This window comes from Leifsonia sp. McL0627 (assembly GCF_058244615.1).
Genome location: NZ_JBZCGM010000002.1, coordinates 781,505 through 1,009,342, shown reverse-complemented (window position 1 = coordinate 1,009,342; position 227,838 = coordinate 781,505). Strand labels below are relative to the sequence as shown.

The window sequence follows — 227,838 nt, the reverse complement described above, 5'->3', positions numbered from 1 at the left end:
TGCCCCGTCGGCGAACACCAACGGGGCAAGCGCGATTCCCGCGCCCGAACCGAGGGCGGCAAGCAGAGCACGCCGGGAAAGACCTCGCCGTGGAACGCTCCCGGCGGATTCGTCGTGGTTGTTCATTCCACCGAACATGCCGTTCGAAAGCGTCGAGAATCCGACCGTGGCGTGAACAGCGCATTAACTGGGTCGTCTACCTGCAAACGGGGGGGGCGACAGCGCCGAGCCACTGCCGTCGAGACCCTCGGAGTGCCGACGAGGCAGGTAGTCGAACACGGTTTTCAGGTAGTCGTACTCTCGTTCGCGAATCCGCCGATCGGCAGCCTGGAATGACAGCGTTCGGCGATGTGCCCCGAGGGGCACGAACCTCCCGAACTGTTCCCGATCCCGCCCGCGCTGCCCGACATGAACACCCACACTCACCCGCCCGTTGTCACCGAACCCATCACGTCCGAGCCCGCTCTGCTCTCCCAAGCGCAGCAGGGCGACATGGACGCGGTCGCCGAACTCTGGCGCCGTTACCGCCGCTTCGCACACCGAACGGCCATCAACCTCTCGTCGTCGTTGGAGTCGGACGACGTGGTCGCCGAGGCCTTTTCGCGCATCCTCGCCGCATTCAGGAACGGCGGAGGCCCGACCCGCCATTTCGCGCCGTACCTCCGCCAGACGTTGCGGTCTGTCGTCTACAGCTGGGGCGTCAAGCAACGCGACTCAACAGACCTGTCGATCGACGCCTTCGAGCAGCTGACCGAGGGCGACCCGTACCCGATGCTCGAGGACTCGCTGACCCTCCGCACAGTGTTCGCGAAGCTTCCCGCCCCGGTCAAGAACATCCTGTGGCTGAGCGAAGTCCAGGGCAATTCGCCTTCAGAGATCGCGGCGGCCTTCGACATCACCGTCGAGGCCGCCCGCGCGCGCTCCTATCGCGCACGCGCCGCATTGAGAAGCGAGTGGGCTCGCCTCGGGGCGGACGCCGACCTGCTCGTCGCCGCGTAATCGCGCGAACCCGAAGGTAACGATTCGGTCACGGCGGGACGGCGTCGCGCTGCAGCGAACAGCCCACCCCTCCGCCACCAGAACCGCGGATTCTCCGGGCAAAACCTCAGACTCGTCGCCGAGCGACCCTCGAATCGCCACTTTCCCGGAATGACGCGGATGAGAGCGCGACCACGCTCGCGCTTGACAGCACTTGTAATGCCTGTATAGGTTCTGTGGCAGCACGTGAGAGCGCTCTCACGGATTACGATGAGAGCGCTCTCACGTCCCCAACACCAGACCACGCACACAAGGGAGTGACCGTGAAGTTCTCACGACGCACCAAGGTTGTCGCCGCCGTAGCAGGCGCCGCATCCTTCGCCCTCCTCGCCGCAGGATGCTCATCCAGCGGCGGAGACAGCGGCAGCAGCTCGAACCCGATCACGTTGAGCGTCACCACGTTCGGCACGATGGGATTCGACAAGCTCTACTCGCAATACGAGAAGGAGCACCCGAACATCAAGATCAAGGCGACCAACATCGACACCGGTGACAACGCCCTGACCGACTGGCAGACCAAGGAGGCGGCCGGCAGCGGCCTCCCCGACGTCCAGGCCGTCGAAGAAGGCTGGCTCAGCAAGGTCATGCAGGTCTCCACGGACTTCAACGACCTCAAGGACTACGGCGCCAGCTCCATCAAGGACCGCTGGGTGGACTGGAAGCTGAAGCAGGCCACCGACAAGAACGGCCGCATCATCGGCTACGGCACCGACATCGGTCCGGAGGGTCTCTGCTACAACAGCAAGCTCTTCGCCGCGGCCGGCCTGCCGAGCGACCGCGACTCCGTCGCCAAGCTCTTCGGCGGAGACAGCGCCACCTGGGCGGACTACTTCAAGGTCGGCCAGCAGTACAAGGCGGCCACCGGCAAGGCGTTCTACGACCAGTCCGGCTTCCTCTGGAACGCCATGGTGAACCAGCAGCCGGAGGGCTACTACACCAAGGACGGCAAGCTCAACATCGAGGACAACTCCACGCTCAAGGGCCTGTGGAGCCAGCTCGCCGGTGGAGCGGCAGCCGGCCTGTCCTCCAACCAGACCCAGTGGGACTGGGGCAAGGGCAAGGCGTTCACCGACGGCTCGTTCGCCACGTTCGTCTGCCCCGGCTGGATGCTCGGCGTCGTGCAGGGTCAGGTCAAGGCCGGCGGCGGTGACGCATCCACCGGATGGGACTTCGCCAACGTGTTCCCGGGCGGCGCAGCCAACTGGGGCGGATCGTTCCTGACGGTCCCGAAGCAGTCGAAGCACCCGAAGGAGGCAGCGGACCTCGCAGCGTGGCTCACCACCGCCAAGTCGCAGGTCGCCACCTTCCAGGCGGCAGGCACCTTCCCGTCGGTGACGGCGGCGCAGTCCGACTCCGGCGTGACCGGTGCCAGCGACCTGACGAAGTTCTTCAACAACGCTCCGGTCGGTCAGATCCTCTCCGAGCGCGCCAAGGGCGTCGTCGCCCAGTACAAGGGACCGGACGACTCGGTCATCCAGTCCCAGGTCTTCGGCCCGTCCGTGCAGGAGCTCGACTCCGGCAAGGCGAACGGCGACCAGGCCTGGGCCAACGCGATGAAGCTGCTCAACCAGCTCGTCGTCAACAAGTAACCACCCGCACCACCCGCGCCGCCATCGACCCCAGGCTGTTTCCCGCTCAACCGGCGAAATAGCGAGCCAAACTGCGGGCTCGATGGCGGCGCGACGGGAAACCGGGAGAGAGAGCACATGACCACCACCGCAGCTGGGCGCGAGCAGCGCCGCACCGCCCGGGATGCGCGCCGCGCGCTGACCTTCGGGCAGAAGCTGAGCCGCTTCGACGTCAAGGCGTCCCCGTACTTCTACATCGCACCGTTCTTCATCCTGTTCGGTCTGGTCGGCCTGTTCCCGCTCGTGTACACGTTCGTCGTGTCCCTGAACAAGTGGAACCTCCTCACCGGTCCCGGCGAATGGGTGGGCCTCGGCAACTACGTCGCCGAGCTGAACGACCCGTTCTTCTGGAACTCGCTCTTCAACACGCTCAGCATCTTCCTGCTGTCCGCGATCCCGCAGCTGATCGCCGCCGTGCTGATCGCCGCGATCCTGGACCAGAACATCCGGGCCAAGACGTTCTGGCGGATGAGCGTCCTCATCCCATACGTCGTCACGCCCGTCGCCGTCACCCTCATCTTCTCCAGCGCGTTCGACGAGAAGTACGGCCTCATCAACAACCTGCTGCAGTCCGTGCACCTCTCGCCGATCAACTGGAAGACCGAGACGTTCCCGTCGCACGTCGCCATCGCCTCCATGGTCAACTGGCGCTGGACCGGCTACAACGCCCTCATCCTGCTCGCAGCGATGCAGGCCGTCCCGCGCGACCTGCACGAGTCGGCCGCCCTCGACGGCGCCGGCGCGTTCCGCCGCTTCTTCTCGATCACGCTGCCGAGCATCCGGCCCACGATGATCTTCGTCATCATCACAGCCACCATCGGCGGCCTGCAGATCTTCACGGAGCCCAAGCTGTTCAACCCGTCGAGCGCTGTGCCCGGCGGCCCGCAACGGCAGTACCAGACCACCGTGCTCTACCTGTGGGACATGGCGTTCAACCGGCAGAACTTCGGCAAGGCCTCGGCCATCGCCTGGCTGCTGTTCCTCATCATCGTGGCGTTCGGGGTGCTGAACTTCCTGATCTCCCGACGCATCGCATCCACCGAGTCCCGGATGGGCGCCAAACGCACCGCACGCCGGCTGGCGGCCAGTCGCGCCGCGGCGGGGGCGGGTCGCGCCGACAGCACCACCGGTACGAACACGGCCACCGAGGGCGATCTCGCCCTGGTCGCAGCCAGCGAGGAGAAGAGATCATGACCGCCACCGTCGACCGCGACAGCTCTGCCGAGCAGCGCTCGCCCCAGGCGGCAGCGCAGCAGTCCAGGGCGCCGAAGCAGCGCTCACCGAAGCGCAGGGCGCTCGGCATCGACCGCCGTCCAGGCTTCCTCACATACGGTCTGCTGATCGTCGTGTTCATCGGCGGCGTGTACCCGCTGTGGTGGTCGGTCGTCGCGGGCTCCAGCCCGAGCAGCGTCCTCACCTCCACCTACCCGCCGCTGCTCCCCGGCGGCCAGTTCTGGTCGAACGTCGCACAGGTGCTCGACACCGTGCCGTTCTGGCTGGCGCTCGGCAACTCGCTGATCGTGGCGAGCGTCATCACCCTGTCGGTCGTCAGCTTCTCGACGCTGGCAGGGTACGCGTTCGCGAAGCTGAAGTTCCGCGGCCGTGAGGGCCTGATGGTCTTCGTCATCGCGACGCTCGCCGTCCCGACCCAGCTCGGCATCATCCCGCTGTTCATGGTGATGAAGCAGTTCGGCTGGACGGGAACGCTGGGCGCCGTCATCATCCCGACCCTGGTGACGGCGTTCGGCGTGTTCTTCATGCGGCAGTACCTGGTCGACGTGATCCCGGAGGAGCTGATCGAGGCCGCCCGCGTCGACGGCGCGAACATGATCAGCACGTTCTGGCACGTCGGCGTCCCCGCCGCCCGCCCTGCCATGGCGATCCTCGGCCTGTTCACCTTCATGACCGCGTGGACCGACTACCTCTGGCCGCTGCTCGTCGTTCCGCAGAACCCGACGCTGCAGGTCGCGCTGAGCCAGCTGCAATCCGCCAAGTACGTCGACTACTCGATCGTGCTCGCCGGCGCCGTGATGGCCACGATCCCCCTGCTCATCCTCTTCGTGCTCGCTGGCAAGCAGCTGGTCTCCGGCATCATGGCCGGCGCGGTGAAAGGCTAAGAATGACGTTGAACACCTGGCCCGACGGTTTCCTGTGGGGCTCGGCGACCGCTGCCGCCCAGATCGAGGGCGCAGCGCACGAGGACGGCAAAGAGGACTCCATCTGGGACCACTTCGCGCGCATCCCGAACGCCGTCGCCGGCGGTGACACCCCCGAGGTGGCCGTCGACCACTACCACCGGATGCCCGACGATGTAGCGCTGATGGCGCGGCTCGGCCTGCAGTCGTACCGGTTCTCGATCTCGTGGGCGCGGGTGAAGCCGGGCGACCGCTTCGTGAACCGCGCCGGCCTCGACTTCTACAGCCGGCTGGTCGACGAGCTGCTGGAGGCGGACATCCTGCCGTGGCTGACCCTCTACCACTGGGATCTGCCGCAGGCGCTCGAAGAGGCGGGCGGCTGGGCAAGCCGCGACACCGCATACCGGTTCCGCGACTACGCGGCGACCGTCTACGACGCGCTCGGCGACCGGGTCAGTCACTGGACCACGTTCAACGAGCCGCTCTGCTCGTCGCTGATCGCCTACGCGGCCGGGGAGCACGCTCCGGGACGGAGGGAGCCGCGCGCGGCCATCGCCGCCCTGCACCACCAGCACCTCGCGCACGGGCTCGCGACGCAGACGCTGCGCGCCGCGGCAGCCGCAGCCGGTCCTGTCGCGGCGGACGCGCTCCGCGTCGGGATCACGCTCAACCTCACCACCGCGGTGCCGAACGACCCGGCCGACCCCGCCGACCTCGAAGCGGCCCGCCGCATCGACGGCCTCTGGAACAGGATGTTCCTGGAGCCGCTCCTGCTCGGCAGCTACCCCGCCGACGTCGTCGACGACCTCCGCGAACACCGGTTCGAGGAGTTCGTGCAGGACGGCGACCTCGCCACCATCGCGCAGCCCATCGACTTCCTCGGCGTGAACCACTACCACGACGACAACGTCTCCGCGCATCCACTGCCGGTGGATGCGGTACCCGGCCTGACGCCGACCGACCGGCCCAAGGCGTCCCCGTTCGTCGGCAGCGAATACGTGACGTTCCCGTCGCGCCACCTGCCGCAGACGGCGATGAGCTGGGAGGTCAACCCGGACGGCCTCCGCAGTCTGCTGGTCAGGCTCGGCCGCGAATACCCGGCTCTGCCGCCGCTCTACATCACCGAGAACGGCGCGGCGTACGACGACGTCCAGGATGCGGACGGCCGCATCCGCGACGCCGAACGCGAGCAGTACATCCTCGCCCACGTGGATGCGGTGCACGCCGCCATCGAGCAGGGCGCGGACGTCCGCGGTTACTTCGTCTGGTCGTTCCTCGACAACTTCGAGTGGGCGTGGGGCTACGAGAAACGGTTCGGCATCGTGCGGGTGGATTACGAGACGCAGGAGCGTACCGTGAAGGAGTCGGGCCATGCGTTCGCACGCCTGATCGCGGCGGCGGGCGGCCGGGCTGCGGAACCCGCGCGGCCCGAGCGGTCCGCGCAGCCCGTCGGCTCTAGCATGGGTCTTGCGGTAGAAAGGTGACCCGATGACCTCGGAGCAGGTGGACGGCCGGTCCGTGCCCACCCTCGAAGCGGTGGCGGCACGCGCCGGTGTCTCGCGCGCGACCGTCTCCCGGGTGGTGAACGGGTCGACCAAGGTCACGCCGGAGGTCACGGAGGCGGTCACGAAGGCGATCGCCGAGCTCAACTACGTGCCCAACCGCGCGGCCCGCTCCCTCGCGTCCCGCCGCACCCAGGTGATCGCGCTGGTCGTGCCGGAGTCGACGGCCAAGGTCTTCGCCGACCCGTTCTTCGCCTCCATCGTCCAGGGCGTCGCACTGCACCTGGCCGACACGGAGTACACGCTCAACATGGTCATCTCCTCGGAGCTGAATCCGGACAAGACCAGGCGATACCTGATGGGCGGCAACGTGGATGGCGCCCTGGTCGTCTCGCACCACTCGGGAGACCACTCGTACGCGCAGCTCGGATCGACGCTGCCGATCGTCTACGGCGGACGCCCGGTGAGCGAGACGGAGCACAACGCCTCCTTCGTCGACGTGGACAACGTGGCGGGCGCGCTCGGCGCGACCGAGCACCTCATCGCCCGCGGCCGCCGCAACATCGCCCTCATCACCGGCCCCCAGGACATGCCGGCCGGCCTCGACCGCTCCACCGGTTGGCACCGGGCGATGGAGGCGCACGGCCTCGACACCACGCTGGTCGAGTACGGCGACTTCTCCCCCGTCTCCGGCATGGAGGCGATGCGCCGCCTGCTCGCCCGGGGCGTGCCGATCGACGGCCTCTTCGCGGCCAACGACCAGATGGCGGCCGGAGCGTACTCGGCGATCCACGATGCCGGCCTGAGCATCCCGGGCGACATCGCGGTGGTCGGCTACGACGACGACTACTTCGGCCTCACCGCGACGCCGCCGCTCACCACGGTGCACCAGCCGTCCGTCGGCCTGGGCGAGACGATGGCCGAGGTCCTGGTGCGACGCATCGAGGGCGAGCCCGTCGACCGCGTGACGCTGCTCCCGACCGAGCTCGTGGTGCGGCTGAGCACGTAGCCGCTGCCGCACGACTCGTGCGAAAAGTGCGGTGCGGGCGCCCCGGACCGCACATTTCGCACGAGCCGACGGGCGCGACCGTCGCGACCGCCTACGCCAGCGCGCGGAACACGCGGTTGCCGAGCACCGCGAGCGCGAAGCCGGTCGCGACGATCGCGGCCACACCGCCCGCGTATGCCACGAACAGGTGTTGCGTCGCTCCGCCCTGCGCAGAGAAGTAGGTCACCAGCAGCGCCGCCACCGCCCCCACCACACACACGACCGCGATCCAGAGCAGCGGCCACAGTTTGGTGCGCACGGGGCGCTCGGCGGTCCGCGTGCGCATCCAGGAGAACAGCAGGCCGGCGATGCATCCCCAGAACGCGACCACCAGCATCCCGGCGACCACGTCGCTCGGACGGTGCCACTGCTCCACCAGGGTGGAGGCGCCGGCCGCGATCGTGAAGATCGACCCGATCACCGCGGCGAGGGGACGGTAGCGCGGCGACGCGACGAGGAAGACGACCAGCGCCGCCGACGCCGCCACCGTGGTGTGACCGGAGGGCAGCGAGTTGGCGAGGCCGACATCGACCCCCTTCGGCGGCCGGCTGAGAATCGTGTACTTAAGCAACTGCGTGCTGCCGTTGGCGAGTGCCGCCGCCGCGACGGCGATGAAGAAGACGGCCCAGTTGCGGCGGAACGCAACGATCGCGAGAGCCGCGATGCAGCCCAGGATCACCGAAGCGGCGGGCAGCGCATTCAGAAACGTGTGGGCGAACTCGACCAGGTCGCCCTTCCACTCGTCCGCGCCGGCGAACGCCCGCTCGTCGATGACCTGGCCCATGTAGCTCTGCACGAAGACCAGATAGACGAGCGCGAACACCACGGCGGTGCCCAGCGCACCCCAGACGAAGGGCAGGGGACGGAGCGCGGTTCGCATAGTCCCCCACCCTTCCACACGGTCCTTGGTGTTCTCCGGATGGGTGCTCCGGGGTGTCTGGAATAGGATTTTCTACACCTCTCTAGCGAAAACGCTAGATTGTGTCGACGACAGTGGATGCGCGGCCCGCTACGCCTCCACGAACCGCACGGCGGGCTCCGCCGCCCCGAAGCGCGCGCGCATGACGCCGATCGCGTCCGGGTTGCTGTCCACCAGCAGGAACCGCCGCCCCAGTGCAGCTGCCACCGCTCCGGTCGTGCCGCTCCCCGCGAAGAAGTCGAGCACCCAGTCGCCCTCGCGGCTCGACGCCTGCACGATGCGGCGGAGGATGCCTTCCGGCTTCTGCGTCGGATAGCCGGTCTTTTCACGGCCGGTCGGCGAGACGATGGTGTGCCACCAGACATCGGTCGGCAGCTTGCCGAGCTCCGCCTTCTCGGCCGTGACCAGGCCGGGAGCCATGTACGGTTCCCTGTCCACGGTCGACGAGTCGAAGAAGTAGCCTGCGGGATTCTTCACGTAGACCAGGATCGTGTCGTGCTTGGTCGGCCACTTGTTCTTCGACTTCGCGCCGTAGTCGTAGGCCCAGATGATCTCGTTGAGGAACGACTCCCGGCCGAACAGCGCATCCAGGAGCACCTTGGCGTAGTGGGATTCGCGGTAGTCGAGGTGCAGGTAGAGCGTTCCGTGGTCGGCGAGGAGGCGCCACGCCTCGATCAGCCGCGGCTCCAGGAACGACCAGTAGTCCTCGAAACGGTCGTCGTAGCGGAGCAAGTCGCCCTTGATGCGTTCGTAGCTGCGGCCCTTGAAGCCGGTGACGCTCCCCGCGCCTCCCGCCGACCGCACCGACGTTGTGCTCCGCCTGGTCTGCGACCGGCCCGTGTTGAACGGCGGGTCGAGGTAGATCAGCGTGAACGACTCGTCGGGAAGGGCTGCGACGACCTGGAGGTTGTCGGAGTGCACGACGGTGCTCGGCGAATCCGGGTGCCAGAGAGAATCAGCACCGGACAGTTCGGGGCCGGGCAGCTCGGGGCCGGGCGCATCCGCAGGTGCCGCATCCGCGGTGGCGTCATCCAGCATTCCCCTATTCTCGCAGTGCTTGCGCAGCCGCGCTGCCGGGTTAGCCTGGCGGCATGAGTCTCACCGTGGTGAAGCAGCCGGAATCGTCCCGCTACGCACTCCTCAAAGACGGCGAGCGCATCGGCGTCGCCGAGTACGACCTGCGCGACAACGCGATCGTGTTCACGCACACCGTCGTCGACGAGGAGAAGAGGGAGAAGGGGATGGCGTCACAGCTGGTGCAGAGCGCACTCGACGATGTGCGCGCCAACACTGACCTGCGCGTGGTCGCGACCTGCCCGTACGTGCGGCACTGGCTCAGGGAGCATCCCGAGTATCAGGATCTGCAGGCGCGTTAGAGCGCACGTCGATCCTGATCCTGCCGCCCTCCCAGATGCCCTTGTCGCCGTCTCCGGGGAGCGGGGCGGGCGCGGGCAACATGCTCTGACGGTCCAGTTCGACCTGCGCCTCGTGGCGGGTGGGCGCGAACACCTCGTCGCCGATGCCGACGATGCTGCTCGACGAGCCGCCGGACTTTCGCGTCTTGTCGGAGAAGTCGATCCAGCCGAGCTTCGACGCGACCACAACGAGCACCACTGCGGCAACGATTGCGCCGACGATCCACCAGTTCACGCCGGTCAGGTTACCCGAAAGCGCTGAGAATGTCCCCCGTCCGGGGGTGCACTGCTCCGGGGGCGCGCACCGGCAGCACGAGCAAGGCGCCCGTCATCGGGTGGTCGATCGTCTCCACCGGATGCCCGTAGACGGCGCTCAGCCGCTCGCCGGTGAGCACCGCGCGCGGGCTACCGTCGGCGACCACCTTGCCGTCGGCGAGCAGCACGATCCGGTCGGCGTAGGCGGCGGCGAGGTTCAGGTCGTGCAGCACCGCGAGCACGGCGGCGCCGTCGGCGGCGAGACCGGCGGCGAGCGCGAGCACCTGCTCCTGGTGGCCGATGTCGAGTGCATCCGTCGGCTCGTCGAGGAGCACGACGCGGCAGCGCTGCGCGACGACGCGGGCGAGCGAGACCCGGGCGAGCTCTCCGCCGGACAGGGTCGTCACATCCCGGTCGGCGAGGTGGGTCGTGTCGGTGCGGGCGAGGGCGTCTGCGACGATCTCGTCGTCCGTGGCAGCACGGCCCGGCGCAGCGAGGTCCGGCTGGACGCGCGCCCACGGCATCCGTCCCATCGCCACGACGTCGCGCACCGGATACGAGAACGAGACGCCCTTCTGCTGCAACAGCACGCTGCGCAGGCGGCCGAGCTCCTGCACCCGGATGCGCGCCAGCGGCCGGTCGTCGATGGTCACCTCGCCCACGTCGGGCGTGACGTCGCCCGCGAGCACAGACAACGCCGTCGACTTGCCTGCGCCGTTCGGGCCGATGAGGGCGACGAGTTCGCCGGGGCGCACCGCGAGGTCGACATCGGAGAGCAGGGTGCGACCGTCGACGTTGAGAGTGACGCCGCGCATCGCTGTGCCGCTCGTTGCTGTGCCGCTCGTTGCTGTGCCGCTCGCTGCTGCGCCGGTCATGCCGCTCCCTCCTTGCCTGCGATGGTGCGCCGGAGCAGCACGAAGAACACCGGGCCTCCGACGAGGGCTGTGAACATCCCGATCGGCAGGTCGGCGAACGGCACGACGGTGCGGGCGGCGAGGTCGGCTGCGCTGATCAGGAGCGCGCCGCCGAGCGCGCTGGCCGGGATGAGGGCGGCGTGGCCGGGTCCGATGAGCAGCCGCAGCAGGTGCGGGATGATCAGGCCGACGAACGCGATGATGCCCGCGAACGAGACGGCGACGGCGGTGAGCAGCGCGACCAGCAGGATCGCCAGCAGCCGCACGCGTTCGACCGGGACGCCGAGATGCCTGGCGCTCCGCTCGCCGAGGGCCAGCGCATCCAGTCGCCTGGCGAGCAGCCAGGCGCCACCCACGCCGACGATCAGCAGCGGGAACGTGACGGCCACCGCCGCCCAGGTGGCGCCGTTGAGCGAGCCGAGCTGCCAGAACATGATCTGCTCGCGGCTGGCGGTGTCGGCAGAGAAGACCAGGAACGCGATGACGGCGTTCGCCACGGCGTTGATCGCGATGCCGGTGAGCACGAGCATCAGCACCTGCGTGCGACCTCTGGCGCGGGACAGCACGTAGACGAGCACGGTCGTCAGCACGCCCATGACGAAGGCGGCGACCGGGATGGTCGCCGGGCCGAACTGCTGCAGGTCGAACACGATCACGGCGCACGCCCCGACCGCGCAGCCCGCGGAGACGCCGACGACCGCCGGTTCGGCGAGCGGGTTGGCGAAGACGCCCTGCATCAGAGCGCCGGCGACGCCGAGGGCGGCGCCGACGACGATGCCGAGCGCCACCCTGGGGAAGCGGATGTTCCAGAGGGCGCCATCCGCGTAGGTGGCCGGGCCGGTCGCCGCGGGCGCGACGCCGAGGCGACGGGCGATGGAGGCTGCGATCTCGGCCGGAGAGAGAGCGAACTGACCGACGCCCGCGGAGACCAGGATGGCGAGCAGGAGCAGCACGATCAGCCCGACGACCACCGGGATGCGGCGGCGGCGGGCCCGGGTGACGGCGCTGACGCGGGCGGATCCAGGGAGTGGGTCGTGTCGCGCGTCGTGTCGCGCGTCGTGTCGCGCGTCCGGCTCCGCGCCGCGTCCCGCCTGCTCTTTCGCCACCGCCTGCGTCACTTCCCGGCCTCCGGCCGGTACAGCGCGTCGGCGAGCGACAGCAGCACGGCGGGCGTCGTCGGGCCGAACGACAGCAACTGTCCGTCGTTCATGTCCACGATCCGGCGATGCTGGCCCGCCGCCGTGTCTGCGACGCCCGGGCGCTGGAGGAGCCCGTCGACGCCGCCGGTGGAGGCGAGCCCGTCGGTCATCATTATGAACACGTCCGGGTTGGTGGTGAGCAGAGCTTCGCTGTTGGCCGGCTTCGCGCCCGTGATGCCCGCCTCGGTCGCCACATCGACGGCTCCGAGGGCGTCGATCAGGTCGTCCGCGCCCATCCCCGTGCCGAACAGGAAGAACACGCCCGCCCTGCCGCGCACGTAGAGCACAGCGGCGCGCAGCCGGTCGTCGCCGGTTGGCGCGAGCTCCGCGATGGTCTTCTTCGCCGCCGCGAGGTCAACGGCGACGCGGGCGGACAGCTTCTTCCCGTCCGCGTCGAGGCCGACCGCGTGCGCGACCGTCTCGATCTGCGCTCCGATGGTCGCGATGCTGCGCTCCGCGTCGAAGAACACCACGGGGACACCGGATGCGCGCAACTGTTCCTGCACATCGCGCGGCCCGAGCGTCGTGTCCGTGAGCACGAGCGTCGGGTGCAGGGCGAGGATCGCCTCGCCGTTCAATTCGTGGCCGTTCTGGGTCACCAGCGGGAGCTTCCGCATCACGCCGAGCGTGTTCGACGCGCCGCGCCCGACCAGCTTGTCGCCGAGGCCGAGGCCGACGACCGTCTCGGCGAGCGTTCCGTAGACATCGAGCGCGAGGATGCGGCTGGTGTCGGCGATCGTGACCTTCGTGCCGGACGCGTCCTCGACGGTGACCGGCAGCGTCGGCTTCGGCTTCGTGGTGATCGGGACGACCTCGGCGACTGGGGCCGCCGTCGACGGACCGCTGATGGTGCGCGGGTCCGCAAGGCCGGCGCGCGCATTCCGGGTGGGGGTGGTGCTGGAGACGGCGGGGGTCGAGGCCGAGGTGGCGGCGGTCGTCCCGCATCCGGAGAGTGTCGCGACTACGGCGACCACGGCGGCGAGCCGCAGGAGCCGAGCGGAGCGCGAGGGCCGACGCCCGTGGGCGGAGCCGACGGCCCCGCCCACGAGTGCTTCCGTGCGAGAGGTCACGCCTGAGCCACTGTCTGGCCGGAGGCGCGGCGGCGGACCGCGACGACCGCCGCGACGCCGACGAGGATCATCAGGCCGCCGAGCAGCGGCCAGTTGCCCGCGTCGCCCCCGCCGGTGGTGGCGAGGCTGGACGCCGTTGCGCTGTCGCAGGCGACGGTCGCGCCGAGCGGCAGGCTGAACGACACGGGGTCGAGCGCGGTGCCGGCCTCGTAGAACCCGGCGAACGCGGTGGCGCCGGCCGCGGTGAGCGTGACGGGCGCCTCCGTCGCCGTCACCCGCGAGCCGGACGCTCCGCTGCTCAGCGCCACGGAGGCGAAGGCGATGCCGGAGTGATCGCTGGCCGCTCCGCCCATGTCGGTGGAGTGCACGTCGGCGACGATGGTGGCCGAGTTCGGTCCCGTGACCTTGATGGCGACGTTCGACAGCACCAGGTTGAGCACACCGCTGTGACCGGTGAACGAGACGCTGCCGGGGAAGCGGGCGACGCCCTTGTCGTCGACCGCGTTGTAGCTGCCGGATCCATTGCTCCAGCCGAACTGGCCGCCGGAGTACGTCACGCCGGACAGGTTCCACGAACCGTTGGCGATGCCGCCCGAGATGTACGTGCGGAAACTGGACTTCACGCCCCAGTTCAGCGTCGCGTCGCTGATCGAGCGGGCGACGCAGACAGGCTCCGCCGGAGTTGCCGGAGTGTTCGGGGTGATCCCGACCACGGGATCGGTCGGGGTCGTGACGACCGGCGGGGCCGTCACCGTGTGCGTGAGCGGCGCGGCAGACGACCCGGCGAACGCGGACGGGTCGGCCGGGGTGAACACGGCGCTCAGCGCGCGGACGCCCTGCGGGAGGGTGGAGATGCGCATGGTCGCCGCGCCGTTGCGCAGCACCAGGTTGGCCGCGACGACGGTGCTGCCGTCGAGGATGCTGACGGTTCCCGCGGCGACGGGCGAGACGGTGACCGTCACATCCACACCGGCTCCGGCCGCCGTGCTGGCCGAGGAGGTGGTGAGGCGGAGGCTGGTCGCGACGGGCGTCACAGCCGGGGCGGCGAACGCGATGGGCGTGTACGTGTCCTGGCTGCGGTCGGCGAGGCCGTGCGCTGCGAAGGTGTAGACGCCGCACTCCTCGGTGGAGCAGTCGACCTGGCGTCCGTTCGAGGTGAAGACCTTCGTGATGCCGCTCAGCGTGCTGGTGAACGCGCCGTCCGCACCGATGGTGCGCACCCAGGCCACCCCCTGGAACAGCGAAGCGGTCAGGTTCCAGGACGGCTCTGCGATGGCCGACTTCGGGCCGACGCCGACGTAGACGCCGGGGACGGCGCCGCCGGTCTTCGCGAAGTTCGCGCCGGTGACGGTGATGGAGGAGCCGGCCGGGTCGAGACCCGTGGCCGGGGCGACCGCGACGGAGGCGGCGGCCGGGACGCCGACGGCGGTGACGGTCACGGCGACCGCCGACGACGTGGAGGCGGCGAACGCCGTGCTGCTTGCCGGGGCGAACGCTGCGGTGATCGAGTGCGCGCCGACGGCGAGGGCGCTCGTCGTGAGCGTCGCCGTGGAGCCGGAGACCGTGCCTGTGCCGAGCGCGGTCGCGCCGTCCTTGAACGTGACCGTTCCCGCCGCGGCGGGGCTGACCGTCGCGGTCAGAGTGACGGGCGAGCCGTCCGTGACGTTCGCCGCGCTCGACGACAGGGCAAGGGCGGTCGCGGTGGGCGGTGCAGGGGCGTAGACCAGCGGGGTGGTGGAGTTCTGGCTGGTGTCGCTCATCCCCTGACCGTGACCCTTGGACGTGTAGACCGCATACGTCGGGATGGAGGGGCTTGCCGCCGGGACGGTGACGGTCACCGAGAAGGTGCCGTCCGCGTTCATCGGGGCGGTGCGACCCGAGGGGCTGGTGCCGTCGACGTTGCCGGGCGCGATCCAGATCGTCTCGCTGGTGATGAGACTGCTGGCGCCGAGGTAGAAGCCGGGGAGGCCGGTCGGGCCGACGCCCAGGTAGACGCCCTGGCTGCTGGGCGTGAAGCCGCTGCCGGTGAGGGTGATCGTGCCGCCCGCCGCCGGAATGTTCTGCGCCGAGACGGCGGGACCTGCGGCGTGCGCCGGGGTGGCGACCGCGGTGACGCCGAGTGTCGCGAGGGCGGTTGCGACCAGCGCTGCGAGCAGACGCGTGCCGCGTCTCTTCGCTGCGGCCGGTGCGGCGGTGGACGGGGAACTCATCGGTCTCATGGCGCTCCTGTGAGCGGGACGGCGCAAGCCGTCTCGCTGAATTCGATCTCTGGTGTGGTTAGGTAAGGCTTAACTAACTAAGCTTTGCCTAACCTAACAACACCCCCGCATCCAACGCAATCGAGCCCAGGGTTTCTCCCGCTGAAACGCATGGTTAGCGGGAAAAAGCCTGGGCTCGATGGATGAGCGGGCGCGGGCGGAAGGGAGCGTCAGGGGACGCGGTAGAGCCACTCGGGGGTGGCGAACTTTTCGGCGACGAGCTTCTCGGCGGCGGCGTACTCCTCGGGGGTGATGTCGCCGGGGGTCGCGCCGTAGAGCTGCGTGAAGGTCTGCTTCATGCGGTCGATGATCTCCGCACGGGTGAGGCCGGTCTGGCTGCGCAGCGGGTCGACGCGCTTGGCGGCGCTGGCGATGCCCTTGTCGCTGATCTTCTCGCGGCCGATGCGGAGCACCTCGGTCATCTTCTGGCCGTCCATGTCGTAGCTCATGGTCACGTGGTGCAGCACCGCACCGGAGCCGAGGCGCTTCTGCGCCGCCCCGCCGATCTTGCCCTTCGGGCTCGTGATGTCGTTGAGCGGCTGGTAGAACGCGTCGATCCCGAGCGACTTGAGAGCGACGATCGCCCACTCGTCCAGGAACGCGTAGCTGTCGGCGAAGCTCATCCCCTGCACCAGGTCGGCCGGGGCGTAGATCGAGTACGTGACGACCGACCCGGCCTCCATGAACATCGCGCCGCCGCCGGAGATGCGCCGCACGACGTCGAAGCCGTACTTCTTCGCGTTCTCCGCATCCACCTCGTTCTTGACCGACTGGAAGCTGCCGATCACCACGGCGGGCTCGTTCCACTCCCAGATGCGCAGCGTCGGGCCGCGCCGGCCGTCGCCGACCTCGCTGGCGAGCACTTCGTCGAGCGCCATCTGCATCACAGGAGGCACAGCCTTGGAGTGCACGATCTGCCAGTCGTAGTCGCGCCAGCTCGTCGCGCGGGCCAGCGAACGGCGCACGGCGACGGCGACCGCCTCCGGCGAGAAGCCGAGCAGCGTCGCGCCCTCCGGCAGCGAGCCGCGGACCGCCGCGGCGATCGTGGCGGCGTCCGCCTCGGCGGCTAGGCCGTTCACCGATCGGTCGATCGCTTCGAGCGCCGTGTCCGGTTCGAGGAAGAAGTCACCCGCCAGGCGGAAATTCGCGAGCTTGCCGTCCACCACATCCAGATCGACCACGACGAGCTTGCCGCCAGGGACCTTGTATTCACCGTGCATGGCTACAGCCTAGATCGCCGCGCCGCGCTGCGGGCCTGGCGGTCACACCCGCGACGGGATGCGCGCATCCAGCCAGGCGGTGAGGTCGGCCATCACCTCTTCTTTGTTGGTCTCGTTGTAGATCTCATGCCTGGCGCCGGGGTACACGATCGTGGTCACATCGGTGAGACCCGCCCGCTCCCGGTACGCGTGCTCCAGCTTGCGCGCACTCTTCTCGCCGCCGAGCGGGTCGTCCCCGCCCACCTGGATGAGCAGGGGCAGGTTCTTCGCGAACGACCGGGATGGCCGCCCCAGCAGCCGGGACGCGTCGGCGAGCCCGAACAGCTTGGCCAGCGGCGTGAGCGTGGTCAGCGGGTCGTCGACGAACGCCTGCGCGACGGCGGGGTCGCGGCTGAGCCATTCGGCGCCCGTCGTGCCGAGGTGCGCGTGCCGCTTGTTCAGGTCGCCGCTGTTCATCGACCCGAGCACGCGGTATGCGGTGCCGGAGAGCACGGCGGCGTCGTATTCCGCGCTGTGCTTGTTGAGGATCATCTGCTCCATCAGCGAGCCCCAGCTGTGGCCGAAGAACACGAGGGGAAGGTCGGGGTTCTCCGCCCGGATGATGCCGGAGAACGCGTGCAGCGCATCCACTGCAGCGCGCAGGCCCCCGACGCCCAGCCGGCCGAGCTTGGCCGGGTCGCCCCACTGCGCCATGCCGGTGCGCCCGTGCCCGCGGTGGTCGTCGGCGTAGACCGTGTAGCCGTTCGCGTTGAGGTGCTCGGCCAGCAACCGGTAGCGACCGGCGTGCTCCCCGACGCCGTGCGCGACCTGCACCACGGCTCGCGGGTTGTCGACCGGATACACGTCGTAGGTGATCGGGATGCCGTGAGCGTCGTCGTAGGTGGGCACGTCGCCATTCTGGCGCACGCCGACGGCGAACGGGATTTATTTAGCAAGACTAATTTGTTAGGCTAACGATATATGGCTCAGCGACTCTCCACCCACGACCTCAGCACCGCCGTCCGCATTGCAGTGGCGCGGCTCTCCCGTCGGCTGCGCGCGGAGAAGGCGGACGACGAGCTCAGCGACACGCAAACCTCCGCGCTCGCGTTCCTGGTGCGAGAAGGCTCGGGCACCATCGGCCAGCTGAGCGACCACGAACGCGTCAAGCCGCCGTCGATGAACCGCACCATCAACTGCCTCGAAGAAGCCGGGTACGTGCGTCGCACACCGGACGCCGACGACGGCCGCAAGGTGGTCGTCGTCCCGACCGATGACGGCCTCGCGCTCGTCGCGGAGACCAGGCGCCGCCGAGACGCCTGGCTGCACAAACGACTCAGCACCCTCACGAAGGAACAGAAGGCGACGCTGGCGGAGGCGGCGACCATCCTGCGTGAGCTGGCCGACTCGTGAGCGCGATGTTCCGCTCCCTCTCGGGAGTGAACTACCGCATCTGGGCCGGAGGGGCGATCGTCTCCAACGTCGGCACCTGGATGCAGCGCACGGCGCAGGACTGGATCGTCCTCACCCAGCTCACCCACAACAACGCCGCAGCGGTCGGCTTCGTGATGGCCCTCCAGTTCGGCCCGCAGCTGCTCCTGCTGCCGATCACCGGATGGGCGGCCGACCATCTCGACCGCCGCAAGCTGCTCATGGCCACGCAGGGCGCGATGGGCACGCTGGGCCTCGGGCTGGGCATCCTGACCGTCACGGGCGTCGTGCAGTTGTGGCACGTCTACGTGTTCGCGCTGCTCCTCGGCTGCGTCGCGGCCTTCGACGCCCCGGCCAGGCAGACCTTCGTCTCCGAGCTCGTCATCGGGCCGAACCTGTCGAACGCGGTCGCGCTCAACTCTGCGTCCTTCAACATGGCCCGCCTGATCGGTCCGGCGGTCGCCGGCCTGCTGGTGGCGGTGGTCGGGGCGGGCTGGGTGTTCCTGATCAACGCCGCGACCTTCGGCGCGGTGCTGCTGTCGCTGAAGTTCCTGCGCGTCGAGAAGCTGTACCGGTCGGAGCGGGCGAAGCGCCAGCGCGGCGGCCTCGTCGAGGGCTTCCGCTATGTGCGCCGCCGCCCGGACATCATGGTGATCCTGGTGATGGTGTTCCTGATCGGCACGTTCGGCCTCAACTTCCCGATCTTCATCTCGACGATGTCGGTCTCGGTCTTCCACGCGGGCGCAGGAGAGTACGGTCTGCTGTCGTCGATCATGGCGATCGGCTCGGTGGCGGGCGCTCTGATGGCCGCGCGCCGCGAGCGGCCCAGGGTCGCGCTGCTGTTCGCCGGGGCCGCGTTCTTCGGCTTCGGCTGCGCACTGGCCGCCGTGATGCCGAGCTTCTGGCTGTTCGCCCTCGCGCTGATCGTCATCGGCGTCTCGTCGCAGACCCTGATGACGACTGCGAACGGCACCGTCCAGATGACCACAGACCCGCAACTCCGCGGACGCGTGATGGCCATCTACATGGCGATCTTCATGGGCGGAACGCCCGTCGGCGCGCCGATCGTCGGCTGGGTCGCCGACACGTTCGGCCCGCGCTGGGCGATGGGGGTGGGCGCAGCCTCCGGATTCGCGGCGGCACTGGTCGGCGTGTTCTACCTGATCAAGTACCGCAGCCTCCGCTTGCGCTTCGCCGCCTGGCGCCCCCGGCTGACGATGTCGCCCCGCCAGGAGGCCGTCGAGGAACTGGCCGACACCGAGGCTACGGCTGCTCGCGCATCCTGATCGTCGCCGGGGTTCTCCACACCCCGGCGCGGTCGCCTCGCGAGATGCCAGTATCTGCGCCGCATCCCGGGCGTTTCGCGACAGTTACTGGCGTCTCGCGTGGTTGAATCGTTTCAGGGTAAGGAGAGCCGGGCTGAGAAGGAGCGCGAGGATGCGGGATGGACAAGAGGCCGCGGGCGGCGGGCGCGTCTGCTTCGTGCTGCGCGTGCGGGCGGAGCTGCTCGACGAGTACCGGAGGGCGCACGCGGCGGTGTGGCCGGAGATGCTGCGCGAGATCGAGGCGTCAGGGCGACGCAACTACTCGCTGTTCCTCGCGGACGACGGGATGCTCGTCGGCTACTACGAGGCCGACTCGCCCGAGGCGAGCACCGCCTACCTCGCCGCCTCCCCCATCGCCGCGCGCTGGGAGGCGACCATGGCCCCCTTCTTCGAGGCCATGACCGGCCGGGCGGACCAGCAGGCGGCCGTCCTCCCCGAGGTTTTCCACAGCACGTAGCCCACCCGGCCCAGCGAGCTGCCAGTATCTGCGCCGCATCCCGGGCGTTTCGCGACAGTTACTGGTGTCTCGCGAGCGCCGGCGTGTATTCGCGCGGCGGGTGGGTGTGCAGCACCAGGGCGCGCAGCGCCTCCAGGTCGCCGCCGACCAGGCCGTGCGCCCGCGCCTGCACCAGCACGTTGCCGATGGCGGTCGCCTCGACCGGCCCGGCGAGCACCGGCACCCCGCAGCGGTCCGCGACCAGCTGGCAGAGCAGCCGGTTCCGCGCCCCGCCACCCACGATGTGCACCGTGTCGACGGCACGACCGGACAGCTCCGCCGCCGTCCGCACAGCGGACGCGAACGCCTCGGCCAAGCTCTCCACGATGCTCCGCACGTACTCGACCGGCCCGCGCGGAGCAGCGACGCCGTGCTCAGCACACCACTCCGCGATCCGCGCCGGCATGTCCCCCGGCGCCAGGAACCGCCGGTCGTTCGCGTCGAACACCGCGACCGGCGCGGTCAGCGCCTCCGCCCGCTCCAGCAACTCCACCAGATCCACGGCCAGGCCGCTCGCCCGCCAGTTCCGGATGCACTCGCTCAGCAACCACAGGCCCATCACGTTGTGCAGGAACCTGACCCTGCCGTCCACACCGCCCTCGTTGGTGAAGTTCGCCGCGCGCGCCGCTTCCGACAGCACCGGCGAGGGCAGCTCGACGCCGACCAGTCCCCACGTGCCGCAGGAAATGTACGCCGCGTTCTCCGACCGCAGCGGCACGGCGACCACCGCGGACGCCGTGTCGTGCGACGCGACCGTCGTCACCACCGGCCCTGCGCCCGGGATGCGCAACTCACCGCGCACGCTCGGCAGCAGCCTGCCCACCGCGGTCCCCGCATCCACCACCGGCTGGAACAGCCCACGCGGCAGCTGCAGCGCGTCGATCAGCGCATCGTTCCACGCGCCGTCCGCGCCGAGCAGCCCGGTGGTGGAGGCGTTGGTGCGCTCCGCGACCCGTTCGCCGCTCAGCCAGTATGTGAGCAGATCCGGGATGAGCAGCATGGTGTCAGCCGTGTCGAGGCGGCCCGCCGCGCGGTCGACCGCGAGCTGGTACAGCGAGTTGAACGGCAGGTACTGCAACCCGTTCTGCTGGTAAAGGGAGGCAGCAGGCACGCGCGAATGCACAAGGTCACTCCCGGCCAGAGCCCGCTCGTCCCGGTAGTGGTACGGGATGCCTTGGAGCGCCCCGCCGCGCAGCAGCCCGTAGTCGACGGCCCACGCATCCACCCCGACGCTCAGGATGTCCGGCTCGGCGTGCAGCGCCTCCCCCAGCCCGTCGGAGACGTTGCGGTAGAGCTCGGCGATGTTCCAGTGCAGGCCGGGCCGGTGGCCCTCCCAGACGGTGACCGGCGTGTTCGGGAACCGTGCGGCCTCGGTCAGGTCGAGCGTGTCCGGCCCGACCCTCCCGATCATGACGCGCCCGCTGGTCGCGCCGAGGTCGACGGCCGCGACGGACCCGACCTCGGCCCGCACCCGCGACTCCGCCCCCGCCCCGGCCTCGCTCATCGCAGGAACGCCGCCGCGACGCCCGCATCCACCGGGATGTGCAGCCCGGTCGTGTGGTCCAGGTCGGACGAGCACAGCACGAACACCGCGTTCGCCACGTGCTCCGGCAGCACCTCCCGCTTGAGCAGGGTGCGCTGGGCGTAGTACTGGCCCAGCTCCTCCTCCGGCACGCCGTAGACGGCGGCGCGCTTGGCGCCCCAGCCTCCGGCGAAGATCCCAGAGCCGCGCACGACGCCGTCCGGGTTGATCCCGTTGACGCGCACGCCGTACTCGCCGAGCTCGGCCGCGAGCAGCCGCACCTGGTGCGCCTGGTCGGCCTTCGTCGCGCTGTATGCGATGTTGTTCGGCCCGGCGAAGATCGAGTTCTTCGACGAGATGTAGACGATGTCGCCGCCGAGTCTCTGGTCGATCAGCACCTTGGCGGCTGCCCGGGACACCAGGAACGAGCCCTTGGCCATCACGTCGTGCTGCAGGTCCCAGTCGGCCACGGTCGTCTCCAGCAGCGACTTCGACAGCGAGAGTCCGGCGTTGTTGACCACGAGGTCGAGCCCGCCGAACGCGAGCAGCGCCGCATCCACCGCCGACTGCACCGCGCGCTCGTCTGTCACGTTCGCCTGCACGCCCACGGCCACATCGAGGCCGCCGATCTCCGCGGCCGCCGCCTGCGCCTTCTCCAGGTCGAGGTCGGCGATCACGACGCACGCGCCCTCGGCCGCCAGCCTGGTCGCGATGGCCTTGCCGATTCCGGAGGCGGCGCCCGTCACGAGCGCGATGCGCCCGGCGAGCTGCTTGGGTTTCGGCATCCGCTGCAGCTTGGCCTCTTCGAGCGCCCAGTACTCGATCCGGAACTTCTCCGCCTCGTCGATCGGTGCGTAGGTCGAGAGCGCTTCGGCCCCGCGCATCACGTTGATCGCGTTGACGTAGAACTCGCCGGCCACCCGAGCCGTCTGCTTGTTCGCGCCGTAGCTGAACATCCCGACGCCGGGGATAAGCACGATCGCCGGATCCGCTCCGCGGATCGCGGGAGACTCGTCGGTCGCGTGCCGGTCGTAGTACGCCTGGTAGTCGGCCCGGTACTGCTCGTGCAGCGCGTCCAGGCGCGCCACCGACTCCTCGATGGAGGCGTCGGCCGGCAGGTCGAGCACCAGCGGCTTCACCTTGGTGCGCAGGAAGTGGTCAGGGCAGGAGGTGCCGAGCGCCGCCAACCGTGGATGCTCGGAGCGAGCCAGGAAGTCCAGCACCGTCTCCGAGTCGGTGAAGTGCCCGACCTGCACCCGGTCGGTGGAGGCCAGCGCACGCAGGTGCGGGGCGAGCGCCGCGGCCTTCGCACGCCGCTCCGCCTCGGGCAGCGCCTCGTAACTGTTCAGGACGGTTCCGAACGGCTCGTCCCGGCCATGCTCGGCGATGTACGCGGCGGCCGTCTCGATGATCCACAGCGAGTTGGCCTCCGCCTCATCGCTGGTGTCGCCCCACGCGGTGATGCCGTGGCCGCCCAGGATGCAGCCGACCGCCTCTGGGTTGGCTGCTTTGATCGCCGCGATGTCCAACCCGAGCTGGAAGCCCGGACGACGCCACGGCACCCACAGCACACGCCCGCCGAACGCCTCGGCGGTCAGCCGCTCGCCGTCGGCGGCCGTCGCGAACGCGATGCCGGAGTCCGGGTGCAGGTGGTCGACGTGCGCTGCATCCACCAGCCCGTGCATGGCCGTGTCGATCGACGGAGCCGCGCCGCCCTTGCCGTGCAGCGTGTAGTCGAACGCCGCGACCATCTCGTCCTCGCGCTCGACGCCCGGATACACATTCACCAGTGCGCGCAGCCGGTCCAGCCGCAGCACGGCCAGGCCCGCCTCGGTCAGCGTGCCGAGGTCGCCGCCGGAGCCCTTCACCCACAGCAGCTCCACCGGCTCACCCGTCACCGGGTCGGTCTCCGCGCCCTTCGCCGACGTGTTGCCGCCCGCGTAGTTGGTGTTCCGCGGATCGGCGCCGAGCCGGTTCGACCGGGCGATGAGTGCTTCTGCCGTCTCGCCGGCCATCAGGCGCCCCACCCTGCTTGCGTGCCGCCGACGCGGTCCGCCTCGATCTTCTCCTGGTAGCCGGAGGCCGCGTACGCCGCCATCGGGTCGCCGGGGAGCCCGCGGGACTCGCGCCACTCGGCGAGCGCCGGGCGCACATCCGTGTAGAACGCATCCATCAGGATCCCGTTGGCGCCGAGCACGTCGCCGGCGGCCTGGGCGACAGAGAGCGCCTCCCTGTCGATGAGCAGCGCGCGCGCCGTCATCTCCTGCACGTTCAGCACCGACCGGATCTGGCCGGGGATCTTCTTCTCGATGTTGTGGCACTGGTCGAGCATGAACGCCACCTCGGGGTTGTTCAGGCCGCCGCCGCGCACCACCTCTGCGATGATCCGGAACAGCTGGAACGGGTCGGCCGCTCCCACGATCAGGTCGTCATCCGCGTAGAACCGCGAGTTGAAGTCGAACGAGCCGAGCTTCCCCAGGCGCAGCAGCTGCGCCACGATGAACTCGATGTTCGTCCCCGGTGCGTGGTGACCGGTGTCGAGGCAGACGAACGCCTTGTCGCCGAGCGCCACCGTGTGCGCGTAGCTGGTTCCCCAGTCCGGCACGTCGGTGTGATAGAACGCCGGCTCGAAGAACTTGTACTCGAGCACCATCCGCTGGTCGTCGCCGAGCCGCGCGTAGATCGCGGCCAGCGACTCGGCGAGACGGTCCTGCCTGGCCCGGATGTCGTCCTGGCCGGGGTAGTTCGTGCCGTCTGCCAGCCAGATCTTCAGGTCGCGGCTGCCCGTCTCGTCCATCACGTCGATGCAGCGGAGGTGGTGGTCGATCGCCTTCTGCCTGATCGCCGGATCGCTGTGCGTCACAGAGCCGAGCTTGTAGTCGTCGTCCTGGAACGTGTTCGAGTTGACCGTTCCCAGACCCACCCCGTTGTCCTCGGCGTGCTTGCGCAGGTCGGAGAACGAGTCCACCACATCCCACGGGATGTGCAGGGCGACCGTCGGGGCGAGGCCGGTGTGCTTGTGCACCTGCGCCGCGTCCGAGATCTTCTCGAACGGGTCGCGCGGGGTGCCGGGCGACCCGAACACTTTGAAGCGCGTGCCCGAGTTGCCGAACGCCCAGGAGGGGAGCTCGATCGCCTGATCGGTGAGGTCCGCGGAGATGGCGGTGAGGTCAGTCATGGTGCCTGGTCATTTCTCTGATGCGACTGCCGCCTCGGCGAGCGCCGGTGCAGCGAAGGGAACGGTCGTGGAGACGGGGCCGCCGGTGAGCGCGCGGTCCTCCTGCCCCGGAAGGCGGAGCACGCCTTCGACCCCACTGGGGAGTTCGGCGTCGACGGTGAGCTGATCGCCGGTCAGCGTCCAGCGGACGGCGACCCGGCCGTGCGGAGTGTCCAGCGTCGTCTCCGCCTCGGTGATGCCGCCGCCCGGCTGCGGGGCGACGAGCACCTTCGCGTATCCGGGGGCGAGCGGGGCGACGCCGCCGACGACCCTGTGCATCCAGTCGGCGACCGCGCCGAGGGCGTAGTGGTTGAACGAGGTCATCTCGCCGGGGTTGATGGTGCCGTCCGGCAGCATCGAGTCCCAGCGCTCCCAGATCGTCGTGGCGCCCATGGTCACCGGGTAGAGCCAGGACGGGCACTCGCGTTCGAGCAGGAGCCGGTACGCCGCATCCAGGTGCCCGGTCTTCGTGAGCGCGTCGGTGATGAACGGCGTCCCGGCGAATCCGGTGGAGATGCGGTAGCCGGCCGCTGCGCTCAGCTCGGCCAGGCGTTCTCCGGCGACGACCTCGTCGGCGTCATCGAGCAGGCCGAACACGATGGCCAGCGCGTACACGGTGGTGCAGTCGCTCTTCACGATGCCGCCGTCGACGTACTCGCGGTTGAACGCAGCGCGCAGGTCGGAGGCGATCCGCTCGAACTCGGCGTGCTCGTCGGCGAGGCCGAGGAGTTCCGCCGTGTCGGCGACGATCCGTGCCGAGTGGTACGCGCACGCGGTGGCGACCACGCCCTTGTCGGCTTTGGCCTTGGCCGGGTCCTCCGGCGGGGCGTCCGGGTCGAGCCAGTCGCCGAACTGGAAGTTGCCGTCCCAGACCCCGGCGGGCGAGAGCAGGGACTTCACGCGGCGCACGTGGGTCGACATCGAGCCGAACTGGCGCTTCAGCACCTCCTGGTCGCCGTAGGCCTGGTACAGCGTCCACGGCACCCAGACCGCGGCGTCGCTCCAGATCGCCGTCGAGTCGACAGGCCCGAACTCGGTCGGGGTGTCGCGGTCGGCGTACTTGAGCACGTCCGGGATGACGAAGCCGACGATGCCGTCGTGGTGCTGCTGCTCCTGGTCGAGGTCGATCAGCCAGTCGGAGAGGAACGCATCCACGTCGAAGAGGAAGGCCGCGGTCGGCGCGAATGCGGCGATGTCGCCGGTCCAGCCGAGCCGCTCGTCGCGCTGCGGGCAGTCGGTCGGCACGTCGACGAAGTTGCCGCGCATCCCCCAGACCACGTTCTCGTGGAACTGGTTGAGCATCGGGTCGGAGGTGCGGAAGGTGCCGATGCGCTCCAGGTCGGAGCCGATCGCCACCGCGGTCAGGTGCTCCGGCTTCAACTCCCCCGGCCATCCGGTGACTTCGGCGTATCGGAAGCCGTGGAACGTGAAGGTCGGCTCGAAGACGTCGTCCCCGCCGCTCAGGATGAACCGGTCGGTCGCGAGCGCCGACCGCAGCGGGCGGGTGCCCAGCTCGCCGTGCTCCAGCACCTCCGCGTGCCGGAGGGTGACCTCGGCGCCGGACTCGCCGCGCACGGAGACCCGCACCCAGCCGACGAGGTTCTGCCCGAAGTCGACGAGCGTCTTGCCGGAGGGCGACGTGCTGATCTCCAGCACCGGCAGCTCGTTCCAGCGATGGACGCGCGGGCCGACGTACGGGGTCAGGATCGCAGTGTCGAAGTCCAGCGCGTGCACGCCGACCCAGCCGTCGTGGGTGAAGCCGGCGGAGAGCCAGGCGTCGTCGCGGCGGCGCGCGTCGATGGTCTCGCCGTCGTAGAGGTCGTTGGCGAGCACGGCGCTCGGTCCGGCGGTCCAGCCGCCGTCGGCGTCGGTCACGACGGTCTGCGTCGTGCCGTCCGCGAAGGTGAGCTCCAGCTGCGCGAAGGCGCCGAGCTCGTCACCGTAGAACGCCGAGCGGCCCGACCAGCCGAGACGACCGCGGTACCAGCCGTTGCCGAGCGCGAGACCGAGCACGCTCGTCTCGGCGACCAGCGCGGTCACGTCGTACGTGGCGTAGCGGAGGCGCCACTCGTAGCTGCTCCACCCGGGCGTCAGCAGGTCGTCGGAGACCGGGCTGCCGTTCAGCCACGCCTCCACCACGCCGAGAGCGCTGAGGGTGAGCGTCGCGGAGGTCACCGCGCCGTGGCCGCCGTCGATCCTGAACTCCCGGCGGAGCAGAGGCGCTCCGTCGAAGTCGGTGTCGGCGGCGATCATGCGAGCTTGCCAGTTCATTGAGGTTTCTCCTGTGCTTCGGTTCGTGGTCATGGTCGTGTCAGCCCTTGACGGCGCCGCTGGTGATGCCGGCGACGATCTGCCTGTTGAAGAAGATGTATGCGATGAGCGGAGGAATGGTGATGAGGAAGATGGCCATGAAGAGCAGGTTGTAGAAGCTCAGGTTCTGGCCGGAGAAGGTGTACAGCGCGAGCTGGACGGTCACGTTCTGGTCGCCGGGGAGGAAGTACAGCGGTCCGGCGAAGTCGTTGAAGACGAACACCGACTGCACCACGATCACCGTCACGACCACCGGCCGCAGCAGCGGGAGGACGACCTGGAAGAACAGCCGGATCGGCCCTGAACCGTCGAGCACCGCCGCCTCGTCGAGCTCTCTCGGGATGTTCCCGACGAACGCGCGGAACAGCAGGATGCAGAACGAGAGCCCGAAAGTCGCCTCGATCAGGATCATCCCCGGCATCGTCCCGAACAACTGCAGGCCCTGCAGCACCCAGATGGTGGGTACGACGGCCGGGGGCACGATCAGTCCCGCGAGGACGAAGAAGTTGACGACCGGACCCCACTTGCTCTTCTTGCGGGCGAGCACGTAGCCGGCCATCGCCGAGAGGACCACCATGATGGCGACCGAGCCGATCGTGAGCACGGCGCTGTTGATGATCGCGCGCCAGATCACGCCGTCGTTGGAGGTGAGCGTCTCCCAGAAGTTCTGGAAGAAGAGGAACTGCTGCGGCCAGGAGAAGGCGAGGTTCGACGCCTCGGCGGGCGACTTCGCCGCCTGCAGCAGCACGAAGATGAAGGGGACGAGGAAGACGACGATGGAGACGAGGATCGCGATGATCCCGGTGATCCAGGCTCTGGTGCGCGCGCGGCTCACAGCTCCACCTGCTTTCTGTTCAGGAAGTACGACAGCGGCACCATGATCACGGTGACGACGAGGAAGAGCACGACGTTGCCCGCTGTCGAGAGGCCGTAGAAGCCCGCCTGGTACTGCTTGTAGATGACGGAGGCGATCACGTCGCTGGTGAAGCCGGGCCCGCCTCCGGTGGTGGCCCAGATGATGTCGAAGGACCGCAGACCGCCGATCAGCGACAGGATGATGACCGTCGCCGTCGCCCCGCGGGTGAGCGGGATCGTGATCTGGCGGAGGATCTTCCAGTAGCCGGCGCCGTCGATCCTGGCCGCCTCGAAGTACTCGTTCGGGATGGCGACGATGCCGGCCATGAAGATCAGGGTCGCGATGCCGACGCCCTTCCAGATGTCGACGCCGGCGATCGAGTAGAGCGCGAGGTTCGGGTCGGTGAACCAGCCGGGCTGCGGGAGCCCGAAGAATCCGAGGACGGCGTTGACCATCCCGTGGAAGGGGTCGAGCAGCGACTTCCACATGATGCCGACGCCGATGGTGGAGAGCAGGACGGGGAAGAACACGACGGCCCGCAGGTAGCCGCGGCCGACGATCGGTCCGGTGAGCAGCAGCGCGAGGAAGAAGCCGATGATGACCTTGGCGCCCGAGGTGATGACCGCGTAGATCAGGGTGTGGATGAAGCTCGTGTACAGCTGCGGGTCGCGGAAGAACTGGACGAAGTTTTCGAAGCCGATGAACTGCGAGTCGAAGAGCGTCCAGCGCGTCAGCGAGAAGTAGAACGACGAGAACGTCGGGATGGCGAAGAACACGACATAGAGCGCGACTGCCGGGATGAAGAACCAGGTCGGGTAGAACGACTTGATCAGTCGCCGCTTGGTCTTCTGCGGCGGATGTATGTCCGTGATGATGTCGGCCGCTTGGATCGCGGTCGCCGGATTGGCCGTCGACATGTTTTACTCCTCGTCGAGTTCAAAGCGATGGTGCTGTGGTGCGGTGCGGGGCCGACGGCTGTGTGGCCATCGGCCCCGCAGTTCGACGCTGTCAGGTGCGTCGCTCGTGATCCAGGGCTACCAGCCCTTGAGCCCGAGCTGCTGCGCCTGCGCCTTCACGTCGTTGTCGTAGAGCGCGGCGCCCGCCTTGGCATCGGTGATGCCTGAGCCGACCTGGATCAGGATCTTCTCCAGGTTCGGTCCCTTGATCGGGGAGAGGAACTCGAGCGCCAGACCGGTCTGCTTGGCCTCCTGGTACTTCAGCTCGTCGGCAACCAGGGCCGGAGCGTCGGCGGGCAGCTTGCAGCTGCTGATCGCGAACGGGCCGGCGGGGACACCGGCGGAGTTCTGCGCGTCGCAGCCCTTGGGCGAGTTGATGAACGCCACGAGCTTCTTGGCCGAGGTGAGCTTGTCGCCCGTCGTCGACTTCGGGATGTACGCACCATTCGCCTCCCAGACGGTCGCCTGGGGCTCACCGGAGTCGGCCGGCATCGCGAAGTAGCCGATGTCGTTGACCTGGTCGGGGTTGCTCTGCACCACGTTGCTGATCACCGCGGTGATCATCGGGTACTGGGCCGCCTCGCCCGTCGCCAGCATCTTCAGCGCGTTCACGTTGGTCAGGGACGCGTAGTCCTTGTTCAGCAGGCCCTTGTCGAAGACTTCCTGCGTGTGCGTGAAGCCGGCGAGCGCGGGCGGGTTGACGTACTTGGCCTTGTTGTCGGTGTACTTCGTCGCCCACTCAGGGTCGGCCTTGGACACGTTGGCGAAGTCCGCGAGCACGAACAGCTGACTGGTCCAGGTGTCTCCGTAGGACTGCACGACGGGGACGATGCCCGCCGCCTTGATCTTCTCGCTGTTGCTGATGAACTCGGCCCACGTCTTCGGGACGGTCAGGCCGAGCTTCTCGTAGACCTTCTTGTTGTACATGATGCCGCCGTTGAAGGTGGTGCCCCACGGAGCGCCGTATGTCGCCTTCGTGGTGCTGACCGTCTTCTTGAAGTCCGGCGTCAGCTCCTTCACCCAGGCCTCGTCGGTGAGGGGCTGAAGTTGCGTGTCGGGGTTGAGGGCCTGGAACAGCGACCCGGAGTTGTAGAGGAAGACGTCGTCCATGGTGTGAGTGGACAGACGGGTCTTGATCAGGTTGTCGCCGTCCGTGCCCGCTGGACGCGTGTTGACCTTGACCTTGATCGACGGGTTTTCCTTCATGAAGCCGTCGGCGATCGCTTTCGCGAACTTGGTCGCCGCCGGGTCGTTTCCGCCGGCCATGAGGGTGATCGACGATCCGCCGCTTCCGCTTGAGGAGCAACCGACGAGCGTGATAGCGAGAACAGCCGCACTGGCGACGGTGGCGGCAATGCGAGTTGCCGTCCTTCGAGAGAACATGAATACCTCCTTGTATTGGCGTTGCAGGTCCCAGGGGTGCTTCCGGGTTCGCATTGAAACGCTTCATTTGAAGATAAGTGCGGTTCACCGGGGCGTCAATGACAACTTGTAACGATTCAGTAACGAGCATCCATTGGTTGTTTCATCCAGCATTCGCGCGGAAGTCCTGGAAGGACTATCGTTCAACGCATCGAGCACGAGTGCAGAAGGCGGTCTCTCCCGCGAGGTCACGCGAGTATTCGATTCAATGTCCTGTCATAGACTGCGATCGGGAGGGCGATCATGGTATCCGCGAGCGTCAAGGACGTGGCCGCGCTGGCCAAAGTGTCCATCGGCACGGTCTCGAACGTGCTGAATCGTCCGGAGATCGTGTCCCCGGAGACCGTCGAACGCGTCACTCTGGCGATGGAGAAGCTGTCGTACGTGCGCAACGAGGCCGCGCGCCAGCTCCGCGTCGGCCACAGCCACGCCCTCGGCCTCATCACTCTGAGCGGCGGCAACCCGTTCTTCACCGAGCTGACGACGGCCGCCGAAGACAGCGCAGCGGTGGCCGGTTACTCGGTCATCGCCGGCAACAGCGACGAGAAGAAGGAGCGGGAGTCCGGCTACCTCACCCTGTTCGAGGAACTGCGCGTCCGCGGCGTCCTCATCTCGCCGGTCGGCAACGTGGCTCCGAGGCTGCGCCGGATGCGCGAACGTGGCATCCCGTCCGTCCTGGTCGACCGGGTGAGCAAAGACCTCTCGCTCAGCTCCGTCTCGGTCGACGACGTCGCGGGCGGCGCCCTCGCCGTCAGGCATCTGATCGAGACCGGCAGACGGCGCATCGCGTTCGTCGGCGGGCCGCAGGAGATCCGCCAGGTGAGCGACCGCCTGCAGGGCGCGCGCCAGGCCGTCGCCGAGCATCCCGGCGTGACCATCGAGGCGGTCAGCATGCCGGCGCTCACCGTGCAAGAGGGCCGCCGCGCCGGGGAGGCGATCGTCAACCGCGCACCGGCCGACCGCCCGGACGCCGTCTTCGCCGCCAACGACCTGCTCGCCATCGGCCTCCTGCAGGCGCTGTTCATGCAGGGCAAGGTCGCCATCCCGGATGAGATCGCGCTCGTCGGCTACGACGACATCCTGTTCGCGAGCGCCTCCGTCGTCCCGCTCACCTCGATCCGTCAGCCGAGCCGCCTCATCGGCGAGACGGCCGTCGAGATCCTCCTCGAAGAGGCGGACGACGCCGACCTCGAGCCCCGGCAGATCCTGTACCAGCCGGAGCTGGTGGTGCGGGCCAGCAGCTCGCTCTGAGCCGGGTCCCCCCGCTCGCCTGCGCTCGGTTCGCGCCTAGCGGTGGTCCTTCCCGTTTGCAACCACTTTTATTGAAGCGATTCAAATATCGGTCGAACTGGGTTATGGTAAGCCCGCGAAGATGCATCGACCGAAAGGGACATCGTGGTCCGAACGCTCTCACCGGCAGCACTGAATGCATTCACTCACGCCGTAGGGTGCGTCGATGCTGCATCATGACCAGGCCGTCGAACGCTATCTCGCCCGCGAGCAGGATCGGCCAGGCGCTCTCGCCGTCGTGCTCACCGGATCGGTGGCGCGCGGAACGGAGCGCGCGGACTCGGACGTCGACCTCTATCTCGTGGTGACCGAGGATCGCTGGGCGCACGCATACGCGACCGAGCGCCTGATGTACACCGAGGACGACGGCATCGAATACGACGGCGGATACTTCGACGTCAAGCTCGCGACCCTCTCCTACCTCGACGACGCCGCCGCCCGCGGCGACGACCCTGTTCGCGACTCGTTCGCCGCCTCCCGGATCGTCTTCAGCCGCATCGACGACCTGGAGGCGCGGATCGCACGCATCCAGCCGGCCGACGACGAGTGGGACGCCAAGGTCGCAGCCTTCGTCGCTCAGGCGCGGCTGCACGGCGGATACTTCCTGAAGCAGGCGAGCGCGAGCGGCGACCAGCTGCTCTTACGGCACGCCTCCGTGCACCTGGCGACCTCGGCGGCGCGCGCCGTGCTCGCTGCCAACCGCGTGCTGTTCCCCGGCCCCAAATACCTGGCGAAACTGGTCGCCGGGCTGGATCACAAGCCAGAGGGCTTCGACGCGCTGCTGGCTGCGGTGGTCGGCGACCCCACCCCCGGGACCGCGGATGCGCTTCTCGCCTCCGTCGAAGCGTTCGCCGGGGACCTCCTCCCGCACGACCAGACCCTCTCGCGGTTCGTCCTCGACAACGAGCTCGCCTGGCGGTACCGCACGAAGACGCCCGAATACTCCTGACCCCCGGGTGCCCCGGGCACGACTCGTGGGAAACGTCGGGTCGGCCGCGCTGTGACCGCACCTTCCGCACGAGCTGACAGCACCACCGAGGATCGCGACGGCGCGATCGGAAAGCAGGCAGACGATGACCACCACCAGCAGCACCGCCGGCGAGCCCACTGCGCGGGACGACCGCGCGACCACCGCGTCGCCGCCGAGCGCCTTCGACGGCATCGGCTGGCACGCGCACTGGATCGGCGCCGAGGCGCCCGGCGAGCCCAGCACCGCCGCGTTCGGCGCAGACGGCCCCCGCGCGCCGTTCCACCGCACAGTGTTCCGCCGGACATTCGATCTCCGCGCCGCGCCCGCCACGGCACCGGCCAGGCTCACCGCCGACTCCCGCTACGTGCTCGTCGTGAACGGCGTGGAGGTGGGCCGCGGCCCCGCCCGCTCGCAGCCGCGACGGCAGCGGTTCGACGAATACGACCTCGCGACCTACCTCGTGCCAGGCGCGAACGCGATCGCCGTGCTCGTGACCTACTACGGCCAGCCGACGGCGTTCTGGCAGCCCGCCGCCGCCAACGGCGGGCTCGGCCTGGACGCTGTGCTGGCGTTCGAGGCCAGGACGGGCGACGGCCTCGACGCCGACTGGCTCGTGAGCGACGGCGACTGGCTCGTCAGCGACGGCGACTGGCGCGTCCACCGCTCGACCGCCTGGACCTCCCCCGAACTCGACGGCCTCGATGGCGTCCCCGTCGAACTGGTGGATGCGCGCGTGCTGCCGACCGGGTGGGGCACCCCCGGATTCGACGACGTCGACTGGCCGTCGGCGCAGCTTCGTCCCGCCGCGCACATCGGCGGCTTCGGCCGCACCCAGCCGCCGACCGATCCGTACGGGGCGCTCCTCCCCCGCGGCACGGCGCCCGTCGGCGGCGAAACCGTCGCGCCCGCCGAGCTGCGGGTGAGCGCACGGCTGGCGAGCGAGACACCGGCAGTGGATGCGCATCCGGTTGCCCGGGTCCGGTCCGCACTCGACGGCCACGACGTCTCCGCCGACTCCGTCGTCTCCCTGCCGGTGTCCGTCCCGGCGGGGGCAGTGCTCTCGCTGGACTTCGGCCGTGTCGTGGTCGGCACCGTGCACGTGCGGCTTCGCGCCGCATCCGGGACCGTCGTCGACCTGCTGTACCGCGAGCGCCGCCACCGCAACGACGAGCAGGAGAGCTTCTCCATCCCCAAGACCGGAGCGAGCTACACCGCCCGCGGCGAGGACGACGTGTTCGACGCCGTCGAGGTCAACGGGATGCGGTTCGTGCACCTGCTGGTGTCGGCGGACACCGTCATCGACGACTTCGAAGTGCGCGAGCGCCTGTACCCGCACGTCGGCGACGCGTTCTTCCGCTCAGACGATCCGGAGATCGACGCGCTGTACACAGCAGGCATCCGCACCGTGCAGGCCAACGCCCAGGATGCGTTCACCGACTGCCCCACCCGCGAGCAGCGCGCGTGGGTCGGAGACGGCGTGGTGCACCAGCTCGTGCACCTCACCACCAACGGCGACTGGCGGATGGCCCGCAACTACGTGGCGCTCGGCGACTCCCCCCGAGCGGACGGCATTCTGCCGATGAGCGTGGTGGGCGAGATCGAGTCGTCCGGCGGGTACACCATCCCGGACTGGTCGCTGCACTGGGTGCACGGCGTGCACAACCTCTACCGCTACCTCGGCGACGCCGACGAGATCCGCGCGCTCCTGCCGACAGTCGAGCGCATCCTGCGCTGGTACCTGCCGTATCTGGACGAGCACGGCACCATCGCCGACGTGCCGGAGTGGAACCTGGTGGACTGGTCGAGCGTGTTCGTGACCGGCCGCAGCAGCATCCTCACCTCGCTGTGGGCGCGTGGGCTGCGCGAGTTCGCGGAACTCAGCCGGTTCGTCGGCAACGAGGGCGCCGCACGGTGGGCTGACGACCTGCACGCACGGGCTGCGGCAGGGTTCGAGGACTTCTGGGACGCCTCCCGGGGCACGTACCGCGACCACATGGTCGACGGCGTCGCACTGCCCGCGGCCTCGCAGGCCGCGGGCGCGACGGCCATCGTGTCCGGTCTGGCACCGCAGTCCCGCTGGGGCGCCATCGTGGATGCGATCACCGACCCGGCCACGCTGGTGGTGCGTTCCTGGATCGGCAGCGACGACGGCTCCTACGACCAGCAGAAGATCGCCGACCAGATGCGCGGTGTGCAGCGCATCGATTGGGATGCGGACCGCGAGGTGGTGATCGCCGAACCGTTCTACAGCTACCTCGTGCACGACGCGGTCGCGCTGACGGGGCGCGCGGGCGACCTCGTGACGCTGATCCGGCGCTGGACGCCGTTCCTCACCGACGGCTACGACACGTTCGGCGAGTGCTGGGGCTGGGGGACCCCGGTGCACGGCTGGAGCAGCACACCCACCAAAGACCTGGTGCAGTACGTGCTCGGCGTGACCCCGGACACGCCCGGTTTCGCCACTGTGCGCGTCGCCCCGGCGCTCGGCTCGCTGCAGTCGGTCGAGGGCGCCGTCCCGACTCCGCACGGCTTGGTGCGCGTCGCCGTCGCCGACGGCACGGTCACGGTCTCCACGCCCGTCCCCGGCACCCTCGTCCATCCCGACGGGCGCGCCACCCCCCTCCCCGCCGGCCGCACCTCCCTCCCGCTCTAACCCGGCGCGGCCCCGTCCCGTCCCGTCCCCACACCACCAGCGTGAAGAACCCTGGGCTCGATGGCTGAGAATGTGGGGATGGGCGATCGGGACGAACTGGACGAGTGGGGCGAGCTGGGCGAGCGGGCGGAGGAGCTCGTGCGCACGGCGGCAGGCGAGCGGGTACTCGTGGGGATCGCAGGCAGCCCTGGGTCCGGTAAGACCACACTGGCGCGCGCGATCGTGGAGCACGTGAACAGACGGGCGGGCGGACATCCCGTCGCCGCGTACCTCCCGATGGACGGCTTCCATCTCGCCAACAGCACACTGGATGCACTGGGTCGCCACGACAGGAAGGGCGCCATCGACACGTTCGACGCCTGGGGCTTCGTCGCCCTCCTCGAACGCGTCGTCGCCGAACGCGACCACACGGTCTACGCCCCCGGTTTCGACCGCAGCGTCGATGAGCCCGTCGCCGGCAGCATCGCCATCGCTGCGGACACGCGACTGGTGGTGGTGGAGGGCAACTACCTGCTGGCGGACGCCGAGCCCTGGTCGCGCATCCGGTCGCTGCTGGCGGAGAGCTGGTTCGTCGAAACCCCCGAGCCCGTGCGCCTGGCGCGCCTGATCGACCGGCACACCCGCCACGGCCGCACCCCCGAGGCCGCCGAGGCGTGGGCGCGCGAGGTCGACGGCGCCAACGCGACGCTGATCGAGGCGACCAGGATGCGCGCCACCCGCCTCGTGGACGGCTCCCAGCCTGCGGCGTTTAGGCTCGGAGCATGACTGCCGCTGAAACCTACGACAAAGTGACCATGTTCGGCGCCGACTGGTGCCGCGACTGCATCCGCTCCAAGGCCCTCCTCGACCGCCTCGGCGCCGACTACGACTACATCGACCTCGTCGCGTCGCCCGAGAAGGCGGACGTCGCCCTCGCGATCAGCGGACGCACGAACATCCCGGTCGTCGTGTTCCCGGACGGCTCGCACCTCGTCGAGCCGACCGACCCCGAGCTCGAGGCCGCGCTCAACCGCTGAGCTTCGGACGGGAGGGCGGGCGTCACCCGGCGTCCGTCACCCGGCGCCCGTCACGCGGCGTCCGTCACCCGTCGAGCCGCCCGGGCGCCCCGTGCCCCGGGGCCACCAGCCGCGGCTTCCGCGCCGCGATCAGGTCGGCCGTCGCCAGCGCCTGCCCCTTGTCGCTGATCAGGAACCCCGGCATCTGCACGAGCTTCCCCTTCGACACGCGCACCGCGTCCCCGGCGAACACGACGCCGCGCCACTCCACCACCACGTGCCCCGGCGTGTGCCCCGGCGCCGGGATCGCGATCAGCCCAGGAACGATCTCGGTCTCCCCCGTCGCGGGGAGCTCGTGCAGGTCGCTCGGCACCTCGCTGTTCGCGTAGATGCGGCCCATGAGCCGCCGGGTGCGCGTCGGCGGCTGCGTCTCTCCGCGCAGGATGCCCGCATCCTGGGCGCCGATCCACACCCGCGCTCCGGTCTCCCGTTGCAGCGCGGCCGCAGATCCGGCGTGGTCGGGGTCGTAGTGCGTGAGGACGATGTCGGTCACGGGTGAGCGGTGCGCCTCCCGGAGTTCGGCGACCAGTTTCGCGGCGCCACCGGCACCCCCGGTGTCGATGACGACGGACACGTCGCCGGTGTCGACGAGGAAGGCGTTGCCCATGGTGGCGCGCTGCAGGCGGTAGACGCCGTCGGTGAGAAGCTGCATCTGCTTAGCTTCGCACCGCCGGCTGGGTCGCGCATCCATTCACAACCCAGCCTGCACAATGCCATCCAAACCTCCTGTTGGACAGCTGACTCCCACGGGCGGATGCTGGCAACTATGGAGTACACACACCTCGGCCGCTCCGGCCTGAACGTCTCTCGGCTCGCTCTCGGCACCATGAACTTCGGACCGCAGACCGCCGAAGAGGATTCATTCGCGATCATGGATGCCGCGCACGCGCACGGCATCAACTACTTCGACACCGCCAACGTCTACGGTCAGCACCGCGGCAGGGGCGCCACGGAGACCATCATCGGCGACTGGTTCGCGCAGGGCGACGGGCGGCGCGAACGCACCGTGCTCGCCACCAAGCTCTACGGCGAGATGGGCGACTGGCCCAACGACGGCAAGCTGTCGGCCCTCAACATCCGCCGGGCGCTCGACGCCAGCCTCACCCGCCTCAAGACCGACCACATCGACATCTACCAGTTCCACCACGTCGACAGGGACACCCCGTGGGACGAGATCTGGCAGGCCATGGAGGTCGCCGTCGCGCAGGGCAAGATCCTCTATGCGGGCTCCAGCAACTTCGCCGGCTGGCACATCGCCAGCGCACAGGCCGAGGCGCGCAAACGCAACTACACCGGCCTCGTCAGCGAGCAGTCGATCTACAACCTGCTCACCCGCCAGGTGGAGCTGGAGGTGCTGCCGGCCGCGCAGGCGAACGGCGTCGGCGTCATCGCCTGGTCCCCGCTGCACGGCGGGCTCCTCGGTGGGGTCCTCCGCAAGCAGAACGAAGGCAAGCGACGCCTGGAGGGCCGCGCGGCCGAGACGCTCGCCAAGCACCGGGATGCGGTGGAGGCGTACGAGGCGTTCGCCGACGAGCTCGGCCACGAGCCGGGCGACATCGCCCTCGCCTGGCTGCTCGCCCAGCCCGCGGTGACCGCCCCGATCATCGGGCCGCGCACCATGGAGCAACTGGATGCAGCCGTCCGGGCTCTCGACGTCACCCTCGACGACGCGGCGCTCGCGCGCCTCGACGAGATCTTCCCCGGCCACAAGACCGCCCCCGAAGACTACGCCTGGTGACCCTGACTCCCTCCCCCAGATAATCGAGTCGGGACTTGTGCACGCGACACGCCGGTGTCGACCGTGCATAAGTCCCGACTCGATTGCTTCGGTCAGGGAGTGCGGGCGGACGCGGGCGCGATGTTCGCGGTGAGGGCGGCGACGGTGGCGGCGCGCTCGGCGCGCGTGGCGAGGCGGCCCGGGACGCCGGGGCGCGTCTGCCACGGCAGCGGGCCGTCGGCGCGACGGTACTCGACGCCGAACGCGTCGAGGCGCGGCAGGTGCGTCTCCAGCCTGGAGGCGAAGGCGTCGTAGTCGCGCGGGCCGGCCGTCCACAGCGCCTCCGCGAGCGCGCACAGCCGCGGGAACGCGAAGTAGTCGAGCGTGCGCGGCGAGTCGATGAACTCGGTCCACAGGTTGGCCTGCCCGCCGAGCACGTGCGCCCGCTCGCTCTCGGTGAGCCCGTCCGGCACCGGGTCGAACCCGTACACGTCGCGCACCGTGATCACGACCACCACCGGGATGGGCTCATCCGGATGCTCGGACTGCCGGTAGTTCAGGTACACCGTCTCGTCCGGGCACAGCACCACATCGTGCCCGGCCCGCGCGGCGGCGACCGCTCCGGTCGACCCGCGCCACGACGCGACGGTCGCTCCGGAGGCGAGCCCGCCCTCCAGGATCTCGTCCCAGCCGAACAGCCGCCGTCCGCGCGCGGTCAGGTGGTCGTCGAGCCGCCGGATGAACCAGCTCTGCAGCTCGTCCTCCGTGCCGACGCCGAGTTCGCGCATCCGCTCCTGGGTGCGCGCGTCCGTCCTCCACTGGTCTTTGACGCACTCGTCGCCGCCGACGCCGATGAACTCGGACGGGAAGATGTCGAGCACTTCGTCGAGCACGTTCGTGAAGAACTCGACCGTGCTCTCCTCCGCGTTGAGCACGTTCGGGATGATCCCCCAGCGCGTTCCGACCTCCAGCGCCTCGCCGGTCACCCCGAGTTCCGGATACGCGGCTATGGCGGCCTGCACGTGCCCGGGCGACTCGATCTCCGGCACCACCGTGACCCCGCGCGCCGCGGCGTACGCGACGATCTCGCGCAGGTCGTCCTGCGTGTAGTAGCCGCCGTGCGGGCGGCCGTCGCCTGGTGCATCCGGCCCGTAGCCGACCTGCGACTCGTGCCGCCACGCGCCCACCTCGGTGAGCCGCGGATACCGGACGATCTGGATGCGCCAGCCCTGGTCGTCGGTGAGATGGAAGTGCAGCACGTTGAGCCTGTGCATCGCCATCAGGTCGATGAACCGCAGCACCTCGCGCGCCGGCAGGAAGTGCCTGGCCACGTCGAGCATCACCCCGCGCCACCGGAAGGCGGGCTCGTCGGCGACCTCGCAGGCGGGGGCCGCCCACCGCATCCCGTGCACGGCGGCGCGCCGGTAGACCTGCGGCGGCAGCAGTTGCCGGAACGCCTGGACGCCGTGGCCGACACCGGAGGCGCTGCCGCCGACGATCCGCACGCCGCCCTCCGCAACGCTCAGCCGGTATGCCTCGGCCGCGAGCGACGGGTCGACCGCCAGCGCGATGGTCCCGTCGACCCTGTCGTCCGGCTCCCCGAGCGGCAACCCGGTGGATGCGCTGAGCACCGACCGCAGGAGGGCGGCAGGCCCAGCGGTCGACGCGTCCGACAAGATGCGCGTGCCGGCGTCGAGCAGGAACTCCCCGTCTCGTTCCTCCACGCTGCGCGGCCGAGGAAGGAGTCGCCCCGCCGCCGTCACTCGGCGTGTCCGGCGTCGTTGGTGTGGCCGTTGCTGTTTCCGTGGCCGTTTCCGTTTCCGTTTCCGTTTCCGGTGCGGTGCCGTTCCGGAGGGAGCCGCTGGCTGCGCACGGCCTCGTACGTCAGGCGGAGCGATTCCGTCATCTGGTCGTAGAGCTGCTGGGCCACGCGGACGAACAGGAAGTCGACGAGCGCGAGCTGCGCGATCCTGCTGGACATCGCCCCCGAGCGGTAGAGGCTCTCCCGCGCCTGCGTGGTGAGGACGTAGTCGCTCTCCGCGGCGATCCGGGAGTCCGGGAAGTTGGTGATCGCGACCGTCGTGGCGCCCGCTGCGCGTGCCACGGCGAGGGCGTGATTGGTTTCGAGGGTCAGCCCGGAGTGCGAGATGCCGATCGCGACGTTGCCCGGCTTCTGCAGGGCCGCCGAGGCGAGGGCGAGGTGCGGGTCGACGGAGCAGAACGCCGTGACGCCGATGCGGGAGAGCTTCTGCTGGAGGTCCTGCGCCGTGAGGCTGCTCGATCCGGCGCCGTAGAGGTCGACGCGCGGGGCGGCCACGATGGCGGCGACCACGCTGTCGAGCGTGTCGACGTCGAGCTCTTTCGCTGTCGCCTCGATCGCCAGGGTCTCCTGGTACGCGATCTTCGCGACGACCTCCTGCACGGTGTCGTTCGGGTCGATCTCGCTCTCGGTGAGCTCGAACCGTTCGCGGGTGACCTGCTCGCGGCTCGTCGCCGACGCGAGGGCGAGACGGAACTCGCGGTAGCCGGTGAAGCCGAGGCCTTGGCAGAAGCGCGCGATCGTGGCCTGCGACGCGTCGCAGACGGCCGCGAGCTCGGTGATCGTGAGGTCGACGATGCGGGCGGGATCGTCCATGACGACCTTGGCGACCCGCGCCTCGGCAGCGCTCAGCTGCGGCAGCGCCTGCCGGACGGCGGAGAGCACGTCAGCCGACATGCGCCTGCCCGTCGGTGGCGGTCGGGCTCGCGGCGGTCGGGCTCGCGTCGGCCGGGCTCGCGTCGGCCGGGCTCGCGTCGGCCGGGCTCGCGTCACCGTGCGCGCCCCGCGCATCCGGTGCAGCAGCCAGCGCGTCGCGCAGCCGGCCGTGCTCGGCGAGCAGTCGCGTCGCCGTGGCGGCGTCGATGGTGGTCTCGCTCATGAGGATCGCCGCCTTAATCCAGCCGCCGGACGCGTCGAGCGCCGATGCCGCTGTGTCAGCGTCGACGCCCGTGGCCAGCATAACGGTCCGCTCGGACCTGGCTCGCAGCTTGGCATTGGTGGCACGCAGGTCGACCATCAGGTTGCCGTGCACCTTGCCGAGCTGCACCATCGCGATGGTGCTGATCATGTTGAGGACGAGCTTCTGGGCTGTGCCGGACTTGAGCCGGGTGGAGCCGGTGAGGATCTCCGGTCCGACGACGACCTCGATGCCGACCTCCGCGGCGGCGCCGAGCGCCGAGTCCGCGTTGCAGGCCAGACCAACGGTGAAAGCGCCCACCTGTCTCGCGTGGTCGATGGCGCCGAGCACATAGGGGGTGCGGCCGGACGCCGAGATGCCGACCACCGCATCCAGTGCCCCGAGGTGCAGGGCTTCGAGGGCGGCGCGACCGGCCTGCTCGTCGTCCTCCGCGTTCTCCACCGCCGTGTGGATGGCCTGCTCGCCGCCCGCGATGACGCCCACCACCAGCTCGGGTGAAGTGCCGAAGGTCGGCGGGATCTCGCTGGCGTCCAGGATGCCCATGCGCCCGGCCGTACCGGCGCCGACGTAGATGAGGCGGCCGCCGCGACGCATCCGCTCGGAGATGCCCTCGGTCGCCGCGGCGATGCTCGCGCTCTCGCGGGCGACGGCCGCGGGGACCTCGGCGTTGCTGGCGTTCATGGCGTCGATGAGTTGCGCGACCGACATGAGGTCGAGGTCGCGGTAGCGTTCGCCGACCGACTCGGTGGCGAGGGTTCCGAGGGTCTCACGGAGGTCGGCGATGGTCTGCGGCTCAGCCACGGAGGATCCTTTCTTCATAGGGCAGCGACCGATCGAGTGCGATCAGCGCCGCCCCGGCGAGCGGGTCGCCCTTCTGGACGGTCTCGCTCAGCCCGTGGGCGTCGAGCGCGGCCGTGACTCTGGCCGCGAAGTATGGGTGCGAGGCGAGGCCGCCTGCGACGCAGACCGTCGGCAGTCCGGCGGCCGCGCAGGTGTCGGCGAGCAGCCCCGCCGCTCGCTCGACGAGGTCGACGGCGACGGCGTCGCCCCCGGAGGCTCGCTCGATCACCGTCGGCGCGAACGAGCCGAGCTGCCGCGCGGGCGTTCCGGTTTCGGACACCCAGTGCGGCAGGGAGGCGACGGTGCCGGTGATCGCGGCGGCGTCGGAGAGGAGAGCGGTGTGCGGCCCCCGGGCGTCGTGCGCCCGGAGCGCCGCGAGCAGACCGTGGCGTCCGAGCCATTGGCCGCTGCCTTCGTCGCCGAGCCACGGGCCCCAGCCGTCGACCTGCTTCACCGCACCCGCCTCGTCGACGGCGAACACGACGGCGCCGGTCCCGGCGATCAGCATCGTGCCCGCCGACCCGGCGAACGCACCGGCGTGCGCCGCGAGCGCGTCGTTGATGATCGCTACGGGTCCGTCGAAGCGCTCACGGAGGAGCGCGACGAGTTCCTGCGCGACGCCGGGAGCGGCCTCGCTGCCCGCGGCGCCGACGCCGACCGCGGTCCCCGCCGGCAGAGCCTCCGGGAGCAGGCCGACCGCATCCAGGATGGCGCGGAGGGAGCGCTGCGCGCCGTCGGCCTCCGCCAGTCCGGGTGCGCCGGGTCCCGCGGCCTCGGCGGTCACCGCTCCCCCGGCGCTGAGGCGAACCCGGCAGCTCGTCTTGCCGAGATCGACGGCGAGAACGGGAGGAACAGGAGGGGCGAGAGGGGCGTGTGCTGCGTGCAGTGCATTCATGGTGTTGCTGCTTTCACACGGTCGCCGGCCAGACGCAGACCCGCGATCCCGGTCAGGCGACGGCCGAGCGTCGTGCCGGGGGTGATGGTGAACTGCCCGAGCACGCGGGCGCGTCCGGACGGTGTCCCTGGGAGGGCCGCGGGGATCCCGTGCCAGCTGAGGTATCCGACGAGCGCGAACAGCAGCGACTCCTTGTCGTCCGCCGCGATCCCCCACTCGTCACTCGTCGCCACCGAGATGCCGTGCAGCCCGAGCACGGCGGTCAGCGCGCGCAGCATCGCGGGATTGTGCACGCCGCCGCCCGAGACGATCACCCGAGACGGCGCGACCGGGGTGGCGGAGCGCACGGCGTCAGCCACCGTGCGCGCGGTGAAGACCGTGAGCGTCGCCACCAGATCCGGCAACGATGGATGCGCGCCGGCGGCCGCCACCGCACGGTCCACCACCCCGAGGTCGAACGTCTCGCGGCCGGTGCTCTTCGGCGGCGCAGCGACGAAGTACGGATGCGCGAGGAGCGCGGCGAGGATGCCTTCGTCGACGCGTCCGGCGCTCGCGAGCATCCCGTCGGTGTCGCGTGGCTCCCGCCCCTCGGTGGCACGGGAGACCACGCCGTCGATGAGCGCGTTGGCCGGGCCGCTGTCGAACGCGACGAGGCCGCCGCCGGGCGACACCACCTGCACGTTGGCGATGCCCCCGAGGTTCACCGTCGCGATCGGCCGCTCCTCCGCCTCTGCCGCTCCCGAGAGCCAGGCACGGTCGAACAGCCCCATCAGCGGGGCGCCCTCGCCCCCGGCCGCGATATCGGCGGAACGGACATTCGAGAGCACGGGGCGGCCGAGCGCCTCTGCGATCCAGGACGGCTCCCCGATCTGCAGGGTGCCGCGGGCGTGGCCGTCGGCCACCCAGTGGTAGAGGGTCTGGCCGTGCGACACGACGAGGTCGATGCCGCCAGGCACCTCGGCGGCGGCCTGTGCGGCGACAGCCGCGAACTCCTGCCCGGCGAGTGTGTCCAGCTCGCAGAACTCCGCGGGGGTCAGGCTCTCCCCTGCCACCGCGGCGAGCAGCCGCGGATGCAAGGCGGCCGACCACGGCACGGTGCGCGCGAGAAGCGGTCGCATACTCACGGCCGGGGTGTCCGTGTCATCGAGCGCGTCGATCTCCGCCACGGCGACGTCGATCCCGTCGGCACTGGTGCCGGACTGCAGCGAGAGGATCCTCATCGTGTCATCGCTCCGTTCCTGGCTCCGGCCACCAGCTCGGCGACCACCTCGGCCGTCAGGCGGCTCACGCCGTACGCGTCGACCGTCGGCAGGCTGAGCCGTTCCTGCGCCGGCAGCCCCGCGTTGACGACCACGCTTCCCGGCCGTGCGGCGGCGAGCATCCCGAGTGCTCGTCGCTGCGGCGAGCCGGGCTGCACGGCGTCGACCAGCGCGACGATGGTCCGTTCGGCGGGGATCCTCGCCAGCGCGTCGGACAGCACGCCGACCACGTCACGGCCACCCAGCGGCCCGGCGCCGAGCCGTACGCAGTCGGAGCGGGCGGCGAGCGCCGCGGTGAACGGGTCCGCCGTCGACGCCACGGCGATGCTCGCCCGGTCGCGGAGGTCGAGGACGGCGAGGTCGCGCCCGCCGAGGTCGACGTCACCGCTGATGACGATCGCCTCGCGCACAACGCCGGCGGCGTCGAACCCGGTCGCCGGGGCGGCGTCGAACGGGGTTTCCCGCTGCCGATCCCTCACCCAGTCCGAGAGCCCCGCCACGGCACGGGATGCGCGTTCCACCGCCGCGATCGGCAGCGAGCCGTCGTCGAGGGCGGCCAGCAGCGCATCCCGCACTTCGGCGTAGTCGGCTTCGTCGTCGGTCGCGCCCTTCTTCGGCCCCAGGTGCGACGGGTTGCCGATGCAGAGCAGGTCCGCGCCCGCTGCAATGGCGAGCACCGCTCCCCGCCCCGCGCCGTACTCGGCCCTGATGGCCGCCATGTCGAGAGCGTCCGTCACGATGGCGCCGCCGAAGCCGCGCTCGCGCAACGCACCCAGGATGCGCGGGTTGAGGGTGGCGGGAAGCTCGCCGAACGCGGGCAGCACGACGTGCGAGGTCATGACTGCGGCGACACCGGCGTCGATAGCCGCCTGGAACGGGGGCAGGTGCTCGGCCTCCACCACGGAGAGGTCGAGTTCGACGCGCGGCAGACCGTGGTGCGAGTCGACCGACGTGTCGCCGTGCCCGGGGTAGTGCTTCACGCAGGCCGCGACCGCCCTGCTCTGGATGCCCGTCACCGACGCGGCGACGTGCCGCGACACGAGTCCGGGCGTCGCGCCGAACGAGCGGACACCGATGACCGGGTTGCGCGGGTTCGTGTTCACGTCGGCGACCGGCGCGAGCACCACGTTGGCGCCGGAGGCGCGCACCCGGCGGCCGAGTTCGGCGCCGACGGCGCGCGTCACGTCCGCGTCGTCCAGACGGCCCAGCTGGGCGGCGCCGGGCAGCGTCGAGCCGTGCGCCGCTTCGAGGCGGGTGACCGTGCCACCCTCCTCGTCAACGCCGAGGAGGACACCGCCCCGCGCATCCAGAAGCTGCTGCGAAAGGGCGGGAAGCTGCGCTGCGTCGGACGCGTCGATGTTGTGCCCGAAGTACACGGCGCCCGCGAGGCCGCCGTCCAGCTCGCGCAGCAGCCAGTCCGGTGCGCTGGTCCCGAGGAATCCGGGCCAGAGCACGCCGGCGACCAGTGCGCGCACCGTGGGGTCGGTGCTGTGGTTCATCCCTTGACGGCTCCCGCCACGAGTCCGCTTGACAGCCTGCGCTGCACCAGGATGAAGAAGATCATCACCGGGATGGTGATGATGGTCGACGCCGCCATCACGTAGCCCCACTCGTTGGTGTGCTCGCCGAAGAACTGTTTGAGACCGATGGCGACCGTGTACTGGTCGGTCGCGCCGCCGAGCAGGGTCATCGCGAAGATGAACTCGTTCCAGGCGGTGATGAACGAGAACACGCTCGTCGCCACCAGTCCGGGCATGACCAGCGGGAGCATGACCGACCGGAACATCCGCCACCAGCTCGCGCCGTCGAGGTAGGCGGCCTCTTCCAGTTCGACGGGCACGGCGGCGACGAAGCCGCGGAGCATCCAGATGCCGAACGGGAGCGACAGCGCCACGTAGACGATCACGATGCCGAGCAGCTGGTTGAGCAGCCCGAGGTCGCGCACCTGCACGAACAGCGGGATGACCAGCGCCTCCAGCGGGACCATCTGCACGGTCAGCACCATGAACAGGATGGCGGTGCGGAACTTGAACTTGAACCGTGCGACCGCGACAGACGCGAGCAGTGCGACGGCGGCGGACAGGACGACGACCGCGACGGCGACGATGGCCGAGTTGCGCAGGAAGACGTCGAACCCGCCCTTGGTGAGCACGTAGACGAAGTTGTCGAAGGTGAACTCCTTGGGCACCAGCGACTGACCGCCGCTGGAGGCCTTCTTGTCGAAGGCGCTGGAGATCATCCAGTAGACCGGGAACAGGGTGAAGACGAGAAGCGCGGCGACCGCGATGGCCTTGCCGACGTTTCCGCGGATGGACCGGCTCACAGCTTCTCCTCCTTCAGCATGGTGCGGACGTAGACGATCGTGATGACGAGCAGCACCAGGGTCAGCAGCACAGCGATGGCCGAACCGAACCCGTACCTGTTCTGGCCGAACGACTCGACGTACGACCAGACGCCGAGGTTGAGCACCTGCCGGTTGGACCCGGAGCCTCCCGGCATCAGGTACACCTGCGCGAAGACCTTGAAGTCCCAGATCGTCGACAGGATGATCACCACCGCGAAGACCTGCTTCAGCGACGGGACGATGATCGAGAAGAAGCGGCGCACCGCTCCCGCCCCGTCCATCTCCGCCGCTTCGAGCATCTCCTTCGGCACCCCCAGGAGCCCGGCGAGCACAGTGATCGCGACGAACGGGAACCCGTGGTGGATGATGTTCAGCAGCACGATCCCGTAGAAGCTGACCGGGTTGGTGAACCAGTTGTACGACTCGTGCATCAGCCCGAGGCTTTTGAGCGTCTGGTTGACGATGCCGTTGTCGGCGTCGAAGATCCAGACCCAGACATACGTGCCGGTCACCGCGGGCATCGCCCAGGCGACCATGATGGCGCTGCCCACGATGGTGCGCCAGAACGGCCCCAGCGCGGCCATCAGCAGCGCGACGAGCGTGCCGAGGATGACCGTGCCGGAGACGGACAGGATGGCGAACACCACCGTGTTGGGCAGCGCCACGCTCCACAGCGTGGAGTTGCCGAAGATCTCGGCGTAGTTGGCGAACCCGATGAAGTTCGTCTTGCCGCTGACGATCTCGCGCAGGCCGTAGTCCTGCAGCGAGAAGATCACCACCCGGATGAGCGGCCAGAGCAGCAGCACCGCGAGCACGATCAGCGCGGGAGCCAGCAGCAGCCACGGCCGGCCGGCCACGAGGAACGGGCGCTTTCGGCGCCGCGGCGCCTCGCCGCCGGCCGGGCCCGTGCGGTGCACGGCCGGCGGCTGAGGACGAACGTCAACGGTCATCGGACTACTTGCCGTTCAGGATCTGGGTCATCTCCTTGGCAGCGTCGGTCGTCGCCTGGTCGACCGACTTCTGTCCGGAGAGGATGGACTGGATCATCGAGTTGGTGGTCTGCTTCGCCTGCACAGCGCCGAACTGCGGCGTGACGGGAACGGAGGCACCCCCATCCACCATCTGGGTGGCGAACGGCTTGACCAGCGGGTCGTCAGACTTCATGGCGTCCTTGACCAGCGAGTTGAGGCCGGAGAAGTATCCGGTCTGCGATGCCCACTCCTTGGCGAACGTTCCGGTGGTCATGAGCTTCACGAACGACCAGGCGAGATCCTTGTTCTTGGCCGTGTTGAAGATGCTCAGGTGCGATCCGCCGAGGACCGACGGGCTGATGCCGCCGTCTTTGCCGGGGATGGGGGTCGCGGCGATCTTGCCCTTGAGGTCAGGGGCCTTCTGCACGACGGTCGCCGGAGTCCACGAACCCTGGATGGCCATCGCGACCTTGCCCTGGTTGAAGTTGTCGAGCACGTCGGTCTCCTTCCAGGTGGTGGCGCCTGCGGTGGAGAAGCCGTGCTTGGTGGCGAGGTCCGTGTAGAACTGGATGCCCGCGCGGGAGTCGGCGCTGTCGAGGCCCGACTTCCAGGTCTTGCCGCTCTTGGTGGCGACCTCGCCGCCCGCGCCCCAGACCCACGGGTACACGCCGAACTCGGCGTTGCCGGGAACGGCGAACGGGATCATGTCCGGCTTGGCGGCCTTGATCTTCTCACCGGCGGCGACGATGTCGTCCCAGCTGGTCGGCGCCTTGAGTCCCAGCTCCTGGAACACGTCGGCGCGGTAGACGAGCGAGCGGACTCCGGCGTACCACGGCATCCCGTAGAGCTCGCCGTCGTAGGTGCCGGACTCCTTGAGCCCCTTGACCAGGTCGCTGTCGAGTCCGGCCTTCTTGACGTAGTCGCCGATCGGCGCCAGCGCACCTGCGTCGGCGAACTCGGCGGTCCACGTCGTGCCGGTCTCGGCCACATCCGGAGTGGTGTTGCCCGCGATGGACGTCACGAACCGGTCGTGCGCATCCGCCCACTGCACGAACTGCACATCGAGCTTGGCGCCGGTCTCCTTGGTGAACTCGTCACCGACCTTCTTGAAGAAGGCCGTCGAGTCGGGATTGGTGCCCTGCATGATCCACACGCTGAGCTTCTCGCCCTTCGCGTCGACCTTTCCTCCATCGCTGCTCGTCCCGCTGGAGCAGGCGGTGAGCCCGAGCGCAGCGATGGCGAGGATGGCGACGGAGAGATAGCGCTTCTTCATTGGTGCTGTCTCCTCTTCGAAACCGGTGATGTGGGCGAGCGCCCGGAATGCAATGGAAATAGTCTCCATGAATGCCGACAAACCTGCAAGTTGTTTCCAACGCAGGCGTGTAAAAGGTTTGTTACGGCCGGGGCGCGCTCGGCGCCCGGTCAGCCAGAGAACGGCGGCTAGGGCAGGGAGCGCTACGCGGCAGCGCCCATGGGCTGCAACTGCCGCAGGAACGCACCGGCCGCTGGGCTCGGCTCATCAGAGACCGCCACCGCGACATTCCACGCGGGGACATCCCCGCGCAGCTCCACCGCCTTCAACTGCTCCGGCCGCTTGCGCGCGAAACTCGCGGGCACGATGGCGACGCCGAGGTTGTAGCCGACGAGGTCGAGCAGTGGATGCACGTCGTTGACCTCCATCGCCGCCCGGTAGTCGAAGCCGGCCGCCGCGAACGCCCGCCGCGCGAGCGCCTGGGCGCCCCAGCCCTCCTGGAAACCGATCAGCGTCTCGCCGCGCAGGCTCTCCAACGGGATGCTCGACTCGGTCGCGAAGCGGTGCTCCGGGTGGCAGAGCACCAGCATCTGCTGCGTGCTCAGGCGCCGCAGCTGCACCCCGGCGGGCGTGTGACCGGTGTCGACCACCAGCGCGACGTCGACCCGGCCGCCGGCGACCGCATCCACCAGTTCGACAGAACCGGAGTACCGCAGCCGCACCTCGACCCCGGGGTTGGCGGTGCGGAACGACGCCAGCTCGGCCGGCAGGTCCACGGAGCCGAGGCACGGCTCCGCTCCGATGGTGAGCCGTCCGCGGACGAGGCCGCGGACGGCGGCGACAGCATTGCGGGCCGCCGCGGCGCTGGCGAGCGTGCGCACGGAGTCGGCGAGCAGTGCTTGTCCGGCCGTGGTCAGCTCGACCCTGCGCGTGCTGCGGATGAAGAGCGACGTGCCGAGCTCCTGCTCCAGCGACCGGATGGAGGCGGATAATCCGGACTGTGAGATCTGCAACAGCTCTGCCGCACGGGTGAAGTGTCGTTCTTCTGCCACGGTGACGAAGTGCTCGAGCTGCCGGAGTTCCATTCAGCAATCGTACGACTGAGTGGGGCACCGGTTGACCACCTCCACCGATGGTTGCCACGGCCCCACCCGACGGGATAGGAAGGACCCATGCTGACAGGCGGAACGATCGGACTACGGGCCCGGCACAAGGAAGACATCCCGATCCTGCTCGACGAGCTCTACAACGACGAGGTCAACGCCTCCCGCGCAGAGGGCAACGCCTGGCGGCCGATCGGTCCGGACTCGGATGACCGGCGCCTCCGTGCGGACGCGCCGCAGGAGGACGACGTCGTCCGGTTCTCCATCGTGGAGTTGGCCGGAGGGACGCTCATCGGTGCAGCGACGCTGTGGGGCATCGACACCCACAACCGGTTCGCGCACATCGGCTTGGGTCTGCTCCCCGGCGCGCGCGGCCGCGGCTACGGCACCGACGTGGTCGCGACGCTCGTCCACTACGGCTTCGTCGTGCTCGGTCTGCACCGCCTGCAGATCGAGACCCTCGCCGACAACCCGGCCATGCTGCGCGCCGCCGAGCGCAACGGCTTCGTCCGCGAAGGACAGACCCGCGCCTCCGCCTGGGTCATGGGCGAGTTCATCGACGAGGTCGTCCTCGGCCTCCTCGCAGCCGACTACCACCCCCGCTCCTAACCAGCGCCTCCTCTCTACGCGGGGATGCGCGTGCGGAGCTTGGCGATCGCGGCGCGAAACTCAGGGACGAGCGTGAGTGCGCCGGAACGCTCCGACGCTTCGAGCGCATCCACCTGGTCGGCGTCGGCGGCGGTGAACCAGGAGGCGACGGTCACGCCGTGGCCGGGCCGCGAGACGACCTCGATGCTGTCCCCGGCGCCGATGGTGCCCGCCTTCACGATGCCCAGGTATGCGCCGGGCAGCCCCGCCTCCGTGAAGCGCTTGACCCACTGCCGCTCGCCCATGCGCCGCTGGAACGTCGCGCACGGCTCCCGCGGGCAGGTGACCTCCACCACCAGCTCGTCGCCGATCCGCCACCGCTCGCCGATCTCGGCGCCGTTGACGTCGAGCCCCGCCGTGCGCAGGTTCTCGCCGAACAGGCCGGCCGGGATGTCGCGTCCGAGCGCGTCGGCCCAGAACTCCGCGTCCTCCTGGGCGTACGCGTACAGCGCCTTGCTGAGACCGCCGTGGTGCTTGCGGTCGGCCTGCACGTCTCCGTACAGTCCGTATGGTCGCACCCGCAACGGCTCGGACACCGGCCGCTTGTCGATCGCGGTCACCCCGACGCTCCCCGCGTCCGGGATCAGCTTCTCGACCCTGCACACCTCGAGCAACTCAGCCATGCGACCAGTCTGCATCACCGCACCCCGCGCATCATCTTCAGCACCCACGGGCTCATCAGTGCGAGCACGACACCGATCGCGATGGCGACCCCGCCGATGATCCCGAAGTAGATGCCCTCCGTTTCCGGCGCGTACAGCTTGGCGAGCTGCCCGGCCATCGCCGTTCCGAGCGAGACGGACAGGAAGTAGAGCGCCACCATCTGCGCGCCGAACGCGTGCGGCGCCAGCTTGGTGGAGGCGGACAGGCCGACGGGTGAGATCAGCAGCTCTGCGATGGTGAACACGAACAGGATGCCCACCACCGCCAGCAGCGGCGTGCTGTTCTCGCCTCCGCCCGCCCAGAACAGAAACAGCAGGAACGCCAGCCCCATGACCACCGTGCCCGCCGCGAACTTCAGCGGCGTGGACGGCTGCTTCGCTCCCCACTTCGTCCAGATCGCGGCGAAGACACCGGACAGGATGATGACGAAGATCGGGTTGATCGACTGCACCCAGGAGACCGGGAACTCCCAGCCGAACAGGTTGCGATCGAGCCGCTTGTCCGAGTAGATCGTGATGACCGTGAACTGCTGCTGGTAGAGCGACCAGAACGCCGCGTTGGTGATGAACAGCGGGATGAACGCCACGATCCTGCTGCGTTCGTCGGAGTTCAGCAGCTTCGACGACAGGATGACCGCGAAGTAGGCAATGGCCGCGACGATGACCAGCCCGATCACGATCAGTGCGAGGTTCTGCGCTGTGATCACCCCGGTGACGACCAGCACCACCGCCACGATCACGGCCACCACCGCGATGCCGATCACCAGCGGGCGACGGGATGCTGGCAGCGGGTTCGGGATCTCGTGCGACTCGGCCGGCAGGCGCTTGCGCCCGAACGAGTACTGGATCAGGCCGATCGCCATGCCGACCGCCGCCAGCGCGAAGCCCCAGTGGAAGCCCATCGTCGTCTGCAGCAGCCCGGTGAGCAACGGTCCGAAGAACGCGCCGAGATTGATGCCGAGGTAGAAGATCGAGAAGCCTGCGTCGCGGCGCGGGTCGTTCTCGGAGTAGAGAGTGCCGACGATGCGGGTCGCGTTCGCTTTCAACCCTCCACTGCCGAGCGCCACCAGCAGCAGACCGGCGATCACGCCGGAGACCCCCGGCAGCAGCGCCAGACAGATATGCCCGGCCATGATGACGACCGCACTCCAGAACAGCACGCGCTCCGACCCGAACATCCGGTCGGCCAGCCACGCGCCGAGGATCGTCGAGAGGTAGACCGCGCCTCCATAGGCCCCGACGACACCGGCAGCGGTGGCCTGGTCGATGCCGAGGCCACCCTCGGCCGCGGAGTAGTAGAGGTAGATGAGGAGGATGCCCTGCATCCCGTAGAACGAGAACCGCTCCCACATCTCCACGCCGAAGATGTTCGCGAGCGACCGCGGCTGCCCGAAGAACGTCTTGCCGCCGTCTCGCCGGTCAGGCGCCTGCGCCTGGGCGCTGGATTCGCCCTGTCTGCTCGGATCACTCATGGCGCCCATGCTCCCACTCGGGGACTCAGGGCGCGACGGAATTCGAGAAGCTGTGGATAACTCCGGTTTCTACCGCCCGGACAGCTCGTGCAGCACGGCCTCCAGCTGATCCACCGCCCAGTCCAGGTCGGCGGGGTCTACGACGATCGGCGGAGCCAACCGGATGGTCGACCCGTGCGTGTCCTTCGCCAGCAGCCCGCGCTCCATCAGCAGCTCGCACACCTCGCGTCCCGTCGCCAGCTCCGGGTCGATGTCGATCCCGGCCCAGAGCCCCGCGCCGCGCACGGCGAGTACGCCGTGCCCGATCAACCGGGTGAGCCCGGTGTGCAGCCGCGACCCGAGCAGGGCGGCGCGCTCCTGCGGCTCCCCCGTCGCGAGCATCGCGACGACGGCTCGCCCGACGGCGGCAGCGAGCGGGTTCCCGCCGAACGTCGACCCGTGCTCGCCGGGGTTCAGCACCCCGAGCACATCACGGTTGCCGACGACTGCGGAGACCGGCACGATACCGCCGCCGAGCGCCTTTCCCAGCAGGTAGAGGTCGGGTACCACTCCCACCAGGTCGCACGCGAACGTCGCACCCGTCCGGCCGAGGCCGGACTGGATCTCGTCCGCGATCAGCAGCACGCGTCTCTCGTCGCAGAGCGCGCGCAGTTCGGGAAGGAAGTCGGCCGGAGGCACGATGATGCCCGCCTCTCCCTGAATGGGTTCGACGAGCACGGCGACCGTGTTCTCGTCGACGGCGGCCGCGACGGCCGCGGCGTCGCCGTACGGGACCGTGCGGAAACCGGGGGTGTACGGACCGAAGCCGTCACGCGCATCCGGATCGTCGGAGAAGCTGATGATCGTGGTGGTGCGGCCGTGGAAGTTCCCGGCCATCACGATGATGTTGGCGAGCCCGTCCGGCACGCCCTTCACGCGGTACCCCCACGCGCGAGCCACCTTGATGCCGGACTCCACGGCCTCGGCGCCCGTGTTCATCGGCAGCACCAGGTCTTTTCCGGCGAGCGCCGCGAGCGCCTCCACGAACGGGCCGAGCTGGTCGTTGTGGAACGCCCTGCTGGTGAGCGTGATGCGGTCGAGCTGCGCGCGCGCCGCATCCAGCAGCACCGGGTTGGAGTGCCCGAAATTGACCGCAGAGTATGCGGCGAGGCAGTCGAGGTAGCGCCGGCCGTCCACGTCTGTGACCCAGGCTCCGTCCCCTTCGGCGACCACGACGGGCAGTGGATGGTAGTTGTGCGCCGCGTGCTCCTCCTCCCGCCCGATCGCCTCAGCCTGCCGCTTGGTGGGTGCGGCGGTGCGGGGGTGGATGCGGTGGGCGACGGTGTCCGTGCCTGTGCCGGTGACGGTGTCGGCCGTGTCGTTCGTCATGCGCTGTCCTTTCAGCGTCGCAGTTCGAGGGTGCAGCACTTGACCCCGCCGCCGCCGAGCAGCAGCTCGGACAGGTCGACGCCGATCGGGTTGTACCCGTGCTCGCGCAACTGCCTGGCGAAGTCGGCAGCCCTGGATGCGATCACCACGTTGAACCCGTCGGAGAACGAGTTGAGCCCGAGCACGGCTGCGTCCTCGTCGTTGACGACGATGGCGTCCGGATACCGTTCGGCGATGACCGCCCTGCTCGCGTCGTCGAACGCGGAGGGCAGGTAGGCGACGTGCTCCTGCCCCGGCGTCCCGTCGAGCACGGAGAGCGCCGTGTCCAGGTGGTAGAAGTTCGGGTCGACGAGCCGCAGCGAGACGACCTCCCTGCCGTACAGCTCGGCCAGTTCCGTGTGACTGGCGTCTGTGCTGCGGAATCCGGTGCCAGCGAGGATGGCGTCCCCGACGAGGAGGAAGTCCCCCTCGCCCTCGTTCACGTTCCGCGGCTCTGCGACGGCGAAGCCGTTGCTGCGGAACCAGTCCATGTATGCCGGGCCTTCCGGCTGTCGCTCCGGGTAGGTGAAACTCGCGCCGTACGCAACGTTGTCGATGACGAACCCGCCGTTCGCCGCATAGACCATGTCCGGCAACCCGTCCAGCGGGTCGATCAGGTGCACGTCGTAGCCGAGGTCGAGGTAGGTGCGGTAGAGCGAATCCCACTGCTGCACCGCCAGCGACGTGTCCGTGGGAAGTGCCGGATCCATCCACGGGTTGATCCGGTAGACGACCACGAAGTGCTCCGGCCTGCACATCAGCACCGACCGCCGCGTCGGGATGCGCGCCGGCCGCTCCGTGCGGGGTTCGGCGTCTTCGTGGGTGATCGACATGGGGATAGTGTCACACACGATTGTCGGCGAATGGATGCGTTGTCGCGCACGAAATCGCCATTCTGGCCGGTACAGGCGACGAATCATTGTGCCAGCCCGCGCCGAGAGCGAATCGTTACACACCCCGCGCAACGATTCCGCGTAATACCGGGCGACGACGCAATGATCCACCGTATGCTAGCGCTCGTGGACAACCTCGATCGCAGCATCCTCGACCTGCTCCGCCAGAATGCCCGCGCGGGGTACGGCGACATCGGCTCCGTGGTCGGCCTGTCCGCCTCGGCCGTCAAACGCCGCGTCGACCGGCTCGTATCCGACGGCGTCATCCGCGGTTTCACCATCCAGGTCGACCCCGCCATCGACGGGATGAGCACCGAGGCGTACGTCGAACTCTTCTGCCGCGGCACGGTCGCGCCCGATGAGCTGCTGCGCATCCTGTCCGCCGTTCCGGAGGTCGTGGACGCGGGAACGGTGACGGGCAGCGCCGACGCCATCGTGCACATCCGGTCGCGCGACATCCCGAGTCTGGAGGCCGCACTGGAGAAGGTGCGCCTCGCTCCGAACGTCGACCACACCCGGTCCGCGATCGTGCTCTCCCGGCTGATCAGCCGCGGCAACGCCTGACGCCGCGCTCCCGCTCCGCCGCGCTCCGCCCTGGCGGGTCCGCACGCGTCGCATTTCTTCAAGCCGCCCCCGCCGAACGCGCGCAGGATGGTGGCATGACTGAGACAGCAGAGGCGTCCATCCTCACCACAGCGGACCGCGACGCGGTCTGGCGCGCCCTCACCGACCCCGAGATCATCGCGCAGTACCTCTACGGCACGCGCGTCGAGTCGGACTGGCGGGTCGGCAGCCCCATCGTCTACCGCGGCGAGTGGGAGGGGAAACCGTACGAAGACCACGGGACCATCCTCGAATTCGTGCCCGGCGAGCGGCTGGTGAGCAGCTACTACAGCCCGTTGAGCGGCAAACCGGATGTGCCGGAGAGCTACCAGGACGTCGCTTACACACTCCGCCCGGAGGGGAGCGGTACGCGCGTCACCGTCACCCAGAGCGGGTGCGCCGACCGCGCGGAGGCCGACAGGATGAGCAGCAACTGGGCCACGACGCTGGAGGGGCTGCGCACCGCCGTCGAGGCCTGAAATTCCTGCGCGGCCTGCGAGGATCTACAGGAAACGCCCTGCCCGATCGAAGCCCATCCGAGCGCGACCACGGGAAACGGTGGCACGATGATGCCATGAAGCTGCTCGTTGTCGAAGACGATCCCGATATGGGAGGCCTCGTCGAACGCGGCCTCACCGCCGAAGGCTATGACGTGACCCTGGTCACCAACGGTGTCGACGCGCTCATCGCGCTACGCACCGACAGCTACTCGGCCGCCGCCATCGACGTGATGCTCCCAGGGATGAGCGGGTTCGAGCTGTGCCGCCACATCCGCGAGGCGGCGAACCCCATGCCCATCCTGCTGCTGACCGCGCGCGACGCCATCGAAGACAGGGTCCACGGACTCGACTCCGGCGCCGACGACTACCTCACCAAGCCGTTCGCGTTCGCCGAGCTGGCCGCGCGGATCCGTGCCCTGCTGCGCCGCGAACCGTCCGGGATGCGCCCCCAGGTCACGGTCGGGCGTCTCACGATCGACTCGCACGAGCACCGTGCCCTGGTGTCCGGGCACGAGATGCCGCTCAGCCGCCGCGAATTCACCCTGTTGCGCCTGTTCGCGACGAACCCGGACAAGACCCTCGCCCGCTCCGACATCCTGGAGACGGTGTGGGGCACCACCGAGAACATCGGGACGAACGTCATCGACCAGTACGTCTCCTACCTGCGCAAGAAGCTGGAGCTCGCCGGCGCCGGTCTCGCCATCGTGACAGAGCGAGGCCGCGGCTACCGGCTGGACGCCAAGAACGCCGAGGTCGCGACCTCGTGACGCGTGGCGCATGAGACACGGGATGCGCTCGATCGGCGTGACGGGACCGTGAACCGCCTCCGACGCCTGTCGATCACGGCCCGCATCACGATCGGGAGCCTGATCGTCGCGACCCTGTTCGGGCTGGTCGCGGTCGAGGTGGTTCGGTTCGGTGTCGCGTCGATCCTGCACAACGCCACCGTCACCCTGCTCGACAACGACGTGGCGGCGCCGGCCGCAGCGCTCGGAAACAACCCGTCCGGGCCGTTCGACCTGCCGGGCGGCGGGCAAGAGCTCGCGATCGTCGATTCGTCCGGCACGGTGCTCGCCTCCACGCTGCCCGGGTCTCTGGAGAACGACATCAGCCGCCTGCTCACCTTGGGCGACGACGCGACGAGCGTGACGGTCGGCGGTGACCAGTACCTCGTCCTGGTCCGCGCTGTCCCGACACCGAACGGCGTGATGCACGTGGTGGCTGCGCGCAACAACGAGACGACCGACCTCATCCTGGACCGCCTGACCGGCGCTCTCGCGTTCGGCGCCGTGCTGCTGGTGATCGGCTTCGGCGCCGCCTCGTGGCTGCTGACCCGTGCCGCACTGCGGCCGGTGAGCCGGATGCGCGAGCAGGCGGAGCGCATCGCCGACGTGCAATCCACCGGACTGCTGACCGTGAATCCCGCGCGCGACGAACTGGCGGAGCTGGCGGGGACCCTCAACGACCTCATCCGGAGGCTGCGGGCGTCGGCGGAGCGCGAACGGCAGATGGTGTCCGACGCGAGCCACGAGTTGCGCACGCCTCTCGCCGTCCTCCGCGGCCAGCTCGAGCTGGCCGAACTCGACGCGGGCGACGCCGACGCTCTCCTCGCTGCCATCCGGTCTTCTCACAGCACAGCCCTTCGCCTCGGCCAGCTCGCGAACAATCTGCTCGAACTGTCGCGCATTGAGGCCGGACCGTCGAGCGGGCTCACGGACTGGCGCACCCTCACGGACGAGCTGGCCGACGCGATCGACCGCGCCAGGCTCCTCGCCGCGAGCCCGGAGGAGGACACGCCGCCGATCTCGATCGACTTCGACTACAACCCCCGCAAAATGCCGTCCGGCGAGCGCCTGGTGGGGCTGTCGCCGACCGACTTCGGCCGCATCCTGGACAACCTCATCGGCAACGCGATCACGGCGATCGCGGCGGAAACCGACCCCCCAGAACTCCGGGATGCGACGGTCATCGCAGACCTCACCGCCACCGACGCCGAGGTCATTCTCACGGTGCAGGACTCCGGCCCCGGAATGCCGGACGAGTTCATCCCGGTGGCGCTCGACCGGTTCACCCGGGCGGACGGCGCACGCACAGCGCACTCCGGCGGCGGTCTCGGCTTGGCGATCGTCGGCGCCATCGCCGGGTCGGCGGGCGGTAGCGTGATCCTGGCGAATGCAGAGGGCGGTGGCCTTGTGGTCACCGTGGTCCTGCCGCTCGTCAGCAGCGCACCGACCGCAGGGAAGGCGGACCCGTCGTGAATGACTCCTCCAGCGTGTCAGGGGCGCCGGAATTGTTCGCCGGGGCGATCGACGCGTCGGCGACCACCCCGCCGTTCGAGCAGTTGAAGGCTCACATCCTCGCGGCGGTCGGGTCCGGGGACGCGCCTGTCGGTCTGCGTCTCCCGCCCGTGCGAGCGCTCGCGGACGCGCTCGGCCTCGCCCCCAACACGATTGCGCGCGCCTACCGCGAGCTGGAGCACGTCGGCGTCTTGGAGACTCGTGGCCGCGCAGGCACGTTCGTCGCCGCGACGGATGCGGCCCAGCGCGAGGCCGCCACCGCCGCCGCCGTGTTCGCCGACCGCGCAGCCGACCTGGGTCTCACCGTGGATGCGGCACTCACCCTGGCCCGCGCCGCCTTGGAGTCACGCCTCCGCGCCTGACGCGCGACGTCTGACGCCCACTCCCGCGCCCGCGCCGACCACGACGCCCGCGCCCGCGCCCGCGCCCGACTCAGTGTCCGCTGTGGTCCGAGTCCACCCCTGCGTCCGGCCCCTCGTCGAGCGTGTCGATCGCGGCCAGTTCCGTGGCGTCCAGTTCGAACCCGAAGACGTCGAGGTTCTCGGCCAGGCGCTGCGCGTTGCTCGATTTCGGGATCGCGACCAGCCCGTTCTGGAGGTGCCAGCGCAGCACCACCTGTCCGGCCGTCTTCTCGTGCTTCTCGGCGATCTCCGCGAGCACGGGCGAGCGCAGAAGGTCGCCACCCGCGCCGAGCGGGCTCCACGATTCGGTGACGATGCCGTGCTCGGTGTCGTACGCACGCTGTTCGCGGCGCTGGATCGCTGGGCTCAACTGGATCTGGTTCACCGCCGGGGTCACGCCCGTCTCGGCGATCAGCCTGTCGATGTGCGCCGGCTTGAAGTTGGAGACCCCGATCGCGCGCGCCTTGCCGGCGTCCCGCAGCCGGATGAACGTCTCCCAGGTGGACACGAATTCGTCGCGCGCCGGCAGCGGCCAGTGGATGAGCAGCAGGTCCACGTAGTCGAGCCCCAGCCGGGCGAGGGAGCTGTCCAGCCCGTCGACGGCGCGGTCGGCGCCCTGGTACGTGCCGTCGAGCTTGGTCGTGACGAACAGGTCTTCCCTATCCACCCCACTGCGCTTCACGCCGAGCCCGACGCCGACCTCGTTGCCGTATTTCACTGCCGTGTCGATGTGACGGTATCCGATGGCTACAGCCTCCACGATGGTCCGCTCGACCTGGTGGTCGTCGAGCGGCCAGGTGCCGAGGCCGAGCTGAGGAATGGAGGTACCGGAGTTGAGCGGAAGAGTCGGTACAGCGGTCGGTGCAGCTGCCGGTGTGGGTGTCGTCATAGTGTCAGGCTACGCGCCGCTCTCCGCTTCTCAGATGACTGTTTCGGAAAGCTGCGTCGGGTTCCCGAAACGGTGGTTGGTGATCGAGATCGCCTGCTCGTGCAGGAACGGCAGCACCTCGATACGCCCGGATGGCGTGACCTCGTTGGCGTAGACGGCCACATCGGGGGTGCCTCCGAGCGCCGCGGCCAGCGCTGTGGCTTCGCCCCCGATCAACCGGATGCGGTGCGGACGCGCCGCGTGCGACCGGATGCGCGACAGCCAGTGCGCGTCGGACTCCACCACGACCTCGATCTCCCGTTCGCGCAGCAGCTGGTGCATCGCCCGCGGCAGTTTGACCGCCGTGCTCACAGAGAACGGCGACTCCGCGACGGTTCCCGCCGCCATCAGGCGCAGCAGCTCCGGGAGCCCCGCCCCTTCGGACAGCCGGATGGTGACAGGCACCGGCCGGTAGCGGAACAGGTTCCGCTCGACGCCGATGCCGGAGACGTCTTTGACCGTGTGGAATTCGGTCGCCGCGGCGATGGCGTCGCTGAGCGCCGAGCGCCGCACCACGTCGAACGCCGCGTAGTCCATCGACGACTGCCCGGACTCGATGAGGTCGGACACCCGCTTGTCGAGCCCGCGGAGGTGCAGGCTGGCACTGGAGTTGCCCGAATCCGGCACCCACGAGCCGAGACCGATCAGGTAGTTGGGGCCTCCGGCCTTCGTCCCTGTGCCGACCGATGACCGCTTCCAGCCGCCGAACGGCTGCCGCTGCACGATCGCGCCGGTGATCCCCCTGTTGACGTAGAGGTTTCCGGCTTCGACCGTGTCGAGCCAGAGCGCCAGCTCCTCGGAGTCGAGCGAGTGCAGCCCGGCGGTGAGGCCGTACTCGATGGCGTTCTGGTAGCGGATGGCCTCGTCGAGGTTCTTCGCCGTCATGATCCCGAGCACGGGCCCGAAGAACTCGGTCAGGTGGAAGTATGACCCCGGCTGCACCCCGGCCCGGATGCCGGGCGACCAGAGTTTGCCTGTCGCATCCAGTTGTTTCGGCTTCACGAGCCATTCCTCGGACGCACCGAGCGTCGTGAGAGCGTGCAGCAGTTTGCCGGACGCTGGCTCGATGAGCGGCCCCATCTGGCTCGTCGGGTCGCTCGGGTATCCGACGCGCATGCTCGTGGCCGCATCGATCAACTGGTGGCGGAAGCGTTCGGAGCTCGCGACGGAGCCGACCAGGATGACCAGGCTGGCCGCCGAGCACTTCTGTCCAGCGTGCCCGAACGCGCTCTTCACGATGTCGGAGACGGCGAGGTCGTAGTCGGCGCTGGGCGTGACGATGATCGCGTTCTTGCCGCTCGTCTCGGCGAGCAGCGGGAGGTCCGGCCGCCAGGAGCGGAACAACTTGGCCGTCTCGTACGCTCCGGTGAGGATCACCCTGTCCACTCGCGGATCGGCGACGAGCCGCTGCCCGAGGTCGTTCTCCGCCACGTCGGCGAGCGCCAGCAATTCGCGCGGGATGCCGGCCTCCCAGAGCGCTTCGACCATCACGGCGCCGGATCGCTTGGCCTGCGGCGCCGGCTTGATGATGACACCGCTTCCCGCGGCGAGCGCGGACAGGACGGAGCCGGCCGGAATCGCGACGGGGAAGTTCCACGGAGGGGTGACGACCGTGACCCTCGACGGCACGAAGCGTGCGCCCTGCACCGCATCCAGTTCGCGCGCCCTGCTGGCGTAGTAGTGGGCGAAGTCGATGGCTTCGCTCACTTCGGGGTCTGCCTCTGCGATGGTCTTGCCCGTCTCGGACGCCATCACCTCGATGAGCCTGTCGCGGTTCGCCGCGAGGGCGATCCCTGCGCGGTCGAGGACGGCCGCGCGGTCGAAGCCGCTGCGCGCACCCCAGGCCTCACCGTTGATCCCGACGGTCTGGATGAGGTGGTCGAGCTGGTCCGCTCCGGTGACGGCTGCCGCCGCGATCGTGTCGGCCCCCAACTCGGACGTCGCCGACCTGGCGAGGATCTTGCGCCCCCAGGAGCGGTTCGCCGCCAGCGACGGGTCGGTGTCCGCTGCGTTGCGGAAGCCGCGCGTCACCTCGACCTCGACGGGCACCCCGGCGGCCGCCCCGGGCGCTGCTGCCGTTCCAGACGCCGGCCCAGCTCCAGCCGCAGCTCCAGACGCCGCCCCAGTTCCGGCCGCAGCGTCCTGCCTCAGAAGCCCATCCCCGCTCGACCCGCGTCGCAGCCCGAGCACCACGCTCGTCAGCCCATCGTCGGTCCCGGCGACGGGCTCCGGCGCCGACGGCCGGGTGAAGGCGTCTGCGCTCTCCTGGTCCCACTCCCGCGAACGGTCCTGCTGCCGGTTGGGCACCGGTGCGACGCCCCACGGCTGCTGGTCTGCGTCGAGGTCGGCGATCGAGGCGAGGAAGCGTTGCTTCTCCCGCTCGAACAGCGCGGGGTTCGAGTCGAGCTCGAACACAGCGGACATGAAGTTCTCCTGGCTCGCGTTCTCTTCGAGCCTGCGGATCAGGTAGGAGATCGCGACGTCGAATTCCGACGGGTTCACCACCGGCGTGTAGAGCAGTAGGCTGCCGACCGTCTTCTTGACCGCCTCCGCCTGCGCGGTCGCCATGCCGAGCAGCATCTCGAAGTCGATGCCGGCGGTGACCCCGCGCCGCGACGCGAGCAGCCACGCGTAAGCCACGTCGAACAGGTTGTGCCCGGCGACCCCGATCTTCACCGCGTCGGTGTGCTCCGGCGTGAGGGCCCAGTCGAGCACGCGCTTGTAGTTGGTGTCTGTGGCCTGCTTGCTGCCGTAGGTGGCGAGCGGCCAGTCGTGGATGGCTGCGTCGACGCGCTCCATCGCGAGGTTCGCTCCCTTGACCACGCGCACCTTGATGGGAGCCCCACCCGATATCCGCCGGGCGGTGGACCACTCGGTGAGGGTCTGCAGCGCATCCAGGGCGTCTGGCAGGTAGGCCTGCAGCACGATCCCGGCTTCGAGCTTCGCGAACTCCGGCTTGCTCAGGATGCCCGTGAAGACCGCCATCGTCAGGTTGAGGTCGCGGTACTCCTCCATGTCGAGGTTGATGAACTTCGGCTTCGGCGACGACGCCGCGAGCTGGTACAGCGGGGTGAGCCGCTCGATCACGCGCTCGACCGTCTCGTCGAACGCCCACATCGAGAGCTGCGACGCGATCGACGACACCTTGATCGAGACGTAGTCGACATCGTCGCGCGCGAGCAGCGCCCGCGTGCCTTCCAGCCGCCGAGCCGCCTCGTTCTCTCCGAGCACGGCCTCGCCGAGGAGGTTGAGGTTGAGCCTGGCTCCGTGCCCGTGCGGGTCGTTGGGCGTGCGCAGGTGGGCGATGGCCGGTCCGAGCTTCTCCGGCGTCGCATCCACGACGAGGTGGCCGACCATTCCGCGCAGCACCCTCCGCGCGATCGGGATGACGATCCACGGCAGCACCGGCCCGAAGACACCGCCGAGCCAGATGGCGAATCGCATGTACCAGGGCAGGAACGACGGGATGTTCTTGGCGACCCTCTGCAGGTTGTATCCCGCAACGAAGAGGTCTTGCGGACGCGCGACGCCGTCGACGAATCCCACTGCGAAGTCGAGCCCCTTCGGGTCTTTCAGCACACCGGCGAGACGCTCGGCCGCCGGATCTTGCTTCGGCGCGTCTCCGTCGGTCGTCGCGGAACTCTGGGCGAGCCAGGTGCGCACGAGTTCGACCGCTTCGTCCGCGATCTGCGAGGGGCGCGCCTCGGTGCCATCCGTGTGATTGACCATGTCCACGACTGTATTCCTCGCTGCTCGGGGGATCCCTGAGGTCGGCGGAAGTTGTGGAGAACCGACCCCTGTGGAAACAGTGTGAGGCCGCAGTACCATCAGGAAAAGCGAATGTTTTCGAACAGTATCGTTCAATAGACCCGAATGGATTCCCATGCTCGACGTGCGCAAACTCCGCCTCCTGCGAGAACTGCACGTGCGCGGCACCGTCACCGGCGTCGCGGAGGCGCTCTCGTACGCCCCCTCCTCAGTCTCCCAGCAGCTCTCGGCTCTGGAAAGGGAATCGGGCGTCGTGCTCCTGGAGAAGGTCGGCCGCCGCGTCCAGCTCACCGCACAGGCCCAGATCCTGGTGCGCCACACGGCCGACATCCTGGACCTCCTCGACCGCGCGGAGGCCGAACTCACCGCCTCCATCACCACCGTCGCCGGTGTCGTGCGCGTCGCCGTCTTCCAGTCCGCCGCGCACGCGATCATCCCGCGCGCCCTCACGACGCTCGCCGCCGAATACCCCGAGCTCCGCATCGAGGTCACCGAACGCGAACCGGAGCAGGGCCTGTTCGAGGTCTCCGCCCGCGACTTCGACCTGGTCATCGCCGAGCAGTATCCGGGGAGCACGCGCGGTCTCCGCGCCGACCTCGACCGCATCGAGCTGGCCTCCGACGCCATCCATCTGGCGAGCAGCGCCGATCCGGATGCGCGGGTCACCGCCACGAGCCTGGCCGGTGCGGCGTCCCTCCCGTGGGTGATGGAGCCGCAGGGAACGGCCGCGCGCACCTGGGCGGTGCAGCTCTGCCGGGCCGCGGGCTTCGAGCCGGACGTCCGCTACGAGACGGCCGACCTCATCGCGCACATCCGGCTGATCCGGTCCGGCAACGCCGTGGGCATCCTGCCCGACCTGGTCTGGGCGGGCGAGTCCCCGAGCGTTCGCCTGACCGACCTCCCTGGCGCACCACGCCGCACGGTGTTCACCTCGGCGAGACGCTCGTCGGCCGACCGTCCAGGCGTGGTGGCGTGCCGTGACGCGCTCGCACGAGCAGTCCCCGCCTGACCCGTGAGCGACCCGCGCATTGAAGCGGCATCCACGCTCCGAATAGGCTCAGACGCATGACCGCCACCCCAGCATCCACCCCCGCGTCAGAGCAGGCGTCAGAGCAGACGCCAGAGCAGGCGCCGACGCACGATGTCGTGATCGTCGGCGGTGGCCACAACGGGCTCACCGCCGCCGCTTATCTCGCGCGTGCCGGGAAGAGCGTCATTCTTCTCGAACGTCTCGAAGCAGTGGGCGGCGCCGCGGTCAGCGCCCAGGCCTTCTCCGGCGTCGACGCGTGGCTGTCCCGGTACTCCTATCTGGTCAGCCTGCTGCCGCAGCGCATCGTCGACGACCTCGGGTTGCGCATCCGATTGGCCCGCCGCCGGTACTCCTCATACACACCGGTCCCCGGCGACCCGGACGGCGCAGCGCTTCTCATCGACAACACGGACGCCGACGCCACCGCCTCCTCCTTCGCCCGCATCGGGGCGGCCGACGACGCCGCAGCGTTCCACGACTTCTACGACACGACCGGTTCCATCGCCGAAGCGCTCTGGCCGACGGTCACCGAACCGCTCCTGACCCGCAGCGAGGCCAAGTCGCTCGTCGGCGACGACGCGCTCTGGGACTCCGTCTTCGAGCGCCCCATCGGCGAACTCATCGAGTCCCGTCTCTCCACGGACCTCGTGCGCGGCGTGGTGGCGACGGATGCGCTGATCGGCACCTTCGCGAGCGTGTCCGACCCGTCACTCGCCCAGAACCGCTGCTTCCTCTATCACGTCATCGGCCAGGGCACCGGACAGTGGGACGTCCCCGTGGGCGGCATGGGAACGGTCACTGGCGAGCTCGCCAGAGCGGCCCGCGAGGCCGGCGCACGCATCGTGACGGACGCGGAGGTGACGTCGATCAGCCCCGACGGCACCGTCCGCTACGACAGGCACGGCCACGACCGCCGGGTGATCGGCCGCCACGTCCTGGTCAACGTCGCACCGAACGTGCTCGACGCGCTGCTCACCCAGGCACCCGAGATCGCAGCATCGCCAGAAGGCGAAGCGGCGCCGGCACCCCGCCCCCGCCCCCGCGCCGAGGGCGCCCAGGTCAAGGTCAACCTCCTCCTCTCGCGTCTCCCCCGGCTCCGCGACGAGACCGTCGACCCCGCAGCGGCCTTCGGCGGCACCTTCCACATCAACGAGACCTACACACAGCTGGAGGAGGCGTATGCCGGGGCGGTCCGCGGCGTCATGCCCGACCTCATCCCGTGCGAGATCTACTGTCACTCGCTCACCGATCCGAGCATCCTCGACCCGGAGCTCGCCGCCTCCGGAGCTCAGACCATCACCGTGTTCGGCCTGCACACCCCCGACCGCTGGCTCACCGACGACAACAACGACGCCACCAGGCAACGGCTCCAGGATGCGGTGCTCGCCTCCCTCAACTCGGTCCTGGCCGAACCCATCGAAAGTCTCCTGCTCACCGATGCGGACGGCAATCCCTGCATCGAGACGAAGACCACCAAAGACATCGAGCACGCGCTGAACATGCCGGGAGGCAACATCTTCCACGGCCCGCTCTCCTGGCCGTTCGCCGACGACGACGACCCGCTCGACACCGCGGCACGCCGGTGGGGCGTCGCCACCGAGCACCCGCGCATCCTGATGTGCGGCTCTGGCGCACGCCGCGGCGGCGCCGTCAGCGGGCTGGGCGGCCACAACGCCGCGATGGCGGTGCTGGAGGGCTGATCCGTGTGAGGACTCACACCGCATCCACTGCCGCAAACCCTGCAACGTGACTAGTGTGAGGGTTTAGCGGGAGGTGCACCATGATGCCGCAACCAACAGGTCGACTCGTACGCAAAGACGACGGGGTCTACGTGGTCCTGGACAGGATCTTCAAGTCTCCGATCGAACAGGTCTGGGCCTCGTTCACCCGATCTCCGCGTCTGGCCGAGTGGATCGGCGAGACCACCGGACTGGCGTCCACCGGAGCCGCCCGGTTCCGGATGAACGTGGACGGCGACGTCGGCGAGTGGGAGAACGTCACCATTCTGGAGTGTGAGGCGCCGCACCGGTTCGCGGTGGACATCGGCCCCTCCGACACGTCGCGCCGAATGTTCGTCCACCTCACCGAGTCGAGCGGTCACACCACGGTGACCTTCGGCCAGCGCCTCCGCTCACTGACTGAGGAAGCGGAGATCGGCGTCAGCTGGGACTACTACTTCGACCGTCTGATCGCTGCGCGTGCCGGCAAGGCGATGCCGAACTGGAACGACTACTACCCGGCGTTGCTCGAGCACTACGAGAACCTGTGCCGCGAACTCAACCAGGACATCAAGGCCGAGCACGCGACCCTGCACGCGGTCGAACGCGGGACAGGCACGACGGGCTGACGAGCTGCGGGCTGACGAGCGGACGGCTGACGAGCGGACGACCGCTCCCTCCCGCTCAGTGCCAGCGGTGATCCTGCAGCGTGATGCGCGGCCCCCGACGCTCGAACCGGTGCCCGCTGGCGAGGATGAGCCGGATGACGCGCTGACGGTGCCCCGCCCACGGTGCGAGCAGTTCGAGCATCCCATCGTCGTCGACCCGCTGCCCGGTGAGCGCTTCGCCAACGTAGTGCGCGAGGTGGTAGTCGCCGACACTGACGATGTCCGGATCGCCCGTCGTCCTTTGCAGGGTCTCCGCCGCCGTCCACGGACCGATCCCCGGGATGGTCTTCAGCGCGCGGGCCGCGTCCTCCCGCGTCTCAGCGCGGTCGACCGCGCGTTCGAGGGAGGCGGCGACGGCGAGCGCCGCCTGTGCTGTGCGAGCCCGTCCGGGATCGACGCCCGCGCGGTGCCAGTCCCACGACGGGACGCCGCGCCACTGGGCGACGCTCGGCACGACGCGCATCCCCTCCGGAGCAGGACCGGGGGCGACCTCGCCGAACCAGCGCAGCAACCGCGCCCACGACCGGTACGCCTCCAGACTCGTCACGCGCTGCTCGATCACGGCGGGCAGCAATGCCTCGATCAGCCGGTTGGTGCTGGAAAGCCGTAGCCCGTCGTTGCGGCGTCGGCTGTCGTGCAGCAGGGGCGTCGCGCTCACGTCGAGCCCGCCCCAGTCGTCGTCTCTGCCGAGAAGCGCGGGCACAGCGTCGATCGTCCACTCGGCGCCCGGCCCCCACGCCGTCGCCCGGATGCTCCCGTCTGCTGCCGGATACCGGATGCGCACGGTCGCCGCCCCCGCCGGCGTGCGGAACGTGCGCCACACCCCTCCCGCATCCCACCGGGTGGTCGGGTCGTGCGGGCCGCGGCCGAGCACGGAGAGCGTGCTCCGCACATCCACCGGGGAGGCTGGACGGTAGACCGTGTCGACCGCGCCACCGGCGGCGGCCGGCGCTGCGGGGAGGACGGTACTCATGCAGGGAATGCTACGTCAGGGCTCTGACGATATCGTCTGTGATTCCCACTGTCGGCGGTGTCCCATACATTCTCGTCATGGGAATCGAAACTAAGACCGACGCTGTCGCGCGCCTGCGCGACGCCATTGCAGGAACTGTCCACCTCCGGGGGAGGAGGGGCTCGCGGCTCTGGTCGCGGGCTTCAACCCGACGGTCGTCCACGATCCGGACATCGTGGTCGCCGTCACCGATGAGAACGACGTCGCCGAGGCCGTCCGCTTCGCGCGGCACACCGGCATCTCGGTGCGGGTGCTGGCAACCGGCCACGGGTCGGAAGTGCCGATCGTGGGCGGCATGATCATCGCAACGCAGGCGCTCGATGCCATCGCCATCGATCCGGATGCACAACTCGCCGTCCTCGGCGCCGGCGTGCGCTGGGCACCCGTCATCGAAGCGACCGCAGAGTACGGGCTCATGCCCGTCACCGGCTCGTCGACCAGCGTCGGGGCCGTCGGGTACACGCTCGGCGGCGGCCTCGGCCCTCTCGCGAGAAGCCACGGCTTCACGTCCGACTGGGTGCGCGCGTTCCGCGTCGTCACAGCGGAGGGCGAGCTGGTCACAGCCGACGCCGATACCAACCCCGATCTCTTCTGGGCGCTTCGCGGCGGCAAGGGCGGCCTCGGCGTCGTCACCGAGATGACCATCGAGCTCGTCGCCCTGCGCACCCTCTACGCCGGAAGCGTCTTCTTCGAGGGTGACGCCATCGCCGACGCGTTCCGCGCGTGGATCGACTGGTCGTCCGCGCTGCCCGAGGAGGCGACCACCTCGGTCGTCTTCCTACAGATCCCGGATATGGAAGGGCCACCGCCGCCGCTCCGAGGTCGCTCGCTCCTCAGCGTGCGCTTCGCCTTCCCCGGCGACGCGGAGGAAGGCGAACGCCTGTTCGCGCCGATGCGCGCCGCGGCGCCGGTGTATCTCGACCTCGTCGGCGAGATTCCCACCACAGCCGTCGCGACCATCCACAACGACCCGGAGGAGGGTGGCCCGAGTTGGATCAAGGGCCTCATGCTCGGCACGTTCGACCAGCAGGCTGGCGATGCGCTCTTCGCCGTCGCCGGTCCTGGCACGGACTCGCCATTCCTGGCATTGGAGATCCGCCAGCTCGGCGGCGCGACAGCCACCGACGTCCCAGGGGGATCAGCGGTCGGCGGACGCGACGGCCGATACACGGTGTCGACCATCGCGGCGAACCCGGCGACCTTCGCCGAGCTCGCCCCTGCTCGCGCCGCGGCCGTCGCGGAAGCGCTGGGCGACCGCGTCTCGAAGGTCACCAACGTCAACTGGTCCGGCGACCTCACCGACGCCACGACGTTCGAGCACACCTGGCCCCCGGCGATCTTCGACGGTCTGGCCGCGGCGCGCGCCACCTGGGACCCGGAGGGCGTCTTCGCGTTCGGCCCGGCCACAGTCCGCAGCTAGGAAGATTTGACTGCGCCGAGCGTCTGGTCGGTCACTCCGCCCAGACGCTCGGCGCGTCGGCCTTCGTCGACGGGAGCGCGGCGTCCGCACCCCACTTCACCAGCCACTCCGGCACCGTCACATCGGTGGGCGACGGGCCCACCGCCTCCAGCAGCTCTTCGATGGTCACGATGCCTCCGCCCCTCTTGAGGAAACGACCCCGGATGAACGCCTGCGTGTAGATCTCACCGTCCACCGTGAACCGCTGCTCCACATACACCGCCCGCTCATCGAACCCCAGGATGCGCGACTCGACCACGAACGGCTGCCACAGCTCCAGCGATTTCCGGAACGAGATCGTCTCCGACGCGACCACCGGATACCACCCGCGCTTCTTGAAGATCGCCCACACCCCGCTGCGGCTGAGCAGGTCGAACCGCCCGATGTCCGCGATGGACAGATACACGCCATTGTTCATGTGCTTCAGAATGTCGAGGTCGGTCGGCAGAACCCGGAACCGGGTTCGCGCGACATCCCAGTGCCCCAGCCGGGCGCCGAAGCGCGACAACAGGAAGTGAAGCATCGTCCGGAAGATCATGTGCACCCGGTCATGCTAGCCAGCCGCCAACGAACCTTCACTTCCGTTGTCGAGAGCCTCCAACCGACCGCGCGAGGCGTCGCGGCGAGTTGTGCGTTCCGGGAGGGTTGGGGGCGCGACGGCGCCACCCGACGCCGTATCTTCTGCGTCGCCTGATCCGCTACGGGCTTCAGAGCTTGCCGCGCGGCAGTCTCTGCGAGTTGCAACGTACCACGCGCGTCGAGGATGGCACGAAGGAGCGGGACGGGCGCAAGTGTCCATTCATATTAAGAATGTTGTCTGTATCAGTACCAGACATCACATCGGTCAGCGCGTGGACAACACATCTTTCCCCCACTAGGATCGACCTGAAAACGTTGCATGAACATCAATGTTTACGTCCTTAGCATCCCGCCCCTCGGGCGGGATGCTTTGTTTTACGGCACCGGCACCGGCACCGGCACCGGCGGAACTCTCTCCCGTTCGCGGCATCGGCCCAACCCGGATGCGGCGGAGCGTGTCGCCCGCTTCCGGTGGACGCTCAGCGGTCCAGCGGGACCTCGACGATACTGACACCCGCCGGGGGCGCCGACAGCGCCTGGTCGAGGTCGCCCTTCGTCCGCACGATGCGGTGTGCCCAGCCGTAGGCCTGCGCGAGCATCGCGACGTCGACACGCTGCGGCGTGTAGAGCACACGGTCGAACGCACCGGCCCCGGCGCTCGACGCCACCTCGAGCCCGTCGAAGATCGTGCCTCCGCCGTCGTTGCCGACGATCACTTGCAGGTGCGGTCGTCGCTCCCCTTCGCCGAACAGCAGCGAGCCGACGTCGTGCAGCAGCGCGATGTCCCCGAGCAGCACACGAGTGACCCCGGACGGCGACCCTGCGGCCTCCGCCGCAGCCTGGCTCTCCAGTGCGATGCCGATCGCCGTGGCGATCGTCCCGTCGATGCCGGCGAGCCCGCGGTTGGCGTGCACCCGCAGCTTCTTGCCTGAGACGATGCGGTCGGCGTCGCGCACCAGTCTGGATGCGCCGAACAGCAGCCGGTCGTGCGGCCAGGTGTACCGCCAGAGCGCTTCCGCGAGCAGCGGGCGGGTGATGGGGGCGCGGACGGCGGCGAGTTCCGCCCTGGCGAACGCGAGGGCGTCCGCCCGGTCGTACGAGCGCGCCTTGTCGACGTCCGGCGCGGTGGCGGCAGGGTCGGCCGCCTGCTCGGCGGCCTCGATGAGCCTGCGGCTGCCGAACACCCAACTGCCCACCCACGCACGCACTTCCGGCGACCGCAGGTCGATGGATGCGGGTGGCAGCACTCTGCCGACGACGCGTGCGCGATGCCCGGGGTTGTACGCCTGCACACCGCGCGGCGCGACGACGATCACCTCGACGTTCGCCCTGGTGAGCAACGCGGGCACTTCGCGGCTGAGCGTCGGATGCCCGAACACGACGGCGCGCTCGACGCGACCGCCGAACGTCTCCTCGCGGAGCAGCTCTCGGTACGCGACGACGAGGCTCGGCCCGAACCGGGATCCGCTCGACACCTCGGCCAGCAGCGGTGCTCCCGCCGCGCGGGCGAAGTCCTCCGCGTCTGCGCCGGCATCGGCCCCCGCGATCACGACGGTGCGGGGACCGTCTGCGAGTTCGATGGTCTCCCTGCCGAGCGCCTCCGGCCCTGCCGTCTCCGGCCGTTCGCCGGTCTCGACGCGCCCGAGCTCCGGCACAGCGACAGACAGCGGCTCACGGAAGGCGACGTTGAGGTGCACGGGCCCCGGATCGCCGGTGTCGGCGCCGACCGCTTCACGCACGGCGGCGAGCGCGATGGCGGCCGCCGCCTCCGGTTCGTCGTCGATGCCGATCGGCGCTGGGATGTCGCGGGTCGAACGCACGGCGACGTCGTAGAGGCCGTCCTGCTGTGTGGTCTGGTTGGCGCGGATGCCGCGCAGTTCGTCCGGACGGTCGGCGGTGAGGACGATCATCGGGACACCGGACTCGTGCGCTTCCAGAACGGCGGGGTGCAGGTTGGCCGTCGCCGTGCCGCTGGTGGTGATGACGACGGCCGGCGCACCGCCCTCGCGTGCGAGGCCGAGCGCGAGGAACCCGGCGACGCGTTCGTCGATGCGCACGTGCAGCCGGGCGGAGCCGGACCGTTCGAGTTCGGCGGCGACGAGGGCGAGGGCTTGCGAACGCGATCCTGGACTGACGATCAGGTCACGGACCCCTGCGCGGACGAACGCGGTGAGGAGTGCGATGGAGTAGTCGGTAGCTGGGTTTCCCGTGCGGGCGGGTTGTGCGGGGCGTTCACCCATCCCGGCGGCCGGTTTGGTCGTTGTCTGGTCCGTTGTCATCGAGGTCGGAGAGTTCTTTCTCCAGCTGCCGGATGCGCTCCTCCTGGTCGTGGTCGACGCGGAGGCGCTTGAGGAATTCGGGGTCGTCGTCCGGTGCGACTGTCCGGCGGCCCAGGCCGTTCTTGCGGCGACCTCGTCCGATGAGGAACCAGAGCACCCCGCCGATGACCGGGAACAGGATGATGATGAGAAGCCACACGGGCTTGGGAAGGCCACGCACTCGGGATCGGTCGAATAGGGCGCAGTCTGCCACGGAATAGATGTAGAAAACCGCGGCAGCGACGCCGAGGACTATCCAGAGGCGAACCATGGGTCAATCGTAACTCTCAGAGAGTGTCTCTAAGCTGGGAGGGTGAAACGCATTCCATCATGGGTCACATACACGGTGCTCCGGCTGCTGATGTTCGCGATCCCCCTCGCGATCCTGCTGGCGCTGCGCATCGACTGGTGGATCGCCGTCATCGCCGCCGCCCTCATCGGGCTCTGCCTGTCGTACATCTTCCTCAGCAAGCCGCGCAACGCGGTCTCGAAAGACCTCTACGACGCCACCCATCGTGACAAGCCGGCCACCACGGTCGACGACGACGCCGAGGACGCTGTGGTCGACGCCACCGAACGGCACGACACGGCGTCTTGAGCCCGTCGCGCTGCCGGTTCCATCGTGAACCGTCAGCGCCCCGCTAACCCTCGCCGGCCTCCGAGCGCAGCTGCGACGCAGAGCGCATACTCGGAGCAGAGTGCATACGCGACTCAGAGTGCGTACGCGGCTCCGAGCGCCAGGGCGACCAGCAGCCCGGTGAAGCTGGTGAGCTGCAAAGCCGTGACGAGTTCGCGCGGCGTCTTGGCGAACAGGGTGATCGCGCAGGCGGGCAGCGCTGCCAGGAGGGCGAACATCCCGAACCAGGCGATCGGGTACAGCAGCGCGATCACGGCCAGGATTGCGAACGGGACCAGCAGGAGCACGCAGAAGACGATCCGGGATGCGACGTTGCCGAGCAGCACCGCCAGGGTCCGCTTGCCCGCCTGCTTGTCCGGCTGGATGTCGCGGATGTTGTTGACCATGAGGACCGCGCACGCTATGAGCCCGGCGATCACCGCACCGAACCAGGCCTCCTGGTTGACGATCCCGGCGAGCATGTACGTGGTCCCGGCCGTCGCGACGAGCCCGAAGAAGACGAAGACGAACACCTCGCCGAGCCCGAAGTACCCGTACGGCCGCTTCCCTCCGGTGTAGAACCAGGCGGCGATGATGGCCGCCGCACCCACGAGGATGACCCACCAGTGCTGGGTCAGCAGCACGAGTGCGAGCCCGGCGAGGGCCCCGAGCGCGAAGAACACGAGGGCGACGGTGAGCACCCGTTTGGGAGCCGCCCGGCCCGACCCGGTCAGCCGGCTCGGCCCGACCCTGTACTGGTCGGTGCCTCGGATGCCGTCGGAGTAGTCGTTCGCGTAGTTGACGCCGATCTGCAGGAAAACCGCGACGGCGAGGCAGAGCAGCGCGCGCACCGGGTGCCAGATGCCGACGCCGTCCGCGACCTTGGCGGCGCCGACGCCGATGATGACGGGCGCGATGGCCAGCGGCAGCGTGCGCAGCCGCGCTCCGGCGATCCAGTCGGATGCGGTGGCCGGCTTGACCTTCACCTTGGCAGCCCCCGGCCGTCCGCTCTTGCCGCCGTTGCGGCGCTGAGCGGGCGTCATCCGTTGCATGCGTGGCTTGTTCTGACTCATCACAGAGCGAATCGTAACAACAACCGCTATGCCGTTTCGTCCGGTCGCCGCCCGCTCCCCGCACCGGAACCACCCGCACGGCCCTCGGCAACGGGATGCGCTCCCCCTTCGCCGACGGCAGCCGCCGCGATCTTCCGCGCCGCGACGCGATCCGGTTTGCCGCTGCTGAGGTGGGGCAACGCATCCACCTGCACGATCCTGGCGGGTGCAGCAGCCCGCCCGACCGCTTCGGCGACCCGCGCACGCATCTCGGCGAGCGCAGTCGCTGCGACGGCGCTCCCCCGTTCGACGACGACGATGGGCACCTGCCCCCACTCCGCATCGTCGCCCGCGACGACCACGGCTCCGCCGAAGCCGTCCAGCGCCCGCACAGCCCCTTCCACCGAGTCGAGCAGCACTTTCTCGCCGCCCGAGATGATGACGTTGTCCGCGCGCCCGAGCACGGTCACCACACCGTCGTCGACGGTGCCCAGATCGCCCGTCCGGTACCAGCGCTGCCCGTCGGCCTCATGGAACGCCTCGGCTGTCCTGTCCGGGTCGCCGAGATATCCCTCCGCAAGCGCCGGCCCTGCGATCTCGAGCATCCCGTCCACCGCCCGCACGATCGTCGGCCCGATCGGCCGCCCGTCGTACACGCACCCACCCGCCGTCTCGCTCGACCCGTAGGTGCTCAGGATGCGCGCCCCCGCCGCCAGCGCACGCTCCCGCAGTTCGTGTGTCAGCGCCTGCCCACCGACCAGGATGCCGTCGAACCTCCGCAGCGCTGCGCCCACCACCCGGTCGCCTGCTTCTGTCGCAGCGACCAGCCGCGCCAGTTGCACCGGCACCACGGAGACGAACCGCAGATCGTGCTCCAGCTGCCCGGCCAGCTCGGCGAACCGCGCAGGATCGAAATGCCCGTCCCCGTAAAGGACGGGCTCCGTCTCCGCCGCGATCGAGCGCACGAGCACCTGCGCCCCCGCCACATAGTGCGCAGGCAGAGCGAGCAGCCACTGCCCCTGTCCGCCCATCGCCCCCGCCGACGCGGCAGCGCTCGCCAGCAGCGCGTCCGCCGACAGCGCCACCCGCTTCGGCACTCCCGTCGACCCCGACGTCTCGATCACGAGCGCAACGTTCTGCCCCACCCGCTCGTCCGCGCCAGGCCACACTCCCGCACCCGCACCCGCAGCCGCAGCCGCAGCACCATCACCCGCAGCCGCAGCCGCAGCACCATCACCCGCACCCGCACCGCCCGCACCACGGTCCCGAGGCACCACTGAGGGCCCACCCCCGCCGAGCGCCTCCCGCAGTGCTTCGAACACCTCCATCGGCCGCGACGATTCGACCACCCGCAGCGCTCGCGTCACATCACCCTCCGCGCTCGCACGATCCCGCTCAGAACTGCCACGGGAACGGCGACCAGTCCGGCTCCCGCTTCTCCAGGAACGAATCGCGGCCCTCGACCGCCTCGTCCGTTCCATACGCGAGCCGCGTCGCCTCGCCGGCGAAGACCTGCTGCCCCACCAGCCCATCGTCCACCGCGTTGAACGCGAACTTGAGCATCCTGATGGCCGTCGGCGACTTGGTCAGGATCTCGTTGGCCCAGTCCAGTGCCGTGCTCTCCAGCTCTGCGTGCGGCACCACCGCATTCACGGCACCCATCTCGTAGGCACGCTGCGCGGAGTACTCCCTCGCCAGGAAGAAGACCTCGCGCGCGTTCTTCTGACCGATCTGCCTGGCGAAGTACGCGCTCCCGTATCCGGCGTCGAACGACCCGACGTCCGCATCCGTCTGCTTGAACCGCCCGTGCTCGGCGCTCGCGATCGTCAGGTCGCAGACCACGTGCAGGGAGTGACCGCCCCCGGCCGCCCATCCCGGAACCACGGCGATCACCACCTTCGGCATGAACCGGATGAGCCGCTGCACTTCGAGGATGTGCAGCCGTCCGCTGCGCGCCGCGTCGATACCGGTGGCCGTCTCACCGTCCGCATACTTGTAGCCGTCGCGCCCGCGGATGCGCTGGTCGCCTCCCGAGCAGAAAGCCCACCCGCCGTCTTTCGGACTCGGACCGTTGCCCGTCAGCAGCACGACCCCGATCCGCGGATTGGCCCGCGCATCTTCCAGCGCCGCATAGAGTTCGTCGACCGTGCGCGGCCGGAACGCATTGCGCACCTCCGGCCGGTTGAACGCCACGCGCGCAACCCGGCCGTCGACATCGTGGTGGTAGGTGATGTCGGTCAGCCCGCCGAAACCGGCGACCTCATTCCACGCGCTCTCGTCGAAGATCTCTGAAACTGCTTGTGCCATACCCCCAGCCTACGGTTCACCGTTGCGGTGCGGACCGGTCGTGCCAGACTTGTGGAATGTTGCCCGAGCTCGCCGACCTGTTGACAAGTGCACGCGTCGTCGCGCTGCCGATGACATCCCGATTCCGTGGGATCACCGTCCGCGAGGCGGTGCTGTTCGAGGGTCCGGAAGGCTGGACGGAGTTCTCCCCGTTCGTCGAATACGACGACCGAGAGTCCGCCCACTGGCTGCACGCCGCGATCGACTTCGGCTGGCACGCCGCACCGACTCCCCTCCGCGACCGGATCCCGGTCAACGCGACCGTGCCGGCAGTCCCCGCCGATCAGGTCGCCGCGATCCTCGCCCGCTATCCCGGTGCGCGCACGGCGAAGGTCAAGGTCGCCGAACCCGGCCAGGCCCTCGCGGACGACATCGACCGGGTCCGCGCTGTGCGCGAGCACCTCGGCCCGGAGGGCCGGATCCGCCTCGACGCGAACACGCTCTGGAACGTCGACGAAGCCGAGCACGCCATCCACGCTCTCGCCCCGTTCGACCTCGAATACGTCGAGCAGCCCTGCGCGACCGTCGAAGAGCTCGTCGAGATCCGCCGCCGCACCGCATACATGGATGTGCCGATCGCCGCCGACGAGAGCGTGCGCAAGGCGTCCGATCCACTCGCCGTCGCGCGCGCGGGCGCCGCCGATCTGCTGGTCGTCAAAGCCCAGCCGCTCGGCGGCATCCATTCGGCGCTTCGCATCGTCGCGGAGGCCGGGCTGCCGGTCGTCGTGTCCAGCGCGATCGAGACTTCGGTGGGCATCGCCATGGGAGCGCACCTCGCAGCGGCTGTGCCGAGCCTGGAATTCGATTGCGGGCTCGGGACAGCGGCGATGTTCGTCGACGACGTCACCGACGAACCGCTTCTCCCGGTGGGCGGAAGCATCCCCGTCATCCGGCCGTCCGTGTCCGGTGCCAGGCTCGACACGCTCGCCGCCGACGACGAGCGCCGCGACTGGTGGCTCGACAGGGTGCGCCGCTGCTACCGCGTCGTGGAGCGGGCGACCGCTCTCTAAGCGCTCACCCTCCGGCTGTTCAGGTGTACAGCCGCTCCGGAACCTCGAGCCCGTAGATCGCCCGCCCGGACGCCCAGATCACAGCACACGCGGCGCGCAGCAGATCGAGTTCGTCGTCACCGTCGCTCAGGATGCGCACATCGTTGCCGTCGATCGACACGGAGGCGTTCCCGACGGTGGCCGTGCGCCCGTCCTTGCTGAAGTCGGTCACCGGATACGGCTCGCTCAGCCCGCGCAGATCCTTCAAAATGTAGGTCGGACGCGAATTCGCTTCGGCCGCGATGAGTTGCTTGGCAGTGTCGATGCCGGTCAGCACGAGCACCGAGTCGATCTCGGCCCGGTTCGCGCCGAGGATGTCCGTGTCGAGCCGGTCGCCGATGAACAGCGCCTTCGACGAACCGAATCGGGTGACCGCCTCCTCGAAGATGGCGACCTCCGGCTTGCCGGCGACGATGGGCAGTCGCCCGGCCGCTGTGTGCACAGCAGACACGAGCGTCCCGTTGCCCGGGGCGATCCCCCGCGCCACCGGGATGGTCCAGTCGGTGTTCGTCGCGACCCACGGCCGCTCCTCGTCCGTCCGGCCCTGCAGCGCGAACGCCGCTTCGGCGAGCTGCGTCCAGCCGATCTCGGGGGCGAAGCCCTGGATCACGGCCGCCGGGTCGTCGTCGGCCGAACGCGTGACCGCGAACCCGCCCTTCTGCACCTCGTCGACCAGGCCGTCACCGCCGATGACCAGGATGGTCGCCCCGGCCGGCACGTGCTGTGCGAGCAACCGGACCGCCGCCTGTGGCGAGGTCACCACGTCGCTTGGCTGCACATGCAGTCCAAGCTCGGAGAGGTGCGAAGCGACGGAGGCGTCGGTCCTGGACGCGTTGTTCGTGATGTAACCGACTCGCACGGTTTCAGCGACCTGATTGAGACTCTCGACCGCATACGGGATCGCGTCAGCGCCCTTGTACACGACCCCGTCGAGGTCAGCCAGCACCAGATCGACTCCATCGAGCGGGGTCACGGTCTTAGCGCTCCGGCGAAACAGGGCCATCGGTCGAGTCATCCTCCGCGTCGTCCTCATCGTCAGTTACAGCGGTGGCGGCGTCAGCCTCGGCCGCGTCGGTCGCAGCGGTGACGGCCTCGTCGACACTCTCCGCCTCGTCGCCGTCCAGCTCCTCATCGCCGTCGATGTCCTCGTCCTCATCCAGCTCGATGTCGTCCTCGAGCTCGATGTCGTCTTCCAGCTCGAGCACGGTCTCGGCATCCTCCTCAACGGATCCTGCGTCGCCGATCGCGATGCTGTCCTCCCCGTCGATGTCGAACTCGTATTCGTACTCTTCCTCGATCACGTCGACCGTCTCGTGCTCGTCCAGCGACAGGGATTCGCCGATGGCTTCCTCTGCCCGGGTGGCGCGCTCGCGCCACGCCTCGGAGTCTTCGGCGCGTCCGAGTTCGCCGAGCACGTCGGCGTACGCGTGGAACAGGTCCGGGCTCCAGCTGAAGGCCCTGTTCGGGTCGAGCTGAGGAATTTCCAGCTCGGCCAGCGCGGCCTCGGGCTGTTCGAGGTCGAGCCGCGCGCCGGACATCGCGATGGCGAGGGAGACCTGCACGTCGTTCGGAAGAGTCGCCCTGTCCACGGAGCGGCCCAGTTCGAGCGCCCTGTCCGGACGTCCGACGCCGCGTTCGCTGTCGACCATCAGAGCGAGCTGGTCGTTCAACCCGGAGATCCGGCGGTAGGTGCGAAGCTCCCGCAGCGCGAGAGCGTAGTCGCCCGTGGCGTATGCGGTGATCGCGAGCGTCTCCCTGACGACGGCGATGCGTCCAGCGCGCCGAGCAGCCGAGAGCGCGTGCGAGTGCGCGAGCTCCGGGTCTTCCTCGATCAGCTGGGCCGCCATCACCAGGTGGCGCGCCACCCAATCGGCGTTGTCCTTGCTGAGGGTCTTCAGTTCGACGCGCGCACCCTTGTCGAGGTCGCGTGCCTGCACGCTCTCGGGGATTTCGGGGTCGTCGTGGCGGGTGCGAACCGAACGAAGCTCACGCGCCATGCGCTCTTCTTCGGTGAGCTCGCGCTCGTAGTCCCTGGCGTCGCGGTCGCCGCGCGCCGGCTGGCCGTCCCGAGTCCACAGCTTGTCGCCACGGCCCCCGTCACGACCGTCGCGGCCCTTGTTGTGCGATCCGCCGTCGCGGTCGTACCCACGGCCACCCGACGGCGCTCCCCCGCGCTGCCCACCGGATGCGCCACGGTATCCGTCACGCTTCTCGCCATCGCGCGGAGCACCCCGGTACCCATCGCGCGATCCGCCGCTGCGCGGAGCACCCGCACCGTCACCGGCCCCGCGATACCCGCTCGAACGCTCGCCATCGCGACCGCCGCCCGCGCGGTAGCCGCCCTCACGAGGAGCACGATCGCCACGGTAACCACCCTGCGACCCACCCTCACGCGGGGCGCCAGAGCCACGGTAACCGTCACGCTGACCACCTTCACGTGGGCCACGGTCTCCGCGGTATCCGCCCTGCGACCCACCCTCACGAGGTGCACGATCGCCACGGTAACCACCCTGCGACCCACCCTCACGAGGAGCACGATCGCCACGGTAACCACCCTGCGACCCACCCTCACGCGGGGCGCCAGAGCCACGGTAACCGTCACGCTGACCACCTTCACGCGGGGCACGATCGTTGCGGTAACCGCCCTGCGACCCACCCTCACGGGGTGCACGATAGCCATCACGCTGGTATCCGCTGGAACCGCGGTTGCCGTCGCTCGAGCCGCTGTCCCTACCGCGATATCCGTCGCGCGGCGCCGCATCCCGGTTCCCGCGATACCCGCCCTGCCCACCCTCGCGGGGGGCGCGGTCTCCGCGGTATCCGCTGGAACCGTCACGTCCGCCGTCGCGGGGGGCGCGATCTCCGCGGTACCCGCCCGACGAACGGTCGCCCGTACGGGCGCCATCGCGCGACGGACGCTCATCGCGGTATCCGCCGGAGCGCTGGCCGTCACGAGATCCGGAGCTCCGGTTCCCGTCCGAGGAGCCTCCGCGACTGCCCTGGTTCGGGCGGCCTGCTCCACTATCGGAGCGGCCCTTCCCGTCCCCTCGCGGGGCGCCGGAGCGTGCACCGGATGCGCCGCCCCGATTGTCGGCGCTGCGCGCGTCTCTCTGGTCGTCTGCCGGTGTTTCGCTCACGACTTCTCCTGTTGGGTGGCGGGATCGTTGCCCAGCCTACGTCGTTGGTTGTGTGGTGTTGTTAAATGCGAAATGGCCACCCATACGTGGGTGGCCATTTCTAAAAGGAGTCCGGCGGTGTCCTACTCTCCCACAGGGTCCCCCCTGCAGTACCATCGGCGCAGAGAGTCTTAGCTTCCGGGTTCGGAATGTGACCGGGCGTTTCCCTCTCGCTATGGCCGCCGAAACACTATTGATGTATCAAAGTGAACGGACCAATCAGCTGATTGGTTCGGTTCTCGACCGTACATCGAGAACCACATAGTGGACGCAAGCAATCTCATGGCCCCACACACCAGCCTTACAACATGTGTGTGAGTAATGATTATCAAGTTATCGGCTTATTAGTACCGGTCAGCTCCGTGGGTCTTTAGTCCCCACTTCCACATCCGGCCTATCAACCCAGTAGTCTAGCTGGGAGCCTCTCGCCCGAAGGCATGGAAATCTCATCTCAAGGCCGGCTTCCCGCTTAGATGCTTTCAGCGGTTATCCATCCCGAACGTAGCTAATCAGCGGTGCTCCTGGCGGAACAACTGACACACCAGAGGTTCGTCCAACCCGGTCCTCTCGTACTAGGGTCAGATCCTTTCAAATTTCCTACGCGCGCAGCGGATAGGGACCGAACTGTCTCACGACGTTCTAAACCCAGCTCGCGTACCGCTTTAAATGGGCGAACAGCCCAACCCTTGGGACCTACTCCAGCCCCAGGATGCGACGAGCCGACATCGAGGTGCCAAACCATGCCGTCGATATGGACTCTTGGGCAAGATCAGCCTGTTATCCCCGAGGTACCTTTTATCCGTTGAGCGACAGCGCTTCCACAAGCCACTGCCGGATCACTAGTCCCGACTTTCGTCCCTGCTCGACTTGTCAGTCTCACAGTCAAGCTCCCTTGTGCACTTACACTCGACACCTGATTGCCAACCAGGTTGAGGGAACCTTTGGGCGCCTCCGTTACTTTTTGGGAGGCAACCGCCCCAGTTAAACTACCCACCAGGCACTGTCCCTGAACCGGATTACGGTTCGAAGTTAGATATCCAGAGTGACCAGAGTGGTATTTCAACAATGACTCCACGAACACTAGCGTGCCCGCTTCACAGTCTCCCACCTATCCTACACAAGCCACACCGAACACCAATACCAAGCTGTAGTAAAGGTCACGGGGTCTTTCCGTCCTGCTGCGCGTAACGAGCATCTTTACTCGTAGTGCAATTTCGCCGAGTTCGCGGTTGAGACAGCTGGGAAGTCGTTACGCCATTCGTGCAGGTCGGAACTTACCCGACAAGGAATTTCGCTACCTTAGGATGGTTATAGTTACCACCGCCGTTTACTGGGGCTTAAATTCTCAGCTTCGCCTTACGGCTAACCGTTCCCTTAACCTTCCAGCACCGGGCAGGCGTCAGTCCGTATACATCGTCTTGCGACTTAGCACGGACCTGTGTTTTTAGTAAACAGTCGCTTCCCACTGGTCTCTGCGGCCGTCAAACGCTCCCGGAGCAAGTCCGTTCACGCCTCAGGCCCCCCTTCTCCCGAAGTTACGGGGGCATTTTGCCGAGTTCCTTAACCACGATTCTCTCGATCTCCTTAGTATTCTCTACCTGACCACCTGAGTCGGTTTGGGGTACGGGCGGCTGGAACCTCGCGTCGATGCTTTTCTTGGCAGCATAGGATCACCGATTTCGTCACTTAAGACTACCCATCGTGCCTGGCCCTGAATGAGAGACGGATTTGCCTATCTCTCGGGTTACACACTTAGACCGGGACAACCATCGCCCGGCTCGGCTACCTTCCTGCGTCACACCTGTTAAGACGCTAACCGCACCAGCATAGGGTCGTGTGCTAGGCCCACACGTCTCAGCCCGAAGGCCTCGATCACGGGGATTCAGACACTTAGCATTACTGGATTAGTTTGGGCGGTTCTTCGCCGGTACGGGAATATCAACCCGTTGTCCATCGACTACGCCTGTCGGCCTCGCCTTAGGTCCCGACTTACCCAGGGCGGATTAGCCTGGCCCTGGAACCCTTGGTCTTTCGGAGGACGGGTTTCTCACCCGTCTTTCGCTACTCATGCCTGCATTCTCACTCGTGTAGCGTCCACGGCTGGTTCACACCGCCGCTTCACTCGCCACACGACGCTCTCCTACCCATCAACACGGCTGGACCACGAAGGCCTACCACTAATGTCAATGCCACAACTTCGGTGGCGTGCTTGAGCCCCGTTACATTGTCGGCGCGGAATCACTTGACCAGTGAGCTATTACGCACTCTTTCAAGGGTGGCTGCTTCTAAGCCAACCTCCTGGTTGTCTGTGCAACTCCACATCCTTTCCCACTTAGCACGCGCTTAGGGACCTTAGTTGGTGGTCTGGGTTGTTTCCCTCTCGACGATGAAGCTTATCCCCCACCGTCTCACTGCTGCGCTCTCACTTACCGGCATTCGGAGTTTGGCTGACGTCAGTAACCTTTTAGGGCCCATCGGCCATCCAGTAGCTCTACCTCCGGCAAGAAACACGCAACGCTGCACCTAAATGCATTTCGGAGAGAACCAGCTATCACGAAGTTTGATTGGCCTTTCACCCCTATCCACAGCTCATCCCCTCCATTTTCAACTGAAGTGGGTTCGGTCCTCCACGACGTCTTACCGTCGCTTCAACCTGGCCATGGATAGATCACTTCGCTTCGGGTCTAGGACATGCGACTGAATCGCCCTATTCAGACTCGCTTTCGCTACGGCTACCCCTCACGGGTTAACCTCGCCACATATCGCTAACTCGCAGGCTCATTCTTCAAAAGGCACGCTGTCACCCCTACAAGGAGGCTCCAACGGTTTGTAAGCAAACGGTTTCAGGTACTATTTCACTCCCCTCCCGGGGTACTTTTCACCTTTCCCTCACGGTACTTGTCCGCTATCGGTCATCTGGGAGTATTTAGGCTTATCAGGTGGTCCTGACAGATTCACACGGGATTTCTCGGGCCCCGTGCTACTTGGGATACTCTTCACGCCATCAGAACATTTCGGCTACGGGGTTGGCACCCTCTATGACTGGCCTTTCAAAACCATTCGCCTATATTCATCTGTAACGTTCACTGTTCGGCAGAAGCAGCAGAAAAGTCCCACAACCCCGACCATGCAACGCCTGCCGGCTATCACACATGATCGGTTTAGCCTGATCCGGTTTCGCTCGCCACTACTAACGGAATCGCTTTTGCTTTCTCTTCCTGTGGGTACTGAGATGTTTCACTTCCCCACGTTCCCTCTACCCGCCCTATATATTCAGGCGGGAGTCACTGGGTCACCCAAAGGGCCCAGCGGGGTTTCCCCATTCGGAAATCCTCGGATCAAAGTTCGTTTATCAACTCCCCGAGGCTTATCGCAGATTACTACGTCCTTCTTCGGCTCCAGATGCCAAGGCATCCACCGTTTGCTCTTAGAAACTTGAAATCACATGAGTTTTAGAATCGATCGTTGCACCGAATAAATCCGGCACAAGATTGACCAATGATTAGTCGGAACACCCCGAAAGGTGTTCCTAAAATCTTTTGTGATCCGAGACTCGAAAGTCTCGAATCTAAGATGCTCGCGTCCACTGTGTAGTTCTCAAAGTACGGGCGGTACCTTCTCCGCCGGCCCAGTTATGGCCAACAAGAAAAGGTCCAGAGGTTCGTTTCCCGCCCATTCGGACGAGGCCCGGTCCCTCAGGACCCAACAGCGTGCATGTGCAGAACATCCCTGCCCTAGCCCGTTCCAACCCCCGAAGGAGCGTACTGAGTCCAGGACCAACCAGTCCCACACCATTGTCAATGTTCCACCCATGAGCTACCAGCGAGAACGAACGTCTCGATCTGGCGCCTGGACACCACCAGCGTCTTTCAACACCGGGATGCCAGATGCTCCTTAGAAAGGAGGTGATCCAGCCGCACCTTCCGGTACGGCTACCTTGTTACGACTTAGTCCTAATCACCGATCCCACCTTCGACGGCTCCTCCCACAAGGGTTAGGCCACCGGCTTCGGGTGTTACCGACTTTCATGACTTGACGGGCGGTGTGTACAAGGCCCGGGAACGTATTCACCGCAGCGTTGCTGATCTGCGATTACTAGCGACTCCGACTTCATGAGGTCGAGTTGCAGACCTCAATCCGAACTGAGACCGGCTTTTTGGGATTCGCTCCACCTTACGGTATTGCAGCCCTTTGTACCGGCCATTGTAGCATGCGTGAAGCCCAAGACATAAGGGGCATGATGATTTGACGTCATCCCCACCTTCCTCCGAGTTGACCCCGGCAGTCTCCTATGAGTTCCCACCATTACGTGCTGGCAACATAGAACGAGGGTTGCGCTCGTTGCGGGACTTAACCCAACATCTCACGACACGAGCTGACGACAACCATGCACCACCTGTTTACGAGTGTCCAAAGAGTTGACCATTTCTGGCCCGTTCTCGTATATGTCAAGCCTTGGTAAGGTTCTTCGCGTTGCATCGAATTAATCCGCATGCTCCGCCGCTTGTGCGGGCCCCCGTCAATTCCTTTGAGTTTTAGCCTTGCGGCCGTACTCCCCAGGCGGGGCGCTTAATGCGTTAGCTGCGACACGGAAACCGTGGAATGGTCCCCACATCTAGCGCCCAACGTTTACGGCGTGGACTACCAGGGTATCTAATCCTGTTCGCTCCCCACGCTTTCGCTCCTCAGCGTCAGTTACGGCCCAGAGAACTGCCTTCGCCATCGGTGTTCCTCCTGATATCTGCGCATTCCACCGCTACACCAGGAATTCCATTCTCCCCTACCGCACTCTAGTCTGCCCGTACCCACTGCAGACCCGAGGTTGAGCCTCGGGATTTCACAGCAGACGCGACAAACCGCCTACGAGCTCTTTACGCCCAATAATTCCGGACAACGCTTGCACCCTACGTATTACCGCGGCTGCTGGCACGTAGTTAGCCGGTGCTTTTTCTGCAGGTACCGTCACTTTCGCTTCTTCCCTACTAAAAGAGGTTTACAACCCGAAGGCCGTCGTCCCTCACGCGGCGTTGCTGCATCAGGCTTTCGCCCATTGTGCAATATTCCCCACTGCTGCCTCCCGTAGGAGTCTGGGCCGTGTCTCAGTCCCAGTGTGGCCGGTCACCCTCTCAGGCCGGCTACCCGTCGTAGGCTTGGTGAGCCATTACCTCACCAACTACCTGATAGGCCGCGAGTCCATCCTTGACCGAAATTCTTTCCACGCACAGGAGATGCCTCCGTGCGTCATATCCGGTATTAGCTTCCGTTTCCGGAGGTTATCCCAGAGTCAAGGGCAGGTTACTCACGTGTTACTCACCCGTTCGCCACTAATCCCCCAGAGCAAGCTCCAGGATCATCGTTCGACTTGCATGTGTTAAGCACGCCGCCAGCGTTCGTCCTGAGCCAGGATCAAACTCTCCATTAATGTTTAGCTCCACGAGCCGCAAAACGACTCGGGAAACATTGTGCGAGAAGCGGACCGGAATAGGCCTGTTCTCCCCGCGAGTTGATCTGACTAGTTTCGAATATCTACTGACATTCTGTATCTAATCCAAAGGAATCTCTTACCCAACCGAAGTCAGGTACGAGGTTATTTGGCATTTGACAATGTGCACGCTGTTGAGTTCTCAAGGATCGGACGCACCCACCATCCCGCATCACACGGTCAAAATGGGGCAACCTGTCTACCTTACCACTTTCTATCTGAATGTCAACTCGACCGATCCGCGATTCTCAGTGACACCATGAAGGTGCGACCGAAACACGCCAATCGAGCAACAAACCAGCTCGAAGAGTGAGGGTTACCATCCTAAGCCAAACAGGCGCATTTGAACAAGTTCAAGCGCTTGCTAAGTTTTAGGAGTTGGTCCCACTTGAGGCCGGGGAGCAGTTCCGCTCTCCCGCACCTTTGGGGTGACAAGTGATTACTTTACGTAGCTCTCGGTGGCGTCGCAAATCGCGCCCGCATCCCGGGCGTGTCGACCGGATTCTGGTCCTCGGTCACGGAAAGGCGATCCCCGGCACGCCAGCTCTCACGTGGCTCGCCGGGCTCGAGGGCGGTCGTTTCGTGACCCTGGCCAGTCCACCGGGTCGCGGGTCGAGTCGACGCGACGAAACAAAAAAGCGACGGCGCACGAGTGTGCGCCGTCGCTTCGAAGGTCCGGGTTCAGAGACCCGAGTAGGCGTGAAGGCCCTTGAAGAAGACGTTGACGATGCCGAAGTTGAAGAGCACTGCGGCGAAGCCGATGATGGCGAGCCAGGCAGAGCGGGAACCGCGCCATCCACGGGTCGCACGCGCGTGGATGTAGCCGGCGTAGATCACCCAGATGATGAACGTCCAGACTTCCTTGGTGTCCCAGCCCCAGTAACGACCCCAAGCCTTCTCCGCCCAGATGGCTCCGGCGATCAGGGTGAAGGTCCAGGCGATGAAGCCGACGATGTTCACCCGGTATGCCAGGTTCTCCAACGCGGTCGAGGTCGGAAGGGTCGCCAGGAACTTGAACTGCTGCGGCTGGGACTCTGCGACCTGGCGCTCTCGCCTGACCTGCAGCAGCTGGAGGCCTGAGAGCGCGAAGCCGAGCGCGAAGAACGCCGTGCCTAGCACGGCGACGATGATGTGGATGACCAACCAGTACGACTGAAGCGCGGGCTGCAGCGGCACGACGGGGACGTAGTACCGCAGGAGCGCGATCCCCTGCAGGACCAGCACCAGCCCCATCACGAAGGTGCCGAGGTACTTGACGTCCCACTTGAGGTTCACAACGAGGAAGACGCCGACGATGACGAGGGTCCCCGTCATCGAGAACTCCCACATGTTGGCCCACGGGACCCGGTCGGCGGCGATGCCCCGGAGGATCGTCGCCACCAGGTGGAACGCCCAGCCGATGATGGTGAGCGTGAACGCCCAACGCATCGATGTCGACGAGTCGGAGCCGTACAGCAGGTCGTCCTCGACCCTGGTGCTGATCCGGGACGAGAGCCTGCCGAGAGCCGAGGTGGGCGCCCTGCCCCCTGAATCCGCGGGGCCGTCAGACGCGGTGATGGTCGCCGTGTTCGATCTGGCCGGCGCAGCGACCTCGGTTCGACGCGCGACGGCGCTCGGGACGAGAGAGGCTTCGACGGCTGTCGCTCGTGCCCCCCGGCGCGACAGATCGAGTGCGAACGCGATGAACGCGGCCGCGTAGATTCCCATGGCCGCGTAAATGAACACGGTCGATAGCTGAGCCAGGGTTTCGGTCACAATGCAAGCCTAAGTGTTTCGTGGGCGGGTGAGGGCGTCGGCGTGAGCATCGGCGACGGATTGGACGGCTGCGGCGAGGTTCGGATCCTCACCGCGGGCCAGGCCGGCGTACTCGATGGTGAGCGAGCCGTCCTCGTTCTCGATGGCCTTCACCCAGAGCCGGCGGCGCGGGACGAAGAGGGCGACGAGCAGGCCGGCGAAGATCAGGATCGCGAACGTGAGCACCCAGCCCTGCGCCGGGTCGTGGTGCACATCCAGGGACGCGTAGCGCTTCACGTTGTCGAAGCTGACGGTGCCGAGCCCGTTCGGGAGGTCGACCGTCTCCCCCGGCTTCAACTGCAGCGCCTTCGTCTTGGTCGGCGGACCGGCCAGCTGTTTGAGCGAATCGGTGTTGAGGCTGTAGACGGACTGCGGCACGCCGCTGTCGACACCGAGGTCTCCCACGTAGACGTTCAGGCTGAGGAGCGGATCGCGCAAACCGGGGAACGTGGAGGTGAGGGCGCCCTTGGCGGTGGAGCTGTCACCGACGGTCGGATAGAAGAAGCCGATCATCCCGAGCTGCTGCTTGAGGCCGTCGGGGACCTTCACGAAGCCGAGCGAGGTGAGCCGCGCATCCTGAGGGAGGAACGGGACGGTGTCGGTGAAGGCCACCTTGCCGTCCGGGTCGCGCACGGTGATGGTCGGCGCGTAGCCGTTGCCGAGCAGGTACACGTTCGTGCCGCCGATCGCCAGCGGCTCGTTGACCTTGATCGTTGTCTTGCTGTTGGCGTCGCCCGGCCCCTTGGTGGTGACGTGCGCGGTGTAGTCGAGCGGCTGGCCGAGGGCGTTGACGTTCTTGGTCTCGTAGTCGACGACGAGCTTGTCGACCGTGATCGAGAACGGTTCAAGGGAACCGTCGGTGAAGAACCGGCCGGGGTTGAACGAGTTGAACGACGGCAGACTGTTGACGAAGCTCTGTCCCTCGACCACGACCTTCTGGCCGGTGAAGCCGAAGCCCCCTCCGACGCCGATGGCGACGAGCACCCCGAGGAGCGCCGTGTGGAAGACGAGGTTGCCCGTCTCGCGGAGGTAGCCGCGCTCGGCGGAGACCGACGTGGAACGTGCGTCCTCGTAGACGGCGACCCGGTATCCGGATTTGCGGAGGACGTCGCGTGCCGCGGCGATCGGCTCCGGGCCGTTCCGACGGAGCTCGGCCGGGAGGATGCGGGCCTGGAAGCCCGCCATGCGGGTGAGCCGCACCGGCGTCTTGGGCGGCTTGGCGCGCAACGCATCGAAGTGGTGCTTGGTGCGCGGGATGATGCAGCCGATGAGCGACGCGAACAGCAGGAGGTAGATCGCGGAGAACCACACCGAGGTGTAGACGTCGAACGCCTGCAGCTTGTCGAGGAACGGCGCGATGTCCGGGTGATCGGTGAAGTACTGAGTGACGCCGTTCGGGTCGGAGCTCCGCTGCGGAACGAGCGAGCCGGGCACCGCCGCGATGGCGAGCAGCAGCAGGAGGAACAGCGCCGTGCGCATGCTCGTGAGCTGACGCCAGAACCAGCGCATCCAGCCGGCGAAACCGAGCTTGGGCTGCTCGATCTCAGGCTGGTGCCGCGGTGGCGCGGAGTCGATGTGGTCAGAGGGCCGGCTCAAAACCTTGAATCACCGCCAGGAATTGGGACATGAGCTGGCTCCAGATGCCGGATGCCATGAGGATGCCGATGATGACGAGCAGGACGCCGCCGATGATGTTGATGGCACGGATGTGCCGCTTGAGGAACGTGACGGAGCCCGCCACCCAGTCGAAGCCGAGGGCCACGAGGAGGAACGGGATGCCGAGGCCGATGCAGTAGAAGAGGCCGAGGAGCGCTCCGCGCCACGGCGAACCGCTGCCGACGCTCAGCGCGCTGATCGCGGCGAGGGTCGGCCCGATGCAGGGAGTCCAGCCGAGGCCGAAGACGATGCCGAGCAGCGGGGCGCCGATGAGGCCGGTCGCCGGGCGCCAGGTGGGCTTGATCGTTCGCTGCAGGAAGGAGAACTGGCCGATGAAGACGAGGCCCATCACGATGACGAGAACGCCGAGGATGCGGATGACAACCTCTTGCCAGCGCACGAGCCAGAGGCCGAGCGCGCCGAACGCCGCACCGTAGGCGACGAAGACGATGGCGAAGCCGAGGATGAAGAGGGCGACGCCCGTCAGCAGGCGCGAACGGTCGCGTTTGGCTCCCAGGTCGGTGAAGCCGCCGACATAGGCGAGGTAGCCGGGCACGAGCGGCAGCACGCACGGCGACGCGAACGAGACGAGACCGGCGAGGACAGCGACGGGCAGCGCGAAGAGCAGCTGGCCGCTGAAGACGATCTCTCCGACTCCACCCACGTCAGTTCTTCTCGGCGACAGCGTCGGAGATGAGCGAGTTCAGGGTGCTGGAGTCTGGCAGCGCACCGAGGATGCGCGCGGCGACCCTGCCCTTCTTGTCGATGACGAGCGTGGTCGGCGTGGCCTTCGGCGGGACGGTCTTGCTGAACGCGAGGAGCATGGAGCCGGTGTCCCTGTCGAGGACGGACGGGTACGTGACCCCTTTGTCCTTCTCGAAGCTCGCGGCTGTGCTCTCGGTGTCGTAGAGGTTCACACCGAGGAAGTCGACGCCGTCGCCCTTGTACTTCTGGTAGAGCGACTGAAGGAAGGGGGCTTCGACCCGGCACGGCGGGCACCCCGCGTACCAGAAGTTGACGATGAGGACGTCGCCGGCGTAGTCCTTCGACGAGACGGGGGTGCCGTCTGCCAGCTTTCCGCTGAACTCGACGGCGGCGCCGCGGCTGTCCGCAGCGAACTCGCTGACCGTGCCGTCGCCCGCGATGTAGTTCTGGCCGGTGCCTGCGCGGTATTGGCTGGCGAGGCCGTCGGAGGACGTGCATCCACTGAGGACGAGGGCCGCGGACGCAGCCACGGCTGCGAGCGGGATCAGAAAGCGGGAGCGGCGGTTCACACGGCCCCCACATCGGTGGCTGCTGCACTCAGGTCTGCCGCCGGTTCGACGTAGCCGACCTCGATGATGCGCACGACGGGCGCTCCGTTCTCTGGGTGCGCGGACTCCGGTGTCTGCTGGGTGGGCTCTATCGCTTCGGGCTCCATGATCGTGCGCTCGAAGGTGGTGATGGACGACAGGGCGCAGCGGCGCTTGCGCGGGTCGTGCCAGAAACGCTCGCCGGCGACGGACAGATGCGTGACCCAGATCGGCAGCTGGTGACTCACCAGGATGACGTCGCCCGATTCGACGGAGTCGAAAGCGTCGTCGATCACCGCGAGCATGCGCTTCTCGATCTGCGTGTACGCCTCGCCCCAGCTCGGCCGGGCGGGGTTGATGAGGAACGGCCAGTTCACGGGCTTCTTGAGCGCCCGCGACATGACCGTGCCCTCGAAGTGGTTGGTCGGCTCGATGATGCGTTCCTCGATCACCGCATCCAGGGCGAACGCCGACGCGATGGGCGCCGCGGATTCGCGCGTGCGCTGAAGAGGGGACGCCAGAAGCGCGGAGATCGGGCGTTCGCGCCCGAGGAGTTCGTCCGCTGCCGCAGCGGCCATCTTGTGACCGAGTTTGGAGAGGCCGAAGCCCGGCAACCTGCCGTACAGGATGCCGTCGGGGTTGAACACCTCTCCGTGACGGACGAGGTGAACCTGGCTTGCTACCACGGAACCAGTCTACGGAGGCGTTTGCCTTGAATTTACTGAGCGCTGGCACGGGAGCCCCCAGGACGGGCCGCCCGGGCTGTATTGACGGACGGTAGGCTTGTGGCTCGTGACTGCACGCGTATTGATCAAGGACCTGGCCGCCTCCCCCGACGGCCCCGTGACCGTAGCCGGCTGGGTGGAGACGGTTCGCGACCAGAAGAAGGTGCAGTTCGTCGTCCTCCGCGACGAGAGCGGCGCCGTTCAGCTCGTGAACCCGCGCAACGTGGACGCCGACGGCGTGGTGATCGCCGACGAGCCTGCCACCACGATCTCCGGCCTGGCGCAGGGCAGCTTCGTGCGCGCCACCGGCGAGCTCAAGCACGACGAGCGCGTGAAACTCGGCGGCATCGAGATCAAGTTGTCGACGCTCGAGGTGGAGGCTGCGGCCATCCCAGAGACCCCGATCGCGGCGGACAGCGGCATCGACAAGCGCATGGACTGGCGCTTCCTCGACCTGCGCGAGCCGAAGAACAACCTCATCTTCCGCATCCAGACCACGTTCGAAGCACGCGCTCCGTGAGTACTGGGTGAACAACGACTTCGTCGAGATCCACACTCCGAAGCTCATGGCCAGCCCGAGCGAGTCGCGCGCAGAGCTGTTCGAGGTCGAGTACTTCGACACCACCGCGTACCTCTCGCAGAGCCCGCAGTTCTTCAAGCAGATGGCGCAGTCGGCAGGCTTCGGCAAGGTGTTCGAGATCGGCCCGGCGTTCCGCGCGGACCCCAGCTTCACCAGCCGTCACGCCACGGAGTTCACGAGCGTCGACGCCGAGGTGAGCTGGATCGACAGCCACGAAGACGTGATGAAGCTGCACGAGGACCTCATCGTCGCCGGATTCACGGCGGTCAAGGCGAAGCACGGCGAGCAGATCAAGGAGCTGTTCGACGTGGAGGTGACGGTTCCCACCACGCCGTTCCCGCGCATCCCGTTGGCGGAGGCGAAGCGGATCGTTGCGGAGCGCGGCTACGAGGTCCCCCGTCACGACGACGACATGGACCCGGAGGGCGAGCGCCAGATCTCGGCGTACGTGAAGGAGACGTTCGGGCACGAGTTCGTGTTCCTGACGGACTACGCGTCGAGCATCCGGCCGTTCTACCACAAGCGCCACGACGACGACGCGTCGCTGACCAACAGCTACGACCTGATCTTCAACGGCGTCGAGATCTCGACAGGCGCCCAGCGCGAGCACCGTATCGACGTGCTCGAAGTGCAGGCGCGCGAGAAGGGCCTGGACCCGGAGGAGCTCGGCTTCTACCTCGACTTCTTCCGCTACGGCGTTCCGCCGCACGGTGGATTCGGGATGGGGCTCGCCCGCGTGCTGATGCTCATGCTGCACCTGTCGAACCTGCGCGAGACGACGTACCTCTTCCGCGGCCCGACGCGCCTGCTGCCCTAGCGTTCGCCGCGGGCATGGCCATCCACTGGTCGCCCGCGACGAGGATGTGCCCGAGGAAACGCAGGCCGATGGTCGCTGCCGCCTGATCGAGGCGGCGGGTGAGCATGAGGTCGGCGACGCTCGGGTCGAGGGTGCCGCCCGGATGGTTGTGGGCGACGGCGAACGATCGTCCTCCCCTGGTGAGGACGGCCTGGAGCACGTCGGCCGGTTGGACGGAGACGTCGTCGACCCCGCCGTCGCGGACGAGCACGAGTTCGAGCGGACGCGAAGCGCGGTCGGCGACCACGACGACGAACCGCTCACTGTCCCGGTGCAGGAGCTCCGGGCGGACGATGCGGGCCACGGCGTCGTGGTCGACCAGCCTGGTCCACGTCGACGATGCTCCTGCCCTGCGCCAGATCTCGGTGATGGCGACGAGCCTGCCCGCTGTGGCCGGTCCGACTCCCGGCAGGTTCTCGAGCCTGGCGAAATCCATGGTCGCGAGCCCGGGAAAGCCTCCGGTGCGACGCAGGATCGAGCGGGAGAGGCCGAGGACGCTGCGGCCCGACTGGCCGGAGCCGAGCACGAGGGCGAGCACTTCGTCGTCGGTGAGTGACCCGACGCCGATGCGCCGCATCCGCTCACGCGGTCTGTCGTGGGGTGGGACATTCGCTAATGACTCCTCGTCTTCCTCTTCGGACATGAGCCAACGGTACGAACGACAGACGATGCGAATCGGCGCCCCACGAAATCTGTGGACAACCGAAGGTTGTGGATAACGTGCGGCCGACCTGACCGCCCGCCGGTGTGAGAATGGGAGGGAGTCGGCCACAAGCCGAACCGAGGCAGAGAAGCCGCACGAAGGCCACGAAGGAGTCGCCATGACCAGTCCGCAGGACGTCGTCATCCTGTCCGCCGCCCGCACACCGCAGGGCAAGATCCTGGGGGCGCTCGCCTCCCAGACCGCGGTGCAACTGGGCGCCGTCGCACTGCGGAAGGCGCTGGACGAGTCCGGCGTCGGAGCCGCGGCGGTCGACGCGGTGATCTTCGGGCAGGTGCTCCAGGCGGGCGCCGGACAGAACCCGGCACGGCAGACCGCCATCGCCGCCGGGATCGGCTGGGACGTTCCGGCCGTGACGATCAACAAGGTCTGCCTCTCGGGGCTCGCTGCCGTGATCGACGCCGCACGGCTGATCCGCGCCGGAGAAGCGACGGTGGTCGTGGCCGGAGGGCAGGAGTCGATGACGAACGCGCCGCACGTGCTCCCCGGCTCGCGGAAGGGCTGGAACTACGGGTCGATCTCCGCGCTCGACTCCGCGGCGCACGACGGGCTGACCGACGCGTTCGAGGGAATCTCGATGGGCGCCTCCACGGAGCGGTACACGTCGGAGCTCGGACTGACCCGCGAGGCGCAGGACGCATTCGCCGCGGCGTCGCACCAGCGCGCGGGGGCCGCCGCAGCATCCGGAGTGTTCGCCGACGAGATCGCGCCCGTGAGCATCCCGCAGCGGAAGGGCGATCCGGTGGTCGTCAGCGCGGACGAAGGGGTGCGGCCGGACTCGACGGCGGAGACGCTCGCGGGGTTGCGGCCGAGTTTCGCGACGGACGGGACGCTGACGGCGGGCAACTCGTCGCCGCTGAGCGACGGCGCCGCGGCTCTGGTGCTGACCAGCCGGGAGAACGCGGAGCGGCTCGGGCTGGAGTGGCTCGCGGTGGTGGGAGCGTCCGGACAGGTGGCAGGGCCGGACAACTCGCTGCACTCGCAGCCGTCGCACGCCATTTCCGCGGCGCTCGACCGCGCCGAATGGGTGGTCGACGAGTTGGACTTCGTGGAGATCAACGAGGCGTTCGCCGCGGTGGGGCTGCAGTCGATGGCCGACCTGGGGCTGGATGCTGCACGCGTGAACATCCACGGGGGTGCGATCGCGCTCGGTCACCCGATCGGCGCATCCGGCGCCCGGCTGGCGGGGACGGCGGCGCACGAGCTGGCCAGACGCGGCACGGGGAAGGCCGCGGTTGCGCTGTGCGGCGGCGGCGGTCAGGGTGAGGCGCTGCTGCTCTGGCGCTGACAGGCAGCGCGTGAGGTTCGAGCGGGGGCGCCGGTGCTCCCCCGCTCCCGCGCCTAGTCCGTCTCGTCCGTCTCGTCGGTCGGCAGGTGCCGCTCCTCCGCGCCGTTGTAGAGGGAGAGCGGGCGGATCAGCGAGTTCGAGGCGTACTGCTCGAAGATGTGCGCGGTCCAGCCGGTGATGCGCGCTGCGGCGAAGAGCGGCGTGAAGGTGGCGGTGTCGAAGCCCATCAGGTTGTAGGCGGGACCGGACGGGTAGTCCAGGTTCGGCTTGATGTTCTTGCGGTCGTTCATCGCGGACTCGAGGGCGTTGTAGAGGTCGAGCATGTCCTGGCGGTCGTAGTGCTCGGTCAGCTTCTCCAGGGCCGCCTTCATGGTGGGGACGCGGGAATCGCCGTTCTTGTACACGCGGTGGCCGAAGCCCATGATCTTGCGCTTGGCGGCGAGGGCGTCGTCGAGCCACGCCTCTGCGCGGTCGGCGACCTCGATCTCGTCGAAGGCGTGCATGACGGCCTCGTTCGCGCCGCCGTGCAGCGGGCCCTTGAGGGCGCCGATGGCTCCGGTGACGGCCGAATACACGTCTGACAGCGTGGAGGCGATGACCCGCGCCGTGAAGGTCGAGGCGTTGAAGGAGTGCTCCGCGTACAGGACGAGCGAGACGCGGAACGCATCCACCACCACATCGTCGGGGACCTCGCCGAACGTCATCCAGAGGAAGTTGCGGGAATAGTCGAGGTCGTCCCGCGGCTCGACGGGTTCCAGTCCGCGGCGGCGACGCTGGTCGTAGGCGACGATGGTCGGCAGCTGCGCGAGCAGGTAGAGGGCGCGGCCGTCGTTCAGCGACGGGTCGAGGATGCCGTCGGTGTGTCCGAGGGTTTCGTCGAGGGAGCCGATGTGGCTGACCGCCGTGCGCACCACATCCATCGGGTGGGCGGAGACCGGGATGTCGTCGATCGCGCGCTTGGTGCGCTCGTCCAGGGCACGCATCGAACGTTCGAGGGTCGCGAAGGCGGCCAGCTCGTCGTCGGCGGGCAGTTCGCCGTGCCAGAGCAGGAAGGCGACCTCCTCGAAGGAGCAGTTCGCGGCGAGCTCCTGCACGGGATAGCCCCGGTAGAGCAGCGAATTCGTCTCAGGATTGACACTCGAGATAGCGGTGGTGTCGACCACCACACCGGCGAGGCCCTTGTGGATCTCGGGATCGGTCATTGCTGCTCCTTCGGTGCTGCCGGTCGCGCGCTCTTAGCGCTTGACCTCGAAATTGAACACGGACGTGTCGAACGCGTTGTAGCCCTCGTAGTCAATCAGTTCGTAGAGGTCCGCGCGATGCTGCATTTCGCCCAGTTTTGGTTCGAGGGTTCCGCTGTCGAGCAGCTGGTCGAGGCCGCGTTCGGCGGCTCCCATCGCCAGGCGCAGCAACGAGACCGGCCAGATCACGATGTTCACGCCGACGTCGCGCAGCTGTTCGACCGTGAACAGGTCGCTTTTGCCGAACTCGGTCATGTTCGCGAGCATCGGAACGTCGATGGCGTTGCGGACGGCCTCGAACTCGCCGAGATCGCGCATCGCCTCGGGGAAGATCGCGTCTGCACCCGCATCCACGAGGGCTTTCGCCCGGTCGATGGCCGCCTCCAGACCGTCGACGGCGCGGATGTCGGTGCGCGCCATGATCAGCAGGTTGGAGTCGCGGCGGGCGTCGGCGGCGGCACGGATGCGCTTGAGGGCGGTGTTCTCGTCGACGACCTGCTTGCCGTCGAGGTGGCCGCACCGCTTGGGATTGACCTGGTCCTCGATGTGGAGACCGGCGACGCCGGCGTCTTCGAGGGTCTGCACGGTGCGCGCCACGTTCATCGGCTCGCCGAATCCGGTATCGGCGTCGACGAGCGCGGGAAGATCGGTCATGCGGGCGATCTGGGCTGAGCGACCGGCCACCTCGGTGAGCGTGGTGAGCCCGATGTCCGGCAGGCCGAGGTCTGCGCTGAGGACGGCGCCGGAGATGTAGACACCTTCGAAGCCCTTCCGCTCGATGAGCCTGGCGCTGAGCGGGTTGAACGCGCCGGGCATCCTGATCAGTTCGCCGGATGCGAGACGGGCACGGAACGCTGCGCGCTTCTCGTGCGCAGGGACGGAGGAGTACAGCATCAGAAGAGTCCCTTCGGGGTGGGGATGCTCGCGAGCAGGCCGGGCTTGGCGGTGATGGTGAGGCCGCCGAGTTCCGCGGCGGTCAGCTCTGGGAGCCGCTGCGCGGTGTCGAGGAAGCGGTCGATCTCGGCGGGTTCGAGGACGTCGGAGGCGAGCATCCGGAACTTGGCGACGTAGTCGGCGCGGGCGAACGGCCTGGCGCCCAGTGGATGCGCGTCGGCGACGGCGATCTCGTCGGTGATGACGTTGCCGTCGGCCAGGCGGATCTCGACGCGTCCGCCGAACGCCTTCTCTGCCGGGTCGAGCGAGTGGTAGCGGCGGGTCCACTCCGGGTCTTCGGTCGTGGTGACCTTGCCCCAGAGCTCGACGGTCTCCGGACGCTGGGCGCGCGACGGGAGGTAGGAGTCGACGTGATGCCAGCCGCCGTCCTGCAGGGCGACGGTGAAGATGTACGGGATGGAGTGGTCGAGAGTCTCGCGGGACGCGGTGGGATCGTACTTCTGCGGGTCGTTCGCCCCGGAGCCGATCACGAAGTGGGTGTGGTGACTCGTGTGGATGACGATGCTGTCCACCCGCGATGGGTCCGCCGCCTCCGGATGCTCGCGGTGCAGCTTGCGCGCGAGGTCGATCCAGGCCTGCGCCTGATACTCGGCGGAGTGCTCCTTCGTGTACGAGTCGAGGATGGCGCGCTTGGCCTCCCCGTGCTCGGGCAGCGGGACCTCGTAGCGCGCATCCGGACCGTCGAGCAGCCAGGCGATCACGCCGTCCTCTCCCTCGTAGATCGGGGTGGGACTGGTCTCGCCGCGCATCGCCCTGTCGATGGCCTCGACGGCCATCTTGCCCGCGAACGCGGGGGCGTGGGCTTTCCAGCTGGAGATCTCGCCCTTGCGGGACTGGCGGGTGGCGGTGGTGGTGTGCAGGGCCTGGCCGATGGCCTGGAAGATGGTGGCCGTGTCCAGACCGAGCAGGGTGCCGATCCCGGCCGCGGCGGAGGGGCCGAGGTGGGCGACGTGGTCGATCTTGTGCGCGTGCAGGCTGATCGCCTTCGCGAGGTCGATCTGGATCTCGTAACCGGTCGCGATGCCGCGGACCAGGTCGCGGCCGGTGAGCCCGAACGCGCGAGCGGCGTGCTGGGCGACGGCGGTGATCGGCGGGATGTTGTCGCCGGGGTGCGAATACTCGGCGGCGAGGAAGGTGTCGTGGTAGTCGAGCTCGCGTACGGCGACACCGTTCGCCCACGCTGCCCACTCCGGGCTGACGCGGAGCGGCTGCGGCTCGCCGAAGACGGTGGAGCCGTCCTGGGGACGCCGGTCGGTCAGCTCTTCCAACTGCCTGGCGGGCAATGGATGCGCGACCGCCTGCGAGCGCGCGGAGACGACCGGCCGGCGGGTGAGAGACGCGGCGGCGACGGCGGCGTTGTCGATGACCCGGTTGATCACCATCTCGGTGACCTCGGAGGTGACCTCGACCGGATCGGCGGCGACCTCGGCGATCTTCCAAGCCAGCTGGTCCTGGCGGCTGAGATTCTCTTCGCTTTTGTGCACGCGCACGTTGTGGAGCTTCACGATACGAACCTACCTCGCCGGGGTGGGGATGCGGGTGGCGGTGGGGTTGCCTGCCGGTTGCCGGATGCCGGGCGGGGGGCGGACCGGGGGGATACGCTGTGCGCATGGTTCCCGGCCCTTCGCTGCTCGCGTTCGCGATCGCATCCGTTGCGTTGATCGTCATTCCTGGGCCGAGCGTGCTGTTCGTGATCGGGCGCTCGCTGTCGCTCGGGCGCGTCGGCGGGCTGCTGAGCGTGCTCGGCAACGCGCTCGGGATGCTACCGCTCGTGATGGCGGTGGCGCTCGGGATCGGAGCGGTCGTCGCGCAGTCGATCGTGGTGTTCACGATCATCAAGTTCGCCGGGGCCGCGTACTTGGTCTATCTGGGGATTCAGGCGATCAGGCACCGGAGGCACACGGCGGTGACGCACGAGGCGACGCCGCCGGCGCGATCGCGGGTCCGCATCCTGGCCGAAGGGTTCGTGGTGGGACTCACCAACCCGAAGACGCTGGTGTTCTTCGTCGCCGTGCTGCCGCAGTTCGTCGACTACGAGGCGGGGAGCATCCCGGTGCAGCTGTTCGAGCTGGGGGCGGTGTTCCTGGTGCTCGCGCTCGCCTGCGACAGTGTGTGGGCGCTCGCGGCCGGGGCCGCCCGAAACTGGTTCGGGCGATCGCCGAAACGCGTCGAACGGCTCGGTGCGGCCGGTGGCGTGATGATGATCGGGCTGGGCGGGGTGCTCGCGCTGACCGGCAGCAAGCACTGACCGGGGGCACGCCTCGCTAGATGTCTCCTGCGGTCGCGACGGGGGTGATCACGGCGCGGCCCAGCGAGTGGAAGTGCGCGTTGAAGCCGAGGACGGCCGGGGTGGACTCCTTGTCGAGGTCGAGGTGGTCGACGTCGAGAGCGTGCACGATCACGTTGTAGTGGTGCGTGCCGGTTCCGGGAGGCGGGCCGGCACCGGTGAAGCTTTTCGAGCGCAACTCGTTCGAGAGCATCGCCGCGCCCTGCGGAAGGTTCGCTCCGCCCTCGGCGCCGGCGTTCGCATCCAGAGTGGTCACCGACGCGGGGATGTTGTACACGGCCCAGTGCCAGAAACCGGAGCCGGTCGGCGCATCCGGGTCGTGGATGGTCACGGCGAAACTCTTGGTCCCCTCCGGGAAACCGGACCAGGACAACTGCGGCGAGATATCGCCTCCGCCACCGCCCGCGCCCCACTGGGCCTGCGCGAGAGGGCGGCCCTGGGCGACGTCGTCGCTGGTGACGGTGAACTGAGGCACGGCGCCGAAGCGCTCCAACGGATCTTCAACGGTCATACGACAAACGCTAGACCCGTCACGCTGCGTGCGACTTGACCGGCACAGGAACCGGGGTGCGCCGGAAGCGCTGAGGCAGACCGGTGAAGCCCCACACGGTCACACGCCACATGGCCTCGCGAACGATGCCGCCGCTCATCTTGGAGGCACCGTGCTCGCGTTCCACGAACGTGATCGGAACCTCGGCGATGCCGAGGCCGGCGCGATACGCGCGACGGAGCATGTCGATCTGGAAGCAGTAACCCTGGCTCTCCACGTCGGCGAAATGGATGCGGCGGAGGGCGTCGGCGGTGAAGGCGCGGTAGCCGCCGGTGACGTCTTTGGCGGGGACGCCGAGGGCGAGACGCGAGTACGCGCTGCCGCCACGGGAGAGGAGGCGGCGGCGGGCGGGCCAGTTCACGACACCGCCGCCGGCGACCCAGCGGGAACCGAGGACGACGTCGGCGCCGGTGCCGGTGTGGGTGTGGGTGCTCCGCGAGGTGTTGGTGTGCTGGGTGGCGTTGCCGGAGGTGTTCGCGGGCGCGGCGTCCGCGGGCGCGGCGTTCTCCGCGGCGTTCGAATCCGTGTCGCGGAGGGCGGCGAGGAGGCGGTGCAGCTGCTCGGGCTGGTGGGAACCGTCCGCATCCATCTCGACGATGCGGTCGTAGCCGGCGTCGAGGGCCCAGCGCATCCCGTCGCGGTAAGCGGCGCCGAGACCGTCCTTGCCCGCACGGTGCATCACGTGAACGTGCCCGTCGGACTCGGCGAGCGCATCGGCGAGCGCCCCCGTCCCATCCGGAGAGTTGTCGTCGACGACGAGCACATCCACGTCGGGCGTGGCCGCGCGGACGCGTCCGACGATGGATTCGACATTCTCCCGCTCGTCGTACGTGGGGATGATGACCAAGGTGCTCACCACCTAAGCATTGCGGATGTTGGTGAATGAAAGGAAACCGAACCGACAATAGGCTGAGAGATCGCACAGCCTGCGCGGCCTAGCATGGTGCGGTGCCGGTGCCGAAAGTCCTCCTCTACTACGTGTTCACCCCGCTCGCCGATCCCGACGCCGTGCGATTGTGGCAACGGGACCTCTGCGAGTCCCTTGGGCTGCGCGGGCGCATCCTGCTGTCCGCCGACGGGATGAACGGGACGCTCGGCGGCGAGCTCGACGCGCTGAAGAAGTACCTGCGGAAGACGAAGGACTACCCCGCGTTCAAGCAGCTCGACGTGAAGTGGAGCGAAGGGACCGGGTTCGACGACGACGGACTCAGCCTGGACTTCCCGCGGCTGTCTGTGAAGGTGCGAGAGGAGATCGTCAGTTTCGGGGCGCCCTCCGAGCTACGGGTGGACGGCGCCGGGGTGGTCGGAGGCGGCGAACGGCTCGATCCCGCCGCGCTGCACGCGCTGGTCGAGGAGCGCGACGACGTGGTGTTCTTCGACGGACGCAACCGCTTCGAGGCCGAGATCGGCCGGTTCAAGGACGCCGTGGTGCCCGACGTGTCGACGACGCGCGACTTCGTGGCCGAGCTCGACAGCGGCAAATACGACCACCTGAAGGACAAGGCGGTCGTCACATACTGCACGGGAGGCGTGCGCTGCGAAGTGCTCTCCGGGCTGATGCGGTCGCGAGGATTCGGCGAGGTGTACCAGCTCGACGGCGGAGTCGCGCGGTATGGCGAGACGTTCGGGGACGACGGGCTGTGGGAAGGGTCCCTGTACGTGTTCGACCAGCGCCAATCCGTCCGGTTCAGCGACCACACCGCGGTCATCGGGCGGTGCGTGGTGTGCGGGACGTCGAGTGAGCTGATGCGGAACTGCGCGGAGGCGTCGTGCCGGGAGCAGCTGGTGGTGTGCGAGGCGGAGGGGGCTGTGTACTGCGCGGTGCACGGTGGGGGTGCCGTCGCGGAGGGGTGACCGCGCTGGGAGCCCGATCCCTGCACTTCGCTGCTAGCGGACGAGTTCTCCACAGCCTTGCGGGAACCATTGCCGCCCCTGACGCGTTGCGGCCATCATGAACACCATGGATCCGGTCGCAACAATCGTCTGGATCGTGTCGTTCGTTCTCGTCACGGTCACTGTCACGGGTTTGTCGCGCCGCGTCGGGTGGTCGGCGCCCGTGGTGCTGGTGGTCGTCGGGGCGGTGGTGTCGTTCATCCCTGGTGTGCCGCACTTCACGCTCGAACCGGAGCTCGTACTGTACGGGCTGCTGCCGCCGCTGCTGTTCGCCGCGTCCATCCAGACGTCGTTCGTTGACGTGCGCGCCAGGCGAGACGGCATCCTGCTGCTTTCGGTGGGGCTGGTGATCTTCACGGTGATCGTGGTGGGATTCGCCACCTGGTGGGTGGTGCCGTCGCTCACGCTGGCCGCGGCCTTCGCGTTCGGTGCGGTGGTCGCGCCGACGGACACGGTCGCCGTGACCGCGATCGCCGGCAGACTCCATCTGCCTCGAAGGCTCGTGACCGTGCTCGAAGGCGAAAGCCTGCTGAACGACGCGACAGCGCTCGTCGCCTTGAACGCGACCATTGCGGCGATCGTGAGCGTGGTCAATCCGTGGGCGGTCGCTGGGGACTTCGTGCTGGCCGTGGTGGTGGGCGTTGCCGTCGGACTCGGCGTCGGCTGGGTGCTCGCGATCATCCGCAAGCAGTTGCGCGCGCCGGTCCTTGACACGTCGCTCGGGCTGATCACGCCGTATCTGGCGTTCATCCCGGCGCAGTTCCTGCACGGGTCCGGCATCCTCGCGGTGGTGGTCTCGGGGCTGTACCTCGGCTACCGGTCACCGACCATCCAGACGGCGGAGGCGCGGATCGCGGAGTCGATCAACTGGCGAACCATCCAGTTCCTGCTGGAGAACGCGGTGTTCCTGTTCATCGGGCTGGAGCTGTCGAGCATCCTGAGCGGGGCGTTCACCTCGGGGATCACCGTGGGTGAGACGGTGGTGATCAGCATCGTGGTGCTGCTGGCGATCTCGCTCGCGCGCCTCGTGTGGATGGTGCTGACGACGACGCTCTATCGCCACGGGCCCAAGCGGCTGCGCGAGCGCGGCTGGAACTGGCCGACCGGGATCGCTGTGTCGTTCGCGGGCATCAGAGGGGTGGTCACGCTCGCCGCCGTGTTCCTGCTGCCCGATGCGACGCCGCACAAGGAATTCCTGCAGTTCCTGGCGTTCGTGGTCGTGGTCGGCACACTGCTCGAAGGTCTCGCCCTGCCCTGGATCATCCGCCGCCTCAAGCTGCCACCGCCCGACTTCGCGCAGGAGGCGAGCGAGATGCAGCGGCTCCTCGCCGAAGCGCAGACGGCCGGGCTGGAGCACCTCGACTCGCAGGTCACCGGCGACGAGGACGAGCGAGTGGTGCAGCGCCTGCGGGTCAACGCGGTCTTCCTCTCGGACGCGCTTGAGAACCCGTCGCCGAACGAAGACGAGAACGTGCCGGTGGAGTACCAGAAGCTGCGCCGGTCGATGATCAAAGCCGAACGGCAGGCCGTGCTGGAAGCGCGGGCGGAAGGGCGATATCAGGAGCTGGCGGTGCGGTCGGTGCTGGCCTTCCTGGACGCGGAGGAGTCTGCGCTGAAGTCGTCAGGGCCGCGGAAGGGGCTCATGTAGGCGGGTGCTGGTGCGAGCGGCCCGGGGTGGTGGTGTCGTCGGCCGGGGTGGACTCGGAGACTCGGGCGGCGCGCTTGCGCGCGCGAGCGCTGGGGCGGCGAGCCCAGAGGCGGGAGCGCTGGGAGGAGAGAGCGAGGACGACCAGGATGTCGAGAGGAAGGCCGAGGACGTTGTTGTGGAGGGTGACCTGCGGACCGCCGTCGAAGAAGTCGATGGCGGCGATGACGATCAGGAACGCGCTGTACGACATCGAGGCGATACGCGCCCAGTTGCTGCCACGGAACACCAGGATCGCCAGCAGCAGGTAGAACAGCAGACCGACGGCGAAGATCACCATCACCACAACGAGTGCGGCCTGCACGAGCGGCCGTTCGTCCGCGGTGATGGCGGCCCCAGGAGTGTCCAGCTCGGACTGCACGAACTGACGCCAGTCGATCACGGTCAACGCCACGAAGACGGCGCCCGCCACGATGCGCAACAACATCAGCAGGAAGCCGAGCGATGTCGGGACGGGGCGCTGCTCAGACCTCGCGGCGCGGCGGGCGTCCGCCTGGTCGGCGACCGCGATCGCGGCCGCATCCACGGGGACGGGCCGTACGTCGATCACTGGGAGGTTGCCGTCCGTCTCGATGCTGTCGCCGCCGCCGTTGCGGGAGTGGTAGCCGGTGGAGAAGTCCTCGATGACATCCACGGCGACGCCGAGGTGCGCATCCATCAGGGTCGCGACGATGTGGTCGCGTTCGATGTCGGTGTTCGCGTCGATCTTGTGCGTGACCTGCAAGGTGAAAAGCGAGAAGCCGACGGAACGGTCGAACGTTCCGGCTGCCATCCAATCGGCGTTGTGTCCACCGGGAAGCAACCAGCCGTCCGGGCAACGCCAGAACCGCACGTGATGCCGCTTGGACGGGTTGCCGCGGACCTCCTGCTGATAGGCGACATCCTGCTGGTGGCCGAACAGGAACAACGGGCTCACGGGGGCCTCGTCATAGCTTCTGCGCAGCAACGTGGATGCGACGATCCCCCAGCTGGTGCGCAACGTCACGTCGTCGGCTCTGGTCCAACCCGCCTCGGTCATCGCCTTATCCAGCTGCGCCTCACTACCGAGGACGGCGAGGTTGATCGGGTCGCCGAGCAGGCCGTCGCTGGTGCGCGCCCTGCCGATGAAATAGTCCGGAACGTAGATGGAGGTCAGGATGCGGTGCAGCCGCGGGAGCACCAGGTAGGCGACCACCACCCAGAACAGCACGAAGAACGCGGCGAGGAACCAGCCCCAGGAGAAGCTCTCGGTGAAGACGATCCAGGCCAGCCAGACAGCCGAAGCTCCCCGAAGACGAAGAAGAGATTGTCGACGACGACATTGACCGACCGGCGGCGCGGCGTCGCCGACCTGGTCTTGGTCACCGTCGTCTCGGCCATGCGCTCATCCTAGGACCGGGGCGAAAGGCCTGGGCAGGGGTGGGGATACTGGAATGTTGCGGAGGCTGGGAGGTGCGAGGCCTGGGACGTATGGTGGCGGGGTGACGCACACGACGGAACTCCAGGAACGCGGCGCTGAACTGCGCCGGCTGCACGACGCCCCCGAACTGCTGCAGGTCGTCAACGTGTGGGATGCGGTCAGCGCCCGCGCGATTGCGGCGCTTCCCGAGACGCGGGCCGTGGCGACTGCGAGCCACTCGATCGCGGCGTCGCACGGGTACGACGACGGGGAACGCATCCCGCTGGACCTGAGGCTCGCCGCGATCGGCCGCATCGTTGACGCGACCGTGCTGCCGGTCAGCGCGGACCTCGAAGCGGGATACGGCGACCCCGGCGAGACCGTCCGGCGCGCGATCGGGTTGGGCGTGGTCGGGGCGAACCTCGAAGACGGGCACCGGTCGATCGGTGAGGCCGTCTCAGCGGTTCGAGCGGCCGCCGCCGCGGCCGAGCGGGAAGGCGTGCCGTTCGCGCTGAACGCTCGCACGGACGTCTTCCTCGGCGACGACCAGCGAACGGCCGAGGCGAAGAGCGTCGAGGCGAAGACCATCGAGGCGATCGAGCGAGGGCGGGCATTCCTCGATGAAGGGGCGACGTGCGTGTTCGTGCCTGGGCCGCTCGCTGAGGCGACCATCGAGGCCCTGGTGGGAGGTCTCGGAAGTCGGAAGCTGAGCGTGATCGGCGGTCCGGGATCGGTGGCGCCCGGACGGTTGCAGGAACTGGGGGTCGCTCGGATCTCGTACGGTCCGTGGAGTCAGCGACTGGCGCTCACGGCACTCCAGGATGCGGCGAGCGCGCTGTACGCGGGCGGGGTGCTGCCGGGCGGGGTGCGGGTGTTGAACTAGCGGATGGTCCGGGGATGGACGGGCGAGGCCAGGCGGAGGCGAAGGGTGGCGTATCCGGGGGCGGCGTATGGTGAAAGTCATGACTGATTTCCGGGCCATCGTGATCGAGCAGGAGACCGAGTCGGGGCGGATCGTCGCGCACACGGCGGAGGTTCGGCGGGTGACGGAGTCGTTCCTCCTGCCGAGCGACGTGACCGTCGCGGTGGAGTATTCGGACCTCAACTTCAAGGATGCGCTCGCCATCGCCGGGCGGCCGGGGGTCGCGCGGACGTCGCCGCTCATTCCGGGGATCGACCTCGTCGGCGTGGTCGAGGAATCGGCGGACGCGCGGTGGGCGCCGGGCGATCGGGTGGTGCTGAACGGGGACGGGATCGGCGAAACGCACCACGGCGGCCTGGCGGAGCGCGCCAGGGTGCGCGGGAATGCGCTCGTGCGGGTGCCGGACGTCCTGACCAATGCGCAGGCGGCTGCCATCGGGACGGCGGGGTTCACGGCGATGCTGTCGGTGCTCGCGCTGGAGCGGAACGGGCTCGACCCGCGGGCGGTGGCCGACGCCGGGTCGAGCGTGCTCGTGACCGGCGCGGCCGGTGGAGTGGGGTCGGTCGCGATCGCGCTGCTGGCGAAACTGGGTTACCCGGTTACCGCATCCACTGGTCGGCCGGAGGAACGGGCGGACTATCTGACGGACCTCGGCGCGAGCGCGATCATCGACAGGGCCGAACTGAGCGATCCAGGCAAGCCGTTGCAGCGTCAGCGCTGGGCGGGGGTCGTGGATGCGGTCGGCAGCCACACGCTCGCCAACGCGCTGGCCCAGACGAACTACGGCGGAACGGTCACGGCGTGCGGACTCGCCCAGGGCCCCGACCTGCCGTCGACGGTGATGCCGTTCATCCTGCGCGGGGTGACGCTGGTCGGGATCAACTCGGTCGAGGCCCCCATCGCCCTGCGCGAGACGGCGTGGCGTCGACTGGCGACCGACCTCGACACGGAAGCGCTCGCGGCGATGACGGCGTTCATCCCGTTGGCCGAGACGATCGGGGCGGCGGAGGAGCTGCTGGCCGGGCGCCTGCACGGGCGGACAGTGGTGGACGTGCGGGGCTGATCCGGCGGTCGCTGCGGGCTGGCGGGCGCAGCGCGCGGCGAGGGAGGCGGACGCTGGGGCGGGGCGGCCGTATGCTGACCGCATGATCGTCCTCGCGACCGTGGTCGTCACCCTCGCCGCCGCACTGCACATCGCCATCTTCGTGATGGAGAGCGTTGGATGGACCAGGCCGACCGTGTGGAAGCGGTTCGGGGTCGAGTCGCAGGAGGCTGCGGACACGACGCGGCCGATGGCGTACAACCAAGGGTTCTACAACTTGTTCCTCGCCATCGGGGCGATCGTCGGGCTGATCCTGTACGGGGTCGGGATGCACGGGCCGGGGCTCGCGCTCATCCTGTTCACCACCGCCAGCATGTTCGCGGCGTCTGTGGTGCTCGTCACGACCGGGCGCGGATACCTCCGGCCGGCGATCATTCAGGGCACCCTGCCGTTGATCGGGTTCATCTTGATGCTGCTGTCCTAAGAGACAGCCCCCGTCACCGGATCAGCGCAGCTCCGGCGCGACGTGCTCCGGGAGGAAGCCGCGCCCGATGATGCGCGCGGAGACCCGGCGCGCGACAGGCATGGAAGCGCCGAGCAGCGCCCGGAGCGGAGCAGGCAGCGGATCGGGAAGGCGGGCAGCGCCTCCCGGGCGGCCGATGAACTCGTGCGCGGCCAGCTGAAGCTTCTGCATGCGGGCGACCGGCGGCAGCCGGCGCTGCTGGATCGCGTCCAGGATGCGCAGGTCGACAGGGCCGGAGCGCAGCGGGGCCGCGACGGCGTTGGCCGTCGCGATCGCATCCTGGACGGCGTAGTTCACGCCGACCCCGAACGCGGGAGACATCGCGTGCGCGGCGTCTCCGATGGCCAGGAAGCCGGAGCGGAACCAGCGGTCGAGGCGGTTGATCTGGACGGCGAGCAGCTTCACGTCGTCCCAGGAAGCGATCGATTCCGCGACCGGCGCGAGGACAGGAGCCACCTCGCCGAGCATGCGGTGGAAGTGGGGAAGTCCCGCTGACTTCAGGGTCTCGAAACCGCCCTTCTCGATGACCATGCCGGTCTGGAAGTAGTCGCCGCGGTCGATCGTGATGACCATCGAGCGCTGGTCGATGTACGCGAGGGTGCTCGGCGGCACCTCGGCCGGCTTGGGAACGCGGAACCAGAGCACGTCGATCGGGACCCCGAACCGCCTCGGCAACAGCCCGGCCGCATCCCGCAGCACCGAGTCGCGGCCGTCGGCGGCGACGGTGAGGGAGGCGCGCACCTCGATGTCGCCGTCCGGACCGCGGGCGGTCACGCCGCGGATCGCGCCGCCCTCCTGGAGAAGTCCGGTCGCCTCCGTCTGCATCCGCAGGTGGAAACCGGGAAACGCCGACGCCTCCTTCGCGAGGAAGCCGAGGAAGTCCCACTGCGGCGCCATCACCAGGAAGTCGTCCGGGGCGGGGAGCATCCCGAAGTCGATCGGGTGCAACCTGGTGCCGTTGACCACCGCATCCAGTGCCCGGATGCTCGTGTGCGGCAGGTCGAGGAAGCGGTCGCGCAGCCCGAGCTCGCCCAGAACGGTGACGGTGGACGGGTGGATGGTGTCCCCGCGGAAGTCGCGGAAGAAGTCGGCGTGCTTCTCCAGCACCACCACGTCGAGGCCTGCCCTCGCGAGGACGAGGCCGAGCATCATGCCGGCGGGGCCGCCTCCGGCGATCACACACGAAGTCTGGACGGCTTGCATAGTGCTCAGCGTATGCTCACTCGCATGGCCATCATCGGTTCCATTCTGATCGCCGCGGCCGCCATCGTGCATCTGGCGATCTTCGCGATGGAGAGTGTGCTGTGGTCGTCGCCGGGGGTGTGGCGGCGATTCGGGGTCGCGAATCAGCGCGACGCGGACACGATCGGGGCGATGGCGTACAACCAGGGGTTCTACAACCTGTTCCTCGCCGGGGGCGCTGCCGTCGGGCTCGTGCTCTATTGGACGACGCTGCGCGAGGTGGGCTTCGGGATCGTGTTCTTCTCCGCCGTGTGCATGGTGCTCGCCGCGGTGGTGCTGATCACCACCGGGCGCGCGTATGTGCGGGCGGCGCTCATCCAGGGCGTCCTTCCGCTGGCTGGGCTCGTGTTCCTGGGCCTGGCCTGAGGACGGGGACGGGGCCGAGCCCTGCGGCCGGAACGACTTAGAGCGTCGTCTCCCCCGGCGCGGGTGTGCCGGTCGCATCCACTCGGAGCGCCTCGATGAGCTTCGTCGCGTGCGGCGTCGAGACGATGATGCGCGAGAACTCCTCGCCCTCCAGGTCGATCACCACGGCGGCGCGCTGCTTGCCCTTGATGAGCAAGAAGTCCTTGCCGCCGTGGAACTTCCAGGTGCCGACGGAGAGCGTCAGCGGGACGGCCGTCCCCGGCGCCCGGATGCCGCGGATCCAGATCCACGGGTCTTCCGTGATCGCCACCGACCGGATGCTCTCCCGCGGCACGACGAGGTCGTCCCGTTTCAGACCGAGCACCCTCTTCGGCCGGCGTGAGGTGGATCTCCAGTCGGTCGGGGTGAACGTGCATATCGGCCATGTCTCTATCCTGCCAGCGGGCGCCGGATCGTGCGGGTGCAATCCTCACAAAGAGGTAACCGTTCGGTCGGGGGTTTCCCACACCCCGCGCCCCTCGACCGCGGGCCATGTATTCTGCTCATCGTGGCAACGCAGCGGCGAACCCCGGGTTCGCAGACTTCACTTCGTGAAGCCAACCGGGCGCGGATTGTCGACGCCATCAAGAAGCACGGAGGGCTGACGCAGGTCGAACTCGCCGGTGCGACCGGCCTCTCCCCCGCCACGGTGTCCAACATCGTCAAGGAGCTCTCGACCTCCGGCGTCCTGCATACCGCTCAGAGCATCCGGAGCGGACGGCGGGCGCAACACGTCACTCTGGCCCACGCACTCGGGCTCGTGGTCGGCGTCCACTTCTCCACGCGGCACATGCGGATCGCCCTGGCCGACGTCGCGCACACGGTCGTCGCGGAGAACCACATGCCGCTCGCCAAGGACCACCGTGCGGACAACGAGCTCGACAAGGTCTCGCTGCTGCTCACCGACATGCTCGAATCCGTGGACGCGGGGCGCGACGAGGTGCTCGCCGTCGGCATCGCACTGCCGGCCCCGCTCGACCGGGCGAGCGGGACGATCGCCCGCAGCGGCATCATGCGCGGCTGGGACGGCATCGACGTCGCCGATGTGATGGAGCGCAGGCTCAAGCGGCCCGTGTTCATCGACAACGCCGCCAATCTCACTGCTCTCGCGGAATCCCGGCTGGGCGCAGGACGCGGCAAACGCAACACGATCACCCTCGAACTCGGCGACGGGATCGGCGCAGGCCTCATCCTCAACGGGCAGGTCTTCCGCGGGTTCAACGGCGTCGCCGGCGAGTTCGGGCACACCACCATCCGTGAGAACGGGCCGCTCTGCCGCTGCGGCAACCGCGGCTGCCTGGAGGCAATCGCGGGCGGTCCGGCCATCCTGGATGAGCTCCGCGACCACCTGGGCAGCCTGAAACTGGGCGATGTGGTCATCCAGGCGATGGCAGGGGACGCACGATGCATCCGGGCGATCGCCGATGCGGGCAAGCACATCGGGATCGCGACCGCGAACCTGTGCAATCTGGTCGATCCGGAGCGGGTGATCGTCGGCGGCGAGCTGGCCAGGGCGGGCGAGCTGCTGCTCGGTCCGATGCGGCACGCGGTGGAGCGTTCGATCATCGTCAACGAAGATCTCATGCCGGACATCGTCCAGGGGCAGCTCGGAACACGGGCGGCCACCCTCGGGGCTGTCGCGTATGCCGTCGACTGCGTGAACATCACGCCGACGGAACTCGCAGTCTGAGAGGGCTCTCACGCAGGCCGCCGTGTCCCCTGAATGCGTGTCCATTCGTTATCGAATCCGTTGGCTTCAACTCTTGACGACAACTGTCCTAACTGCGACACTCAACCCAGCCGCCAACGATGGCGGTCTCGAATCGGAGGTTTTTCAATGAAGATCGCCACCACGAGAGCGGTCATCGCGACGGCCGCGATCCTGCTCACAGCCGGAACACTCACAGCCTGTTCCAACGGATCTGGGAACTCTTCCAGCTCCACCGCCGGCGCAAGCTCGGCCCAGATCGGCCTCCTCCTCCCCGACTCCGTCACCGCCCGGTACGAAGCGGCGGACAAGCCGTTCTTCGAAGCCAAGATCAAGGCCCTCTGCTCGGGCTGCAAGGTGCTCTACGCGAACGCTGACGGCGACGCCAGCAAGCAGCAGCAGCAAGCAGAATCGATGCTGACCCAGGGCGCCAAAGTCCTCGTCCTCGACCCGTTCGACGGTGAGGCAGCCGCCTCCATCGTCGGAGAGGCCAAGGCCAAGAACGTGCCGGTCATCTCCTACGACCGTCTGATCAACAGCCCGGACAGCAACTACTACATCTCGTTCGACAACGAGAAGGTCGGACAGCTGCAGGCCACGGCGCTCGTCGACAAGCTCAAGAAGGACGGCGTCGCATCCGGCTCCGGCATCCTGATGGTCAACGGTTCGCCGACCGACAACAACGCCACCCTGTTCAAGAAGGGCGCGCACAGCGTCATCGACACCAGCGGCTACAAGGTGCTGGCCGAATACGACACACCAGGATGGGACCCAGCACAGGCCCAGAACTGGGTGTCCGGTCAGATCACGCAGTTCGGTAACAAGATCACGGCTGTCTACGCCGCCAACGACGGAACCGGTGGAGGCGCCATCGCCGCCCTCAAGGCCGCCAACGTGAGCCCGATCCCGCCGGTCACCGGTCAGGACGCAGAGCTCGCAGGCATCCAGCGCATCCTGGCCGGCGATCAGTACATGACGGTCTACAAGGCGATCCAGCCCGAGGCGGAGAAGGCGGCTCAACTGGCCATCGACCTCGTCAACGGCAAGAAGCCGAAGGGTGACACGACGGTCAACACGGCGGGTGGCGCAGCCATCCAGTCGTTCCTGCTGACCCCGGTCGCCGTCACGACGGACAACATCGAGAGCACGGTCGTCAAGGACCAGTTCTACGGTTCGGATTCCGCCGCGAAGATCTGCACCGCCGATTACAAGGCAGCGTGCGACAAGTACGGCATCAAGTAACCTCCGAGGCCTGGCCGGGGATGCGGATTCGCACCCCCGGCCTGGCCCATTCCGCTCTACGCTTTAACTGCAATACCCGCAATAAACGCACCGCCTTCCAGCTCAAAGGAGAACGCCGTGACGATGGAATCCGCCGTCGCTGAACCCGAACGGTCGACGCGCCAACCCGTCCTCTCCCTCCGTGGGATCTCGAAAGGCTTCGGCGCCGTCCAAGCCCTCACCGACATCGACCTCGATGTCTACCCAGGTGAGGTCGTCGCGATCGTCGGCGACAACGGCGCAGGCAAGTCGACGCTCGTCAAGATCCTGGCGGGCGTGCATCCACAGGATGCGGGCACCGTCACATTCGACGGCGACAAAGTGAGCATCCCGTCGCCGTCCGCGTCCCGCGAGCTCGGCATCGCGACCGTGTTCCAGGACCTCGCGCTCTGCGACAACCTGGATGTGGTCTCCAACCTGTTCCTGGGCCGCGAGATCGCGCGCGGCACACTCGACGAAGAGGAGATGGAGAAGCGGTCGTGGAGCCTGCTCCGGCAGCTCTCCGCGCGCATCCCGTCGGTGCGGATCGCTGTGGCGTCGCTTTCCGGCGGCCAGCGGCAGACGGTGGCCATCGCGCGCTCGCTGATCGGCGAGCCGCGCGTGGTCATCCTCGACGAGCCGACCGCCGCCCTCGGAGTGGCGCAGACCGCTGAGGTGCTCAACCTGATCGAGCGCCTGCGCGAGCGCGGGCTCGGTGTGGTGCTGATCAGCCACAACATGGCCGACGTGCAGGCGGTCGCCGACCGGGTCGCCGTGCTGCGCCTCGGCCGCAACAACGGCACTTTCCGCGTGCCGGACGTCAGCTACGAGGAGATCATCTCCGCCATCACGGGCGCGACGGACAACGTCGTGGCGCGCAGGGCTGAGCGACTCAGCGAAGAAGTAGAAGGCCTGACCGAACGGAGTGCGGACGCATGACGAAGACCGAAACGCCCGCCGAAGTCGCGGCCGACCTCCAAGACGAACGCCTCATCCGCAGCGAGGGACTCCGCGGCGCCGTCAAATCCTTCGGGACGCGCGTGCGCGGCGGCGACCTCGGCTCGCTGCCCGTCGTGGTCGGGCTCATCGTCATCTGGGCGGTGTTCCAGATCCTCAACCCGAACTTCCTGTCTGCCAACAACCTCGTCAACCTCACGCTGCAGTGCGCGGCGGTGGGCACCATCTCCATCGGCATCGTTTTGGTGCTGCTGCTCGGCCAGATCGACCTGTCGGTCGGCTCGGTCAGCGGCCTGGCGGCGGCGATCATGGGCGTCGGGCTGACGCAGCTGCACTGGCCGCTCATCGTGGCCGTGATCGGCGCGATCCTCGCCGGTGTGGTGGTCGGCTTCCTCTACGGGATCCTGTTCACCCGGTTCGGGGTGCCGTCGTTCGTGATCACGCTCGCCGGCCTCCTCGGCTTCCTGGGCCTGCAGCTCTGGGTGCTCGGGCCGAACAGCTCGATCAACATCCCGTTCGACTCCTGGATCGTGCAGTTCGCGCAGCAGACGTTCCTTCCGCCGTGGGCGGCGTACGCGCTGGTCGTGATCGCTGCGGTCGCGATGTTCCTCTCCGACTGGCGCCGCTCGGAGCGCCGCCGCAAGGCCGGGCTCTCGCAGGGGTCGATGACGATCATGCTCGTCAAGGCCGTGCTCCTGCTGCTGGCCCTCGGGATCAGCGTCTGGTACCTGTCCACCGACCGCGGTACGGGCGCGATGTTCCTGTTCTTCGTGATCCTGGTCATCGTGATGAACTTCTTCCTCACCCGCACCCGCTGGGGCCGCTCGGTCTTCGCGGTCGGCGGCTCGGTCGAGGCGGCCCGCCGCGCCGGTATCAAGGTCAACCGGGTGTACATCTCGGTGTTCATCCTGTGTTCGACGTTCGCCGCGGTGGGCGGCCTGCTCGCGGCGGCCAGGCTGGCATCGGTCAGCGCGGGCAGCGGCGGGACGGACACGAACCTCAACGCGATCGCCGCGGCGGTCATCGGTGGAACCAGCCTCTTCGGCGGCCGCGGCAGCGCGTGGTCGGCTCTGCTGGGCATCCTGGTCATCCAGTCCATCTCCAGCGGTCTGACGCTGCTGAACCTCGACTCGTCGATCCGCTTCATGATCACCGGCGCGGTGCTGCTGCTCGCGGTGATCATCGACTCGCTCTCGCGGCGCTCGCGCGCATCCCACGGGCAGGCGTAGCGGGGCGCTCTTCGTGCGAAAGGTGCGGTCTGCGCGTGCGCGACCGCACCTTTTGCACGAGCGGATGACGCGACGCGGGTGCGTGTGGGATCGTTGACGATGTGACCCGCACCACCACCTTCCGCGCCAGGCTGCTCCGACGGGATGTTCCGCCGCAGACGGTCACGGTTCGTGCGGCCTCCGACGCCCCGCCGCGCACCCTGCGGCGACCGGCGGGAGGCGGCGGGCAGCTGACGTTCGAGGTCTTCGCCCTGGTGGATGCGGACGGTTGGCCCAACGAGGCCACGTACTCGTTCGTCGAGGCTGTGCAGCGGGCGGCGGCGGACGCCGACGTGTGACGGCAGAGGCCGAGTGCACGCACGTGAGTCACACCAGAAGCAGGCAACGACGCAGGCAAAGGGGACACAGATGAGCACCATCACTTCGGCCGACGGGACGACCATCGGCTACGACGCGACCGGCAGCGGGCCGACGCTGATCCTGGTCGACGGCGCGACCGTGTCCCGCGCAACCGGATCGGCGAGCCGGATCGCCGGAGAGCTCTCCGACGAGTTCACCGTCGTCGCCTACGACAGGCGCGGCCGCGGAGAGAGCACCGACAACACGGAGGCGGCATCGTCGGCTGTGCAGAGCGAGATCGAGGACATCGACGCGCTGATCGCCGCGGTCGGAGCGCCCGCCCTGGCCTACGGGATGTCGTCCGGCGCGATGCTGCTGCTGCGCGCGGCGGCGGCGCTCGGGCCGGAGCGCATCGCCGGGATCGCACTGTACGAGCCCCCGCTGATGCCAGAGGGCGCCCGCGACGGCGCGCGGCAGTACACCGCCGACCTCGCGGATGCGCTCGGCGCCGGCAGGCGCGCGGACGCCGTCGCGCTGTTTCTCGCCCGCGTCGGATTGCCGGAGGCGGCCATCGACGGGATGCGCCACTCCCCGCTGTGGCCGGGGATGGAGGCCATCGCCCCGACCCTCGCCTACGACGACGCTGCGATGGGCGACAGCTCGGTGCCCGCCGACCTGACGGCCCAGGTGCGCATCCCGGTGCTGACGATGGCAGGCAGTGCGAGTCCTGAATTCCTGCAGTACGGGGCGCGAGCGCTGGCCTCAGCGATCCCGGATGCGGTGTTCGAGGTCGCCGACGATCAGACGCACGACATCGACCCGACGGTCGCCGCCGAGCACCTCAGACGGTTCTTCCACAGGGCGTGAATGGCGAGATACCAGTAACTGTCGCGCATCCCGGGCGTTTCGCGACAGTTACCGGTATCTCGCGGGCGGCGCGTTAGGCGGGCGTGGCGGCCGCGGCAGCGGCGGCTGCTCGGGGCAGCACCGACAGGATGCGGTCGACGGCCGCGTCATCGTGTGCTGCGGTGACGAACCACGCCTCGAACACGCTCGGCGGCAGAGAGACGCCGCCGTCGAGCATCGCGTGGAAGAAGTCGCGGTAGCGGTACGCCTCCTGCCGTTGCACCTCCGCGTACGTGCGCGGCGCGGCGGCGAAGTCGCCGAAGACGAAGCTGAACAGGTTGCCAGCGCGCTGCACCCGGTGGGCGACGCCCGCCGCGCTCAACGCATCCGACACCGCGGAGGACACCGTCTCGGACACGCGGTCGAGCCGGTCGTAGACGGCCTCGTCGGCGAGCGAGAGCGTGGTGAGCCCCGCCGCGACGGCGACCGGGTTCCCGGACAGCGTTCCCGCCTGGTAGACCGGGCCGGTCGGCGCGAGGAAGTCCATCAGCTCGGCGCGACCGCCGAGCGCAGCCAGCGGCATCCCGCCGCCGATGACCTTGCCGAACGTCACCAGGTCTGGCGTGTACCCGCGGTCGAGTCCCCAGAAACCGGCCTCGCTCACCCGGAAACCGGTGAGCACCTCGTCCAGGATGAGCAGGGCGCCGAACTCGTGCGCGAGGTCGGTCAGCGCGGCGTTGAAACCGGCGTCCGGCGGCACGACGCCCATATTCGCGGCGGCGGCCTCGGTGATGACGGCGGCGATGTCCGGTCCGTGCGTCTCGAAGACGGCGCGGACCGCATCCAGATCGTTGTACGGGAGCACCAGCGTCTGCGCGGCGGTCGCCTCGGTGACCCCGGCCGAGCCTGGCAGGGCGAGCGTCGCGAGGCCGGAACCAGCCTCGGCCAGCAGGCCGTCCGAGTGGCCGTGGTAGTGCCCGGCGAACTTGATCAGCAGCGGGCGCCCGGTGAAACCGCGGGCGAGCCGGATGGCCGTCATGGTCGCCTCTGTGCCCGTCGAGACGAGCCGCAGCTTCTCCACGAACGGCACGCGCGCGAGCACGGCCTCCGCCAGCTCGGTCTCCGCCGGAGTGGAAGCTCCGAACGACAACCCGCGCGCCGCGGCGGCCTGCACAGCGGCGACGACCTCCGGATGCGCGTGGCCCAGAATCGCAGGCCCCCAGGACGCGACGAGGTCCACATACTCGCGGCCCTCCGCATCCGTGATGTACGGGCCGCTCGCCGACACCATGAACCGCGGGGTGCCGCCGACCGAACGGAAAGCGCGCACCGGCGAGTTCACGCCACCGGGGATCACACGCTGGGCGCGCTCGAACTGGGCCAGGTTGACGTCGCCGATCGCGGCGCCGTCGGAGAGGGCGTCGACGTCGCTCATCGCAGCCACCTCGCAACCTCGGTCGCCCAGTAGGTCATGACGGCGTCTGCTCCAGCCCTGCGTGCGCCGATCAGGGTCTCCTCGACGATGCGACGGCGGTCGATCCAGCCGTTCGCGGCGGCCGCCTCGACCATCGCGTACTCGCCGGAGACCTGGTAAGCCCAGACGGGGACGTCGCTGAACGCGGCGACGTCGCTCAGCACATCCAGGTAGCTGAGGGCGGGCTTCACCATCAGGATGTCCGCGCCCTCCTCCAGGTCGAGGCGCGCTTCGCGCAGGCCCTCGCGGCGGTTGGCCGGATCTTGCTGATATGCGCGGCGGTCGCCGGAGAGCTGGGAGTCGACGGCCTCGCGGAACGGGCCGTAGAAGGCGGACGCGTACTTGGCCGCGTACGCCAGGATGACGGTCTCGGTGTGGCCCGCGGCGTCGAGCGCGTCGCGTACGGCGGCGACCTGGCCGTCCATCATGCCGCTCAGCCCGAGCAGCTGAGAGCCCGCCTCGGCCTGGGCGACGGCCATGTCGCGGTAGCGGAGGAGGGTGGCGTCGTTGTCGACGTGACCCTGCGCATCCAGGACGCCGCAGTGGCCGTGGTCGGTGAACTCGTCCAGGCACAGGTCGGTCTGCACGACGATGGCGTCGCCGACCTCGGCGGCCAGCGCGGCGGTGGCGACATTGAGGATGCCGTTCGGGTCGGTCGCGGCCGAGCCCGTCGCATCCCGGGTCTCGGGGATGCCGAACAGCATCAGGCCGCCGACTCCGGCCTCCGCAGCCTCGGTCGCCGCGCGCTTGAGCGAGTCGATGCTGTGCTGCACGACGCCCGGCATCGACTGGATCGGCAGCGCTTCGCCGATCCCTTCGCGCACGAACATCGGAAGGATCAGCTCACTGGCATGCAGCCGGGTCTCTGAGGTCAGCCGGCGCATGGCCGGCGACTGCCGGAGACGCCGTGGTCGGACAACGGGATGCGTCACGTCACTCACCCCGCAAGCCTACGCGCCCGCGACTGAACCCCTTCCCAGCTTCCGTCGCCATCGAGTCGGGAGTTATGCACGGGTGAACACGGCGTGTCGCGTGCAGAAGTCCCGACTCGATTATTGGTGGGCGGTGGTGACGAGGGACTCGATGAGGGAGGCGGCGGTGCGCTCGGCGGCGATCACGTCGACGCGGAGGCCGAAGGCGCGGGCGTCGCGGGCGGTCTGCGGGCCGATCGCGGCGACGATCGTCGACTCCGGGATGGGACCGAGCTGCTGCTGCACCTGCTCGGCGACAGAACCGGAGGTGACGAGGATGGCCTGGACGAGACCGTCGGCCACATCCCGCACGACGTTCTCCGGAACAGCCATACCGATGGTGCGGTATGCGACGACGGACTCGACATCGTGGCCGATGCGCTTCAGACCCTCGGTGAGGAGGGGCTTCGCGATCTCGGAACGGAGGGTCAGCACGCGCAACGGGACGGCCCCGGCTGTCGCGGCCTCCCACTCGGCGAGCAGGCCGCGGGCCGAATTGTCCTCAGACGGGACGAGATCCACCTTGTAGCCGGCGGCGACCAGTGCGGCCGCGGTGGTCTCGCCGACGGCGGCGACGCGGGTGGACGGCGGGACGACAGCGCGCTGCGCGCTCAACACATCCACGGTGGTCGCACTCGTGACGGTCATCCAGTCGAACTCCCCGGCGGCCAGGCGGGTGAGCGCGGCCTCGAGCGCCGGGGCGTCGTCCGTCGGCGCGAAGTTGATCATCGCAGCGACGATCGGGGATGCGCCCTTCGACCGCAGGTCGGCGGCGACCGAGTCGCCCCACGGCCCTCCGCGCGGCACGAGGACGCGCCAGCCGGCGAGCGGTTTGGGCGAAGCGGCAGGGGTGGTCATCGCGTGCTCCCGAGCGGTGCAAGGTCGGCGGCGCCAGCGCCGAGCAGTTCGTCCACCACCCGTTGGCCGACATCGCGCGCCGCCTCGTCGAGGTGGCGCGCGCTCATCGATTCCGGGGTGGCGGCATGGGATGCGGTCAGCTGCTCCGAGCCGTCCGGTCGGTAGACCGTCGCGGTGAGGAAGAGCAATCCGTCGTCCACGATAGCGGTCGCGCCGATCGGCGCGGCGCATCCGGCCTCGAGTCCGGCGAGAACGAGGCGTTCCGCGGTGACGCAGGCGTGCGTGGTGACATGGTCGACGGCGGAGAGGGCCTTGGCGATCGGCCCGTGGCCCTTCTCGTCGGCGGCGCGCACCTCGATCGCGAGGGCGCCCTGTCCTGGCGCCGTCGGAACGGTCGAGAGCGGGAAGAAGTCGGTGACGGCGTCCGACCGGCCGAGACGGCCGAGACCGGCGGCGGCGAGCACGACGGCGTCGAGGTCGCCCTCGGCGACCCGGCCCAGCCTGGTGTCGACGTTGCCGCGGATGTCGACGACGTCGAGATCGGGGCGGCGCGCCTTCAGTTGCGCGACGCGGCGGGGAGAGCCCGTGCCGACCTTCGCGCCGTCCGGCAGCGTCTCCAGGGTGAGCGCGTCGCGGGCGCAGAGCGTGTCACGGGCGTCGGCCCGCTTGGGCACGGCTCCGATGACGAGGCCCTTCACCGGCGACGTCGGCAGATCTTTGAGCGAGTGGACGATCAGGTCGCACTCGTCGGCGAGCAGCGCATCCCGGAGTGCACTGGCGAAGACGCCGGTGCCGCCGAGCTCGGAGAGGGACTCCCGCGAGGTGTCGCCGTGCGTGGTGACCGTGACGATCTCCACATCTTTGCCGGTCGCCTTGGCGATGGCGTTGGCGACGACCGTGGTCTGGGCGACGGCGAGTGCGCTGCCGCGGGTGCCGACGCGCAGGACGCCGTCTCGCCGCTCGACAGCTCCGGATGCGCGACTCACGGTGCCGCTCACGGCGCGAGCCCCGCAGCGGCCGGCTTGAAACCGAGCCTCGCGTTCTCGCAACAGCCAGGACGACACACGTCGTACCACGGACCGATCGAGGTCATCGCGGGACGCTGGTCGACGGGGACGCCGTCGCGGCGTTCGAGCACCAGGTCGACGAGACCCTGCACGTAGGTGTGGTGCGTGCCGGGCGTCGGGACGCGGACGGCGACGAGGCCGTTCTGCTCGCTGCTCTCCATCGCCTCGTTGTCGAGGTCCCAGAGGACCTCCATGTGGTCGCTGACGAAGCCGAGCGGGACGATGATCACCGCGCGGACGCCCTTGGCGGGCAGTTCGGCGATGGCGTCGTTGATGTCTGGTTCCAGCCACGGCATCGACGGAGGGCCGGAGCGGGACTGGTAGACGAGCTGCCACTTCACGACGCCGTCCGTCGCGGCCTGCGCGACGACCTCGGCGACGGCCAGGTGCTGCGCGGCATACGCGCCGCCCTCACCGAAGCCGCGTTCGGCCGGGCCGGACTTGGCGGCGTCGACCGACGGGATGGAGTGGGTCGAGAACAAAATCTCGACCTCGGTGGCCGGGTCGATGCCAGGCACCTTCTGCTCGATCTCGGCGAGGCCGTTCCTGACGCCCTCGATGAACGGCTCGACGAAGCCGGGGTGGTCGAAGAACTGGCGCACCTTGTCGATGGCGATGACGCCTTCGAGCCCCGTTTCCTCCAGCGCGATCGCGAAGTCTTCGCGGTACTGGCGGCAGCTCGAATACGACGAATACGCGCTCGTCGCGATGGCGATGATGTTGCGGATGCCGCGCTCGTTCGCCTCGACGAGGGCGTCTTTGAGGTATGGGTCCCAGTTGCGGTTGCCCCACAGCACCGGCAGGTCGATGCCGCGCGAGGCGAGCTCCGCCTCCAGCGCCGCCTTGAGTTCGCGGTTCTGGTCGTTGATCGGGCTCACGCCGCCGAAGTGGCGGTAGTGGTGGGCGACCTCTTCGAGACGCTCCTCCGGGATGCCGCGACCGCGGGTGACGTTGCGCAGGAACGGGATGACGTCGTCCTGGCCTTCCGGGCCGCCGAAACCGGCGAGCAGGATGGCGTCGTATGCCACGGGGACCGTCACATGCTCTGGGCCCGAAGCAGCTGCGGGCGTCGCACCGAGGACGTGCGCCGTCGTGTCGACGTCTGTCACTGCAGGACCTCCACGAGCTCGGCGGGCTGCACCCGGCGACCGGTGAAGAACGGGACCTCTTCGCGGACGTGCCTGCGCGCATCTGTCTGGCGGAGGTCGCGCATGAGGTCGACGAGGTCGGTGAGCTCGTCGGACTCGAGCGGGAGGATCCACTCGTAGTCACCGAGCGCGAACGATGCGACCGTGTTGGCGAGGACGGTGCGGAACGCCGCACCCTTGCGCCCGTGCTCGGAGAGCATCCGGCCGCGCTCCTCGTCGGGAAGCAGGTACCACTCGTAGCTGCGGACGAACGGATAGACCGTCAGCCACTCCTTCGGCTCCTTGCCGCGCAGGAAGCCGGGCACGTGGGACTTGTTGAACTCCGCGTCGCGGTGGACGCCCATGGCGTTCCAGGTGGGGAGGAGTGCCTTGAGCAGCTGGGTGCGGCGCAGCTGGCGAAGAGCCCACTGCAGGGTGTGCGCCTCCGGGCCGTGGATCCAGATCATGACGTCGGCGTCGGCGCGGAGGCCGGAGACGTCGTAGAGACCGCGGGTGGTGACGTCCTGCAGTTCGAGGTCGGCGATGACGCCCTCGAGCTCCTTGACGGCGCGGGGAACGTCGGTGCCGTCGAGGTCGTCCGGACGGGACGGGTCACGGCGCAGGACGGCCCAGAGAGTGAAGCCGTTGGCGCCGGCGTCGCCGGGGCTGGAAGCGTTCGCGTCTTCCTGTGGTGCGGGTGTTGCGTGGGGGGTGCTCGAATCTGCCGGTGCGGCAGCCGGGTTAGTCATACCTCACAGTCTCCCTCCCAAACCTGTGAGAGCCAAACCGCCCGGTGCTCGCCGAAACGACGGGATGCGTCACTTCGACGTGGAGCGGACGATCAGCCAGACCACACCGGCCACGGCGGCTGCAGCGGCAACAGCGATGCCGATCAGCGCGAGCGGGTTGTCTTGGCGCATGCGCTCGACGCGCTCCACGGTGCGCTTGGGGACGTTGAGCTTGTATTCGATGGCGTCGAGGGTGGCGGCGAGTTCGTTGCGGGCCCGCTGCACATCGCTGGTGTCAGTTGTCATACTTGCCCATCCCCTTGAACGCCTCGGTGTCCTCTTTGATGCTGTCGATCGTCTCGCTCGGCGCGACGCCGTTCATCTTCTTGAACGATGCGACACCCAGCAGGATGAGGACGCCGGCCAGGAGGAGCAGGGCGACGAACACGATCAGCGCGGACAGCCATCCGGGCAGCACGACGGCGAGACCCAGGATCGCCGCGGCGACGAGCGTGCCGAGAGCGAAGAAGATGAAGCCCGCGGCCCCGGCGAGGAGACCTATGCCGACCCCGGCATACTTCGCCTTCTCGGCGAATTCCGCCTTGAGGTGGGCGAGCTCGGCCTTCAGCAGGTCGATGAGCAGCCGCGGAAGGTCGGAGATCAGCGCGACCAGCGATCGCGACCGTGCGCGTTCGTCGTCAGTCATACCCGTCACCGTACTCCTGCCCAGGTCAAACCCGCTTGCCGTCGGTCGAGGATGCGCCCGACGCCGTTTCCGTCGCCGTTTCCGTCGCCGTGTCCGTCGCCGTGTCCGCCGCCCTGACGGCGGCCTCCGCTGCCGGCGCCGGGATCGGGGCCTTGGCCTCCTGGCGGCGCTGGCCGGCCTGCGCGATCAGCTTCTTGGCGCTGTCGACGACGGCGCCGGGAACCTCACCGACCTTGGCGGCGACGTAGTCCTCGACGGCGCCGACCTGCTTCTGGATGCCCGGCGACTCCCAGACCTTGGTCGCTGCCGCCTTCATCTGCTCGTAGCGCTTTCGCCCAGCCCGCGTGCCGAGCACATAGCCCACACCGGCGCCGGCGATGAAGAGAAGCTTTCCGCGCATTGCGCACCCCGTTCGTCAAAGGTTCTCGGTCAGTGCCTTCCAGCGTAGCCCCCTGGCCCGCTCGGCCGAGGCGCGTGCATCCGGGATGACGGAGGCGAGCCCTGTGCCGGTCAGCCACGAGCCGGTGACCTCGATGCCGTCGACGGCCGCTGCCGCCTCCCTGACTGCCGCAATGCGCTTCCCCTCGCCGAGCGCGGCGTACGGGAGGGCGTTGGTCCAGCTCGTGCGCGCGAACGCGGCGACGTCGGATTCCGTCAGCGGAATATCCAGGAGCGTCGCCGCGTCGGCGACGGCGAGTGCGCGCAGGGCAGCGTCGTCGAGGCCGGCGGTCTCGGAGGATTTGCCCGCGCGGCCGTAAGAGAGGCGCACGATGTGCTTCCCTGGCCCTGCCGCGTCGGCCAGCCACGCCCACTTCGCGGTCGAATGGGTCATCGCCTTCGCGGTGACGTCGGTGCGCTCGGAGTCGGAGACGAGCACTCCGGTGCCGCGCGGAGCGGAGGCGAGGCGGCCGTCGGTGAGCACGAGCGTGACCAGCTCGACGCTCGACGCGGGCGGCCAGTCGAGATCGGCGAGCGCCGCGAGGTCGGGCGACGCGGAGCCGAGCATGGCGAGGGCCGCCGGCGCCGGGGTGGCGATGATCACGACGTCGGCCGGGAGCTCGTCGCCGTCTGCGAGGCGGACGGTCCAGCGGGCCGGGAGAACCTCGGCGGCCGGTTCCGCATCCGGAGCAGCGGCGTCGGGTTCGTCCACCGGCGCAACGTCCACGGCCGGCGCCGTCCACGGCTCGACGGAGACGACCTGCGCGTCCGTCCGCAACGCTCCGCCGCGCGCGGCGATGTCCGCGGCGAGCGCCGCGGGGAGCCGCCACATCCCGCCGGTGATCCCGCCGACAGCACTGCCGGCCTTTGCGTTCGCGCGCAGCTCGCCGACGGCGCCGGAGAGCGACCCGAGTCTGGTGAGCGCGTTGTTGAGACCGGGGGCGACCACATCCACGTCGAGGTCGTCCGGCTGGGCGGAGTAGACGCCGGTGGCGACGGGGGCGACCAGGCGGTCGAGGACCTTCGCGCCCATGCGCTTGCGCACGAGGACGCCCAGCCTCTTCTCTTTTCCGATGGTCAGCACGGGCAGAAGCCTGTCCAGGTAGGCGCGCAGCGCGCCGCCCCAGCCGATCGCGGCGACCACGTCGGCGGCGAGCGGCGAACTCGGGATGCCCAGCAGTCCGGCCTTGGGAAGAGGCACGGTCCGCGACCCGTAGCGCACCCACGCTCCCGCAGGGTTGGGCTGCACAACGTCGCCGGACAGACCGAGCTCCTCGATCAGCGTCGCGACGTGGCCGCCGCGGGTGGCGAAGCTCTCCGCGCCGGCGTCGACGGCGATGCCGCCGACCTCGAGTTCGGCGACGGAGCCGCCGAACCGGCCGGACGATTCGAGCAGGGTGACCGCGAAGCCGGGCCTGGCGCAGTCACGCGCCGCGACCAGCCCGGCCATGCCCCCGCCGATCACGACCACGCGCGACGGCGGCGCTTCGATCGCGCTCCGGAGCTCGGCCGCGTTCAGGAGCTCGGCGTTCGGGAGCCCGGCATTTGAGGAGTCGTCGCCCTGGAACGCGCTCATCGTCCGTGGACGAACTCGACCAGGCGGGTGAGCACGGCGGGGTCGGTCTCCGGCGGGACGCCGTGGCCGAGGTTGAGGACGTGCGACGGCGCATCAACGCCGCGGGCGAGCACGTCGACGACGTGCGCCTGCAGCACCTCCCACGGGGCGTCGAGCATGGCAGGGTCCACGTTGCCCTGCAAGGGCACGACGTGTCCGAGCCTGCGGCTCGCCTCGTCCAGCGGGATGCGGTAGTCGACGCCGACCACATCGGCCCCGACCTCGTGCATCGCCCGGAGCAGCTCGCCCGTGCCGACGCCGAAGTGCACGATGGGCACGTTGCGGGTCTGAGCGCCCTGCTGGCCGTCCGCCGCATCCACTGCTGCCTCATAGGTGAGGTCGCGCACGTGCGACAGCGCCCTGGTGGACGCGGGAGCCACGTGCTCCGTGTAGTCGTGCAGCGAGAGCGAACCGGCCCACGAGTCGAACAGCTGCGCGGCACTCGCACCGGCCAGCACCTGCGCGCGGAGGAAGGCGCCCGTGACGTCGGCCGTCCACGCCATGAGCTTGGCCCAGGCCGCCGGGTCTGCGTGCATCATCGTGCGCGCCCGGATGTGGTCCTTCGACGGCCCGCCCTCGACCAGATAGGCGGCCAGGGTGAACGGCGCTCCCGCGAAGCCGATCAGCGGGGTCTCACCCAGCTCGGCGACGGTGAGGCGGACGGCCTCGACGATCGGGGCGAACACCTCGGCGTCGAGCGACTCGGGGTGGACGGCGGTGAGACGGTCGACATCCGCCGACGTGCGCACCGGGCTGCCGAGCACTGGCCCCTTGCCCGGCACGATGTCGACGTCGACGCCCGCCAGCCGCAACGGGATGACGATGTCGCTGAAGAAGATGCCGGCGTCGACGCCGTGACGGCGGACCGGCTGCAGGGTGATCTCGCTGGCGAGGGCCGGGTCGAGACAGGCGTCGAGCATCCGGGTACCGACCCGCAGTTCACGGTATTCGGGGAGGGAGCGGCCTGCCTGGCGCATGAACCAGACGGGCGTCACCTCCTGCCGTTCCCCCTGATATGCGCGGACGAGGCGACTGGATGCGGTGCGCCCGGCGGCGAGTGGATGGGACGGGTCGAGGGTGTTCACCCCTTGATTCTGCCAAAGTGCAGGGAATCCAACCTGAGCGCCCGGCCTGAACGCCCGCCGATTCGAGGTTCCGCCCCGGCAAGCGTAGGCTCTCAGGCGTGCTTCTGTGCTTCTCGTCGAGTCACCGCACTGCGGACTTCGACCTCCTGGAACGGCTCGAGCGAAACGCTCCGGCCGTCACCGCCGCACTCGCCGAGCACAGCGAGGTCATCAGCGGGTCGGTCGTCCTGGCCACCTGCAACCGATTCGAGGCGTACCTCGACATCGACGAACCTCTCCCCGCTGCGCGCGCCGTGTCCGCCGAGACCGTGATCGAGGCCGTGAGCGCCGCCTCCGGAATCGACGCCGACGAGCTGCGCGCCTCCAGCACCGTGATCTGCGACCACGGCGTCGCCGAGCACCTGTTCGCCGTGTCGAGCGGACTCGAATCCGTGGTCGTCGGCGAGGGCGAGATCGCCGGGCAGGTGCGACGCTCGCTCGAAGCGGCCCGCGCATCCGGAACGGTCACCAGCGAACTCGAACGCCTCTTCCAGGGCGCGTCCCGCACCTCCCGCGGCGTCAAGAACCGCACCGGCATCACCACGGCAGGCCGCTCGATGGTGCGCCTGGCGCTCGACCTCGCCGAGAGCCGCGTCACCGACTGGGCGTCCACCCGCGTGCTGCTCGTCGGCACCGGCGCGTACGCCGGAGCTAGCCTCGCCGCCCTGCGCGACCGCGGCGTCACCGACGTGCGCGTGTTCTCGCCGTCTGGCCGCGCCGCCAAGTTCGCGGTTTCGCACGCGATCGAGCCGGTCGAGCCTGGCTATCTGATGGATGCGCTGGCCGCGAGCGACCTCGTCGTCACCTGCAGCATCGCGACGGACCCGATCCTCACCAAGCCGCAGCTCGCCCAGGCCATGCTGCGCAAGGAGGCCGTCGAGCGCCGCCTCATCATCGACCTCGGACTCCCCCGCAACGTCGACCCCGCCATCGCAGAACTGCAGGGCGCCGAACTGCTCGACCTCGAGACCATCAGCAGGCACGCGCCGCTCGAAGAGTTGAACGCCGCGGAGGATGCGCGGAACATCGTCGGCGCCGCCGCCGCCGAATTCGCCGCCCAGTCTGCCGAGCAGGCAGTCACCCCCGCCCTCGTCGCGCTCCGCGGGCACGTCTTCGACCTGCTCGACGCAGAGATCGAACGGGCACGCAGCAGAGGCGACGCCAGCGAGCAGACCGAAGCCGCCCTGCGCCACCTGGCCGGTGTGCTCCTGCACACCCCGTCCGTCCGGGCACGCGAACTCGCCCGCGACGGCGACGCCCAGTCGTTCGTCGACGCGGCCAACGCCCTCTACGGGCTCGACGTCGGCCCTGTCGCGGAGCGCCGCCTGCGCGCCGTCGACGACGGCACCGCCGAGAGCGCCGCATCCTGAGCGATCACCACCGCACCACTCGATGAGGAGACACGTGAGCGACGAAGCTGACGACCCCCACGGCGCCACCGGGCTGCCATACGCCGCGGAGGAGCTCCGCACCGAGCGACTGATGCTGCGCCCGCTCAACACCGGCGACCTCGACGACGTGCACGAGTACCAGAAGCGCAAAGACGTCGTCCGCTACCTCTACTGGGAGGTGCACGACCACGAGGAGTCGGCCAAACACCTCAAGAAGCGGCTCGCGATGAACCGGCTGGAGAACGACGGCGACGGCCTCGTCTACGCCGTCGAGCTGCCCGACCCGGCGGGCGGGCACGGCCGTGTCGTTGGAGACATGAGCATCTTCCTGAAGAGCGCGGAGCACGGGCAGGTCGAGATCGGCTGGGTGTTCCACCCGGCCGTGCACGGTCGCGGCTACGCGACGGAGGCGGCCGAGCGTGTGCTCGAAATCTGCTTCGGCACCCTCGGCGCGCACCGCGTCTTCGCCCAGCTCGACCCGCGCAACGAGGCCTCCGCGCGACTCTGCGAACGACTCGGGATGCGCCAAGAGGCCCTCCTGCGCCAGAACGAGATCTTCAAAGGCGAGTGGGGCGACACCGCCATCTACGCCCTCCTCGACTCCGACTACCGCGCCCGCTGACCCGCATCCCGTACCCGCACCGATTGCGAAAGTGGGCGAGTTGGGGATGGTCGGTAGGATTGTGGGGCGGGCCGCGTCCCGGAACACCCCACAATTCGCAGGACACAGGGAGCACCATTGGCTGAACAGTCACGTCTCGACTCGGTAATCACGCTGGCGCAGCACCGCGGCTTCGTCTTCCCCTCCGGCGACATCTACGGCGGCACCCGCTCCGCCTGGGACTACGGCCCCCTCGGCGTCGAGCTCAAAGAGAACATCAAGCGTGAGTGGTGGAACGCGTTCGTGCGCGGCCGCGGCGACATGGTCGGACTCGACTCCGCCATCATCCTGCCGACCGCCGTGTGGGAGGCGTCGGGTCACGTCAAGGTGTTCAGCGACCCGCTCACCGAGTCGCTCATCACCCACAAGCGCTACCGCGCCGACCACCTGTTCGAGGCGTACGAGGCCGCACACGGTCACCCGCCGGTCAACGGCCTGGCCGACATCGCAGACCCCGACCACCCGGACAAGATCGGCCAGTGGACCGAGATCCGCCAGTTCTCCGGCCTGATGAAGACCTACCTCGGCGTCGTGGACGACGAATCCGGCGTGCACTACCTCCGCCCGGAGACCGCGCAGGGCATCTTCACCGACTTCGCAGCGGTGCTGCAGACAGCGCGCAAGAAGCCGCCGTTCGGCATCGGCCAGATCGGCAAGGCGTTCCGCAACGAGATCACGCCAGGAAACTTCATCTTCCGCACCCGCGAGTTCGAGCAGATGGAGATCGAGTTCTTCGTCGAGCCGGGCACCGACGAAGAGTGGCAGCAGACCTGGATGGACCTCTGCTGGAACTGGTTCATCGACCTCGGCATGACGCCGGAGAACATCCGCTGGTTCGAGCACCCGAAGGACAAGCTCGCGCACTACTCGAAGCGCACCGTCGACATCGAGTACAAGTTCAACTTCACCGGCAGCGAGTGGGGCGAGCTGATGGGTGTCGCCAACCGCACCGATTACGACCTCAAGACGCACATCGAGAACTCGGGCAAAGACCTGAGCTACTTCGACCAGAACAAGAACGAGCGCTACGTGCCGTTCGTGATCGAGCCGTCCTTCGGCCTGACGCGTGCGCTGATGGCGTTCCTGGTCGACGCGTACGACGAGGAGGAGGTGCCGAACGCCAAGGGCAAGACGGACAAGCGCACGGTCCTGCGCCTCGACCCGCGGCTCGCGCCCGTCAAGGTCGCCGTGCTCCCGCTCTCCCGCAACGAGGCCCTGTCCCCCCTCGCCCGTTCGCTCGCCGACCACCTGCGCAAGCGCCGCAACGTCGACTTCGACGACTCGGGCGCGATCGGTCGCCGCTACCGCCGCCAGGACGAGATCGGCACGCCGCTCTGCGTCACGGTCGACTTCGACTCCCTCGAAGACAACGCCGTCACGGTGCGCGACCGCGACACGATGCAGCAGGAGCGCATCCCGATCGACGAGCTCGACCTGTACCTGGCCAAGCGCCTCAAGGAGATCTGAGTCACAGCTCCTGCCACTCGCTCCACTTCGTCCCCCGCCGCGGCCACCGCCCGGCGGGGTTCGTCGTTTCCTGACCGTCCCGAATCAGTACCTGCATTTCGAGGCAGCCCACTAGGGTGGTGCCACGCGGGAACGGGGACAGCGGCAGCGGGAGCAGTGGGGAGGCGGCGATGGACCTCGTGTGGGGCATCCGCATCATCGACGGACCGGTCTACTGGACGTTCCTGCTGGCCAGCGCTGTCTTCTTCCTCTACCTGCTCATCCGGAGGCCGACTGGACGCTGGATCGCCACCGCGCTGATCGGCCTGCTCGGCGGCGCCGTCGTCGCGGCCGGGCTGTTCTTCCTGGTCAACGCGCTCGACGCGTTCGGGACACCGTTGCCGAACCAGGTGGCGTTCTGGACCATGGCCACCTTCGCCGCCATCGGCCTCGGGATCGTGAACCTCTGGAGTTCTCGCTGGTGGCGCAAGACCCTCGCCGCGATCGGCATCGTGGTGTTCGCGATCACCGGCACGCTCGGCGTCAACGGGTACTACGGGCTCGACCCGACCATCGGCTCCCTGTTCGGGATCAGCACGACCACGAAGATCGACATCCACCCGATCACCACCAGCACCGCCGACCCGACGAAACCGCTCTTCGAGACCTGGAAGCCACCGGCGGACATGCCGAAGACCGGGCAGCAGGGCAGCCAGGAGATCCCGTCGAGCGGGTTCGCCGCGCGGCCGGCAGGCATCTACCTTCCCCCGGCGGCGCTCGTCAAGAACGCGCCGCCGCTGCCGGTCGTGATCTTCATGATGGGCTATCCGGGCAACCCGGACCCGCAGTACATCGGGGGTGTGCTCGACGAATACGCCGCCAAGCACAACGGTCTCGCGCCGATCGCCGTCGTCGCCGACCAGATCGGCACGCAGGGCGACCCGGCCTGCGCGGACTCCTCGGCGTTCGGCGCCGCCGAGACGTACATCACGAAAGACGTTCCCGCCTGGATCCGGACCCACCTGAACGTGCTCAAGGATCCGAAGTACTGGACCATCGGCGGATACTCCAACGGCGGTGCCTGCTCGTTCAAATACGCGGCGGAGTTCCCCGACCAGTTCCGCAACCTGATGGTCGTGTCCGGCGACGAGTACCCGGGCGTCGAGATCCAGCGCCAGACCATCGCCCAGGTGTTCGGGGGCAGCACGGCGGCCTTCGACGCCGCGAAGCCGACCTCGATCCTCGACGCGAACCCCAGCCGGTACGCGAACACGACAGCCGTGTTCACCGTCGGCGGCAACGACCCCACGTTCGTGCCCGGGGCGGAGCGCAACGCGAAAGCGGCGGAGGCTGCCGGCATGAAGACCACGTACTACGTCGTCCCGGGAGCCGGCCACGTTGTCGACGCGCTCGAGGGCGGACTGAAGAAGGACTTCGAGATCCTCTACCCGGTTCTCGGGTTGAGCAGACCGTGACGGAGGAGACCGTGAGCACCACCGACACACAGCACGCAGCCCCGGATGCGCCGGGCACGCCGCCGCGCAAGCCCCCGGCGCCGTTCTGGCAGGCGGCCGGCCGCTACGCGCGCGCCGCCCCGGCGAGCATCGCCCTCGTGATCGTCGTGATCGTCACCTCGATCCTCACCAGCACGATGTGGATGCCGGCGAGCATCGGCGGCGACTCGCTGGTCTGGGCGGCCGGTGTGACCTCGACGATCCAGGCCGGATTCTGGTGGACGCCGTTCACTGCGCTGTTCGTCACGGAGGACCCCGCGCAGCTGATCATCGTGATCATCCTCGCGCTCACGCTGCTCGCAACGGCCGAGCGCCTGATCGGCACGCTGCGCACGGTGATCGCGTTCCTCGTCACCGGGGTCGTCGGGATCACCCTCGGGGTGCTTCTGCAGTGGTCCGCCGCCTCCTTCGGGGAGATCTGGGCGACGAGCACCGAATTCGACTTCACCCTCGACCCGACCATCGGGATCATCGGCGCACTGATCACAGCGAGCGCGTTCGCCTCCGCACTGTGGCGGAGGCGCATCCGGTTGCTGACGTTCGCCGTGGTGCTGATGTTCGTGCTCTACAACGGCGACCAGAACAACGTCTACCGCTTGATCGCCGCGCTGCTCGGTCTTGCGCTCGGGACGATCCTGCGACCGGGAACGGTGAAACGCATCCGGCGCAGCTCACACGCCGAGACCAGGAACCTGGTGGCCGCGCTCATCGGGATCACGGCGTTCGGGCCGCTCGTCGCCCTCCTGCCGCCCGGCGGTCTCGGCCCGCTCTCGTTCATCAGCGCCCTGTTCGAGCACCAGCAGGTGCCGCAGAGCGTGATCGACCAGTGCGACAAGGACTTCACGGCCAACTGCAAACTGGACCTCGCGCTGTTCTCCGTCGACGGCGTCGGCCCGCTGCTGCTCAGCCTCCTGCCGCTCGTGCTCCTGATCGTGACGGCCCTTGGGCTGCGCCGCGGACGACGGTTCGCCTTCATCCTGGGCATCGTGGTGAACGTGGCGATGATCGTCCTCCCGTTCACGGCGCTGCCGGGCGGCAACCTGACGATCGACGCCAACGACATCAAAGACCTCGCGCCGGCCATCGAACTGCTGTTCTGGATCCTCGCCGCGTTCGTCGTGCCGCTCGCCTCGATCATCCTGCTGCTCGTCACGCGGCGGCAGTTCCAGATCCGGGCCCCGCGGGCGGCGATCGTCCGGTTCGCGATCACCATCGTCATCGCGTTCGTGATCCTCGCTGTCGCCTACCTGATCGCGGGGCTGTCCTCGCTCACCGAGTTCGTGCCGGACGCGACCATCGGGCAGGTGTTCGGCTCGACTCTGCGCCGGTTCGTGCCCGCCGGGTTCGAGTCGATCACCGGGACCGTGATCGTGCCGACGACACCGTTCGTCGTCATCCTGTACCAGTGGGTCGGCCCGCTGTTCTGGACGGTGTTCGTGGTGGCGACCCTCCAGCTCTACCGCGCGACCGCCACCGGACGCACCGTCGGCGACGAACTGCGCTTCCGTGAGCTTCTCAAGCGCGGCGGCGGAGGGACGCTCGGCTTCATGGGCACGTGGCCCGGCAATGTGTACTGGTTCAGCGAAGACCGGGAGGCGGCGATCGCATACCGGGTGGTCAACGGCATCGCGATCACCCTCTCCGACCCGGTCTGCACCCCGGAACGCGCGGAGCGGACGATCACCGAGTTCGTCTCGTTCTGCGACGCCAACAGCTGGGTGCCGGTGTTCTACAGCGTCCACGGCGCATACCTGCCGGTGTTCGACGCGCTCGGCTGGCAGTACATGTCCGTCGGCGAGGAGACGCTGATGCACCCGCAGACCTTCGACATGGCTGGCAAGCCCTGGCAGAAGGTCCGCCAGGCGCACAACCGGGGCCTCAAAGAGAACATCACCACGCTCTGGACCACCTGGGACGACCTTCCGCCGATCCTCGCCACCCAGATCTCCGCCATGAGCGAGCAGTGGGTGTCGGAGAAAGAGCTGCCGGAGATGGGCTTCACCCTCGGAGCCCTGGCCGAGCTGAAAGACCCGGACGTCGCCCTCTACCTCGCGCTCGCGCCGGACGGCGGCCTGCAGGCGATCACCAGCTGGCTGCCCAGCTACCGCGACGGCCGGGTGGTCGGATACACGATCGACTTCATGCGGAGGGGCGACGCCTCCATCCCGGGAATCATGGAGTTCATCATCGCCTCCGCAGCACTCCGGATGCAGGGAGAAGGAGTCGAGGTGCTGAGCCTGTCCGGCGCTCCCCTCGCCACGAAGCCGGTCGTCGACGGCGCGGCTCCGGCCGACCCCGGCACGATGGACAAGCTGCTCGGTTTCCTCGCCCGCACGCTCGAACCGGCGTACGGGTTCGCGTCACTGTTCAAGTTCAAGAGCAAGTTCAACCCGACCTACGAGACGATCTACATGGCGTATCCGGATCCGGTGGCGCTCCCGGCGATCGGCAGCGCGATCGGCAAGGCGTACCTGCCGGACGCCAACGCGCGGGAGTACCTGGCGCTGGCGCGGACGCTGATGAAGTGAGGCTGGTGACGGTGGGGTCGCGGGGGTCGGGGCGGCCGAAGTGAACCCGGCGTAGGTTGGTGCCATGCAGGCCGACACCACCCGCACCGCCATGATCATCGGAGGCACAGGGCAGATCGGCGCTGCCGCCGCCCGCCGCCTCGCCGCCGACGGCTGGTCCGTGCTGATCGCCCACCGCGGCGCCCACTCCGGGGATGCGGCCCTCGCCGACCTCGACGTGACCACGATCCGCCTCGACCGCGACGACACCGCCGCCCTGCTCGACCAGGCGCGCGGCCACGATCTGGTGCTCGACACCGTCGCATACGAACCGCGGCACGCCGACCAGCTCGTTCAGCTCTCCGGCGAGGTCGGCTCGCTCGTCGTCATCTCCACCGGTTCCGTGTACACGGGACGCAACGGCGGATACCTCGACATCGTCACCGGGCCGGACGACTTCCCGGACTATCCGGTCCCGCTGCGCGAAGACGATCCGACGGTCGACAACCGCAAGCGCACGTATTCGCCGCTCAAAGCCGCGATGGAGCGGCGCCTGCTCGCCGCGGACGACCTGCCGGTGAGCATCCTGCGCCCCGGCGCGATCCACGGGCCGTTCAGCCCGGCGCTGCGCGAATGGTTCTTCATCAAACGGGCGCTCGACCGCCGCAGACACGTCGTGCTCTCCGACGACGGCACCAACCGGTTCAGCACGTCGTCCACCGTGAACATCGCCGAACTCGTCGCGCTCTGCGCGGTACAGCCGGGCCACCGGGTGCTGAACGCGGTCGACGACGACAACCTGAGCGTTGCCGAAATCGCCAGGACCGTGTTCGACGCGCTCGACAGGGAGGTGGAGATCGTCACGTTCCCCGGCCCGCCGGTCGACGGGCTCGGGTCGACGCCGTGGACGGTCGCGCATCCACTGGTCATGAGCATGGCGCAGGCGCAGGTGGAGCTCGGCTACCGGGCGCCGGTGACGTACGCCGAGTCGGTCAGGACCGCGATCGACTGGGCGGTCCGGGAAGCGCACGCCGCCGACCGGCGCGACGAAGGGTGGGAGGCGGTGTTCCCGACGCTCGCGGAGCGCGCGGAAGCGGACGGGTGGTTCGAGTACGCGGCGGAGGACGCGTTCCTCGGGGGGCGCTAAGGGCGCGGTCGCTCGTTTCGTAGTGCAGAAACGAAGAGTCCGGGACGTTGCACGTTCACAGTGAGGGTCTGGCCATTGTGGCGCACGGCGACTCCCACCCCCTTTCGAGCGATCAGCCCTACCCCGCTCGCCCCGACCCGGTAGCCCCATCCCCACCAGTCCGATGGGGATATCCAGACGGACGCCATGTTGTCGATCTGCTCTCGATCAATCGAGCACAGAGGAAGTCCCGGGATCAGGCCGCAGACGCGGAACCGATTGCCGTCCAACCGCACGCGCAGCATCGCGAACTCCGCGAGGATCAGTCCAGCGACGAAGAGCACGACCGATGGCGATTCGACCGCTCCGATTGCACCGCCCCAGATCAGCCCTCCCGCGATGAGCGCTGTGCTCCCGACCGCAGAGACCGGCGAAACGACGGCGTCCTCAGCGCTGGCGGAGTCGCTCTGCCCATCCGCATCGACGTCTGCGCCATCGGTGTCCGTGCCGCGAATGTCTTCGATCTCGGCATCCCGCCCGATCATCGAGAAGGGGATGAACCCGTACGCGAAGGCGATCGGGGTCAGAAGTCCCCAACCACCGACGTCAGGAGGCTCAACCGTATTCGCGAAAGCCAACACGAGCCACACGCAGGCGGCCATCGCCGCAAACCCGGCGGCAAGTAGGACCGCGCGCCTGCGGCGCACAACCGTCGCGGACAGTGCTGCGACGCACGCTACGCCGAGGGTGATCGCAAGAACAATGACGGACGCTGTGTGCCCTGACGTCCTCTCGCCGCTCCACTGTGTGGTCATCTCGTCCGGTAAGCGCTCAAGCAGGATCGGCCAGCTCGCAACGATGGCCACGGCCGGCAACCAGCAGAGCAAAACGGCCGCGGTGCGTCGAGCAGACGTCGATTCGCGCACGTGAGTCCTTTCGCCCCGTTTCTCCACCCTGCCTGCTCGTCTCTAACATGACAATATTTCCTTGAGACTCCATGCCCGATCACGAACCTGTGCGCGGCGAGCATCGATTGGTCCCGAATTGCCGTGGCGACTCGTGGGCGCGCGGCAATTCGGGACCACTCGTTGCCGGTCGTACCCGTCGGGGCTAGAAGACGTACTCGAGGAGGTCGGTGCCGACCGTGCGCATCCCCTCGAGGACCGACAGGCGGGAGGCGAGGCTTGCGTCGTCGAAGTACATCGAGACCGCGTATGTGACGCCGGCGCGGGGGCCGCGCAGCACGCCGACCTCGCTGCGGACGCCGTGGTCGACGCCCGTCTTGTTGACGAGGAGGATGCCGTGCTCCGCGTTGCGGTGCGCGTGCGGATCGAGGCCGAACGCGCTCGACACCAGGGAGAAGTCGCTGTTCAGCGACAGCCAGGAGATGACACGCTGGCTGGTCGCCGCGTCCACGATCTCGCCGTGGGCGAGCGCTGAGAACAGCCAGGTGAGCTCGTTGGCGCTGCCGACGGAGAGCTGCGGGGCGTCGTCGGGGCCGCGGTGATCGCGCACCAGGTCGAGCAACGCGGTGCGGGTGAGGCCGAGCGCCTCGGTACGGGCGCTCACGGCTTCGAGACCGACGCGGCGGAGGAGGACGTTGGTGGCCAGGTTGTCGCTGGAGGCTCCGACGAGCGCGGCCAGATCGGCCACGGGGAGGGAGGGGGCGGCGAGGTGCTGCCAGATGCCGGAGCTGCCCACCGCATCCTGAGGGGAACGGTCGAGGAGCGCGAACGGGCTCAGCTCACCGGACTGCAGCCGTGCGGCGACCTCGACCAGCAGCAGGACCTTCCCGATGCTCGCGGTCGGCATCACCACGTGGTCGTCGACCGAGAACAGCACAGCACCCGTGGTCAGGTCGGTCGCGCGAGCAGACACCTGCACCCCGCTCAGCGCCAGGTGCCCGAGAACAGCGAAACCGCGACTGAAGTCCGCTGGGGCGACCGTGCCCCGATGCCGTCCGCGACGGGACGATGCGTGCCTGCTGCGGCGTTCGGAATCCTGGGTCTGGATCGTCACGGGGATGGGGGGTCCTTCGTCCGGGTGGGGAGAATTCGGGTGCGGTCCCCCTGCCGCCGCCGCGCCGTTGGAGTGGGTGGGCTCCCGGCACAACACGCTCGATGTTACCCCGCGAAGAGGGGCAGTGCGCACCCTCTCCGCGGGGAGACGAAACCGGCTACCAGATGGTGACGCGCTGCTCAGGAGCGAGCCACAGGGCGTCGCCCTCCGACACACCGAACGTGTCGTAGAAACCGTCGATGTTGCGCACGATCTGGTTGCAGCGAAACTCGTTCGGCGAGTGCGGGTCGATCGCCAGCAGACGGATGACCTCGGCGTCGCGGCCCTTCTGCTGCCAGGCCTGCGCCCAGCTCAGGAAGAAGCGCTGGGCGCCGGTCAGACCGTCGACCACGGGAGGCTCCTCGCCGTTCAGCGACAGCAGATACGCCTTCCAGGCGATGCCGAGACCGCCCAGGTCGCCGATGTTCTCGCCGATGGTGAGCGCGCCGTTCACGTGGTGGTCCGGCACCTGGGCGGGGGCGAGCGCGTTGTACTGCTCGATCAGGCTGCTGGTGCGCTGCTCGAACGCTTCGCGGTCGGCGGCGGTCCACCAGTCTTGCAGGCGGCCGTCCCCGTCGAACTTGGAACCCTGGTCGTCGAAGCCGTGACCGATCTCGTGGCCGATGACCGCGCCGATCGCGCCGTAGTTGGCCGCAGCATCCCTGGTCTCGTCGAAGAACGGGAACTGCAGGATGGCCGCAGGGAACACGATCTCGTTGAAGCCGGGGTTGTAGTAGGCGTTGATGGTCTGCGGTGTCATGAACCACTCGTCGCGGTCCAGCGGCTTGCCGATCTTGCCCAGCTCGCGGTTGAACTCGAACAGGCTGGTGGCACGCACGTTGGCGACCAGGTCTGCCGGGTCGACCACGAGGGCGGAGTAGTCGCGCCACTTCACCGGGTAGCCGATCTTCGGGGTGAACTTCTCCAGCTTGTCGAGCGCGCGGGCGCGGGTCTCCTCGCCCATCCACTCCAAGGTGCCGATGCTCTGGCGGTAGGCCTCGATGAGGTTGGCTACCAGTGCATCCATGGCCTGCTTGGCGGTGGGCGGGAAGTGCTTCTCGACGTAGATGCGGCCGACGGCCTCGCCCATCGCTCCCTCGACCAGTGAGACGCCGCGCTTCCAGCGGGCACGCATCTGCGGGGTGCCGGTGAGGGTGCGGCCGTAGAAGTCGAAGTTCGCCTCGACGAAGTCGCCGGACAGGTAGGGGGCAGCGCCGTGGATGATCTGCCAGGCGAGCCAGTCCTTCCACGACTCCAGGCGGTCCTCGGTGAGGAGCCCGGCGAGGCCGGAGGTGAACGACGGCTGGCGCAGGACGACCTCGGCGAGAGCGCCGTCCGGGGCGCCGAGCGCCTTCTCCCAGACGCTGAGGTCTGCTCCGTCTTTCGCGTCGCCGGCGAACAGTGCTGCCGCGTCGGCCCAGTCGAACAAGTTGTAGGTCTTCTCGGAGTCGCGCGACTTCACGTTGTCCCAGTGCTGGGCGGCGATCTCCTTCTCCAGGTCGAAGACGCGCTGGGCGCGCTCCGGCGCATCCTGGAATCCGGCGAGCTCGAACATCCGCTGGATGTGGGCGACGAACGCCTCCCGGATGGGCGCGAAGGTCTCCTCGCGGAAGTACGACTCGTCCGGCAGCGAGATGCCGGACTGCTCCACGAAGACGAGGTAGCGCTCGGGGTTGCCCGGGTCGTTGTCGACGAACAGCTGGTAGAAGCCGGCGAGCCCGTGGCGCTCCAGCTTGCCGATGGTCTGCAGCAGGTTCGGGATGCTGTCCACGTCGCTCGCGAACGCCAGCTGGTTCTGGATGGGCGTGGCGCCGAGGGCCTCGATGCGGTCCTCGTCCATGAAGCTCGCGAACAGGTCGCCGAACTTGCGCTCCTCCGTGCCTTCCTGCGCATCCTGGGCTGCCTCGATGATCTCGCGGACGGCCGACTCGGCCTCCTCCGCCAGAATCATGAAGGAGCCCCAGCGCGCCTTGTCGTCTGGGATCTCGGTGCGAGCGATCCACTTGCCGTTCACGTGCCGGAACAGGTCGTCCTGCGGCCGGACGGCGGGATCGAGTTCGGAGGTTTCGATGCCGGAAGTCAGGGTCATTCCGCCAGCCTACGGGGTTCGCGGCGCGGTGCCGAGAGCCCGGAGCCGCAGGTAGGTGGTGAGGAACAGCGCGGCCAGCACGAGCTCGACCAGGACCGAGACGGTCCCGGATGCGCTGCCGAACCCGGCCAGCGACAGGATGGTGTTCACGAGCGCCAGCAGCAGGTAGCCGGCGCCCAGGACGCCGCTCAGCAGCGGTCGCGCGGTCATGCGCCACCACGGGCGCGCGGCGGCGACGGGTTCGCCAGGACCACGGAACATCCGGCTGGCGAGATACCAGCCGGCGAGCTGCAGGATCGAAAGCGCGATGGAGCCTGGCTCCCAGTTCAGCGCGTTGAGCAGGAGCGATAGCCCCACGTTGACGGCGAGCAGCACGACGACGACGATCGCCTTCTGTGCCGGTGTGGTGAAACGCACTGCTGCCCCCTGGATGTTCGCCATCCAGCTTCTCATCCGGGATGCTCTGCTCCCGTCCCGACGCGCGCCTGTGGAAAGCGAGATACCAGTAACTGCGCGCGACACGCCGTGCGGCGGTGCAGTTACTGGTATCTCGGCGCCGCCAGGCGGGCGGGGTCAGGCGAGGATGCGGATGGGGAACGCGGTGAGCGCATCCGAGGGGATGGGCGCGAAGAGGTCGCGGTGCCACAGGCCGTCGTTGTGGCGGACGAGGATGTCGCCGCGGCCGTCCTGCTCCGGGTACGGGGCGAGAATGCGGCTGCCGGCGGGCAGGGTGTCGAGGTCGGACGGAGTCCAGGCTTCGGCGACGGGGTCGAGGGAGTCGAAACGGATTCCGAGAGTTGTTGTGTTCATCATTGCTGTACTTCTTTCAAAGCGTGTGGGTGTAACCGCAGCCGACGCGTCAACGCGCGGCTTTCGCGCCGGAACTCCGAGGGAGTTGCCTCGCGAGAGGCGGTGGCGGACAGGTGGTCCGCGGTGGGAATCAGACCTTGTTCGCGGCGACGATGAGAGGAGCGTCAAGCCGAACGAAACGGTGTGTTCCTCGTCCAGTATAGCCGACGAGTCCGAAAAGAGGTCGGAAAGAGGTCGGGAAGTGCTCAGGAGCGGGCCGCGCGGACCTGTTCCCACTCGTCCAGGAGCTCAGGCAGACGGCGTTCGAGGAAGCGGTAGAAGCCCGCCATGTCGCGCAGGCGCTCCGTGGCCAGGGAGTCCGGATCGTCGACGGCGGCGATGCCGGCGTCTGCCTGCGTTGCAAGGACGGCGTAGACCGGCGACTGCCTGACCATGGATGCGTACCAGTCGCTCGGCAGTTCGTAGCGGTCGCGGCGGCTGGCGGCCTGGGATACCCGGCGGATGATACCGATGGTCTGCAGGTAGCGGACGGCTCCGGAGATGGCGGCGGGGCTCGCTCCGAGCACGTCGGCGAGCTCCGACGCGGTCATGCCGGGCTGCTCGGTGACGGTGAGAGCCATCAGGACGCGGCCGGGCATCTTGGGGAACCCGGCGGCGATGAGTACGGACGCGGCGTGTTCGCGCACATCGTTCAGGGCCCGCTCGTCTCTCGCCACCGGCTCATCCTTTCATTTCTCGGGCGGAATGCAGTGAAATCAGCCGATCGCGAAGTCTCTGCGGCGGATGAGCACAGCAGCCGCAGCGGTCGCGATCGCCGCGATCCCGAGCATCCAGTAGCCGCCCGTCCAGTCCGGTGTGCCCACCACCACGGGCGAGTGTGCGAACGGGGACAGGTCGTGCACCCACGTCGGCAGGCCGATCAGGCCGCCGAAGATGCCGATGAACGCGCCGAGGCCGAGCAGCGTCCAGCCGAGCGGGATCGTCCAGGTCGGCAGCACCACGAACACCAGGGCCAGGACGCCGAGATAGACGAGCGCGACGGGCAGTTGCGCGGCAGCGGCAGCGAACGAGTCGCCGATCCGCGCCGCGTCCTCCCCGGCCGAGACCGCGGCCAGTCCGGAGGCGATAGCAGCGGCCAGCAGGACCAGCACGATCGCGATCACCCCGACCAGCAGGAACTGCAGTAGCCAGCGCACCCGCGACAGCGGCGTCGACATCAACATCTCGGCCGCTCCCCCGGCCTCCTCCTGCCGCAGCCGGATGACGGCCTGGGTCGCGCAGGCGGCGGCGAGGACGCCGACGATGGAGAAGATCGCGGAGATGAAGACCTGCGTCATCGGCCCTGAACCGCCCGCGCCGATCTCGCCGACCGCTGTCCGGATGCTGCTGAGGCTCGGATCGTTGGCGATGGACGAGCTGACCACGCTGCCGAGCGCACCGGCGAGGAGACCGGTGAACAGGCCGCCGATGGTCCAGCCGAGGATGGTCGGCCACTGCAGCCGCCAGGCCAGGCCGAGCGGTCCGGACAGCATGGCCCGCGCGTCCCGTCGTCCGGCGCGCTCGGCGATCAGGCCCGCCCCGCTGTCGCGCGCGGACTGCAGCGCGAACACCACGGCCATCAGCACGGCGGCCAGGCCGAGCTGTAGCAGCAGCGGGCGCCAGTCGTTCGCGCCGTACGGGTCGAACTGCTCCCCCCAGCCGATCGGGCTCAGCCAGGTGGGCCACGCGCTCACGAGGTGGGTGCCGTCGGCGGTGACCGTGCCCGTCGCATCCCCGATGCCGCGCAGGATGTACGCGAGCACGACGATTGCGGAGGCGAAGCCGTTGGCGCCGCGGGAGGTCATCATGAGCTGCGAGAGCAGCAGACCGACCGCGAGGAACGAGATCCCTGCGCCGCCGACCGCAGCGCCCGCCGAGAACGAACCGGCGGCCGGAAGACCTGCCGCGATGAACCCGAGGCCGGTCGCGACGGCGAGCACGACGTTCGCCAGCACACCGTGGATGAGGGTGGCGACGGTCGGCAGGATGCGCGCGGCCGGGGTCGACGCGACGAGTTCTGCGCGTCCTGACTCCTCTTCCGCCCGCGAGTGCCGCACGGCAAGGAAGGTGCTCATCAGCCCGGCGAGCAGCGCCAGGAAGGTGAAGATCTCGAAGAACGTCACCGCCGCCAGCCCGGTGCCCTGCGGCAGCCCGCGCAGCATCAGGATGGAGGGGTTGGCGATGGCGAGCCGCATCAGCTCGACGCGACCCTTCGCATCCCCGTAGGTGTTGCTGATGCTGGCGGCGGAGAACGCGGCGAGCGCCGCGATGCCCACGATCCAGATGAGCAGCTGCCAGCGGTCCCTGCGGATGCGCTGGCGCAGCAGCACGGCCAGGATGCGGCCTCGACCCTGCTCGTTCGCCGCCGTGTGCTGGTGCGTCGCCGGTCCGGCCGAACGGCCCGTGGACTGCATTGCGGTGGTCATCGTTCGTTCGCCCCCGCGAGCTCGTCGCCGTAGTGGCGCAGGAACAGCTCCTCCAGCGATGGTGGCGCGACGGTCAGACCCTGCGTGTCCAGCTCGGCGAGGGCGGAGAGCACGCCGGACAGCGTGTCGCTGTCGGCGGTGAACCGCACCCGCCCTTCTGTGGTGTGCAGGTCGTGAGCGTGCGGGATGCGCGCGAGTTGCGCCTCCGACACCCCGTCGGCGGCGAACGAGACCTCGGTGCGGGTGAGGTGCCTCAGTTCGGTGAGCGTTCCGGACTCGACGGTCTTGCCCGCCCGGATGATGCTCACCCTGTCGCAGAGCTGCTCGACTTCGGAGAGGATGTGGCTCGACAGCAGCACGGTGGCGCCGTCTCGGGCGACCCTGGCGATCTCGGCGTTGAAGGTGGCCTCCATCAGCGGGTCGAGTCCGCTGGTCGGCTCGTCGAGGATGTAGAGGTCGGCTGGGGTGGCGAAGGCGGAGACGAGCGCGACCTTCTGCCTGTTGCCCTTGGAGTATGCGCGCCCCTTCTTTGACGGGTCGAGCTGGAAGACGTCGACGAGCCGCTTCTTGCGTTCGGCGTATGCCGCCTTGTCGGCCGTTCCGCCGCGCAGCCGAGCGAGGAGGTCGATCGCCTCACCGCCGGACAGGTTGGGCCAGAGGTTGACGTCGCCAGGCACGTACGCAATGCGCCGGTGGAGCTCCACCGCGTCCTTCCACGGCTCCCGGCCGAACAGGGCGGCGTGGCCGCCGCTGGCCTTGGCGAGACCGAGCAGGATGCGGATGGAGGTGGACTTCCCCGCGCCGTTCGGCCCGAGGAAACCGTGCACCTCGCCCGCCGTGACGGAGAGGTCGAGACCGTCGAGTGCACGCACCCGGCCGAACCGCTTTTCGAGGCCGATGGCCTCAATGACTGTGTCCATGACGTGTGACTTTACGCTTAATTCAGTAATTTGTGAATATTCCTAACGGAATCTATACGGGTGCACGCTTCGCCGCCGGTAGGTAGGGTGGCGGCATGATGACCTCGGCCCAGGAGGGCGAACTCGGCGAAGGAGAGACACGCGGGCGGTGAGCCCGCGCTTTTCCCTTTCACCGACAGGAGATCCATCATGTCTTTGCGCCTTCGCGCGCCCCGCTTCGCGCTGCTCGCGTTCGGGAACTTCAGCATCCTCGGCCTGCACGTCGGCGTGCACGCCGTGCAATTGGCGCCGCTCAGCGCATCCATCGGCCTCACGCCAGGGATGCTCGGGGCGGCCATCACGACGGCCGCCCTGGCCGGGGTCGTCACACTGTTCGCCGGGGGCCGGCTGGCCGACCGGCTGGGCAGTCGGCCGGTGCTGGTCGCCGGCTTCGGAGGGACGGCGGCCGGCTTCCTGCTGCTCGCCGTCGCCCATGACCTTCCAGGACTGTTCACCGGGATGGTCGTCTACGGGCTGTTCTCCAGCTTCATCGACCTCGGGGCGAACACGGTCGGCGCCGACGTCGAAGCGGTGAGCGGGCGGCACCTGATGACGTCGTTGCACGCCGGCTTCAGCGGGGGTGCGGCGGTCGGCGCGCTCGCGACGGCGCTCGCGCTGACGGCGGGGGTGGACTATCGGTCGGTGTACGTGGCGCTGGCGGTGGTGCTCGCGGCGGCAGGGGTGGTGGTCGCTGTCGTGGCGTTCCCCGAGGTGGAGGGGGCGCATCCGGATCCGGCGGCGGAGATACTGGATGCCACCCCTGTCTGGCGCATCCCGGCTGTGCTGTTCGCGATCGCGCTGGTGACGGTGACGTTCTTCGGGGATGGCGCGCTGGAGAGCTTCTTGGCGGTGTACCTGCGCGACACGCTCGGGTCGACGATCCTGCTGTCGGGGCTGGGGGTCGCTGCGTTCCACGCGGCGTCGCTGACCGGACGGCTGGTGTTCTCGCGCATCCTGGGCAGGCTCCGCGAGCGGAGGGTCGTGATCGGCGCCGGGCTGCTGGCGAGCGCCGGGACGGCGGTGGCGGTGCTCACGGGGAATCCGGTGGTGGCGGTGATCGGGCTGCTGGTGGTGGGGTTCGCCGTGTCTCCCATCGTGCCCGTGACGCTGTCGCTCGCCGCGCGGTCGGCGCCGGGACGCAGCGGGCGTGCCGTGGCGATGACGACCGCGGTCGGGTACACGGCGTTCATCGTCGGGCCGAGCGTGGTGGGCGCGGTGGCGACGGCCACCGACCTGCGGGTCGGGCTCGGGATGGTGGTGGCGAGCACGCTCGCGGTCGCCGTGCTCGGGTCGCGGTGGCCGGAGCGGCGGGTGCGCGGGGCGGGTGGCCCGGGCCGGGCGGCCGGGTCGGGCAAGGCGCACGGTAGCGTTGGGGCGTCGTGAAGTCATCCGCCGTCCGCCCGGTCGACCGGGACATCCTGCGCCTCGCCGTGCCCGCCCTCGGCGCGCTCGTCGCCGAGCCGATCTTCCTGCTGGCGGACTCGGCGATGGTCGGGCACCTCGGCGTCGCGTCACTCGCCGGGCTGGGGATCGCCAGCGCGATCCTGCAGACGATCGTCGGCCTGATGGTGTTCCTCGCATACAGCACGACCCCCGCCGTGGCCCGCCGCCTCGGCGCCGGCGACCTGCGCGGGGCCGTCGCCTCCGGCGTCGACGGGTGCTGGCTGGCGCTCGGGCTCGGCGTCGTCTTGGCGGTGGGCGGCTGGTTCGCGTCCCCCGCGCTGGTGAACCTGTTCGGCGCATCCGGTGCTGTCTCCGACGCTGCGACGAGCTACCTGGAAATCTCGATGCTCGGGCTCCCCGCGATGCTGCTGGTGTTCGCCGCGACCGGCCTGCTGCGCGGGTTGCAGGACACGAAGACGCCGCTGATCGTGGCGGTGGCCGGGTTCGCAGTCAACATCGTGCTCAACTACCTCTTCATCTACGTGGCGGGACTCGGCATCGCGGGGTCGGCGGTCGGGACGGTCGCCGCGCAGTGGGCGATGGCCGTGGTGTACCTCGCGATCGTGGTCGTCAACGCCCGCCGCGTCGGCGCCCCGCTGCTCCCCCACCACACGGGACTGACCAGCACGGCGCGCTCCGGCGGCTGGCTGCTGCTGCGCACGGCCAGCCTGCGCGCGGCGATGCTGCTCGCGGTGTTCGCCGCCACCAGACTCGGACCGGACGAGCTGGCCGCGTTCCAGGTGGCGATGACGGTGTTCGCGACGGTCGCGTTCGCCCTGGATGCGCTCGCCATCGCCGCGCAGGCGCTGGTCGGGAAGGGGCTGGGCTCCGGCGACCTGGCCGGGGTGCGCGCAGTGCTGCGGCGGTGCATCCAGTGGGGCATCGGCGCGGGGGTGGTGCTCGGGGCGGTGGTGTTGGTGACCAGCCCGATCGCGGCCGGGCTGTTCACTGGTGATGCGACGGTGGCCGCGCTGCTGCCGCCCGCGCTCGCGATCATCGGCGTCGGCGCGCCCCTCGGCGGGTATGTGTTCGTGCTCGACGGCGTGCTGATCGGGGCGGGCGACGCGCGGTATCTCGCCCTCACCGGACTGGCGAACGTCGCCGTGTTCGTTCCGCTGGCGGTGGCCGTTGTCGCGTGGGGAAGCCACGACGTCGCAGGGCTCGCCTGGCTCACGGCGGCGTTCGCGTTCGGGTACATCGGCGCGCGAGCGGTGACCTTGGGGCTGCGGGCACGCGGCAACCGGTGGATGCGCGCAGGCGCCACCGTCTGAGGGCGTTCTCACCGGCACGTCGCCGCGATCGCGGCCGGAACGGCTCGTGCGAAAAGTGCGGTCGCGGCATGCGGGACCGCACTTTTCGCACGAGTCGAGCGCGCGTCAGGCGAGCCAGGCGCGGGCCGCGACCACGAGGGCGCGCACGCCGGTGTCGATCGTCGGCTGCGCCAGCGGCGCGAAGTGCGGCGAGTGGTTCGATGGGATGTCGGTCTCGACCGTGCCGGCGGCGACGGCGGCCGCCACCGTCGCCGGGTCGCCGCCCCCGAGCATCCAGTAGACGAGCGGGACACCGGCCGCGGTCGCCAGGTTGCCGACGTCCTCGCTGCCGGACAGCGCACCAGGGTCGAAGATCCTGTCGCCGCCGAACTCCGCCGCGAACGCCGCGTTCACCCTGGCTGTCGCCTCCGGCTCGTTCACGGTCACCGGGTAGCGCTCCCCGTATTCGACCGTGGGCGCGACGACAGCTCCGGATGCGGCAGCCTCCGCCGCAATGATCCGCTCGACGGACGCGAGCACCCGCTCGCGCACCTCCTCGCTGAAACTGCGGACGCTGATCCCCAGGGTCGCCTCCGCGGCGATGATGTTGTTGGCCGTGCCGGCGTGCAGCGAGCCGACGGTGACGACGGACGTGTCCTGCGGGGCGACCTCGCGGGACACCACGGTCTGCAGGCGCATCACGGTCGCGGCCGCCATCACGATGGGGTCGATGGTCGTCTCCGGGCGCGAGCCGTGGCCGCCGCGGCCGCGCAGCGTGACCTGCATGGTGTCCACCGCCGCCATCGCGTTGCCGGAGTGGGCTCCGAGCATCCCGGCCGGCAGGGGCGTGACGTGCTGGCCGAGCACGATGTCCGGGGTCGGGACCTTGTCGTAGAGGCCGTCCTCGATCATCACCTGGGCGCCGCCGCCGTGCTCCTCCCCCGGCTGGAAGACGGCCACCAGGGTGCCGGACCAGGCGTCGCGGTCGGCGACCAGCTGCTCCACAGCGCCGAGCAGGCAGGTGATGTGGACGTCGTGGCCGCACGCGTGCATGACGGGGACGGTCGCTCCGGTGTGGTCGGTGGCGGTCTGGGTGGAGGCCCAGGCCAGACCGGTGTCCTCGAGAACGGGCAGCGCATCCATGTCGGCGCGCAGCAGCACGGTGGGTCCGTCGCCGTTGCGGAAGACCCCGGCGACGCCGGTGCCGCCGATGCCGGTGACGGCCTCGACGCCCAGCGCGGTCAGCGCGTCGGCGACGATTCCGGAGGTGCGGTGCTCTGCGAAGGAGAGCTCAGGGTGACTGTGCAGGTCGCGGTACAGGGCTTCGAGATCCATGACTCCACCCTATTCAGGTGCGAGCTGTTCCCCGTGCCGGGGCCGCCGCCGATCAAGCCGTGCGGGGCGCCGCCGTCGTGTTGCCGAGGTGGAACTCGCTGGTGAACGTCGCCGGATGCGCGACGGCGCCCTCCAGCATGTCCACGATCGCCACGCCCGCCGCCCGGCCCTTCTCGATGGCGGGCTGCACCATCGTCGTGAGGTCGTACGGCCAGAGCCCGTCGACGCGTGCCCCGTCGAAACCGACGACGCTGACATCGGCCGGCACATTCAGGCCCGCCTCCTCTGCGGCACGGATCACGCCGGCGGCGAGCAGGTCGCTCTGGGCGACGATGGCGGTCGGGCGGGTGGCCGGGTCGTCGAGCAGTGCGTGCCCGGCGATGCGGCCCTCCTCGACGAACGAGCCGCGCGTCACGTAGCCGCCGGCGTCGGGGAACACGTCGCGGACGCCCGCCAGGCGCTCAACGCTGGTGTTCGAACTCCCGGCGGCGATGCGCTCGGCCGTCAGAGGGCCGCGCGAGCGGTCGCGGGTGAGCGGGAGGGTCACGACGGCGACCTCGGTGTGGCCCAGGTCGGCGAGGTGCTGGGCGGCGAGACCGGACGCCGCGCGGTTGTCCTGGCCGATGGTGAGCACGTCGTCGGCCGGGTCGCCCTCGATCGCGACCAGCGGGATGCCGCGCTGGCGGAGCGTGGCGACCGACTCGTCGAGGCGGGGGCTGCAGCCGATCAGGACCACCGCATCCATCGGGGCGTCCTCGATGCGCTGAGCGGCCTGCCCGGCGTCGGTGAGGATGAGGAGGCCGGCGTCGATCGCGGCAATACCGTCGGAGATGCCGTCGAGGAGGGCGATCTTGATCGGGTCGCGGAACGCGTCGCCGACGCGCTCCTCCATGACGACGCCGACGATGCCGGAGCGGCCACGACGCAGCGAGCGCGCCCGGGGGTCGGGGCCCGCGTAGTTGAGCTGCTTGGCCGCGGCGAGGACGCGGTCGCGGGTGGCGTCGGAGACCGGGCCCGTCCCACTGAAGGCGAGGGAGGCGGTGGAGTTGGAGACACCGGCCAGGCGGGCGACCGCGGCGAGGGTGGGGCGGGTGACGGTGGGGGCGGCGTTGTCCGCAGTCGTCTCCGTGCTTTTTTCCGCTTCGGGGGTCGTGCTCGTGTCGTTCACGTGTGGTAGCTTAGTCGAATCGTTTCGATCGAATCGATTCGAGCACCATTTCGCCTCTCTCACCCGCAGGATCAACCCATGTCGCAGACGACCCCGATCAGCACCAGAAGCCCCCGCGAACTCCGCGCGTGGCGCAACGCGGTGTTCGTGATCTTCATCCTCAGCGGGCTGTCGATGGCCAGCTGGGTCGCCCGCATCCCCGGGGTGCGCGACGGTCTCGAACTCGGCAAGGACCCGTCGGCTGTCGGCCTGCTCATCCTCGGGATGTCGGTCGGCGCGATCGTCGGGCTCACCGCATCCTCGCCGGTGCTCATCCGGTTCGGCCCACACAAGGGAATGGTCGCCGGACTGTTCATCGTGTCGGTCGGGCTCGTGCTGATCGGCGTCGGCGCATCCATTGCCCATTCGGTGCCGCTGGTGGCGATCGGCCTCATCCTGCTTGGCTTCGGCAACGGGATGGTCGACGTGATGATGAACGTCGAAGGCACAGCCGTCGAACGCGAGATCGGCAAGACCCTGATGCCGTTGATGCACGCCTGCTTCAGCCTCGGGACGGTCATCGGCGCCGGCTTCGGAGCGGCGGCCGCTGCTCTCGGCATCGACGTGTCGTGGCACCTCATCGTGACGGCGGTCGTCGTTGCGGTCTCCATCGTGATCGCGGTGCGGTTCGTGCCGCGCGAGGCGAGCCTTGGCGACGAGGTGGCCGCGGACGCGCCCGCCGTGCCGTTCGGCGAACGGATGCGCGCCGGGCTGGCCGTATGGGCGGACTGGCGGCTCATCCTGATCGGCGTCGTGATGCTCGGGATGGCGTTCGGCGAGGGGTCGGCGAACGACTGGATCTCGCTCGCCGTCGTCGACGGACACGGGCAGAGCAACTCGACGGGCGCGATCGTGTTCGGCTTCTTCGTCGCCGCGATGACGCTCGGCCGGGTGCTCGGCGGACCCATCGTCGACCGCATCGGGCGCGTCCTCGCCATCCGGATCACCGCAGGACTCGGCGCGGCCGGACTGCTCGTCTTCATCCTGGGCGGGCCGCTCTGGGTGGTCGTCATCGGCACCGTGCTGTGGGGGTTCGGCGTCTCGCTCGGCTTCCCGCTCGGGATGTCGGCGGCGGCCGAGGGCTCTGCCAACCCGGCTGCGCGGGTCTCCGCGGTGGCGATCATCGGCTACTGCGCGTTCCTCGTCGGCCCTCCGGTGATCGGCTTCCTCGGCAAGGAGTTCGGCCTGCTCAACGCGCTGTACCTGGTGCTGGTCCTGCTGGTCGCGGCCTTCGTCGCCGCCGGCGCCGTGCGCCCGGCACGCACCCCTGCTCCCGCAGCGCCCACCCCTGCACCCGCCTCCGACCCCGCCGCCTGACCCGCGTCCCCAGATAATCGAGTCGGGACTTATGCACGGTCGCCCTCGGCGTGTCGCGTGCATAAGTCCCGACTCGATTATGTGGGGACGGGGGATTAGAGGAAGCGGAGGCAGACGGGGGTGGGGACCGGGGAGTCCGCGACGAAGGTGAGGGCGCGGGAGTCCGGGTCGAAAGCGAAGACGGAGACAGTGGCGCTGTCCTGATTGGCGGTGAGGACGCGGGTGCCGCCAGGGGCGACCACCAGATCGCGGGGCGCGCGGCCGTGCGCGGGGACCGCATCCACCAGGGCGAGCGTCGCGGACGACGCGTCGAACGCGAGCACGGCGACCGTGTCGTCGCCGCGGTTGGTGACGAACACCGTCCGGCCGTCGTCGGTCACCCGCACTGCGGCGGGGCCGTTGTCGCCGGAGGCGCCGTCGGGCCTGGTCGACGTCGACGACGCGACCACGAAACGGGCGCCGTCGCGGCGCAGCACGTCGACCGTGCTGTCGAGTTCGTTCACGACGAACGCGTGCCGTGCATCCGGAGCGAACACCAGGTGGCGGGGCCCGGCCGCACCGAGAACGATGGTCGACTGCGGTTTCAGCGTCAGCGACCCGTCGTCGCCGAACGCGTACCAGCGCACGTCGCCCAGCCCGAGGTCGACCACCACGAGGTCGCCGGTTTCCGGGTCGAAGCTCAGCTGATGGACGTGCGGGGCCTCCTGCCTCGCCGCGTCCGGCCCGCTGCCTTCGTGCTGCACGAACGCCGTCCGGCGGCCGAGCGAGCCGTCCTCGGCGAGAGCGAACACCGAGATCGAGCCGCCGCCATACGTGCCGGCGACGACGAACCGGCCGGACGGGTCGAGCGCCAGATGCGCGGGCGCTGCGCCCCCCGACGACTCGGTGGACAGCGCAGCCAGCGTCCCGTCGGCGGCGCGAGCGAACGCGACGACCGTGCCGTCCGGCTCCGTCTCGCCCACCGCGTACACGCGTGAGCCGTCCGCGGACACCGTCAGCCAGGACGGGTTGGGCGTCGCGGCGACGACCCGCACGCCCGTCACGGCCGTGCCGTCGAAGGTCGCCTGCAGGATGCCGTCGGCACGCCCGGAGACGTGCGGCAGGATTTCCGTATACGTTCCGAGGAGGAGTTCGCTGGTCATGTGCCCATCCTGCCAGCGCCGTAGGATGATCCGGTGCGTCTCGTCATTGCCCACTGCTCCGTCGACTACGCCGGTCGCTTGAGCGCGCACCTGCCGCTCGCGAACCGGCTCCTCATGCTCAAATCCGACGGCAGCCTGCTCGTCCACTCCGATGGAGGGTCGTACAAGCCGCTCAACTGGATGAGCCCGCCGTGCACGCTCAGCGTCATCGAGCCGGACGACACGCAACGGGATGCGGGCGTCACCGAGGTCTGGAAGGTCACCCAGGCGAAGACCGCCGACATGCTGGTCGTCTCCATCCACGAGGTGCTGCACGACTCCGCGCACGACCTCGGCGTCGACCCCGGCCTGCAGAAGGACGGCGTCGAAGCCCACCTGCAGAAGCTGCTCGCCGAGCAGATCCATCTTCTCGGCGACGGGCACACGCTGGTGCGCCGCGAGTACATGACCGCCATCGGGCCCGTCGACATCCTGGCCAGGGATGCGAACGGCGCCTCGGTCGCCGTCGAACTGAAACGACGCGGAGACATCGACGGCGTCGAGCAGCTCACCCGCTACCTGGAACTGATGAACCGCGATCCGCACCTCGCCCCTGTGCAGGGCGTGTTCGCCGCCCAGGAGATCAAACCGCAGGCGCGCACGCTCGCCGAGGACCGCGGCATCCGGTGCCTGGTGCTCGACTACGACGCGATGCGCGGGCTCGACGACAGCGACAGCAGGCTGTTCTGATGGCGGCGATCTGATGGCGGCGATCTGATGGCGCAGACTCCCCGTTTCCCGCAGAGCTACGAGAACGTCGCCGTCCGCACGGCGCTGACCGCCATCGCGGAAGAGCCGACCCTCGAGCACCTGGATGCGCTCCTCGCCGCCGCGGTGAAGGGCGGCCTGGTCGTCGACGTCACCGGCTCCACCCCGCAGGACACCCGCCTGCGCACGCTCACGTCGACCACCGGGGAGCCCGTGCTGCCCCTGTTCACGTCGATGAAGGCGCTGCGCGACGCCGTCGGCAGCACGGCGGAGGGTGCCGGGACGCAGGTGCAGGCCGTGATCGTCCCTGCGCTGGAGGCGCTCGGCTTCATCCGTTCGGCCGAGTTCGTGGCCGTGCAGTTCAATCCGGGCGCCGCACAGACCATGGTCGTCGCGCGCTCACACATCGAGTCAGCTCTCAGCGAGCACTGAGACATTTCTGAAATACCTCACATACCATAGGACCGCTATGACCAACCCGACCACCACCGTCACTCGCACCTGGACTTGCGTCCTGTTCGACCTCGACGGCACCATCACAGACTCCGCACCCGGCATCACCGCTTCGCTCGCCACCACGTTCGAGACCCTCGGCCTGCCCGTGCCCTCCCCCGCCCAGCTCGTCGAGTACGTCGGGCCTCCCCTGCTCGATTCGCTGCAGGAGTTCGCCGGCATGACCGAGCAGGAGGCGCGCGACGCCCTGACGATCTACCGCGCCGACTACCACGAGAACGGCGCGTTCGACTCGGCCGTGTTCCCCGGCATCCGGGGGCTGCTCACGCGGCTGCACGCCGCCGGCATCCCCATCGCCGTTGCGACGAGCAAGCCGGAGCTGGCGGCCACGCGCATCCTGGAGCACTTCGAGCTGGCGCAGTACTTCGACGTCATCACCGGCGCCTCCGAGGACGAGACGCTCAGCGCCAAGGCCGACGTGGTCGCCGAGGCGCTCCGCCGCCTGACGGCGCAGGGCGTCGACCTCGCGCACACCGTGATGGTGGGCGACCGAGCGTTCGACGTCGAGGGCGCGAGCGAGAACGGGCTGCCGACCATCCTGGTGGAGTGGGGCTACGGCTCCCCCGCCGAGGCTGCTGGCGCCATCGCGGTCGTGCACTCGAGCGACCAGCTCAGCGCGCTGCTGCTCGGCTAGCTGCCGCTGTTCCCGTTCTGCCGTGGGCAGATCGGCTGTCGGTTCCGGCGAGTAAGCTAAATCCTTGCAAATCCGGACACTCATACAGCACTAGGAATCAGACATGCAGTCACGCACCAAACTCATCGTTCCGGCCGTCATCGCGGCGGCACTCACCATCGGTTCCCTCGCCGGCTGCGCCAGCGGCAGCGGGAACGACTCGTCCTCCACCCCGACGGCCTCCGCGACCGCCGCGGCGTCGGCTGAGCTTCCTTCGGACTTCCCGAAGAGCGACGTCCCGCTCGTCGACGGCATCGTCATCGTCGCCCGCGGCGACAAGGAGAACGGCTGGTCCGTCACGGTCCAGCCGAAGAACACGACCGGCTTCGCCGACGCGAAGGCCGCCCTGACCAAGGCCGGATACACGGTCCAGTCCGGCGCGACCGACAGCAGGGCCGTGCTCACCAACGACAAGTACACGGTCGCCATCGGCACCCCCGGCGTCTCGGTCACGTACACCGTCACCGCCAACTAGTCGCCGCGCCCCCGCGCGCATCCATCGAGTCCGGACTTATGCACGCTCGCCCCGGCGAGTCGCGTGCATAAGTCCGGACTCGATTGCGTGGGGACGGCGGGAGGGACGGGTCAGGAGTCGATGATGCGGACGAGCTCGTCGATGAAGGCCGGGAACGTGTCGGCGCGGCGGATGAGGCCCTGCACGGCCTCGCGGTCGGAGAAGACCTCGACGAACTGGTCGAAGACCGTCTGGAACGAACTGCGGCCGTCGGCGTCGAAAGCGATGAACGCGATAACGTTCACCCGCGCATCCCCCCAGTCCATCGCCGTGTCGTTGAGCACGATCGCAATGGCCGTCCGCTTGGCGCTCATCGTCATCGCGTGCGGGACGGCCAGCGAGTCGGTGAACGCCGTGGACGACATGTGCTCGCGCTCGATCGTCTTGTCGACGTAATCCTGGTCGATCGCCCCCACCGCGATCATCCTGTCGCCGAGCGCCCTGATCATCGCGATCGGGTCGCGGGCGTAGAAGTTCCGCAGGAACAGGCCGTCGTCGAAGTATTCGAGCAGGTCGTTCTTGATCCGCGCGCGACGACGCTGACGCCGGATGCGCGCGATGGCCTGCCGGGTGCGCTCGATGTCGTTCTCGGTGAGGAACGGCTGCACGATCACCGTGTTCTCGCGCCGCCCGCGCGGCTCGATGGTGCTGAGCACCAGGTCGGCGTCGATCGCGTCCCAGTCGGCCTCGGTCGAGGTGATCACGCTGGTCACGTCGAGCTCGTCGCCGAGCGCGCTCTTCCAGCCGCTCCCGCAACAGGATGTGCATGTCGTAGTAGTTGGGGCAGATGACCGCGCAGGTGACCGCATCCCGTCGCCGGGACTGCTGTTCCAGGTAGGCGCCGACGTGCATCGCGATGTAGGCGATCTCGTCGTCATTGACCACGATGTCCTCCGCGGTCTGCAGGCGGCTGGCGATGTAGACAGCCAGCTCGTAGATCATCGGGTACGAACTCTTGATCGACCGGGTGAGCGGGTTGCGCGAGTACGACTTCTCGTGGGCGCGCGCCACCAGGTTCTGCACGTGCAGGGTGAGCCGCACGATGAAGTTCTCGTCGCGCAGATCCACCAGGTACTCCGTGGATGCGCGGGCCACGATCCCGCGGACCACCGCCAGGTCGTCCTCGCTCACGAATTCGGCGACAGTGTCGCTGCCCGCGCCGGGCGCGATCACCCTGGTGCGCAGCAGGATGGCCAGGTAGCGCAGCTCGGTCGGGTCGAGCACGACGTCGAAGTGCGCGGTGACGAGCGTGCCGAGGTCGTCGGCCAGCGACCGGATGGTCTCGCTCACCTCAGGGTCGGCGGCGGCCGGAAGCACGCGGTCCTTGGCGACGCGGTCGAGGGCGACGGCCATGTGCAACAGCACGTCGTTGATCCCGTACTCGTTGACGAAGAAGCCCCGCGCGTCCAGCATCTCCACCAGGTCGGACTTGAAGCTCGCCAGCCCCTGGGAGGCGAACGCCTCCTGGATGCGCGCGATGTCGACGACGCCCTGCCGCATCTCGTCGCGGAACAGGCGGCTGAGCAGCTTGCGCCTGGCGATCTCCGGCCCGGCCAGCTGCACGACGACGCCGTGCCTGGTCAGCGTGAGCTCGGTGTCGGCGAGGAGGCCGCGCATCCTGGTCAGGTCGGACTCGATGGTGGAGTCGCTGACGAACAGGCTCTCGGCCGTCTCGTAGACGTCGATGCCGTCCGGTTCGTCGAGCAGGCGGCGCACCAGGAAGACGAGCCGCTCCTGCGGGGAGTCGGCGGCGTCGCCCGCCACGGCGCCGGAGGCCTCGTCTTCGATGCGCCTGTCGTATGCGGCACGATCGAGCCGGTATCCGCTGGGGCCGGACTCCACCAGGTCTTTCAGCGCGGCGGTGTAGCTGCGGACGCTGCGGGTGGTCACGCCGAGTTCGCTCGCGAGCTCCGCCGCCGTCACCCAGGCAGCACGGCGCGCGAGGATGTCCAGCATCCTCGTCTGCTTCGCCGAGAGAGCCACAGCGACCACCTTTCCACACGAGTCAACCACCCAGTGCCCCGCCGGCGCCCGCTCCCCTGCGATCTTTCCGCACGGGAGGAAGAAACGCTGCTGGAACAGGCGCCGGATGCGGACCAGCATCGAAGAAGCTCCATCCGCACCATCTCGAAAGGCAAGGCAGATCAATGAAGATCCTGGTCGTCTGCGGCGCGGGCGCGTCGAGTACGTTCGTCGCCCTGAAGCTGCGCACCGCCGCTGCCGCACGCGGCGTCGACGCGACGGTGGTCGCGGGGAGCGCCAGCCAGCTCGCCGCCTACGACGGCGTGGACGTCGTCCTCGTCGGTGCGCACCTCGCACTGGACGTTGCTGCCCTGCGTGAACTCGCCGCCGCATCCGGTGCCGCCGTCGCCGTGCTGCCCGGCGTCTCTCCTGCTGCAATCGACGGCTCTGCCGCGCTCGACCTGGCACTCGGCGCGAAAGCAGCGGCACTATGAGTAGCACGAGGAGAGGCCGGGAAGGGTTCCCGTGCCGGATCGAAGGAGCACACCATCATGGCTGAGCGGATCATCACTGTCGGATCGACCCACGGGCTGCACGCGCGCCCGGCGAAACTGTTCGTGGAGGCGGTCGGCAAGTCCGGCGCAGCGGTGAAGCTGACCAAGGAGGGCGGCAAGACCGTCGACGCCGGCAGCATCCTGGGCGTCATCTCCCTGGGCATCGACCACGGGGACAAGATCGTCCTCACCACGGACGCGGCGAACGGCGAGGCCGTGCTCGACGACCTGGCCGAGATCCTCGCCACGGACCACGACGCCTGATCATGTCCGACACCACGACTGACGTCCTCACCGGAGCCGGTATCGGCCAGGGCATCGCCATCGGCCGCGTCCTCCGGATGTCCGACCCGCTGCCGGAGCCCGCCCAGACGCCGAGCGCCGTCACCCCCGACGAGGAGCGCGCACGCTTCGCGTCCGCCGTCTCCACTGTCGCCGCCGACCTGCGCGACCGCGCCTCCAGGGTCGCAGGAACCGCAGCCGACGTGCTCGAAGCGCAGTCGATGATGGCGGAGGACTCCACGCTCGCCGGAGACGTCTCCGAGCGGATCGGCACCGGCACGACCGCCGAGCGCGCCGTTTTCGAGGGCTTCGCGGTGTTCCGCGACATGCTGATCGGCCTCGGCGGGTACATGGGCGAGCGCGCCACCGACCTCGACGACGTCGCCCAGCGCGTCATCGCCGCCCTCGCCGGCCGTCCGGCCCCCGGCGTCCCGGAGTCGGACACCCCGTACATCCTGGTCGCCCACGACCTCGCTCCGGCGGACACGGCGCTCCTCGACCTGACCAAAGTCCTCGGCCTGGTGACGCGCGAGGGCGGTCCGACGTCGCACACCGCGATCCTGGCGCGCGAGAAAGCGATCGTCGCCATCGTGGGCGTCGCGGGTGCTGACGCACTCACCGACGGCACCGAGATCGCCGTGGACGCCGCCTCCGGAACCGTCACCGTCGCTCCGGACGCCGAGCGCCGTGCCGAGGTCGAGGCCCGCATCGCCGAGCGCGACGCCGCCCTCAGCGGCGGCACGGAGCCCGGCTCCCTCGCCGACGGCACCGCCATCCCGCTGCTCGCCAACCTCGGCTCGGCCGACGGAGCGCAGAGCGCTGTGGATGCAGGGGCCGAGGGTGTCGGCCTGTTCCGCACCGAGTTCCTCTTCCTCGACCAGCGCATGGCCCCGACCGTCGAGCAGCAGCGCGCGGAGTACATCCGGCTGCTGTCGGCGTTCCCCGGCCAGAAGGTCGTCGCCCGCGTGCTCGACGCCGGAGCGGACAAGCCGCTCGAATTCCTCAACGACGCACACGAGGACAACCCGGCGCTCGGTCTCCGCGGCCTGCGCGCTCTCCGCGCCAACGAAGACCTCCTGCGCGAACAGCTCACCGCCCTCGCCGAAGCCGACGCGGCCACCGACGCCGACCTCTGGGTCATGGCTCCGATGGTCGCCACGGTCGAGGAGACCCGGTATTTCGTGCAGCTCGCCACCGAGTTCGGCCTGAAGACGGTCGGCGTGATGATCGAGATCCCGTCGGCCGCGCTGACCGCCGACCGCATCCTGCGCGAGTCGGCGTTCGCCTCCATCGGAACGAACGACCTCACTCAGTACACACTCGCCGCCGACCGTCTGCTCGGCTCGGTGGCCGGGTTCCAGGACCCGTGGCACCCCGCCGTGCTCCGCCTGATCGGCGAAGTCGGCCAGGCGGGACGCGAACTCGGCAAGCCGGTCGGCATCTGCGGAGAGGCGGCGGCGGACCCGCTGCTGGCCGTCGTGCTCATCGGCCTCGGAGCCACCACCCTCTCGATGTCGCCGGCCGCGATCGCCGACGTTCGGATGTCCATCAAACGCTTCACCCCCGACCAGGCGCAGCGCCTGGCCGAGGTGGCCATCGCCGCCGATGGCGCGGCAGAAGCCCGGGATGCGGTTCGCGCCGCCATCGCCGGGGATCCTCCTCAGTAACCCCGACAGAAACGAGGCACCACAATGTCCACGGCGTCAGAGACGACGACACCGAAGGGGACGAGCGCACGGGTTCACGTGCAACGGTTCGGAACCTTCCTCTCGAACATGGTCATGCCCAACATCGCGGCGTTCATCGCCTGGGGCATCGTCACCGCACTCTTCATCGCGCAGGGTCCGTTCCCCAACAAGGACATCGCGAGCCTCGTCGGCCCGATGATCACCTACCTGCTGCCGCTGCTCCTCGCGAACACCGGCGGACGGCTGGTGTACGGGGTGCGCGGCGGCGTTGTCGGCACGATCGCCGCCATGGGCGTCATCGTCGGCACCGACATCCCGATGTTCATCGGCGCGATGATCATGGGACCGCTCGGCGGCTACCTGATGAAGCAGGTCGACAGGATCTGGGACGGCAAGATCAAGGCCGGCTTCGAGATGCTGGTCAACAACTTCTCCGCCGGTATCCTCGGCTTCCTGCTGGCGATCGGTGGGTTCTTCGGGATCGCGCCGCTGGTAGAAGGGCTGAGCAAGGCGCTCGAAGCCGGAGTGAACTGGCTGGTGAGCATCCACCTGCTGCCGCTGGTCAGCATCCTGGTCGAGCCCGGCAAGGTGCTGTTCCTCAACAACGCCATCAACCACGGTGTCTTCACACCGATCGGCGCCATCCAGGCGGAGCAATCCGGCAAGTCGATCCTGTTCCTGATCGAGACGAACCCCGGCCCCGGCCTCGGCATCCTGCTCGCGTTCTCGTTCTTCGGCCTCGGCGCCGCCCGCGCCAGCGCTCCCGGAGCGATCATCATCCAGTTCTTCGGCGGCATCCACGAGATCTACTTCCCGTATGTGCTGATGAAGCCCATCCTGATCATCGGCGCGGTGCTCGGCGGCATGACCGGTGTGGCGATCAACGTGGCGTTCGGCACAGGATTGAGAGCGCCGGCCGCGCCAGGGTCGATCTTCGCGATTCTCGGCCAGGCGCCGGTGAACAACATGTTCGGCATCGTGCTCGCCATCATCGGAGCGGCTGCGGTCTCGTTCGCCTTCGCCGCCGTCGTCCTCCGGGCGACCCGCAGACGGGACATCGCCAGCGGCACGGGCGGCGACCTCGCCTCCGCCGTCGCACAGACCTCGGCCAACAAGGGCAAGGAGTCTTCCGTGCTCGGCAGCCTCGTCGGCGAAGGCGAGCACGACACCGCGGATGCACAGGGCGACGCAACCGATCGGCTCGTGCGGAACATCGTGTTCGCCTGCGACGCCGGCATGGGGTCGAGCGCGATGGGCGCCTCGGTGCTGCGGAACAAGATCAAGAAGGCGGGCGTCGAAGGCGTCACGGTGACCAACGAGGCCATCAGCAACCTCGACGGCACGGCCGACCTGGTGATCACGCAGCAGCAGCTCACCGACCGGGCGAAGGGACAGTCGCCAGACTCGCTCCACGTCTCGGTCGACAACTTCATGAACAGCCCGCGCTATGACGAGGTCGTCGACCTCGTCAAGACGCAACAGAACAGCACGGAGGACGCGAACAAATGACCGACACCATTCTCGACAGGGCGAACGTCGTCGCCGCGGGGACCGCATCCACGAGGGACGACGCCATCCGTGAGGCCGGCGCGCTGCTGGTGAACGCCGGAGCGGTCGAACCGGCCTACGTCGACTCGATGCACGACAGGGAGAACACGGTCTCCACGTTCATGGGCAACGGCCTGGCGATCCCGCACGGCACCAACGAGTCCAAGGACGAGATCAAGCGCTCGGCGCTGTCGTTCATCCGGTACGCCTCCCCGATCGACTGGGGCGGCGAGGAGGTGCGGTTCGTGGTCGGCATCGCCGGGCAGAACAACGAGCACCTGGAGATCCTGTCGAAGATCGCGATCCTCTTCTCGGAGGACGACGACGTGCAGCAGCTTCTGGATGCGCCGGATGCGGACGCGCTGTTCGCCCTGCTCGGAGACGTGAACGAATGAAAGCCGTCCACTTCGGTGCCGGCAACATCGGCCGCGGCTTCGTGGGGCTCCTGCTCCACGAAGCCGGGTACGAGGTGGTCTTCGCTGACGTCAACGCCGAGCTGATCGGCGCGCTCGCGGCGGCGGACTCGTATCGTGTGCACGAGGTGGGCGAGCAGTCGAAGACGACCGTGGTCGACAGCTTCCGTGCCATCGACAGTGCGAAGGACGAGGCGGCCCTGATCGCCGAGATCGCGACGGCCGACATCGTCACCACGGCGGTCGGCCCGCGCATCCTGCGATTCGTCGCTCCGGTGATCGCGGCCGGACTGGCCGCCCGCGCCGACGACGCGCCCCGCCTGGCCGTGCTCGCCTGCGAGAACGCGATCGGGGCGACCGACCTGCTCGCCGCCGAACTGATGGACGGCCTGCCGGACGACGAGACCAGGGAGGCGCTGGCGGCCAAGGCGATCTTCGCCAACACCGCCGTCGACCGCATCGTCCCCGCCCAGGACCCGGATGCCGGGATCGACGTGACCGTCGAGGCGTTCTTCGAGTGGGCGGTGGACCGCAGCCCGTTCGCTGGTGCGGAGCCGCGCATCCCCGGCGCACACTTCGTGGACTCGCTCGCTCCGTACATCGAGCGCAAGCTGTTCACGGTGAACACGGGCCATGCCACGGTCGCGTACACGGGCTTCCTCGCGGGGGCGAAGACGATCAGCGAGGCCATCGCGATCCCGTCGGTGCGCGCGGCGGCCGAGGCGGCGCTGGAGGAGACGTCGGCGGCGCTGGCTGCCAAGCACGGGCTCGACCCGGCCGACCTGGCCGCGTACCGGGCGAAGATCCTGGAGCGCTTCACGAACCCGTACCTGGTCGACGACGTCACTCGCGTCGGCCGCGAGCCGCTGCGCAAGCTCGGCCGCGACGACCGGTTCATCGGCCCGGCGTCCGACTACGTGGAGTACACGGGCGGCATCCCGGATGCGCTGCTCGCTGCGGTCGGCGCCGCCCTGCGCTTCGATGTGCCGGACGACACGCAGAGCGTGGAGCTGCAGCAGCTTCTCCGCGAAGCGACGGCGGAGGACATCGTGGCCGAGATCACCGGCGTCGCCCCCGGCGAGGCGCTGTATGCGCCGCTGGTCGCCACCGTCCGCCGCGTGCAGGAGTCGCCAGTACGCTGACGCCCCTCCCGAGCCCGCGACCCATCGAGTGGTCCCGAATGGCCGCAAGCGCAAAGTGCGCACGGCAATTCGGGACCACTCGATGCGTTTGCGGGCGGGATGGGGGCAGAGCGGGAGCCGGGGCAGGGTCAGCGGCGTTTGAAGTAGACGAAGAGCTGCTTCTCGCGGGCGAGAAGCACACCGGCGACGGAGCCGCCGGCAGCCGCCGCCGCTCCGGCGACGACGACCCTTGCGCCGAGAGCAGACAGTGCAGGCAGAGCATCCGGACCGCCGACGGTGACGATCAGCACCGCGATCGCACCGGTCGCCCACAGCGCGGCGAACCCGGCCCACACCGCCGTCTCGATGACGAGCTGTGCGGCCAGGTCGCCAGGGTGCACACCGCTGTGCCGTGCTGCGGCGAACTCCAGCCGCCTCCGCCAGGCGGCGAAGAACGCCAGGCTCACAGCGATCACCGTCGCCGTCGCCGTCGCGAAGCGGGTGACCCTGACATCGAAGCGGTCGGCCCCGTCGAACTGCGCCCCGAGTGTGGCGTTGAGCTGCTGCAGCTGCGGCGGCCGCGAATCGGCCTCGCCGGCGCCGGAACGCACAGTCGTCGGGAGGAGACGTTCGACGGTCGCGGACTGCGGCCATACCTCGACCCAGCACTGGTCGAACGCGCGCGCGTCGCTCGTCGGCATCAGGATCGCGTAGCCGAGTCCAGGGGTCCGGCCGTCGTCGGCGTAGTCGTAGACGCCTCCGACGACGGTCGAGCCCTCGCGCATCGTCAGCGCATCCCCGGGCCGGGAACCGAGCGTCGAAGCAACCTCGGCCGACACCAGCACCCCAGCAGCCGGGTGCGCGCCGCCGAGCGAGTCGAACCCGCCGAAGCGCGGGCTGACCGCGAACGCCGGGATGCGCGAACCGGGAAGCCGGTCGACCGTCACCTTGTCCGCCGCCCGGAGCGCTCCCGCCGCGCGCACCCCCTCCACGTCTGCGAGACTCTCGCAGGCCGCGCCGTCGATCCGTCCGTCGGCGACGTACACGATCGTCGCAGCACCGGATGCGCGGTAGCGGCGCCCCTCGGACTGCAACGCGGCGACGCTGGTCACCTCTACGGCGGCGAGCGCCACCAGCACGACGCAGAGCACGAGCCCGAACACACCGCCGCGGGTCGTGCCGGAGCGCAGATTGAGCAGAGCTTCCGTGATGATCGAGACGGGACGCATCAGTGGGCCGACAGGTCGATGGCCGCCGTGCACGCATCCCTGGTGCGTGCGTCGTGCGTCGCGACGACGATGATCGTGCCGTCCTCCGCCAGGGTGGACAGCGCCCGGTTGACCGCGTCGGACGAGGTCGTGTCGAGTTGGGCGGTCGGCTCGTCCACCAGCAGCAGGTCGGGGGCGGCCGCCATCCCGCGCGCGAGCATGAGCCGTTGCGCCTCCCCGCCGGACAGCTGGTGGAACGGGGCCGTGGCGACGGCGCCCAGTCCGACGCGGTCCAGGCGCTCCCGCGCCTCCTCCCGTGCCGGAGCGTGCAGCATCCCGCGCGCGAGCAACGGCAGCGCGACGTGATCTTCCGCCGTCCGCCCCGCGACGCCGTGCGGGTTCTGGAAGACCCACGCGATGGAACGCACGCCCTCGCGTCGCACAGCGCCTGCCGTCGGCTCCGTCCACCCCGCCAGGATGCTCAGCAGTGTGCTCTTGCCGGAACCGGACGGGCCGGTGAGCGCGTAGACATGATTCGGCCTGAGCGTGAACGTCACGCCCGCGAACAGCGGCGCAGAACCGGCGAAGCTGTGCGTGAGGCCGGTGACCTCTACCTGCACGACGGAGCACCTCGCACGCCGAGGTCGACGCGGGCGACGGTGGCCTTCTCGGCGAGCTGGACGAATGTCTTGCCCAGCTGCGACCCGACCATCCGCACCGCGTGCGGCGTCTCCCCGCTCAGGATGCACGCTTCGTCCCCCGTGATCGCGTACAGCGCGCCGGGCGGGACGACGAGCGTCGCGACCGGCTCGGCCAGCCGGAACTCGACCGAGACGGTGACGGTGTTGTCGGCGTTCCCTGCATCCTGCTGACCGTTCGCCGGCCCGATGCCGAGCGCGGAGCGGTACGAAGCAGTGTCGGCGAGCAGACGCAGTGACTCACTGTCGGCGACGACGCCCCGCTCATCCACGGGGATCCTGGCATCGTCGACGGCCAGCTCCCGCACGCCTGGAACGAGGTCGGTGGGGACTTCGGGCACGGAGGCGGACGCGACCGCGCGCGTGAGGGTGGCGAGCGGGTCGCCCGCCACCATCTGATCCCCCACCTGCGCGTCGCAGGACACGGCGGTGACCACGGGCGCTGGAAGCCACACGAACAGGTCGGCCGGTGCGGCCTGCCATGCCGCCGATGCATGACCCAGCCCCTTGGCGAGTGCGCGGACGGCGTCGAGGGTGCCCCGGCCGAACTTTCCGTCCGCGACCACGTCGTGCCCGAGACGCGCGAGCTCCGCTTGCAGTGCCGAGACGTCCGGCCCGGTGTCGCCGACCACGAGATCCCGCCACAGCGGCTGTCCCGTCGCCAGCAAAACGAGGGGTTCGTCGTTGACGGAGACCGCAGATGTGCCGGACACCAGCTCGCCTCCTCCGGTGCAGGCCAGGGCGGTCACGCGTCCGTCGCGCGGCAGCGCGAGGGTGCGTTGCGCACCGGAAACGACGGCGAGACTCACCTGCCGCCCATCGGCGAACTTCTGCGCAGCGACAGGAACCGAACCGGCGCCTGTGGAGCGCGCGATGTCTGCCGGCGTGCTCGCCGGGGCGATGGCGACCCCGATCGAGACGCCGACGCTCAAGGTCGCGACACCGACGGCCACCAGGAGCGAGACGCGGCCGGGGAGACGGCGTGGCGGCATGGTCAGCCTGCTCGCTTGCGTCCGAGGGGATCGGCAAAGCAATCGCCGGCCTTGAGCGAGTCCTGCCCGAAAGGGAAGGTCCAATCCTGCATGTCCCGCGCGTAATCCTTGGCCGTATATCCGGGGTCGACGAGGCCTTCCTTGACGAGGCATGCTGCGACGATGGTGTTCTCGTCGAGGTGCTGGGGGTTGCGCAGCATCTGCCCTCGAAGCCCGCTGACGGCATTGAATCCGGAAGCGCACGCCGTGTATGCGGCCTTCACAGCGGGGTCTTCGCCATCGAAGGAGTTCGTCACGGTGAAGGCACCGTATTCGTCGTCGATGGTGACGGTGAAGTCCTTCGCCGCCATGCACGCGATGAACGCATCACCGATCTCGGAGTAGTCCGCGTCGGTGATGGTCTCCTTCGCAAGGATCGCCCGCGCGGTCTCGTCGTCTGTTCCCCTGTAGTTCTCAGCGAACTCGGCTGCCCACTTGCCGCCGAACTGCGGCACATCCCCGGAGGATGCGGCTGACGACCCCGACGCATCCTCCGAGGTGGCAGCGCACCCGATCATGGTGGAGACGACGGCGCAAGCGACCAGCCAGGCCGACGCCCTCCGCACACTCATGCTGCGCAAGCCTTGCATCCTAGATCTGGAAGCCGTAGCCGGTCACGCCTGCCCAGCACAGGTTCTGCTTGGACGTGCCGCCTTTTCCTGCCCAGGCCGCGTACTTGACTCCGCTCGTCGTGCTGTTGAAGTGGCGGACCTTTCCCGCGGAGTCCGGGTAATTGTAGGCCTGCCACATCGACAATCCCACGTGATACGTCGCCGCCTGCGCTGGCGCCGCGAACGCCAGTCCCGCGCCGCTCATGACCCCGGCCGCGATCGCGATCCCTGCAATCTTCTTGGTGATTCCGTGCTTCATTGCTTTCCTCTCGTCGTGTCTGCTGTGACACCTGACGAGCAATTTAGCATTAATATGTGAAGCCTCACATGTTTGCCGATGGGCTATCGTGCCGTGAGCTGTACTTCCGGGTCGAGGCACCAGGCGAGGACGGACGGCCACGCGCCGTAGCCGGCGGTGCGCTCGAGGTGGCCGCCGCCCGGGATGATGGTGACCGGGATGTTCAGCGGCTCGCCGAACTCCGCTTCCGCGCCCGCGGGGCAGTATGGGTCGGCGTCGGATGCCGCAATCTGCGCGGGCGTGCCGGGCGCTGTCAGCGGCAGGGCCGCGAACGCGGCGATCGCGTCCTCGTCCGCGATGAACGACGGCGCGGGCGGCGCGACCAGCAGCACCCGCTCGACCTGGTCCTCCGGTGGGCGGGCGCCCAGCCACAGCAGGCAGGCCAGGCTGTGGGCGAGCACGGTCACACGCGCGCCGCCCTCCGCAGCCTCGTCGAGGGCGTCGGCGACCGCATCCCGCCAGGCGTGCACCTTCGGGGTCTGCGCGTCCGGAAGCTGCGGGTACACGACCCGTTCGCCGCGCGCCCGCAGTTCAGTGGCGAGCTCGAACTGCCAGTGGCCGGGCGGGCGGAAGTTGTCCCAGCCGTGCAGGATGAGGAAGGCGCGGGAGGTCACGGCAACATCCAAGCGCACACGGGCGCGCAGCGTCCACCCGGTCAGCGTTGTGTGACGTGCGGCACGTGCCGCAGCGCGCGCCCCGGCCTCGCCTCGGTCCGCTCGCCGTCCGCCAGCACGGCCTCGCCTGCTACGAACACCCACGGGATGCCCTGCGCCCGTCGCCGAGGATCGGCGTACGTCGCACCCTCCGCCACCGTGGCGGGATCGAACAGCACCAGGTCGGCCGTCATCCCCGGCGCGATCCTGCCGCGGTCGGCGAGCCCGAGCCGCGCGGCCGGGCGGGCGGACAGGTGCACGATCGCGTCCTCCAGGGTGAGCACGCCCTCCTCCCGCACGTAGTGGCCGAGATAGCGCGGGAAGGTGCCCCACGACCGTGGATGCGGCTTCGCGCCGACCAGGATCCCGTCACTGCCCCCGGTGTGGCGTGGGTGGCGCATCATGGTGCGGACGTTCTCCTCATCGCCGACGTGCTGCAGGATGCTCGTACCCAGCCTGTCCGCGATGAGCAGGTCGAAGTATGCGTCGGTCGGGGTGATTCCGCGGGCGGCGGCCAGTTCGGCGATCGTGACGCCGACCGCCGCGGCGAGCGACGGGTCCCTGACCCCGGAGATCTCGATGGTCGCCCAGTCGACGGGCACGCCGTGGCAGCCGTCGGTGCCGAGCACGTCGAGCTCGTGGGCGACGCGGCCGCGCACCTCTGGGTCGCCGAGGCGCGCGAGCGTTGCCTCCGGACCGCCGACCGCCGACCAGCTCGGCAGCAGTGCGGAGAGAGTGGTCGAACCGGCCAGGTACGGATACGTGTCGAGGGTGACGTCGACCCCGGCGGCGAGCGCATCGTCGATGAGTGCGACCAGCTCGGACGCCCTGCCGCGGTTGACGCCGAAGTTCATGGTCGCGTGGGTGAGGTGCAACGCGCATCCGGTGCGGGCGGCGATGCCGATCACCTCGGAGTACGCGTCGAGCGCGCCCGCCCCGTACGAGCGCTGATGCGGCGCGAAGAAGCCGCCGTGCGCGGCGACCACGTCGCAGAGCGCAGCCAGCTCGGCGGTGTCGGCGAACATCCCCGGCACGTAGGTGAGGCCGGAGGACATGCCGAACGCGCCGTCTCGCATCCCGTCGGCGACGAGCGCGCGCATCCGGTCGAGCTCGGCCGAGGTGGCCGGGCGGCGTTCGTTGCCGACGACGGCCATGCGCACGGACCCCTGGGGGACGAGGTAGGCGACGTTCGCGGCCGGGCGGTGCGCATCCACGGTGTCGAGGTAGGCGGCGACACCGCGCCAGGACAGGTCGAGGTCGGCGGGGACGCCGTTCCAGCCGGCCAGCTGCTCCCGCAGGACCGGCATGGTGTCGTCGGTGGCCGGCGCGTAGGAGAGGCCGTCCTGGCCGACGACCTCGGTGGTGACGCCCTGCGAGACCTTGGCGAGATGCGCAGGATCGGTGAGGACAGCGAGGTCGGAGTGCGCGTGCATGTCGATGAAGCCGGGGGCGACGGCGAGGCCGGAGGCGTCGACGATCCGCGCTCCCGCCGCCTCCAGTCGCTCCCCGACCTCCACGATCCTGTCGCCGCGCAGCAGTACGTCGGCGCGACGACCAGGCCGACCGGTGCCGTCCAGCACCAGTCCGCCCCGGATGAGCGTGGCGGCGCCGGTGGGACCTTCAGCGCCGCTCCTGCTCGCGGCGCCGCTCCTGCTCGCGGCGCCGCTCACAGCCGCAGCGCCGCCGCCCGGAAGGCCGCGGCACGCTCGGCGATCCCCGCCCACTCCGCCGCCTCGATGGCCGCGGCGGAGACCACGCTCGACCCCGCGGTGACGGCCAGAGCACCCGCATCCACCCACGCCGCGGCGTTGTCGGCGTGCAGCCCGCCGGACGGCACGAACGCGACGCCGGGGAACGGGCCGGACAAGTCTTTGAGGTAGCCGGGGCCGACGAGCGACGCCGGGAAGATCTTCACGGCGGACGCCCCGGCCTCGACCGCGCGCATCACCTCGGTGGGGCTGAGGGCGCCGAGCAGGAACGGGATGCCCGCGTCGCGGCAGATCGCGGCGACACCGTCGTGCAGGCCGGGCGTCACGATGAACCGGGCGCCTGCGGCGATGGCGGCCTCCGCCTTGGCCTCGTCGGTGACCGTTCCCGCACCGACGAGCGCCCCGGAGTCCGTGGCGGCGGCAACCGCTTCGGCGACGATCCGTTCGACGCCCGGTGTGGTGAAGGTGAACTCGACCGTGCGGATGCCGCCGGCGACCAGTGCGGCGCAGAGCGCGGACGGGTCGTCGATGCGCGGAGCCCGCACCACGGTGATGGCGCGGTCGGCGCGCAGCGTGTCGAGGAGGGCGGGATCGGTGTCGCTCATGGGGCTCCTGGGGTGGGTGTCCTGGTGGATGCTCGGTGGACCGGGCCTGGGGTCTCGGCGGGCGCGCTCGGCGTCAGCCGAAGGCGGTCTCCAGCAGGCCGATCACGTGCGGCGTCTGGGCCTGCACGTCGTCGACCACCGGGAGCACCCGCCACTTGTCGAAAGTCGTGCACGGGTGGGACAGCCCGAACCGGATCACGTCACCGACCTCGACCACGGCCGACTCCGGCACGCGCACGAAGGTGTGCTGGTCGTTCATCGCGGTGGCGACGGCGTCGGGGAACGGCGTCGTGGCCGGCTCACCGAAGCGGCGGATCGCCTGCGGCACCGGCAACCCTTCGTCGTACGGGAAGTCGCGCTTGCCGCCGTCGACGAGCACCAGCCCGGGCTCCGGACGGGACACGACCGTCGCCCAGCCGTGGATCGCCGAGCGGAATTCCCCGCCTGGCCCGCGGCCGAGCGGTGTGATGCCGCTGTAGAAGCCGTCGTCGTGGGTGATGTACGCGCCGGACCGCAGCAGCACGTCGACCGCACGCCCGCGCTCGCCGGCGAGGTCGCGACGCGGTGCGAGCACCTCTGCCACCACGTCAAAGTACGCGCTGCCGCCCGCGGTCAGCACCACGGGCGTGCCGGCCGGGTAGAGACCGGCCGCCTCGATCGCGTCGTGGAGGGCGAGCATCCGGTGCAGGTACGAGCGCACCACGGCGAGCGCCGCCTCCGTCCCGTCGTGCGCGAGCGCCCCCTCGTAGCCGGCGACCCCCGCCAGCCGAAGTCCAGTGGATGCGGCGACCGCGTCCGCCACGGCCAGGGCGTCGTCGACGCTGCGGGCTCCTGTGCGTCCGCCGGGAGCACCGAGCTCGACGAGCACGCCGAGCGGAGGGTGCCCCGGAGACCCGGCGAGCGCCACCTCCATGATCTCCACGGCGCGCACGGAGTCGGCCCACACCAGCACGCGGTCGGCGTGCGGTGCGATGTAGCGGAGCGCCGCGGGTTGCACGAGCGCGTTGGCGAGCATGATGCGCGGGATGCCCCACTCGACGGCGACGGACAGCTGCCACGGCGTCGCGACCGTGATGCCCCAGGCGCCGGCGTCGAGTTGGCGCTGCCACAGCTCGCGGTTCATGGTCGTCTTGCCGTGCGGTGCGATGCCGACCCCGGCGGAGGCGCACCACGCGGCCATCGTGTCGAGGTTGTGCTGCACCGCCGCCTCGCTCACGGTGACGAGCGGGGTGGGGAAGTCGGTGAGCCGCGGGCGCCGGCTGGGCAGGGCAACGGCATCCTCGGCGCTGTAGGCGAGCGGCAGGGCTTTGCTGGCGTGCACACGTCTCCTCTGGGTGGTCCCACTCGCTCAGCGTTGCGTCACACGCAACGCTGATTGCGTAAACTGTTCTCCCTGTTCTAGCATGACGACCATCCCCGGCGGAAGCCCGCAGCAGCGCCTGCCGACCAGAGCCGACCAGACGAGACGAGGTGCGCGTGAGCACGCTGGTGACGATCGGCGAGGCCATGGTCGTGCTCTATCCGGAGGCGCACCGGCCGCTCGCCGACGCCGAGACGTTCGGCTCGGACGTCGGCGGCGCCGAGTTCAACGTGGCCACCTCGCTCGCCAGGATGGGCCTCCCGACCGCGTGGATCTCCCGGCTCGGCGACGACGGCTTCGGCGAGCGCATCCGCGCCACCGCCGAGGAGGCCGGGCTCGACCTGACCGCCGTGGAGACCGACGACAGCCGCGCCACCGGGATCTACGTCAAGGAGTCCGTCGCAGGCCCGCACGGCACGACCACCCGGATGCACTACTACCGCCGCGACTCCGCAGCCTCCGCCATCGGCCGCGACACCCTCGCCGCCGAGCCGGCCGCGAGCATCCTGCGATCGGCGGCCATCGTGCACACCAGTGGCATCACCGCAGCCATCTCCGCCACGGCGGCCGACGCGGTGGCCGCGCTCCGCGAGCTCACCGGGCCTGGCAGCACGATCAGCGTGGACCTCAACCACCGGCCCCGGCTCTGGCAGGGACGCGACACCGCGCCGCTCGACGCGCTCGTCGGGCAGGCGGACACCCTGTTCGCCGGGGCGGACGAGGCGGAGACCCACTACGGGCACAGCGACCCACACCGGCTGTTCGACGCGCATCCACTGCTGCAACGGGTGGTGCTCAAAGACGACGTGCGCCGCGCATCCACGTATCTGCGCGGTGGCGGCGAGACGCATGTGCCGTGCCTCACCGTGGAGGTCGTCGAGCCCGTGGGGGCGGGCGACGCGTTCGCGGCCGGCTACCTGGCCGGGCTCGCCGAAGGCCGCGACGCCACGGCCTGCCTGCGGCTCGGCCACGCGCTGGCGGCCCTGACGCTGATCGGGCACGGCGACCGCCCGCTGACTGTCCCGGATGCGGCGGAACGCGACCAGATCGCGGGCGTCGACGCCCGGACCTGGGCGACCTGGCGCGTGCACCCCGGCGAGATCCCGTGGCGGACGGCCTCGTGAGCCAGTCCCTCTCGCGCGCGCTCGACCTGCTCGACCTCGTCTCCACCGGCACCAGCAGCCTCGACGGCCTCTCCGACGCGATCGGCGTGCACAAGACGACCGTGCTGCGACTGCTCAGGATGCTCGAACAGCACGGCTACGTCACGCGCGACTCCGAATACCGCTACCACGTCGGCTCCACGGTGTTCGTGCTGGCGCAGCGCTCGCTCGACAGCCGGGACGTGCGCGCCGTCGCATCCCCTGTGCTGCACGCGCTCGGCGCATCCACCGGGCAGACCGTGCACCTCGCCGCGTACGACGGCGGGACGGTGACGTACATCGACAAGGTGGAGTCGCGGCAGCCGCTGCGGATGTACTCCCGGATCGGCCTGCCCGCTGCGCTGCACGCCACGGCCGTGGCCAAGGTGCTGCTCGGCGACCTGGACGACGCCGAGCTGGCGCGCGTCGCCTCCGGAGTCGACTACGAACGGTACACCGCCAACACGATCGGCTCGGCCGCCGACCTCGTCGCCGAGGTGCGGCGCAGTGCGGCGCGCGGCTGGGCGCAGGACCACGAGGAGCACGAGACGTTCATGAACTGCGTCGGTGCGCCTGTGTTCGGCGCGGATGGGCGCGTCGCGGCCGCCGTGTCGGTGTCCGTGCCCAACCTGGTGCTGCCGTACGAGGGCGTGCTCGGGCTGCTCCCGGCGCTGCACGACGCCACCGCCCGCATCTCGGCCGAACTCGGCTTCACCGGCGACGCCCCGTTCGTGCCGCCGTCCCCGACGCCGACCGCCGCGGCCCCGTCCGGCTCCGGCTCACCAGTCCCGGCCTCCACTCCATCGCAACCGTCTCGAAAGGACACCCATGGCTGACCGCACCGCTCTCGTCACGACCGACGCACCCGCTCCGGCGCACACCTTCTCGCAGGGGGTCAAGCGTGGGCCGTTCGTGCAGGTCTCCGGGCAGGGACCTGTCGACCCGGCGACCAGCGAATACCTGTTCCCCGGCGACGTCGCCGCGCAGACCGTCCGCACGCTGCAGAACGTCGAGGCGATCCTCGCTGCTGGCGGCGCGACGTTCGACGACGTGATGATGCTGCGCGTCTACCTCACCAAGCGGGAGGACTTCGCGCTGATGAACGACGCGTACGGCGAGTTCATCGCATCCCGTGTGGCCTCCGGCGTCCTCCCCGCCCGCACCACCGTCTTCACCGGCCTCCCGCGCGCCGAGATGCTCGTCGAGATCGACGCCATCGCCGTCCTCGCCTAGTCACCCCCCAAGCCATCGAGCCGGGACTTATGCACGCGACACGCCGACGACCCGCGTGCATAAGTCCCGGCTCGATTGCGTGGGGAATACATGCATTTGCGGGGAGGGGGCGGAGCACTAGGGTCAGGGTGTGAACGACATCGCGGTGACGATGGTGATTCTGGCCCTGGCGGTCGTCGCGTTCGTCAGCGGCAAGATCCCGACCGGGCTCGTCGCGGTCGGGGCGTCGCTGGCGCTGCTCGCCACGGGGGTCCTCGACCTCGGGCAGGCGTTCGCGGGCTTCGCCGATCCGGCGGTCGTGCTGATCGCCGCGCTGTTCGTGGTCGCGGAGGGCCTCGACGCCTCAGGACTCACTGGATGGGCGGGACAACAGCTCGTCGCACGCGGCGGAACGAAGACAGCGGTGCTGACCGTGCTGGTCATGCTCGTGGTCGCGGTGCTGTCCGCGCTGATCAGCGTCAACGGCGCAGTCGCAGCGCTCCTGCCCGTGGTGGTGGTCGTCGCCTCCCGGATCTCGGTCGCGCCGTCGCGCCTGCTGCTCCCGCTCGCGTTCGGCGCGCACGCCGGCTCCCTGCTCACCCTCACCGGCAGCCCGGTCAACGTGATCATCTCCGAACTCGCCGCGACCACAGGGCACGGCGCGTTCGGCTTCTTCGACTTCACCGCGATCGGGGCGGTGCTGGTGGTCGGGACCGTGCTGATCACCGTCTTCTTCGGGCGCTGGCTCATCCCGGAACGCCGCCCGGCCGCCATGCCGCGCGACCTCAGCGACCACGCCCGTACGCTGCTGCGCGAGTACGCGTCCCCGCAGCCGTTCGCCCGCGTGAAGGTGCGCGGAGGCTCCCCGCTGATCGGCCGCCCGACAGCGCAGCTCAGCCTGGGCGACCAATCCTCCGTGCAGCTGATCGCCGTGCAGGGAACCGACCGACGACCTGCCGGCGACCTCGTCCGCTCCGGCGACCGCCTGCTGCTGCGCGGGGACACGGCGAGCATCCGCATCCTGAAACACGATGCGAAGCTCGCCGGACTCGGCGTCAACGGTTCGCTGGGACGCACGGACGCGCTGATCGATTCCACCTACGGCGTGGCAGAGGTCGTCGTCGCTCCCCGGTCGAGCATGGTCGGCGAGACCGTCTTCCCCGGAATGATCACGGACAGCGGCGACCTCGTGATCCTCGCCGTCCAGCGCTCCGGCGAGTCCGTCGAAACGCAGACCATCGTGCTGGAGTCCGGGGACACCCTGCTCGTGCAGGGCCGCTGGGACAAGCTCGACCTCACCCTCGCCGATCCGGAGCTGCTGGTGGTCGACCAGCCGGATCAGCTGCGCAGGCAGGCGGCCCCGCTCGGAGCGCGCGCGTGGATCGCCCTGGCCGTCCTGGTGCTGATGGTGATCGCGCTCGCCACCGGTGTCGTGCCGCCCGCCGTCGCCGGGATCCTCGCCGCCGCAGCGATGGTGCTCACCAGGGTCGTCACGGTCGAGCGCGCGCACCGCTCGATCTCGTGGACGACGCTACTGCTGGTCGGCGGGATGATCCCGATGTCGACGGCGATCACCAAGACCGGAGCTGCCGAACTGATCGCCAACGGCCTGGTCTCCGTTGTCGGCCAGTACGGCCCTCTGCTGGTGCTCGCCTCGCTCTGCGTGGTCGCGCTGATCTTCGGGCAGCTCATCAGCAACACGGCGACGGCCCTGATCATCGCCCCGATCGCGGTGTCCGTCGCCGCCGAACTGCACGCATCTCCGCTGCCGTTCCTGATGGCGGTCGCCGTCGTCTGCGCCGCCGCGTTCCTCACCCCGGTGGCCACGCCGGCCAACTTCATGATCATGGGGCCGGCCGGGCTCCGCTTCGGCGACTACTGGCGCTACGGCCTGGCCCTCGTCGTCCTCTTCCTCGCCGCCGCGATCTTCCTCGTCCCCGTCCTCTGGCCGTTCTAACCGCTCCCGTCCCCTCCGGAGCAATGGGGCAGGCGCGGCGGGGACGTGGAACGATGGAGCGGTGGAAGAACGGGTTGTGCTGCAGGTGGACGGCGTTGGCTTCGTGCGCGGCGGCCGCACGATTCTCGACGGGATCGGGATGCGCGTCCACGCTGGAGAGCACTGGGCGCTGATCGGCTCCAACGGCGCGGGCAAGAGCACCATCCTCAGTATGCTCGGCGCGGTCGTGCACCCGACCCGCGGCACCGTGGAGGTGCTCGGCCGCCGTCTCGGCCGGGTGGACCTGCGCGAACTTCGCGGCCTGATCGGGCACGTCAACCCGCGCCATGAGGTGCGTTCGCCGCTGACCGTGCGGGATGTCGTGCTCACGGGCGCGACCGGCACCACCGAGCGCATGATGCGGTGGGAGCCGACCGCCGAGCAGAAGCGGCGGGCCGACGAGCTCATCCACCTGCTCGGGATGCACGGCCTGGCCGACGCCGTCTGGCCCGTCCTCTCGCAGGGCGAGCGTGGCCGGGCACTCATCGCACGGGCTCTCCTGCCCGACCCGCACCTGCTGCTGCTCGACGAGCCGAGCACCGGGCTCGACATCGCGGCGAGGGAGCACCTGCTCGACAGCATCGACGGGTTGCGCGCCCAGCATCCCGACCTCGCGAGCGTGCTCGTCACACACCACCTGGAGGAGCTTCCCGCGAGCACGACGCACGCCATGCTCCTGCGCGACGGCCGCATCGTGGCGCAGGGCGCCGCCGACGACGTGCTCACCAGCGAACTGATCTCCGCGACCCTCGACTACCCGCTCGCGATCAGCAGGACGGACGGCCGCTGGGCGGTGCGGACGGCAGCCCGAACCCGCGGCTGAGCGAGGCAGGCGCGGCACCGCCGACCGCCCCAGGATGGGAATAGTCCGCTACCCGGTCGCGTCGCCGTCACGCGGTGGTACGTTTCGCATGTGAGCCGAATCGTGTCGGTGGCTCCCGTCGTCCCAGACCGGAGTTACAGCCAGGGAGAGATCACCGCGGCTCTGCTCGCGATGATCACCGCTGATCCTGGGCGCCAGGCGGTCATGCGCCGCATCCACGCCTCGAGCGGGGTGGAGACCCGCAACCTCGTGATGCCGCTCGAACAGTACAGTTCGATCGCATCGTTCCAGGAGTCCAACGACTTCTTCATCGCAGAAGGCACCACTCTCGCCGAGCGTGCACTCACCGGCGCGCTGGCCGCGGCCGGGCTCGCTCCGACGGACGTCGACTTCCTCCTGTTCACCTCGGTGACCGGGATCGCAGCGCCGTCCATCGACGCCCAGCTCGTGCAACGGCTCGGACTCCGCAGCGACGTCAAACGCCTGCCGAGCTTCGGACTCGGCTGCGTCGCCGGCGCAGCGGGCATCGCGCGGGTGCACGATTACCTGGAGGGTCATCCCACCGAGGTGGCCGTGCTGCTCTCCGTCGAACTGTGCTCGCTCACCGTGCAGGCCAGCGACGACTCGATGGCGAACATCGTCGCCAGCGGACTGTTCGGCGATGGGGCGGCCGCCGTGATCATGGTCGGCGACCAGCGGGCGAAGCAACTCGGGCTGCCTGGCCCGGAGGTCGTCGACACCCGCAGCCGCATCTACCCGGACACCGCCGACGTGATCGGCTGGGACATCGGCGGCACCGGCTTCCGCATCGTGCTCAGCGCCGGAGTCCCCGAGGTGATCGACCGCAACTTCGCCTCCGACGCGGAAGGCCTGCTGGCCGCACACGGCCTGACGATCCCGGATGTGGGAGCGTGGGCCGCGCATCCCGGTGGCCCCAAGGTGCTCGAAGCGTTCTCGCGGGCGCTCGACCTGCCGGACGGCGCGCTCGATGCGAGCTGGCGGTCGCTGGCCCGCGTCGGCAACCTGTCGTCCGCCGCCGTGCTTCACGTGCTCGCCGAACTGATGGATGCGCGCCCTGCGCCCGGAACGAACGGCCTGCTCTTCGCGCTCGGCCCCGGCGTCACCGCCGAACTGGTGCTGCTGCACTGGGCGGACGGCAGCGCGGACGGCTCGGCCGCCGCGGTGGCTGGCGACGCGGAGACGGACGACGACGCGACAGCCGCCGCAACAGCCCTGCCCGCGATCGGCGAGGCGGCGTGATCCTCTACACGCTGCTCGTGCTCGCCACCGGCGGTGAGCGCATCGCGGAGCTGATCGTCTCGTCGCGCAACGCCGCCTGGTCGTTCGCACGCGGCGGTGTCGAGTTCGGGCGCGGCCACTTCCCTCCGATGGTCCTCCTGCACACCGGTCTGCTGCTGGCCTGCCTGGCGGAAGTCTGGTTCGGCGACCGGCCGTTCATCCCGTGGCTGGGCTGGCCGATGCTGGCGCTGGTGCTTGCCAGCCAGGCACTGCGCTGGTGGTGCATCGCAGCCCTCGGGCCACGCTGGAACACGCGGGTCATCATCGTGCGCGACCTGCCGCTCGTCACGCGCGGGCCGTACCGGTGGCTGAAGCACCCGAACTACGTGGCCGTGGTGGTCGAAGGCTTCGCCCTGCCGCTGGTGCACACCGCCTGGATCACCGCCATCGCATTCACCGTGCTGAACGCGGTGCTCCTGCTCGCCGTGCGCATCCCCTGCGAGAACCGCGCCCTCGCCTCGGTCGAGCCAGCACGAGCATGAGCGAGCGGCCCGGCCTGATCGTCGTCGGGGCAGGCCCCGTGGGATTGGCGTGCGCGATCGAGGCACGGCTGGCCGGGATCGACGTGCTCGTGATCGAAGCGCGCGACGACCCGATCGACAAGGCCTGCGGCGAGGGGCTGATGCCGGGTGCGCTCGCAGCCCTGCACCTGATGGGGGTGGACCCTGCCGGGCATCCGCTGGCCGGGATCGCCTACCTCGACGGCTCCCGACGGGTCGAGCACCAGTTCTCCGAACGGCAGGGACGCGGCGTGCGCAGGACGGTTCTGCAGCAGGCGCTCGTGTCCCGGGCGCGCGAACTGGGCGCGACGGTGGAGCGGGCGCGCGTGGTCGGGTTGGAGAACGGTGCGGACGCGGCGACAGTGATCCTCGCGACGGACTCCGCGCATCCAGCGGGTGGGCGACGCACCGCGCCGTGGCTGATCGCCGCCGACGGACTGCACTCCCCGCTGCGACGCCTGGCCGGGCTCGAAGGCAGGCAGCAACGGGATGCGCGGCGCCGCTTCGGCGTGCGCCGCCACTATGCGATCCCTCCGTGGACAGACCTGGTCGAGGTGCACTGGGCGGCAGACGTGGAGGCGTACGTGACGCCGGTCGCCGCCGACCTCGTCGGTGTGGCCGTGCTCGGGCCGCGGCCGCTCGACCAGGATGCGGCGCTCGCGCGCATCCCGCAGCTGGCCGAGAGATTGGCCGGGGTGGAGGCGGTCAGCACCGTTCGCGGGGCGGGCCCGCTGCTGCAGCGCACCAGGAAGCGCACCGCCGGGCGCCTGCTGCTGGTGGGCGATGCGTCCGGCTACGTCGATGCGCTCACCGGCGAGGGGATGCGCGTCGGCTTCGCCCAGGCGCGGGCGGCCGTCGGAGCCGTGCAGGCCGCAGAACCCGCGCGCTACGAGCGGGCGTGGCGGACGACGACCAGGGACTTCCGGATGCTGACCAGCGGACTGGTGACGGCCGCCCGTTCCCCGATGCGCGCCAGGATCGTGCCCGCCGCCGTGGCCCGGCCGCAGCTGTTCGGCTCCATCGTGGAGCGACTGTCGCGCTGACCCGCCGAGTATGGATAGTATGTGACACTGTCAGTGATCAAATGCGGTATTTTGCGAGGAGCGAGATGGGTGAAGCGATCCCGCCCCACGGCGAAGGCTCAGTCGAGCGCGAGACGGCAGAAGGCGGCGCAGGCGTGAGCGGCGTGATCGCGAGCGACGCAAGCGGGTCTGCGGCGAACATCGTCTCCGAGTTCCGCTTGCAGCCGAGCACCGTCGCCGGGGTGACCGGCCTGTCACGCCGCACGACCATCACGTTCTATCTCACGGAGGGCCTCCGCAACCGGGCCAGGGCCGCCTACCGGTCCACGTCGTTCGCCGAGAAAGACAGCAGCTGGTCGGAGATGCTCAACAAGGCACTCATCGCCGAGGTCAAGCGCCGAGAGGCCGCCCACAACGACGGCGCCGAGTTCGCCGGCAACGACGAACCTCTCACCCCCGGCCGTCCCATCGGCTTCTAGCCGCCTCCACCCCGCGGCACGTCGCGCGTCAGCGCTTGGCCAGGGTGCCGATCTTGTCGCCGCTGGTCTTGTAGACGGTGAGGGTGTCGCCGCTCACCGTGGCCGTGTTCGCCAGGTTGAGCCAGGGGGTGACGCCCTCGCAGGCCTTCATCGTGGAGGCGAACGGGCCGAACGTGAACGTGTCGCCGGAGATGGTGCCCTTGCCGCTCATGTCGTTGCAGCCGTCGTTGCCGTGGAATGTGCCGTCCGACGCGATGGTGAGCGACGGCTTTCCCGCAGTCTCCTCGCCCCACGAACCCGTGAACGACGATCCGGATGAGGAGCATCCCGCGAGAGCGGTCAGCACGACGACGGCGGCGATGGCGATGGCGGGGCGGGTGAACCTGGCGGTCTTCATGGCTAAAACCTAGCGGTGGTTGCCAACCCAGCGGAATGGTTGCACATCTCGTTTCCATACCCGTTGCGCAGACCGGTCGCGAGGGTAGCGTGACGGCAATGACAGACGACCAGAACACCCATCACGACGACCTCGCCACCATCGCCGAGCTCATCTCGGCCTCGAAGGTGGCCCTGCTCACCACGCAGACCGCCTCCGGCGCCCTGCATTCCCGTCCGCTCGCGACGCAGAAGGCCGACTTCGACGGCGACCTGTGGTTCTTCACGCAGGATCCGAGCCCGAAGGTCGCGGACATCCACGCGTATCCCCAGGTCAACGTGTCGTACGACACCGGCAAGGGCTACCTGTCGCTGGCGGGCACCGCCGAGCTCGTTCACGACCGGGACAGGGTCGACGAGCTGTGGTCCCCCACGATGGATGCGTGGTTCCCGGCGGGCAAGGACGACCCGTCCGTCGCGCTGCTGCATGTGAGCGCCGAGTCCGCCGAATTCTGGGCGTCGCACGAGCCGGGAATCGTGAAGGTCTTCAAGATCGCGAAGGCCGCCGTCACCCACTCGCAGCCGGACATCGGGGAGAACCGGACGGTGGAACTCTAGAGCAGCACCCGTCCGCCGACGCGCAGCGACTCCCGCGCGGCCAGCGCGACTCTGAGCGCATCCACTGCGGCACCCGTCGGGCACAACGCAGGCTTTGAGCCCACCTCGACGCACGCGAGGAAGTACCGGGCCTGCTCCGCGAACGGCTCGTCGTCGGCGCCAGGGCGGAGCGCATCCATCCCGTCTGAGCCGACCACGTCGAGGCTCGTCGTGAACGCGAACCCTTCCGGCAGGTCGGCGACGCTGAGGACCGTCGCGACGCCTCCGGCGCGGTATTCGATGGTGGTGCTGACCGGCGCACCGTACCCGCCGGGCACACGCACCGCCGTCACAGCGACGGGTTCGCCCAGGTGGAGGTTGGCCTGGTCGAAGTCGTGAATGGCGAAGTCGACCACCATGCCGCCGGACTGCTCCTCGTCGGCCATCCAGGACGGCCGGCGCGACGACGAGGTCAGGCGCGTTGCGCGCACCGCCCGCGGCGTGCCGACCGAGCCGTCCGCCACCCGCGCGGCGAGCGCCGCGTACTCGGGGAAGAACCGGACGACGTGCGCCACCATCAACACTCCGGATGCGCGCATTGCGGCCGACTCGACGGCACGGGCATCGTCGAGCGTGAGCGCGATCGGCTTCTCCAGCAGCACGTTCCGCCCAGCATCCAGTGCCTGGATAGCGATGGCCGCGTGCGTCGGCGTCGGGGTGCAGACCGACACGATGGTGACGGCCGGATCGGCCAGCGCGTCTTCGAACGTGGTCGCCCACCGCGCCTCCGGTGCTGCGGCGAGCGACGGGCGACGACGCGGGGACACCACCCAGCGCACCGGCACCCCGATGGCCGCCCACGCCCGCGCGTGCGCCTCCGCCATGCGGCCGCCTCCCACGATCGCGACAGCGTGCTGCGGCGCGCTCACCGCACCACGCGGTTGATCTCGGCGGCGTCGAACAGCGTGTCGAGCACGAGACGGCCCGCGCCGCGGATGCCGGCGCGGTCCTTGGTGACGGACACCGCGATGTCGAGGTCGTCCGTGACCATCGGCAGGCACTCGAAGTAGATCGTCGAGCGCACCCCGGCGACGAACGCCTCCGCTTCGCCGAGGATTCCGCCGAGGACGAGGCGCTGCGGGTTGAAGAAGTTCATGATCGTCGCGAGCACTCCGCCGACCCTGCTGCCCGCCTCGCGCAGCATCTGGGTGGCCAGTGGATGCGCATCCCTGGCCAGAGCGAGCACCTCACTGGTGTCGGCGACCTCCACTCCCGCAGCGCGCAGGGCCTGGACGATCGCGGCACCCCCGGCCACCGCATCCAGGCAGCCGGTGCGGCCGCAGGAGCACAGCACGGGCGGGGCGCCGGGCACGCTGACGTGGCTGATGTCGCCCGCCATGCCGTGGGAGCCGTGGTAGAGGTCGCCGAGGGCGATCACTCCGCAGCCGATGCTCGATCCTGCCTTGACGAACACGAGGTGCTGCACCTCGTCGCCGAGGGCGTCGTGCTCGCCGAGGGCCATCAGGTTGGCGTCGTTGTCGGTGGCGGCGGGGAGGCCGCTCAGCTCGGTCATCACGGCGGCGACGTCGATGCCGTTCCAGCCGGGCATCCTGGACGGGGAGACCATGCGGCCGGTGGTCGAGTCGACGGGGCCGGGGAGCCCGATGCCATAGCCGCGGAGGCGCTGGCCCGGCTGGGCGTGCTCGGCGACGAGCTCGTCGGCGACGGCCATGATCCAGGTGAGGGTGCGCTGGGGACCCTGTCCGATGTCCATGTTCTCGTTGCGGACGGCGATGAGGCGGCCGGAGAGGTCGACGAGGCCGAAGGTCGCGTGGTGCGAGCCGAGGTCGACGGAGCAGACGACGCCGCTGGTCGGGTCGACTTCGAGGGTGCGCGGGCGGCGTCCGCCCTGCGAGACGCCCTCCCCGGCCTCGCGGATGTAGCCGGAGGCGATCAGGGCGTCGATGCGCTGCGCGACGGTGCTGGGTGAGAGTCCCGTGCTGCGGGCGATCTCGGCGCGGGAACGCGAGTGCCCTGAACGGATCAGGTCGAGGATGGCCCCGGCGTTGGAGCCGTGACCGGTCTGTGCGTCGATGGTGCTCGTCATGGCGCCGGTCGTTCTCCTCTGAACACGTGTGAGTTGAGAATACTGTACCGACTTTCTACAAAATTGGAGAAAGTAAATCCAATATTGCGTTAAACACGAATCACTTAGTACGCTTTTCGCAACCCGACTACCGGCCGATCGACAATGACGCGAGGAATCCGCATGACAGCAGCACCCGAACAGCAGCTAATGGTGAGTCTGCGTGCCGTCGACAAGCACTTCGGCGAGCTGCACGTCCTGCAGAACATCGACCTGGATGTGCACGAGCGCGAGGTCGTGGTGGTGGTCGGCCCGTCCGGTTCCGGCAAGTCCACCCTGTGCCGGTCGATCAACCGCCTCGAGACCATCGACTCCGGCGAGATCCGCGTCGACGGCGTTGTCATCCCCGTCGAGGGAGCAGCCCTCGCCCGCCTCCGCGCCGACGTCGGCATGGTCTTCCAGTCGTTCAACCTGTTCGCCCACCGCACCATCCTCGACAACATCACGATGGCGCCGATCAAGGTGCGCGGGATGAAGAAGGCCGAAGCGGAGAAGGAGGCGATGGTCCTCCTCGACCGCGTCGGCATCGCCGACAAGGCGAACAGCCACCCCGCCCAGCTCTCCGGCGGCCAGCAACAGCGCGCGGCCATCGCCCGGGCGCTCGCCATGCACCCGAAGGTCATGCTCTTCGACGAGCCGACCAGCGCGCTCGATCCCGAGATGGTCGGCGAAGTGCTGGATGTGATGACCTCACTGGCAAAGGAGGGCATGACGATGATCGTCGTCACGCACGAGATGGGCTTCGCCCGCCGCGCAGCCGACCGCGTGGTCTTCATGGACCGCGGGCAAATCGTCGAGCAGGCGACGCCCGCCGAATTCTTCGACTCGCCGCGCTCCGAGCGCGCCAAGTCGTTCCTCGCTTCCGTTCTCTCGCACTAGCGACGGAAGGAACGCCCTGCACCACCCCGATCGCACCCTCGATCGGCCCCCATTGGAAAGGACGCACCATATGATCCGCAGCATCACCCGCAGGAAGGCAATGGCCGCCGGAGTCCTGCTGGCAGCTGTGACGCTCGTCGTCACCGGCTGCTCGGGCACCACCAGCCTCCCCGGCAGCAGCTCGAGCTCCACGTCGTCGAAGGCGGACTCGCCGTTCACCGACGCGCCCGTCGCCGCCTCCAGCCTCATCATCCCCGGCTCCACGATGGAGAAGATCAAGAAGCGCGGCAAGCTCGTCGTCGCCGAGGCGCTCGATGCCCCGCTGCTCTCGCAGCAGGACCCGACGAACCCCGACCAGGTGACCGGCTTCGACGCCGACCTCGCCAAGCTGCTCGCCACGTACATCCTGGGCAAGCCGAACGTCGAGATCGTCCCGCCCGCGTCCGAGACGCGTGAGGCGATGCTGCAGAACGGCACCGTCGACGTGGTCTTCAACACGTACACGATCACCCCGGAGCGTGCGACGCAGATCGACTTCGCCGGCCCGTACTTCGAGTCCGGTCTGGCCGTCGCCGTCAAGAGCGACAACAAGACGATCAAGTCCGTCAAGGACATCGACGGCAAGAACGTCATCGTCGGCGCCAACACCCCGGCCGTCACCGAGGTCCCGAAGGTCGCCCCCACGGCCAAGGTGACCGCGTTCGCCACCGACCCGGCCGCCGTCCAGGCGCTCATCCAGGGCCGCGGCGACGCGTACGTGCAGGACTACACGCTCCTCGCCAGCGACGCTGCGAGCGAGAAGCAGATCAAGGTCGTCGGCGAGCCGTTCACCAAGGAGCCGTACGGCATCGGTCTCGGCCACGGCGACGCGGACTTCAAGAAGTTCGTCAACGACTGGCTGGTCAAGATCCAGAAGGGCGGCCAGTGGGGCAAGGCGTGGAAGACCACGCTCGGCACCGTGACCGACTCGGCGATCCCGACCCCGCCGGCGATCGGTTCCGTCCCCGGTTCCTGACCGGAACCGTTCCTGACCGGAGCCCGGGGTTCCCCCGGCCCTGGGCTCCCCCAGCTCGGGATGCGCGCGGCGCGACCACACACGCCCGCGCGCATCCCGACCCACCGGTCCTTCGCACAGACCCCACCATCTCCCCTTCCGGTTTCCTCCCGCAGTGAGTGAGCAATGAATCCCCTGATCGACAACCTCGGACCGATCGTCCAGGCGCTCGGCACGACGCTGATGATGGCGCTCATCGCCGGTGTCTGCTCGATCGTGCTCGGCGTTCTCGTGACGGTCGCGCGGGTCAGCCCCATCCCGATCCTGCGTGCAGCAGCGTTTCTGTACGTGCAGTTCTTCATCAACGTCCCGCTGCTCGCGCTGCTGCTGCTCGCGGTCTTCGCGCTCCCGGATGCGGGCCTCCTCCTCCCCCTGACCCCCACCGCGATCATCGTCCTCACGGTCTATGAGGCCGCGTACGTCGCCGAAGCCGTGCGCTCGGGCGTCAACACCGTCTCGGTCGGCCAGGTCGAAGCCTCCAGAGCCCTCGGCTTCACGCTGGCGCAGTCGCTGCGGTTCGTGGTCATCCCCCAGGCGCTGCGCGCCGTCGTTCAGCCGATCGGCAACGTGATGATCGCGCTCGCGATGAACACGGCCCTCGCCGCGGCCGTCGGCGTCGTCGAACTGACGGCGGAGGTCAACAAGATCAACCTCATCGCCGCGCAGCCCATCCTGATCTTCTCCGGCGCCGGCCTCATCTACATGGCCATCGCCCTCGCCATCGGCCTGGCGGCCGGCTGGGTCGAACGAAAGGTGGCGATCGTCCGATGACCGCTCAGCTCATCCCCGACCGCCCGGCAGGCCGCGCCGCCCGTCCCAAGCGCGCGAAGCGCACCTACGCCGCCTCCTTCATGTACGACCAGCCAGGTCCTCGCGGCCGCAGGAACATCCTGATCGGCTCGATCGTCAGCAGCGCGATCTTCGCGGTCGTCATCGGCGTCGGCCTCTGGCAGTTCGCCTCGCACGGCCAGCTTGACCCCGTGCGCTGGCAGCCGTTCACCGACTGGGCGATCTGGCAGTACCTGCTCGTCGGCCTCCTCGGCACCCTCCAGGCCGCGGCCATCGTCGCCGTGCTCGGCGGCGCGCTCGGCGTGCTCCTCGGCCTCGGCCGGATGAGCCAGAACCGCTGGCTGCGCTGGTTCTGCTCGGCCTACATCGAGATCGCGCGCACCATCCCTGTGCTGCTGATGATCTACCTGATGCTGTTCGGCCTCCCCCAGATCGGCATCAACCTGCCGACGCTGTGGAAGCTCGTCGTTCCACTGACCATCGCCAACTCGGCCGTGTTCGCCGAGATCGTGCGCGCCGGCGTCGGCAGCCTTCCCCGCGGTCAGCGCGAGGCGGCACTCAGCCTCGGGATGCGCGGTGCGCAGGCCATGCGCTTCGTCGTCCTCCCGCAGGCGTTCCGAAACGTGGCCCCGTCGCTCGTCACCCAGCTGGTCAGCCTGCTCAAGGACACGTCGCTCGGCTACATCGTCGCGTTCACCGAGCTGCTCTACCGTGGGCAGGTGCTCGCCTCCTACCTGCACCTCCTCATCCCGACCTACATCGCCGTGACCTTCATCTACCTGGTGGTCAACGGCAGCCTCTCCGCCCTGGCGTCGCGTCTGCAACGCGGCTCTCGCCGACGCCCGTCGACCCAGCCGGCTCTGCCCGGCCTGCCCGCCATCGATACGAAAGCCGCGAATGTCTGAGTCACCCGCCCCCACGTCTGTTCCCACGGTCGCGTCGCTCGCCGAACTGGCGATCGTCACCCGCTCCGGTCTGATCGAGAGCCGCCACTTCGGCAGCATCGTCGCCGTCGACCCGTCCGGCGCGACGGTGCTCGAACTCGGCACCCCGGATGCGGTCATCCTGCCCCGCTCCACGGTCAAGCCGTTGCAGGCGCTCGCCTGCCTGACCGCTGGCGCACCACTGGCCGGCCCGGAGCTGGCCATCGCGGCGGGAAGCCACACCGGCGAGGACGAGCACGTGCGGGTCGTGCGTTCCATCCTGGAGCGGGCAGGTCTCGACGAGTCGGCGCTCGGCTGCCCTGTCGACCGCCCGGAGGACGAGGGCACGTTCGAGCGTCTGGTGCGTGCGGGCGAGCCCCACGCGCGGGTGCGGATGAACTGCTCCGGCAAGCACGCCGCGATGCTGCTGGCCTGCGCCGTGAACGGCTGGTCGACCGACGACTACCTGGACACCGCGCATCCACTGCAGCAGCACGTGCGCGCCACGATGGCCGAGCTCACCGGCATCCCGGTCGAGCACGACGCGATCGACGGCTGCGGCGCTCCCCTGTTCGGCACCACCGTACGCGGCGTCGCGCAGTCGTTCCGCGCGCTCGTGCAGGCCGAGGCCGGCAGCCCCGCCGCACAGGTCGCAGCGGCGATGCGCGAGCACCCGTTCTATGTCGGCGGTTCCGGCCACCAGAACTCGACCCTGATGGAGACCGTCCCCGGCGCGCTCGCGAAGGGCGGCGCCGAGGGCGTCATCGGTGTCGCGACGGCCGACGGCACGGCCGTCTCGATGAAGATCGTCGACGGCAGCCCGCGCGCCACCACCCTGCTCGCCCTGCGCGTGCTGGAAGCGCTCGGCACCGACATCTCCGGCGCGACCGCGCTCACCGCCCTCCCCGTGCTCGGCGGCGGCGTGCCGGTCGGCGCGATCGGCGTCGGCAGCGACCTGGCCGCCGCGCTGGAGCGCGTCGCGTGACGCTGGTCGAAATCTGCCTCGACGACCTCGACGGCGTCGCGGCGGCCGAACGCGGCGGCGCCGATCGGATCGAACTCTGCGCAGCGCTCAGCGAGGGCGGCATCACGCCGTCCATCGGAACCGTCGCCGCCGCACTGCGGCAGGTGGAGCGGATGGCCGTCAACGTGCTGATCCGCCAGCGCGGAGGCGACTTCGTCTTCAGCGACGCGGAGGTGTCGGCGATGGTCGACGACATCCGCGCCATCCGGCAGCTGCCCAACCCGGCCGGGGTGCCTGTCGGTTTCGTCATCGGCGCGCTCCGCCTTGACAATACGGTCGACGTCCCCGCGACAGCCCGGATGCGCGAGGCCTGCGGCGAAATGCCCGTGACGTTCCACAAGGCCTTCGACCAGACCCCTGACCTCCCCGCGGCCCTCGACGACGTCATCGGGCTCGGCATCGACCGCATCCTGACCTCCGGCGGCGTTCCGACGGCCTCCGACGGCTCCGAGACGCTGGCGGAGCTGGTGGTGCGGGCGCGCGGGCGCCTGGTGATCCTCGCGGGCGGCGGCGTGCGGGCGGCGAACGTGGCGGAGCTGGTGCGGCGCACCGGCGTCACCGAGGTTCACCTGCGCGCGAGCGAGGCCCAGCCCAGCGCATCCCGTGCGGCGGGCGGACAGGCGAACGCTTACGACTCCGGCTACCGGATGGTCACCTCGGCCGCCGTCGTGGCCGCTGTGGTCGCCGAGCTCGGGCAGGTGGCGGCATGAACGCATCCATCGGCTCTTTGGATTCTTCCGCTGCCGCTTCAGCCGTGCTCGCCGTCGACCTCGGCGGCACCGCTATGAAGGGCGCCGTCGTCTCGGCCGCCGGTGAAGCGATCGCCGAACTGACCAGGCCGACACCGACCTCCGACGTGGTCACCGCCCTGGTCGCCCTGTTCCACGACCTCCGCGACCTGGCCGCCGACGCCGGCTGCGACGTCATCGGCGCCGGGGTCGCCACCCCGGGCATCGTGGACGAGCAGCGCGGGATCGTGCTCTACGCCTCCAACCTCGACTGGCGCGACGTGCCTCTGCTCGACACCCTACGCGCGGCACTCGACGTGCCCGTCGCGCTCGGCCACGACGTGCGCGCGGCCGGCCTCGCCGAACGCCTGATCGGTGCGGCGCGCGGCTCGGACGACTTCGTGCTCGTGCCCATCGGCACGGGCGTCGCCGCAGCACTCATCACGGCCGGCGACACCGTCACTGGCGCGACAGGGGCCGCGGGCGAGTTCGGCCACATCCCGGTCATCCCCGGCGGGGAAGAGTGCACCTGCGGCCAGTACGGCTGCCTGGAGGTCTACGTCTCCGGAGCCGGACTGGCGCGACGATACGCGGCGGCGGGCGGAGACGACCTCAGCTCCCGCGAGATCGTCGCCCGCCTCGGCGCCGACGCGACCGCCGACCGCGTCTGGTCGGAGGCCGTCGATGTGCTCGCTCAAGGTCTCAACATCGTGACCCTCCTCCTCGACCCGAGTGTGATCGTGCTCGGCGGCGGATTCTCCCGCGCCGGTGACGCCCTGATGGTGCCGTTGACGGAGCGGATGAGCGCAGGCCTCGCCTGGCGCTCCCGCCCCCGGGTGGTGCGGAGCGAACTCGGCGGCGACGCCGGACGAACCGGCGCCGCCATCCTCGCGTTCCGCGCGGCAGGCCGCAGCGACCTGCCCGCATCCTGGGCAGAGCGGTTCGAGAAGCGGCCCGTCCTCACGGAGTAGAGCGCTTCCCGAACCCGCTGCAACCCTCAGTGGATGCGGTGGTGACGCACCGCGGCTCCCTCCCGGTTGCGCCGGGCGAACAGAAGCACGACGCCGAGCAGCGCGAGCAGTGCGCCGAGCACACCGAAGCCCGAGACGTCCGAGCCGGTCTCGGCCAGCGCGGTGGCCGCGCCGGCGCTGTCCGCGAGGGCGGTGACGCTGCCCGGAGCGGATGCGACCGTGGTGGTGCCACCGGAGGTGACGCCCGGGGTCGACGGGGTGCCCGGCGTTCCCGGGGTCGTCGGCGTGGTCGGGCCGGTCGGTGTCGTCGGGCCGGTCGGTGTGGTCGGTCCCGTTGGCGTCGTGGTCGACCCGGTGGTGGTGCTGGCGCCGATCACGCTGATGGCGTTGCCGCCGAGGTTCACCGGGACGCCGAGATCGACCGGCAGCTGGAGGCCGCCGAGCAGTCCGCCGGCACCCGTGGTCGACGGATCGCCCGTTGAGCCGGTGGTTCCGCCCGTCGTCGCTGCGCCGCTCGACGAACTGTCGCCGACCACGCTGACCGCGTTACCCCCAGCGGTCACCGGCACGCCGGCGCCGATGGGGAGCTGGATGCCCGAGAGCACCCCGCCGTTCCCGGTCGTGGTGGGCGCTGCGCCCGTGGATGCTCCGGCCGACGGAGCGGACGCGGTCGAGCCCGTGCTGGTCGAGTCACCGAGCACGCTGATCGCATTGCCGCCCGCCGTCACCGGCACAGCCGCGCCGATCGGCGCCTGGATCCCCGACGCGATCCCATCGGCACCGGTCGTGCTGGGCGACGAACCGCCCGTGCCACTCCCGGCCGCCGGAGCAGACGCAGTCGAGCCCGTGCTGGTCGAGTCACCGAGCACGCTGATCGCGTTCCCGCCGACCGTCACCGGCACGGCCGCACCGATCGGCGCCTGGATCCCCGACGCGATCCCAGCGGCACCCGTCGTGGTGGGCGACGAACCGCCCGTGCCACTCCCGGCCGCCGGAGCAGTCGCTTTCGAGCCCGTGCTGGTCGAGTCACCGAGGACGCTGATCGCGTTCCCGCCGACCGTCACCGGCACGGCCGCATCCACGGGTGCCTGGATACCCGACGCGATGCCGTTCGCGCCCGACGTCGTCGCGGCGGGTGCGGCAGCGGGGGCAGCTGCGGGTGCGGGCGCAGCAGCAGCCGACCCGGCGCTCCCCGCGTCCCCGACCGCACTGATCGCGTTGCCGGAGACGGTCACAGGCACGCTCACATCCGCGAGCGCCTGCGTGCCGGAGAGCACGCCGCCCACTCCGGACGTGTCGACCGAAGCCGACGGTGCGGGCGCAGCAGCGGCGGGTGCGGCAGCAGCCGCCCCCGAGCTCGCCGAGTCGCCCAGCACGCTGATCCCGTTACCGCTGATGGTCACAGGGACCGTCAGGTCGACAACGGCCTGCGTCCCTGATGCGGTGCCGTCGCTCCCGCTGGTCTCGGCCGCATTCGCGACGCCGACACCGGCCAGTGACAGCCCGCCGAGGAAGAGGGTGAACCACAGCCCCCTCGACACGTACTTGTTCATGGTCTTGCCTTTCGATTGAGTGTTGTGCTCCCACACGGGAGACTTCGGTCGCGTTCTGCCGCAGAAGGCAGAGGCGACCCACTCAGTCGGGGCTGGTGTCGTGGTCGGCGACCGGCGACGACGGAATTCGGTCGTCGCCTCCCGCACCCTGCAGGCCGCCGACAGCGGCGGACGGTGCAGTGAAACTCTCGGGGACGGCGACACCGGATGCGGCGCCACCACCTCCGGATGCGCCGGAGCCGCTGCCCGTCGTCGGCGCGGGCGGAGCGACCGGGACGGGGCCTCCCGGTGCACCAGGGGCGTTGGGGAGACCGCCGTCGCCGCGCGACGACATGGAGGCATACCCTGCCCCTGCCAGCGCTGCCGGCTGCGCGTCGCCACGCCCGCCGAACCTCGCCACAGACTGTGCATCGCCGATCACAGCGGGTCCGCCGGACAGGACCGTCCCTGGCGGCAGCCCGCCACCCGCGTCCCCGTCTCCCGGCTCACTGCCGGAACCCGGCTCACTGCCGGAACCCGGCTCGCCCGACCCGGGCGCGCCCGGGAGGACCGGCGGCACAACGATGGGCGTCCCGGTCACCGGGTCGACCACCTTCGTCACACCGCCGACCACGGACCCGACCGTGTCGTCGACCGTGTTCGTCACCGGGGTGACGACGGTGCCCACAGGGTCGTCGCCGAGCAGGCCGTTGGTGAGCGGGACCGCGTTGAGCACGTGGTCGACCGCGTCCACGACCGGCGCGACCGTGCTGGTGACGGGAGCCTGGTCCGCGATGCCGCTGAGCGTGTCCGTGACCGGCGTGGTCACTGTGGCGACCACATCCTGGATGGGATCGGGCACGGCTGGGGCGACCGCTGTGGTCACGGAGGCCGCTGCGCCCGTGACGCCGCCGACCACCGAGCCGACCGTCTTGTCGAGGTCGGAGACCGCGCCTCCGACCGCTCCGAGCACCGCGTGCACCGCAGGGACGGGCGCTGGAGGGGCAGGCTCGGCAGCGGACGCCTGGGACGATCCGGCGAAGAAGCCGAGGACCACGAGGCCGGCGCCGGCGATGAGCGAGCCGATCAGAACACGGACAGGTGTGATCGCTACGGGCCGTTCAGCCGTCTGTTCCAACCCGATCACCCCCTGACCGTTCGAGACACTCCGCACTGTACTCCGTCGTCTACGCGACCGGAACTGTTTCGTCCGAGGTCGTCCCCGGGCGGGCGACGTCGGCCGAACCCGAGCGATCGGTGGCAGCGGCGCGCCCGCGTCGCGCTGTCACTCCGGCCATCACCATCACCGCCACGGCCGCGAGCGTGATGGCCGCGCCCGCCCACAACGGCGACGTGTAGCCGAGGCCCGCCGTGATCGTGACCCCGCCGATCCACGCGCCGAGCGCGTTGCCGACGTTGAACGCGGCGATGTTCGCGCCGGACGCGAGCGTCGGCGCATCCGGGGCGTAGTTCATCACGCGCATCTGCAGGCCGGGAACCGACGCGAATCCGAACGCGCCCATCAGGACGAGGGCGATCACCGCGGCGACCGGGTTGCCCGCCACCAGGGCGAAGGCGGCCAGCACCACCGTCAGCCCGGCGAGCACGACCGTCAGGGTGAGGTCGAGTCTGCGGTCGGCGAAGCGCCCGCCGAGCGCGTTGCCTGCGAACAGGCCGACCCCGAACAGGATGAGCAGCCATGGCACAGCACCGGATGCGAACCCGCTGACCTCCGTGAGCGTGTACGCCATGTAAGTGAACGCCCCGAACATCCCACCGAAACCGAGGATGGTCACCACGAGGGAGAGCCAGACCTGCGCGGAGCGGAACGCGCGCAGCTCGTGTCGGAGACCGCTCTGCGCGGTCCCCGGTTCCGCAGCCCCTGTCCCCTTCGGAACGAGGACAGCGACGCCGATCGTCGCGACGACCCCGATGATCGCGATGGCCCAGAACGTCGACCGCCAGCCGAGTGCCTGGCCGAGCAGGGTGCCGAACGGCACGCCGAGCACGTTGGCCGCGGTGAGTCCGGTGAACATGATCGCGATGGCGCGCGCCTTCTTGTCCTGGGCGACCATCCCGGCCGCGACCACGGAGCCGATGCCGAAGAACGCGCCGTGGGCGAGGGCGGCCAGCACCCGGCCGGAGAGCATGAGCGCGTAGGTCGGGGCGAGCGCTGACACCGTGTTGCCGACGATGAAGAGCACCATCAGGCCGAGCAGCGCCGCCTTGCGGGGAAGCCTGTTGATGGCGGCCGTGAGGAAGAGCGCGCCGACCACGACCCCGAGCGCGTAGCCGGAGATGAGCCAGCCGGCGGCGGCCTCGTTCACGTGGAAGTCGGCGGCCACCTCGGGCAGGAGGCCGGCGATGACGAACTCGGTGAGGCCGATGCCGAAGCCACCGAGGGCGAGGGCGATGAGGCCGACGGGCATGAGAACTCCTTGATGCTGGTACTCTGATAGTTGCAAGCGCGTCATAAATAGTTGCACATGCAATTACTTTCCGCAACCCGTGGATGCACGCGCCACTGCACACAGACCCCACCAGGAGGCCACGCATGGGAATCGCCGACGACGCCGTCGAGGTGCGCGCCCAGGGCTGGCGCACCCTCGCCGCCCTGCACAACTTCATCGAGGGCGAACTCGAACGCGCGCTCACCAAAGAGGTGCAGCTCTCCGTCGTCGAGTACACGGTGCTCGACGCCCTCAGCCGCCAAGACGGCTGGCACATGCGGATGCAGCAGCTCGCCCGCGCGAGCGCGCTCAGCCCGAGCGCGACCACCCGCCTCGTCAACCGGCTGGAGGAGCGCGGACTGCTCACGCGCATCCTGTGCGACGACGACCGTCGCGGCATCTACACCGAACTCACCGCCGCCGGCCACCACCTGCTCGACACAGCCAGGCCCATCCACGATGTCGCCCTCGAACGCGCCCTGGCCGAAGCCCACGACGTCCCGGAGCTCGCGACGCTGATCTCCGCTCTCCCGCAACTCGCCTTGGCCCACTGACCCCCGCACACCTCCCGACGAAAGCCACCCCGATGCTCCGCACCATGTTCAAGTCCAAGATCCACCGCGCGACCATCACCCACTCCGACCTGCACTACGTCGGCTCCCTGACGGTCGACCTCGACCTGCTCGACGCCGCCGACCTCCTGCCCGGCGAACAGGTGAGCGTCGTCGACATCGCCAACGGCAGCCGCTTCGAGACCTATCTGATCGCCGGGGAACGCGGCAGCGGCGTCATCGGCGTGAACGGCGCCGCCGCGCATCTGACGGACGTCGGCCACCTCGTCATCGTGATCTCGTACGCCCAGCTGACGGATGCGGAGGCGCGCGGATTCGAGCCGACGGTCGTGCACGTGGATGCGCAGAACCGCATCGTCGCGGTGAACGCCGACCCTGCGTCCGCCCTGGTGCCCGGCATCGAGTCTCCGCCGTTCGCCGTTCACTGAGGATCGACACCGAGCACCGACGCTGAGCACCGGCAGAATGGGACGATGACGATCTTCCGCGAGCTGACCGACGACGACACCGCCATCTCCATCGCCCAGACCGCCGAGGCGTTCGCCATGGAGGCGAAAGACGAGATCCCGAGGGTCGACCGCACCCGCTACGGACTGTTCGACGGAGACCACCTCGCCGCGCAGGCGGTCGCCCTGCGCTGGCCGATGTTCGTCGGCGGCGTCTCGATCGCCAGCGCCGGGATCGGCAACGTCACCGTCGCCCCCGAGTTCCGCGGTGGAGGCACGGCGCAGCGGTTGCTGACCGAGCTGCTCCGCAGGGAGCGCGAGGGTGGCGCGGTGCTCTCCGCGCTGTTCGGCGGCGCGCCGGCGCTCTACCGCCGTCTCGGCTACGCGCTCGTCGAGCGGTCGACCCAGTGGCGCATCCCGTTGCAGGCGCTCGCGGGGTCGCGTCCGACGACGCCCATCCGGCTGCGTCCTGCCGTGGCGGAGGACGCCGACGCGCTGGCCGCCGTCTACCGGGAGGTCGCTCTCGCCGGGACGATGGCGTCGGACCGCTCGGCCGCACAGCCGTGGGCGTCGTGGACCAGGGCGACCGTCGCGCTGCTCGACGACACCGTGGTCGGCTACCTCGCCTTCCGCTCCGAGCGCATCGACGACAAGGCCGTCATCCGCGTCGACGAGCTGGTGGCCCTGACACCGGACGGTTACCGCGCCCTGATCGGCTCGCTGGGCACCTGGGCGTCGGTCGCCGACGCTGTGATGCTGCAGGCGGGCGAGGGGCACCCCGCCCTCGCCATGCTGCGCGGCAACCCGTGGCCGGTCGGGATCTCGCCGTTCATGCTGCGGGTCGTCGACGTGGAGGCGGCCGTCCGGCTGCGCGGATGGTCCAGCGCCACCGGCCGGGCCGTCCTGCGGATCGAGGACGCGGTGCTCCCCGAGAACGACGGCGTCTGGCTGCTGACGGCGGAGAACGGCCGCGCCGACCTCACCAGGACCACCGAGGAGCCGGAGATCACCATCACCCAGGAGGGTTTGGCGTTCTGGTACTCGGGCGTCGCGCGGCTGCGCCAGCTCCGGGTGCTCGGCCTCGCCGACGGCGACCTCGACGGCGACACCGCCGGGTTCCTCGACGCTCTCGCGCTCTCGACCCCGCTGACGGTCACCGAGTTCTTCTAGACCGCTGCCCGTCGGCGCCGAGCCCGCTCAGCGCAGGATCTCGACCAGCGCGATCCAGCTGAACAGGGCGGCACCGAGCAGCGCGACGATCGTGCCGACCGCCACCAGGTACAGCGCGGCGGGGAGGGACAACACCGCCAGCACCCCGCCGACCGCGAAGATCACCAGCGGCAGCACGAACGACGCGATGTGCTGCACGTCGAACCGGTGGTACTCGGCGCGGGCAGGGTCGTGGACGATCGCGCGACCGGCGAGCACAGCGATCACCACGCCGATCACGGTCCCGGCCAGCGTCACCACCCCGAACGCCGCCAGAGTCAGGCCAGGGAAGAGCGCGACGCAGGCCAGTACGATCCCGAGGATCAGCGCGGCGACGGCGGCGCCCGCGCGCGCCGCGAGACCGCGCGACTCGGCGATCTGCTTGATGTTCACCGACAGCGCCACGATCAGCAGTCCGCCGAGGGCCGCTCCGGCGCCCGCGATGGCGACGTTGAACTCCGCCCACGGCGCGAGCGCTGCATCCATGTCCCACATGCTAGCCACGGGATGCGTGGCCTCGGCAGCCCCCGCCGCGCCGCAGACTCCGGTTTGCGAACATTTGGCGGCTTTCATGGCGCGGCGAGCATCCGTTGGCGTATAAAGAGGCCATGAGCGAACCGATCGAGAAGTGGGTGGCACTCTATCGGCGGGCATGGGAGTCCAACGACCCGGACGACATCCGGGCGCTGTTCACCGAAGATGCCAGCTACCGCACCGAACCGTTCGCCGAGCCGTGGGACGGCCACCTCGAGATCGTCGAAGGGTGGCTGGATGCGCAGGACGACCCCGGCGCCGCCACGTTCGAGTGGCGCATCGCGGGCCAGGATCAGCTGACGTACTTCGTCGAGGGCGTCACCGACTACCGCGACGGCCCGATCTACAGCAACCTCTGGGTGATCAAGCTCGCGCAGGACGGCCGCGCGGAGGAGTTCACCGAGTGGTGGATGGAGCAGGAGTCCGGCCAGGACTGAGCGGCCGAGACCGAGCGGCCGAGACCGAGCGGCCGGGACGGACAACACCGGCGGCACGATAGGCCTGACCGTGACGAAATCATCATTATCGGCTAGTTTGTACAAATCGACCTATAATGCACAGTTTGTACTTTTCAGGTAGGATGAGGGCATGACTCAGGTTGCTATTTCGGACGCGCGTGCGCGCCTTGCGTCGATCATCGATGACGCTCGTGCAGAGCCGGTGTATCTGACGCGGCGGAACCGCGCTGTTGCGGCAGTGGTTGATTCCGGCCAGTTGGCGCAGCTGTTGGAAGATGCTGAGGAATTGGCGGATATTCGTGCCGTCGACGCGGCATGGGAGGAGACGCAGCGCCTCGAAGAAGTCCCGATTCCGTGGGATGACGTCAAGCGTGATCTCGGCATCGCTCTGTGAGCTATGCGATCGAAGTGCTGCCCGCGGCGGCACGTGCGATTCGGAAACTCCCTCCAGAGGCGCGGTCTCGCGTGGCTGCAGCGATTCAGCTGCTCGCTGGTGAACCGCGACCGTCGGCCGCGAAACGACTTACCGGGCGCCCGGAATGGCGGGTCAGGACGGGTGACTACCGGGTGCTCTATCGAATCGAGGACAGCATTCTGACGGTAGTGATTGTTCACGCCGGTCACCGCAGAGAGGTGTACGACCGCTAACCGTTCCAGGGCTGACGGGCCGGGCCTGACGGACCGACCGGAACGGCTACAGCGACCCGAGCCACAGGCCGAGGCCCGCTGCGGCGAGCGCCAGCAGCATCATCCCGAACGCGTTGAACGCGGCCGCGCGGTACCGCCGCTGCTGGGCGAGACGCACGGTCTCGTAGCTGGCCGTGCTGAACGTCGTGTACCCGCCGAGGAAGCCCGTTCCGATGACCGCGCGCCATTCGGCGGGCAGCCCGTTGGCGATGGCCAGCCCGGTCACCAGGCCGAGGAGGAACGAGCCCGTCACGTTGATGATGGTCGTGCCGAGCGGGAAGGCGACCGCGATGCGGCTGCGGAGCACCCCGTCGAGCACGAGCCGTGCGACGGCACCGAGGCCTCCCGCGACGGCCACCCCGAGCACGAGCAGTGGCGTCACCTCTTCCGCCCCAGGCGTGCGCCCAGCGCGATCCCCGCGAGAGACGCCGCAGCGCCGACCGCGATCGTCGCCACGGCGTAGAGGATGCTGCCGCCGAGGTTCTGCGCGGCGATCAGGCCGTCCGCATCCACGGCGAAGGCGCTGTAGGTGGTGAAGCCGCCCAGGATGCCCGTGCCCGCGAACAGGCGCACGCTGCGCCGCATCCCGTGGTCGGGTCCGCGCAGTGCGAGCGTCTCGAGCAGCCAGCCGAGGAGGAAGGCGCCGACCACGTTGATGCCGAACGTCGCCAGCGGCAGTCCGCCCACCGGAGGAACAGCGGTCGAGATTAGGTAGCGGACGGTCGTGCCGAGCGCACCGCCGACGAAGACGAGTCCGATGTACCGCCAGTGCAGGTGCACGGGAACGGGCCGTGTCGTGGCCATCCGCCCACTATAGCGGCGGCCTCCTAGACGGGCGGGTCCTCCCAGGGCAGCGCTCCCTTGCCAGGAACGGGAGCGAGCGGCACGACGATCACGGGCCGGTGCTGCCGGTGCGCGAGGTGCACCGCCACCGAGCCGTTGAAGAACTCGCGGAGGCTGCCGCGCAATCCCGCCTCGCGGGTGCCGACCACGATGTAGCGCGCATCCACGTCTTCGGCCAGCTTGGTGAGCGCCCACGACGGGTCGCCCGCGAGCTGCTGCAGCTGATACGGAACGCCCGTCCCGTCCACCACCGACCGGATGCGCGCCTCCAGCTCAGGGTCGAACGTCTCGTCCTCGACCTCCGGCAGATCGGGGTCGTACGGCAGAGCGACCACCGTTCCGTCCACATAGCTGGACACCAGATACCGGTTGGGGTCGACGTTCGCGCAGATGAGAGGGATGTCGAGATCGTCGGCCAGTTTGATGGCCTGTTCGAGGACTGTCACCGGTTGTCCGGGGACCACCGCGACGAGGATTCCTCCGCGCAGAGTGCTGTCGTTGCCGCTCATGTCCCTAGTGTGCACCACCTGTGCCCTCGACGGCTGCAGGATGCGGGAGTACGGTCACGGTGAGGCGGTAAGACCTGATGCCGCAGCGACAGAACGGGAGCCCGATGAGTTTCGAGAAGCCGCCGCTTCCCCGCGAGCGACGCAGGACCACGAAAGGCTTGCGGCCTCTGCCCGAGCTGACGAAGGACCTGGTCGCCCAGCTGCGGAGACTGGTGGCGAGCGAACTCGCCCTGTTCAAGTCGGAGATGACGGCGAAGGCGAAGGCCGCCGGCATCGGCGCCGGGCTCCTGGTCGCCGCACTGATCTTTGTCTTCTTCGCGCTCTGCGCCCTGGTGACCACGGCGGTGCTGGCGTTCGCCCTCATCGTGCCCGCCTGGCTCGCCGCGCTGATCGTGGCCGGCATTCTGCTCGTCCTCGGCCTCATCCTCGCGCTGATCGGCCGGGCGAGCCTGAAACGCGGCGTCCCTCCTGTGCCGGACGACCTCAAGCAAGAACTGGGCGACGACCTTCGCGCCCTGAAGGGAGAGCGACCGTGACCGACCGCCGACCCGAGCGGCCGCCGCTCCCCCAGGGTGCGGGGATCCCCACGATCAAGCTCGACCTGGAGCAGACCCGCGACGAGCTGGCCTCGACTCTCGACGACCTGTTCGCGACGTTCAATCCCGGTGTGCAGATCCGCTCGCACCCCGTGCTGGCGATCGGCCTGCTCCTCGGCGCTGTCGCCGCCGCGGTGGGCGCCGTCGCCCTGCTGACCCGGGGACGGTCGCGTGCCCGCTGACCGCGGCGGTGTCGGTGCAGCGCGCGCGGAAGCGGTGGGCCGCATCGAACAGCTGCACAAGGTGTCGTGGTTCCGGCTGCCGTGGGGGTACATCCTCAAGCGCACGTTCCGCAGCTTCACGCTCGACGCCTGCACCGACCTCGCGGCGGGGCTGACCTACTTCGCCGTGCTGTCGCTGTTCCCCGCGATGATCGCCCTGGTGAGCATCCTGGGCCTGATCGGGCAGAGTCAGGCGGGCATCGACGCGCTGTTCCAGGTGGTCGAGCAGCTCGCGCCCGGCACCCTGGATGCGGTCAAGGGCCCGATCGAGAACCTCGCGGCATCCCCGGCCAGCGGCTGGGCGCTCGTGATCGGCATCGTCGGCGCGATCTGGTCGGCCTCCGGCTACGTCGGCGGCTTCGGGCGTGCGCTGAATCGCGTGTACGGGGTGCAGGAGGGCCGCACGGTCTTCTCGCTCCGGCCTGTTCAGCTCGGCGTGACCATCGCGGCCCTCGTGCTCGTGGCGCTGATGGCGGTGCTGCTCGTGGTGTCCGGTCCGGTCGGGACGGCCATCGGGAACGCGCTCGGTGTCGGGACCACGGTGGAAGTGGTGTGGTCGATCGCCAAGTGGCCGGTGATGGTCGTGGCCATCGTGCTGCTGGTCGCCCTGCTCTACTCGGCCACGCCGAACGTGAAGCAGGCCAGGTTCCGCTGGCTGACCACCGGTTCGTTCGCCGCCATCATCGTGCTCGGTGTCGCGTCGGCGCTGTTCGCGTTCTACGTCGCCAACTTCGGCAGCTACGACAAGACCTACGGCGCCCTCGCCGGAATCATCGTGTTCCTGCTGTGGATCTGGATCGCGAACGTCGCCCTGCTGCTCGGCGCTGAACTGGACTCGGAGATCGAGCGCGCCCGTGAACTGGTCAGCGGCATCGAAGCCGACACCGTGCTGCGCCTGCCGCTCAAGTCGGACAAGGCCATCGTCAAGGCGCGGGATGCGGCCTCCGCCGACATTCTCGCCGCAAGGGAGATCCGCAAACGCTACCGTTAGGCTCCCGCCATGAGCACCGAGCAGCCCGGCACCAGCATCCCCGACTCGCGCGGAAGGACCGGGCTGCACCTGGTGGGCCGCGACCTCGACCGCAACCCACAGGTGCGCATCCGGGAGGTGGAGGTCACCTCGGACGGCTGGCACGTGCTGCGGCGCACGACGTTCGACTACCGCGGCCGTGACGGCGAGTGGACGACGCAGGCCCGCGAGACCTACGACCGCGGCAACGGCGCCACCGTCCTGCTCTACGACCAGGATGCGCGCACGCTGCTGCTCACCCGCCAGTTCCGCTTCCCCGCCTACGTCAACGGCCACCCGGACGGGATGCTCGTGGAGGCGGCGGCCGGCCTGCTCGACGACGACTCGGCCGAGGAGGCGATCCGGCGCGAAGCCGCCGAGGAACTCGGTGTGACGGTCGGCGAGCTGCGGCACCTGTTCGACCTCTACATGAGCCCGGGATCGGTGACGGAGCGGGTGCACTTCTTCGCAGCGCCGTACACCGCGGCCGCCGTGCGAGGAGGCGGCGGCGTCGAGGAGGAGGGCGAGGAGATCGAGCCCGTGACGATCGGCTACGACCAAGCGCTCGCGCTGGTCGCCGACGGCACCATCGTGGACGGCAAGACGGTGATCCTGCTGCAGTGGGCCGCCCTCAACCTGTTCGGCGACCGCTGACGCAGGGTCAGGACGCACACAGTCAGGTGTCGATCGTCTTCGACGCCCCGAGCACCTCGCCGTTCGCATCCAGTGCCTGCACTGCGACCCGCTGCGCCTGCTTCACCAGCAGCGACGTCTCGAACCCGGAGCGCTTCACCGTGCCGACCGGTGCCGGCTCGCCGGTCGACGCCGCGAGCACCCGCCACGAGTGCACTTCGGTCGCGCCGTTCCAGCTGGCGAACACGCGCATCCCGTCACCCTCTGATCGCACAGCGACAGCGGGTGACGTGGTGGGATGCGCGACCCAGCTGTGACGCGACGCCCGGTAGGAGATCGCGCCGAGGGTCGCCTCGTACACCGCGTCGCCGGCGGCGGTGAACTCGGTGACGGCGGGATCGGTGCCCCAGCCGACCAGGACGTTCCCGTTCGGGAGCACCTGCACACTGCCCATCGCGGTGCCGAGATGCTTGTCGTAGCTGTACGCCTGTTCGAGCGTGGCCGTGGTCTCGGCGGCGTTGAGTGAGAACTTCATGCCGCGGGACTCTCCGTCGGTGCCGGAGTAGAGGTGGTTGTCGAACAGCGTGATCGTGCCGTCCTCGTGCCGACGTACGTCGTGCTGCCAGGCGAACACCGCATCCTTCGGCACCGCAATGTCGCTCTTCTTGCCGCCGAAGCGCCAGTTCACGTCACCCGTTGCGCGGTCGATCGAATAGATCGTGTGGGTGTGCCTGGCCGAGACGAGGAGCCGGTCGCCGTCCTCCTCGACCGCGTTGAAATGGTACGCGTCGAAGGCCCGGCCTGCCGTCGTCCCGTCGTGGCCCGCATCCTGGGTCAGCCCGAGATACGTCTCGGAGACCGGGATATGGTCGAGCGCGTCCCAGTCGAGCAGCACCTTCCCCGTCTCCACGTCGATCTCCTGCACATGGCAGTCGTAGAGGTAGCCGTTCTTCGCGCCGCCGATCGAGCTGAGGTCGGCCGGCTTCGTCGCATAGATCGTGACCAGCGCCGTGCCCCTGTCGGTGAGGTTGAACTCGTGCAGGTCGGCGTCGAGATCGTTCGCCGCCGAGACGGTGGCGATGGTGGCGTAGGTCGCGTCGAGGATCTTCCCCTTGCCAGCACCGTGCCCTCCGGTGCTCTTCCCCGTCCAGTAGGTGAGCACGGGCTTGCCCTGGTAGGTCTGCACTTTGAGGTCGGTGACGTTCGCCTGGGTCGGCTCGATCCACACCGGTTCGCCGTTCTCGCGCACGATCGAGCCGTTGAAGCCCTTCACCTGCTGCGTCACGAACAAGAACCCCGGCGCCGTCGTCCCCGTCTTCCACGAGGTGATGGCCGGGCTGGTCAGGTCGGAACTGACGAACGAGCGCAGCACGGGCTGCGCCGTGGACGACGCGGACGGCGTCGGCTGCCGTGTGGCGGCTGACGATCCGGACTCCCCGCGGGTGGCCGCGAACGCCCCGGCCGCGAGCCCGACGCCGAGCATGCTTCCCCCGGTGATGAGCGCGCGACGGGAGAGTGCGGGGGTCTTCTCAGCTGCCGGTTGTCTGTCGGTCTTCTCAGGGGTCACATCTCCACTATCCGCGCGTTGATCGGCGCAGCCTAGGTCGGGCCTATGAGAAACCTGGGTGCCGCGGGCGTCAGTGCGTGAAGCTCGTGACCTGACCCTCAGTCGGCATCGGCGCTTCGAGCGCATCCAGGTATTCGACCGCCTCCCGGATGTCGATGACGAGACTCTCCGCCAGGTTGCGGCTCAGCCCGTTGCGCACGACGATGCGCTGCACCACCAGGTCGGAGAGGTCGTCCGGCATCGGATAGGCGGGGATCAGCCAGCCCTTCAACCGGAGACGTTCCGACAGGTGGTAGAGGTTCCACTTGTCGGTGTGGCCGGGCGTGAGTTGCCAGGCGAAGACGGGAATGTCCGTGCCGTCGTTCCAGAGGGTGAACGCATCCATCGCCGCCAGTTCCCCGGACAGGTAGACCGCGACGTCCTGGCACGTCTTCTGCACCCGGTAGTAGCCGTCCCAACCGAGCCGGAGGAACAGGTAGTACTGCAACAGCACCTGCGCGCCCGGGCGGGAGAAGTTCAGCGCGAACGTCGGCATGTGGCCGCCCAGGTAGGTGACGTCGAAGACGAGATCCTTCGGCAGCACGTCGACGGACCGCCAGACCACCCAGCCGAGCCCCGGATAGACGAGCCCGTACTTGTGTGCGGACGTGCTGATCGACGCGACCCGCTCCACCCGGAAGTCCCAGGCCAGATCCGGCTGCAGGAACGGCGCGATCATGCCGCCGGACGCGCCGTCCACGTGGATGGGGATGTCCAGTCCGGTCGACACCTGGATGCGGTCGAGCGCCTCGGCGATCGCGGCGACGGGTTCGTACATGCCGGTGTACGTGACGCCCATGATCGCGACGACGCCGATCGTGTTCTCGTCCACATACTTCTCCAGCTCGAACCCGTCGAGCACCTTGTGCTCGTCGGTGATCGGCACGAACCGGGGTTCGACATCCCAGTAGTTGCAGAACTTCTCCCAGCACACCTGCACCGCGCTCGACAGCACGAGGTTCGGCTTCTCGGTGGACGCACCGGCCGCCCGCCGGGCATGCTGCCAGCGCCGCTTCAACGCGAGGCCGCCCAGCATGCACGCCTCCGACGACCCGATGGTGGAGGTGCCGATCGCCGCCTCGTGATCCGGTGCGTTCCACAGTCCGGCCAGCATCTTCCAGCAGCGCGCCTCGATGGCGGCCGTCTGCGGGTACTCGTCTTTGTCGATCATGTTCTTGTCGGCGGACTCGGCGTAGATCCTGGCCGCCTGGTCGTCCATCCAGGTGCCGACGAACGTCGCCAAGTTGAGCCGCGAGTTGCCGTCGAGCATGGCCTCGTCGTGCACGATCTGGTATGCCGTGTCCGGCAGCGACTCCCCCGGCGGCAGGGTGGTCAGCGGGAAGTCCGTCGCCTCCCCCGGCCGCGCGAACAGCGGATTGAGCTGGTTCTGGTCGCCGATGCCGGTGTGCGCGTGGTGCGTCTCGCGCGGCTCTCGTGGCTGGGAGGTCGTCATGCTCCTAACGTTAGGCAGCCACGCTGGTCAGCGCCATCCTCCGTTCGGGATGATGCTGCGGGTTCGTAGACAAATCGATCACCGCCCGTGTAAGGTCGGAAATCCTGCGCCGACCGGTGCAGGAAGCCCCGCCGAGTGAAAGGTCAGGACCATGCGAGCCACGCAGAGTCTGCAGCGCAAACAGCGCGACTATCGCTCGCTCGAGCCTGCCCGGGGCCTGTAGAACCGACGTCAACGTCGACCATCGCAGCCCCGTCCACCTCGAGGACCGGGGCTTTTTCTCTGCCTCCCGCCGTACGTGCGCGGATGCGAGCCGAGCCCCCGGCCGCACCCTCACGAGAAACGAAAGGATCATGGAGAGAATCTCGAACCGCCTGCTGAGCTGGGCGAGCCTGCTGGAGGACAACACCCGCGAGCAGGCCGTCCGCACGTCGCAGATGCCGTTCATCCACCCGCACCTGGCGCTGATGCCGGATGCGCACCTCGGCCTGGGCGCCACCGTCGGCTCGGTCATCCCGACCCTCGGTGCGATCATGCCTGCCGCCGTCGGTGTCGACATCGGCTGCGGGATGATCGCGGTGCGCACCCAGTTCACGCGCGACGACGTCGACCGCGTGGTCGGCACGACCCCGCTCGCCGAGCTGCGGAAGCAGATCGAGCGCGCCATCCCGCTGTCGGCCGGCGGCCACAACAACAAGATCGTGGCCACCGCCGAGCCGCGCATCGCCGAGCTGACGACGATGGCGGACGCCATCGGCCTGGAGCCGGGCACGTACGCGAAGCGGTGGGACCTGCAGCTGGGTTCGCTCGGCTCCGGCAACCACTTCATCGAGGTCAGCCTCGACGAGACGGATGCGCTGTGGCTGTTCCTGCACTCCGGCAGCCGTGGTGTCGGCAACCGGATCGCCGGACACCACATCAAGGTCGCGCAGCGGATCATGGAGCGGTACTGGATCGAGCTGCCGGACCGCGACCTCGCCTACCTGGTGGAGGGAACGGACGAGTTCGACGCATACATCGCCGAGCTGCGCTGGGCTCAGCACTTCGCGCTGCTCAACCGTGAGGAGATGATGGACAGGGTGATCCGGCAGACGGTGGACTTCTTCGGCGCTGCCGTCGTGGAGCACGAGCGGATCAACTGCCACCACAACTTCACGGAGCACGAGCGGCACTTCGGGAAGGACGTGTGGGTGTCCAGGAAGGGCGCCATCTCGGCGAGGACGGGCCAGCCGGGCCTGATCCCCGGCTCGATGGGCACGGCGTCGTACGTGGTCGCCGGGCTCGGCAACCCGCTCGCCCTGGAGTCGTCTCCGCACGGCGCCGGGCGCCAGTTCTCCCGGTCCGCCGCACGGCGCACGTTCACGATCGAGCAGCTCCGGGAGGCGATGGCCGGGATCGAGTTCCGCGACACTGCGGCGTTCCTGGACGAGATTCCGCAGGCGTACAAGCCGATCGACCAGGTGATGGCCGACGCGGCCGACCTGGTGGAGATCCGCCACACGCTGCGCCAGCTCGTCAACGTGAAGGGCGACTAGCCGGTCGGGGTCGCGTCGCTTCGGCGGCGCGGCCCTGGCTGTCCGGTCTGACGATGGAGGATGGATCACTATGAACCAGGAACGATACGCCGTAGTCGCTCTCTTCGCTCCGGCTACGCTCGGCGCGACGATCGCTCGATCGGCGTGGCCGGCGCACGTCACAGTAGTGTCGAACTTCGCCGTTGAGGAAGCATGCGAAGGAGTCGTTCGCACCGTTGAGAGCGCGTTGACTGGTTCCATCGTCTTGGAGGCCCGCCTCGCAGGTCCCGCGATGTTCGGCCCCCGTGGCGACGTCCCGGTGCAACTGGTGCACAGCAGCTCCTTCCGTGAGATCCACGAACGGCTCGCGGCGGCCGTAGAGCACCTGCCGCGGTTCGTCGCCGACGAGCCCGAGTACTGGCATCACGAATACCGTCCTCACATCACCCGGCGCATCGGCGAGACTTTGCAGGAAGGCGAGACGTGGCCGGTGCACTGCTTCGCGACAGTGGTGCTCACCGAGCGCCACGGGACGATCATCGGCGTGGTCGACGTGGCACGGCTCTGACGAAGGGAACCGAACGTAACGTCTCAGACTCCGCATGTCTCCGGCTGGCGGCCCGACTTTCGGGCCGCCGATGAACAGCTCGCACGCCAGTCCGAACGATTGGCGTCACTCGTCGGGCGCCGACTGCTCGAGCCGTGGACGGTGTGGTTCGTCGGCGACGATCGTTTCGTGGACCTTCCCATCGTCCTCCGCTTCGACGACGGCACGCAGATGGAGGTCTGTTGGGAGAGGTTCGATGATCTCTCCGTCACCTGGAACACGATCGACCTCGGCACCACACCCCACGCCTGGGTCGACGACGCGCTCGAGTGGCGACGAGACACGGACGACGCCCTGACGTCGGTTGCGGGCGGGATCGTCACTGACGTCCTCGCGACGCGCTTCCTCTTCGAGACCCGAAACACTTTCGATCAGACGGAGAGGAATGCGGTGTGGCTCACGACCGGCCTATGGCTGGCAACCGATCGTGGTGACCTTCACCTGTTCAACGCATTGGACGAGAACGGTGTCGCCGCGGAGCGGCCTGAGCGGGACGCCACGCACGACTGGCGGGCGGTCTGAGCGTCAGCCCTGGGCGAGCGTCGGCGCGGTGGCGTTGCCGAAGTCGATGTGCACGTGGTTGCAGGTGTCGTCGAACGGCTTGAAGTTGGTGAGGCTGATCGAGGCGCGGCAGTTGATCTGGCCGAGGCCGGAGCCGTTGGGAACCAGCGGGTCGAGGATCTGGATCAGCTGCACCGAGCGGGCGTCTCCGCCCGTGAGGGGGGAGCCGTTGAGCAGGTAGAAGTCGACGGCGTGGCCTCCGCCGTTGGCGTAGTGCGACGACTCGGTGCCCGCGCCCTCGATCTGGCCGGTGCAGTGGCGGTTGATGTCGCTGACACCCACCTGCGAGAAGTGCTCCAGCGCGACCGAGATGGACTGCAGCACCCGGTAGTCGACGCCGCAGCCGGGGACGGCGACGCCCTCGGCGAGGTTGGCGATCTCCGGGATGTGGTTGGGGGTCGACCCGACGAGGCGACCGGCGGCGACGGCGCCCATCAGCTGAACCGCCAAGGCCTGGACGCTCGGCGACACGGTGGTGTTCATGGTCGAGTCGAGCATCTGCGGGGACTCGGCGATCTGCATTCCGTCGCGGGAGACGACCTGCGCGGTGGCCCCGCCGCCGGTGAGCGTCTGCACAGCAAGAGCGGTGCGAGCGTTGCCCATCGGCGATCCTTCGCCGGTGCTCGCGTATGCCGGGAGGGCTGCCGTTCCGAAGAAGGCCGTCAGCGCCAGGAGCACGGCGGCGTGGAAGCCGAAGCGCTTGCGGTGTGTGACGTGCACCTTGCGGAAGATGCCACGCTCCGGGACGGCGACGACCGCGCTCTCCCGCTGCGCTGCCCGGCGGACGGACCGTTCGTCCCTCGTCGGCTTGACGACGATGCGCTCGCGCTTCGCCGGGCGCTGACGCTCGTGCTGGACGCGCTCGCGCCTGCTGACGAAGACCTGTGCAGGGTCGGCCGAGAGCTCCGCCGGCTCCTGGACGTCGACGACGACCGGAGCCCGAAAAGTGCGGCGAGACCGCGACGGGACACTGGACTGGGGCAAGCTGAGGCTTTCTGAGCGGGGGTAATGCGCCGGGCCTGGCGCACGCGCGTACTGATCATTTCTACCCGATTTCGCCTGAAGGTTCCATCAACACGCATGGACCTCCCGGCCGCAGGGGCCCGTCCCGCACGTTCGGGTCGCGCAGGAAGGGGCCCCTGACCGGGGGTTTCATCGCGGCTTTCGCCGTCTTGATGTCTCTAAATCTAGGGTGTCCGCTTTTTGGGGGACCGACGGGGTACGGCTGTTACGACACCCCGTCGCGAACGCCCTGTGGGCGTCAGGGAATCGCGACGGCCAGCTCGACGCCGCCGGAGCGTTCGCGCAGCGCGACCTCCGCCCGGCCCGCGAGGTCGGCGAGGCCGATCCCCGCGCCAGGAGAAACAAGGTCTCCGCCGGAGGTCACGATCACCAGGACGCCACCGGACGGACTGCCGTCCACCTCCAGTGTCACCGGCGAGCCGTCCCCGTGCCTGACGGCGTTGGCCAGGCCCTCCGACATCGCGTCCACGACGGCTTCGCACCGGCGGTCGTCGGCGAGACGGTCCCAGACCGCATCGTCGATGCGCACCTCCAGCGCCATCGCAGACCGCCAGCTGTCGGCCAGCATCCGGATGCGGGTGCGCGCGTCGGTCTTCGGCCTGGCGCCCCGCAGTTCGTTCCTGATGCGTTCGACGGCGTCACGGACCGCGGCGGAGGCCTCGGCCGGGCTCGCGCCGCTCATGCCGACGCTGAGCGCGCTCGCGATGAGTTCGGACTGCACCCCGGAGTGCAGCAGCCTGGCGATCGACGCCCGCTCGTGGTCGTACTCGGCCCGCACACGTGCCGCCGCTTCAACGGCCTCCTGCATGGACTTCTCGAGTTCGCTCTGGTCGGCGCGGACGCGGACGGACAGCGAGGACACGAAGGCGACGGCCGCCGCGACGAACGGGTAGACGAACGCCTGGAACACGACCATCTGAGGTGAGAACCCCGCGCCGCGGAGCAGCAGCTCGCTCTCGATCGTGAGCACCACCCCCACCGCCACATAACCGGCCAGCACGGTTACAACACGTGCGGCGGGGCGCGCGATCCTGGAGGAGACCCTGGCGACAGCGAGGTTTCCGAGCAGCAGGATGACGAAGGCGACGGGAGCCTGCACGAGTGCGACCCCGAACCCGTACGTGTCGACCGCGAACGGCGCGACCATCCCGACGAACAGCGCGGCTGTCGGCAACGGCGGCGCCGCCCGCATCCCTCCGAACACCGAGCGGAGCCAGCCGGCCCTGCCGGGAGGCGACGGTTCGTCCACTTCGGTCTCCGGTGCATCCCCGCCCGCGTAGAGCTCATGGCTCGCCGGGCGCACGATGTCCTTGGCGAGCGTCCGCAGCAGGCGGGAGGCGTCGGCCGGCTCGATGCCGGCGAGCATCGCAGGGGCGGCGGCGTCCTCGATGGCCGCGAGCACCGCATCCACCGAGGTCGCCCTCAGGCTCCGGATGCGCCCCAGCGCGCTCCGCTCGTCGGCCTCCGCCGCCTGCCGCGCGGCGTTGAGTCGCCGGTACACGCCGCGGTGATCGCGCACCAGGTCGACGCCGATCGCGATGAGCGAGAACACCGCCAGGGAGATGACGATGTTGATCGCGGCGCGCATTCCGAGATCTCCGGGTTCGGCCGGGATGCCGAGCAGACTCGCCGACCCGAGGAACAGGAACGGTCTCACGACCCCGACCGCAGCGAAGAGCAGGAGGACGACGACGGAACGCACCCGGTCCGGCGTCACCCTCAGCACCCCGTACGCCGCGAGCAGCACGACCCCGATGGCGAGGTGCTCCACCGCCGCGACGGCGGCTGCCGGCCCCAGCGAGCGACCGTGGTCCACGTACTGCAACCCGGACATGACCGTCATCGCGAACGGGAACGTGATGATCCAGGTCCACCAGCTGATGGCGTTGCGTCCTGTCGCCCGCGCGAGCAGGCGCCGAGTGGAGACGAGGTTCATCGCCGGCTCATCCGGGGCTCAGCCGAGGCCCGTGCGGGCGTCGCCGAACGCGGCCGTGTAGAGGGTCGCGGCGGCGACGCGCGGCGTGGTCCTCTCGTCGCCGGAGACGCCCAGCGCGGTGAAGATCCGCTCGATGCTCTTCTCGACGGCCCGCACGGTGACGCCGCGACGCCGTGCGATCTCGGCGTTCGAGAACCCGGCGGCCAGCAGCCGTGTCGTCTCCAGCTGGGCCTCGCTCAGCCGCAGCACGGCGGCGTGACTGTCACGGCCGGGAACCTCCCGCGTCACCGGCCTCTCGGCGAGCGCCGCCTCCGCGGCGACCACAAGCTCGTCGATGTCGGCGATGGCGCCCTTGTTCACGAAGGAGGCACCCGACACGGTCTCCCTCGCTCGCGCGACGGCCGCCTCCCTGGACAGATTGCTGAGGAACACGATGGCGATGTGCGGTGCGCTCTCCCGGAGGATGGTGGCGAGCTCCAGCCCGTTCGGCCGCTCCCCCAGGTCGATGTCAGTGACCAGCAGGTCGGGGTCGGCCTCATCGGCCAGCCGCAGCGCCTCGGCAGCCGACGCGGCCGGAGTGACATCGAACCCGCGCCGCTCCAGCGCTTCGGCGACGAGCGAACGCATCAGCGCGTGGTCCTCCACCACCAGCGCTCTGCGTCTCCACACGTCGATCGTCATTTGGGACAGGATAACCGCGCGCGGACGCCGCACCGGCCGCGGGCGGGCACCCCAGTTCGGGGAGTCAGGTGCATCAGAGGGTTGCCCGCCCCGGGGTTCGCGCGGCCCGGGGCGGACAGTCGGTGGTCACCCCCGCGTGAAGCGGAGGGTGACGAGCTGGAACGGGCGCAGCGCGAGCTCGACCCGGCCGGAACCGGTGCCGTCGACCGCCGAGCCGTCGACCGCCGCGTCGCCGGTGGTGCCGATGACCGCCTCCCGGGCGGTCTCGCGTTCGAGGAGATCGGTCTCCACGACCGCGGCGTGCGGGAAGTGGACGCCGATGGAGGCCGCGGTGCGGGTGCCGTGTGCCTCGTAGAGCCGCACGACCACGTCGCCGGAGCCGTCCTCGGCCAGCTTCACGGTCTCGATCACCGCGGCTGCGGTGTCGGACGAAACCAGCGGCTCCACGGCTGCGGCGGCCTGCGTCGTACGACCGGGGAGGTTGAGCCGGTAGCCCGCCTCGACCGCCGCATCCACGCCGCCGACCACGATGGACGTGCGCAGCGTGTGCTCGCCCTGGTCCGCATCCGGATCGGGGAACATCGGCGCGCGCAGGAGCGTCTGCCGCACCAGTGAGTACGTTCCGCCGCCGTCGCGGGCGTGCCGCGTGATGTCGTGGCCGTAGGTCGAGTCGTTGGCGACGCCCACCCCGAACCCGGCGTCGGCGACGTGCACCCAGCGGTGCGCTGGCGTCTCGAAGCGGGCCGTGTCCCAGCTCGTGTTGGTGTGCGTCGGCCGGTCGATGTGGCCGAACTGGATCTCCGACCGGGCTGACGCGGTGTGCACATCCACCGGCACGGCCAGCTTGAGCATCCGCTGCTTCTCGTGCCAGTCGACGTGCGTGACGATGTCGAGCGCCGCGGAACCGGCGTCGAGCGTCACCGTCTGCGTGACCACGGACGATCCGAAGCTGCGCACGATCCGCACGCCGACACGGTCGGAACCGTCCGCGACCACGTCGAGGCTGTCGAGCGCCGTGAGGTCCTCCCCGAAGCGGCGGTACTCCACGTCGACGTCCCACGCGTCCCACTGGGTGGGGGTGTCGCGGAACAGCTGCAGCAGGTTGGCGCGCGTGCCGGGCGGGAGCACCTCGCGGCCGGACGCGGTCTCGACGATGGAGGTCACCAGGCCGTCGCCGTCGACCGTCACCGTGATCAGCGCGTTGGCAAGGACGTAGCCGTCGCCCGCGCGCTCGATCCGCGCATCCATCGGCCGGGATGCGGCGCCGGCGCCGAACGCTGGCACCCCGTCGACCGCGAACGGCGAGGCGTTGAACACGACCTCGGCACCGGATGCCCCACCGGCGCCGCCCAGCGCCTCCACCGATCGCGCGATCACCCCTTCCAGCACGCCCGCCACGACCGCGTAGTTCTCCACGGCCTGGTCGTGCACCCAGCCGATCGACGACCCGGGCAGGATGTCGTGGAACTGCTGCAGGAGCACGGTCTGCCAGGCCTCGCGCAGCTCGTCCACCGGATACGCGGCACCCGCCCGCACAGCGGCGGTGGTCGCCCACAGCTCTGCCTCGTGCAGCAGGTGCTCGCTGCGGCGGTTGCCCTGCTTGGTGCGCGCCTGCGACGTGTACGTGCCGCGGTGGAACTCCAGGTACAGCTCCCCCGCCCACACCGGCGCCGGCGAGAACTCGGCCGCCGCCGCGGCGAAGAACTCGGCGGGCGTCGTGACCCGCACGATCGGCGAGCCCTCCAGCGACGCGGTGCGCTTGGCCGCCGCGACCATCTCTCTGGTCGGGCCGCCGCCGCCGTCGCCGAAGCCGAACGGGACGAGCGAGGTGTTCGCGCTTCCCTTGTCGGCGAAGTTCTGCTCGGCGTGCGCCAGCTCGGCACCGGAGAGCACCGAGTTGTAGGTGTCGACCGGCGGGAAGTGGGTGAAGATCCTGGTGCCGTCGATGCCCTCCCAGTCGAACGAGTGGTGCGGGAACTTGTTCACCTCGTTCCAGGAGATCTTCTGGGTGAGGAAGTAGTCGGCACCCGCCGCGCGGGCGATCTGCGGGAGCGCGCCGGAGTATCCGAACGAGTCCGGCAGCCACACCTCCTTCGGCTCGAAGCCGAACTCCTCCAGGAAGAACCGCTTGCCTTCCACGAACTGCCTGGCCATCGCCTCCGAACCCGGCATGTTCGTGTCCGACTCGACCCACATGCCGCCGACCGGCACGAACCGGCCTTCGGCGACCCGCACCCGGATGCGCTCGAACAGCTCGGGATAGAACCGCTTCATCCACGCGAACTGCTGCGCGGAGGAGCAGGCGAAGACGAACTCCGGGTCCTGGTCCATCAGGTCGAGCACGTTCGAGAAGGTGCGCGCGCACTTGCGGATCGTCTCGCGCACCGGCCACAGCCAGGCGGAGTCGATGTGTGCGTGGCCGACGGCGAAGACCTTGTGGGCGGTCGCGGCGGCCGGGGAGGCGAGCACCTCGGCGAGCGCGGCGCGTCCGGCCGTCGCCGTGCCGTGCACGTCGGTCGGGTCGACCGCGTCCACCACCGCATCCAGTGCCGAGAACAGGGAGGCGCGGCGCGGCGACTGCTCTGGCAGCACGGCGGCGAGGCCGCGTGCCGTCCAGACGTCCTGCACCAGCTCCCACACCTCGCGGTCGCGGTGCACGACGGCCATCCGGCGCAGCGCGTACAGCTGGCGGTCGGGGGCGGTGGACTTGCGGCCCAGCTTGGTCGGGATGAAGTCGACGAACTCGCTGCCCACATCCGGGTTGGCTGCGGCCTCGACGTACACCTCGAAGGGCTGCCCGGGCGCGAGACGCAGGCGCACGTAGCCGTTGCGCGGCTCGATGGCTTTCAGGATGGCGCCGTCCGTCGCCCAGACGAGTCCCTCCGCCTGGAAGCCGACCTGTCCGGCCGTGAAGCCGAGGTCCACGACCAGTTCGACGTCGTCCGGCTCCGCCTGCCAGTCGGCGGGCACCGTGCCGGTCACGTGGAACCAGACCGTCCCCCACGGCCGGCCCCACGGCTGCCCGATGGCGAACGGCGTGAAGGTGTTCGTGACGGCCTGCGCGAACGGCACAGGCTCGTCCGGCACCTCCCACGCCTCGATCGTGACGGGAGCGGACGCCCATTCCAAGGCGGGTTCGAGCCGCTCGCGCACGAAACGATCGACGCGCATCTCGACGAGCTGGTTCTGTTGATACAACGGGACTCCTTATATAAGAGGAACGGTTCTAACCCTTGACCGCCCCGGCGAGCGCGGACGAACCGCCGAGCACGCGGGAGACGAGGACGTAGAGGGCGATCACGGGCACCGAGTAGACGAGCGAGTACGCCGCAAGCTGGCCGTATGCGACGGCGCCGTACTGCCCGAAGAAGGTGAAGATGCTGACGGCGGCCGGCTGGTTCTCCGGACTGAGCAGCAACACGAACGGGACGAAGAAGTTGCCCCACGCCTGCACGAACACGAAGATGAACACCACGGCGATGCCGGGCCGGACGAGCGGGACGACGACGGTCCAGAGCGTTTTCATGCTCGACGCACCGTCGACCCACGCCGCCTCCTCCAAAGAGAGAGGCACGGAGTCGACGAAGTTCTTCGTCATCCAGATCGCCATCGGAAGCGACGATGCCGCCATGAACAGGATCGTCCCACCGATCGAGTCGATCAGGTTCAACGACACGAACAGGCTGTAGACCGGCACCATCATCGCGGTGATCGGCAGGCACGTCCCGAACAGGATGGCGTAGAGGAACGGCTTGTTGAACCGGTTGCGGTAGCGGGACAGCGGGTACGCGGCCAGGATGGCGACGATCACCGTGATGAACGCGCATCCGGCAGACAGCAGCAGGCTGTTCCAGAGCGGCAGGAACGCCAGGTCGGGCGTGAGCACCTTCTGGAAGTTCTCCAGCGTCCACTGCTTCGGCCAGCTCACGGCGAGCGTGGCCGAGCCGTCGAACGACGCGAGCACCACCCAGACCATGGGAAGGACGAACACGAGTCCGATCAGCAGCAACAGGATGTTCGCGGTCCACTTCAGGGCGAGACCGCTCGGCGAAGACAAGCGCATCAGTCCACCTCCGTCTTGAGAGCGCGCACGTAGACGATGGCGAACAGGGCGCCTACGAGCAGCAGGATGGTCGCGATGGCCGTGCCGTAGCCCAGCTCGGAGAACTTGAACGCCTCCTGGTATGCCAGCACGGGGAGGGTCATGCTCCTGTTTCCAGGGCCGCCCCCTGTCATCACGTAGATGAGGGTGAAGACCGAGAGGGTCTGCAGGGTGATCAGCATCAGATTGGTGGAGATGCTGCGGCGGATCATCGGCAGGGTGACGAGGAAGAACCGCTTGACGCCGTTGGCGCCGTCGACCTCGGCCGCCTCGGTGATCTCCGGCGGCACCTCCTGCAGCGCCGCCGAGTAGACGAGCATCGAGAACGCCGCTCCGCGCCAGGTGTTGGCGAGGATGATCGCCACCATCGGGAACGCGAACAGCCACGACGGACCGGTGATGCCGATCCCAGCGAGCAGGGCGTTGAGCGTGCCCTTCTGGCTGAAGAACGCGTACGACGCGAAGGCGGCGACGATCTCCGGCAGCACCCAGGCACCCACGACGAACGTCGACACGATGGCGCCCACCACCCGGCCGCTTGCCCGCATCAGCAGGGCGAGCACCATCCCGACGATGTTCTGCCCGATGACGGCGGAGCCGATCAGGAAGACCAGAGTGAGGACGACCGCGACGGGGAAGTCCGGGCTGTTGAAGAGGTCGATGTAGTTCTTGAGTCCCACCCACTCGCTCGACGCCGCGGCGGCGCCGGTGAGCGACGAGTTCGTGAACGACCCGTAGAACGAGGAGAGGATCGGTCCGACCAGGAACACGACCAGCAGGCCGATGGCCGGGATGAGCGGGACGGTCCGTGCGACGGACCGTCGTACTCTGCGCGAACGTGCCGTGCGCTCCGGGCGCGGCGGCCGGGAGGTTCCCCGGCCGCTCGCGCCCTCGGCGACGGCGTCGATTGTCGACGTCACTGTCTTGTTACTCCGACTTCGTCTTGTCCTTGCCGACGATGCCGACAACCGTGTCGTCATACGTCTTGGCGGCTTCGGCAGGTGTCTGCTGGCCGGTCATCACCGACTCCATGGCCACCTGGATCCCGTTGGAGATCTTGGAGTAGTCCGGGGTCGCCGGACGGAACTTGGTCACTGCGACGAGCGAGGCGAAGAACGTCGACGTCGGGTTCGACTTCGCGTACTCCGGAGCGGCAGCGACATCCTTGCGCACCGGGATCTGGCTCAGCGAGATGTCGAAGTCGAGCGAGTTCTCCTTGTTGAGCGCGTAGGAGATGAACTTGAACGCCTCGTCCTTGGCCTTGCTCTTCGACCCCATCGACAGGGTCCAGCCGCCCGACATGCTCACGCTTCCCGGCTCCTGACCGGTCTGCGTCGGCATCGGTGTGACGCCCATCGTCTTCTCCCACTCCGGCCACTTGGTGTCGCCGGTGGACTGCCAGGTGCCTGCGACCCACGAGCCGTCGAGGTTGATGGCGAGCTTGCCCTGCGGGATCAGCTGGCTGGTGACGATGTTCTGGTAGTTGGTGTCGCTGGTGATCTCCTGCGACGGGCCGAGGCCGCCCTGGTAGACCTCCTTGAGCACATCCAGGGAGTCGGTGAACGCCTTGGAGCCGGTGATCCACTTCGCGGACGACGCGTCGTACAGGCCGTCTTTGCTCGCGCCGTACAGCAGCATCTCGAAGCCCTGCATCGAGCTGGCTTCACCGCCGGCCTTGCCGGAGAAGATGTTGATGGGGGTGACGCCGGGGACCTTGTCCTTGATGGTCTTGGCCGCGGACAGGACGTCGTTCCAGTCCTTCGGCTTCCAGTCGGCGGGGAGGCCCGCCTTGGCGAAGATGTCTTTGTTGTACCAGAGCGCACGGGTGTCGGTTCCCATGGAGACGCCGTAGATCTTGCCGTCGTCGCCCTTGCCTGCGTCTTTGGCGTTGTCGTAGAACTGCGACCACTCGTCCCACTTGTTCACGTAGGAGTCGAGCGGTTCGAGATATCCAGCCTGCGCGTCCGAGCGAATGAGGAAGGTGTCCTCGTAGAGCACGTCCGGGGCGGTGCTCGCGCTGCGGTTCATCAGCGAGAGCTTGGTGTAGTAATCGTTCTCAGCGGCCTTGATCGGGACGAGGGTGACTTTCTCCCCCGGGTTGGCCTTCTCGAACCCGGCCTTGGCCTTGGCCATGAACTTGGCCATGAGGTCGGTGCCGAAATCCTGGTAGGCCACCTTGATGGTCTTGCTGTCACCCGAGCCGGACGACGAACATCCGGCCAGTGCGACAAGAGTGGATGCGGCCACCACGGCGACCAGTACCCTGCTGCGTTTCATCGATGCTCCTTTGCTTCGATGTCCGGTGGGCGCCTTCCTTGCCCCTGCGATCCCGGACCCTGTCGTAATTTATAAATCAATTTGATTTATTTGGCAATGCTTGCAAAGAAATTGCCTGATGAGACCCGGATGGGGGTAGAGCGCCGCGGGGTTGATCGCGGGCTTGTGTAACCGATCGGTTACAGGCGACGGATGTAACCGATCGGTTACATTGTCCTGGTGTAACCGATCGGTTACACTCGCACTGTGTAACCGATCGGTTACAAGACGGGATGGCTCATGCGTGTGAGAAAGCCGACTGACCTGGGCGCGCTCGCCAGAGACCGCCGCGAGCTCTTGAACTGGTCGCAGCAGGAACTCGCCGAGCGCGTCGGCGTCTCCCGGCGGTGGGTCAACGAATTCGAAGCGGGAAAGGGCAACGTCCGCGTCCGGCTCGTTTTCGACGCTCTCACGGCGCTCGGCGTCGAGTTGGAGGTGGTCGACCGTGGCCCCGCTCAGTGAGCTGCGCGCCTACCTGGACGGCACGGCCGTCGGGACCTTTCAGCGCACGGCGTCGGGCAACACCACGTTCACCTACGACGACGAGCACCGTCAGCACGCGAACGCGACGCCAGTCTCGCTGTCGATGCCCCTGGTTGCGAAAACACACCCGTCGCGATCCGCTTCGCCCTTCCTGCAGGGACTCGTCCCCGAGAGTCGCGGTCGACTCGAAGAGCTCGCGGCCAGATTCCACACGGGGACGAGCGCCTTCTCGCTCCTCGCCGACACCGGCCGGGATGCTGCGGGCGCCGTCCAACTTCTCCCACCGGATGTCGAACCCCCGGACGCCGCCGAACGCTACGGCGATATCGAACGGCACTCCCCCTCCGACATCGACGCGCTGATGTCGGACTTGATCGCCAACGCCGGCTCGTGGGGTCGCACCAACGACCTGGGCCGCTGGTCGCTCGCAGGCACGCAAGCGAAGGTCGCTCTGTTCCGGTTCGAGGACGGCAGTTGGGGAACACCCCACGACTCCACCCCGACAACGCACATCTTGAAACCGGCTGTTCGCGACCTCCCGTCGCATGACGTCAACGAGTTCGTGACGATGGAGGCGGCGCGGCTCCTCGGTCTCGTCGTCGCCGACCATGAGCTCGCCGAAACCGACTCAGGGCACCACGTCTTCATCTCGCGGCGCTACGACCGCGAGTTCCGCGACGGACGGTGGAGACGCATCCACCAGGAGGACTTCTGCCAATCGTTGTCCGTCGAGCCCCGCTACAAGTACCAGCAGGACGGCGGCCCGGGGATCTCGCGGATCGCGAGCCTTCTGCGGGATCAGATCGCCGACCTCGACGACCGCGCGGACGCGCAACGCAGATTCTTCGACGCCATCGTCTTCATGGTCGCGAGTGCTGGAACGGACGCGCACGCCAAGAACTACTCACTGATCCTCGAAGGCCCGCGCGTGACTCTCGCACCGTTGTACGACCTCGGGACCTTCACGCCGTACCGCGGGGGCAGAGACGGCGAGCGGTTGAAGGCGCCCATCGCGGTCGATGGCGAGTACGGGATGCTGCAGATCGGCGAGCGGGCACTTCGCGCCGCGGCAACCAGCCTGAACGTGCCGACGGACCTCGCCGTCGAGCGCATCCGGTACATCACCAGCCGGGTGACGGCAGCCTTCAGGCAAGCGGCTACCGGGGTGGGATCTCCGTTCGCCGCCGAGGTGGCCTCGTCGATCGAACGCTACGCGCACGAGCGCGGCTGGCCGGCCGACGCGATCGACGAGCGCTAAGCCAGCGACCCGCGCGGCGAGTACGTCGCGTCCAGCACCAGGCACGCCGCCCCCACGGCGGCGACGTCCTCGCCGACGGCACTGGATTCGGTGACCACCGGGTGCGTGAGGATGTCCATGTCGAATTCGCGCATCCGGATCGGCAGACGCTCGGTGTAGAACGCTTCGACGCGTCCCCAGGACGGCCCTCCGAACACGACGCGATCGATGTCGAGGAGGGCGGACAGGTTCGAGAGGTAGTACGCCGTGTTGCGGATGGACCAATCCAGGATGCGCGTCGCACGCTCATCGCCGGCGGTCGCCGCGTCCGTCAGGCGGGTGAAGAGCGCGTCGATCGTCTCCACGTCCATGTCGAGGTCGACGCCGTCGTCGACCGGTTCGCCGGAGGGGGTGTCGAGCACGCCGGCCCAGATGGCCTGCATCACCAGGCGGTACGGGCGCACGGACTCTCCGTAGCATCCGCGTCTGCCGCACGCGCAGAGGGCGCCGCCGGGGTCGACGATCGCGTGGCCGACGTCGCCCGCGTTCTGCGACGCACCCGTGTAGACCTCGCCGTCGAGGACCATGCCGACGCCCACGCCCGTGCCGTAGTACACGAAGACGTAGTCGCGGCTCGCGTCGGCCGGGTCGTGCCAGCGTTCGGCGACGGCCGCCGCCGTCACGTCTTTGGCGACGAGCACCGGGAATCCGGTCGCCGCCGTCAGCTCGTCGCGCAGGTGGAAATCGTTCCAGCCCGGGATGAGCGGAGGGCGAACCACCACGCCCGTGTCGGTGTCGATGGGGCCGGGCGCCGCGATGCCGACGCCGCTGACCTTCGCGCGGTCGACGCCGGAATCCGCCAGCACCGTGCCGATCACATCCACCACGATGGCGAGCGTCTGCATCGCGTCGCCCGACACCGGGGAGTGACGGCGGACGTCGGTGACCACCTCGCCCTCCAGGTCGAGCAGGACGCAGGTGATGACGGTCGGGTCGAGGTGCACGCCCACCGCATACGCACCGGTCGGCTCCAGCTGCAGGATGGTGCGCGGCTTGCCGGGGCCGTCAATGCGTTTGCCCGCCTCGTGGATGAGGCCCTGCTCGATCAGCCGCCTGCTCACGTTCGACACCGTCTGCGCTGACAGGCCGGTGGAACCGACCAGTTCCACCCTGCTGAGACCCCCGGCGGACCGGCGCACGGCGTCGAGCACCACCGTGTCGTTGAACGCGGCGATCGCGGGGAGGTTCGCTCCTCTGGGCATACGCCTCCTTCATGTGCGCCGGGTCGCCTTCGTAGGATACATACCGAGCCGCGCTCGGCCGCCAGGCGCAGCAGCCGATCGGGCGGCGGCCATCCGTTCCGTAGACTGGCTCCGAACCTGAAACGACGGCCGGGTGCGACGGAGGGACACAGCATGGGATCGAGGTGGGCTCGCGTCGCGCGCGGGTTGCTCGCATCCGGTGTCGCCATTTTCGTCGCCGCCCTGTTCCACGTCGCCGGCGGCGGCGCGGCACCCGGGGTGCTGCCGCTCGCGCTCAGTCTGGCGTTCTCGATGGTCGCCTCCATCGCCCTCACGGCGCGTTCGCTGTCGCTGTGGCGGTTGACGATCGCGGTCGGCTTCAGCCAGTTCCTGTTCCACCTGCTGTTCGGCCTCGGAACGGGATCGGCGACGTTCTCGTCGCCCACCGGCACGACCCACGTGCACGCCGGGTCGCACCTGACCATGACGATGCCGGGTGTGACGCCCGGCACCATGCCCGCCGCCCACGACGACCTCAGCCTCGGGATGTGGGGAGCCCACCTCACCGCGGTGCTCGTCACCGTCGTCGCGCTGCGCTTCGGCGAGCGGGCGTTCTGGGGACTGTTCGAGACGACCAGGATGCACGTCGGCCGGTTCGCCGACCGGCACCTCCTCGACCGGCTGGCCGTCATCGCCGCGCCGGTCCTGCCCGTCGCCTCCGCACCGTCCACCGCCGAGCCAGCGCGCCTGCGCGATCTCGGCGTCCCCCTGCTCCGGCTGCGTCACCGCGGGCCACCTCTGGCCGTCGCCGCGTTCTGACGGAAGCGTTCCACGATCCTGCGTGGCGCCCGTCCGTCGGCGCGCACCCGCACTCATCGAACGCTTCCGAACAAGGACGAAGAACTCCCATGAAGAAACGCACCATCGCCGTGTCCATCGCGGCCGCAAGCACCGCCATCCTGCTGCTGTCCGCACCGCTCGCGGCCAGCGCCCACGTGCATGTCACCCCCGGGCAGGCTGCGCCGGGCAGCTACGCCACCCTCACCTTCACCGTGCCGACCGAGTCGGCGACGGCGGGGACCGTGAAGCTCGTCGTCGACCTGCCGACGGCCGACCCGTTCACGTCGGTCAGCTACCAGCCGCTCGCCGGCTGGACGACGACCGTCGACACCGAGAAGCTCGCGAAGCCGGTGAAGACCGATGACGGCACGATCACGCAGGCTCCCGTGCGGGTGACCTGGACGGCGGACTCCGGCGTGCAGGTCGCTCCCGGCCAGTTCCAGGAGTTCACCATCTCGGCCGGTGCGGTGCCGAAGACCGGGCAGATCATGCTCCCGACGCACCAGTACTACAGCGACGGCAGCGTGGTCGACTGGACGGACAAGACCCCGGCGTCCGGCGCCGAGCCGGAGCACCCGGCCCCGACCATCTACGTGACCGACCCTGTGCCGGCCGGCAGCGCCGATCCGCTGGTCGCCACCTCGACGCCGGCCCCGGTCGCCGCCTCGTCCGGAGCGACGGCCGAAGCACTCGCGATCGGTCTCGGCATCGGCGGGCTCGCGCTCGGCGCCATCGCGCTGGTCGTCGCCGTCTTCGCCGCCACCCGGCGTGGGCGTGGCAAGGTGGGGGCATGACCTCCCGCAGGCGCACCGCATCCATCGGGGCGTTGACGGCCGCTGTCGCCGCCATCGTCGTGGCGGTGCTCCCCGTGACGAGCGCGTCGGCCCACGACTACCTGATCAGCAGCGACCCTGCCGCCGACTCGGTGGTCAGCACGCCGATCGACACCGTGTCGCTGACGTTCAACGACCGCGTGCTCGACATCGGCGGCAACAGCGCCCTGGTCACCGTGACAGGACCGGATGCGGCGACCCGCCACTTCGAGACCGGATGCGCGACCATCGCGGACACGGTAGTCTCTGCGCCCGTGGCTCTGGGAGCAGCGGGGAAGTACACCGTGACCTACCAGATCGTCTCCGCCGACGGCCATCAGGTCTCGAACACGCTCGGCTTCACCTACCAGCCGCCGGCGGGTGCCACCCCGGCGGCGGGCACGGAGAAGACGGCGTGCGGGGCGAGCACAACCACGCCGAGCGCTGAGCCGACCACCTCGGCGTCCGCGCCGGCGGTCGCGCAGCCGACGGAGACCGCCGCCTCGCCGCAGCCCACCGCCGCGGCGGCGACGACCGACTACGGCCTGGTCATCGGCATCGCGATCGGCATCGTCGTGCTCGCGCTGGCCGCCGTCGTCATCGTGATCCTCACGTCTCGTCGCAAGCCGGCCTCCACCCCGGACGCGGAGGCGGACGCCGACCCCGACACCGACGCGCCCTCCGACTCCAACAAACCCGAGTAACCAGCAATCGAGCCCAGGGTTCTTTCCCGCTATTCACGTGTTCAAGCGGGAAAGCGCCTGGGCTCGATTGTGTCGGAGCCGGGGGCCCGGGCTCAGGGTGTGGGCATTCCTCCGTTGACGTTGAGGGTGTCGCCGGTGACGTAGCTGGACTCCGCGGAGGCGAGGAAGACGTAGGCGGGGGCGAGCTCGGTGGGCTGGCCGGCCCGGCCGAGCGCGGTCTGCTCACCGAAGTCGGGCAGCTTGTCCTTCGGCTGACCGCCCGACACCTGCAGCGGCGTCCAGATCGGGCCGGGCGCGACCGCGTTGACCCGGATGCCGCGCGGGGCGAGCTGCGCGGCGAGCGCTTTGCTGAACGTGTTGATGGACGCCTTGGTCGTGGCGTAGTCGACCAGGATCTCGCTGGGCAGGTACGCCTGCACCGACGTGGTATTGATGATGCTCGACCCGGGCGCCAGGTGCGGAAGCGCCGCCTTGGTGATCCAGAACATGGCGTACACGTTGGTGCGGAAGGTCTCGTCGAACTGCTCGTCGCTCAGGTCTTCCAGGCGCTCGCAGAACTGCTGCTTGCCCGCATTGTTGACCAGGATGTCGAGCCCGCCCAGCGCCTCCACGGCATCGGCGACGAGCCCGCGGCATGCATGCGCCGAGGTGATGTCGGACGGCAGCAGAGCGACGGTCGATCCGCTGCCCTCGACGGCGGCGGCGATCCGGCGGGCGTCCTCCTCCTCGTCAGGGAGGTAGGAGATGGCGACATCCGCCCCCTCGCGGGCGAAGGCGATCGCGACGGCCGCGCCGATGCCGGAGTCGCCCCCGGTGACGAGCGCCTTTCTGCCTGTCAGTCTGCCGGTGCCGCGATACGTCTCCTCGCCATGGTCCGCCCGCGGGGCGAGTTGCGCATCCAGGCCCGGCGCATCCTGGTGCTGTTTCGGTGCATCCACCGAGTCGAAGCGGTCGACGGGATTCTGGAAGGTCAGTTGATCGGTCATGGCCGGGACGGTACCCGCGGCCGTCCGGTATTCGGAGGGGCTTTACGGCGGGCACAGCGCGGGCGTAACGTCGCCGCATGGACAAGGACGCCCAGAATCAGCCGACCGCGGTTCCTCTCGACCAGATGGACCCGGACATCGTTCCGGTCTCTCTCCCCGACCCCGCCGCCGTCGACGACGGGGACGAGGAGGACGGCCGCAACTGACCCCGGCTCAGTCCGGGGCGCCCCCGGATGCCGTGTCCTCCTCGGTCTCGGCATTGTGGTGCTGCTGCTGCGACGGCTCCGACTCCGCGCCGTGCTCCGGGTCGGAGGCCGTGAGGTCGGCGCTCGTCATCTCCCGTTCGCCGTCGTCGAGGTCGGGGCGGTTCTGTTCGTTGCTCATCCGGTGCTCCTTTCATCGCGGGAGCCGTGCGGGCATCCCTGTGGCCGTGGACGGTAGACCCCGCATCCGCCGTGCGGAAGGGGGTGCCCGAAAGCACCAGAGGACGCACACCTCCGGTTGAGCCCGCGCACAGCCTGATGCGGCAAGGTGAGCGGGTGGAGATCGTCGTCGACGTAGTGCTCGTGGTGCTCGCCGTCGTTGCTATCGCCGCGGGCTGGGGCAACGGCGCGATTCGTGCCGCCGGGTCGCTCGTCGGGCTGGGTCTGGGGCTCTGGGCGGGCCTGAGTCTCGCTCCCCTCGTCGTCACCTGGCTCGCCTCCGCCGGATGGGGAAGCGTCACCGAACGCTCCATCGTCGCCGCGATCGCCATCCTGGTCTGCGCCGGGGTCGCGTACGCGATCGCTGCCGGTATCGCATCGCTCGTCGGCAAGCTGGTGCGGCACGGTCCGATCCGGTGGCTCGACTCGCTCGTCGGCGCCGTGCTCGGACTGCTCACCTGGGCGGTCGTCGTCTGGCTGGTCGCCGGCTTCGCGATGGCCACGAGTCTCGCGACGGTCGTGCAGGCCGCCAGTTCATCGCGCGTGGTGGCGGCCCTCGACGGCATGGCGCCGTTCCCGGCCAGCACGGTGCTCGGCGCGGTCGACGACGCCCTCGCCGGGGCAGGGCTCCCGCAGGTCTTCGAGGGCGGTGAGCCGATCACCACGATCCAGGCTCCCGATCCGTCCGTACCGGCGGCCGTCGCAGACGCCGAGAAGTCGGTCGTCACCGTGCTCGCGTCGAAGCCCGCCTGCGGCGTCGACTCCGAGGGCAGCGGCTGGGTGGTGCAGAGCGGCAGGGTCGTGACCAACGCGCACGTCGTGGCCGGCGCATCCACCATTGTGGTGCGCGAGCCGTTCAGCGACAGGGCTGAGCGGGCGACGCTCGTCGCTTTCGACCCGGAGCGCGACCTCGCAGTGCTCGACGTCACCGACATCATGGCGCCCCCGATCGACATCGGAGACGACGTCACTGTCGGGACGCAGACCTATGCCGCCGGTTACCCGGGGAACGGCCCATTCACGATCAGCCCCGAGCGCGTGCGCGACCGCATCACGGCACGCGGCACCGACATTTACCAGAGCGGTTCCGTCGACCGCGACATCTATTCGCTGCGCGGCAGCGTGCGGCCCGGCAATTCGGGCGGCCCGCTGCTCAACACGTCCGGCGATGTGGTCGGCGTGGTCTTCGCGCGATCGACGGTCGACCCAGACACCGGATACGCACTGACCCTCGCCGAACTGCGCCCGGTGCTCTCCTCGGTCAGTTCCGCTCCGATCAGCTCCGGCGCCTGCTCGACCGGCTGACCGACGCGGGAGGAACACTTCGGGGCGCAAGGTGGTTTGCTGGTGACATGAAGGCTGTCACCTATACCTCCACAGGCCCGTCTGATGTGCTCGGCTACGGCGAGCGCGACGAACCGCACGCCGCGCCCGGCGAGGTCCGGGTGCGCATCCACGTGTCCGGGGTGAACCCCACCGACTGGAAGTCGCGCCGCGGCTCGGGCCGCGCCGAGCTTCCGCGCCCCCAGGTTCCGAACCAGGATGGCGCGGGCGTGGTCGACGAGGTGGGCGACGGCGTCACCTCGTTCGCCGTCGGCGACAGGGTCTGGGTGTGGGACGCCGCGTACCAGCGGGCAGACGGCACGGCGCAGGAACTCGTCACGCTTCCGGAACGCCACGTCGTCGCGCTGCCACCGGAGGCGTCGTTCGACCTGGGCGCGTCCGTCGGCATCCCAGCGCTCACCGCCCACCGTGCGCTCACCGTGCACGAGGGAGGCCCCGTCGAGCTGTCCCCCGGAGCCCTGCACGGACGCACGGTGCTCGTCGCCGGCGGCGCAGGCGCGGTTGGCCACGCCGCCATCCAGCTGGCCGTGTGGGCGGACGCGACCGTCATCGCCACAGTGAGCAGCCACGAGAAGGCCGAGCTCGCCAGGGCGGCAGGCGCGCACCACGTGGTCGACTACCGCGAGGGCGACACCGCCCAGGCCATCGGCGCGCTCGCCCCACGCGGTGTCGACATCGTGGTGGAGGTGAACCCGACGGCCAACGCCGAACTGGATGCGCGGGTCGCGGCCCCCAACGCCTCCATCGCCATCTACGCAGACACCCCCGGCGACACGACCGCCGCCATCCCCGTGCGGCCGAGCATGGGCAAGAACCTGCGATACCAGTTCGTGCTCACATACACGACGAGCGCGGAGTCGAAAGACGCCGCCGTGCGCGCGGTCGCCGCGGCCATCGCCGACGACGCGCTGCCGGTCGGCGCGGAGCACGGCCTGCCGGTGACCCGGTTCCCGCTCAGCGAGACGGCCGCCGCCCACGACGCCGTCGAGGGCGGCATCGTGGGCAAGGTGCTCATCGACCTGGCGTGAGCACAGCCTCCCGGCGAGACCGCGCCACCTGCACTGCCAGGGCGACCGCTGCGGCCAGCGCGATCGCCGCAGCGTACCCGAGGGCGGTCGGAAGGAGCCCGATCACGCCGATCAGCTCACCGGCGACCAGCGCCGGGAGGCCGTATGCGATGTAGCTGACCAGGAAGATCCCGGCGAACAGCTCGGCGCGCTGGTGCGTGGGGGCGAGCGGTGCGAGCATCCTGAGCACCGAGGAGAATCCGGCGCCGAAGCCTGCTCCGGCGACCACGGCTCCGGCGAACAGCAGCCAGAGCACTGCGAAGCCCATCCCGGCGGCGGCGATGGCGATGCCGACGATCACCGCGACCATCGAGGCGATGGCTGTCGGACGGGTGGCCGAACGGGTGAGCAGCAGCCCGGCCGTCGCACCGACCGCGGGCGGCACCGCGACGATGGCACCGTTGAGCAGGCCGCTGTCGAGGTGGAAGACGCCGCTCAGGATGGACGGCGAGAGTCCGATGAACAGCCCGGCGAGCATCCACGTTGCCGCGAACAGCGGGATCGCGCCGACGAACTCTGCGCGGGCCGCCCGCGGGATGACGAGACGAGGGACGAGGGAGCCGAGCGCCCCCGGGCGCCGCGTCACCGTCTCGCGCGCACCGATCACCACGAGCAGCCCGGCGACGAACAGGACCACCAGCGAGACGAAGACGAGCGTCGTCGGCTGGGGGACGAACTGCACCGCGAGGCCGGTGAAGAACGCCCCGAGGGCGATGCCGCCGACCGGCGCCGTGCTGCCGATGGTCGCCCCGAGCTTTTTGTGGCGTTCGGGAGCGAGCTCGACGATCGCTGCGGTGAACGTGCTCATCGCGGCTCCCGTCGCCACGCCCTGCACCGAGCGGGCGGCGATGATCCAGCCGATGTCTTTCGCGAACAGGAACATCAGCATGGCCACGACCTGGAGCGAGAGCGCGCCGATCAGCACAGGGCGCCGGCCGATGTGGTCGGAGAGCGAACCGGCGACCAGCAGCGTGACGAGGAGGGTGATCGCGTAGATCGCGAAGGCGACCGTGAGCAGCCACGGCTGGAAGCCCCACTCGTGCTGGTAGAGCACGAACAGCGGGCTGGGCGCGCCGACGGCGAGGGCGACGGCGACGAACGCCAGCGACGTGCCGACGAACGCCGGCATCGGGCGCAGGCCGCGCCGGCGCGGGCTGACGGCGATGGATGCGGTGGATGCTGTCGTCATGTCGTCTCCTCCAAAAGCAATTATGGTTGCTTTAAGGATGCTAGCCCCGCACCCACTTCAAAAGCAACAACTTTTGCTTTAAGCTATTCCTCATGGAGACAACGACCACACCGTCGAGGCGGACGGGCGGACGCAGCGCCGCGGTCATCCACAGCGTCAGGACGGCCGTGGAAGAACTCGTCAAGGAGCGCGGCCAAGACCGCGTCACCGTGCCGATGATCGCCGAACGGGCGGGCGTCAACCCCACCAGCATCTACCGCCGCTGGGGAGATCTGCCCACCCTCATCAACGACATCGCCACCTATCGCCTCGACCCGGAGCGCCCGCTCCCCGCCAGCGGCAGCCTCCGGGACGACCTCACTGCCTGGGCGGCCGAGCTGGTCAACCACTACCGCAAGCCCGTCAACGCCGCCCTTCTCCGCGGGGGCGCAGGCGCAGCGGGAGAACGCACCTCCGACTGCCTCCGCAACAGGCGCGAAGAGGCGACCATGTTCGTCGGACGAGCGGAGGAGGCCGGACTCACGGCCGACGACATCGTCGACGGCGTCGTCGCCCCGATCGTCTACCGCGCCATCTTCCAGCCGTGGCGCCTCGACGACGACACCGCAGGCGAACTCGTGACCAGGCTCTTCCGTCACGCCGCCTGATCCCGCACGAACCGCAGGAACCCGCACCGCCGCCAGCCGCTAGTGTCGGATTCGTGAGTCGGCAACGGAGCAGCGAGGAACGTGCGGCAGCACGCTCCGGCTGGGCCGTCGGCATCGCGACGGCCGCATACGGGATCTCCTTCGGAGCACTGGCGACCGCCTCCGGACTGGATGTCTGGCAGGCGTGCGTGCTCAGCCTGGTGATGTTCAGCGGAGGGTCGCAGTTCGCGCTGATCGGCGTGCTCGCCTCCGGCGGCGTCGCGGCGGGAGGATCGGCGATCGCGGGAGCCGCCCTCCTCGGTGTCCGCAACTCGTTCTATGCGCTGCGTCTCTCGCGTGTCATCGGGCCGGGCTTCTGGCGGAGGGCAGCGGCGACCCAGCTCACCATCGACGAGTCCACCGCCGTCGCGACCGCCCACCAGGAGCCGCGCGCGCAACGCATCGGCTTCTGGACGACCGGGCTCGTCGTCTACGTCGGCTGGAACCTCACGACGCTCGCCGGCGCTCTGCTCGGCAACCTGATCGGCGATGTGAAAGCATACGGGCTGGATGCGGCTGCGGCCGCCGCGTTCCTCGGCCTACTCTGGCCCCGGCTCAAAGCGCGCCAGACCCAGGCCGTCGCGGTCGCCGCCGGGTTCGTCGCCACCATGCTCACCCCGTTCCTGATGCCGGGCCTCCCTGTGCTCGCCGCCGCGGTGGTGGCCATCGTCGCCGGGGTGCTGAACATCTTCGGAAGACGCTCCGACCCTCGGCATCCCGAGGCCATCCCGATGGAACGCGAGGTGGAACCGTGACCACCTGGAACATCATCCTGCTCGCCTCCATCGCGGTGCTCGGCCTCAAAGCGCTCGGCTGGCTGGTCCCGGCGAAGGCCCTCGACCATCCCACGGTCGCGCGCGTCAGCGACCTGCTGACGGCCGCGCTGCTCGCCGCACTGATCTGCGTGCAGACCTTCGGCGCCGGACAGGCGCTGCAACTGGATGCGCGCCTCCCCGCTGTCGCGATCGCCGCCGGCCTCTACGCCCTCCGCGTCCCCTTCATCGTCGTCGTGCCCGCCGCGGCCGTCGTCGCCGCCCTCATCCGCCTCCTCACCTGACCCCACCCGTCTCGTTCTCGATGGCTGGTGTCAGAGGGGGTTCGTAGGCTCGGGATGCAGCGGGCCGGGCTGCCGACCGACCTGAAGGAGAGCAGTGGCCGCGTGGCATCCGGTTGCGAACGCACGACCGAGCGAGTGGGTTCTGCGACAAGGGGCGCTCGGGCCCCCGTATGCGGTCGTGCGCCAGTTCGCGTTCGGCGACCCGAACCGCCCGGACGTCTGGTTCCGTGTCGTCACCTGGGCTCCGACCTCGACGGGCCGCGAGCTCATCGGCTGGTGCCGCACCCTCGAAGCCGCAGCGGCGGCGGGCTGGGATCACCGCTGCGCGGAGGAGTCGTGGCGCCACCACCAGGCGGCGAAACGGATGGATGCGGCGACCATGGCCAGCGCACGTCCCCCGGCCTCCGAGCTGGTCCGGTTCTACCGGGCGGCATTGCGGCGCCGCCCGAGCGGGAGCACGATGGAGCGCACACCCTCCGGAAGGCGAACATGAGCGAACCCGTCGACGTCGATCCTTCCGATGGCCGCGCCGAGAGCGCGACGCAACGGGCGGACCGGAACTGGGCCGAGATCCTGCAGGAGTTGCGAGTGACGCAGACCGGCACGCAGATCATCAGCGGCTTCCTGCTGACGATCCTGTTCCAGCAACGGTTCACAGAGCTCGACGGATTCCAGGTCGGCTTCTATCTCGTGCTCGTCGTGCTCGCCTCCGCCTGCACTGCGCTCGGCCTCGCACCGGTCGCCCTGCACCGCCAGCTGTTCCGCCATCACGACAAAGTGCAGACGGTCTCCATCGCGAACAGGCTTCTCCGGGTGACGCTGGCCTTGGTGGCCCTTCTCACGAGCGGTGTCGTGTTCTTCGTCTTCGACGTGACACTCGGAACGGCGGCGGGCATCGTCGTCGGCGGAGTGGTCCTCGCGCTGCTCGTGGTGCTGCTCTACGTGTTCCCGCGCGTGACGCTCAGAAGAATCGGAGCGTCCGCAGACCGCGACGACTGACGGCGCTCAGCCCGCTTCGGCCATCGGTTCGGCGGACACTCCGATGCACGACTCGACTTCGCGAAGCACGGCCTCGACCGTGTGAACGGCCGAAGGGTCGCCGGACGCCACAGCCCGCGCGAATTCGAGGACGCGCGCGCGATCCAGGATGTGCTGGGCGGACGGCGTGAGGTAGAGGTAGCGCAGCACCCGCAGGTGCACCGTCTCGATGGCCTCTGCGAGCACCTGGTTGTCGATGGCGGCCAGTGCGATGAGCAGCACGCGCTGGAAGGTCTCGATGGGCGACACGTGCGTGTCGCGCTCCAAGCGGCCGGCGACCAGGCGCAGCTCCAGCTCGTCGCCGTCTGTGCGCAGTCTCAGCGCCTCGGCGATCGCATCGGGGTAGAGCTTTCTGAGGACCAAGACCGCCCCGAAGATCTCGGAGTCGATCAGCGGCGCGACGCAGGTGAACCTGTTGGGGGCCGTCTTGACCAGCCCGAGAGTCACGAGTCTGCTCAGCGCCTCGCGGACAGGAGTTCGGGATACCCGCAGCCAGGCGGTGAGTTCGGCGTCTTTCAGGCGCTCGCCTGGAACGAAGCCGCCGTTCAGGATGCGCGTGAGCAGCACCTCGAAGACGTCGTTGCGCAGCAGCCTGCGGTCGGCGGTGAGCGCCGGCATGCCCGGCGGAAAACTCGAGACCTCGTCGATAGTCATGGGTTGGATCTTCCTGTTCACGGATGCGGGAGAACGGATATTTCTCAGAGGACGGGTTCTCTGGTTTGAAATGGGCCCCGGCCGGAACAGCCGGGGCCCACGGCGGCCGCGAGGGGGGAATCACGGCCGCGCACTGGCCGGATACCCGAATCACGGCCAGAGTTGTTGAGGCGGTCTTTCGCCAAGTTATATTTATAGTTTATCATTGAGCATCTAAGCTTCACAACCTCCCATTTCTCAAGGAGCAGAATAATGCCGATGCCGACCGACCACGTGGCCAGAGTTTCCCTCTCCGACGAGGCGTACACCCGCATCGAGGCGGCGATCATGGACGGCACGCTCGAACCGGGCGAACGCCTCAGAGATCCCGAACTCGTGCAGTGGCTCGGAATCTCCCGCACGCCCATCCGCCACGCGCTCGACCGCCTCCTCGACCAGGGGCTCGTCGAAATGGAGCGCAACAGGTACACCCGCGTCTCCGCTTTCGACGTCGAGGGTGTGCGGCACGCCACCGAGGTCGCGGGCGACCTCTGGGCCGGCGCCGCTCTGCGTGGCCTCGAGCACTGGTCAGACGACGACCTGCGTCTGCTCGACGAGATCGGCACGAGCCTCATCGAGGGCGCGTCCGACAACGACACCGGCCTCTACGTCAGAGCTCTCGAGCACCTGGCCACCCTCTACGTGCGACAACACGGTCCGGCTGCGCA

General features: G+C 69.0%; 218 protein-coding genes, 3 rRNA genes and 2 pseudogenes (2 of these 223 only partly in view). 106 read left to right on the top strand and 117 right to left on the bottom strand.

Going from position 1 to position 227,838, the window contains the following annotated elements:
- On the bottom strand, positions 1-126 hold the 5' portion of the coding sequence (locus AC37TH_RS05455) for a CehA/McbA family metallohydrolase (RefSeq protein WP_490763323.1). It extends 1,176 nt beyond the left edge of the window; 126 of the gene's 1,302 nt are visible here — the first part of the coding sequence; the start codon lies at positions 124-126; its stop codon lies off the left edge, out of view.
- A gap of 282 nt (positions 127-408) precedes the next feature.
- Between AC37TH_RS05455 and AC37TH_RS05450 the strand changes: the two genes are divergently transcribed.
- From AC37TH_RS05450 to AC37TH_RS05425, 6 genes are all read left to right on the top strand, one after another.
- The gene (locus tag AC37TH_RS05450; protein WP_490763322.1) at positions 409-999 is read left to right on the top strand and encodes a sigma-70 family RNA polymerase sigma factor; all 591 of its coding nucleotides are present in this window, start codon (positions 409-411) and stop codon (positions 997-999) included.
- A 302-nt stretch (positions 1,000-1,301) separates the two neighbouring features.
- Entirely contained in the window at positions 1,302-2,627 is a 1,326-nt protein-coding gene (locus AC37TH_RS05445) for an ABC transporter substrate-binding protein (protein WP_490763321.1), read from the top strand.
- Positions 2,628-2,744: 117 nt separating this feature from the next.
- Positions 2,745-3,860, top strand: coding sequence for a carbohydrate ABC transporter permease (locus AC37TH_RS05440; RefSeq protein WP_490763320.1), 1,116 nt, complete (start codon positions 2,745-2,747; stop codon positions 3,858-3,860).
- Entirely contained in the window at positions 3,857-4,783 is a 927-nt protein-coding gene (locus tag AC37TH_RS05435; protein WP_490763319.1) for a carbohydrate ABC transporter permease, read from the top strand. Before AC37TH_RS05440 ends, AC37TH_RS05435 begins: the two co-directional genes overlap by 4 nt.
- A gap of 2 nt (positions 4,784-4,785) precedes the next feature.
- Positions 4,786-6,285: a GH1 family beta-glucosidase gene (locus tag AC37TH_RS05430; protein ID WP_490763318.1), complete on the top strand. Its 1,500-nt coding sequence runs from the start codon at positions 4,786-4,788 to the stop codon at positions 6,283-6,285.
- Positions 6,286-6,289: 4 nt separating this feature from the next.
- Positions 6,290-7,312 carry a LacI family DNA-binding transcriptional regulator gene (locus tag AC37TH_RS05425; protein ID WP_490763317.1) on the top strand — a complete coding sequence of 341 codons (1,023 nt, stop codon included), beginning with the start codon at positions 6,290-6,292 and terminating at the stop codon, positions 7,310-7,312.
- 91 nt (positions 7,313-7,403) lie between these two features.
- Here the strand turns inward: AC37TH_RS05425 and AC37TH_RS05420 are convergent, their stop codons facing one another.
- Together AC37TH_RS05420 and AC37TH_RS05415 are read right to left on the bottom strand one after the other, a co-directional pair.
- Entirely contained in the window at positions 7,404-8,231 is an 828-nt protein-coding gene (locus AC37TH_RS05420; protein ID WP_490763316.1) for a phosphatase PAP2 family protein, read from the bottom strand.
- Positions 8,232-8,360: 129 nt separating this feature from the next.
- Positions 8,361-9,308 carry a DNA-methyltransferase gene (locus AC37TH_RS05415; protein WP_490763315.1) on the bottom strand — a complete coding sequence of 316 codons (948 nt, stop codon included), beginning with the start codon at positions 9,306-9,308 and terminating at the stop codon, positions 8,361-8,363.
- Positions 9,309-9,361: 53 nt separating this feature from the next.
- Here AC37TH_RS05415 and AC37TH_RS05410 point away from each other — a divergent pair, with 53 nt between their 5' ends.
- Positions 9,362-9,646 (top strand): GNAT family N-acetyltransferase, encoded by a 285-nt coding sequence (locus AC37TH_RS05410; RefSeq protein WP_490763314.1) that lies wholly within the window; start codon positions 9,362-9,364, stop codon positions 9,644-9,646.
- Here the strand turns inward: AC37TH_RS05410 and AC37TH_RS05405 are convergent.
- The 7 genes from AC37TH_RS05405 to AC37TH_RS05375 form a co-directional block, all read right to left on the bottom strand.
- The gene (locus AC37TH_RS05405; RefSeq protein WP_490763313.1) at positions 9,606-9,920 is read right to left on the bottom strand and encodes a hypothetical protein; all 315 of its coding nucleotides are present in this window, start codon (positions 9,918-9,920) and stop codon (positions 9,606-9,608) included. The two genes, AC37TH_RS05410 and AC37TH_RS05405, sit on opposite strands and share 41 nt — an antisense overlap.
- A 10-nt stretch (positions 9,921-9,930) precedes the next feature.
- Positions 9,931-10,815 carry a heme ABC transporter ATP-binding protein gene (locus AC37TH_RS05400; RefSeq protein WP_490763312.1) on the bottom strand — a complete coding sequence of 295 codons (885 nt, stop codon included), beginning with the start codon at positions 10,813-10,815 and terminating at the stop codon, positions 9,931-9,933.
- On the bottom strand, positions 10,812-11,972 hold the full coding sequence (locus tag AC37TH_RS05395) for a FecCD family ABC transporter permease (protein ID WP_490763311.1): 1,161 nt from the start codon (positions 11,970-11,972) through the stop codon (positions 10,812-10,814). The genes AC37TH_RS05400 and AC37TH_RS05395 overlap by 4 nt, the downstream gene beginning before the upstream one ends.
- Entirely contained in the window at positions 11,969-13,123 is a 1,155-nt protein-coding gene (locus AC37TH_RS05390) for a heme/hemin ABC transporter substrate-binding protein (protein ID WP_490763310.1), read from the bottom strand. The genes AC37TH_RS05395 and AC37TH_RS05390 overlap by 4 nt, the downstream gene beginning before the upstream one ends.
- The gene (locus AC37TH_RS05385; protein WP_490763309.1) at positions 13,120-15,333 is read right to left on the bottom strand and encodes an HtaA domain-containing protein; all 2,214 of its coding nucleotides are present in this window, start codon (positions 15,331-15,333) and stop codon (positions 13,120-13,122) included. The genes AC37TH_RS05390 and AC37TH_RS05385 overlap by 4 nt, the downstream gene beginning before the upstream one ends.
- A gap of 218 nt (positions 15,334-15,551) precedes the next feature.
- Complete coding sequence (gene lplAB / locus AC37TH_RS05380) at positions 15,552-16,601, bottom strand: lipoate-protein ligase LplAB (RefSeq protein WP_490763308.1); 1,050 nt, start codon at positions 16,599-16,601, stop codon at positions 15,552-15,554.
- Positions 16,602-16,643: 42 nt separating this feature from the next.
- Entirely contained in the window at positions 16,644-17,489 is an 846-nt protein-coding gene (locus tag AC37TH_RS05375) for an alpha/beta fold hydrolase (protein ID WP_490763307.1), read from the bottom strand.
- A 72-nt stretch (positions 17,490-17,561) separates the two neighbouring features.
- Between AC37TH_RS05375 and AC37TH_RS05370 the strand changes: the two genes are divergently transcribed.
- The 3 genes from AC37TH_RS05370 to AC37TH_RS05360 all read left to right on the top strand — a co-directional run bounded on the left by AC37TH_RS05370 (position 17,562) and on the right by AC37TH_RS05360 (position 19,793).
- Complete coding sequence (locus AC37TH_RS05370; RefSeq protein WP_490763306.1) at positions 17,562-17,993, top strand: MarR family winged helix-turn-helix transcriptional regulator; 432 nt, start codon at positions 17,562-17,564, stop codon at positions 17,991-17,993.
- 5 nt (positions 17,994-17,998) lie between these two features.
- A complete protein-coding gene (locus AC37TH_RS05365; RefSeq protein ID WP_490763859.1) occupies positions 17,999-19,297 on the top strand; it encodes an MFS transporter in 1,299 nt (432 codons plus the stop codon).
- A gap of 151 nt (positions 19,298-19,448) precedes the next feature.
- The gene (locus AC37TH_RS05360) at positions 19,449-19,793 is read left to right on the top strand and encodes an L-rhamnose mutarotase (RefSeq protein ID WP_490763305.1); all 345 of its coding nucleotides are present in this window, start codon (positions 19,449-19,451) and stop codon (positions 19,791-19,793) included.
- 58 nt (positions 19,794-19,851) lie between these two features.
- Here the strand turns inward: AC37TH_RS05360 and AC37TH_RS05355 are convergent, their stop codons facing one another.
- The 7 genes from AC37TH_RS05355 to AC37TH_RS05325 all read right to left on the bottom strand — a co-directional run bounded on the left by AC37TH_RS05355 (position 19,852) and on the right by AC37TH_RS05325 (position 30,076).
- Positions 19,852-21,336, bottom strand: a complete 1,485-nt coding sequence (locus tag AC37TH_RS05355) for a rhamnulokinase (RefSeq protein WP_490763304.1) — start codon at positions 21,334-21,336, stop codon at positions 19,852-19,854.
- A complete protein-coding gene (locus AC37TH_RS05350) occupies positions 21,333-23,369 on the bottom strand; it encodes a bifunctional aldolase/short-chain dehydrogenase (RefSeq protein WP_490763303.1) in 2,037 nt (678 codons plus the stop codon). The genes AC37TH_RS05355 and AC37TH_RS05350 overlap by 4 nt, the downstream gene beginning before the upstream one ends.
- The gene (gene rhaI / locus AC37TH_RS05345) at positions 23,369-24,532 is read right to left on the bottom strand and encodes an L-rhamnose isomerase (protein ID WP_490763302.1); all 1,164 of its coding nucleotides are present in this window, start codon (positions 24,530-24,532) and stop codon (positions 23,369-23,371) included. Before rhaI ends, AC37TH_RS05350 begins: the two co-directional genes overlap by 1 nt.
- 9 nt (positions 24,533-24,541) lie before the next feature.
- Positions 24,542-26,842 (bottom strand): alpha-L-rhamnosidase, encoded by a 2,301-nt coding sequence (locus tag AC37TH_RS05340; RefSeq protein WP_490763301.1) that lies wholly within the window; start codon positions 26,840-26,842, stop codon positions 24,542-24,544.
- Positions 26,843-26,882: 40 nt separating this feature from the next.
- Positions 26,883-27,716, bottom strand: coding sequence for a carbohydrate ABC transporter permease (locus AC37TH_RS05335; protein ID WP_490763300.1), 834 nt, complete (start codon positions 27,714-27,716; stop codon positions 26,883-26,885).
- Complete coding sequence (locus AC37TH_RS05330; RefSeq protein ID WP_490763299.1) at positions 27,713-28,654, bottom strand: carbohydrate ABC transporter permease; 942 nt, start codon at positions 28,652-28,654, stop codon at positions 27,713-27,715. Before AC37TH_RS05330 ends, AC37TH_RS05335 begins: the two co-directional genes overlap by 4 nt.
- Before the next feature lie 117 nt (positions 28,655-28,771).
- Positions 28,772-30,076, bottom strand: a complete 1,305-nt coding sequence (locus AC37TH_RS05325; protein WP_490763298.1) for an ABC transporter substrate-binding protein — start codon at positions 30,074-30,076, stop codon at positions 28,772-28,774.
- Between the two features lie 282 nt (positions 30,077-30,358).
- On the opposite strand from AC37TH_RS05325, the gene AC37TH_RS05320 reads away from it, so the two are divergent.
- The 5 genes from AC37TH_RS05320 to AC37TH_RS05300 all read left to right on the top strand — a co-directional run bounded on the left by AC37TH_RS05320 (position 30,359) and on the right by AC37TH_RS05300 (position 36,044).
- Positions 30,359-31,366, top strand: a complete 1,008-nt coding sequence (locus tag AC37TH_RS05320) for a LacI family DNA-binding transcriptional regulator (protein ID WP_490763297.1) — start codon at positions 30,359-30,361, stop codon at positions 31,364-31,366.
- 205 nt (positions 31,367-31,571) lie between these two features.
- Positions 31,572-32,354, top strand: coding sequence for a nucleotidyltransferase domain-containing protein (locus tag AC37TH_RS05315; RefSeq protein WP_490763296.1), 783 nt, complete (start codon positions 31,572-31,574; stop codon positions 32,352-32,354).
- A 124-nt stretch (positions 32,355-32,478) separates the two neighbouring features.
- Positions 32,479-35,028, top strand: a complete 2,550-nt coding sequence (locus AC37TH_RS05310) for a family 78 glycoside hydrolase catalytic domain (protein WP_490763295.1) — start codon at positions 32,479-32,481, stop codon at positions 35,026-35,028.
- A gap of 60 nt (positions 35,029-35,088) precedes the next feature.
- Positions 35,089-35,793, top strand: a complete 705-nt coding sequence (locus tag AC37TH_RS05305; RefSeq protein WP_490763294.1) for a nucleoside/nucleotide kinase family protein — start codon at positions 35,089-35,091, stop codon at positions 35,791-35,793.
- Positions 35,790-36,044, top strand: a complete 255-nt coding sequence (locus tag AC37TH_RS05300) for a glutaredoxin family protein (RefSeq protein ID WP_490763293.1) — start codon at positions 35,790-35,792, stop codon at positions 36,042-36,044. Before AC37TH_RS05305 ends, AC37TH_RS05300 begins: the two co-directional genes overlap by 4 nt.
- Before the next feature lie 64 nt (positions 36,045-36,108).
- Here AC37TH_RS05300 and AC37TH_RS05295 read toward each other — a convergent pair whose 3' ends face one another.
- The gene (locus tag AC37TH_RS05295) at positions 36,109-36,735 is read right to left on the bottom strand and encodes an MBL fold metallo-hydrolase (RefSeq protein ID WP_490763292.1); all 627 of its coding nucleotides are present in this window, start codon (positions 36,733-36,735) and stop codon (positions 36,109-36,111) included.
- Positions 36,736-36,849: 114 nt separating this feature from the next.
- Here AC37TH_RS05295 and AC37TH_RS05290 point away from each other — a divergent pair, with 114 nt between their 5' ends.
- Positions 36,850-37,821 carry an aldo/keto reductase gene (locus AC37TH_RS05290; protein WP_490763291.1) on the top strand — a complete coding sequence of 324 codons (972 nt, stop codon included), beginning with the start codon at positions 36,850-36,852 and terminating at the stop codon, positions 37,819-37,821.
- 92 nt (positions 37,822-37,913) lie between these two features.
- On the opposite strand, the gene AC37TH_RS05285 is transcribed toward AC37TH_RS05290, so the two are convergent.
- The 10 genes from AC37TH_RS05285 to AC37TH_RS05240 form a co-directional block, all read right to left on the bottom strand.
- Complete coding sequence (locus AC37TH_RS05285) at positions 37,914-39,563, bottom strand: beta-N-acetylhexosaminidase (protein ID WP_490763290.1); 1,650 nt, start codon at positions 39,561-39,563, stop codon at positions 37,914-37,916.
- On the bottom strand, positions 39,560-40,516 hold the full coding sequence (locus tag AC37TH_RS05280) for a MurR/RpiR family transcriptional regulator (protein ID WP_490763289.1): 957 nt from the start codon (positions 40,514-40,516) through the stop codon (positions 39,560-39,562). Before AC37TH_RS05280 ends, AC37TH_RS05285 begins: the two co-directional genes overlap by 4 nt.
- On the bottom strand, positions 40,506-41,558 hold the full coding sequence (murQ, locus tag AC37TH_RS05275) for an N-acetylmuramic acid 6-phosphate etherase (protein WP_490763288.1): 1,053 nt from the start codon (positions 41,556-41,558) through the stop codon (positions 40,506-40,508). Before murQ ends, AC37TH_RS05280 begins: the two co-directional genes overlap by 11 nt.
- Positions 41,551-42,492 (bottom strand): N-acetylglucosamine kinase, encoded by a 942-nt coding sequence (locus AC37TH_RS05270; RefSeq protein WP_490763287.1) that lies wholly within the window; start codon positions 42,490-42,492, stop codon positions 41,551-41,553. Before AC37TH_RS05270 ends, murQ begins: the two co-directional genes overlap by 8 nt.
- Positions 42,489-43,712 carry an anhydro-N-acetylmuramic acid kinase gene (locus AC37TH_RS05265; RefSeq protein ID WP_490763286.1) on the bottom strand — a complete coding sequence of 408 codons (1,224 nt, stop codon included), beginning with the start codon at positions 43,710-43,712 and terminating at the stop codon, positions 42,489-42,491. The genes AC37TH_RS05270 and AC37TH_RS05265 overlap by 4 nt, the downstream gene beginning before the upstream one ends.
- Positions 43,709-45,250, bottom strand: a complete 1,542-nt coding sequence (locus AC37TH_RS05260; RefSeq protein ID WP_490763285.1) for a glycoside hydrolase family 3 protein — start codon at positions 45,248-45,250, stop codon at positions 43,709-43,711. The genes AC37TH_RS05265 and AC37TH_RS05260 overlap by 4 nt, the downstream gene beginning before the upstream one ends.
- Positions 45,247-46,074 carry a carbohydrate ABC transporter permease gene (locus AC37TH_RS05255; RefSeq protein ID WP_490763284.1) on the bottom strand — a complete coding sequence of 276 codons (828 nt, stop codon included), beginning with the start codon at positions 46,072-46,074 and terminating at the stop codon, positions 45,247-45,249. The genes AC37TH_RS05260 and AC37TH_RS05255 overlap by 4 nt, the downstream gene beginning before the upstream one ends.
- Positions 46,071-47,045 carry a carbohydrate ABC transporter permease gene (locus AC37TH_RS05250; RefSeq protein ID WP_490763283.1) on the bottom strand — a complete coding sequence of 325 codons (975 nt, stop codon included), beginning with the start codon at positions 47,043-47,045 and terminating at the stop codon, positions 46,071-46,073. The genes AC37TH_RS05255 and AC37TH_RS05250 overlap by 4 nt, the downstream gene beginning before the upstream one ends.
- Before the next feature lie 4 nt (positions 47,046-47,049).
- A complete protein-coding gene (locus AC37TH_RS05245) occupies positions 47,050-48,339 on the bottom strand; it encodes a sugar ABC transporter substrate-binding protein (RefSeq protein ID WP_490763282.1) in 1,290 nt (429 codons plus the stop codon).
- Positions 48,340-48,521: 182 nt separating this feature from the next.
- The gene (locus tag AC37TH_RS05240) at positions 48,522-49,403 is read right to left on the bottom strand and encodes a LysR family transcriptional regulator (RefSeq protein ID WP_490763281.1); all 882 of its coding nucleotides are present in this window, start codon (positions 49,401-49,403) and stop codon (positions 48,522-48,524) included.
- Positions 49,404-49,490: 87 nt separating this feature from the next.
- On the opposite strand from AC37TH_RS05240, the gene AC37TH_RS05235 reads away from it, so the two are divergent.
- Positions 49,491-50,030, top strand: coding sequence for a GNAT family N-acetyltransferase (locus AC37TH_RS05235; RefSeq protein WP_490763280.1), 540 nt, complete (start codon positions 49,491-49,493; stop codon positions 50,028-50,030).
- Positions 50,031-50,044: 14 nt separating this feature from the next.
- On the opposite strand, the gene AC37TH_RS05230 is transcribed toward AC37TH_RS05235, so the two are convergent.
- The 4 genes from AC37TH_RS05230 to ddaH are packed head-to-tail and all read right to left on the bottom strand — an operon-like array spanning position 50,045 to position 54,443.
- Positions 50,045-50,692, bottom strand: coding sequence for an MOSC domain-containing protein (locus tag AC37TH_RS05230; protein WP_490763279.1), 648 nt, complete (start codon positions 50,690-50,692; stop codon positions 50,045-50,047).
- A gap of 14 nt (positions 50,693-50,706) precedes the next feature.
- Positions 50,707-52,212 (bottom strand): peptide MFS transporter, encoded by a 1,506-nt coding sequence (locus AC37TH_RS05225; protein WP_490763278.1) that lies wholly within the window; start codon positions 52,210-52,212, stop codon positions 50,707-50,709.
- Positions 52,213-52,272: 60 nt separating this feature from the next.
- Positions 52,273-53,571, bottom strand: a complete 1,299-nt coding sequence (gene rocD / locus AC37TH_RS05220) for an ornithine--oxo-acid transaminase (protein WP_490763277.1) — start codon at positions 53,569-53,571, stop codon at positions 52,273-52,275.
- A gap of 11 nt (positions 53,572-53,582) precedes the next feature.
- Complete coding sequence (gene ddaH / locus AC37TH_RS05215; RefSeq protein ID WP_490763276.1) at positions 53,583-54,443, bottom strand: dimethylargininase; 861 nt, start codon at positions 54,441-54,443, stop codon at positions 53,583-53,585.
- Between the two features lie 186 nt (positions 54,444-54,629).
- Here ddaH and AC37TH_RS05210 point away from each other — a divergent pair, with 186 nt between their 5' ends.
- The 5 genes from AC37TH_RS05210 (at position 54,630) to AC37TH_RS05190 (ending at position 58,265) form a co-directional block, all read left to right on the top strand.
- Positions 54,630-55,067, top strand: a complete 438-nt coding sequence (locus AC37TH_RS05210; protein ID WP_055891313.1) for an Lrp/AsnC family transcriptional regulator — start codon at positions 54,630-54,632, stop codon at positions 55,065-55,067.
- Between the two features lie 95 nt (positions 55,068-55,162).
- Positions 55,163-55,585 carry an SRPBCC family protein gene (locus tag AC37TH_RS05205; protein ID WP_490763275.1) on the top strand — a complete coding sequence of 141 codons (423 nt, stop codon included), beginning with the start codon at positions 55,163-55,165 and terminating at the stop codon, positions 55,583-55,585.
- Between the two features lie 95 nt (positions 55,586-55,680).
- Positions 55,681-56,373: a response regulator transcription factor gene (locus tag AC37TH_RS05200; protein WP_490763274.1), complete on the top strand. Its 693-nt coding sequence runs from the start codon at positions 55,681-55,683 to the stop codon at positions 56,371-56,373.
- Positions 56,374-56,376: 3 nt separating this feature from the next.
- Positions 56,377-57,864 (top strand): sensor histidine kinase, encoded by a 1,488-nt coding sequence (locus tag AC37TH_RS05195; protein WP_490763273.1) that lies wholly within the window; start codon positions 56,377-56,379, stop codon positions 57,862-57,864.
- Positions 57,861-58,265 carry a GntR family transcriptional regulator gene (locus AC37TH_RS05190; protein WP_490763272.1) on the top strand — a complete coding sequence of 135 codons (405 nt, stop codon included), beginning with the start codon at positions 57,861-57,863 and terminating at the stop codon, positions 58,263-58,265. Before AC37TH_RS05195 ends, AC37TH_RS05190 begins: the two co-directional genes overlap by 4 nt.
- A 70-nt stretch (positions 58,266-58,335) precedes the next feature.
- Here the strand turns inward: AC37TH_RS05190 and AC37TH_RS05185 are convergent, their stop codons facing one another.
- Together AC37TH_RS05185 and AC37TH_RS05180 are read right to left on the bottom strand one after the other, a co-directional pair.
- On the bottom strand, positions 58,336-59,193 hold the full coding sequence (locus tag AC37TH_RS05185) for an aldo/keto reductase (RefSeq protein WP_490763271.1): 858 nt from the start codon (positions 59,191-59,193) through the stop codon (positions 58,336-58,338).
- A gap of 30 nt (positions 59,194-59,223) precedes the next feature.
- Positions 59,224-62,961, bottom strand: a complete 3,738-nt coding sequence (locus tag AC37TH_RS05180) for a proline dehydrogenase family protein (RefSeq protein ID WP_490763270.1) — start codon at positions 62,959-62,961, stop codon at positions 59,224-59,226.
- Between the two features lie 154 nt (positions 62,962-63,115).
- Here AC37TH_RS05180 and AC37TH_RS05175 point away from each other — a divergent pair, with 154 nt between their 5' ends.
- From AC37TH_RS05175 to AC37TH_RS05165, 3 genes are all read left to right on the top strand, one after another.
- Positions 63,116-64,009, top strand: a complete 894-nt coding sequence (locus AC37TH_RS05175; protein ID WP_490763269.1) for a LysR family transcriptional regulator — start codon at positions 63,116-63,118, stop codon at positions 64,007-64,009.
- Between the two features lie 56 nt (positions 64,010-64,065).
- Positions 64,066-65,730: a phytoene desaturase family protein gene (locus tag AC37TH_RS05170; protein WP_490763268.1), complete on the top strand. Its 1,665-nt coding sequence runs from the start codon at positions 64,066-64,068 to the stop codon at positions 65,728-65,730.
- Between the two features lie 80 nt (positions 65,731-65,810).
- Positions 65,811-66,377, top strand: a complete 567-nt coding sequence (locus AC37TH_RS05165) for an SRPBCC domain-containing protein (RefSeq protein WP_490763267.1) — start codon at positions 65,811-65,813, stop codon at positions 66,375-66,377.
- 55 nt (positions 66,378-66,432) lie between these two features.
- Here AC37TH_RS05165 and AC37TH_RS05160 read toward each other — a convergent pair whose 3' ends face one another.
- A complete protein-coding gene (locus AC37TH_RS05160; RefSeq protein ID WP_490763266.1) occupies positions 66,433-67,389 on the bottom strand; it encodes a DNA-3-methyladenine glycosylase family protein in 957 nt (318 codons plus the stop codon).
- Positions 67,390-67,603: 214 nt separating this feature from the next.
- Between AC37TH_RS05160 and AC37TH_RS05155 the strand changes: the two genes are divergently transcribed.
- On the top strand, positions 67,604-68,848 hold the full coding sequence (locus AC37TH_RS05155; RefSeq protein WP_490763265.1) for an FAD-binding oxidoreductase: 1,245 nt from the start codon (positions 67,604-67,606) through the stop codon (positions 68,846-68,848).
- A gap of 31 nt (positions 68,849-68,879) precedes the next feature.
- On the opposite strand, the gene AC37TH_RS05150 is transcribed toward AC37TH_RS05155, so the two are convergent.
- The 3 genes from AC37TH_RS05150 to AC37TH_RS05140 all read right to left on the bottom strand — a co-directional run bounded on the left by AC37TH_RS05150 (position 68,880) and on the right by AC37TH_RS05140 (position 72,055).
- Positions 68,880-69,425 (bottom strand): acyl-CoA thioesterase, encoded by a 546-nt coding sequence (locus tag AC37TH_RS05150; RefSeq protein ID WP_490763858.1) that lies wholly within the window; start codon positions 69,423-69,425, stop codon positions 68,880-68,882.
- Positions 69,426-69,945: 520 nt separating this feature from the next.
- Complete coding sequence (gene menD / locus AC37TH_RS05145; RefSeq protein ID WP_490763857.1) at positions 69,946-71,706, bottom strand: 2-succinyl-5-enolpyruvyl-6-hydroxy-3-cyclohexene-1-carboxylic-acid synthase; 1,761 nt, start codon at positions 71,704-71,706, stop codon at positions 69,946-69,948.
- The gene (locus AC37TH_RS05140) at positions 71,699-72,055 is read right to left on the bottom strand and encodes a PLD nuclease N-terminal domain-containing protein (RefSeq protein WP_490763264.1); all 357 of its coding nucleotides are present in this window, start codon (positions 72,053-72,055) and stop codon (positions 71,699-71,701) included. Before AC37TH_RS05140 ends, menD begins: the two co-directional genes overlap by 8 nt.
- A 42-nt stretch (positions 72,056-72,097) precedes the next feature.
- On the opposite strand from AC37TH_RS05140, the gene AC37TH_RS05135 reads away from it, so the two are divergent.
- A complete protein-coding gene (locus AC37TH_RS05135; RefSeq protein ID WP_490763263.1) occupies positions 72,098-72,382 on the top strand; it encodes a DUF4229 domain-containing protein in 285 nt (94 codons plus the stop codon).
- Positions 72,383-72,495: 113 nt separating this feature from the next.
- On the opposite strand, the gene AC37TH_RS05130 is transcribed toward AC37TH_RS05135, so the two are convergent.
- The 3 genes from AC37TH_RS05130 to AC37TH_RS05120 all read right to left on the bottom strand — a co-directional run bounded on the left by AC37TH_RS05130 (position 72,496) and on the right by AC37TH_RS05120 (position 75,759).
- The gene (locus tag AC37TH_RS05130) at positions 72,496-73,473 is read right to left on the bottom strand and encodes a 1,4-dihydroxy-2-naphthoate polyprenyltransferase (protein WP_490763856.1); all 978 of its coding nucleotides are present in this window, start codon (positions 73,471-73,473) and stop codon (positions 72,496-72,498) included.
- Between the two features lie 26 nt (positions 73,474-73,499).
- Positions 73,500-74,597, bottom strand: a complete 1,098-nt coding sequence (locus AC37TH_RS05125; RefSeq protein WP_490763262.1) for an AMP-binding protein — start codon at positions 74,595-74,597, stop codon at positions 73,500-73,502.
- Positions 74,598-74,847: 250 nt separating this feature from the next.
- Positions 74,848-75,759: a 1,4-dihydroxy-2-naphthoyl-CoA synthase gene (locus AC37TH_RS05120; protein WP_490763261.1), complete on the bottom strand. Its 912-nt coding sequence runs from the start codon at positions 75,757-75,759 to the stop codon at positions 74,848-74,850.
- Between the two features lie 56 nt (positions 75,760-75,815).
- Between AC37TH_RS05120 and AC37TH_RS05115 the strand changes: the two genes are divergently transcribed.
- Positions 75,816-76,808, top strand: coding sequence for an o-succinylbenzoate synthase (locus AC37TH_RS05115; RefSeq protein WP_490763260.1), 993 nt, complete (start codon positions 75,816-75,818; stop codon positions 76,806-76,808).
- A gap of 19 nt (positions 76,809-76,827) precedes the next feature.
- Here AC37TH_RS05115 and AC37TH_RS05110 read toward each other — a convergent pair whose 3' ends face one another.
- The 10 genes from AC37TH_RS05110 to AC37TH_RS05065 all read right to left on the bottom strand — a co-directional run bounded on the left by AC37TH_RS05110 (position 76,828) and on the right by AC37TH_RS05065 (position 90,933).
- The gene (locus AC37TH_RS05110) at positions 76,828-77,850 is read right to left on the bottom strand and encodes an HAD-IIA family hydrolase (RefSeq protein WP_490763259.1); all 1,023 of its coding nucleotides are present in this window, start codon (positions 77,848-77,850) and stop codon (positions 76,828-76,830) included.
- Positions 77,825-78,844, bottom strand: coding sequence for a hypothetical protein (locus AC37TH_RS05105; RefSeq protein ID WP_490763258.1), 1,020 nt, complete (start codon positions 78,842-78,844; stop codon positions 77,825-77,827). Before AC37TH_RS05105 ends, AC37TH_RS05110 begins: the two co-directional genes overlap by 26 nt.
- A 1,249-nt stretch (positions 78,845-80,093) precedes the next feature.
- A 5S ribosomal RNA gene (gene rrf / locus AC37TH_RS05100) occupies positions 80,094-80,210 on the bottom strand.
- A 137-nt stretch (positions 80,211-80,347) separates the two neighbouring features.
- Positions 80,348-83,464 (bottom strand): 23S ribosomal RNA (locus tag AC37TH_RS05095).
- 457 nt (positions 83,465-83,921) lie between these two features.
- Positions 83,922-85,445: ribosomal RNA gene (locus AC37TH_RS05090) — 16S ribosomal RNA — on the bottom strand.
- Together the 16S, 23S and 5S rRNA genes form the textbook arrangement of a ribosomal RNA operon.
- A 741-nt stretch (positions 85,446-86,186) precedes the next feature.
- Positions 86,187-87,260, bottom strand: a complete 1,074-nt coding sequence (ccsB, locus tag AC37TH_RS05085) for a c-type cytochrome biogenesis protein CcsB (RefSeq protein WP_490763257.1) — start codon at positions 87,258-87,260, stop codon at positions 86,187-86,189.
- A 9-nt stretch (positions 87,261-87,269) separates the two neighbouring features.
- On the bottom strand, positions 87,270-88,895 hold the full coding sequence (resB, locus tag AC37TH_RS05080) for a cytochrome c biogenesis protein ResB (protein ID WP_490763256.1): 1,626 nt from the start codon (positions 88,893-88,895) through the stop codon (positions 87,270-87,272).
- Entirely contained in the window at positions 88,879-89,619 is a 741-nt protein-coding gene (locus tag AC37TH_RS05075; RefSeq protein WP_490763255.1) for a cytochrome c biogenesis CcdA family protein, read from the bottom strand. Before AC37TH_RS05075 ends, resB begins: the two co-directional genes overlap by 17 nt.
- Before the next feature lies 1 nt (position 89,620).
- Positions 89,621-90,229, bottom strand: a complete 609-nt coding sequence (locus tag AC37TH_RS05070; protein ID WP_490763254.1) for a TlpA family protein disulfide reductase — start codon at positions 90,227-90,229, stop codon at positions 89,621-89,623.
- Positions 90,226-90,933: a histidine phosphatase family protein gene (locus tag AC37TH_RS05065; RefSeq protein ID WP_490763253.1), complete on the bottom strand. Its 708-nt coding sequence runs from the start codon at positions 90,931-90,933 to the stop codon at positions 90,226-90,228. Before AC37TH_RS05065 ends, AC37TH_RS05070 begins: the two co-directional genes overlap by 4 nt.
- 121 nt (positions 90,934-91,054) lie before the next feature.
- On the opposite strand from AC37TH_RS05065, the pseudogene aspS reads away from it, so the two are divergent.
- Positions 91,055-92,369: pseudogene (gene aspS, locus AC37TH_RS05060) on the top strand (aspartate--tRNA(Asn) ligase).
- On the opposite strand, the gene AC37TH_RS05055 reads toward aspS, so the two are convergent.
- Positions 92,299-93,051, bottom strand: coding sequence for a JAB domain-containing protein (locus tag AC37TH_RS05055; RefSeq protein WP_490763252.1), 753 nt, complete (start codon positions 93,049-93,051; stop codon positions 92,299-92,301). The pseudogene aspS and the gene AC37TH_RS05055 overlap by 71 nt on opposite strands.
- Before the next feature lie 178 nt (positions 93,052-93,229).
- On the opposite strand from AC37TH_RS05055, the gene AC37TH_RS05050 reads away from it, so the two are divergent.
- On the top strand, positions 93,230-94,417 hold the full coding sequence (locus tag AC37TH_RS05050) for an acetyl-CoA C-acetyltransferase (RefSeq protein WP_490763251.1): 1,188 nt from the start codon (positions 93,230-93,232) through the stop codon (positions 94,415-94,417).
- 53 nt (positions 94,418-94,470) lie between these two features.
- Here the strand turns inward: AC37TH_RS05050 and AC37TH_RS05045 are convergent, their stop codons facing one another.
- From AC37TH_RS05045 to AC37TH_RS05035, 3 genes are read right to left on the bottom strand one after another with little or no spacing between them, the layout of a single operon-like run.
- Complete coding sequence (locus tag AC37TH_RS05045; RefSeq protein ID WP_490763250.1) at positions 94,471-95,619, bottom strand: bifunctional 2-methylcitrate synthase/citrate synthase; 1,149 nt, start codon at positions 95,617-95,619, stop codon at positions 94,471-94,473.
- A 33-nt stretch (positions 95,620-95,652) separates the two neighbouring features.
- Positions 95,653-96,552: a methylisocitrate lyase gene (prpB, locus tag AC37TH_RS05040; RefSeq protein WP_490763249.1), complete on the bottom strand. Its 900-nt coding sequence runs from the start codon at positions 96,550-96,552 to the stop codon at positions 95,653-95,655.
- Positions 96,552-98,117 carry an MmgE/PrpD family protein gene (locus AC37TH_RS05035; RefSeq protein ID WP_490763248.1) on the bottom strand — a complete coding sequence of 522 codons (1,566 nt, stop codon included), beginning with the start codon at positions 98,115-98,117 and terminating at the stop codon, positions 96,552-96,554. The genes prpB and AC37TH_RS05035 overlap by 1 nt, the downstream gene beginning before the upstream one ends.
- Before the next feature lie 104 nt (positions 98,118-98,221).
- Between AC37TH_RS05035 and AC37TH_RS05030 the strand changes: the two genes are divergently transcribed.
- Positions 98,222-98,860 (top strand): LysE family translocator, encoded by a 639-nt coding sequence (locus AC37TH_RS05030; RefSeq protein ID WP_490763247.1) that lies wholly within the window; start codon positions 98,222-98,224, stop codon positions 98,858-98,860.
- Between the two features lie 16 nt (positions 98,861-98,876).
- Here the strand turns inward: AC37TH_RS05030 and AC37TH_RS05025 are convergent, their stop codons facing one another.
- Positions 98,877-99,410: a YbhB/YbcL family Raf kinase inhibitor-like protein gene (locus AC37TH_RS05025; RefSeq protein WP_490763246.1), complete on the bottom strand. Its 534-nt coding sequence runs from the start codon at positions 99,408-99,410 to the stop codon at positions 98,877-98,879.
- 19 nt (positions 99,411-99,429) lie between these two features.
- A complete protein-coding gene (locus AC37TH_RS05020) occupies positions 99,430-100,305 on the bottom strand; it encodes a polyprenol monophosphomannose synthase (protein WP_490763245.1) in 876 nt (291 codons plus the stop codon).
- A gap of 92 nt (positions 100,306-100,397) precedes the next feature.
- Between AC37TH_RS05020 and trhO the strand changes: the two genes are divergently transcribed.
- The gene (trhO, locus tag AC37TH_RS05015) at positions 100,398-101,303 is read left to right on the top strand and encodes an oxygen-dependent tRNA uridine(34) hydroxylase TrhO (protein ID WP_490763244.1); all 906 of its coding nucleotides are present in this window, start codon (positions 100,398-100,400) and stop codon (positions 101,301-101,303) included.
- Positions 101,304-101,409: 106 nt separating this feature from the next.
- A complete protein-coding gene (locus AC37TH_RS05010) occupies positions 101,410-102,990 on the top strand; it encodes a Na+/H+ antiporter (RefSeq protein WP_490763243.1) in 1,581 nt (526 codons plus the stop codon).
- Here the strand turns inward: AC37TH_RS05010 and AC37TH_RS05005 are convergent.
- Positions 102,983-104,236 carry an LssY C-terminal domain-containing protein gene (locus tag AC37TH_RS05005; RefSeq protein ID WP_490763242.1) on the bottom strand — a complete coding sequence of 418 codons (1,254 nt, stop codon included), beginning with the start codon at positions 104,234-104,236 and terminating at the stop codon, positions 102,983-102,985. The genes AC37TH_RS05010 and AC37TH_RS05005 overlap by 8 nt on opposite strands.
- Before the next feature lie 271 nt (positions 104,237-104,507).
- Between AC37TH_RS05005 and AC37TH_RS05000 the strand changes: the two genes are divergently transcribed.
- The 3 genes from AC37TH_RS05000 (at position 104,508) to AC37TH_RS04990 (ending at position 106,873) form a co-directional block, all read left to right on the top strand.
- Positions 104,508-105,308, top strand: coding sequence for an isocitrate lyase/PEP mutase family protein (locus AC37TH_RS05000; RefSeq protein WP_490763241.1), 801 nt, complete (start codon positions 104,508-104,510; stop codon positions 105,306-105,308).
- A 79-nt stretch (positions 105,309-105,387) separates the two neighbouring features.
- Positions 105,388-106,410, top strand: a complete 1,023-nt coding sequence (locus AC37TH_RS04995) for an MDR family oxidoreductase (protein ID WP_490763240.1) — start codon at positions 105,388-105,390, stop codon at positions 106,408-106,410.
- An 82-nt stretch (positions 106,411-106,492) separates the two neighbouring features.
- Positions 106,493-106,873, top strand: a complete 381-nt coding sequence (locus AC37TH_RS04990; protein ID WP_490763239.1) for a DUF1304 domain-containing protein — start codon at positions 106,493-106,495, stop codon at positions 106,871-106,873.
- A 21-nt stretch (positions 106,874-106,894) separates the two neighbouring features.
- On the opposite strand, the gene AC37TH_RS04985 is transcribed toward AC37TH_RS04990, so the two are convergent.
- On the bottom strand, positions 106,895-108,115 hold the full coding sequence (locus AC37TH_RS04985) for an FAD-dependent oxidoreductase (RefSeq protein ID WP_490763238.1): 1,221 nt from the start codon (positions 108,113-108,115) through the stop codon (positions 106,895-106,897).
- Positions 108,116-108,139: 24 nt separating this feature from the next.
- On the opposite strand from AC37TH_RS04985, the gene AC37TH_RS04980 reads away from it, so the two are divergent.
- Positions 108,140-108,520, top strand: coding sequence for a DUF1304 domain-containing protein (locus tag AC37TH_RS04980; protein WP_490763237.1), 381 nt, complete (start codon positions 108,140-108,142; stop codon positions 108,518-108,520).
- A gap of 37 nt (positions 108,521-108,557) precedes the next feature.
- Here the strand turns inward: AC37TH_RS04980 and AC37TH_RS04975 are convergent, their stop codons facing one another.
- On the bottom strand, positions 108,558-108,884 hold the full coding sequence (locus tag AC37TH_RS04975; protein WP_490763236.1) for a hypothetical protein: 327 nt from the start codon (positions 108,882-108,884) through the stop codon (positions 108,558-108,560).
- A 183-nt stretch (positions 108,885-109,067) separates the two neighbouring features.
- On the opposite strand from AC37TH_RS04975, the gene AC37TH_RS04970 reads away from it, so the two are divergent.
- The 6 genes from AC37TH_RS04970 to AC37TH_RS04945 all read left to right on the top strand — a co-directional run bounded on the left by AC37TH_RS04970 (position 109,068) and on the right by AC37TH_RS04945 (position 114,919).
- Positions 109,068-110,249 carry an ROK family transcriptional regulator gene (locus tag AC37TH_RS04970; RefSeq protein WP_490763235.1) on the top strand — a complete coding sequence of 394 codons (1,182 nt, stop codon included), beginning with the start codon at positions 109,068-109,070 and terminating at the stop codon, positions 110,247-110,249.
- A 147-nt stretch (positions 110,250-110,396) separates the two neighbouring features.
- The gene (locus AC37TH_RS04965) at positions 110,397-111,509 is read left to right on the top strand and encodes an ABC transporter substrate-binding protein (protein ID WP_490763234.1); all 1,113 of its coding nucleotides are present in this window, start codon (positions 110,397-110,399) and stop codon (positions 111,507-111,509) included.
- A 123-nt stretch (positions 111,510-111,632) separates the two neighbouring features.
- Entirely contained in the window at positions 111,633-112,466 is an 834-nt protein-coding gene (locus AC37TH_RS04960) for an ATP-binding cassette domain-containing protein (RefSeq protein ID WP_490763855.1), read from the top strand.
- The gene (locus tag AC37TH_RS04955; RefSeq protein ID WP_490763233.1) at positions 112,463-113,713 is read left to right on the top strand and encodes a sugar ABC transporter permease; all 1,251 of its coding nucleotides are present in this window, start codon (positions 112,463-112,465) and stop codon (positions 113,711-113,713) included. The genes AC37TH_RS04960 and AC37TH_RS04955 overlap by 4 nt, the downstream gene beginning before the upstream one ends.
- A 101-nt stretch (positions 113,714-113,814) precedes the next feature.
- Positions 113,815-114,051 carry a hypothetical protein gene (locus AC37TH_RS04950; RefSeq protein ID WP_490763232.1) on the top strand — a complete coding sequence of 79 codons (237 nt, stop codon included), beginning with the start codon at positions 113,815-113,817 and terminating at the stop codon, positions 114,049-114,051.
- A 70-nt stretch (positions 114,052-114,121) separates the two neighbouring features.
- Entirely contained in the window at positions 114,122-114,919 is a 798-nt protein-coding gene (locus AC37TH_RS04945; protein WP_490763231.1) for an alpha/beta fold hydrolase, read from the top strand.
- A gap of 73 nt (positions 114,920-114,992) precedes the next feature.
- Here the strand turns inward: AC37TH_RS04945 and hemL are convergent, their stop codons facing one another.
- The 11 genes from hemL to hemE all read right to left on the bottom strand — a co-directional run bounded on the left by hemL (position 114,993) and on the right by hemE (position 124,967).
- On the bottom strand, positions 114,993-116,333 hold the full coding sequence (gene hemL, locus AC37TH_RS04940) for a glutamate-1-semialdehyde 2,1-aminomutase (RefSeq protein WP_490763230.1): 1,341 nt from the start codon (positions 116,331-116,333) through the stop codon (positions 114,993-114,995).
- Entirely contained in the window at positions 116,330-117,304 is a 975-nt protein-coding gene (gene hemB, locus AC37TH_RS04935) for a porphobilinogen synthase (protein ID WP_490763854.1), read from the bottom strand. The genes hemL and hemB overlap by 4 nt, the downstream gene beginning before the upstream one ends.
- Before the next feature lie 120 nt (positions 117,305-117,424).
- The gene (locus AC37TH_RS04930; protein WP_490763229.1) at positions 117,425-118,201 is read right to left on the bottom strand and encodes a uroporphyrinogen-III synthase; all 777 of its coding nucleotides are present in this window, start codon (positions 118,199-118,201) and stop codon (positions 117,425-117,427) included.
- Complete coding sequence (gene hemC, locus AC37TH_RS04925; protein WP_490763228.1) at positions 118,198-119,199, bottom strand: hydroxymethylbilane synthase; 1,002 nt, start codon at positions 119,197-119,199, stop codon at positions 118,198-118,200. Before hemC ends, AC37TH_RS04930 begins: the two co-directional genes overlap by 4 nt.
- A complete protein-coding gene (locus AC37TH_RS04920) occupies positions 119,196-120,377 on the bottom strand; it encodes a ferrochelatase (protein ID WP_490763227.1) in 1,182 nt (393 codons plus the stop codon). Before AC37TH_RS04920 ends, hemC begins: the two co-directional genes overlap by 4 nt.
- On the bottom strand, positions 120,374-121,144 hold the full coding sequence (gene hemQ, locus AC37TH_RS04915) for a hydrogen peroxide-dependent heme synthase (RefSeq protein ID WP_490763226.1): 771 nt from the start codon (positions 121,142-121,144) through the stop codon (positions 120,374-120,376). Before hemQ ends, AC37TH_RS04920 begins: the two co-directional genes overlap by 4 nt.
- Before the next feature lie 69 nt (positions 121,145-121,213).
- A complete protein-coding gene (locus AC37TH_RS04910; protein WP_490763225.1) occupies positions 121,214-121,429 on the bottom strand; it encodes a DUF3618 domain-containing protein in 216 nt (71 codons plus the stop codon).
- Positions 121,419-121,829, bottom strand: a complete 411-nt coding sequence (locus AC37TH_RS04905) for a phage holin family protein (RefSeq protein WP_490763224.1) — start codon at positions 121,827-121,829, stop codon at positions 121,419-121,421. The genes AC37TH_RS04910 and AC37TH_RS04905 overlap by 11 nt, the downstream gene beginning before the upstream one ends.
- Positions 121,830-121,854: 25 nt before the next feature.
- Entirely contained in the window at positions 121,855-122,229 is a 375-nt protein-coding gene (locus tag AC37TH_RS04900; protein WP_490763223.1) for a hypothetical protein, read from the bottom strand.
- A 15-nt stretch (positions 122,230-122,244) separates the two neighbouring features.
- Complete coding sequence (gene hemG, locus AC37TH_RS04895) at positions 122,245-123,843, bottom strand: protoporphyrinogen oxidase (RefSeq protein WP_490763222.1); 1,599 nt, start codon at positions 123,841-123,843, stop codon at positions 122,245-122,247.
- The gene (hemE, locus tag AC37TH_RS04890; protein ID WP_490763221.1) at positions 123,840-124,967 is read right to left on the bottom strand and encodes a uroporphyrinogen decarboxylase; all 1,128 of its coding nucleotides are present in this window, start codon (positions 124,965-124,967) and stop codon (positions 123,840-123,842) included. Before hemE ends, hemG begins: the two co-directional genes overlap by 4 nt.
- A 98-nt stretch (positions 124,968-125,065) precedes the next feature.
- Between hemE and AC37TH_RS04885 the strand changes: the two genes are divergently transcribed.
- From AC37TH_RS04885 to AC37TH_RS04860, 6 genes are all read left to right on the top strand, one after another.
- Positions 125,066-126,376 (top strand): glutamyl-tRNA reductase, encoded by a 1,311-nt coding sequence (locus tag AC37TH_RS04885; RefSeq protein WP_490763220.1) that lies wholly within the window; start codon positions 125,066-125,068, stop codon positions 126,374-126,376.
- A 34-nt stretch (positions 126,377-126,410) separates the two neighbouring features.
- Positions 126,411-127,019: a GNAT family N-acetyltransferase gene (locus tag AC37TH_RS04880; protein WP_490763219.1), complete on the top strand. Its 609-nt coding sequence runs from the start codon at positions 126,411-126,413 to the stop codon at positions 127,017-127,019.
- 117 nt (positions 127,020-127,136) lie between these two features.
- Positions 127,137-128,525, top strand: coding sequence for a glycine--tRNA ligase (locus AC37TH_RS04875; RefSeq protein WP_490763218.1), 1,389 nt, complete (start codon positions 127,137-127,139; stop codon positions 128,523-128,525).
- Positions 128,526-128,695: 170 nt separating this feature from the next.
- Positions 128,696-129,979 carry an alpha/beta hydrolase gene (locus tag AC37TH_RS04870; RefSeq protein WP_490763217.1) on the top strand — a complete coding sequence of 428 codons (1,284 nt, stop codon included), beginning with the start codon at positions 128,696-128,698 and terminating at the stop codon, positions 129,977-129,979.
- 11 nt (positions 129,980-129,990) lie between these two features.
- Positions 129,991-132,546, top strand: coding sequence for a phosphatidylglycerol lysyltransferase domain-containing protein (locus AC37TH_RS04865; protein ID WP_490763216.1), 2,556 nt, complete (start codon positions 129,991-129,993; stop codon positions 132,544-132,546).
- Between the two features lie 64 nt (positions 132,547-132,610).
- The gene (locus AC37TH_RS04860) at positions 132,611-133,672 is read left to right on the top strand and encodes an NAD-dependent epimerase/dehydratase family protein (RefSeq protein ID WP_490763215.1); all 1,062 of its coding nucleotides are present in this window, start codon (positions 132,611-132,613) and stop codon (positions 133,670-133,672) included.
- Here AC37TH_RS04860 and AC37TH_RS04855 read toward each other — a convergent pair.
- From AC37TH_RS04855 to AC37TH_RS04820, 8 genes are all read right to left on the bottom strand, one after another.
- Positions 133,669-134,577 (bottom strand): hypothetical protein, encoded by a 909-nt coding sequence (locus AC37TH_RS04855; protein ID WP_490763214.1) that lies wholly within the window; start codon positions 134,575-134,577, stop codon positions 133,669-133,671. The two genes, AC37TH_RS04860 and AC37TH_RS04855, sit on opposite strands and share 4 nt — an antisense overlap.
- Positions 134,578-134,761: 184 nt before the next feature.
- Entirely contained in the window at positions 134,762-135,670 is a 909-nt protein-coding gene (locus AC37TH_RS04850) for a serine hydrolase (RefSeq protein ID WP_490763213.1), read from the bottom strand.
- A 157-nt stretch (positions 135,671-135,827) separates the two neighbouring features.
- Complete coding sequence (locus AC37TH_RS04845; RefSeq protein ID WP_490763212.1) at positions 135,828-137,798, bottom strand: M13 family metallopeptidase; 1,971 nt, start codon at positions 137,796-137,798, stop codon at positions 135,828-135,830.
- A 9-nt stretch (positions 137,799-137,807) separates the two neighbouring features.
- Positions 137,808-138,239: a hypothetical protein gene (locus AC37TH_RS04840; protein WP_490763211.1), complete on the bottom strand. Its 432-nt coding sequence runs from the start codon at positions 138,237-138,239 to the stop codon at positions 137,808-137,810.
- A gap of 132 nt (positions 138,240-138,371) precedes the next feature.
- Positions 138,372-138,611, bottom strand: a complete 240-nt coding sequence (locus tag AC37TH_RS04835; RefSeq protein ID WP_490763210.1) for a hypothetical protein — start codon at positions 138,609-138,611, stop codon at positions 138,372-138,374.
- Positions 138,612-138,853: 242 nt separating this feature from the next.
- Positions 138,854-139,324 (bottom strand): GbsR/MarR family transcriptional regulator, encoded by a 471-nt coding sequence (locus tag AC37TH_RS04830; protein WP_490763209.1) that lies wholly within the window; start codon positions 139,322-139,324, stop codon positions 138,854-138,856.
- 39 nt (positions 139,325-139,363) lie between these two features.
- Entirely contained in the window at positions 139,364-141,073 is a 1,710-nt protein-coding gene (locus tag AC37TH_RS04825; protein WP_490763208.1) for an ABC transporter permease, read from the bottom strand.
- A complete protein-coding gene (locus AC37TH_RS04820; protein ID WP_490763207.1) occupies positions 141,070-141,993 on the bottom strand; it encodes an ABC transporter ATP-binding protein in 924 nt (307 codons plus the stop codon). Before AC37TH_RS04820 ends, AC37TH_RS04825 begins: the two co-directional genes overlap by 4 nt.
- 189 nt (positions 141,994-142,182) lie before the next feature.
- Between AC37TH_RS04820 and AC37TH_RS04815 the strand changes: the two genes are divergently transcribed.
- On the top strand, positions 142,183-143,415 hold the full coding sequence (locus AC37TH_RS04815) for an MFS transporter (RefSeq protein ID WP_490763206.1): 1,233 nt from the start codon (positions 142,183-142,185) through the stop codon (positions 143,413-143,415).
- Positions 143,412-144,746, top strand: a complete 1,335-nt coding sequence (locus tag AC37TH_RS04810) for an MATE family efflux transporter (RefSeq protein WP_490763205.1) — start codon at positions 143,412-143,414, stop codon at positions 144,744-144,746. The genes AC37TH_RS04815 and AC37TH_RS04810 overlap by 4 nt, the downstream gene beginning before the upstream one ends.
- A gap of 105 nt (positions 144,747-144,851) precedes the next feature.
- On the opposite strand, the gene AC37TH_RS04805 is transcribed toward AC37TH_RS04810, so the two are convergent.
- Complete coding sequence (locus AC37TH_RS04805; protein ID WP_490763204.1) at positions 144,852-146,060, bottom strand: amidohydrolase; 1,209 nt, start codon at positions 146,058-146,060, stop codon at positions 144,852-144,854.
- A 52-nt stretch (positions 146,061-146,112) separates the two neighbouring features.
- Entirely contained in the window at positions 146,113-147,228 is a 1,116-nt protein-coding gene (locus tag AC37TH_RS04800; RefSeq protein WP_490763203.1) for a LacI family DNA-binding transcriptional regulator, read from the bottom strand.
- 78 nt (positions 147,229-147,306) lie between these two features.
- Here AC37TH_RS04800 and AC37TH_RS04795 point away from each other — a divergent pair, with 78 nt between their 5' ends.
- Entirely contained in the window at positions 147,307-148,584 is a 1,278-nt protein-coding gene (locus AC37TH_RS04795) for an MFS transporter (protein WP_490763202.1), read from the top strand.
- 95 nt (positions 148,585-148,679) lie between these two features.
- Here the strand turns inward: AC37TH_RS04795 and AC37TH_RS04790 are convergent, their stop codons facing one another.
- Positions 148,680-149,726: a lactonase family protein gene (locus AC37TH_RS04790; RefSeq protein ID WP_490763201.1), complete on the bottom strand. Its 1,047-nt coding sequence runs from the start codon at positions 149,724-149,726 to the stop codon at positions 148,680-148,682.
- A 33-nt stretch (positions 149,727-149,759) separates the two neighbouring features.
- Between AC37TH_RS04790 and nucS the strand changes: the two genes are divergently transcribed.
- From nucS to AC37TH_RS04770, 4 genes are all read left to right on the top strand, one after another.
- The gene (gene nucS / locus AC37TH_RS04785; protein ID WP_490763200.1) at positions 149,760-150,455 is read left to right on the top strand and encodes an endonuclease NucS; all 696 of its coding nucleotides are present in this window, start codon (positions 149,760-149,762) and stop codon (positions 150,453-150,455) included.
- Between the two features lie 27 nt (positions 150,456-150,482).
- Positions 150,483-150,905 carry an SseB family protein gene (locus AC37TH_RS04780; RefSeq protein ID WP_490763199.1) on the top strand — a complete coding sequence of 141 codons (423 nt, stop codon included), beginning with the start codon at positions 150,483-150,485 and terminating at the stop codon, positions 150,903-150,905.
- A 37-nt stretch (positions 150,906-150,942) separates the two neighbouring features.
- Entirely contained in the window at positions 150,943-151,620 is a 678-nt protein-coding gene (locus AC37TH_RS04775; protein ID WP_490763198.1) for an HAD hydrolase-like protein, read from the top strand.
- 103 nt (positions 151,621-151,723) lie between these two features.
- Positions 151,724-152,134, top strand: a complete 411-nt coding sequence (locus AC37TH_RS04770; RefSeq protein ID WP_490763197.1) for a hypothetical protein — start codon at positions 151,724-151,726, stop codon at positions 152,132-152,134.
- Between the two features lie 110 nt (positions 152,135-152,244).
- Here the strand turns inward: AC37TH_RS04770 and AC37TH_RS04765 are convergent, their stop codons facing one another.
- Together AC37TH_RS04765 and AC37TH_RS04760 are read right to left on the bottom strand one after the other, a co-directional pair.
- Positions 152,245-152,886 (bottom strand): PTS sugar transporter subunit IIA, encoded by a 642-nt coding sequence (locus tag AC37TH_RS04765; RefSeq protein WP_490763196.1) that lies wholly within the window; start codon positions 152,884-152,886, stop codon positions 152,245-152,247.
- Positions 152,887-153,070: 184 nt separating this feature from the next.
- Positions 153,071-153,526 (bottom strand): annotated as a pseudogene (locus AC37TH_RS04760) (PRD domain-containing protein); the annotation flags it as partial.
- A 794-nt stretch (positions 153,527-154,320) separates the two neighbouring features.
- Between AC37TH_RS04760 and AC37TH_RS04755 the strand changes: the two are divergent.
- Genes AC37TH_RS04755 through AC37TH_RS04730 form a run of 6 tightly spaced genes read left to right on the top strand, consistent with a single transcriptional unit; the run spans position 154,321 to position 159,762 of the window.
- Positions 154,321-154,629 (top strand): PTS sugar transporter subunit IIB, encoded by a 309-nt coding sequence (locus AC37TH_RS04755; RefSeq protein ID WP_490763195.1) that lies wholly within the window; start codon positions 154,321-154,323, stop codon positions 154,627-154,629.
- A 57-nt stretch (positions 154,630-154,686) separates the two neighbouring features.
- Positions 154,687-154,953 (top strand): HPr family phosphocarrier protein, encoded by a 267-nt coding sequence (locus tag AC37TH_RS04750; RefSeq protein WP_490763194.1) that lies wholly within the window; start codon positions 154,687-154,689, stop codon positions 154,951-154,953.
- Positions 154,954-154,955: 2 nt separating this feature from the next.
- On the top strand, positions 154,956-156,638 hold the full coding sequence (ptsP, locus tag AC37TH_RS04745) for a phosphoenolpyruvate--protein phosphotransferase (protein WP_490763193.1): 1,683 nt from the start codon (positions 154,956-154,958) through the stop codon (positions 156,636-156,638).
- 24 nt (positions 156,639-156,662) lie between these two features.
- Positions 156,663-158,168: a PTS mannitol transporter subunit IIBC gene (locus AC37TH_RS04740; RefSeq protein ID WP_490763192.1), complete on the top strand. Its 1,506-nt coding sequence runs from the start codon at positions 156,663-156,665 to the stop codon at positions 158,166-158,168.
- Complete coding sequence (locus AC37TH_RS04735) at positions 158,165-158,602, top strand: PTS mannitol transporter subunit IIA (protein WP_490763191.1); 438 nt, start codon at positions 158,165-158,167, stop codon at positions 158,600-158,602. Before AC37TH_RS04740 ends, AC37TH_RS04735 begins: the two co-directional genes overlap by 4 nt.
- Complete coding sequence (locus tag AC37TH_RS04730; protein WP_490763190.1) at positions 158,599-159,762, top strand: mannitol-1-phosphate 5-dehydrogenase; 1,164 nt, start codon at positions 158,599-158,601, stop codon at positions 159,760-159,762. Before AC37TH_RS04735 ends, AC37TH_RS04730 begins: the two co-directional genes overlap by 4 nt.
- A 128-nt stretch (positions 159,763-159,890) precedes the next feature.
- On the opposite strand, the gene AC37TH_RS04725 is transcribed toward AC37TH_RS04730, so the two are convergent.
- The 9 genes from AC37TH_RS04725 to AC37TH_RS04685 form a co-directional block, all read right to left on the bottom strand.
- A complete protein-coding gene (locus AC37TH_RS04725; protein WP_490763189.1) occupies positions 159,891-160,970 on the bottom strand; it encodes a hypothetical protein in 1,080 nt (359 codons plus the stop codon).
- Positions 160,970-161,569 carry an ATP-binding cassette domain-containing protein gene (locus tag AC37TH_RS04720; protein WP_490763188.1) on the bottom strand — a complete coding sequence of 200 codons (600 nt, stop codon included), beginning with the start codon at positions 161,567-161,569 and terminating at the stop codon, positions 160,970-160,972. Before AC37TH_RS04720 ends, AC37TH_RS04725 begins: the two co-directional genes overlap by 1 nt.
- On the bottom strand, positions 161,560-162,639 hold the full coding sequence (locus tag AC37TH_RS04715) for a peptidoglycan-binding domain-containing protein (protein ID WP_490763187.1): 1,080 nt from the start codon (positions 162,637-162,639) through the stop codon (positions 161,560-161,562). The genes AC37TH_RS04720 and AC37TH_RS04715 overlap by 10 nt, the downstream gene beginning before the upstream one ends.
- Positions 162,640-162,641: 2 nt before the next feature.
- Complete coding sequence (locus AC37TH_RS04710) at positions 162,642-163,259, bottom strand: hypothetical protein (protein ID WP_490763186.1); 618 nt, start codon at positions 163,257-163,259, stop codon at positions 162,642-162,644.
- Between the two features lie 10 nt (positions 163,260-163,269).
- A complete protein-coding gene (locus tag AC37TH_RS04705; protein ID WP_490763185.1) occupies positions 163,270-163,548 on the bottom strand; it encodes a hypothetical protein in 279 nt (92 codons plus the stop codon).
- A gap of 83 nt (positions 163,549-163,631) precedes the next feature.
- Positions 163,632-164,201 carry an RBBP9/YdeN family alpha/beta hydrolase gene (locus AC37TH_RS04700; protein ID WP_490763184.1) on the bottom strand — a complete coding sequence of 190 codons (570 nt, stop codon included), beginning with the start codon at positions 164,199-164,201 and terminating at the stop codon, positions 163,632-163,634.
- Between the two features lie 41 nt (positions 164,202-164,242).
- On the bottom strand, positions 164,243-165,820 hold the full coding sequence (locus AC37TH_RS04695; protein ID WP_490763853.1) for an N-acyl-D-amino-acid deacylase family protein: 1,578 nt from the start codon (positions 165,818-165,820) through the stop codon (positions 164,243-164,245).
- Positions 165,821-165,906: 86 nt separating this feature from the next.
- Positions 165,907-166,554, bottom strand: coding sequence for a bifunctional 4-hydroxy-2-oxoglutarate aldolase/2-dehydro-3-deoxy-phosphogluconate aldolase (locus AC37TH_RS04690; protein WP_490763183.1), 648 nt, complete (start codon positions 166,552-166,554; stop codon positions 165,907-165,909).
- A gap of 73 nt (positions 166,555-166,627) precedes the next feature.
- Positions 166,628-167,875, bottom strand: coding sequence for a type III PLP-dependent enzyme domain-containing protein (locus AC37TH_RS04685; RefSeq protein WP_490763182.1), 1,248 nt, complete (start codon positions 167,873-167,875; stop codon positions 166,628-166,630).
- Between the two features lie 155 nt (positions 167,876-168,030).
- On the opposite strand from AC37TH_RS04685, the gene AC37TH_RS04680 reads away from it, so the two are divergent.
- The 9 genes from AC37TH_RS04680 to AC37TH_RS04640 all read left to right on the top strand — a co-directional run bounded on the left by AC37TH_RS04680 (position 168,031) and on the right by AC37TH_RS04640 (position 176,387).
- Positions 168,031-169,038, top strand: coding sequence for a sugar kinase (locus tag AC37TH_RS04680; RefSeq protein ID WP_490763181.1), 1,008 nt, complete (start codon positions 168,031-168,033; stop codon positions 169,036-169,038).
- On the top strand, positions 169,035-169,892 hold the full coding sequence (locus tag AC37TH_RS04675; RefSeq protein WP_490763180.1) for an IclR family transcriptional regulator: 858 nt from the start codon (positions 169,035-169,037) through the stop codon (positions 169,890-169,892). The genes AC37TH_RS04680 and AC37TH_RS04675 overlap by 4 nt, the downstream gene beginning before the upstream one ends.
- Positions 169,885-170,289: a RidA family protein gene (locus AC37TH_RS04670; RefSeq protein ID WP_490763179.1), complete on the top strand. Its 405-nt coding sequence runs from the start codon at positions 169,885-169,887 to the stop codon at positions 170,287-170,289. Before AC37TH_RS04675 ends, AC37TH_RS04670 begins: the two co-directional genes overlap by 8 nt.
- Positions 170,290-170,419: 130 nt before the next feature.
- Positions 170,420-172,225: an SLC13 family permease gene (locus AC37TH_RS04665; protein ID WP_490763178.1), complete on the top strand. Its 1,806-nt coding sequence runs from the start codon at positions 170,420-170,422 to the stop codon at positions 172,223-172,225.
- A gap of 61 nt (positions 172,226-172,286) precedes the next feature.
- A complete protein-coding gene (locus tag AC37TH_RS04660) occupies positions 172,287-173,087 on the top strand; it encodes an ABC transporter ATP-binding protein (protein WP_490763177.1) in 801 nt (266 codons plus the stop codon).
- 90 nt (positions 173,088-173,177) lie between these two features.
- Positions 173,178-174,347 (top strand): type III polyketide synthase, encoded by a 1,170-nt coding sequence (locus tag AC37TH_RS04655; RefSeq protein ID WP_490763176.1) that lies wholly within the window; start codon positions 173,178-173,180, stop codon positions 174,345-174,347.
- Positions 174,344-174,868 carry an isoprenylcysteine carboxyl methyltransferase family protein gene (locus AC37TH_RS04650; protein WP_490763175.1) on the top strand — a complete coding sequence of 175 codons (525 nt, stop codon included), beginning with the start codon at positions 174,344-174,346 and terminating at the stop codon, positions 174,866-174,868. Before AC37TH_RS04655 ends, AC37TH_RS04650 begins: the two co-directional genes overlap by 4 nt.
- Positions 174,865-175,929: an NAD(P)/FAD-dependent oxidoreductase gene (locus AC37TH_RS04645; protein ID WP_490763174.1), complete on the top strand. Its 1,065-nt coding sequence runs from the start codon at positions 174,865-174,867 to the stop codon at positions 175,927-175,929. Before AC37TH_RS04650 ends, AC37TH_RS04645 begins: the two co-directional genes overlap by 4 nt.
- A gap of 65 nt (positions 175,930-175,994) precedes the next feature.
- On the top strand, positions 175,995-176,387 hold the full coding sequence (locus AC37TH_RS04640) for a ParB family protein (protein WP_490763173.1): 393 nt from the start codon (positions 175,995-175,997) through the stop codon (positions 176,385-176,387).
- Between the two features lie 28 nt (positions 176,388-176,415).
- On the opposite strand, the gene AC37TH_RS04635 is transcribed toward AC37TH_RS04640, so the two are convergent.
- Positions 176,416-176,784, bottom strand: a complete 369-nt coding sequence (locus AC37TH_RS04635) for an META domain-containing protein (protein ID WP_490763172.1) — start codon at positions 176,782-176,784, stop codon at positions 176,416-176,418.
- Positions 176,785-176,882: 98 nt separating this feature from the next.
- On the opposite strand from AC37TH_RS04635, the gene AC37TH_RS04630 reads away from it, so the two are divergent.
- Positions 176,883-177,380 carry a pyridoxamine 5'-phosphate oxidase family protein gene (locus AC37TH_RS04630; RefSeq protein WP_490763171.1) on the top strand — a complete coding sequence of 166 codons (498 nt, stop codon included), beginning with the start codon at positions 176,883-176,885 and terminating at the stop codon, positions 177,378-177,380.
- On the opposite strand, the gene AC37TH_RS04625 is transcribed toward AC37TH_RS04630, so the two are convergent.
- Positions 177,377-178,288: a Gfo/Idh/MocA family protein gene (locus AC37TH_RS04625; protein WP_490763170.1), complete on the bottom strand. Its 912-nt coding sequence runs from the start codon at positions 178,286-178,288 to the stop codon at positions 177,377-177,379. The genes AC37TH_RS04630 and AC37TH_RS04625 overlap by 4 nt on opposite strands.
- Positions 178,285-179,466 carry an ROK family protein gene (locus AC37TH_RS04620; protein WP_490763169.1) on the bottom strand — a complete coding sequence of 394 codons (1,182 nt, stop codon included), beginning with the start codon at positions 179,464-179,466 and terminating at the stop codon, positions 178,285-178,287. Before AC37TH_RS04620 ends, AC37TH_RS04625 begins: the two co-directional genes overlap by 4 nt.
- Positions 179,467-179,628: 162 nt before the next feature.
- Here AC37TH_RS04620 and AC37TH_RS04615 point away from each other — a divergent pair, with 162 nt between their 5' ends.
- The 7 genes from AC37TH_RS04615 to AC37TH_RS04585 all read left to right on the top strand — a co-directional run bounded on the left by AC37TH_RS04615 (position 179,629) and on the right by AC37TH_RS04585 (position 185,873).
- The gene (locus tag AC37TH_RS04615; RefSeq protein ID WP_490763168.1) at positions 179,629-180,384 is read left to right on the top strand and encodes an amino acid ABC transporter ATP-binding protein; all 756 of its coding nucleotides are present in this window, start codon (positions 179,629-179,631) and stop codon (positions 180,382-180,384) included.
- Between the two features lie 70 nt (positions 180,385-180,454).
- Complete coding sequence (locus AC37TH_RS04610; RefSeq protein WP_490763167.1) at positions 180,455-181,399, top strand: glutamate ABC transporter substrate-binding protein; 945 nt, start codon at positions 180,455-180,457, stop codon at positions 181,397-181,399.
- A gap of 165 nt (positions 181,400-181,564) precedes the next feature.
- A complete protein-coding gene (locus tag AC37TH_RS04605; RefSeq protein ID WP_055896835.1) occupies positions 181,565-182,209 on the top strand; it encodes an amino acid ABC transporter permease in 645 nt (214 codons plus the stop codon).
- Positions 182,206-183,132 (top strand): amino acid ABC transporter permease, encoded by a 927-nt coding sequence (locus AC37TH_RS04600; protein ID WP_490763166.1) that lies wholly within the window; start codon positions 182,206-182,208, stop codon positions 183,130-183,132. Before AC37TH_RS04605 ends, AC37TH_RS04600 begins: the two co-directional genes overlap by 4 nt.
- A complete protein-coding gene (locus AC37TH_RS04595; protein ID WP_490763165.1) occupies positions 183,125-184,135 on the top strand; it encodes an asparaginase in 1,011 nt (336 codons plus the stop codon). The genes AC37TH_RS04600 and AC37TH_RS04595 overlap by 8 nt, the downstream gene beginning before the upstream one ends.
- Positions 184,132-184,884: a copper homeostasis protein CutC gene (locus tag AC37TH_RS04590; RefSeq protein ID WP_490763164.1), complete on the top strand. Its 753-nt coding sequence runs from the start codon at positions 184,132-184,134 to the stop codon at positions 184,882-184,884. Before AC37TH_RS04595 ends, AC37TH_RS04590 begins: the two co-directional genes overlap by 4 nt.
- On the top strand, positions 184,881-185,873 hold the full coding sequence (locus AC37TH_RS04585) for an ROK family protein (protein WP_490763163.1): 993 nt from the start codon (positions 184,881-184,883) through the stop codon (positions 185,871-185,873). The genes AC37TH_RS04590 and AC37TH_RS04585 overlap by 4 nt, the downstream gene beginning before the upstream one ends.
- A gap of 26 nt (positions 185,874-185,899) precedes the next feature.
- On the opposite strand, the gene AC37TH_RS04580 is transcribed toward AC37TH_RS04585, so the two are convergent.
- The 3 genes from AC37TH_RS04580 to AC37TH_RS04570 form a co-directional block, all read right to left on the bottom strand.
- A complete protein-coding gene (locus tag AC37TH_RS04580; protein WP_490763162.1) occupies positions 185,900-187,426 on the bottom strand; it encodes a PGF-CTERM sorting domain-containing protein in 1,527 nt (508 codons plus the stop codon).
- 82 nt (positions 187,427-187,508) lie between these two features.
- The gene (locus AC37TH_RS04575) at positions 187,509-188,552 is read right to left on the bottom strand and encodes a hypothetical protein (RefSeq protein WP_490763161.1); all 1,044 of its coding nucleotides are present in this window, start codon (positions 188,550-188,552) and stop codon (positions 187,509-187,511) included.
- A 40-nt stretch (positions 188,553-188,592) separates the two neighbouring features.
- Positions 188,593-189,834: an MFS transporter gene (locus AC37TH_RS04570; protein WP_490763160.1), complete on the bottom strand. Its 1,242-nt coding sequence runs from the start codon at positions 189,832-189,834 to the stop codon at positions 188,593-188,595.
- A 125-nt stretch (positions 189,835-189,959) separates the two neighbouring features.
- On the opposite strand from AC37TH_RS04570, the gene AC37TH_RS04565 reads away from it, so the two are divergent.
- From AC37TH_RS04565 to AC37TH_RS04555, 3 genes are read left to right on the top strand one after another with little or no spacing between them, the layout of a single operon-like run.
- The gene (locus tag AC37TH_RS04565) at positions 189,960-190,409 is read left to right on the top strand and encodes a MarR family winged helix-turn-helix transcriptional regulator (protein ID WP_490763159.1); all 450 of its coding nucleotides are present in this window, start codon (positions 189,960-189,962) and stop codon (positions 190,407-190,409) included.
- A gap of 32 nt (positions 190,410-190,441) precedes the next feature.
- Positions 190,442-190,855, top strand: coding sequence for an aspartate 1-decarboxylase (panD, locus tag AC37TH_RS04560; protein ID WP_490763158.1), 414 nt, complete (start codon positions 190,442-190,444; stop codon positions 190,853-190,855).
- A 45-nt stretch (positions 190,856-190,900) separates the two neighbouring features.
- Positions 190,901-192,043, top strand: a complete 1,143-nt coding sequence (locus AC37TH_RS04555; RefSeq protein ID WP_490763157.1) for a GNAT family N-acetyltransferase — start codon at positions 190,901-190,903, stop codon at positions 192,041-192,043.
- A gap of 27 nt (positions 192,044-192,070) precedes the next feature.
- On the opposite strand, the gene AC37TH_RS04550 is transcribed toward AC37TH_RS04555, so the two are convergent.
- Positions 192,071-192,568, bottom strand: coding sequence for a hypothetical protein (locus AC37TH_RS04550; RefSeq protein ID WP_490763156.1), 498 nt, complete (start codon positions 192,566-192,568; stop codon positions 192,071-192,073).
- A gap of 122 nt (positions 192,569-192,690) precedes the next feature.
- Here AC37TH_RS04550 and AC37TH_RS04545 point away from each other — a divergent pair, with 122 nt between their 5' ends.
- The 3 genes from AC37TH_RS04545 to AC37TH_RS04535 all read left to right on the top strand — a co-directional run bounded on the left by AC37TH_RS04545 (position 192,691) and on the right by AC37TH_RS04535 (position 193,722).
- Positions 192,691-193,053, top strand: a complete 363-nt coding sequence (locus AC37TH_RS04545; RefSeq protein WP_490763155.1) for a nuclear transport factor 2 family protein — start codon at positions 192,691-192,693, stop codon at positions 193,051-193,053.
- 151 nt (positions 193,054-193,204) lie between these two features.
- On the top strand, positions 193,205-193,468 hold the full coding sequence (locus AC37TH_RS04540) for a type II toxin-antitoxin system Phd/YefM family antitoxin (protein WP_490763154.1): 264 nt from the start codon (positions 193,205-193,207) through the stop codon (positions 193,466-193,468).
- The gene (locus AC37TH_RS04535; RefSeq protein WP_490763153.1) at positions 193,465-193,722 is read left to right on the top strand and encodes a type II toxin-antitoxin system RelE family toxin; all 258 of its coding nucleotides are present in this window, start codon (positions 193,465-193,467) and stop codon (positions 193,720-193,722) included. Before AC37TH_RS04540 ends, AC37TH_RS04535 begins: the two co-directional genes overlap by 4 nt.
- A gap of 46 nt (positions 193,723-193,768) precedes the next feature.
- Here AC37TH_RS04535 and crcB read toward each other — a convergent pair whose 3' ends face one another.
- Genes crcB through AC37TH_RS04520 form a run of 3 tightly spaced genes read right to left on the bottom strand, consistent with a single transcriptional unit; the run spans position 193,769 to position 195,113 of the window.
- Entirely contained in the window at positions 193,769-194,143 is a 375-nt protein-coding gene (crcB, locus tag AC37TH_RS04530; protein ID WP_490763152.1) for a fluoride efflux transporter CrcB, read from the bottom strand.
- Complete coding sequence (locus tag AC37TH_RS04525) at positions 194,140-194,565, bottom strand: fluoride efflux transporter FluC (RefSeq protein ID WP_490763151.1); 426 nt, start codon at positions 194,563-194,565, stop codon at positions 194,140-194,142. The genes crcB and AC37TH_RS04525 overlap by 4 nt, the downstream gene beginning before the upstream one ends.
- Before the next feature lie 23 nt (positions 194,566-194,588).
- Entirely contained in the window at positions 194,589-195,113 is a 525-nt protein-coding gene (locus AC37TH_RS04520) for a universal stress protein (RefSeq protein ID WP_490763150.1), read from the bottom strand.
- Between the two features lie 104 nt (positions 195,114-195,217).
- On the opposite strand from AC37TH_RS04520, the gene AC37TH_RS04515 reads away from it, so the two are divergent.
- Genes AC37TH_RS04515 through AC37TH_RS04500 form a run of 4 tightly spaced genes read left to right on the top strand, consistent with a single transcriptional unit; the run spans position 195,218 to position 197,593 of the window.
- Positions 195,218-195,649 carry a phage holin family protein gene (locus AC37TH_RS04515; protein WP_490763149.1) on the top strand — a complete coding sequence of 144 codons (432 nt, stop codon included), beginning with the start codon at positions 195,218-195,220 and terminating at the stop codon, positions 195,647-195,649.
- The gene (locus tag AC37TH_RS04510; RefSeq protein WP_490763148.1) at positions 195,646-195,891 is read left to right on the top strand and encodes a DUF3618 domain-containing protein; all 246 of its coding nucleotides are present in this window, start codon (positions 195,646-195,648) and stop codon (positions 195,889-195,891) included. Before AC37TH_RS04515 ends, AC37TH_RS04510 begins: the two co-directional genes overlap by 4 nt.
- On the top strand, positions 195,881-196,921 hold the full coding sequence (locus AC37TH_RS04505; RefSeq protein ID WP_490763147.1) for a YihY/virulence factor BrkB family protein: 1,041 nt from the start codon (positions 195,881-195,883) through the stop codon (positions 196,919-196,921). The genes AC37TH_RS04510 and AC37TH_RS04505 overlap by 11 nt, the downstream gene beginning before the upstream one ends.
- A 9-nt stretch (positions 196,922-196,930) precedes the next feature.
- Positions 196,931-197,593, top strand: a complete 663-nt coding sequence (locus AC37TH_RS04500; RefSeq protein ID WP_490763146.1) for an NUDIX domain-containing protein — start codon at positions 196,931-196,933, stop codon at positions 197,591-197,593.
- A gap of 22 nt (positions 197,594-197,615) precedes the next feature.
- Here AC37TH_RS04500 and AC37TH_RS04495 read toward each other — a convergent pair whose 3' ends face one another.
- Positions 197,616-199,139 carry an arylsulfotransferase family protein gene (locus AC37TH_RS04495; RefSeq protein ID WP_490763145.1) on the bottom strand — a complete coding sequence of 508 codons (1,524 nt, stop codon included), beginning with the start codon at positions 199,137-199,139 and terminating at the stop codon, positions 197,616-197,618.
- Positions 199,140-199,209: 70 nt separating this feature from the next.
- Positions 199,210-200,631, bottom strand: a complete 1,422-nt coding sequence (gene gad / locus AC37TH_RS04490) for a glutamate decarboxylase (RefSeq protein WP_490763144.1) — start codon at positions 200,629-200,631, stop codon at positions 199,210-199,212.
- Between the two features lie 353 nt (positions 200,632-200,984).
- Between gad and AC37TH_RS04485 the strand changes: the two genes are divergently transcribed.
- From AC37TH_RS04485 to AC37TH_RS04475, 3 genes are all read left to right on the top strand, one after another.
- Complete coding sequence (locus tag AC37TH_RS04485; protein ID WP_490763143.1) at positions 200,985-202,166, top strand: RtcB family protein; 1,182 nt, start codon at positions 200,985-200,987, stop codon at positions 202,164-202,166.
- A gap of 70 nt (positions 202,167-202,236) precedes the next feature.
- On the top strand, positions 202,237-202,713 hold the full coding sequence (locus tag AC37TH_RS04480; RefSeq protein WP_490763142.1) for a 2'-5' RNA ligase family protein: 477 nt from the start codon (positions 202,237-202,239) through the stop codon (positions 202,711-202,713).
- 168 nt (positions 202,714-202,881) lie between these two features.
- Positions 202,882-203,274 carry a hypothetical protein gene (locus AC37TH_RS04475; protein WP_490763141.1) on the top strand — a complete coding sequence of 131 codons (393 nt, stop codon included), beginning with the start codon at positions 202,882-202,884 and terminating at the stop codon, positions 203,272-203,274.
- Between the two features lie 3 nt (positions 203,275-203,277).
- On the opposite strand, the gene AC37TH_RS04470 is transcribed toward AC37TH_RS04475, so the two are convergent.
- The 7 genes from AC37TH_RS04470 to AC37TH_RS04440 all read right to left on the bottom strand — a co-directional run bounded on the left by AC37TH_RS04470 (position 203,278) and on the right by AC37TH_RS04440 (position 213,332).
- Positions 203,278-204,297 carry a hypothetical protein gene (locus tag AC37TH_RS04470; RefSeq protein ID WP_490763140.1) on the bottom strand — a complete coding sequence of 340 codons (1,020 nt, stop codon included), beginning with the start codon at positions 204,295-204,297 and terminating at the stop codon, positions 203,278-203,280.
- Positions 204,298-204,574: 277 nt separating this feature from the next.
- Positions 204,575-206,272 (bottom strand): sensor histidine kinase, encoded by a 1,698-nt coding sequence (locus AC37TH_RS04465; RefSeq protein WP_490763139.1) that lies wholly within the window; start codon positions 206,270-206,272, stop codon positions 204,575-204,577.
- 18 nt (positions 206,273-206,290) lie between these two features.
- Positions 206,291-206,953, bottom strand: a complete 663-nt coding sequence (locus tag AC37TH_RS04460; protein WP_490763138.1) for a response regulator — start codon at positions 206,951-206,953, stop codon at positions 206,291-206,293.
- Positions 206,954-207,079: 126 nt separating this feature from the next.
- Positions 207,080-210,151, bottom strand: coding sequence for an alpha-mannosidase (locus tag AC37TH_RS04455; protein ID WP_490763137.1), 3,072 nt, complete (start codon positions 210,149-210,151; stop codon positions 207,080-207,082).
- A gap of 28 nt (positions 210,152-210,179) precedes the next feature.
- Complete coding sequence (locus tag AC37TH_RS04450; protein WP_490763136.1) at positions 210,180-211,016, bottom strand: carbohydrate ABC transporter permease; 837 nt, start codon at positions 211,014-211,016, stop codon at positions 210,180-210,182.
- Complete coding sequence (locus tag AC37TH_RS04445) at positions 211,016-211,975, bottom strand: carbohydrate ABC transporter permease (RefSeq protein ID WP_490763135.1); 960 nt, start codon at positions 211,973-211,975, stop codon at positions 211,016-211,018. The genes AC37TH_RS04450 and AC37TH_RS04445 overlap by 1 nt, the downstream gene beginning before the upstream one ends.
- A 7-nt stretch (positions 211,976-211,982) precedes the next feature.
- A complete protein-coding gene (locus AC37TH_RS04440) occupies positions 211,983-213,332 on the bottom strand; it encodes an extracellular solute-binding protein (protein ID WP_490763134.1) in 1,350 nt (449 codons plus the stop codon).
- A 285-nt stretch (positions 213,333-213,617) separates the two neighbouring features.
- On the opposite strand from AC37TH_RS04440, the gene AC37TH_RS04435 reads away from it, so the two are divergent.
- Together AC37TH_RS04435 and AC37TH_RS04430 are read left to right on the top strand one after the other, a co-directional pair.
- A complete protein-coding gene (locus AC37TH_RS04435; protein WP_490763133.1) occupies positions 213,618-213,833 on the top strand; it encodes a helix-turn-helix domain-containing protein in 216 nt (71 codons plus the stop codon).
- Entirely contained in the window at positions 213,817-215,112 is a 1,296-nt protein-coding gene (locus AC37TH_RS04430) for a HipA domain-containing protein (RefSeq protein WP_490763132.1), read from the top strand. Before AC37TH_RS04435 ends, AC37TH_RS04430 begins: the two co-directional genes overlap by 17 nt.
- Here AC37TH_RS04430 and AC37TH_RS04425 read toward each other — a convergent pair.
- Positions 215,109-216,353, bottom strand: a complete 1,245-nt coding sequence (locus tag AC37TH_RS04425; RefSeq protein ID WP_490763131.1) for an ROK family transcriptional regulator — start codon at positions 216,351-216,353, stop codon at positions 215,109-215,111. The genes AC37TH_RS04430 and AC37TH_RS04425 overlap by 4 nt on opposite strands.
- A 153-nt stretch (positions 216,354-216,506) precedes the next feature.
- On the opposite strand from AC37TH_RS04425, the gene AC37TH_RS04420 reads away from it, so the two are divergent.
- From AC37TH_RS04420 to AC37TH_RS04410, 3 genes are all read left to right on the top strand, one after another.
- Complete coding sequence (locus AC37TH_RS04420; protein WP_490763130.1) at positions 216,507-217,151, top strand: hypothetical protein; 645 nt, start codon at positions 216,507-216,509, stop codon at positions 217,149-217,151.
- Between the two features lie 89 nt (positions 217,152-217,240).
- A complete protein-coding gene (locus AC37TH_RS04415) occupies positions 217,241-217,966 on the top strand; it encodes a YcnI family copper-binding membrane protein (RefSeq protein ID WP_490763129.1) in 726 nt (241 codons plus the stop codon).
- On the top strand, positions 217,963-218,688 hold the full coding sequence (locus tag AC37TH_RS04410) for a copper resistance CopC family protein (RefSeq protein ID WP_490763128.1): 726 nt from the start codon (positions 217,963-217,965) through the stop codon (positions 218,686-218,688). The genes AC37TH_RS04415 and AC37TH_RS04410 overlap by 4 nt, the downstream gene beginning before the upstream one ends.
- 92 nt (positions 218,689-218,780) lie before the next feature.
- Here AC37TH_RS04410 and AC37TH_RS04405 read toward each other — a convergent pair whose 3' ends face one another.
- A complete protein-coding gene (locus AC37TH_RS04405; RefSeq protein WP_490763127.1) occupies positions 218,781-219,674 on the bottom strand; it encodes an SDR family oxidoreductase in 894 nt (297 codons plus the stop codon).
- Between the two features lie 77 nt (positions 219,675-219,751).
- Here AC37TH_RS04405 and AC37TH_RS04400 point away from each other — a divergent pair, with 77 nt between their 5' ends.
- Positions 219,752-219,880, top strand: coding sequence for a hypothetical protein (locus tag AC37TH_RS04400; RefSeq protein ID WP_490763126.1), 129 nt, complete (start codon positions 219,752-219,754; stop codon positions 219,878-219,880).
- A 7-nt stretch (positions 219,881-219,887) separates the two neighbouring features.
- Here the strand turns inward: AC37TH_RS04400 and AC37TH_RS04395 are convergent, their stop codons facing one another.
- Complete coding sequence (locus tag AC37TH_RS04395) at positions 219,888-220,058, bottom strand: hypothetical protein (protein ID WP_490763125.1); 171 nt, start codon at positions 220,056-220,058, stop codon at positions 219,888-219,890.
- 155 nt (positions 220,059-220,213) lie between these two features.
- Between AC37TH_RS04395 and AC37TH_RS04390 the strand changes: the two genes are divergently transcribed.
- Together AC37TH_RS04390 and AC37TH_RS04385 are read left to right on the top strand one after the other, a co-directional pair.
- Positions 220,214-221,401 carry a MarP family serine protease gene (locus AC37TH_RS04390; RefSeq protein WP_490763124.1) on the top strand — a complete coding sequence of 396 codons (1,188 nt, stop codon included), beginning with the start codon at positions 220,214-220,216 and terminating at the stop codon, positions 221,399-221,401.
- Between the two features lie 47 nt (positions 221,402-221,448).
- Positions 221,449-222,468 carry an NADPH:quinone reductase gene (locus AC37TH_RS04385; RefSeq protein WP_490763123.1) on the top strand — a complete coding sequence of 340 codons (1,020 nt, stop codon included), beginning with the start codon at positions 221,449-221,451 and terminating at the stop codon, positions 222,466-222,468.
- Here the strand turns inward: AC37TH_RS04385 and AC37TH_RS04380 are convergent.
- Positions 222,452-223,696: an MFS transporter gene (locus tag AC37TH_RS04380; protein ID WP_490763122.1), complete on the bottom strand. Its 1,245-nt coding sequence runs from the start codon at positions 223,694-223,696 to the stop codon at positions 222,452-222,454. The two genes, AC37TH_RS04385 and AC37TH_RS04380, sit on opposite strands and share 17 nt — an antisense overlap.
- A 92-nt stretch (positions 223,697-223,788) precedes the next feature.
- On the opposite strand from AC37TH_RS04380, the gene AC37TH_RS04375 reads away from it, so the two are divergent.
- The 5 genes from AC37TH_RS04375 (at position 223,789) to AC37TH_RS04355 (ending at position 226,438) form a co-directional block, all read left to right on the top strand.
- Positions 223,789-224,343, top strand: a complete 555-nt coding sequence (locus AC37TH_RS04375; protein WP_490763121.1) for a TetR/AcrR family transcriptional regulator — start codon at positions 223,789-223,791, stop codon at positions 224,341-224,343.
- A gap of 53 nt (positions 224,344-224,396) precedes the next feature.
- On the top strand, positions 224,397-225,137 hold the full coding sequence (locus AC37TH_RS04370; RefSeq protein ID WP_490763120.1) for an AzlC family ABC transporter permease: 741 nt from the start codon (positions 224,397-224,399) through the stop codon (positions 225,135-225,137).
- Positions 225,134-225,439: an AzlD domain-containing protein gene (locus AC37TH_RS04365; protein WP_490763119.1), complete on the top strand. Its 306-nt coding sequence runs from the start codon at positions 225,134-225,136 to the stop codon at positions 225,437-225,439. The genes AC37TH_RS04370 and AC37TH_RS04365 overlap by 4 nt, the downstream gene beginning before the upstream one ends.
- A gap of 94 nt (positions 225,440-225,533) precedes the next feature.
- Positions 225,534-225,932 carry a hypothetical protein gene (locus AC37TH_RS04360; protein ID WP_490763118.1) on the top strand — a complete coding sequence of 133 codons (399 nt, stop codon included), beginning with the start codon at positions 225,534-225,536 and terminating at the stop codon, positions 225,930-225,932.
- The gene (locus tag AC37TH_RS04355) at positions 225,929-226,438 is read left to right on the top strand and encodes a DUF6328 family protein (protein WP_490763117.1); all 510 of its coding nucleotides are present in this window, start codon (positions 225,929-225,931) and stop codon (positions 226,436-226,438) included. The genes AC37TH_RS04360 and AC37TH_RS04355 overlap by 4 nt, the downstream gene beginning before the upstream one ends.
- A 6-nt stretch (positions 226,439-226,444) precedes the next feature.
- Here the strand turns inward: AC37TH_RS04355 and AC37TH_RS04350 are convergent, their stop codons facing one another.
- On the bottom strand, positions 226,445-227,131 hold the full coding sequence (locus AC37TH_RS04350; protein WP_490763116.1) for a GntR family transcriptional regulator: 687 nt from the start codon (positions 227,129-227,131) through the stop codon (positions 226,445-226,447).
- A gap of 252 nt (positions 227,132-227,383) precedes the next feature.
- Here AC37TH_RS04350 and AC37TH_RS04345 point away from each other — a divergent pair, with 252 nt between their 5' ends.
- A protein-coding gene (locus AC37TH_RS04345; RefSeq protein ID WP_490763115.1) for a GntR family transcriptional regulator crosses the window boundary here: on the top strand, positions 227,384-227,838 show its 5' portion. 283 nt of this gene lie beyond the right edge of the window; only the first 455 of its 738 coding nucleotides appear in the window; its start codon is at positions 227,384-227,386; the stop codon falls past the right edge of the window.

Coding starts and splice junctions, on each gene's coding strand:
- AC37TH_RS05450 (WP_490763322.1), top strand. CDS start 409: ATGAACACCCACACTCACCCGCCCGTTGTCACCGAACCCATCACGTCC.
- AC37TH_RS05440 (WP_490763320.1), top strand. CDS start 2,745: ATGACCACCACCGCAGCTGGGCGCGAGCAGCGCCGCACCGCCCGGGAT.
- AC37TH_RS05435 (WP_490763319.1), top strand. CDS start 3,857: ATGACCGCCACCGTCGACCGCGACAGCTCTGCCGAGCAGCGCTCGCCC.
- AC37TH_RS05430 (WP_490763318.1), top strand. CDS start 4,786: ATGACGTTGAACACCTGGCCCGACGGTTTCCTGTGGGGCTCGGCGACC.
- AC37TH_RS05425 (WP_490763317.1), top strand. CDS start 6,290: ATGACCTCGGAGCAGGTGGACGGCCGGTCCGTGCCCACCCTCGAAGCG.
- AC37TH_RS05420 (WP_490763316.1), bottom strand. CDS start 8,231: ATGCGAACCGCGCTCCGTCCCCTGCCCTTCGTCTGGGGTGCGCTGGGC.
- AC37TH_RS05415 (WP_490763315.1), bottom strand. CDS start 9,308: ATGCTGGATGACGCCACCGCGGATGCGGCACCTGCGGATGCGCCCGGC.
- AC37TH_RS05410 (WP_490763314.1), top strand. CDS start 9,362: ATGAGTCTCACCGTGGTGAAGCAGCCGGAATCGTCCCGCTACGCACTC.
- AC37TH_RS05400 (WP_490763312.1), bottom strand. CDS start 10,815: ATGACCGGCGCAGCAGCGAGCGGCACAGCAACGAGCGGCACAGCAACG.
- AC37TH_RS05385 (WP_490763309.1), bottom strand. CDS start 15,333: ATGAGTTCCCCGTCCACCGCCGCACCGGCCGCAGCGAAGAGACGCGGC.
- lplAB (WP_490763308.1), bottom strand. CDS start 16,601: ATGCACGGTGAATACAAGGTCCCTGGCGGCAAGCTCGTCGTGGTCGAT.
- AC37TH_RS05370 (WP_490763306.1), top strand. CDS start 17,562: ATGGCTCAGCGACTCTCCACCCACGACCTCAGCACCGCCGTCCGCATT.
- AC37TH_RS05365 (WP_490763859.1), top strand. CDS start 17,999: ATGTTCCGCTCCCTCTCGGGAGTGAACTACCGCATCTGGGCCGGAGGG.
- AC37TH_RS05360 (WP_490763305.1), top strand. CDS start 19,449: ATGCGGGATGGACAAGAGGCCGCGGGCGGCGGGCGCGTCTGCTTCGTG.
- AC37TH_RS05355 (WP_490763304.1), bottom strand. CDS start 21,336: ATGAGCGAGGCCGGGGCGGGGGCGGAGTCGCGGGTGCGGGCCGAGGTC.
- AC37TH_RS05350 (WP_490763303.1), bottom strand. CDS start 23,369: ATGGCCGGCGAGACGGCAGAAGCACTCATCGCCCGGTCGAACCGGCTC.
- rhaI (WP_490763302.1), bottom strand. CDS start 24,532: ATGACTGACCTCACCGCCATCTCCGCGGACCTCACCGATCAGGCGATC.
- AC37TH_RS05340 (WP_490763301.1), bottom strand. CDS start 26,842: ATGAACTGGCAAGCTCGCATGATCGCCGCCGACACCGACTTCGACGGA.
- AC37TH_RS05330 (WP_490763299.1), bottom strand. CDS start 28,654: ATGTCGACGGCCAATCCGGCGACCGCGATCCAAGCGGCCGACATCATC.
- AC37TH_RS05325 (WP_490763298.1), bottom strand. CDS start 30,076: ATGTTCTCTCGAAGGACGGCAACTCGCATTGCCGCCACCGTCGCCAGT.
- AC37TH_RS05320 (WP_490763297.1), top strand. CDS start 30,359: ATGGTATCCGCGAGCGTCAAGGACGTGGCCGCGCTGGCCAAAGTGTCC.
- AC37TH_RS05315 (WP_490763296.1), top strand. CDS start 31,572: ATGCTGCATCATGACCAGGCCGTCGAACGCTATCTCGCCCGCGAGCAG.
- AC37TH_RS05310 (WP_490763295.1), top strand. CDS start 32,479: ATGACCACCACCAGCAGCACCGCCGGCGAGCCCACTGCGCGGGACGAC.
- AC37TH_RS05305 (WP_490763294.1), top strand. CDS start 35,089: ATGGCTGAGAATGTGGGGATGGGCGATCGGGACGAACTGGACGAGTGG.
- AC37TH_RS05300 (WP_490763293.1), top strand. CDS start 35,790: ATGACTGCCGCTGAAACCTACGACAAAGTGACCATGTTCGGCGCCGAC.
- AC37TH_RS05295 (WP_490763292.1), bottom strand. CDS start 36,735: ATGCAGCTTCTCACCGACGGCGTCTACCGCCTGCAGCGCGCCACCATG.
- AC37TH_RS05290 (WP_490763291.1), top strand. CDS start 36,850: ATGGAGTACACACACCTCGGCCGCTCCGGCCTGAACGTCTCTCGGCTC.
- AC37TH_RS05280 (WP_490763289.1), bottom strand. CDS start 40,516: ATGTCGGCTGACGTGCTCTCCGCCGTCCGGCAGGCGCTGCCGCAGCTG.
- AC37TH_RS05270 (WP_490763287.1), bottom strand. CDS start 42,492: ATGAATGCACTGCACGCAGCACACGCCCCTCTCGCCCCTCCTGTTCCT.
- AC37TH_RS05265 (WP_490763286.1), bottom strand. CDS start 43,712: ATGAGGATCCTCTCGCTGCAGTCCGGCACCAGTGCCGACGGGATCGAC.
- AC37TH_RS05260 (WP_490763285.1), bottom strand. CDS start 45,250: ATGAACCACAGCACCGACCCCACGGTGCGCGCACTGGTCGCCGGCGTG.
- AC37TH_RS05250 (WP_490763283.1), bottom strand. CDS start 47,045: ATGACCGTTGACGTTCGTCCTCAGCCGCCGGCCGTGCACCGCACGGGC.
- AC37TH_RS05245 (WP_490763282.1), bottom strand. CDS start 48,339: ATGAAGAAGCGCTATCTCTCCGTCGCCATCCTCGCCATCGCTGCGCTC.
- AC37TH_RS05240 (WP_490763281.1), bottom strand. CDS start 49,403: ATGGAACTCCGGCAGCTCGAGCACTTCGTCACCGTGGCAGAAGAACGA.
- AC37TH_RS05235 (WP_490763280.1), top strand. CDS start 49,491: ATGCTGACAGGCGGAACGATCGGACTACGGGCCCGGCACAAGGAAGAC.
- AC37TH_RS05230 (WP_490763279.1), bottom strand. CDS start 50,692: ATGGCTGAGTTGCTCGAGGTGTGCAGGGTCGAGAAGCTGATCCCGGAC.
- AC37TH_RS05225 (WP_490763278.1), bottom strand. CDS start 52,212: ATGGGCGCCATGAGTGATCCGAGCAGACAGGGCGAATCCAGCGCCCAG.
- rocD (WP_490763277.1), bottom strand. CDS start 53,571: ATGACGAACGACACGGCCGACACCGTCACCGGCACAGGCACGGACACC.
- ddaH (WP_490763276.1), bottom strand. CDS start 54,443: ATGTCGATCACCCACGAAGACGCCGAACCCCGCACGGAGCGGCCGGCG.
- AC37TH_RS05205 (WP_490763275.1), top strand. CDS start 55,163: ATGACTGAGACAGCAGAGGCGTCCATCCTCACCACAGCGGACCGCGAC.
- AC37TH_RS05200 (WP_490763274.1), top strand. CDS start 55,681: ATGAAGCTGCTCGTTGTCGAAGACGATCCCGATATGGGAGGCCTCGTC.
- AC37TH_RS05185 (WP_490763271.1), bottom strand. CDS start 59,193: ATGACGACACCCACACCGGCAGCTGCACCGACCGCTGTACCGACTCTT.
- AC37TH_RS05180 (WP_490763270.1), bottom strand. CDS start 62,961: ATGGTCAATCACACGGATGGCACCGAGGCGCGCCCCTCGCAGATCGCG.
- AC37TH_RS05175 (WP_490763269.1), top strand. CDS start 63,116: ATGCTCGACGTGCGCAAACTCCGCCTCCTGCGAGAACTGCACGTGCGC.
- AC37TH_RS05170 (WP_490763268.1), top strand. CDS start 64,066: ATGACCGCCACCCCAGCATCCACCCCCGCGTCAGAGCAGGCGTCAGAG.
- AC37TH_RS05165 (WP_490763267.1), top strand. CDS start 65,811: ATGATGCCGCAACCAACAGGTCGACTCGTACGCAAAGACGACGGGGTC.
- AC37TH_RS05160 (WP_490763266.1), bottom strand. CDS start 67,389: ATGAGTACCGTCCTCCCCGCAGCGCCGGCCGCCGCCGGTGGCGCGGTC.
- AC37TH_RS05150 (WP_490763858.1), bottom strand. CDS start 69,425: ATGATCTTCCGGACGATGCTTCACTTCCTGTTGTCGCGCTTCGGCGCC.
- menD (WP_490763857.1), bottom strand. CDS start 71,706: ATGGGTGAACGCCCCGCACAACCCGCCCGCACGGGAAACCCAGCTACC.
- AC37TH_RS05140 (WP_490763264.1), bottom strand. CDS start 72,055: ATGGTTCGCCTCTGGATAGTCCTCGGCGTCGCTGCCGCGGTTTTCTAC.
- AC37TH_RS05130 (WP_490763856.1), bottom strand. CDS start 73,473: ATGAGTCAGAACAAGCCACGCATGCAACGGATGACGCCCGCTCAGCGC.
- AC37TH_RS05120 (WP_490763261.1), bottom strand. CDS start 75,759: ATGGCACAAGCAGTTTCAGAGATCTTCGACGAGAGCGCGTGGAATGAG.
- AC37TH_RS05115 (WP_490763260.1), top strand. CDS start 75,816: ATGTTGCCCGAGCTCGCCGACCTGTTGACAAGTGCACGCGTCGTCGCG.
- AC37TH_RS05110 (WP_490763259.1), bottom strand. CDS start 77,850: ATGGCCCTGTTTCGCCGGAGCGCTAAGACCGTGACCCCGCTCGATGGA.
- AC37TH_RS05105 (WP_490763258.1), bottom strand. CDS start 78,844: ATGGCGCGTGAGCTTCGTTCGGTTCGCACCCGCCACGACGACCCCGAA.
- AC37TH_RS05055 (WP_490763252.1), bottom strand. CDS start 93,051: ATGTCCGAAGAGGAAGACGAGGAGTCATTAGCGAATGTCCCACCCCAC.
- AC37TH_RS05050 (WP_490763251.1), top strand. CDS start 93,230: ATGACCAGTCCGCAGGACGTCGTCATCCTGTCCGCCGCCCGCACACCG.
- AC37TH_RS05045 (WP_490763250.1), bottom strand. CDS start 95,619: ATGACCGATCCCGAGATCCACAAGGGCCTCGCCGGTGTGGTGGTCGAC.
- prpB (WP_490763249.1), bottom strand. CDS start 96,552: ATGCTGTACTCCTCCGTCCCTGCGCACGAGAAGCGCGCAGCGTTCCGT.
- AC37TH_RS05030 (WP_490763247.1), top strand. CDS start 98,222: ATGGTTCCCGGCCCTTCGCTGCTCGCGTTCGCGATCGCATCCGTTGCG.
- AC37TH_RS05025 (WP_490763246.1), bottom strand. CDS start 99,410: ATGACCGTTGAAGATCCGTTGGAGCGCTTCGGCGCCGTGCCTCAGTTC.
- AC37TH_RS05010 (WP_490763243.1), top strand. CDS start 101,410: ATGGATCCGGTCGCAACAATCGTCTGGATCGTGTCGTTCGTTCTCGTC.
- AC37TH_RS04995 (WP_490763240.1), top strand. CDS start 105,388: ATGACTGATTTCCGGGCCATCGTGATCGAGCAGGAGACCGAGTCGGGG.
- AC37TH_RS04990 (WP_490763239.1), top strand. CDS start 106,493: ATGATCGTCCTCGCGACCGTGGTCGTCACCCTCGCCGCCGCACTGCAC.
- AC37TH_RS04985 (WP_490763238.1), bottom strand. CDS start 108,115: ATGCAAGCCGTCCAGACTTCGTGTGTGATCGCCGGAGGCGGCCCCGCC.
- AC37TH_RS04980 (WP_490763237.1), top strand. CDS start 108,140: ATGGCCATCATCGGTTCCATTCTGATCGCCGCGGCCGCCATCGTGCAT.
- AC37TH_RS04965 (WP_490763234.1), top strand. CDS start 110,397: ATGAAGATCGCCACCACGAGAGCGGTCATCGCGACGGCCGCGATCCTG.
- AC37TH_RS04960 (WP_490763855.1), top strand. CDS start 111,633: ATGGAATCCGCCGTCGCTGAACCCGAACGGTCGACGCGCCAACCCGTC.
- AC37TH_RS04955 (WP_490763233.1), top strand. CDS start 112,463: ATGACGAAGACCGAAACGCCCGCCGAAGTCGCGGCCGACCTCCAAGAC.
- AC37TH_RS04945 (WP_490763231.1), top strand. CDS start 114,122: ATGAGCACCATCACTTCGGCCGACGGGACGACCATCGGCTACGACGCG.
- hemL (WP_490763230.1), bottom strand. CDS start 116,333: ATGAGCGACGTCGACGCCCTCTCCGACGGCGCCGCGATCGGCGACGTC.
- AC37TH_RS04930 (WP_490763229.1), bottom strand. CDS start 118,201: ATGACCACCCCTGCCGCTTCGCCCAAACCGCTCGCCGGCTGGCGCGTC.
- hemQ (WP_490763226.1), bottom strand. CDS start 121,144: ATGACTAACCCGGCTGCCGCACCGGCAGATTCGAGCACCCCCCACGCA.
- AC37TH_RS04910 (WP_490763225.1), bottom strand. CDS start 121,429: ATGACAACTGACACCAGCGATGTGCAGCGGGCCCGCAACGAACTCGCC.
- AC37TH_RS04905 (WP_490763224.1), bottom strand. CDS start 121,829: ATGACTGACGACGAACGCGCACGGTCGCGATCGCTGGTCGCGCTGATC.
- AC37TH_RS04900 (WP_490763223.1), bottom strand. CDS start 122,229: ATGCGCGGAAAGCTTCTCTTCATCGCCGGCGCCGGTGTGGGCTATGTG.
- hemG (WP_490763222.1), bottom strand. CDS start 123,843: ATGAGCGCGTTCCAGGGCGACGACTCCTCAAATGCCGGGCTCCCGAAC.
- AC37TH_RS04870 (WP_490763217.1), top strand. CDS start 128,696: ATGGACCTCGTGTGGGGCATCCGCATCATCGACGGACCGGTCTACTGG.
- AC37TH_RS04860 (WP_490763215.1), top strand. CDS start 132,611: ATGCAGGCCGACACCACCCGCACCGCCATGATCATCGGAGGCACAGGG.
- AC37TH_RS04845 (WP_490763212.1), bottom strand. CDS start 137,798: ATGACCCTGACTTCCGGCATCGAAACCTCCGAACTCGATCCCGCCGTC.
- AC37TH_RS04840 (WP_490763211.1), bottom strand. CDS start 138,239: ATGGCGAACATCCAGGGGGCAGCAGTGCGTTTCACCACACCGGCACAG.
- AC37TH_RS04835 (WP_490763210.1), bottom strand. CDS start 138,611: ATGATGAACACAACAACTCTCGGAATCCGTTTCGACTCCCTCGACCCC.
- AC37TH_RS04825 (WP_490763208.1), bottom strand. CDS start 141,073: ATGACCACCGCAATGCAGTCCACGGGCCGTTCGGCCGGACCGGCGACG.
- AC37TH_RS04820 (WP_490763207.1), bottom strand. CDS start 141,993: ATGGACACAGTCATTGAGGCCATCGGCCTCGAAAAGCGGTTCGGCCGG.
- AC37TH_RS04815 (WP_490763206.1), top strand. CDS start 142,183: ATGTCTTTGCGCCTTCGCGCGCCCCGCTTCGCGCTGCTCGCGTTCGGG.
- AC37TH_RS04805 (WP_490763204.1), bottom strand. CDS start 146,060: ATGGATCTCGAAGCCCTGTACCGCGACCTGCACAGTCACCCTGAGCTC.
- AC37TH_RS04795 (WP_490763202.1), top strand. CDS start 147,307: ATGTCGCAGACGACCCCGATCAGCACCAGAAGCCCCCGCGAACTCCGC.
- AC37TH_RS04790 (WP_490763201.1), bottom strand. CDS start 149,726: ATGACCAGCGAACTCCTCCTCGGAACGTATACGGAAATCCTGCCGCAC.
- AC37TH_RS04780 (WP_490763199.1), top strand. CDS start 150,483: ATGGCGCAGACTCCCCGTTTCCCGCAGAGCTACGAGAACGTCGCCGTC.
- AC37TH_RS04775 (WP_490763198.1), top strand. CDS start 150,943: ATGACCAACCCGACCACCACCGTCACTCGCACCTGGACTTGCGTCCTG.
- AC37TH_RS04770 (WP_490763197.1), top strand. CDS start 151,724: ATGCAGTCACGCACCAAACTCATCGTTCCGGCCGTCATCGCGGCGGCA.
- AC37TH_RS04755 (WP_490763195.1), top strand. CDS start 154,321: ATGAAGATCCTGGTCGTCTGCGGCGCGGGCGCGTCGAGTACGTTCGTC.
- AC37TH_RS04750 (WP_490763194.1), top strand. CDS start 154,687: ATGGCTGAGCGGATCATCACTGTCGGATCGACCCACGGGCTGCACGCG.
- ptsP (WP_490763193.1), top strand. CDS start 154,956: ATGTCCGACACCACGACTGACGTCCTCACCGGAGCCGGTATCGGCCAG.
- AC37TH_RS04740 (WP_490763192.1), top strand. CDS start 156,663: ATGTCCACGGCGTCAGAGACGACGACACCGAAGGGGACGAGCGCACGG.
- AC37TH_RS04735 (WP_490763191.1), top strand. CDS start 158,165: ATGACCGACACCATTCTCGACAGGGCGAACGTCGTCGCCGCGGGGACC.
- AC37TH_RS04730 (WP_490763190.1), top strand. CDS start 158,599: ATGAAAGCCGTCCACTTCGGTGCCGGCAACATCGGCCGCGGCTTCGTG.
- AC37TH_RS04725 (WP_490763189.1), bottom strand. CDS start 160,970: ATGCGTCCCGTCTCGATCATCACGGAAGCTCTGCTCAATCTGCGCTCC.
- AC37TH_RS04715 (WP_490763187.1), bottom strand. CDS start 162,639: ATGCCGCCACGCCGTCTCCCCGGCCGCGTCTCGCTCCTGGTGGCCGTC.
- AC37TH_RS04705 (WP_490763185.1), bottom strand. CDS start 163,548: ATGAAGCACGGAATCACCAAGAAGATTGCAGGGATCGCGATCGCGGCC.
- AC37TH_RS04690 (WP_490763183.1), bottom strand. CDS start 166,554: ATGAGCGACACCGATCCCGCCCTCCTCGACACGCTGCGCGCCGACCGC.
- AC37TH_RS04670 (WP_490763179.1), top strand. CDS start 169,885: ATGGCTGACCGCACCGCTCTCGTCACGACCGACGCACCCGCTCCGGCG.
- AC37TH_RS04645 (WP_490763174.1), top strand. CDS start 174,865: ATGAGCGAGCGGCCCGGCCTGATCGTCGTCGGGGCAGGCCCCGTGGGA.
- AC37TH_RS04640 (WP_490763173.1), top strand. CDS start 175,995: ATGGGTGAAGCGATCCCGCCCCACGGCGAAGGCTCAGTCGAGCGCGAG.
- AC37TH_RS04635 (WP_490763172.1), bottom strand. CDS start 176,784: ATGAAGACCGCCAGGTTCACCCGCCCCGCCATCGCCATCGCCGCCGTC.
- AC37TH_RS04630 (WP_490763171.1), top strand. CDS start 176,883: ATGACAGACGACCAGAACACCCATCACGACGACCTCGCCACCATCGCC.
- AC37TH_RS04620 (WP_490763169.1), bottom strand. CDS start 179,466: ATGACGAGCACCATCGACGCACAGACCGGTCACGGCTCCAACGCCGGG.
- AC37TH_RS04615 (WP_490763168.1), top strand. CDS start 179,629: ATGACAGCAGCACCCGAACAGCAGCTAATGGTGAGTCTGCGTGCCGTC.
- AC37TH_RS04610 (WP_490763167.1), top strand. CDS start 180,455: ATGATCCGCAGCATCACCCGCAGGAAGGCAATGGCCGCCGGAGTCCTG.
- AC37TH_RS04605 (WP_055896835.1), top strand. CDS start 181,565: ATGAATCCCCTGATCGACAACCTCGGACCGATCGTCCAGGCGCTCGGC.
- AC37TH_RS04600 (WP_490763166.1), top strand. CDS start 182,206: ATGACCGCTCAGCTCATCCCCGACCGCCCGGCAGGCCGCGCCGCCCGT.
- AC37TH_RS04595 (WP_490763165.1), top strand. CDS start 183,125: ATGTCTGAGTCACCCGCCCCCACGTCTGTTCCCACGGTCGCGTCGCTC.
- AC37TH_RS04585 (WP_490763163.1), top strand. CDS start 184,881: ATGAACGCATCCATCGGCTCTTTGGATTCTTCCGCTGCCGCTTCAGCC.
- AC37TH_RS04580 (WP_490763162.1), bottom strand. CDS start 187,426: ATGAACAAGTACGTGTCGAGGGGGCTGTGGTTCACCCTCTTCCTCGGC.
- AC37TH_RS04570 (WP_490763160.1), bottom strand. CDS start 189,834: ATGCCCGTCGGCCTCATCGCCCTCGCCCTCGGTGGCTTCGGCATCGGC.
- AC37TH_RS04565 (WP_490763159.1), top strand. CDS start 189,960: ATGGGAATCGCCGACGACGCCGTCGAGGTGCGCGCCCAGGGCTGGCGC.
- panD (WP_490763158.1), top strand. CDS start 190,442: ATGCTCCGCACCATGTTCAAGTCCAAGATCCACCGCGCGACCATCACC.
- AC37TH_RS04555 (WP_490763157.1), top strand. CDS start 190,901: ATGACGATCTTCCGCGAGCTGACCGACGACGACACCGCCATCTCCATC.
- AC37TH_RS04550 (WP_490763156.1), bottom strand. CDS start 192,568: ATGGATGCAGCGCTCGCGCCGTGGGCGGAGTTCAACGTCGCCATCGCG.
- AC37TH_RS04545 (WP_490763155.1), top strand. CDS start 192,691: ATGAGCGAACCGATCGAGAAGTGGGTGGCACTCTATCGGCGGGCATGG.
- AC37TH_RS04540 (WP_490763154.1), top strand. CDS start 193,205: ATGACTCAGGTTGCTATTTCGGACGCGCGTGCGCGCCTTGCGTCGATC.
- AC37TH_RS04525 (WP_490763151.1), bottom strand. CDS start 194,565: ATGGCCACGACACGGCCCGTTCCCGTGCACCTGCACTGGCGGTACATC.
- AC37TH_RS04520 (WP_490763150.1), bottom strand. CDS start 195,113: ATGAGCGGCAACGACAGCACTCTGCGCGGAGGAATCCTCGTCGCGGTG.
- AC37TH_RS04515 (WP_490763149.1), top strand. CDS start 195,218: ATGAGTTTCGAGAAGCCGCCGCTTCCCCGCGAGCGACGCAGGACCACG.
- AC37TH_RS04500 (WP_490763146.1), top strand. CDS start 196,931: ATGAGCACCGAGCAGCCCGGCACCAGCATCCCCGACTCGCGCGGAAGG.
- gad (WP_490763144.1), bottom strand. CDS start 200,631: ATGACGACCTCCCAGCCACGAGAGCCGCGCGAGACGCACCACGCGCAC.
- AC37TH_RS04485 (WP_490763143.1), top strand. CDS start 200,985: ATGGAGAGAATCTCGAACCGCCTGCTGAGCTGGGCGAGCCTGCTGGAG.
- AC37TH_RS04480 (WP_490763142.1), top strand. CDS start 202,237: ATGAACCAGGAACGATACGCCGTAGTCGCTCTCTTCGCTCCGGCTACG.
- AC37TH_RS04465 (WP_490763139.1), bottom strand. CDS start 206,272: ATGAACCTCGTCTCCACTCGGCGCCTGCTCGCGCGGGCGACAGGACGC.
- AC37TH_RS04460 (WP_490763138.1), bottom strand. CDS start 206,953: ATGACGATCGACGTGTGGAGACGCAGAGCGCTGGTGGTGGAGGACCAC.
- AC37TH_RS04450 (WP_490763136.1), bottom strand. CDS start 211,016: ATGCGCTTGTCTTCGCCGAGCGGTCTCGCCCTGAAGTGGACCGCGAAC.
- AC37TH_RS04440 (WP_490763134.1), bottom strand. CDS start 213,332: ATGAAACGCAGCAGGGTACTGGTCGCCGTGGTGGCCGCATCCACTCTT.
- AC37TH_RS04425 (WP_490763131.1), bottom strand. CDS start 216,353: ATGCCCAGAGGAGCGAACCTCCCCGCGATCGCCGCGTTCAACGACACG.
- AC37TH_RS04420 (WP_490763130.1), top strand. CDS start 216,507: ATGGGATCGAGGTGGGCTCGCGTCGCGCGCGGGTTGCTCGCATCCGGT.
- AC37TH_RS04415 (WP_490763129.1), top strand. CDS start 217,241: ATGAAGAAACGCACCATCGCCGTGTCCATCGCGGCCGCAAGCACCGCC.
- AC37TH_RS04410 (WP_490763128.1), top strand. CDS start 217,963: ATGACCTCCCGCAGGCGCACCGCATCCATCGGGGCGTTGACGGCCGCT.
- AC37TH_RS04405 (WP_490763127.1), bottom strand. CDS start 219,674: ATGACCGATCAACTGACCTTCCAGAATCCCGTCGACCGCTTCGACTCG.
- AC37TH_RS04400 (WP_490763126.1), top strand. CDS start 219,752: ATGGACAAGGACGCCCAGAATCAGCCGACCGCGGTTCCTCTCGACCAG.
- AC37TH_RS04395 (WP_490763125.1), bottom strand. CDS start 220,058: ATGAGCAACGAACAGAACCGCCCCGACCTCGACGACGGCGAACGGGAG.
- AC37TH_RS04385 (WP_490763123.1), top strand. CDS start 221,449: ATGAAGGCTGTCACCTATACCTCCACAGGCCCGTCTGATGTGCTCGGC.
- AC37TH_RS04380 (WP_490763122.1), bottom strand. CDS start 223,696: ATGACGACAGCATCCACCGCATCCATCGCCGTCAGCCCGCGCCGGCGC.
- AC37TH_RS04375 (WP_490763121.1), top strand. CDS start 223,789: ATGGAGACAACGACCACACCGTCGAGGCGGACGGGCGGACGCAGCGCC.
- AC37TH_RS04355 (WP_490763117.1), top strand. CDS start 225,929: ATGAGCGAACCCGTCGACGTCGATCCTTCCGATGGCCGCGCCGAGAGC.
- AC37TH_RS04350 (WP_490763116.1), bottom strand. CDS start 227,131: ATGACTATCGACGAGGTCTCGAGTTTTCCGCCGGGCATGCCGGCGCTC.